Below are 230686 nucleotides of genomic sequence, written 5' to 3'. Positions count from 1 at the left end.
TGCTGGATCAATGGAGTCACCTCCTTTAAGTCGAATGATTATGTAAATTAGAACTTTATACAAATGGTATTCTGATGTATTTGTATAATCCTTATCTAATTTCAGTAAAATATTCCACAAGAATAAGACAAACATTTAGGGTTACCCCAACCTTATCAAACTGATTAGGGGCCCCATACACCTATACCTATTACTTTTGCGGGTTATGAGCCAATGCCAATATGGTCTAGTAAACTAACTCTTTCCTATACATTCAAAAAAAGCAGGCAATGCCTGCTCTGATGAAGATTGTATCATAAAATTATCATTTTTGCAAAATCATTTACTTTTATTGTAATGCTTTATTTGATCCTATTATTCATAGGGAATACCTTCTAATTTTTCAACGTTAATTAATAATAAACGAACATATTCAAATTGAGACAATAATTGTACTGTGATTAATACAATTGTAAGTACAAACAAAAATTTTATTAAATATTTTTCAACTTTTGTAGAAAAAGCAATATAGATTTCTTCAAATCTGGTATGATTTCTTTGATTTGACATGTGATCACCTGTAAAAAATAGATGACCTTATTTTATGTAAAAAATAAAAATATCATTCATCATTTTTTGCGTAACTCTAACTGCCTTTCAAAGCAATATCGAATAATTGATCTTCGGTCTTCTTCATCTATTTTCATAAAATGTAACATAACCTTTGTTCTGTCAGAATCCAGTTTTTTCATCCTTAATACCTTTCCTTCAAAAGGGATATGTTGAATATGTTCATTTTTATGTTGAATGAGCAACCAGCATCGAAAAGATTGATTAACTTCAACTTGTTCCTCACAAATGAATGCAATTCCTCCCCCACTAATGTCAACTGTCTTAGCTAAAAATCGATGGTGATTAGAAGATTGTAAAGCAAGCTCCAAGTTAGCTGGAACTCTCAAATATTTTCGATCATCGATATGTATGAATTCATCAGGTGATGGTTTTTTTATTAAAATTTGTCTAATCCCTTCTTTTTTAGTTCCAATTACAAATGAGGAAAAGCCATACTTCACATCGTCCTCAGAATTAAAACGAACAAACAGCTCGACTCCATCCTGCAAATGCCTGAATTTTCCGCTTTTTATTTCAGTTGGCATTTCGATAAAGATCATATTATTTTGAATATCAGAAATTCTAGTTTTATATAAAATAGTATCATTGTTTTCCAGTTCATCATTAGGCTGTATTTCCAGCAATAATATATGACCGATTTTCAGCATCAATGCCTCACCCCAAAAATTTAAATCGTAACTGATACTTAAAATTATATCAAAATAATACGAATGATGTAGATAAAAATTTAAATCCCCCAAAACCACTTGGAAATCTTTGATTTCACGCTGGTTTTAGAGGATTTATTCATTGAGCACCATAATAGATTTGCAGCACTTGATATGCTGAAAGCATATTTTTTGGGTGATTTTTAGTTCCGGGCCTAGCAAAAGTATTAGGATTATGCTACGCAGCTTTGCTTCACTTTTGCCAAAATTTTAGTTCATGGGGTCCCCAAAAAGTATTCGGATTTCCCATCTTTGAATTTTGTTTACTTTTTCGGACTGATCTTTTCTGTTCCGGGCCCAAAGTAATAGGATTATGCTGCGAAAGCTTTGCTTCACTTTTGTGGGTACCTTAGACTTGTTCAATTTTCTCTTCCATTCCCGTGTCTGCATTGATATAAATTCTGTAAAGCTGTTTGTTGATTTCCCCCAAGAATTCATAACACAATATTTCCTCATTCATATCATTCAGTATTAGAGCCTTATCCATATTTTCAACTTTAAAGTTTTCGTTTAATGTTTTTCGAGCTTCTTCAACAGTGAGTTTAGGATCCTCTATTGTACGATCCTGATTTGCAAATATATAGTCTGTTGTTTGAATACCAACTACCTCACCATTATCTAGAGCAACCTTTACAGATATTTTCTGCGGGTAGATAATAATATCGTCCTGTTTAGTCACAAAGGCGAAACTTGCTACGTTTTCATACTGATCAAAACTAACAGCTTTCATCTGTTTGAAGTCCATATTTTCCAATGTTTCTAACGCTTTTTCTTTGGCTTGATTTATATTTAATTTTTTTGAGTTTACACTCCGCGGATTCATAAACCACACTATATGTCCGCCTTTTGCCGTAATATCCATTTCTATGTTCGAGTTTTGCTCTGCATCATTGATCTGAACATTATATGTATGATATTCAGTTCCTTTTCCGTTTTCAACAACCTGAATTTCTTCTGTTTGATTTATTTCCAACATATTGGATGCTATTTTCTTTGCTTCTTCGGCCGATATAGAATTTCCACTTAATTGATTGTAGTCTCGATTATGGAACATTTGAGCGTTAGATGGTCCCCAATCAATCTCAGAAAATTCTGTTACTTTTTTATCTACTGTTTTAAAACCATCGATAATACCATTATCTAAAGGCTCTTGTTCTGAGGCTATTGCAACTTCCACATCCATCCAACGCAACTTATCATTTAATACATCCGATTGAATAGTGCGTAATTCATTTGATATCTCACCTGTTCGCTCATATAATGATTTTAAATTTTCCATTTCCTTTTCAGAAAGTGGTTGATCAGATAGGTCTCTTATTGCTGCAGAGTATGAGAAACTAGCTAAATTAGCGAGTAATTCCTCTGTTTTATCAAAAGGCAGCAAAGTAAGTGGAAGTTGATTAATATCAGTCTGAGCTTCACTAGTAATTCTCCAAACGTTCACTAAACATTTTCTATGAAAATTTCGTGATGAAGAATTTACTGCCAAAGTGTTTCCTAATTCATTATGCAGCTTATCTACCTCAAATGTTAAATTATGAAAAGCACGTTGGTATTGATTTTCAGACTTAATCAATATTGAATTTTTTTCTTGATGTTCTTGATATCCCCAGAGCAATGATCCTGTTAAAGCAATGATAAGAACCGGAAACATCACTCCACTTAAACGTCTATACATCAAAAAAGCTCCTTTCAATAACAATTTGTAGCATAGTTTTTGTTAATGAAAGAAGCTTTATACATATACATTAGAATTCATTTTCATATTCAATATCAAAGTCGGAATCATTATTGCATAAACATTTTTTAAAACCAGTATTTATTTTTCCATCCATCCTTTTTCCTTTAAGGATATACCGCTCACCGCAAGATTGACATTGAATTATGACCTTCACTCTGTAATTCACCTTGTAATATCCCCCTGCAAATGATTAGAACAAAACACCATAAAAAGTTTCTCGAAGATGCTCCAACCCTTCTTTACAAATATCATTACCAAAACAATCACAGTTCAATCTTCTTCTCTTTAGAGGGCATAAACATAGACGTAAAATGATTTGCTTGTTTAACTTTTCTTAATCCTTTAATCCATAAAAACGTCATAAAAACAATTAAAAGAGCAATCCAATTTGTTTGAAAAACAAGCATAATGTAATCAAATAATCCATGCCAAAAAATCGGAAATCCTAATGCTAATATAAGATATTTTTTATTAGAAAGAAATTTAGCTTTGCTGATGTAAAAACCCATAATCACTCCGAATATTGCATGTCCAGAAATCGGAAGTAATCCTCTTAAAAAGAGTGTGTAAAATGACGCAGAGTATGAAAATGCATAAATAATATTTTCTAATGTGGCAAATCCAAGTGCAATAGACACACCATAAACAACTCCATCATAAGGTGAATCAAATACATGATGATTGTATATCGTATAATATAAAATAAAGAGCTTTAAAAACTCTTCAATTCCACCTGAAATAACAAATGAAAATAACAAATCATTTTCTCCGAATCCTAACACTAATCCTCTTTGAATAACCATTGTGGGAAATACAAGAAGCACACCAAATAAAAATACTTTTATCACCATAAGGATTGGTTCAGATGAATGACTCTCTTTTAAATAGAAATAAGTAAGCAACGCTAAACTTGGTGCAATAGCAATACCTAAAATAAAGAAAATTTGCATTAAATCCAGCCTCTGTATTTAACAGCCTCAGCCACTTTTCTTACACCTACCATATAAGCAGCTAATCTCATATTAACACCTCTTGTTTGATGTGTTTGATAAATTTTATTCAGTGCTCTTATCATGATCTTCTCTAGCTTCTCATGAACTTCCTCTTCGCTCCAATAATAACCCTGATTGTTTTGAACCCATTCAAAATACGACACAATAACGCCACCAGCACTTGCCAATACATCAGGAATCAGCAAAACTCCTCGATCGCTTAAAATTTGTGTAGCTTCAAGTGTAGTAGGACCATTAGCAGCTTCTACAAGTATACTTGCTTTTATTTTCTCAGCATTGTCTACTGTTATTTGATTTTCAATTGCAGCAGGTACAAGAATATCACAGTCCATTTCTAACAATTCTTGATTTGAGATTGTTTTTTTAAATAAATTTGTGACAGTACCAAATGAATCTCTACGATCAATTAAAAAGTCTATATCTAATCCATTAGGATCATATAAACCTCCTAGAACATCTGAAATTCCAACTACTTTAGCTCCTGCTTCATGCATAAATTTAGCAAGATAACTACCTGCATTCCCAAAACCTTGAATGACTACTTTTGCATCTAGAATATCTATTTCTTTTTTAATTAATGCTTCTTTGATCATGATTGAAACACCTTTGGCTGTGGCTGTTTCACGACCATGAGATCCTCCTAAAACAAGCGGTTTGCCTGTAATAAAGCCAGGTGAATCAAATTCTCTAATTCTACTGTATTCATCCAACATCCAAGCCATAATTTGTGAATTCGTCATAACATCTGGTGCAGGAATATCTTTGGATGGACCAACAACCTGACTAATTGCACGAACATAACCTCTGCTTAATTTTTCTAATTCTTTAAATGACATCTTTCGAGGATCACAAATGATGCCTCCTTTTCCCCCTCCATAAGGTATATCTGTAATCCCGCATTTTAAACTCATCCATATAGATAATGCTTTTACTTCATCTTCAGTAACGTCTGGATGGAATCTTACCCCGCCTTTTGTAGGGCCTACTGCATCATTGTGCTGTGCTCTAAACCCAGTAAACACATGTACTTTACCATTGTCCATTAATACTGGAATTCGTACTTTAAATAATCTCAATGGTTCTTTCAACAAATCAAACATATCATCGCCAAAACCTAATTTTTCCAACGCTTCCTTAATGACTGTTTGTGTAGAGTAAAGTATATTTTCTGATTCACCTAGATTCAAACAATCCACCTTCTTTTACTGGTTATATTTTTGCACAGAACAAAAAATATATATTCTGCCCGATGAAAAAGCACCATACAAAAACAAATTTTCGTTTTTGTAGATGCTTTCAATCTTATGATATAGTAATAGTTTAAAAATGCGAATCAATCACTTTAATAGCATCTTCAGCTATGATTGTTTTTCCATATTCCTCAAGAACTGACTGGGTAAGCGAAGTTGCCTCACCATATTCAGATAATAGAGCAATTAGTTTATGAAATAAATCATCCTCAAGGTCTTCAGAATCTATTTGTAAAATCCACTGATCCTCATATGAATATAATGTACCCTTTTCTTCAGGTATAAACTGCTTTAACAATTTTGATACTGTTATAACATGCTCAAAATCTAGAAATGTATATGAGACCATATGAGATTGTTCCATAGTTACTTCCATCTCATATAGAACTTCTTCGTCACTATAAGAAAAATCATCCTCATGATCTAATGATCCTTTAGTAACTATTACAATCATTCCTTGTGCAGGGTGGGTGATTACTTCCACGGCTAATGGTCCAGATGCTTCAAATCCCAATTCAGAATAGGCTTGCTCCATCATATCATTAAAAAGCTCGCGGACTTTTGGGATCTCCCTCCACATATCTTCTTTTTGAATACCACGTTCATTTAAGTCTTCAAAGGTTAAATAAATGCGAATCTTGTCTGTACTTAAACGTTCCATCTTCATGATTAGGAGCTCCCTTCTATTTAAGTTAATTACGCATATTGCTGTATGAGAGTCTTATGTTTTAAAATATGTTAGATCATACTTTTCTGTGATATAAAGCTTGACCAAATTACAACATCTTTAATCATAATCTTACTACTTATGTTAACATTAAAACTAATTTATTGCACTAATATAAATGTACTAAAAATCAAAAAAAATCATTTTCAATTTTTAAAAAATGAAAATGATTTTTTATATGACAACTCACTATATTTCCATCTAACACAGCTATTTATTATTAATACAAAACAACTTAATCAAATCTAAACCTTCATTAGTTTAAATCCGATATTTCTCTTCACGTTTTAGAAGGAAATATCGGATTTGGAACTAGATAAATAAATAATGAACTAATGAGATAATGTAGAATTAAAATAATAATTAATTTTCCTCAAAGACAAAAATTACTGAGTTATTGAACTGTCATTTTCCTCTAGAATTTTTTCAGACTCTGCTTTTACATCTGGATCTTCATTTATGATCTGTTGGATTTGCTCCATTCCTTGATCATCATTACCAGCAGTTATATCATTAAAATTTCCATCCATGTTGTTTGTCATTTTTTCAAATGTAATTTCTTTCATTTTCTCAGTAGCTGTGTCAAACATATCACTCATAGAATTTGTCATTTTACCCATGTTTGCCATTAACATCGCTCTATTGTTACTTTGATTTAAATAAATTGCTGCAGCAGCTCCAAGGACTCCACCCATTAAAAAGCTTCGAATCATGAATTAAAACCTCCATTCTTATTACTTTTTTCAACATTATTTTTTTCAATTCAAAGGCCAAACATTCAGAAAATAAAAAGTAATTTATGGATAGAAAAAAACCAACATAAATGGAGAAAAAAATCGATTACTTTTTACAATTCACATGGTAAAATAAAGATAAATTGAAATAATACAACAGGAGGATACAGAAAAATGAAAATGAAAGTAGCTATAGTTTCCCTCATCTCCCTCAGTTTGACATTATCTGCATGTGGTCAAAAGCCTGTCGAAACATCAATCGATCCAAATGGAGTAGAGCCCCCCGAAGTGATACTAATTGAAGAAGAAGATGTAGAGAATACTGAAATCGAAACTGAAAATCAATCTGATGAAACAGTTGATGTGGAAGTAAAAGAAACAATTGAAGTCATTGAACAGCCAATTGCTTTGGATTATTACATGAATGGGATTTATGATATCAAGCCAAAAGACGATACTATAGATAAAAACATCGTACTTTTAACCTTTGATGATGGACCCAAAGATGAAGAAATGTTAACCAAAATGTTAGACATACTTGACAAACATGAAGCTAAAGCAATCTTTTTTGTAAATGGATTTAGAATAGAACAAAACCCTGAATTATTAGAACTCATACATAACAGAGGACAAATCATTGGCAATCATTCTTGGGATCATATAAGTTTAAAAAATGAATCAAAAGAAATCATAAATCAGCAAATAGACGATCTTCAGACCATAGTTGAGGATCTAACAGGAGAAGCACCCATATTTTTCAGACCCCCACATGGTCAAGGAAATGAATATTTAAGAGAAAAGGTGAAAGAAGAAGGAATGTTATATATGACTTGGTCTAATGGATCAGAGGATTGGGTTAAACAATATCAATATCCTGAAGGAGTTATTCAAAGAGTTTTGGAACAGTTAAGAGCTGGTAGCAATATCCTTATGCATGAATTACCTTGGACTGTAGAGGCATTGGATGATTTATTAACTCAAATTGAAGAAGAAGGTTACGGATTTGTTGACCCTAGAGCAGTTGACGTAAATTATGTTCCTGAATAATTGACTAAAAACGGTTCATTACTCCGTCAAATTATTAGACTAAATATGGATATTTATCAATTCATGTACTTTTTTATACAAAAATATTGTTAAACGTGAAACATTATGAATAAATTAGTGTATTTTAGCGAACTTTATATATTGATGAACTAATCACAGTTCATGAAAAAAACACTTGGGAGGACGCTATACACTATGGCACAACAACAAAACCAGCAGCAGGCTGCACAGCAAGCTCAACAAGCTGCTCAACAAGCTCAACAAGCTGCTCAACAAGCAGGTCAAATGAATGCAACACCTCAACAAATTCAACAAGCTCAGCAGCAGGTTCAGCAAGCTCAGCAGCAATTGCAGCAAGCTCAACAAAATGCTGCAACAAATGCTCAACAGCAGCAGCAAATTCAACAAGCTCAACAACAGGTGCAACAAGCTCAGCAGCAAGTGCAACAAGCTCAAAATAATCAGGCTCAGCAAAACAATTTACAATAATCACTCTAAACAAAAAAGCCTCTATTCCGAATGGAATAGAGCTTTTTTGTTATAAAAATTTTATAATAATCTTCACTTTTTGGGGTGGAATGTTTTCTTCCGGGCCCCGCAAAAGTATTTAGATTATACTTCTAAGCTTCACTTCACTTTTGCCAAAAAATTTAGTTCATGGGGTCCCCGAAAAGTATTCGGATTGCTCACCTTTGAATTCACTTCACTTTTTGGGGTGCCTTTTTATGTTCCGGGCCCCGCAAAAGTAATAGGATTATACTTCTAAGCTTCACTTCACTTTTGTGGGTATACTACAGGATGATTTCATTAACAGAAACGATTCCATCCGTATCGATTAATAATTTTTTAACAGTATTTGATGGTTGTTTATCTACTGTTAGGATCATTACTGCATCTCCACCAACCACTTTTCTTCCAACTTGCATTGTAGCAATATTCACTTCATTTTCTCCTAATAATGTACCAATCTTTCCGATAGCACCTGGTTTATCTTGATGTGAGATATAAATGAAAATACCTTCAGGAGATATATCTACAGGGTATTGATCTATTTGAACTATTCTAGCACCATAACCATTAAGCAAGGTTCCAGCAATTGTTCTTTCCCCACTGTTTGTTTTTAGAGTCAATGTGATTAAGTTAGTAAAACCTTTTGTACTTGAAGATCTTTGTCTGATGATTTTAACGCCCTTAGCTTCTGCAAGGTGCATTGAATTTACAACATTCACTTCAGAATCTAGATACTGTGCAAGCACTCCTTTAATAATACTTCTAGATAAAGGAGCAGTATCAACATCTGCCAACTCTCCAGAGAAGTTGATATGAATTTCTTCGATAGAATCTTTAGTAATTTGTGATAAAAAGCTGCCTAACCTTTCTCCCAAAGAAAAATAAGGTTGAAGTTTTCTTAAAACATTGGAAGGAACATGAGGCATGTTTACAGCATTTTTAAATGGTTTATCTCTAAGAATATTCAATACCTCTTCAGAAACATCAATAGCAACATTTTCTTGTGCCTCTCTTGTTGATGCTCCTAAATGAGGGGTAACAATGATTTTATCATGATTTAAAAATGGATGATCCTTTTGTGGAGGCTCTGTCTCAAATACATCAAATGCTGCACCAGCAACAATCTCTTGATCAATTGCATGTATCAATGCATGCTCATCAATAATACCACCGCGTGCACAATTGACAATTCGAACTCCTTTTTTCATTAACTCAAACTGCTCTGTAGAAATCATATGACGTGTTTCTTTTGTAAGAGGAGTATGGACAGTAATAAAGTCAGCTTTTTTAGCAATATCATCTACACTGCCTTTTTCAATTCCAAGTTTCTCTGCACGATCTTCTGTAAGAAAAGGATCGTACCCAATAATGCTCATATTAAAAGCTTTTGCACGTTCTGCTACTTCTGTTCCAATTCTACCCATTCCTATAATACCTAGTACTTTGTTGTTAAGTTCTACCCCTACAAAGGATTTGCGATCCCATTCACCTGAAATCGTCTTTTTATAACCTTGTGGTATATTACGAGACACGGCCATCATCATTGCAAAAGTATGTTCACATGTTGAGATCGTGTTCCCATCTGGAGCATTAATCACAATGATTCCTCTTTGGGTAGCTGCTTCTAAATCAATGTTGTCAACACCGACACCAGCTCTACCTATTACTTTTAACTTGGATCCAGCCTCCATTATTCTTTTTGTTACTTTTGTCTGACTTCGTACTAAAAGTGCATCAAAATCCGAGATAATTTTTACAAGTTCATCTTCACTTAGTCCTGTCTCTTTAACAACCGTTACATCACTTGCATCAAAAAGCTTTTGAATTCCTAAATCGCTGATTGGATCTGAAATTAACACTTTAAACATGTATGGTTCTCCTCCTCAGTTGAATCTTATCTATTTTTTATTTATCCTTAACGTGTAATTAAAAATTTAATATACACAGTAAAGTTATACAGAATTAAAGTAAATGAAATACAAAAAAACCCTTCAATCCTCATACGTAGTGCGTATGATAGGGACGAGAGTTACTTTTCGTGGTACCACCCTATTTCATTGCTTATTTACATAAACAATCTTTATGGTCATTGACCTCATGGTTAACGGTTTTTCCGATTATACTTACTTTTTCAAGTTTCAGTATAATAACTCAGGAGTGCTCCACATAGTTTCAACACCGTTTTTCACCAACCAACGGCTCTCTGAAGTTTTAGCTATGCTTAATTCCTTCATCGTTTGTATAATATGAAATTGATAATTCATAATTTAACATGACTTGTGACAGGATGTCAATGTCAATTTCAATCTTTTTGCAAGTATCTCTTAATTCATTTCTTGCGCTTTCCACTTCTTATTTTATAGCAATTGCCCGTATAATTGCAATGTTTTTTCTTGAATAAATATTGAAAATTGGTTATTCTTCTTTATGTAATTCTTTTCATTTACAGTAGTAGTAATGAATATAACGATTAAGGAAGTGTATAAATATGAACTCATATGAAATTAGCGCTGCTGATTTTTTTCAAAAATTAAAAAATAAATCGCTTGGTGGTATAATTGTGGATGTAAGAGAAAAGATGGAGTGGGATTACTACCACTTAGATGATGCTATATTACATCCAATGAATACCATACCAGAAAAGTTAACAGAGCTGCCCAAAGATAGAACTTTGTATATTCTTTGTGCTCACGGAATTAGAAGTCAGCATGTTTGTAATTTTTTAATAAATAACGGATTTGATAACGTAAAAAATGTCAGCGGTGGAATTTCCGCTGTGGCCATGCTGCAGGGTTTTCAATATGATTAGATATATTTAATTGAATTAGAATAAAGGCGGGATGGAATGAAAAAAAATAAATTAAAAATAAAACTACAGTTTAAAAAAGTAAATCTCGATAAAATGAGCGATAAGCTGCTATTGTATAACTTATACTTTACTCAATTATTTACTTTATTAATTGGTCTTATTATTATTTTCTTTCAGGGAAGAAATGTCTTAGAAGTATTATCACTTCCTACTTCCTACGCTCAAGCTTTAATTTGGGGAGTTGGATTTGCCATCGCAGTTCTTGTTTTTGATTTGTTGATATCTAGATGGGTTCCTGAAGATGTTTCTGATGATGGGGGAATCAACGAAAGAATTTTCAAAAACCGTCCTTTATGGCATATTTTTGTGATTTCACTTGTTGTTGCAATATGTGAAGAACTATTATTTAGAGGAGCTATTCAACATGTATTTGGACCTTATTGGACAAGCATACTCTTCGCAGCTATTCATATTCGTTATTTGCAGCATTGGTTGATGACTGGACTAGTATTTAGTATTAGTTATGGGCTTGGCTGGATTTATATCCAGACAGAAACACTTTGGGTTCCAATCATTGCACATTTCCTCATTGATTTTATTATGGGGACTATAATCAAATATAAAAAAGATTAAATTAAAAAGAAAAAAACCTGTAATCTACGCAAGTAGATACAGGTTTTCAATTATTATTCTAATTGCGTATGTTCCCTAACATTACATGGAAGTTCAATAGAAAAGGTTGTCCCTTTTCCGACCTTGCTATCAGCTTGTATCATCCCTTCATGTGATTCAACGATATTCTTAACGATGGATAAACCTAAACCAGTTCCACCTGAAGAAAAAATTCTTGTTCTAGCTTTATCGGCCTTATAAAACCTTTCAAAAATATAAGGTAAATCTTCCTGCGGAATCCCTTCACCTTGATCTTCTATTTCAATCCTTATCGTAGGCCCACCTTCATTGTTCTTAGCATAATAAGCTCGAATGAAAATAAAGGCTCCCTTAGGGGTATGTCTTAAACCGTTGTCCAACAAGTTAGTTAAAACTTGTTCCAATCGATCTTCATCCCCACATTCAATCCAAAGCTCTTTATCAGCTAAATCCTGCTTTATAGAGACACCATTATGCTCATTTGCGAGAGTTGAAAATTTACGAGTGACTCTTTCTACTAAACTTGTTATATTCACTTTTTCACAATTCATTTCAAGATGACCTGCTTCCATTTTTGCGAGATCAAGTAAATCTTTCACTAATCTGCTCATGCGTAAAGATTCATCCAAAATAATCTGTGCCAGTTCTTTTCTCTCATCAATGGAACCTGCAATATCATCTAATAAAGCTTCGCTGTATCCCTGAAGCATAGATAATGGAGTCCTTAGTTCATGTGATACGTTCGCAACAAAGTCTTTTCTCAATTTCTCGAGCCTGTCCTCTTCTGTCACATTTCTCAATACAGCTACAGCTCCTCGAACCAAATCATCCTGAGCATATAATGGAGTAATGACAACTGACCAAACATCATTTTGCACATATAACTTTGATGTTTGCTCTTCATTGTTTTCCACTACAGATTTGAACAAAGGTTGGAGCGGTTCAGGTATATATTTCATTACATTGATTTCTAAGGATTTTTCCCAAGAAATAGCTGCCCAATGTTCAATTAACTTTTCCCCTTGCGGATTCGCAAGAAGTATATTTCCAGAAGCATCAAACGTTATGACAACATCTGTCATACTGCGTAAAATGCTATCTAATTGCTCTTTTTCGTGGTGTAAGTCTCTTATGGTTTGATCCAATTTTTCAGTCATATGATTGAATCGACTGGCCAATTGTCCAATTTCATCAGAAGAGCGAATCTCAACACGAGTTTTATATTCACCCTTTGTAACAGAGTCTGCTGCTTTTTTTAATTGCAACAAAGGCTGTGTAATTTTAGTAAATAAGAAAAATGCAAAAAATGTAGTTAACAAAAATCCAATAATTCCTGCATAGACAAATAACCATTTAATTTCTTGTGAATTCCTTTCAAAATTCACATCGATATAAACTAATAAAAATAAACCTAGAAATGTGATTACAAAAGCTACAAGTAGGATAATCGTAATCCATAGTTTCCCAACTACACTTTTCCAAATATTCACTTTATTTTGGCACCTCTAATTTGTAACCTACTCCCCAGACAGTATGAATCATAGAAGCTGCTTCTGGTGATACTTTATTTAATTTTTCTCTCAGCCTTTTCACATGAGTATCAACGGTTCTTAAATCTCCAAAAAACTCATAGTTCCATACATCTTTTAAAAGTTCTTCACGAGAATAAACCTTATCTGGAGATGCTGCTAAGTAATGCAATAATTCATATTCCTTTGGTGTTAAGCTAATAATTTGTCCGTTAGCTGTCACACGATGAGCATCATGCTCAATAATTAGATTTGGAAAAACGATATTATTGCTAGAGCCATCTTCACTAGTTAAATAAGCAGTCGCAGAAGAACGGCGTAAAATAGCTTTCACACGGTATATAACTTCTCTAGGGCTGAATGGCTTCACTACATAATCATCTGTGCCAACCTCAAACCCTTGAACTCGATTCGCTTCCTCACCTTTAGCAGTTAACATAATAACTGGAGTAGCTTTATGCTCGCGAAGCTTTTCACACACCTCTATTCCATCGATTCCAGGCAACATCAAATCCAACAAAATTAAATCGTAGTCTTTTTCAATTGCCATTTCTAAAGCAGACTCACCATCTTCTGCTTCATCTACAGCATAACCCTCTTTTTCGAGGTACATGCGAAGTAGTCTTCTAATTCTTTCTTCATCATCTACAACTAAAATCATACTTTTATGAGACATACTCTCAACTCCTATCATAAAGTAACCTTTATGTGTATATTCGTAAGTTATTATTTCTAAGATGTCTTTTTCACTTTATATGTTCATTATAATCCAACTAGTACTTAATTAACTTCTTTGAATCTATTGTTCTGGGCCCCGAAAAAGTACCAGAACTAAACCACAACGATACTCTTCACTTTTTTGGGTATATATATATATTATACTCCTGCGTAGGAGTGTAATCCAGCTATAACTAAATTCACTCCAACTAAAGTAAACATAACTATTAAAAATCCAATTACGGATAACCAAGAGGATTTTGAACCTTGCCATCCACGGGATAAACGCAAATGCAAATATACACTATAAAATAACCAAACAATGAGTGCCCAAACTTCTTTTGGATCCCAACCCCAAAATCTTTCCCAAGCAATATGTGCCCAGATCATCGCAAAGATCAAAGCACCTAGAGTAAATATAGGGAAACCTATTGCTATGGAACGATAACTTATCTCATCTAAGTCCTCTGGATCGAGATCGCTTAATATGGGCTGGATTTTAGCCCCAATTGGCTTTCTCAAAATCAATCTCAACAAACAATAAAGCAATGTTCCAGTTAATAATGCCCAAACTACAGTATTTAATTTGCGACCCGCGTTTACACCCTTCATCCAGAATGGTGCCTCCATTAAAGGCTTCTGAATTCCAAAATATGAATCCATAGATGTAATTTCACTTTTATATGGCTTTACAATAGGAGGTAGCGTATATTTTACTTCCTCAGTATTTACTTGCTCTATTTCTAACTCAGATTCCTCTGCTGGAACAATAACTTCCTTAGAAAACTCTGCTTGATAGTCCAAAGCATTAAATAAAAACACTGAACCTATAAAGCCAACTACAACAAGAATAGCAAAGATTGTAAATTCTATCCCTCTAGTAGCTCGACGGTCTTTTTTAGATGTTCCTGTAAAGTTTACTGTTCTAATCAAATACATTAATCCAGTTGCAAAACCTACAGCAAAAAACGCTTCACCAAGAGCTGCAGTCGTAACATGAATTTTAAGCCAATTATCTTGAAGAGCTGGAATCAAAGGTTCTGCTTCCCATGGAAAAACCATGGCATAGGCTTGTACAATGAAGGCTACTGGTAGTGCAAAAACCCCTATGCCAGCTGAACGATAAATAAGATATATTATAATAAATCCAACAATGATCATCATGGACAACAATGTCATAAATTCAAACATATTTGCATTTGGAATATGCCCAGAATAGATCCATCTTGTAATAAAATATATGATTTGAGAAACAAATCCAACAATCGTTACACTAAAAGCAAGCTTACTCCAACGTAAAGTATGTTCCTTCGGATCTCGATCACTCCATTTTTTCCCTGTAATGGCTATCACAAATAAAAAAGCTGATATGATATATAGTAAAAATGCAACAATTAAAGCAGTATTGCTTACTTGTTCTAAACTCAACTCTTTTTCACCTCGTTTTCTAAGGACTTAGGTTCTACTTTAATTCCTTGTTTTTCTAAAGCCAAAGCTACTTCTTTTCTTAACCCAAACCAATTTTTATTTGAATGTGCACCTAACAACAATTGTTTTCCATCCATTCGAATCCAAATTCTACGATGGTTCCAGTAGAAACCCATAATCAATCCGATCATAGAAATAGCAGCTCCAACCCAAATCATCGGTAAAATTGTATCTTTTCTAGCACTTAAAAAACTGGTGTATATGGAAAAGTCGACATCTTGCATTGACCCTACATCAATTACTAAAGTACTTCCTGCTGCTTCATTCACTTGATCCTCCTGATAAATGACTTTATGTTGAGGAATTGGGAAGTACATATTAATTTCCCCTTCATCCGGCAGGCCTGGTCCAGTAATTGAAAAAATAAATGCAGGTGTGTTTGGATCAGAAGATTTAGTGCCAGCTACACCATTCTCAAACTTAAAATCTGGATAATAACTAACAAGCTCTAGCTGATATTCTCCAACCTCATAGTTTGATTTTGGATTGTCCATTTCCAAAACAAATTGTCCATATTCTTCCCCTGATTCTCTACCTTTCAATGTAGCATTGACGGAACGAAGTAAAGGAGTTTCTTCATAACCCATTTGATATATAAGCAATCCATTATACTTCAAAGGTTTATTCACTTGAATTGGATGCCTTGTTACTTCCTCAAGTATAGGCTCCATAAAAGGATCATTACAATTTTCCACACATTCATAAAGAACTGCTTTCGTTTCAAACAGTTCAGGAATAACTTTTCCTTTTTCAATTGTTTCTTCAGCTAATTCATCCTCTGAGTAATACTCAACCGTAAAACCTTCATTTTCAACGTAATAATTTGTACCAGGCACTTGGACTGTATCCCCATCTAAAACGTCCATATATTGTTCCATATACCAACCAGGTACAATTATTCGCAATAAAACTGCAAGTAAAAATATAATTAATCCAATATGATTAATATAAGGTCCCCAGCGACTAAATCTATTTTTCTCTGCTAATAATGCACTTCCATCAGTAGTTACACGGTAGAATTTCTTTTTTAAGATAGCGGAAAATTCTTCCACCCATTTCTCAGCTTCTTTTTCATCTTGTATTCCCTTTATTTCTCCTGTGTAAACTATTTTCTGTCTACTTATAAAACGTTCATGTTTCCTAATTTTTTGCTTACTTAACGCTTTATATAGAGGCAGTACCCTATCTAAACTGCATATGACCAATGATGTTCCTATCATAATCAACAACAACTTAAACCACCATGAGTCATAAGTATGTGAAAGTCCTAAAGTATAATATATTTCCCCCATCGTGCCATACGTCTCTGGATAGTATGTAGCAGGGTCTATATTAATAAAAGTATTTTCTTGCGGATAGATCGTTCCTAAAGAAGCACCACATAGTGTTAAAAAAATTAAATATATTGCTACTTTCACAGAAGAAAAGAAGCTCCAAACTACGTCAATGACCGATTTGGTACCTCTTTGAGAACGGCGTACGACCCCGTCATAACGCATTTCCAACGGCTCCATGCTTTGATCTTCTATTAATGGCTTTCCGCAAGATTCACAAAGTACTGTATTTACTGGATTTTGATGCCCACACTCACACTTTGTATTCTGAATCATTGCATTACTCCTTTTCAGCTAACAACTTATTCACAGTTTGAATTAAATAAGACTCGTTCATTTCACCAATTTTTTTCTCTATAATCTTTCCTTTAGAATCTATAAAAAAAGTAGTAGGATAATACTTCACATCATATTGCTCAGATACAACCCTATTATCCAATAGTATAGGAAAAGTAACTCCAACTTGATTCACAAAGCTTCTCACAGTAACCTCAGGCTCACCATTTAAATTAACGCCTAAAACAACTACATCCTTAGATTGATATTTTTTATAAATATCTTCAATCGCTGGCATTTCCCTTACACATGGTTCACAAAAAGTCCCCCAAAAATTCACAATGACAGGTTGTCCTGCAAAGTCTGACAGCCTATATACTTGTCCATCTAAACCTCCAAGTGTAAAATCGGGTGCAATCTTACCTACTTCAGGAATATCCTCATTTGATAAGACACTACTAAACAGCGTAACTCCTGCAATCACAACAAATAGAATTAAAATGGCATACTGAATCCATTTTTTATTCTTTTTCATGACATCACCATACTTTCTAGGTCCAAATGAAAAATAATTTTAGTTCAATTTTATACTGACACTATTCCTATTATAACGAAACATTTTTCATCTTTTAGTCGTTTTTTTGAATTTTATGTGTCCTAAGTGCTAAATCTTTTAATTCCTTTACTTCATTTGGTTGAAGATAGCGAAATTTCCCTCTAGAAACTCTTTGAAGATTTAAAAATCCAAATTGCACTCTTCTTAGTCTCTTCACTTGGATTGACAAAGCCTCAAACATTCTGCGAACTTGTCTATTTTTCCCTTCATGTATGGTGATGGAAATAATCGATTCATTTTTGTCTGGATTCACATCATGGTATTCCACTTCTGCTGGTGACGTTTTTCCGTCCTCAAGCTCAATACCTTCCTTTAAACGATCCAGTTGAGAGCCATGAGGAACCCCTTTTACAGTAACAAAGTACGTTTTATCAATATGATGTTTTGGGTGAGTCATTAAATTAGAAAACTCCCCATCATTTGTAAGCAATAATAAACCCTCTGTATCATAATCTAAACGTCCAACAGGATATACCCGCTGTTTAATTTTTTTCAAATAATCCGTAACAACCTGTCTGCCCTCTGGATCCTTTACACTACTTATTACTCCTTTAGGCTTATGAAATAATACATAAATCTTACTTTCGCTTCGAATTAGACGTCCGTCCACTTTGATTATATCTTGTTCCGGGTCAACCTTAACCCCTAGTGTGTTTACTATTTTCTCATTTACTTCCACTCTGCCAGCTAAAATAATTTCTTCAGATTTTCTTCTGGAAGCAATCCCTGCATTTGCCAATACTTTTTGCAGTCTTTCCATGATACATCACCTCAAGGACTAATGATATACATTATCAGAAGAAATCACAAGGTCAGACCAGGGAAAGTCTTCTCCTGGACATAGATGTGTATGCCCATAAACATCATGAATAGAAAAAGCATGAAGAGTAGACAGCCGTATAATCAGTTTTTTTAGTAAAAATAATTGTTCATTAACAGTTAGCGGAATTTCCTTGACTTCGGTAAAGTCTCCTTCTATACATATATGGATAAACTCTGAATCAAGTGATGCTTCAGAAGCTGGAATAATACTCAGGTCTTTTGTAATGTAATAGTCATATCCTTTCCCATTGATGGAAGGACAAATAGAGTGGTGGATAACGATGCCTTGATATACCATAAATCACCTCATATCAACTGATGTGAATACAGTATATGAGTGTAAAATAATTTGCGTGAGAAAAAGCTCCTCCCAATTTGTAATGGAAGAAGCTTCTTGGACAGTAGCCAGTTTATGACGATTACTTAATTGCCAAACACGAAAAAACAAATAATAATTGCTGCGGCAAAACCAACCATATCGGAGATTAATCCTACCTTGAGAGCGTAGCGCGATTTTCTAATGCCTACTGCTCCAAAATAAACGGTCAAAACATAAAGTGTGGTATCTGTTGAGCCTTGTACAGTAGAAGCAATCCTCCCAATCATAGAATCTGGACCAAACTCTTTGATTAAATCTGTTGTAAATGCTAGAGAACCAGTTCCGGTTATAGGTCTTAGTATTGCTAGTGGGAACACTTCACTCGGAACACCGATCAAATTCAAAACAGGCTGTATAAACCCCAGCATTAAATCCATTGCTCCAGATGCTCTAAAAACACTGATAGCAACCATCATACCTACTAAATGAGGAATAATTTTTATCGCCGTATCAAATCCATCTTTCGCTCCATCTACAAAAGATTCGTAAACAGGGACTTTTTTGGCTACTGCATATATTGAAATAAAAACAATGAATACAGGAATAGCCCATAATGAAATTGAAGTTACTACCCCATTCATTTAATCACCTTCAGTACTGTAAATTCTTACATTATAATTACTTTCATTCATTCCTCAAAGATTTTCTTTGATACCATTTATCTACTAATATAGCAGCAGTTGTAGAAATAGCCGTAGCCATTAATGTAGTCCCAACGATTTCAAAAGGATCCATAGACTGATTTGCCATTCTTATCCCAATAATGGTAATTGGTATAATTGTAATGCTTGACGTATTAAGTGCTAATAATGTACACATTGCCGTGCTTGCCGTATCTTTTTTTGGATTTATCTTTTGTAATTCTTCCATTGCTTTAATCCCCATTGGAGTTGCTGCATTGTTTAAACCAAGCATATTAGCGCTCATATTTGACATAATGTATCCAATTGCAGGATGATCCTTAGGGATTGTTGGAAATAAAAATCGAACAACCGGACGAAGCAAGATAGCTAGTTTCTTCAACAATCCTGCATCTTCTGCGATTCTTAGCAAACCAAGCCAGAGAACCATAAAGCTGATTAAACTAAAACAAATCGTAACACCCGTTTTTGCACCTTCAAATACTGCTTCAGAAAACAATTCAATATTTCCTTGTAATGCTGCGGCAATGAACCCAGCCACTATGAAAAATAACCATATATAATTTACCATGTGAACAATTCCTTCACTAAATTTATTAAAACTCCTAAATAAGTTGAGGATGGATAAGTTTCTTGTATATTTAGATTACTTTCCTTCGCTTGTTCGAATATAGGAACTGAACCAATCTTGTTATCATTTAACATGAATTCCAAACTACCTCTATTACCAAGTCTATAGTCCACAGATTCAGGAATCACCAATTTTAATTTTTGATTTAGATTTGCAATCTCCTCCTGTGTTAGTGGATAGATAAAGGGTTTACCAGCAACATATGGCTGACCTTGAATGGATTCTCCTTCTTTTATAATGTAATGTTCAGGATAAGTTTCAAATCCATAATCCAATAACCGACTGTGATCCACCCAATCATGCGGGTCATTTAAAGTTACAACTGCGAGCTGCTGACCATTTTTTGTAGCTGAGGAAACCAAACAACGACCAGCATTTTTTGTATACCCTGTTTTAACTCCGTCAGCGCCTTCATATAATGAGAGCATTTTATTCTTGTTGTACCATGTATAATCCCATTCTTCATGAGGATTAGGGACTTTTTTCACCTTCGTCCCAACGATCTCTTGAAAAAGAGGATCATTTAAAGCATAAGCTGTCAATCTAGCGATATCATTTGCCGAGGAATAATGTCCTTCCTCATTCAAACCATGGGGATTCATAAAGTGTGAGTTTTGCATACCAATTTCGTCCGCTTTTTTGTTCATTAAGTAAGCAAAACCTTCAATTGATCCACCTACATGCTCAGCTATTGCGGTTGCAGCATCATTTCCCGATCTTAGCATTAAACCGTAAATCATGTCCTCCAGATTCATCTGCTCTCCTAATTTCAAATAAATCGAAGACCCTTCTTTTCTGTAAGCATTTTTACCTACGTTTACCTTACTAGCCAAATCCCCTTCTTCAATCGCTACAATTGCAGTCATAATTTTTGTAATGCTTGCAATTAGCATTTGTTTATCGCCATCTTTATTGGCTAAAATACGACCAGACTCCACATCAATCAATGCATAAGACTCAGCTGAAGTAGGGACTTCAGATGAAGCTTCACTATGAAATGAAAAATAGGGGGTTGTCAGACTGATCATTAATACTAAAACGACAAGTACATGTAACCTTTTCATAACTGCCTCCATTTCTCTATCCGATGGTTGTACTATTATTTGTACATGTATATGCTTGTTCTACTAGGTTATGTTTTCTATTTTTTTCAAAAGAAAGGTTCACTTTATGCTAAAATCATATAAAGAAAGGGGGAATATGATGAGCAAAAAGACTTCATTATTATTTACTTTATTCATTTTTACGTTTCTGATTTCCAGCATGATTTGGTATTGGGGAAAAGAAAATGAGACTTTTGTTACTGATTTAGAAAAGAAAACTACCGAAACAATAGAGGAAAATGAAATTATTCAAGAAACTTCTAGAGCCATTCCTGATTGGCAGGAAATTCAAAGTTGGAATAGAGTAAACGACACACCTCTATCTTATACTTACACTGAAGATCCAATCGTATTATTCGTTGATGATGATAAAGGTGCACTTTATGTTCAATCTAATGAATTGAGGTATATCTTTCCAACAAATGAAGGGTTAGACGTTATCAATTTATTAGCTTTCGAACAAACACTAGATGATATGAAGTTTTGGATTAATGATTCGCATATTTTAATGGGTGGAGAAAAAATGGATCATGAGGGGAATAAAACACCTATTTGGTATTCTGTAGATTGTTCAAATCTTGAAGGGGCACTTCCTGAGGTTACTAAAATTATTGAAAATAATTACTCAGCGGGTGAGGTTCTTACAATGACTTACGTTAGTGAGCCTAATCTCTTTTATATGACAATTGACGATGAAATGTTTGGTTTTGATGAGCTCATTTATCAGTCAGGACAACATCAATTTGAAAATTTACAGTTAGAATTTATGAATGATAATAATGGGAATAGTTATATTGAAGCAAGGGAGCAATATGAGCTCAGGAAACCTAATCGACAATCTAAACCTGATCAATTTGATCAATTTCAAACATTTGTATTTACAGAAAATAATACAACAATATACACTTTTGAAGATGTTAGAGGAACAATCATTTACTTTAAGCAAGATAGTAATCTCCAATTCAGAAGGTATGTTGATTATAAGATTGATGAATTTAAAATGATGTTTGATGGTAATGGAAAAGGTTATCCGATTGGACTAGTCACAGATGCTCAAGGTAAAAACTTCTTCGTTTTACCTACAAAAAATGACAACAGACTCTCACAAAACTCACTATTATGGAAGCAAGATGAATGGAACATATTTTTTAGTTATCGCGATAACGTTTCCTTCTATAAAATCAAAGAGGATGAGCTCCATTTCATTCGTTACAAATATGATTGGGATGAAGATATATATCAGTTCAAGAGCAATATTTATTCTTTAAAAGATGTTACATTCATAGAGCAGTCCAATACACTATTCAAATTTGAAACAGCCGATGGTTATCAATACTTATCATTATATGATTTATCAAAATATGTTTCACCTGTAGAGCAAATAGAACAAACATTACATAAAAATCATTCTCTATGGGTTCACGATACTGATTTAAAATTAATGGATGAACTCGAAAAAAAGGATACTGAACCCGAAAAAATATTAGCAGAGCTTCCATCACAATTTTTTCCTATAGATGAAGAACTGTTTCCTGAAACATTACTACAAGCCGAAGATAAAATATGTCTATTTGGATGCGGAGATATTAGTTTTGAAGCTACGAGAAAAGAAATTTCAAATCAATGGTATGTCATTAGTAGAACTTCTTTGTATACATTACAAAACGGTGAGTTAATTGAAATCGCTGATCTTCCGATTAAAACTTCAAATCATATGGCTTTTGAATCCTATTTATATGTAAAGACTGCTCAAGACTTTACTAAATTCGATGAGAATTGGTTTATTGCAGATACATATAGTCATCGCATCTTAAAATTAAATGAGCAATTTGAAATTATAGGTGAGTATGGAGTGCATTTACCTGAAAAAATAAATATGAACGAGGAAGGTCATTTGCAGATTGAGAGCATTGCTGGTGTTACATTTTTAGATACAAATTTAAACCTAATAAATGCACAACTAAAAGAGTTTCACCCGCCTATAAGTAATATAGTGGAGGAAAAGAGTTTTGATAAAGATCATCTTTATCAAAATTCTGAAAGCAATATAAAATGGTTTTTATATTATAATACGCTCATCCAATATAATACAGATACTGGATTATACAGAAATTTTTTCGTTGGTTCAAACTATGCTGCAAACTCAAAACCTAGACTAATTAACATGAACCAGCAAATTTCGATTTTATTCGATGATCGGATGTTAATTTTCAATACAGAGGGAAATTGGCTCAAAACTATATCTTTTCCAAGAAGTTCTAAAGAGGGGGATGGGACTTCATTTGGAGAAAGTACTTTCTATATAGACGAACAAAATGGAGTCATATATTTAATACAAGGTTATAAATTATTAAAAATTAACATTATCACTAATGAAGTAAGTACATTATTTCATCAAAATGATAATTATTTAGGAAATTTACTTTATCATCAAAACGTTATGTATTTTTCAGTACATTCCGGTCCTAATGAAAATGAGTTAATCATATTTGACCTGAATAAAGGTGATTTTAGAAGAATTAAAATAGAAACAGACTATTATACAAAACAATTACAAGCTGGTAATGACCAAGAGACAAAGATCATTTTTTCAGATCAATTTGGTGAATCATGGAAAAGTGTATTATTGAGCGCACTGCATTAAAGTAACTATAACAGAAGAAGGTGGGCATTCGTCCCACCTTCTTTATTCTTTATTCTTTATTCTTTTGCAATTTTTAATAATAAAATGGACACAGTAAATGAGGCCAGCACTGTTGTCAGCATAAATAAATTACCTAATAATAAAGTAACTGTAATTTGATCTGCAACTTCAGGTTGTCTTGCAATAGCTTCAACAGCAAAAGCAGTTGCATTTCCTATTCCAATCGCTGCACCGAGCCCACCTAATATAGCAATCCCTGATCCCAGTGCGGCTAGACCCTTTAAGAAATATTTGTTCATTCTTTTTATCCCCTCCTTTTCTTTAGATATAGCTATTTTATTCATATCTAATGAAACAGCCTGTATGTTTGTCCCAAGGAAATAGACCATTTCTTGATAAATGATAAAAAGACAGTAGGGGATATAGAAGCATAAAAAAACTACTCATCAATAGTTTTGAGTAGCTTCTTTATGCCCTACATTTTATTTTTCTTACATCATCGGTGGCTCAGGATCATGTAAATGATCATCTTCTTTTTTTTCTTCTTTTTTAAACATAGATTGTAATTTTTCCATCAAATGAGGTGTAGAATCGATGATCCGTTCAAATAGATGAGTTTGATTATCCAGCGATACAAGTTGCACTCCATCTTTATCAACTACTAAGAATGCGATTGGAACGATAGAAACTCCCCCTCCAGCTCCTCCACCAAAAGGCATTTTTGTCTGAGTTTCTGATTCCTCCGAATCACCTTCGTTATGAATAACAAATTCACTTCCTCCGGCCGCAAACCCAAATCCCACTCTCGAAACAGGCAAAATAATACTGCCACCAGGCGTTTCTACAGGATCGCCAATTATCGTATTCACATCCACCATTTCTTTTATATTTTCCATCGCTGTTTTCATTAAACCTTGGATAGGATGTTCTTCCATGTTTTGAAGCCTCCCTTTGCTTTTAACATACGAATCATAAAATATATTCCAACAAGAATAGCATGTGCTATCCGAATTTTAAGTATACATTCCACTTCAATATAGATATCATTTTTATTGTATAAAGGATTTACTTCTAAATGAGGCTGAGCATCCATTCTGATTTTATTCACAAAAGAGCTTAAGACATTGCTGTTCACTCCCCATACAATTCCTGCAATCATTGCAGTTTCGGGAGCTTCCCCAACCCCGATGCTGGTTTTCCATTTTAGATGAGTACAATGAACATAAGACATAGATTGTGAGATCCATTTATACATTCCTACAAAATGTGTGACTAGTTCCTTTGTATGTTTCAAATAATCCCATATGTTTTTGGGTGTAATCAAAGAATCAGCTTGAGGCTCTTCATTAGTTTTCGATTTTGTTCGAGTGGATTTAAGCTCCACCCCTTCAAAAACATTCCTAAATTCAACAAGTGAAATTTCATAATTATAATGAAATAAACGTCTTAATAAATAAATATCAACTGAAAATCGATCATCCTCATGAATTCGTTTAAACGATATATTCACTTGTATAAAGGTGGAAATAAACCATATAAAAAAGATGGTTAGTATGCAAATTATGACGATCCCCCAAAACCAAAACATTAAAATATACCTCCCGCTAGAACATGTTTACAAAAACATCCAATAAGGTTAGTATAACTTTCCAAGTTTTTTTCATACACATACGCAAATTAAAAAGCTCTAAACCATTTCATTTGGTTTAGAGCTTTTTAATTTTAATCCTTATCATCAAAATCATTCATTGTCATTTGCTGCATTCCCATTTTTTCAAGAAGCTTTTGTGTTTCTTCCTCTAAGTTATCGTGATTTTCAAACGTGTCTTGATCAGGTAAATCTTTCAGGCTATTGATGCCAAAATAATCTAAAAACTGTTTTGTTGTTCCGTACAATATGGGCCTTCCCAGAGTCTCTGCTCTTCCTACACCATGGATTAGTCCTTTAACGACTAAAGTATGAATAGCACGATCAGATTTAACACCACGAATGTCTTCTATTTCAACTCTAGTTATAGGCTGTTTGTATGCAATAATTGCTAAGGTTTCCAATGCAGCCTGTGATAATGTAGCCCTTGAAGGAGAGTGAGCCAAACGCTGAAAATACGGAGCATGTTCAGACCTTGTAGTAAATTGATAAGAACCAGCAAGCTCTAATATTTGAATGCCCCTCTTTTTCTTTTCATAATCTGACTTCATGCTCTTCAACACATCGATTACTACTTTATCCTCTTGTTCGAGTACTTTTGCAATTTGTTTTACATCGATGCCTTCATCCCCAGATACAAACAACAAACCCTCAATAATCGATTTCATCTGTGTTGAGTTCATGAGCTTCCTCCTTGTCTATGTATTCAATCACGATGTCATCAAATGAACCATGCTGATAACAAATTATTTTTTTCATTTTCATTAATTCTAATAACCCTAAAAAGGTTACTATTATAAAATCCCTGTTAACATCATTTTTAAACAGAGTGGAAAAAAGCACTTTACTTTCACTTTGTTTAAAAAAACCGATCATTTCAAGAATACGATCCTTTACAGAAATTTCATCTCTTCGAATGGTAGCAACTGATTGTCTTCTCTCTACTTTTTTAATCACTTTGCTAAATGCAATAATCAAATCAGCAAGATGTAATCCTTCAACTGGATTTTCTACCGTCTCAGAGATGAAATGACTAAGATCATCAGGTTCTTTAGAATAGATTAAACTCCGTTCCAGCTCTTGATCTCTTAAATGATCCGCAATGGATTTATATTTTCTATATTCAATTAATTTTCGCACTAATTCTTCTCGTGGATCTTCCATATCTTCTTCATCTAATTCCAAATCAATAGGCGGTGGTTTAGGAAGCAGCATTTTACTTTTAATAGATAAAAGCGTAGCAGCCATCACAAGAAACTCACTGGTAATTTCCAGTTCAAATTTTTCCATTTGTTTCAAATATCCCATGTATTGTTCTGTGATTTCCTTTACAGGGATATCATATATATCTATTTCAGATTTGTCGATTAAATGAAGTAATAGGTCAAGCGGACCCTCGAATTTTTCTAATTTATATTGTACAGACAAAGCGCTTCATTACCCTTCAAATTGTTTACTTAAATTTGCCATTTCAATTGCCGCCGCTGCAGCTTCCCAACCTTTATTCCCTGCTTTTGTACCTGCTCTTTCTACCGCTTGCTCAATTGAATCTGTTGTAAGCACCCCAAATATAGTTGGAATACCTGTTTTTAGATTAATTCCAGAAACTCCTTTAGCTACTTCACTGCAAACATAGTCAAAATGAGGAGTAGAGCCTCTAATTACTGTACCTAAGGTTATTACAGCATCATATTTATTGGATTGAGCCATTTTTTGAGCAATAAGGGGAATTTCAAATGCACCTGGTACCCAAGCCACATCTATTTCATCCTCTTTCACCCCATGCCTTTTAAGTGCATCAAGCGCACCACCTAATAATTTAGATGTGATAAATTCATTGAAACGCCCTACTACGATTCCATATTTTAAACCTTCTGATACTAAGTTTCCTTCATATATGTTTGTCATAATTATTCCATCTCCTAGTTCTATTTTCAATTTTCAAATTATATTTGTTATTAAAATTTTAATAAATGGCCTAACTTACTCTGTTTCGTATGCAGATAATTAGTATTATCCTCATTTTCTTCTATTTGTAAAGGAATACGTTCGACAACTTGCATGCCATATCCTTCTAGTCCTGTGATTTTTCTTGGATTATTCGTTAACAAACGGATTTTTCTCACTCCAAGATCTTTCAGAATTTGCGCACCTATGCCATAATCTCTAAGATCTGGAGCAAAACCTAATTTCAAGTTTGCATCCACAGTGTCCAGACCTTGCTCTTGCAATTCGTATGCTTTTAACTTATTGATTAACCCAATACCTCGACCTTCTTGTCTCATATATAAAAGAATGCCAGATCCTTCTTCATGAATTTGTTTCAATGCAGCCGCTAGCTGTGGTCCGCAATCACATCGGTGAGAATGAAATACATCTCCTGTTAAACATTCTGAATGCACACGTACCATCACGGGCTGATCACTATCAATATTTCCTTTTACTAAAGCAACATGCTCTTTTGAATCTACAAGGTTTGTATAAGCTACAGCTTTAAACAGTCCAAAATCAGTTGGCATTTTCACTTCTACTTCACGGTTTACAAGCTGCTCTTTTTCATTTCTGTATCGAATTAGATCTTTTATCGTAATTAATTTAAGATCAAACTTCTCTGCAATCTTTTTCAAGTCAGGCAATCTTGCCATTGTACCGTCTTCTTTAATGACTTCACATATGACAGCTGCTGGAGACGCTCCACATAAACGTGCCAAATCAATAGCAGCCTCTGTATGCCCTGCTCGTCTTAAGACCCCACCTTTTTTAGCAACTAAAGGGAAAATATGTCCAGGTCTGCGGAAATCCTGGGGTTTTGCTTTCGGATCTATAAGTGCTTTGATTGTTCTGGATCTTTCTGGTGCAGAGATTCCTGTCGTTGTATCCATATGATCCACGGAAACAGTAAAAGCAGTTCCGTGAAAATCTGTGTTCTGCTCTACCATTGGATGTAGATCCAATTTTTGAGCCTTTTCCTGTGACACAGGCACACAAACCAATCCTCTTCCTTCTGTAATCATAAAATTAATGACCTCTGGTGTTGCTTTGTCTGCTAAAGCAATGAAATCTCCTTCATTCTCACGATCTTCGTCATCCACTACGATTACTACTTTTCCTAACATTAAATCATAAATCGCTTCTTCTATTTTATCTAATTTAATTGGCTCCGTCATTTCTAAATCCTCCTTCACAAATTAAAATTCAACATCAACTTTTTTTAGTTTCAGACCCCGAAAAGAAATAGGCATATGCTACAATACTACATGCTTCACTTCACCTTTTTGGGTGTTATTATATAAATCCGTTTTCCACAAGCAGTTGCTTAGAAATATTGTTTTCGGTTTTATTCTGTTCCTTATTGCCTTTCATTAAATGGTGAATATATTTCCCTAAAATATCACACTCAATGTTTAAAGTATCTCCTGGGAATTTATACTGCAATACCGTTTCCTCTATAGTATGTGGAATAATGGAAACACTAAATGTTGTACCTGTTACATTTACTAGCGTGAGACTTATTCCGTCTAACGTAATAGAGCCTTGCGGGATAATATATTTAAAAATATCTTGCGTAGATGGCTCTATTGTAAACACAACTGAGTTTTCTTCGTTTTCTCTACTTTTAATTACACCTGTACTATCTACATGCCCTTGAACAATATGTCCTCCGAAACGGCCGTTTGCAGCCATTGCTCTTTCTAAGTTGACTTTGGACCCAGCAGACAATTGAAATAAGTTTGTTTTTCGAAATGTTTCAGGCATAACATCCATCGAGAATGAAGACTGGTCAAACTGAGTTACTGTTAAACAAACTCCATTTACAGAGATGCTGTCCCCGAGGTGAATATCTTCAAGCATTTTTTTGCTATTTATGGATATTATCATCGTCTGTGAATGTTTAGTAATGTTTTTAATCGATCCAATTTCTTCTATAATTCCAGTAAACATTAGATCTTCCCACCTCCATAATTAGGATACCCTGTAATACATATATCATTTTTAAAGGTTTTTGTTTGCATGTTTTCTAAAACAATCGCCTCACTCATTTTTTCAAATCCTGTAATACTAAAGTTATTTGGTGCAAGCTCGCCTCCGATGATTTTGGGAGCGTAAAATAAAATGATTTTATCGATTAGCTGTGCTTCAAGCATAGCCCCATTCAAACGCCCTCCACCTTCTAATAAAATAGAACCAATTCCTCTTTCAGCTAGTTGCTGTAAAGCCAATGGTAAGTTGACCTGTTCTTCATTTCCACATTTCAATACTTCCGATCCTAGCTTTTCAAATTGTTTTATTTTATTTTCAGATACATTTTCAGTTGATAACATGATTGTTTTTACCGTGTGATCTTGCACTACTTTTGAAGATATTGGCGTTCTTAAATTGGAATCTACTACAATTCGTATAGGGTGTATTCCTTCAACAACCAGTCTCGTAGTAAGGGACGGATCATCTGCAATGACTGTCTCCACTCCCACCATGATCGCTTGATGTTGATGTCTTAATGAATGGACATATTCACGTGAGCCCTCATTTGTAATCCACTTGCTGTCTCCTGTTTTAGAGGCAATTTTACCGTCTAATGTAGATGCTGTTTTTAAAGTAACAAAAGGCATTTTTGTAGTAATGTATTTATTGAACATTTCATTCAATTGAATTGCTTCTTGCTCCAACAATCCGACTTCGACATTAATTCCAGCATTTTGTAATATTTGAATACCACGACCAGCTACATTCGGATTGGGATCTTTACAAGCCACCACAACTCGTTTCACCTTTTCTTCTACTAAACGCTCGGCGCATGGAGGCGTTCTTCCATGGTGGCTGCATGGTTCAAGCGTAACATAAACAGTACTGTCTTCAGCTTCTTCTCCTGCCATTCGTAAAGCTTGAACTTCTGCATGTGCTGTACCCATTTTTAAATGGGCTCCCATACCGACTACCCTGCCATTTTTGACTATGATGCAGCCTACAACTGGATTTAATTCTGTCTGCCCTTTTGTTGTTTCAGCCATTTGTAGTGCTAATTTCATATAGGTTTCATCATTTAATTGATTCACATGTTCACCATCCTAGTTCTAATTTAAACTATAAAATGAATTTATTCATTTAAAACTAAAAAGCCCCTTTTTAAAAAAGGGGCTTAAATGGTATGTGAAAGCTAATGACTTCAATAAATTTATATGTGAATTGCATGAAGCACAAAATAAACTTATTTACTTTGTGAAAAAAAGTACATAAAGATACCCAAAAACTAACAATATCTTTGATTTATATTTTCAACAAAGTACTCATAGGAAAATAAGATCTATAAAGCCTTGATTAAGACAATATAAATTCACATCCTAAAAAGTCTTTTACGCCTTCCTTCTCCCATCCAGACTTTACTGTCGGCTCTGGAGTTTCACCAGATCCACCGGTTATGAAATGAAACATAACACGGGTCACGGACTGAACTATTTTACGGGTTCCGTAAAAAGTATCACCGCCGGTTGGGAATTCCACCCTACCCCGAAGGAAATGTTATTTACTTTAAAAAACTCACTTGATATAAGAATACTACCACTAGTTGAAAAAAAATGCAAGATGTTTAAGATTAAGCATTCTACTTTACATTCAATTTACATTCAACATTACATTTATTATACCAATAAAAGAGAAAAAATTGTGATAAATTTCTTTTTTCTAACTGATAACTATGCCATGAAGTAAAACTATTTCTATACTGTTTTTCTAGTTGGAAAACTTTCTTGTCTAACTATTCACTTTTTATAACTATCCTATCTGACAATTTATTATTAGTTGCTAAGTAGATTAAATATCATTTATGAAACTAAAATTGACCATTGGTAAAAGTTATGTATAAAAATAAAATAAACAGTATAAATATGTAGATTTAGAGAATTAAACATGTTAAAATAAACATAATCATTTTTTTCCTTTTATTTTGGGTGATAATATGAAGTTAAGTGCTTTCATTTGTCACCTCTTTTTCTTTTTTTAAAGGAGATTACACTAACATATAACAAGAATATTTATGAGTTACCCAAATAATCATACTTTTCTGCATATAAATAACCTCTTGAGTTAATATCTCAAGAGGTTATTTTATTTCGTTATATCAAACTTATTTTAATCTTTAAAAATGATAATTTTTGCTGCACTTAAATCATCACTTTCACCAATTACACGTACCTTCAAACCATATTCAGGAACATTACGTCCTGCATCTGGAATTTGGGAACTAATATATGATACACTATCATCAAACATGGGCTGAATCGCAGTATGATTATCCTTAATTGTTTCATTAGATAATTCTAAATACATACCTTCATCTTTTTGAAGTCCAAAAGTAGCATCATGAACTTGATATCTAGTAATCGCAGGAGAATTCTCACTTGTCTTTACTACATTTTGATCGGCATCAACTACACCTAGGAAACCATCCCCAGGGTGATCACCAACTAAATTAGCATCAAAGGATTCATCTGCATACCAAATTAACAAACCTGGTTCAAATTCCATAACACTATCACCACGACTAATGTGAGATAGCCCTTCGTCAACACCATCATGACTTCTCCATTCAAGCAAATAATAATGCTTAAATTCTATCGTACCATCACTTTTATCAAAACCATCAAATTCAAAGGCACTTTCTACCTCTGCATCATCAAACACTACAACTTCTCCATCAAGTTCGATAGAAATATCGTCTACATAAAATCCTGGATCAATGTAAGCAACATCTGTCCAATAATTGAATCTCAACTCGATTGCTTTTCCTGCAAAGTCTGATAAATCGAACTCTCCGTCAACCCAACCATCAGAGTGACCTGTAATTCCATAACCAGGGTTTTGATCATTTGGATCAGAATCTGTAGTTAAGTTTCCTGGGATTGACACCCATTCATTAGAGCCTTCTTCTTTCACTTGGATGGATGCATAATCCCAATCCAACTCAATTTGATACCAAGTTTTAAATGTTAACAAAGCACTTGAAGCAGCTGTCAAATCTAGCGAAGTTGACATTGAGTTGTTTATTTCGTCACCTTTACCACTGAAATATTCATATTCACCACTAAATGGTTCGTTAAATTGTTTTACTTTGTTTGGTAAATCGATACGTACTGCATCGTCATTAGTACCTTTAGAGTTAGCTTGATCTAAAAGAACTTCAATTCCATCTTCATCAATATCATCGATATGAACTGTTGTTCCTGTCAACCAATTTCCACCCATTGTAGCTTGTAGAAACTCCTTAGCCCATGCACTGAATCCAGTCGGTTCAGTTCCTGGAACAAGACCTGCCCAGCTTCCGCTTGACATAATGGACCAATATGAAACTGGCTCACCTTGTCCTGTGTAGAAAATATCATATTCATCCGGTAATCCTAAATCATGTGCATATTCGTGTGCAAATACTCCAGTAGCACCTGTTTCTGGTTGGATCGTATAATCATATGCTGCCATTTCTCCACCCCAGTAATCTGCATCAGCCGATGTTCCTGGCATTGAGAATACACTGCGCAAATTAGAACGATGTGACCAGATCGCATCTTCTCCTAAACTACCTCCACCAGCTTCTTCACCAACACTTGCATGAACTACCATTAAGTGATCAACTAGACCGTCAGGCTCGCGTAAATCTCCATCACCATCTAAATCATAACGATCTTCTTGATCATATTCTTTCAAATCAATTGTTGGGTCTTGACTTACTGCTAATAAAGCTTCTCTGATTAAATCTCTTGGATTTTGATCATTGTCAGATGCATTATTTGCACCATAATATGCTGCTTCATGCTCTGCAGTATACCAACCTGCAACTTGTCCATCAATTGTATAACTTCCACCAGACTGCTGCTCATAAAACTGTTTCATAGAGATTAAAGTTTCTCCGTTTGGTCCAACATATCCATTATCCCCAAACGCCATGTTTGTAAAATGTTCTACACTGTAATCTTCATAGTACATATCTGTTTCATCAGGTTGAATGTTGTTGTGAGGGAAATCTGGAAAATCTATTAATAGAATAAGAACATTATCTTGTCTTTCTTTTCCATTCCATTTCTCAAGTTTCACTGAATCCACTTCATCTTTTTGTCCTAGTTTATTTCCTTTTCCGTTTAACAATCCATTGTTTGATGCTTTGTTCATCAATGTGTCATTACGTTTCTTTTCAAATTCTGCTAATTCACCTTTTTCTGAACTATCAGAATGTGAACGGTTACTTAAGTACTTTGATAAAGCTTTATATGCTTCTTCAGTGCTTGCATCCTGATCAATCGTACCATTCTTCTTCAACATTTCTATTAATCTCTCATCATTTGCTACTGATAAATCAAACGTGCTAGAAGTAGATTGTACGTCCGTAGCATTTACGCCAGCTGTAATTGATCCAGCAAAAATACTAGCTCCTAGAGCCACAGACATACAAAGAGGGAATAACTTCTTTTTTAACATAAATATACCTCCAATGATATAGTTAAATTCTAGTAAATAAAAAAACAAATAAGCATGATTATGTAGCCCATAAAAAATCATTATGGAAACTATTAGTTAATCAAAGCCAATTCACGTTGGATGATATGGAAATGTAAGCATAATCAATGTCATCACCTCCTTGTATTACCATGTTAACACATTCCTGAATGGATAACTTATGGTGCGTTAATTCATTACCACAGTCCTTCTTTACTCCATTTACTCATTACCAAAATAAAATTATACAGCTGAAAATAATCTTTTTGACTACTATTTCAGAGATTTACAACTACAACTAAAGTCGTAGAAAAACTAAAACTTACGTCGAATGTTTGTTGAGATATATCTAAGTATAATAAATACAGCTACATATTATACATTATTGTTTAGAAAGTAGGTAAACAGACGATGAATCGTTCCTTTTATGCATTGGTTGTTAGTCAAACTGCTACAAACCTCGCTTTTGCTTTGTATACAATGACTATTGTTTTGCACCTAAAAAATGAAACAGGATCTACTGCACTTGCTACAATTGTCACCTTAATTAGTATGGTTAGCCATATGTTAAGCAGCATATATTTACCAATGATATCTGACAAATACAAATCAACCTCCATATTAAAGTTTTCACAATGCATGCAACTTTTGATTTTACTAGGGTTATACACGTTAATGAATCAAAAACTATCGTTCACTATTTTCTTGTTATTATTTTTCTTATTAGCTGGTATGTCATTTTTTAATGGATTTTTTTCGCCATTAAAAAGTTCAATTGTACGTTCCGTCGTAGTTGAAACTGAAAGAGTAAAGGCAAACAGTTTTATATCTACAATTGATCAAACCTTTTTATTTGCAGGCTGGACATTTGGTGCACTCATGTTGGCACTGTTTGGTAAAGAATTTACTTTGTTTTTTACATTTTTTCTAACTTTATTATCCATGTTCAGTTTATTATTCATTAAAGGCATCAAAGATACAGAAGTTCATATAAGAGAAAGCATGATCAAAAAGCTAACCACTGGGTGGAAATTATTGTTTCAACATAAAGGAACAAGGGTATTAGTGTTCATGGACATCATGGAATCATGGGTAGGCACCATTTGGATTGGTGCTGTCACTTTAACTTTTGTGCAAGATGCATTAGGAAAGGGAGACGCTTGGTGGGGTTACATTAACGGTGGGTATTATCTTGGAACAATTGTAGGAGGCCTCTTAGTCTACCGCTTATCAAGTTCAATGAAAGGGCGCTTAACTTTATTTATGTTAGCAGGTTCAATGTTGTTTGGTTTACTGACCGTTATTTATGGATTTACAACAAATGCTTACTTTGCACTCTTGTTAGTTGTATTCATGGGACCTTCTTATCAGATTAGGGATTTAGCGCAAGAAACGATGTATCAAAATAGTGCAGATGAAAAAACATTAACAAAAATACTAGCTGCAAAATCCACCCTAATTCAATTCATCTTTATCTTCTCTATCATGGGTATTGGTATATTAACTGATATCATCGGTGTGCAGTTAGTTTATATATTTTCTGGTTTTATATTGTTATCTTCATCGCTATTTGGTTATATATACCTTGTTCTAAGGAAGGAAGGAACGAAGCTTGAACACGAAAATAATAAATCAAATAATTATTGACTTTTGTCACTACAAGTAAATTCCTTATTGAGATATACTAAGCAAAAAGGAGGAAGGCAATAGTGGAAAGTCAATATTGGGATGCCATTGTATCAAACGATAAATCATTCGACGGTGTTTTTTTCTATGCAGTAAAAAGCACACATATTTTTTGTCGTCCATCTTGCAAGTCTAAAATACCGATGCAAAAAAATGTAAATATATATGATACTGCTATCCAAGCAGAACAAAGTGGATTTAGACCCTGTAAAAGGTGCCGACCAACTGATGAATCATGGATCGATTCCTCAGAGGATATTTCAAACAAAGCGATTAAATATATAAAGAAACACTTTCAGGAAGAAGTTCATTTAAATCAAATAGCAAAAGCAATTGCTATAGATCCTTTTCATTTAGTTCGTACTTTTAAAAAACAGACAGGAAAAACCCCGCTTGAATACTTACAGGAATTCCGTGTAATGAAAGCAAAAAATGCGCTTGAGAATACAGATCAAACGGTTACTGAAATAGCTCTTGACCATGGTTTTAATAGTACAGCTTATTTTTCAACCGTGTTTAAAAAGTCTACAGGGTGCACACCATCACAATTTAGAAAACAACAAGCCTTCAATGTTTGAAGGAATTGTTTGTAAATGTATCTTTTTACCATTGTTCTAGATGTGAATGTACTGATAAGATAAAGTTCATATCCATCATTTACATTATAAACAAAGGAGAAGAAGCACCAAATGACAATTAAAGAAATAAAAAAGCATGCCTTGGAAGCTTTATCAGGAAATTGGGGGATTGCAATCCTAGTATCAATAGTAGTATACGGAGGATTTTTCTACTTCATCCCCTATCTTTTACAAATTTCATTAAGTGGTTGGATAGGGCGAGAGTTATCCTGGGTAGAGTTAGAGATGTTTAATATCCCTTTACAGTTATTGCTCATTCCATTAACTGTAGGAATATCTTGGTTTTTCCTTGAGTTAAGCAGAAAACAAACCATAAAATTCAAGGATATATTCATTGTTTACTCAGACTTAAGACTTTCATTGAAAATGGTCGGCCTCTCTATACTAACAGGAATCCTAGTATTGTTATGGGCTTTATTGTTCATCATTCCTGGAATTGTTAAATCTATTGCATATTCACAAGCTTATTACATCCTTAAAGATAAACCTAATCTATCTATACTTGAAGCAATTAAAGAAAGTAATAGGATCATGAAAGGGCATAAATTAGATTATTTTCTACTAATGCTAAGTTTCATAGGATGGATGATTTTAAGTATATTTACACTTGGAATTGGCCTCATATTCCTATCTCCATATGTGGATACATCTCGAGCAACTTTTTATCTTCATATCAGCAATGAAGATTAAACATCAATAACCTCAAAAAACAAACATTAAAAACAGTGAAACCTTCACTGTTTTTTTAGATGTAAAAAGGAGTTAATCAACAAATGAAATTACATAATTTGAAATTAATACTGTAATTCATCATTTTATTATCCATCGTTTTATCGAATGTAAATAAAAAGTAAACTTTGAAAAAAGATACTTATTTTTTGGTTGTTGATGAATTTAATACGAATATCATCAAGATAAAAAGCCCAACAAGAAATTATTAATTCTTGCCGAGCTTTTTATTGTTGGTCTTTTTACTTTTCAGAAACCGTCACTTCTGACATTTTATCGCCTTGTTTAATCGCATCTACGAACTCCATACCCTTTGTTACTTTTCCAAAAACAGTATGTTGACCATCTAAATGCGGTTGAGGTTGATAACAAATATAGAACTGGCTCCCACCTGTATTACGCCCAGCGTGTGCCATAGCCAATGAACCACGTTCATGTTTGTTTGGGTTGATCTCACAATCAATTTGGTATCCTGGACCGCCTGTACCTGTTCCATTAGGACAACCTCCCTGCGCAACAAAACCAGGAATTACACGATGAAATATAAGCCCATTATAAAAACCCTCATTTGCTAATTTTTCAAAATTTGCTACTGTATTCGGTGCATCCTTTTCAAATAAATCAATTAGGATCTCTGCGCCGTCTTCCATTTTGATCTTTGCCTGTTTGTCCATTACGATCACTCCTATTTATATGATTTCATCATTTTTATGATTTGATTGCTTCTTGTTTGCGTAAACGTTCAGGAATCACATCATTACCTACAATGTCCTCATGGCTTTCTCGTTTTACAACCAAATTTGCTTCACCATCTTTTACAAACACTACTGCTGGTCTGCGAATACGATTGTAATTACTTGCCATTGCATAATTATATGCTCCTGTACATGAAACTGCAAGTATATCACCAGATTCTACTATAGGAAGATCGAGATCCCAGATTAACATATCTCCACTTTCACATGCTTTACCAGCAATAGAGACTACTTCTTCATTTTGGTCATTTGCACGATTGGCCAACATTGCTTCATATGGAGAGTTATAAAGTGCAGGACGAATGTTGTCTGTCATCCCTCCATCTACTGCTACATACTTTCTTACCCCAGGAATATCTTTTTGTGTTCCAACGGTATACAACGTTGTACCAGCTTCACCTACAATACTTCTGCCTGGTTCAACCCAAATTTCCGGCATAGGGTATTCATTTTTTGTAAAGTTATCTTTAATCGCATCAGTGATCGCTTCTACATATTCTGGTACTGGAAGTGGTGTATCTTCATTAGAATAACGAATACCAAACCCTCCACCAAGATTAATCACATCGTACTCTATGTTTAGTTGCTTACGAACTTCTACTGCAAAATCTGCAACTCTTTCAACAGCTAATTTAAATCCTTCAACTTCAAAAATTTGCGAACCAATATGAGAATGCACACCTAATATAATGATATTATTTAGTTGTGATGCTTCCTCCATTACTTTCATAGCCGAACCATTTCCAATATCAAAACCAAATTTGGAATCTGTTTGACCAGTGGAAATGAACTCATGCGTATGAGCTTCAACACCTGGAGTAACACGGAACAAAGCTTTTACTTTCTTCCCTTTTTGTCCAGCAAGTTCATTTAATAAATGCAGCTCCACAAAGTTATCCACTACGAAACAACCAATATTTGCATCTAACGCCATTTCAATTTCAAAAGGTGTTTTATTATTTCCGTGGAAATGAATTCTCTCAGGAGGGAAACCTGCCTCTAATGCAGTAAATAATTCACCATCAGATACTACGTCCAAAGAAAGTCCTTCTTCCTCCATCACGCGGCAGATTGCTTTAACACAAAATGCTTTACTTGCATAGGCAACTTGAAATGTTAATCCAGACTCACGGAAGGAATCCATATATTCACGACATCTTTGTCTAACTAGTTCTTCATCAACAACGTACAAGGGTGTTCCAAATTGTTTTGCTAATTCGGTTGTATCACACCCACCAATTTCTAGATGTCCATTATCATTATTCCTACTTGTACCATGTAAATACATTGTTCTATTTCCCCTCTTCCGAAAATTTCATTTTATTATTAATAAATTATCACAACAAGGAGTATAAAACAATAAGGCATTCCTGTAATCTTCAAATCATCCTAAAACAATTTCACCAAATTAATGTTTTAATGTAAAAAGCAGAGGAAATTTTTTTAGCCTTATTTTTTGTGATTTTAAAAACAATCAATTTAAATAAAGTACTTTTTTTCCTTTATTTCAATAGGATATGGTTACATCTTTTAAATTATGGAATAACCTATCCTTTTTCATGTAACACAATGAAGAGGGGATTATTACATCCCCTTCGTTACATCACTATTTAAAATGCAATCAACCTTTACCCTTTAAGTCGGTTGTTTAGACTCATCTTGTGGATTTGTAATACTTGGGCGTGTATTATCATGCGTAATCGGTTTACGTAATACAATGGTGAAAAATGCTTTTGCATCAAAAGGAATAAACGGCCACAGATATGGGGCATTAAAGGATCTTGTAAATACCAGAATTAATATAATCAAAGTTGTTCCAATGATAAGACCTGGGACTTTGAAAAAGGCTACAATGATCAATAAGATCAATCTAACCATTCGGTTAGCTAACCGCAATTCATAGCTAGGAGTAGCATACATCCCCATCATGGCAAGCGCTAAATATAAAATCACTTCATAAACAAATAAACCTGTCTGAACCGCAAATTCACCTAAAACAATAGCGGAGATTAATCCTAATGAGGTCCCCAGTGCTGTTGGGGTATGAATTGAAGCCATCCTCATGAGATCAGCACCAATCTCTGCTAACAGAAATTGAATCAGAATAGGAAGCTCACCGGTTTTTTTGGGACCTAAAAATTCTAGAGCATCTGGTTTGAGACTTGGCTCTATAACAAACAGAAACCAAACAGGTAATACAAAGATGGAAGCAAAAATAGCTAAGAAACGAACCCATCTTAAATATGTACCTACAAATGGAGAATCTGTGTACTCTTCAGCATGCTGTACATGATGGAAAAGAGTTGCAGGCAAAATCATTGCACTTGGTGATGTATCCACAAACAAAATGACATGTCCATCTAAAAGATGCGCAGCTACAACATCTGGCCTTTCAGAATATCTAACCAAAGGATATGGGTTCCACCCTTTTCCAAAAATAACTTCTTCCAGTTGTTTATTCGCTACAGGAATTCCATCAATTTTAATTTTCTTTATTTTATCTCTCACAGATTCCACTAATTTCTTATCTACAATATCATCTAGATAACCTATACACACATCGGTTTTCGTTCGCTTTCCAACCTTCATGACCTCATATGTCAAATTTGGATCTCTTAATCTTCGTCTGACTAACGTGACATTTGTAAGCATAGTTTCCACAAAGCCATCTCTAGAACCGCGAGCAACCTTTTCTAAAGTTGGTTCATCAATGCTTCTAATCGGGAAAACCTTGGCATCCATAATGATACAGCTTGTTTCTCCATCAATAAAAAAAGCACTCATTCCTGATAAAACACTGATTACCGCTTTATTCAAATCTTCTTCTACTTCAACTTGAATATGCGGAATATATTTTTCCAAAAAACTTCTTAAAACTTTCGGAACCAATTCTTCTCTGTTTAAATAAGAGAGCCGCTTTAAAATTTCAGTTAAGACTTCGTCCTTTGCAAAACCATTAATATATAATAACCCTGTTTTTTTAGTCCCGAATTCCATTTCTCTAAGCAAAACATCAAAGCTGCTGTCTAAACCAATGTGTTCATTCAGTGCTTGTTTGACACTTTCTAAATCTTTTGGAATCGGCAACTTTTCATTGTTTTCATTCGCCATCCTTTACTTCCTTTCGTGATGCATTACAAATTTCGATATATAATCCATTGAAAAAGAGAACCAATGATTTTCCCGATCACCATAGCCATTAATAAAATGATGATATACCTAGACATATTCATTCGTTGAGCTAAAATAGGCAGAACGTTCAAAACCTCTGTTAGTCCTGCTGCAATCATTCCTATGAATATTCCTGCAAACAGTCCAAATATAACTGTGCTTAACGAAAAAAGATGAAAATTCCATTTATAAAAATCTGTAAACGTCCAAAATACGGCCCCAATCACAACAGCTGACTCATATAAGTAAAGAAATTTATTGGATCTAGTCAGCTGAGTTAATCTTGGCACAACATCTAAAACGGTCAAAAAAGCAACTAGACCGCTTCCTACGGCCAATCCACCTGACACACCAATAAAAACGACCAATCCATCACGGAATAGTTCCATCATCATCTGAACCACTTCGCTTATCATTCTTTTGAAATTGTTTTGTGATTAAAAATTGATTCATATTCTCTTTATATAAATACATCTCCAATTCAAGAGGTGAAGGCTCCTCGCTGAATTTTTTCTTGAAAAGACGATTAAAAAAAAGGATCATCCCGATCCCCAAACCCAGGGAATAAGGAATTTGCAACAACAAGGGAGATTCCTTCTCTTTTCCTGTTACAAATGTATAAATCTTTTGATGAACCTCCTCCATGCTTACATCTGCGTGAAAGTTCATAATGGCTAAACCAGATCCAACAAACAATAACAACCATACTAAAGCGATAAGAACAAAATTAGGAGAGGGTTTATTCTCCTCAAACTCTACAAAAACATGTGGTTCTCCAAAATATTCTATGGTCACCTCAGGGAGAACTTCTGTTACTTTTCTTATAATCATCATCAAATCAATGACTAAGTGACGTTCATCCTTAGGCTGTACGATGATTAACTGTTTTAGTGTATTTTCCCATTTAGGATCGATGATAATTTGGGCAATTTGTCCTAAATGAATTGGTTTTCCTTTGTCTAATCGGATTGACTTTCTTAACCGTAAATAAATGATTTGTTGATCGATGCTAATTACCACCACCCCTAACTTACCCCAAAAAAAGTGAAGTTAATTATCTGTTTTTTTCTCTTTTATAGTATGTACGTAAAAAAGCTCAGATAGTCATAATGCTATCTGAGCTTTAATCGTTCGTAATATTTTCTTTTCCAATCTAGAGACTTGTACCTGTGAAATTCCTAACCGCAGTGCAACCTCTGATTGTGTTTGATCCTTGTAATACCTTAAATAGACGATAAGCTGTTCTCGTTCACTTAATGACTGTATAGCTTCATTTAATGCAATATTCTCAAACCATTTATCCTGGGAATCATCTGATATCTGATCCATTAGTGTAATTGGGTCTCCATCATTTTCAAAGACAGTTTCATGAATGGATGAAGGCGGTTTATTTGCTTCCTGGGCAAAAACGACTTCTTCTGGGGTGACGTCTAGTTCCTCTGCTATTTCAGATATTGTAGGGATGCGATTTAAATTTTTGGTTAACTCATCTTTTATTTTCCTTACTTTATTAGCCATTTCCTTTAAAGAACGACTTACCTTCAAAGTACCATCATCTCTGAGAAAACGTTGTATCTCTCCTATAATCATCGGGACTGCATAAGTTGAAAATTTCACTTCATAAGTTAAATCAAATTTATCTACTGATTTTAATAACCCTATGCATCCAATTTGAAATAAATCATCTGGTTCATACCCTCGATTTAAAAACCGCTGTACAACAGACCACACTAAACGTATATTGCTATTTACCAATGTGTCCCTTGCTACAGAATCACCAGCTTGACTTAAAGCAATGAGTCTTCTGACTTCATCATCCTTCAGATATTTATGTGTCGTGTTATTCAATTCCACATCCATATTCATACCCCTAATTGTATAAAGCTTTTTTTGATTCAATCCGCTTCATCATTGTCAACTTTGTACCTTTTCCTAAGATTGATTTAACCTCGACTTTATCCATAAAATTTTCCATAATGGTAAAACCCATTCCTGATCTCTCCAATTCAGGTTTTGATGTATATAGCGGTTGTTTTGCCTCCTCAATATCTTTGATACCCAACCCTTCATCCTCAACTGTAATATAAACTGTATCTTCTTCGATTTTTGCAGAAATCGAGATCATTCCATCTGGTTTATTTTCATAACCATGAATGATTGAATTCGTCACAGCTTCAGAAACAACGGTTTTTATATCCGTTAATTCGTTCATTTTTGGATCAAGCTGTGATACAAACGCTGCAACTGTAATTCTTGCAAAAGCTTCATTTTCTGATTTACTAATAAACTGTAGAGACATATAATTATTTACATTCATGATACGACCCCCAAACTAGAAAGAGCCTGTTCAACATCTTCTTCGATCGTTAATATTTTAAACAAACCAGACATCTCAAACAGTCGGTATATAGAAGGACTTACGTTGCATACGACCATTTTTCCACCTTTGTTAGTAATTTGTTTATATCGGCCCAATATGACTCCTAACCCAGAGCTATCCATAAACGAGAGATCCTGTAAAACCAAAACAATGTGATTGCTTCCTTCCTGCTCAATGGCATTCTCCATCTTAGTTTTAAGCAATTCTGATGTATGATGATCAAGCTCACCTTGCAGCCTTACGATTAATGCTTCACCTTGATTAGATATCTGCAATTGCAGACTCATAGTTCTTCACTCCTTAATAAGCTGATGATGAAGCATTTCTACATTTCTTTTCATAAATCCTGCCGAACGACAAAACTAGAAAAGAACTTTGTTTTTTTGACATATTATGAGCTTGAACTTTTTTCCATTATTCTTTGTTGTTTTCTTCTATATTCTCGTTTTTATTTTCGCTATTGTCTTCTTGATTATTTTCGTTGTTCATATTATCAGGTTGATTTTCTGGTTGTTCTTCTTTCTTTTGAACAAATAAAACTTTTTCCACGGTTCGTTTTAAGATTTCCCAGTAACTTGCTTCTCTTACTTCCATAGGAGAATCAAGATCTATTTCTTTAATTTTGTTTTCATTCTGATAGATCGTTAATTTCCCAACTATTTGTCCTAAGTCTACCGGAGCCTTTAATTCAGGTTCTAATTCTATTTCATGCCTTATATTTTCCTTGGATTCGCCTTTTTTCATCAATACACTGTATTGTTGTTTTGCAACGATATCAATATTTCTAACGTCTCCTTTTTCAATTGGAATGGATCCGATCATTTCACCAGGTTTGAAAATAGGAAAATTAGTGTATTGTGAAAATGCATAATCAAACAGCTTGGATACTTCATAATTTCTTGATTTAGTCGTTGGTTCACCTAAAACAACAGCGATAACACGCATATCGTTTCTTTTGGCGGTAGCGGTCAAACAGTATTTTGCTTCACTAGTGTAGCCTGTTTTTAAACCATCTGCCCCTTGATAAAATCTAACTAACTTATTCGTGTTTACTAACCAAAAGGGATCATCTGTATCCTTGCGCAAATAATCTTGATACTTACTTGTGAATTGAGTGATTTCCTCATGTTTCAATAACTCTTTTGACATGATTGCAATATCATGTGCACTTGAATAATGTTCTGCAGCGGGAAGACCATTGCTGTTTACAAAATTAGTATTTTCTAGTCCCAGCTGTTTAGCACGATCATTCATCATTTGTACAAACATTTCTTCAGATCCTGCTATTTTTTCAGCCATTGCAACGGATGCATCATTACCAGAAGCCATCGCAATTCCCTTCAGCATATCTTCTACACTCATCTCTTCTCCAACTTCCAAAAAAATCTGTGATCCTCCCATAGATGCAGCCAGTTCACTAGTTCGAACCATTTCATCCTTTTGTATTTTTCCGCTATCAAGGGCTTCCATAATGAGCAGCATCGTCATGACTTTTGTGATGCTTGCTGGGGGTAAACGATCATGAGCATTTTTTTCAAAAATGATAGTCCCAGTATCTGCGTCCATCAGTATCGCAGAATGTGAATTGGGTGCTAAATCTATCTGCTCTTCAGGTTCATTTGCAATGAGTTGATTTGGGAATAGCATACTTATAAGTAACACGCTGCTTAAAAAATAGATTAAGTGTTTTCTGTACATTACATGTCTCCTCCTAGCATGAATTACTTGTATACAGTGTTTACTATTCTCATGTAAATTATTCCATATAAAAATAAAATGTTTATTTAAGAGACTTCTCAAATGTATATATAATATATTGCAATATTTAGTAACTAAAAGTAATATAATTACTAAGAAAATAAATAAATTTGAGTGAAGAATATAAAACAATGAAAGTGGACTTATGTAGAAGGAGGAGAAACAATGGGGAAGTTTTTAACAGAGCTTAATGAAGAGCTTGTTCATTTTATTCACAAACAACACATGTTCTTTACCGCAACAGCACCTTCCAATCAAGGAAGAATTAATTTATCACCAAAAGGTTATGACTGTTTAAAAATTATTAACACTAAATCTATCATCTATTTGGATTATGCAGGTAGTGGGAATGAAACTGCCAATCATATAAAAGATAATCAAAAGATCACACTTATGTGGAATAGTTTTGATCAAAAACCACTAATTTTACGAATTTATGGATATGGTGAAGTGATTGAGAAACATACGGAAAATTACCTTACATTAATGGAGGAATATTATCCAGAAATTGATCCAAATTCTGCAAGGCAAATCTTTAGAATAAGAATAGAAGCCGTTCAAACTAGCTGTGGATATGGAGTTCCGCTTATGGATTATAACGAAGATAGGGACGTCATGATGAAGTGGACGAATACCAAGGTCTCACAAGGAAAACTAGATGAATATATTGATAAACATGGAGCTAGATTAGATGAGAAGCATCCAATAAACAATAATGATATTTAATAAACTCGTAATTTAAATGAAAGAACACAAACTCCTAACGGAGTGTCTCGAAGAAAAGGAAGCAAGCGGTCTTCAACTAGGTACATAACATGAAATTTAAGATCGCTTTACTACCTTTTCATCAAGATCTTAACATTAAGTATTTAACTCATTCCCATTCTTTAAATCTTTCTTTTACTTTTTTCACGTTCCCTTTCATCATTGAATTTCCATCTCTATCTGTTTTTTTCTTCTGCCGTTCGTAGAAGCTGGCAAATCCTATGAGAATTAATCCTGCGACCAATAAGTAAACCCAAAATGGTGCATTTCCCCATAACGGTTTCGTTTGAATAAATAAATTCAACAATAATACCCCACTACCAATGAAAAAATATGATTTTATTTTATAATGTAATCCTCCCAATAATGAGATTAAGGATAATGTTCCTACTACAATTGCATCGTTTATAGTATGACTTAATTGAGCATCAACCACTAAAACAACAGCTACAATCAACGTGACCACAGCTTGAATCCATTTCATTTGTTTATGATTTTGCTTCCAAGTCAATTTTGATAATATTGCTGTTAATACAATCCACGGTAACACATAACTTTCTATCTCAATTAATTTCGGAATCTCTAAATTCATAATTAAAATATAATAAGGATATAAAATACTGATCCCTGTTAATGTTGTCATTATTTTTTTAGTTAGTCTTAATTCCACTCTTTTGATTTGAGAGAAAATCCAATAAACCATTAATAGTGCTGGAATTAACTGCATCCATAGAGAATCTTGAAATCCAATAAACGGATACAACATGACAAGATACAGTAATGAAATGAATGTATACCAATCTATATAAAGCTGATGAGCTCCTTTAATTGCTACAATGGATTTATAACATACTTCTCCTATAATTTTTAGTAAGATAAATCCTATCACACAAACTATAATCATAATCTGTTCACTTAATTGATACTGATATTGAATCAATAAGACAATAGATAACAATAATGGTATGAAATTCAATAAAGTCCATCTTCTTTGATGAAGTAAAAATAGAGTAAATGCAATATATATCATACCAATCACAACATTAGTTAAATCCGTATTTGCATTTTTTACAAGTGTTAAAATTCCAATCATAGATAACGGAATCAAATAAAAATCAATCCGTTTTCTCCAATCACTATTCACCAATAACCATAAAACCCCGATGATCATACTGGTTATAAATAGTGCGAAATCCAGTTGAATCGATGAACCATCTAAATCAATAATATTACAAACTACTAACAACATTAAGGTTGTAAAGGATAAATATAAAAACAGCTTTCTTCTCCACTCTTCATTTGATGTAATTACACTGTAGATATACACGAATAGAGCTAGAAAAAGTGTATTCGGATTTGAATCTTGAAGTACAAACAATAATAAACTAGCTACGATTGCAATAGGTAAATACAGTTGAGCAGTCCAAAAGAAATACGGATGTATGAATTCATATTTTTTACCGACCCATATACTCACAGTCAATAAAATAATTGAAATGATTAATAAATAGATGGACAAAGAAAGACTATTTATAATATTTATCGTTGATATCAATGACAAGAGGAACAACAAGCTTGTTATGCTTGGAAATACCCACAAACCATTCATTTTCAATCTCTTTGCTAATAAAATATACATACCTATTCCTACAAACAATAACGCAGGTCTAACAAACATTTTTTCTACATTAGGGTCTAATAAAAGAAATAACCCCGCTGTATATGCAACTTGTGAAATAAGGAAGGTAGTCAGACTTAAACTTTGCTCCTTCAATTTATTCCAAATATGACTTATACAAAGTAAAACCAGTGAGCAAACACTCAGATGAAATGGAAAACCTAATACCGCTTCATACCATCCTAACTTTAAATAATTTATAAAGTAATCAAAGCTAAAAATACCACTTAACAACCAGATTATAGGGATGAAAACAGCTATAATTTCACGTACATATATTTTTTGAATGGACTTATTAGTTGCAAATAATATGAAACCAAAGACAAGAAGCATAAGAGACACTTGGGTAATACTCTCATGAAATAGAGCCAATCCCATTGCAAAAATCATCGTCAGCATAGAAATGATCAAACTGCTTATTTTTATCGGTAAAGTTATCTTCCATTGATTGAACAAATAACAAAGGGCAAATATAACAACAGCATATCCGAATATATACATTTCAAAATACATCAAATTAATGAGATTATTAACAATCTCAAAGGATTCAAACCCAGCTACGATTAAAAAGATTGGGGTTAAATAGGAAAACAGTCTATGTTTTGTCTTATACGCAAGGTACAAGTAGTTTAATGAAATAAGAAGATATGCCATAAACATGAATTCTGATGGTTGATTCATTTGAAGTAAAATACCTTGAAGACTGATATAGATGAATGCAAAAAATGAAATGATTCCACTCGTATATTGAAACATCCTTTTTAAAAACTCATCCTTTTGCAATGCAAACTGAAGCCCAATAAATAAAAAACCAACTAGTGCGAAAAGAATAACATTAAACTGGTGTAAAAAAGAATTTTCAATGAATTGGTATATACCGTAAACTAATAACGCACTGAACACAAAATGATAATGTTTGGTTTGATATACAAAAACCATAGACATATATAATATCGCTGTTAGAATCACATTAAAACTATAAAACAGTTCATTTTCATAGATTATTAACATCAGAAGTGTACTTATAACTAAATTTAATTGTGCATAATTCGGCAGTTCCTTAAGGAATAATTGAATCTTTTGTAGTTTATACAATTTATGATAGCCAACTAATAAAACCGCATTATAAAACATGATTCCAAAATAAAAAGCATCATTTGTTAAATGCAGTGAAGCTATTAAGAATCCTATACTGATTGAAGAGGTTACTAAGCTAATCCATACAAATATTCTTGATTTGAATTTTTGCGATATCACTAAATACATTGGTAAGCAAATCAATGCAGCTATTCCAATAAACAAATACTTACCTTCTCCTGCTAGAGAAAACCATTCATTAAACAATTGAAAATAACCTATGGATAATATAACGATCGGAATAAACAAACTAGCTAAAGTTAAAAAAGCAAATGCTGTCTTCTCAATTTTTAATACTCTAAATGAAAACCAGCTTATGCCAAAGAACACTACAGAAACTAAAGCGATCGATATCATTTTCATTTCATTCGCCATTATACTCCAATTACTAGTTGCAACATATAAACCCCCTATTAATAGTAAAATGACACCTAAAATTAATGTCCAAGTAATGTTTCGATCTCTTATTTGTTCAGGCGATTTTTGTTTTTTAGGCTTTGGAGGTTTAACTTTCTTCGGAATGACGACTCCTATTTGATTATTATTACTTAATCGATTTGATTGTTCTTCTTTTTCGGGTGGAATAGGGCTTTCTGTAGGATTATATTCATCAATCGCTACCTTCGAAGCAGTTAAATTATTTTCAACTGAATATGCACCAAGGGTGTACCTATGATGAGCGTTTTTCACGTTTTCATATAATTCATCATGGATATATTCACCTTCTCTTAAAGCTTCCAATTCTTTATTAAAGATGATGGTTCGTTCTTTTTTAGAAACATGCTTCATTTTCACCATTCCTTCATATTGGAATCATTTCGTAAAACAACTCTATTATGGATGATGTTATCATAGACAGCTTTTGTAAATAAGTACTATATTTAAATAGTACCTAAAAAAAAACACCACCTCACATTCATCAGATGATGATTCTATCGTTAATCACATGCACGTGATTAAAACTCCACATGGTCAGGGTCTGGTCCAAGACGTTCGTTTCTATTTAATTTAGCAATTTGCTCAAGATCTTCCTCATCCAACTGAAAATCAAAAATATCAGCATTACTTCGTATACGTTCAGGTTTGATTGATTTAGGAATGGTCACCACTCCACTTTGCAAATCCCATCGTAAAATAACCTGTGCTACATTTTTTCCGTGTTTGTCTGCTATTGACTGTAATACTGGATCATGAAGTGACTTCCCTTGTGCGAAGGGACTCCATGCTTCCATTTGTATTTGTTTGGATTTACAATACGATAATAGATCAGGTTGTTGGTGATAAGGATGAAACTGAACCTGGTTCACCGCAGGGACAATCTCACTTTCACGAAAAATCCCATCAAGATGATGTGGTAGAAAATTACTCACTCCGATAGCTTTCACATATCCTTCTTGATACAACTTTTCAAGCGCTTTCCATGTTTCTAGATATTTATCTTTTACCACCCAATGAATTAAGTACAAATCCAAATAATCCATCTTTAATTTTTTCATACTTTCATTAAAAGCATTTAAGGTAGTATCGTACCCCTGCTCTGTATTCCATACCTTTGTTGTAATAAATAATTCATCTCGATCCATTCCGCAATTTTTTACCGCACTGCCTACCCCCTCTTCATTTCTATAGACTGCAGCAGTATCTATACTTCTATATCCACATTCGACAGCTGCATGAACAGCATTCTGTACTTCTTTTCCCTCAGCTGCTTTAAATACACCAAGTCCTAACCATGGCATTTCCACTCCATTATTTAGTGTGACATTTGATTGTATGTTCATTTTTGAACCTCTCTTTCCAGGAAATAACTTCATTTTAAAAGTGATGCGAGAACGATTTTGTTGGAACTTTGAATATGTAAAATTATAATTTTTTATGTGATATAAAAACAAGTAGTCAAATAAATTTGACTACTTTGCTTTGATATTCTTCATTCCTAGTTTTTTTTATGATCTGGTGAAATGATCCCATAATACAATATGGTCATAAACTGGTCTCTAATCGCATTGATATCTGTGATCCCTACTAAATTTTCAGGCTTAGAAAAAAACTGTTTGATGCTTGAAATAAAGAGGGTTAAAACATGTGGTGAAATATCCTTACGAATCTGACCTTTTTTCTGTGCTTCAAAAAGAAACTGTTCAAACCGAGGGAAAATCTCTTCTCTTTGATACGTTAATAATCTTTCTGCTTGTTTTGGATAATATTTCACTAAATCCATAATAAACTTTTCAGATATTTTATCTGTTCCTTCATAATGCTGAAGCTCCATTAACCCCTCTAAAGGATTATCTTCTGCATGGTCCAACATCTTATAAAAATCTGCTAGAACTTCTTCTACAATGTCATTTAATACTTGTTCAATTAACCCTTCTTTATTCGTGAAATATTTGTATATCGTCATTTTAGAAGCAGGGACTTCTTCACCAATCTGTTCTAAGCTAGTTTCCTGCAACCCTTGCTCCATAAAAAGTTCCTTAGCTTTTTTAAGAATTTGTTCTTTTTTACGACTCAATGAAGATGTCCTCCTAATATTGCTACATCGTAATATCTCTTCGTACAAATATAATATTGCCTATTACTATCCCGGCAAAATATATTCCTAATGTAATCAATATACCAGGCATTGTCAAACTAGATTCCAGTACAATTTGTTTTGTATCAAACATAGAAAACAGGCTGAAGTCTGCCATCCAATTCAACTTCTCATTTAAAGATGAAAGCATATTCAGCAAGAAGGATACAAGAACTATCCCTACACCTAATGATATGGCAGCCCGCTCTGACGATAAGATTGAAGTAATGGCATAACCAACTCCTGCAAAAGCTAAACTTATGAAATATGCCCCTAACATCAACACCAAGACTGTACCTGGAGATTCAATACTGCTGAAAAGAAATCCAAAGATAAAAACTATGAGTAAATTTACAAGAGAAATCATCGTAATTTGAATGAATTGAGTTAAAACTTTATGCAAAAAAATACTAGTTCTACTATAAGGCAAAGTAAACAAAAATTCTCCTGTTTGCTGGTCCTTTTCTTTAGAAATGCTAGTCGCTGCCCAGATTCCTGAGAAAGCACCTAATAATAATACAGTAAACATATAAGGCTCTCCAGCCATCCAGCCTTCAAAAGTTGTCATTAATTCAGCATCCATACCAAAAGCATCCAGTAATCCTTGCGGCATTGTTTTTAACATATCTATCATAAGTTCATTGCTAAGGTACATATCCGCCATTCCTGCAAACATGGCACTAAATAATAAAATGACAGAACCGCTAATAAAAAAACTTCGTCTATTTAAAAATAACTCATTGCGAATCAAGTTCATTTTCATCACTTTCCACCCTCTTCCTTTTCATAATATTCCATAAACAATTCTTCCAAGGTAGGTTTGTGAATCGAAATATCTTGTATAGCATTTTGAGAAATGTGTTGAAGTGCATTGTGAATTTCTTTTTGTACAGTTAAATGATGAATACCATTTTGGAAAGTTACAGATGAATCAATTTGTTTCAAGTCATATTTTTCAATCATATTTCCTGATTTAGCAAACTGAACTTCAATTGTCCGTTTTTTAGATTCCTGTATTTCACTTACTTTCGAGGTACGAATAATCTCTCCATTTCGGATAATCGCCACTCTGTCACATACTTTTTCTACTTCAGATAGTACGTGGGTTGAGAAAAATATGGTCATTCCCGTTCCATTCAGTTCCTTCAAGAGATCAAAAAAGGAGTGCTGCATTAAAGGGTCCAACCCAGAGGTTGGCTCGTCTAATATCAGTAGTTTAGGCTTGTGTAATAAGGTTTGAAGAATACCTAACTTCTTTCTGTTTCCTAAAGAATAGGATTTCACTTTTTTAGACATATCAAAGTTTAATAATTCCGCATATTCTTTCGTAGAGGTCTCCTTTAGTTGTATATCATTCGCTCTTGCAGCAAATTCTAAAACTTGTTTTCCTGTCATATCCTTATAGTAATTTATTTCTGATGGTAAATACCCAATGTTTTTTCGCAAAACAGACTGTTCAGTTGATAATGACTGATTTAGCACTTTAATTTCTCCAGAAGTTGGATTAATTAATTGCATTAACATCCGTATTGTCGTAGACTTTCCTGCTCCATTGGGTCCAATAAAGCCAAAGATCTCGCCTTCTCGTACGTCGAGGTTAATGTTCGAAACGCCTTTATGTTTCCCATAGTATTTCGTTAAATTCTTGGTGGAAATTGCACTCATGACCCTCTCCCCCTCATTCATTAAATAATACTTTATTTAATTTCAAGTATATTATATCACTTAATAAATGCAAAAATCAATATATAAATGTACTTTTATTAAAATTAAGTACATTTATATAAAATTGGAAGTATTAATAGCTTCCTTAACTACGCACTTTCACTCTGCTGATGATATACAAGCTGTCTATACACAGAGCCATTCTCAAGCAATTCTTCATGTGTTCCACGTTCTACAATCTGCCCCTTGTCCATAACTAAGATCACATCCGCATTTTTAACTGTTGACAGTCTATGTGCAATAATAATCGTCGTTTTACCTCTTCTCAGTTGATCAATCGTTTCTTGCAACTCTCGTTCTGTCGTTAAATCTAGTGCAGATGTAGCCTCATCCAAAATTAAAATTTCAGGATCACGCATTAATGTCCTAGCAATAGCCACACGTTGACGTTGACCTCCAGACAGTGTAATCCCACGATCTCCAATTCCAGTATCGTATTGTTCAGGCAAGCTCATAATATATTCGTGAATTTGTGCGGCTTGACAGCTTTCAATCATTTTAGATTCTGGTACATCTTCCATTCCTAAACACAAATTATTCCGAATTGTATCTGGAAACAAGTACGGCTCTTGGAATACTATGCCTACTCGATCTATCCAATCACTCCGTTTCCACTTGTGCAACGGCATACCGTTTACAATAATTTCGCCTGACACAGGTTCAAAAAATCTGATCAGAAGTTGAGAAATTGTTGATTTTCCACCACCGCTTAAACCGACAATCGCTATTTTTTTGCCTATGGGGAATTGAAAGTGAAGATCATGCAGCACTTTACTATGATTTTCTTCATAAGAAAAGCTCACATTATTAAAATGAATTTCGTGAATAGGGTTTTGCAGTTCTTCTACTCCATCTTCCCAACGATCCTTTTCCATTACATTTCGAAGACGATCAACACTGGCATTGTTAACCGACATTTGCATGACGAAATTAAAGAAGCCTTGAATAAATTGCACAAACTGTGCACCAAACTGAAACATGATGACAAACATTCCGATAGACAGTTGATCTTGTAATACTAAATAACCACCGTATCCTAAAATTAATAATCGAACTCCCCAATTTAAAGGTTCACTAGAGATCATTTGCAAATTTTCTAGTTTTCCTTCTTTCATTACCTTCTCAAAATAGTTTCCAAATATCGAACGATATAACTTCTCTTCCCACTTTAAACGATGATAGGCGATCACTTCTCTCGTTGACGAGATCCCTTCCTCTAAATGCACTAGTAATTGAGATTTTGCCTCTTGGACTTCTCTAGCTGCTTTTCTGATCCTTTTTGTAAAAACCCTGCTTAAAAAAACGTACAATATCGTGATTACTAAACAAAATATGAGCATAGGTGGGCTTGCTATACCAATAATGACTATTAAAAATAAGGCTGAAAATATTTGTTGGATTCCTCTTGGCATCTGCTGTCCAATCATATCGCTCACTTTATATATATCTTCTGTAATATGATGTACATAGGTTGCCGTACGCTCCTTTTGCAGTATAGCTGTAGGAATTTTATACATATAGTCCATAAATTGCTGTGATAAACGTTTTTGAATTTTGGCTGTAGTAATATGCATAGCATGAGGTGCAAACGTAAAAAGAAGAGCATAAGCAATAAATACAAACGCAAAAAGCAAAATAATTCCCAATACTTTATCGTATTGTTTTGCCAACAATACATCGTCAATCAACAGCTGCTGCAATCCGACCATAGACAACAAAAATAATGATTCAAATATCATGAGAACAGCAGCTAATAAAAATAGCCATTTCACAGGTAAAATATACTGTTTAAAATACTTTAAATTATTCATACGACTGCTGCTCCTCTCTTCTTTTCATTTTCTCCTGCCACTAAATCATAGTAATTTTTCCTTTTATTCACTAATTCATTATGTGTGCCGACCTCAATGATTCTCCCATCACTGATTACCGCGATTTCATCATAATCTTGCACAGTTGAAAGTCGATGAGCCACTGTAATCGTTGTTCTTCCATAAAGCAATTTGTCGAGTGCTGCTTGCACTTCCTTTTCACTGGCATTATCCAATGCCGAAGTAGCTTCATCCAAAAGAACGATCGTGGGATTTTTTAAAAACAAACGCGCAATCGATATACGTTGCTTTTGACCTCCAGAAAGCTTAATGCCTCTTTCTCCTAACAAAGTATCATATCCGTTATCTAATTCCATAATAAAATCATGGGCATAAGCTGCTTTCGCCGCAGCAATGACTTCTTCCTCACTCGCATCAGGTCGTCCAAACAAAATATTGTCACGAACTGAAGCACCAAACAAATAAGTTTCCTGAAAAACATAACCTATCGTCTCTCTTAAATCTGCAAAAGATAGTTTATTTAGTGGTATCCCATCTAAACAAATGTCACCTTGCTGCGGGTCGTAAAAACGAACCATTAATTTTAATATTGTCGACTTCCCATTTCCACTTGTACCTACCAATGCAATCCGTTTACCTGATTCTATATGTAAATTAAAATTTTCTAGTACTTTAGGTCCAGCAACATAGCGAAAGCCTACATTATGAAAGCTAATTTCTCCTTTTGGATTTTGTAGCTGAATCGGGTCTGAAGCTTCCTTCACTTCTGGTTCTGTTTTAATAAAACGGTATATTTTTTCAGCTTGTCCCATCAATAGTTTTTGTTCCGTTATGATCGTTATCACTACTGTAATTGTCTGCATCACTTGAAAATAGTACATTAAAAAAGCAGCCATTCCACCAATCGATAACAAACTATTTTGCACCAAATAAATCCCATATATAATAATTGCAACTCCGCCTATATAATAGGACAATCTTCTGATCGTTCCTCTCCAATAAGCAAACCAAAGTGTTTTTACACGAGTATCCATATAAGTTTGAAGTATACCCATAAACCTTTGTCGATCCCACACTTCGGCATTGTGCGCTCTAAGCTCTGATAAGGCAGAGATGCTTTCATAGGATTTTTGATTTAAAGCCACCCGATCATTAGCCAATTGTTTTGCTAGTAATGCGGCTTTCTTTTCAAAATATGGACCTACCAAATAGTAGAGGAGCAAACATGGAATCATAATCAGCGTCAATTGAACACTAATTGAGAGCATAACAGCAACTGAAATAAGCGAAACTATACTATTTCTAATTAATCCTAAAAACAACCATTTAAAAAATTCTTGTAAAGATGCTACTTCCGTATTCATAAAAGCTAAGCTTTCTCCAATCGGGCGTTGTTCAAAGTAAGCAAATCCCATCGTTCTCAAATGTTTGAAAATATCAAATTGAAGATCTCTAGCTGCTTTTTCTTGAAAAGATCGCTGCAAAAGATTTTGCAGTGCCATGAACCCGAACATCACTAATAATAGTGACGTGAATCCGGCAATAAGCCACCAGAACATAGAAATATCATGATTTGGGTAAATATCATCAATAAAATATTGCACACCTTTTGGAATAGAAACTTGTATTGAGGTTACAATTAATCCACTAATGACTAACAAAGACAGCAGACCTATATAGGGTCTAACATACGATAGTACCCAAAAATAGACAGAACGCAAAGGAACTTTATCTTGCTTCTGTTTATCAGTTGTTGTTGTTGAAAAGTTTGTCTCCATGTACTCTCCTCTTTTCTCAAAATAAATCCAAGTCTTTTTCTATAATAAACCAATAATATAACATAAATAGAAGAAGAGGAACCCTCCTTTGTTTAGAAAGTTCCTCTTCTATCCCACTTATCAACAATCATTTACTATACTGCTTTAGCAATCTTCTTGCATTATTTTATTTTAAGTTGTCAAAGTGGTGTACTTACAGTTACCGCATTGCTCGTTTCGGATTCATTTCCATTCAAATCTACATTATTAACAGTAAAAGTATATTCTCGAGTTTGAAGTGAAGACATTTAACGCAAGTAATTCACTTCATAGCTTGAATCAATCTAAACAATTGATTAGCTGCTATTCGTAAATTTTGTAATGTAATATCAGGAAGCATGGCTTTTTCAAGAGATATTGGCTCATTTACAATTGAGAAATACGATGTGATTCCTTGTTCATTTAAAACAGAAGTATCCCTTGTAATACGTCCTGCAAATGCAATGACTGGGACTTGATGTTTTTGAGCCATCTTGGCAATTCCTAATGGCGCTTTCCCCATTGAAGTTTGTTCATCTAAACTCCCTTCACCTGTAATAACAAAATGAGTTCCTCTTATTTTTTCTTCTATACTAAAATGTTCCAATACGAGCTCAACTCCTGATCGAAGCTCTGCATTTAAAAGCCCATGAAATGCTGCCCCCAACCCTCCAGCCGCTCCTGCACCTTTGATCTGTTGTAAATCTATGCTTAAATCCTGCTTAACCATTTTGTCGAAATGAACGAGTCCTTCATCTAGTTGCTGTACAACTTTCTTTGTAGCCCCTTTTTGCTCTGCAAAAACATATGCCGCCCCCTCTGATCCATGTAGAGAATTATTAACATCACATGCTACAGTGAAGAAACACTCTTTTAACTTTGGGTGAACATGCTGGTTATTCATTTTTTGAATATGAATCAATGCTTGACCACCTAAACCGACTTCTTGGTCATTTTCATCTAAGAATCGATATCCAAGTGCTTGCAGCATTCCTATACCCGCATCATTTGTAGAGCTACCTCCAAGACCAATTATAAATTTTCGGCATCCTTTTTCAATCGCATCTAATATAAGCTCACCTACTCCATAGGTAGTTGTATATAATGGATTTCGTTTGTTTTTAGGGACAAGCGGTAATCCACAGGCTGACGCAACTTCAATAACAGCGGTTTCATGATTACCTAAAATTCCGTATTCAGCCGCTACCTTTTCGTTCAGTGGACCAGTAACTTCTTTCGTGATGATTTCCCCATTCTCAGCATAAGAGAAAGCTTCAACAGTTCCTTCTCCACCATCCGCTAAAGGTAGAGTAAAAATTTCTGCATTAGGATAGATATCTTTAATCCCTAAGGCAATTGCTTTACTGCCTTGGATTGAAGAAACACTACCCTTAAAAGAATCTAAAGCTATTATAACCTTCATAATAAACTACCTCCAGCAATCTGATGCCAATATATTACAATACTAATTAAAGATTCTCTCCAAGTTCATACTTATTCCTTGCTAATCCAAGCCTACAAATCCACTATAAACAATTAGCTTGTTGATTTCCATTTCAGCGCAACTATTATTTCATATATTCTTCCATTTTCACCAATGATACAGCTCTATCTTTAATTACACTAACAAAGTGAACGTGAACGTCAACTATTTATCGCTATGATTACGAATGAACAAATAGACAACATATCAGTTAATGGTAAAAATACCGACATACAATACTTCGATTATAAAGGTTATAATTTCTTTTATAATACTGAACAAATTAACGAACCCATTAAAATAGAAGGTTTTTCAAGCGAAAACGAATTATTATTTGAAAATTACCCTAGTTGTAAAATTCTTTGAAACATTGTCCACGGATGTCCTAAAAATCCCCCATTCAATTTTATTCTGAATTAATCTCCATTTGGAAAAACAGGTATTATCCATTTATCAAATTCTTTTTCAAATTTAGAAAGTAAAATCCAATTCTTCATATAATGACCATCTCTGAATATCTTAATAAAAACATTTAATAAGTAAATTCATAAATATTCTTACTCTAATACTTATTATCAAGCGTGTTAATTAACTATAATAAATCAAAAAAAGTAAAGTAAAAAGAATACCTTTCTGTAAAATTGTAAGGACTACAACGAGAACCTATACTGGTGGAGCTACGGATATGATTAAATTATGGTGGTGAGCATTTTAATAAAGTGATTTTCTTAATAAAAAAAATGTTTTAACATCATGTATACGAGTGATTCAAATACTTAAGTAGTTAGATTTCACAATGTGACTTAAAGTTGAAAAGATGAGGTGTTCATTTTGGATCAAAACGATAAAATAAAACGAAATCTTATCATTTATATTATCGGAGTACTAAGCTTATCCGTTATTGGTAGTTTTATTACTGTATACATTAATGAAATAGGGGGTCTTATTTTTATAATGGGTCCTATATTCATGACGTTACTCCTAAGATTTATTGGTGGAGATCGTTGGAAAGATGCTGGTTTAGGATTAAAGTTAAAGCAAAGTTGGCGTTGGTATTTACTTAGTATATTCCTATTTCCTATTGTGATTGGGATTATTATTGGATTAGGAATGATCATTGGAGTTACAAAAATAAATGGGGATTTAGCAACAATATTTCCTCTTTTTATAGCAGGATTGGCTGTTCAATTCTTGCCATATACAGTTTTTGCATTGTTTGAAGAATGGGGATGGCGAGGTTACATGGAACCAAGATTAGCTGCACTTGGTATTCCTGATTTCAAACGTCACATGATTGTAGGTTTCATATGGAGTCTTTGGCATATCCCTCTCATTCTATCTACAAATGATACGGACATTCATTATTTTATCTTCTTCCCATTATTTATAATCTCGGTACTTCTATTAGCCATCGTATATGGGCAAATTCGTAAACACAGTAAAACAGTGTGGCCTTGTGTTATATTTCACGGAATCTCTAATACATTTGCCTATGCGTTAATAGATACCAACGCATTAACATTCAATAACAAGGTATTGGCGTACATCTCTCCAGAGAGTTTATTTAGTATTGTATTATGGGGAATTGTATCTTGGTTGTTAATAGTCAAATTCAACAAAGTGAACTTGTTTAAGTCTTGAATGAATTGATTGTTTTGCCGTCCCAAATAAATAAAGGCGTATCTCGTAGAGAAATGCGCCAGATCGCTGAAGATGTTAGAATCGACCACTCAATATAATTACATTTCATTTAGTAACATTTTCTTGATCCTTTTTTTCTTTTAATCTCCTGTAATATGAACCTTATCAATAACAGATTTTATATTTTACAGATAAATTCTTGATTACTCTCTAAAAAGAAGGTATTAGCTCCTGATAATCCAACTAAAATCTCATGCCAAGTATAACTTTCAATTATAGTGCGTAAATTACTAGAGAGTATTAACTGCATCTTTTCAATGTTATCTTTCATATTTAAGTACTACCCCCATTTTAATAAAGAAATTAGAGAAAAGCGCCCTATTCTTGAATAAAGATTCATCTTAGAATAATTTATCGTGATTTAACCATACATCAATATCTACGCTGCCCTGAACAGATAATAAACGGTATAAATAACGATATGGTAATCTACAACTTTTCAAATCAGGAATTTCCATAATTCTTTCATAGCCAGTAATAAAATCCTTCACAGATTTTTTGTCTAAAACATACTCAAGTCCTATAAACTCTAGCTCTCTTGGAGCCATAACATAAGCCTCGGTATCAACAAGACCGGTTAATTCTTTATTATTTGATAAAAATTGTGTCGGATCCATATCAGCTAAAACAAAAGTAGCGAATTGTGGGTTAGGGATTTTCTCGATCCACTCAGTCATTTCAGGGAGTTTCTCTCTTATTGCAGTATGATCTTTGTAAAATTTATAAACTAAATCCCTCATTGTTTCTTTTAAATGCTGTTTAAATCTCTCAAGTGGAACTTTAAAATGTCCAGACGGACTACCCACGTAGTTTACTTGGTATTGGTGAATTTTAGCCAAGCCTTCTCCAAGATCCTGTAATACTGATGGAGGTTGATCTTTAAATGATTGAACCACTGCTCCACTTAATTTTTCTACCACTACAAATTCCCTTGCAGAAATAGTTCCCATTTTTAACACCTTTGGAATTGGGATGGAAGAAACATCATAAAGCTTATTATTTACTTCTTCTAAGCCAAACACATTTCTCGGATCGATACCAAATAAACGCTTGCAACCCCACCAAAAATCATTGCTTGGTTCTTCACTCATTCGAGAAGAACGTACCACTACCTCTTGCTTGTCTGTTTCCACTAACCACACATCACTTGCGTGATCATCATATCCAGGATGTAACTCCTGAACCTCTTTAATAGATTCTTCAAACAATAATTGTAGCTCCACTAAATCATCTTTCTTGGCAGTATTTATAATTAAGTCCATCATTTCTCTTTCATTTCTCATTAAATATCCCTCCGCATTTCATAATGAATTTAATAGAAAGTTGATTCATAATGGAGGGGCTCGAGAATGATATATGTTTAATTTGTTATATGAAGGTTATAATTTATTCAATCTTTTTTTCATCACAAACTTCCTTTCTTAGTAAAGAAATCAATTTACCAACATTAAATATATTTTAACATATACTCGTGTCTTCATCCTAAAGATTGTTATTTTATAGGTGATTCTCCACACTCTGGCCCCATTCATAAAGAAAGACACTTCTCTTAGAGAAAATCGCCATGTAGCTTTGGGGACAAGTAATGAATTTTATAAATAGAAGAGTAGATTCTATCTGTGTCAGTATTTATCCAAAAAAATGAACAACTCTGACAGGTATGTGTCAGAGTTGTTTTAGTATTATTTATTTTAAAAGGGGAGATGTTATAATGAAAGAACATATGATAGATTCAAATGGCGTTCGAATTAAGGTTTATGAATACAGCCAGACGGGTGAACCATTGCTATTTCTGCATTATACGAATGGAAGTTCTGCCATTTGGAGGAGCATAATTCCAAGCTTTATGGGAAAATATCGTGTAATTGCTATGGACATACGAGGACATGGTAAATCAGATCAGCCTGCAACGGGATATCAACTTGAAACCTTAGCTGAAGATGTTCTAGCGGTGCTAGATGCTCTTGAAATTAATAAAACCTATATCGTCGGAAGCTCACTCGGTTGTTATATCGGCACCAAGTTTGCATCAATGTACCCAGAGAGGGTCCTTTCTTTAGTTAATTCCGAAGGGGCAATGGTTAATCAATTTGATGGATTGCTTACTGAAACAAAAGAAGAGTACTTAGATAAATACTATTCCAGTCCTGAACAGGAATTTGAGTCAAGGGAAGCGTTAATAGAGTTTACGAAGGAAAACTGGCTTCCTTGGAACAAAGAGCGTGAGCTGGTAATGAAAGATTATGAGCCTCGAAAACTGGAGAATGGGAAAGTAACTTCTATAACTAAGAGAGATACGAAACGACAAATAGCTGAAGATCTTTATGATAGAAGAGTAGAACATTTGTATGAAAATATTCAATGTAGTGTGTTATTTCTGCCAGCAGAAAAAGAAGGTGACCTTAACAAGAAATTAGAGTTTATAAAAAGTGTTGAACTTAAACTAAAAAAAAGTAAAACGGTTATTATTCCAGGGACATCCCATGCAATGATGTTCGACAACTCAAAGGAACTGATTTATGAAATTAATAATTTTTTTGAAGATACTGATAAAATAGATAGAAAAAAGACTTTTTAATCTTTCCTGAGAATAATTGTAACTAAATAATGACTTCCCATCTACTGTTTTTGATGCCACCGGAAATCAAACTTCCATGCCAAGGGTTTATTGATATAAATGCTTTAATTACACATCGAATAAGCTTTGAAGATTTAATAGATCCATTTTGATACTCTACTAGATCCTGCTAATAATGTAATAAAAGCGTTCATTGAGTTTTAGTCAGAGTGAATCCTAAATATATAACACGATCTGGGATATAGGCGATAATTCCAATATAAAAATGGGAATGTCGCCCTCTTCTCATCTTTAAGCTAAGATTTATACTTTTCTAACAAATATTCTTCTTCCAAGTTAATATTTTTTCTATTTTGCACATATTGAAGAATTTGTTCCCTTATATTAGGATACAAAACAATATCATTTATTTTAGAAAGTGGAATCCATTTTACACCTGATTGATTTGGATCAGGATTACTCGGCATTTTCGGTATAGCGTTTTCTTTTATTTTACATTCAAACATCATATGGATAGAGTGTGTTTCTCCATAAATGTTATCATTCAAATGTGGTGCATATTCATAAGCTAATGCTAAAGGACCAACTTCAACATCGATGGATGCCTCTTCTTTAGCTTCTCTTTGTACGGCTTCTATAACCGTTTCACCCGGTTCTACCCCACCTGCTGGAAAATTATAATGAACACCATTTTCGTCATTAAATTCTACCAAAAGAATTGAGTTGTTCTCTATGATGAGTGCACCTGCTTTTACTCTTATATGATACGTCATTCTACATCTCCTTTCTATTCAATTTAAATTCCTTATTGTACTTTATACTTGTATATTTTGCATACAAATCACTCTATTTATTGAGCGATAAAATGACTCTACTCCCCATTTACCTTCATTAATTTTGGTATAATTTAAATATATAAAAACATTACATTTAATCATCATTTTATGACTGCTATTATCAATTAGGAGGGAACGTATTTGGCATATGGAACAGTTCAAACTACAGAGGATTTATTCAATCTTTTAGATGAATTAATGATGGAAAAAACAAATTTTTCATGGGATCAATTTTATACAGATAGAAATAAAAAGATACCTTTTTTTGAAAATCTCCCTGATGAAAACTTAGTTCAATACTTAGAAAAAGGAATCTTAAACCCTGGAAAGGTACTAGAGTTAGGATGTGGACCTGGACGAAATGCTTTGTTCTTAGCTGGAAAAGGATGCAAAGTAGATGCGATTGACTTTTCTAAAGAAGCAATAGAGTGGGGAAAAGAACGTGCTTCAGAAAAAAATTTATCTATTAACTTTATACATAAAAGTATCTTTAATATAAACATAGATCCTCTATCCTATGACATCGTTTATGATTCAGGTTGTTTACATCACTTGCCTCCACATCGTAGAATCAGTTATTTAAATCTAGTGAATGAAGCCCTTAAACCAGGTGGTTTTTATGCTTTAACCTGTTTTGTTTATGGTGGTAGTTTAGGAGGGGCTCTTTTCTCAGATAAAGATGTATATCGAAACCTTAGTGTCAGAGGTGGGGTTGGATTTACTCAAGAAAAATTAATGCATATCTTCCATGAGTTTGATGTTATTGAAATTCGAAAAATGAAAGATGTGGATCATGCAAGCCTTACTTTTGGCCACTCTGACCTTTGGACTGCTATTTTTCAAAAAAGAGTAATATAGATGATTTAATAACTGCATCAATTTCATATCTCTTAGAACATTTTAGAGGTATCCAATAGTCTATTTTTCTACTATTGGATACCTCTTTTCTTATTCAAAATACTGATAAACATTTTCAACTCTCATTTTTTATACTAAATTATATTTTTCACCCTGTTGAATCTACTAAATTTATTATTGTTTATATTATTTATTTTATGCGTTTTGAAACGGGGTGTTCTTTATTTAGTTCTATAAGGTCCCATAAATTCCCATACAAATCTTTGAAAACAGCTACCTTTCCATAAGGTTCCTCTTTAGGTTCTCTTACAAATTCTATACCATTAGCTGTCATTTCTTTATAATCTCTCCAGAAGTCATCGGTGTTTAAAAATAAAAATACTCTCCCACCAGTCTGATTACCTATAAATTGTTCTTGTTCAGGTTTCGATGTTCTTGCCAATAGTATGGTTGTCCCAACGGAACCAGGAGGAGAAACTACAACCCAACGCTTATCTTGTTCAGCTTGATAACTATCTTCTATTAAAGTAAATTTAAGTTTCTTTGTATAGAAGTCTATAGCTTCATCATAATCTCTAACAACTAAAGCGATATGTACTATGGATTGCCTCATGTTATAACCACCTCCTTTACTGAATATTCCAAAGTCTTTCCACCTTTACTAACTTCTGTCCATTGAATTCCATTCTGTATATATCTGGTTTCGATGTATGCAGCAAAAAATTGAAATCGTACTGACTATCATAATACCCCATCATTAAAGTCATTACAGCTCCGTGCGTGCCTATTGCTATTTTACTTCCCTGGAAATTCGTTAATAATTCTTTTAGAACCTTTACAGCTCTTTTCTGGCAAACTATATTAGACTCCCCTCCGACTGGAGCAAAGGTTGGATCAGAAAACGACTTCTTTAACAAAGGAAGTAACTTATTATCGTCCATTCTTTTATCTTCATTAGAAAAAACTCGTTCTTTAAGATCTTCATATACTATGATTTCTTGTTCTGAATATGTAGCTAACTCCTGAATGGTTAATATTGCTCGTTGGTAAGGACTTGAAACAAACACTTCAATCCCTTCTCTTTTCAATATTTCAGTTATTCGATAAGCATCCGCTTTCCCTTTATCAGTTAATCCTCGTGCTCTTTCTCCTTCTGACTTAGGTGATTCGCCATGTCTCACCATGTAAATAAAAGTTTTCAAAGTAGCAGCCTCCATAAAGAGTAATGATTTTTTATATATTTATTTCTTAAAGTGCGATGACTGTAGTTGGTAGTATAATTTGTTTTGTTTTCGATCATACTTTTTACAATATTCGCTTCTAACGTCTATTAATTTATACCCGGCAGACTCTAAGGATTTAATAGAATTAATATTCCCATCCCAGACATCTGCAAATAAAACATCTACTTTTAATTCATTAAACACATAATTATAAATTAACTTACGAGATTCTTTCATAAATCCCTTTCGCCAATAACTGGAATGTAGTCTTTGTGAGTCACCTGCCACTAGTTTTCCTTCAATAGATTGAAGGTGACTAATTCGCATCATTCCAATTACCTTATTCGTCTTTTTTTCTTCAATCATCCAAATCATAAAATGTTTAGGATATAACTCATACAAATATTGCTTCACCTCATTATATGATGTTGGAACTGAATTACCTACCCATTCATGCATGCTTTCATCTTGTTCAACTTCAAACCATGCTATATGATCAGTTTTATAATTAAGTGGTCTTAGTTTAACTAAGTCTCCGATTAAAGTGGGAACCTTAACACTCACTAGTTTTCTCCCCTATCTTCATGATCTCAAATCCAAATGCTACCTATTTGCGTAATTATCATTATTTCAAATTTCTTAAAACTGTACAAGGGGACCTTACCATAAAAATGACGCTTCTCTTATTATCGTTGTTTATTATTCAGAAAATCAGTTTTCTTTCAGGTCAAGATCAACAAAATGGAACTTATTGACACCCAAACAGTATTAGTGTATTATTTTATTAATACAGAAATACAATAGGGAATGTTTTCTTTGAAGAATTATCATCTAGAGTCAATACCTGGAATATACTATTAATTCATAAAATAAGATTGTCATTTGGTTAACCTATGTGTTAACTGGAATGTATATTAGGGGGCAATTATGAAAGAAGATAATATGAGAGGGATAGTCTATGAAAAATATGGTGCACCAGAAGTGCTTCATATAAAAGAATTAAGAAAACCTACACCTAAGCAATCTGAAGTGTTAATAAAAGTTTACACTACAACTGTTACAAAAGGGGATGTAAGAATGCGCTCCTTCTCAGTACCTCCTTTTCAATGGCTGTTTGCTCGAATGTACCTTGGAATGTTGAAGCCCAAAAGATCCATATTGGGGATGGAATTAGCAGGTGAAATCGAGGAAGTTGGAGAACATGTAACCAAGTTTAAGGTTGGAGACATGGTGTTTGCATCTACATTTGAAGTAGATTTTGGTGGCTATGCTGAATATAAATGTATACCTGAAGATGGGGTACTGGCTTTGAAACCTGATAAATTATCTTTTGGGGAGGCGGCTGCTTCAGTTGGAGCTGGAATGTCTGCAATTCGTTGTCTTCAAAAATCCAATATTCAGAAAGGGCAAGAGGTGCTTATATATGGTGCTTCAGGTGCTGTAGGTTCAAGTGCAGTACAGATTGCCACAAACCATTACGGTTCAATTGTAACAGCTGTATGTAGCAAAAAGAATCTAGAACTAGCAAAGTCATTAGGGGCAGAACATATAGTTGATTATACTAAGCAAGATATTACACAATTAAATAAAAAGTATGATGTCATATTTGATGCTGTAGATAAGTTACCTAAATCAAAAGCAAAAAAAGTGTTGAAAAAAACAGGTGTTTATCTTAATGTTCACAAAGATACAAACAGTAGTTATTCAAAAACAAGGGTTGAAGAATTATTGAAAATTAGAAAATTAATGGTAGAAGACAAATTTAAGCCATATATAGATAGAGTTTATCCTATGGAAGAGATCGTTGAAGCCCATAGATATGTAGACTTGGGTCATAAGAAGGGTAATGTAGTGATTGAGATTTTGCGGTAGGATATACACATGATCTTCCACAACACCTAATTAAAATCCCCCTATAGGGCAGGCCTTTATAACGTGTCTACTCTATAGGGTATATACTACAGGCTGGCTGACCTCATAATACGATATAATCCGTTAATATCTTACCGTTTTTCCCTCAATTTCTTTTCCATATTTCTAAAGTTTGTATTTTTCATAAATATGAACGTTGTCATTATTATGATAAAACCAGTTACAGATAAATGAAATCTATTAAAATGACTCCTGTAATTCCAAACATAGAATATAAAATCCCAGTCAATATAGGTGAAACAATCCCTGCAAATGGAAATAACATTTCCTTTACCCCATTCACCTTATCTAGCTCTCTTTCAGGTACTAATAAGGGAAATGTGGCATCTATCGCAGGTTCCTGTATCATCGTAAATACACCTTGCATGAATGCAACAGAATATAACATCCAAGGCTGAAAATGACCGGAAAGAATGCTTAGTAATAACAATATTGAACCTACAGCTTGACCAAAATCTCCAAGTATCAATATTTTTTTTCTGCCCCAACGATCAATAATTATTCCACCTAAATATCCAGCCATTAACATCGGCATCTCAGTGAAAAAAGGAACCAGTAATAAATAAGTCGCTTTTCCTGTTGTTTCATACAACCAAATTCCAATTGCAATTGCAGTCATTCGACTACCTATTAAAGAAATACCTTGTGTAAATAACAAAGGGATCCATTTATTTTGCATCAACGTTTCCTCCAAGTGCGAACACGGCTTAAAGAACATCGAAAGGCTGTAAACAATATGATTGTTTACAGCCTTAGTACAGTAACAAAAATGTATTATAAGCCGATTCCCATAAGTTTTTAGTGTGGAAGGGAAAATAACGAAATAAGCTTACTCATTGTAAACTTTAATTTATCATTTATCCATCCTATTTATTATTGTCTTCACTAAAAACTATGTTTGATGATGCTCAACATGGTAGCGGATTCCCCTTTAAGATTAGAATATACAATATCCCTCACATTATAATTGTACATTCTAATCAATGTCAATAACACATTAGACCCTATCTCACCTATAGGTCGTATCTTTAAATCAGCGGGAGTAGAGTCTTCATCTGATTTCTCGATGTTTAGACTGTGTTTGAACGAGTTCACTCAATAACCTCATATATAATTGGTAATTCTTCCACATGATCTTTATTGATTTTCACAGACTGTTGTATCAGTTCTATACTATCTTGTACATTTTCTATATTACTGTGGATCACTGCAATCACTTCCCCAGCCTTTACTTCATCAGCTACTTTTTTCTTTAGGGTTATTCCTACTGCATAATCGATCTGATCCTCTTTTGTTTTTCTGCCTGCACCTAAGTGCATGGCTGCATTCCCCATCATTTCTGCATTGATTTCTTTAATATATCCACTTTGTGCAGCAGTTACTTTTATTTGATATTTGGCTTGAGGCAATTTTTCAGGTTGAGTGACAAGCTGTGAATTTCCACCTTGTGATTCAATGAATTTGGAAAAAGTTTCAAGTGATTTTCCACTTGTTAATACTTCCTCCAGCTTTTGATATGCTGTATTGAAATCAGAGTATACTTCTCCTGCAACAGCCATATGAGCAGCTAGTGTCAAACTTACTTTTGTTAATCTTTCTTCCCCTTTTCCACTTAATACTTCAATTGCTTCCCGCACTTCATTTGCATTTCCAATCTCATATCCTAACGGCTGATTCATATCCGTAATCACTGCAATTGTTTTTCGATTCAGTCGATTTCCGATGGAAACCATTGTCTCTGCTAATTTCTTTGCATCCGTTAAAGATTTCATAAATGCACCCGCTCCAACCTTTACATCTAAAACGATAGCATCCGCACCAGAAGCGATCTTTTTACTCATAATGGAGCTCGCAATCAAAGGCATAGAGTTGACAGTCCCTGTAACATCTCTCAATCCATACAATTTTTTATCTGCAGGTGTTAAGTTTCCACTTTGTCCTACAAGCGCCATTTTGACCTCATTTACGTTTCGAATAAACGCTTCCTTACTAAGTTCAATTTTGAACCCTTCAATAGACTCTAACTTATCTACTGTTCCTCCTGTATGACCTAATCCTCTGCCTGACATTTTTGCTACAGGAACCCCAACTGAAGCAACTAACGGAACAACAATTAAACTTGTTTTATCGCCTACTCCTCCTGTTGAATGTTTATCTACTTTAATGCCTTGTATTTCCGACAAATCCACTTGATCTCCTGATTTGGCATTTCCATTGTCAAGTCAGATGTTTCATTAGCATCCAGCCCTCGAAAAAAAACAGCCATCGCCCATGCGGACATCTGATAATCAGGGATAGCCCCATCCGTATATCCACTAATGATATATTCAATTTCATCTCTAGTTAAAGATATACCATCTCTTTTTTTTGAAATTAAATCAACCATTCTCATGTTGTATTTCTCCTTTTTTATGATGCCTGAGTATATAATACACTCTCATCTGATCCATCTATTTTAACTTTAAAAGTTCGATAGCGCTCTTGATTTTCAGTAAATAGGAGTCCTTGGTCCGTTAACTCTAAATCTTCGATGTATCCATTGACTAAATTTTCATCAACACTTCCGTCCGTTTTCACTTTAAATAGGCTTGTATAAATATTGTGATGACCTGTCTGCATAGAGGAAGAAGCATATATCCAACCCTCTTCGATCATCAAGATATATTTCACATTTCGATCACTAATTTTAGTTCTGTCAGTGCCGTCCGTTTTTATTTTATGCAGCTTTTTATTTTCAACATAATAAATCCAGTCATCTAAAATAACATATTCACTTTGACTAAGGGAAGTCAGTAAGGTTTGGTCACTGCCATCTTGTTTTATTCGAAATAACTTTAATTGTTCCTCAAATCCAGCATAATAAATCCAATCCTCTTGAAGCTTAGGCTCTTCAATGTATCCATCCGTTAATTTGAACAAATTAGACCCGTCTAAATCCACAATGTTTGAACCTGCTTGTGAAGAGTACGCAATTTTCCCATCTAATATATAAAAAGTATATACTTGTTCATCTGTGATTTTAGATAGTTCCTTACTTTCCAGATCTAATTGAAATAATCGCTGCTGTTGACTGTCTTCAATAAAATACAATTGATTGCCATGGAGCTCAAATTTCAGAAATCTTTGATCTAATACTTTTATATTATTCTCGCCTGATAGTCCAGACTCATACAGTTTATTTTCATCTGAAGCATTTCTATAAAATATTTTGTCATTATAGATGAGATAATACGTTACAATTGAATCCACAACATTTTCTATTTTTTCACCGTTAAAATCCATTCGATAAAGCTTATAATCATCATTATCTATGTAATAGATCCAGTTATTATACACAATCAAGCTGCTAACATCTTGATCTGAGACCTTCTTTTTTTCATTATCTAAAATGTAAAGCGCTTTGTTTAGGAAATTGCTGGAATAAAATACCCACCCATCCCAAATTTCAATAAAGTCAGGATCATATCCAGAAATAGAAATTTGATCTTTGTTCGTGCCATCAAGCTTCATTCGCCATAAATTCCCCCCAACTCCTTCTGTTCGGTAATAAATCCAATCTTCAGAAATTTGAAAAAACTGAATATATTCATTAGAAACTAAATCATGCTCCATTCCATCCGTATTCATTTTGTAAATATTGCTTTCATTCAAGTAATAAATCCAATCTTCAAATATTTTTACATTTTTAACAGAATCCTTTGAAACGATTAACTTGGATGATCCATCGTTTTTCATTTTATATAGACGAAACTCCTGTGTGCTATTCACATAATAAATCCATTCTCCATTAATCAAGAAGCTATCAATTTCTTCATCAGATAAAACTTCTTTTTCTGTTCCATCCAGCTTTATTTTTGTTAGTTTATGTTGATCTGATGCGTTCACATAATAAACCCAGGTGTCTTGAACAATAAATTGATGAGATGAATCCTCTGTAATTGTACGTTTATTCGTCCCATCTTTATTAATGCTGTAAATCCCATCGTCACTTGTGTTTGTATATAGGATCTGATCTTCTATCTTAGCCATAAGATGGACTGCTTCATCCATTACTTTCGCTGGCTCAGCATTTTCATTATGTAATACATATAATTTAAAATCATCTAATTCATTTCGGAAAAAGATTTCATTCTCATCATAAATAATATTTCCTGATTCAATCACTGTTAGATTAACCTCAGGCTTTTCAGGAACGGTTTCTATAAAGGGTTTTTTAGGTGGGTAAGGTATAGGAGGAAATTCCTCTCCTATTACTGGTTTTCTCTCCGTATCCCGATTTGTTGGTGGCTCGATCATTTCTTCTGATGGATATAACCACCACACGATGAAACCAATGACAAGTACTAATCCCACGGAATATATAATCTTCATATATAATTTCTTATTGTTGATCTTGTTTTTTATCTCTTTATTTTCCATAGATCCCTCTCCATGACCATACTTTGCATTATTTGGTTCACTCTCTACTTTTGCAAAACACATCCGCAGTGGTTAAACCTTGGATGTGTTTTTTATCACTATATAGTTGTACGATTTTTCCATGTAAAAAGTTGCATACAAATTTTATTAATTTTTGTCATTTCGAGGGTTTTTTTAAACATCATTCATATTCCAGTGTTAATCCCTATTATAGTTTTGGAATAATACCTTTGACCAATCCTAAAAATTGCTCCTTTACTTTCTCGGTAGTTTCCATTACCTCGTCATGAGATAACGGCTGATCCAATATTCCAGCAGCCATATTGCTAATACATGAAATACCTAACACCTCTATACCAGCATGTCTTGCTGCAATGACTTCTGGAACAGTGGACATTCCTACGGCATCAGCACCTAAAACACGCAGCATCCGAATCTCAGCTGGTGTTTCATAAGATGGACCTAACAATCCAATATAAACACCTTGCTGGAGTTTAATTGAAAGCTCACTCGATACGGCTTCCGCTATCACTCTTAACCTTTTACTATAGGCCTCAGACATATCTGGGAAACGAACTCCCAATTCACTATCATTAGGACCTATCAAAGGATTTTTACCTGTAAAATTAATGTGATCATGAATCAACATCAGATTTCCAGGCTCAAATAAGGTATTTACTCCACCAGCTGCATTCGTAACAATCAGTGTTTTTATTCCTAATTCCTTCATTACTCTAATAGGGAATGAGACGGTTTCATCTGAATACCCTTCATACATGTGAAAACGGCCCTTCATCATAAGCACATTTTTGCCTTCTAATTTACCGATTACCAACTTTCCATCATGTCCTTCTACAGTAGATACTGGAAAATGAGGTATCTCTTCATAAGGGATATCCGTAGCTTCTTCAATTTGATCTGCTAACACACCCAATCCTGAGCCTAAGACAAGTCCAACTTCTGGTGATTGTTCTAGTTTATCTTTAATATACTGCGCTGATTCTTTGATTTCATTTATTATTTCTTTACCCATTCCTACGCACCTCATTTTTCATTTTTATCACTTTCTCATGCTGTAAGACTCCCTCTTTTTCAAGGGGGAGATAACAGCATAATTTCACCTGATAAGGTCATCTAACTTTCAGCGGAAGATATAAAAACTCCCACTGAAAGCAAGATTATCTTTATAATTCATTTATAAAGGACGTTCCATTTTCTGGTTTAGCCACCTTAAAATTATCTGCTACTAAAGCTCCAATATCTGAAAACGTTGAACGAATGCCTAACGATTTTCCTTCTGAGAAAGTTGGATTCCATATTAACAAGGGTACATATTCTCTTGTATGGTCCGTCCCATGATGGATTGGATCGTTGCCATGATCAGCTGTAATAATTAATAAATCATCCTCCCCAATTTCATCCATAATTTGGGGCAAATACGCATCAAATTCTTCTAATGCCTTAGCATATCCTTCTGGATCACGACGATGTCCGAATAATGAATCAAAATCAACTAAATTTGTAAAGACCATGCCATTAAAGTCCTTTTTCAATACATCAATTGTCCGCTTAATGCCATCCAAGTTGCTTTTAGTTGGATAGGATTCTGTCACACCCTCACCTGAGAAAATATCACTTATTTTTCCTATAGCAATGCTGTCTTTATTTCCATCTTTCAATTCATTCATCACTGTTCGTGCAGGTGGTTTCAAAGCATAGTCGTGACGATTTGCAGTTCGTTTAAAATTACCTGGTTCTCCTATGTAAGGACGTGCAATGACTCTGCCGACAGCAAATTCACCATCTAATGTCAACTCTCTTGCAATTTCACATGCTTTATAAAGTTCTTCTAAAGGAATAATATCTTCATGCGCTGCTATCTGAAATACACTATCTGCTGAAGTATATACGATCCATGAACCTTCCTTCATCTGTTGTTCGCCTAACTCATCCAAAATTTCTGTACCAGAAGCTGGTTTATTTCCGATCACTTTTCTGCCTGTTTTTTCTTCAAATTGTTTCAACAGTTCCTCAGGAAAGCCATCTGGATAAGTTTTAAAAGGAATGGTCACTTTTAACCCCATAATTTCCCAATGACCAGTCATTGTATCTTTTCCTACAGAAGCCTCTTCCATTTTCCCATAATGTGCAACAGGTTTAGAAACAGCTTGAATTCCTTTCATTTCTGTTATATTTCCAAGACCAAGTTTCTCCATATTTGGTATTGAAAAAAAACTTGCATGCTCCGCTATATGTTGAAGTGTGTGAGCACCTTTGTCGCCAAATTGTTCTGCATCCGGCATTTCTCCAATCCCTACACTATCCAATACAATTAAAGATATACGTTTAAAACTCATCTGAAAATTCCTCCTAGCAATTAATTACTGAGTATTCGTGCTTATTTTCCCCTACTTATGCTGATCTTACTACCATAGGTTAACATTCTCCAAATCCATTCAACAGGACCATATCGATATTTTCCAAACCAGAATTTGCTGAACCATATTTGAAAAATATAAATCATAAGTGCTATTATGAATCCCATACCAAGCCCTAACTTACCATAGAGACCTAAACCATAATTATAAAAAATAAAGCCACAAATAACAGATTGAAACAAATAGTGACTTAATGCCATTCGTCCCACTCTGCTTATATTGATCCATAAAGTTTTTAGAATCTGCCTCTGATATAATATTACAATAGATGTAAGGTAAAAGAAACACATGATTGGATCTCCTATTGTTATTCCAACATAATACCAAAAAGAATGAATAGAAAGAGTAAATTCATTGATATACTGATATGCCCATAACTTCATCATTTGTAATGGTAACCCAGCGATTAAACTCCAAATCCAGATTTTTTTAAACAGAGCTGCATGATCATTCAATCTTCCAAAGATATTACGTTTACCAAAGTAACTCCCTAATAAAAACATAGGTAAAATTAAAAATAAACCAGAAATAATTCCTGAATCAGATACATATAACCAATCATTTATATTTTGCATAATAATCTCATTGAAAGTCCCCTCCCCATAGTGAAGGATTGAATCTCTCATGCGTATCAATTCTATAGAAAAATCATTTGTTGGTGTTGGTATTATACTTTCACTTCCAAGCTCACTTACAACCGTGACTAAGAAATAAATCAAAAGATTATACACAGCCACTAAGCCAACGGCGATACCTAATAACCACTTAGGATTAGTTTTTGTGAATAACAGTAACACAAAACCAAGAACAGCATATGTAACTAAAATATCCCCCCACCAAATTAGCAACGCGTGTATGAGACCTATTATTAATAAAATAAATAATCTTCGACTTAATAACAATTTCGGTTTTTCAACTGATTGAGAAGCCCTCGACATGAATATTACAAATCCAACGCCAAATAAAAAAGAAAATAACGTGTAAAACTTCCCTTGGATGAAAACCACATACAACATATCTATGTACGGGTCTAAAGCATGCGTCCAAACTTTTTCAATCAATAAATTGTTGTATAACTGAGGGGACTGAAAATAAGGCATATTTGAAATCAATATCCCTAAAATTGCAAAGCCTCTTAAAACATCTAAGATTGTAATTCGTTCTTGCGGTTGTATAGGTTGTTTTATCTCTAAAATTTGCTCTTTCTCCTTCCTTTTGGTGACATTTTCATTTATGTACACACTTTCAAATTATCATTATAACACTTCACTTAGAGGAAAATCATCTTTCTTAATATTAATAAAAGGATATAACTTGATTTGTGATCAAGTTATACCCTTCACCCATGCATCGTTTTCGTAACCACGCACTTCCCAATATCCTAAATGCTCTTCTTCTATCAATTCTATACTTTGCAACCACTTCACTGATTTATATGCATACATTTTGGGAACGACTAACCTTACTGGACCACCTAACTTTTGTGGTATTGGTTTTCCGTCTAACAAAACTGCTACCATTACATCATCTAATCGTGCCTGATCTAAGGATAATGCGTCTGTGTATACACCGTCTCCCGAATATAACTTGACGTATTTTGCTTTTGAATCTACACCTGCCAAATCCAACAAATGAGATAGTGGGATACCTTCCCATGTATTACTATAAACAGACCATCCAGTAATACAATGAAAATCACTAACTTGAACCTTTCTAGGTATTTTCAGAAATTGCTCCCAACTCCAAGTCATTTTATGACCTACCAAACCTGTAATGGTAAAACTCCAAGCATCTGATGAAAAAGAAGGAATCTCTGTTACACTATATACTCTATAATTCCCCTGACTCCCTCCCCCAATTACTTTTTGAGAATCTGGAAGAGGTTTTGGTGCTGGCAGCATTCGATTACCATCACCTGCTGTAAACTCCGTTAAATCTGATCCGCCTGTATCAAAGGTTTTTTTCATCCACTTGTAAAAGGAAGGACCGATTCCTAATACTAGTAAAGTTCCTACAGAAACTCGGATGAAATTGCGACGTGAAACAGGAGACTTTTCCATCCATGCTGCAATCCGCTTTTGAAGATCATCATCTGTCTCATTCAAATCTTCATCATTAGATTGCACATCCTGACTTTCTTTCTTTGAAGCTACTCTTTTCTTATTTAGCCACCTTAATCTAGTAATAGAGTGATATATCACATAAGGTATGCCAACCCATGTTAATAAATCATGCCAGAACAAAGCTGTATTTGTCCACGATGGAGGTAGGTTCCTATACTGCCATAATACTACTCCTGATAAACTCCATCCAATAATTAGAAATAATACAATCCCTAGATTTATTTTTTGGTTTGTTTTTTTTCTTAATTGTTTTATATGTTTGAATAGATAAGGAATGTACATGATTAATAGGAGAATCGATACAAATCCGATATAAATATGAAATTCCTTTAAAACCGATCTTATCCATCCTAAATCACCTCTGATGGAGGGAATAAATAATATCCCTCCGGTGATCGCTAAAATTAATATTACCCAAGCATTCCACTTGTGAAGATTCCTTAACTTTTTACCATACGGTATTTTAAACCAATTCCACTTGCTTCTCATTTACATCACATCCAGTATTACGATTTAGACAATTCAGCATAACCAAAGTCTACATCAAATGCTTTACACCAAATAACTACTTTATCATATTCAGATAAATCAACGCCTTCAGGAAGCAGGTAGTTTTGATCTCCAACATTTCCTTTTAGTTTTTCCAATCTAATTCCTTCTGAAGTTTTTTCACCGGATTTAGCTAAATAAACATATAAATCAGGACCGTTAGTTGCGTCAAAATTTTCAAAACGTAAGTATACACCATCATCCGTATTTACTGTAAATACATCACCTGAAGCTGAGTGTGTGCTGTCAGCATCTACGAAGCTTCCTGAGAAACTAAGATCAACCATTTCGTCTTTCATTTCATCGTCCATCATCTCTTTATCTTCCATGCCATCTTTCATTTCATCTTCCATCATTTCTTTATCTTCCATGCCATCCTTCATTTCATCTTCCATCATTTCATCTTCCATCATTTCTTTGTCTTCCATGCCATCCTTCATTTCATCTTCCATCATTTCATCTTCCATCATTTCTTTGTCTTCCATGCCATCCTTCATTTTATCTGACGCTGCTCCACTCGATAATGGAAGAGGTTCACTTACTTGTTTATCAATAAACAATGGTGAAGCTAACCACCAGCCTACTCCTAATACTGCTACAATGACCACACCTAATATTATTTTTTTTTGTCCTGTTAATTTCATTTTTTTCTTCATCCTTTCGGTTTGTGTTTACAAGATGAAGTATAACGAAGACATCTTAATAAAAAATAACCTAAATATTAAATAAGTATTACATTGATAACTGCTTTTTTTAATGGGTACTTCATAATTTAAACTTGTGCTAAAACCAGATGTACGCCATATGTTCTCTTACCCACTTTTTATTTCATTGTCAAAGATTTTCAAAAATTCCCTTATACCGATGTTCGTCACATGGAAGTTCATCATGAAACATTAGTCGACCTTCTTCAAAAGAAAATCTTGGGAGTTGTTATACCTCCCAATGCAAAAAAAACCACCTAATGGTGATTTATTCAACTTATTACATAAAGGTATTCTGGTCAAAAACAAGCAACCATTTCCCATCTTTTTTCTTAAATAATAACTGAAGATAATATTTTTTCTGATAAGGCTGATTATTAGGATCAATATCATCATATATAACACGAAGTAATGCAGAACACATTCCTTCTGTTTCCAATACTTTTACAATTTCAAATTGGATTCGCCAATCATCATCTGCAAACCAAGATTCATGGAATTTTTTAAATTCCTCATCATTATCAATATACTTTCCATTTGGCAACACAAGTGTAATATCTGGGTGTACTGTAAGTAAAAATCGTTCCAAATCCTTATTTGATACAGCTTGTAAATGATCTTGCAAAGTCTCTGTAAAATTCATAATTATTTCCGTTACGAAAAACTAACAAAGTTGTTCATCATACTATTGATGAACACATGTTTTCCAATAACGTCTTCCCTCCCTATACTGCTAAATCTTGCACTTATTCTCTTCTTATACACAAATCTTTGATCTATCTTCTATCTTCCTCATAATAAATGTCTTTTTCTCCAAAAATAATATCCTGCTATACCATATAAAACAGCAGCGCCTGCCCCAAACTCAGTTGTAAACCATTCGGTATATTCCGAGTTACTTACTGTCATGGGATTGAAGTATTGTTGAAAGAATAAGTTATGACTTGAATGGATCAACACTGCAGGCCATATACTGTCAGATTTTATTCTAATCCATGTGACTACGAATGAAACCCCTATAATACTTAATGTAAAAAACAAAAATGAAAGCCATACTGAAGTACCATTGTGATAACCACCTAAAAATAGAATAGGATAATGATATATGCACCAAATAGCAGCTATCACAAAAGAAGTTTTAGTATAAGACAAAGTCCGATAGATCTCGGGTAGTAAAAAACCTCTCCAACCAATTTCCTCTCCAATAACAAAGAGTGAACTCATCATTACACCTAACGTTGGAAGCAAAATAAGGTTTAATAATGAAAGGGGTTGTAATTCTCCTAATCCTGTCATCCAAGCAATAGAATAAATGAGTAAACCTATGAAAAAGGGGATGAAGTATGACAATATAAATAGTTTAAAGTTCTTAAATTCCCACCCAAACCCTTTTATATTTCGATCAAAATATAGTTTGATTATCACTGCTGATATACCTGGTGACCACATGGCTAAAAGCATAACCCAACCAGTGCTATTCTTAATTCCATTCGTAATGATTGAATAATAAGGGTATGCCATCAAAACAAAAACCAACACGATAAAAGAAATAACCTTTTTATTTACTTTCACCAACCTCCTGCCTGATCTACTTTAAAATAGATACGCTGTTCCTCCACTCACCATCCATTATATGAATTCGTAAAGAAGCGAACAATATAGATTAAGTCACTTATGAAGGTGACAAAAGTAATGGAATTATTTCTTTTTTAAATAAAAAAACTATTTCTTCATCGATTTTGATGCTTTCTGAAATAGCCTTTTTTACTGATCTTCTAGTTGCAAAGTAAACCAAAACCGACTACCCTTTCCTTCTTCACTGTCCACTCCAATTTCTCCACCATGCAAATCTATAATTCCTTTTGCAATGGCTAAGCCTAAACCTGAACCACCACTATATCTATTTCTTGATTTATCCGTACGATAAAATCTTTCAAAAATTCTCTCTTTTTCTTCTGTTGGTAACCCCTCTCCCTCATCTTTTACAGAAACTAATACTTTTTGTCCATCGATATTTTTAATAGAGAGTTCAAGTGTGCTTCCTTTCGGAGAATGTCTTATCGCATTTCCAATTAAGTTTTGCAATACTCGAATAATTTTATTAGGCATCATTGATAATTTAGGTGAGTTATCTGGTATGTTGACAGATACATCTAACCCTTTTTCTTCAATCTGAATCGCAAAACCTTGCAGTGTCTCTATAATAATAGGATCAATATAACTTGGCTCAGGTTCAAAATGATCCGCTCCAGCATCTAATCTAGATAAATGAAATAGATCTTCAATTAAGTTTCCAAGTCGTTTCGTCTCCATTTGTATTGTATTTAAATATTCATTCTTTTTATTTTTATCTTGTATCACGTCATCTTGGAGTGCCTCAACATAAGATTGAATAGAAGCTAGAGGAGTTCTTAAATCATGTGAAACATTGGCAACTAATTCTCTCCGCGAGGATTCCGTTTGCGTAATTTTACGAAAGCTCTCATCTAGCTTTTCATTCATTTCATTAAACTGGACTGCTAATGCTTTAAATTCCTTGGGACCGATATTCGGTACTTCTCCTTGAAAATCTCCTTCAGAAATTCTTTTTGCTTGTTCCCTAATTAACCGCAGTGATTTTTGTACCGGATGCATGACAATAAAATGAATGATAAAAGATAGAAGACTAGCCCCTATTGTGACTGAGCTTAAAAGGTAAAAATCTTCTTTGGTTAATTTCATATGGTCATATACATAAAATAATGAAAAAAGGATAAAACCCACACTGATTATATTTGCTAAAAATAGGTAGCTTCTTAATTTCATGACTCATTACTTCCTTCTATTTTATAACCAATTCCCCAAACCGTTTTTATATACTTCGGTTTTGAAGCATCAGGTTCTATCTTCTCCCGCAGTCTTCGAACATGAACCGTTACTGTATTCATATCTCCTTCATAGTCACTATTCCACACTTTATTCAGTAGTTGATCCCTAGAGAAAACTTGATTAGGATGACTGGATAATAGCAATAAAACTTCAAACTCTTTATATGTTAATTCTATTGGCTTCCCATTCACCGTTACGCTTCTTTTTTTCACATCAATTTCTAATCCTGAAAATTTAATGATATCAGGTTCAGAGAAAGGTTGAGCAACAACACGCTGCTGTCTGCGTAAAATCCCTTTTACTCTCAACACTAATTCCCTTGGACTGAATGGTTTTGTCAAATAATCATCCGCCCCCATTGTTAGTCCCATTACCCGATCCATTTCCTCTGCTCTTGCAGTTAACATAATAATGGGGATGTCATCTTTGTTTCTAATTTCTTCACATACTTGCCATCCCGTTTTGCCTGGCATCATTAAATCAAGAATGATTAAATCAAGGGATTCTTTTTTCCACATTTCTAAGGCAACTTCTCCATCATTAACAGTAATTACGTGGTATCCTTCTCTTTCTAAATATCTGGAACAAACATCCGTGATATTTGTTTCATCATCCGCAACTAAAATCGTATATTCCATATAAAAACTTACTCCATTCTAAAACATATTTTTAATTAAAATTCATCATAACGAAGAATAATTTCATTTGAATTCATCATAACGAAGCACATATTTTCAGTCAAATGAATAAATTTTTCATGTTAAAATTGAACAATAATGTTAAAATCAATCTTGGGTTATTTATATTTTCAAGAAATATTTTAACAATTTCAGCACTCAAATTCACTACTAAATGACATGACATCATTGTATTTTTACATTATATTTATATTATTTTATTTATCAATATTACTTTAATAATAAATAAATAGGAACATAGAATTAGTAAATGGGAAACATCTTTCCTTTACTCTTAAATTATAAATGTGTTATAATTATTTTGAAAAGATTTAATGGGGAGGAATATTGATGTATCAAGTTTCTGATAAAAACTTGCATAAAGTAGAGATGTTTTTTGTAAACAAAATTAAAGGAACTGGTGAAAAGTATATAGAAGCCACTGTTTTAGAAATTGCCGAGGGATCAGAAATCGCTTTAGCAACTGCTCATAAAGCCATTAAACAACTCGCTAAAGAAAAAGTCATATCCATTATAAAACCAAGTTCAAGACGTTTTCCTACAAAATATGAATACAATAAAAGTACAGATGAATTTTTATTAAATAATTCAAAAGAAGAACAAATTAATTATCTTCAAAATTTAGTTCAAAAATTACAAAAAGAAAATGATTCTTTAGTTAAATTAAATTCAGAACTTGAAGGAACGGTTAGAGTATTAAATCAAAAGATTGAACATTTTATGACATTACCTTCCACCAAAAAAAATAATTAATGACTAAACTATATTTACTATACATCAAAATTATGTACACAATATTTCTATGTTATAAAATGAATCAAACACTCAAACTTTAGTTGATTTTTCTTCATATTTTAAATTTGCTCTTATAAGTGATTCTGGATATATCCGTCTACATCACTAATAAGAGCAAATATAATTATTCTATTTATTTAACAGTAACTTTAACCATCTTTTGAAAAAAATTATATTCATATTCTGAAAAAATGCGATTCGCTGTAGTTTCAGAAACTTTTCCTTCCTTCACGAGCTCAATCAGTTCAATTTTTGTACTATTTATAATTGAAGTAAATAACTCTAATCCCTCAAATGCTACATTGCTTTCTATTGAGCTTTCTATTGAGCTTTCTATTATCTCTTTCTCTTTTAAACTCATATTACAACTCTCCTTGAATACGTTTTGATTATCACTATCTGATGAATAACTTTGTATATTGATATAACAAACTTATATTATAATTAAGTATTATTTTTTCTCAGAGACTATTAATTTAAATGAATACTTGTCATTAATATTGACTTGTCCATTTTTATCTAAAAGGTCAATAAATCCTATTAAATCTGCATATTTATTGTAGTTCATGTTTTCAAACCAAAGTGCATAATCCAACATATTAATCATTTCTTCCTTATTTGTACAAGTTAATCCCATTTAAAAAGCACCCCTTACTTATTTTATAAGAAAATTATAACATCTATTAGATAATAATTACAATAGCTTAATGTAAGTAAATCAGGCATTTTGTTAGTTTTTGTAGAATTAACTAGACTAGAATCACATAACATTCCTAAACCATATTTTTTTCTGCTTCAAATGGCTATTTTATCATTTTCCAAGCCTCAGTCCATGGAAATTTATTACCTAAAGGTGTCCCTTTTGGGAATTCTGTTCCTTCTTTTTGTACTACATGTTTTGGGTAACAAGTCATTGAATTAGTCTCGATCTTAAATAAAGGCGTCGAAATATAAGCGATCCCCTTTTGACAATCCCATTCAACAGGAAGTTTAAGTAAGTAAATTAAATCGTCTACACCTTCAAGATTTAATTCCTTTCCTAGTTCAATCCATTTCCTAGCGTTTTCTAGTGAGTGTGAACAATCTAGTGAGCATGGAATATTAGGGACGATTCTAACTCCTATATACCTTAGCATTACATTATTCTCATGATTCACTGTATCTTTCACTCTTATAAACTGTTCCTTCTTGTTCTTAATGTTCTCTTCCTTGGAATTCAATGCTTGCTGCCAAACTGGATCAATATATCCATCTAACCAAACACTATCGAAAAAGTCTCTACAGCACTTAGGATAACCAAGTAATTGTCCTATCGTTTCATGATCTACTTTAGAATTATTATTACTAGAATGGCTAAATAACCAAGCCTTCTCAGGTTCTTTAGATACAACCCCATAATAGGCCCAAGGTTTGCCTTGAAGAACCGGTGGATGTTTGTGGGCAAATCCAGAATATGTCCCTACTTTTCTAATAGGCAGAAAGACAAGCCCATCTTTAGCTAGCTGTTCCATTTCATATTCTAGATTATTTCCTGATATATGTCTTGTTGTACAATCTCTGATCCCATGTTTTACAGTTTCTAGTTCTAAACGACTATAAACTTTACATGCCTTTTGCATTCTTGCTTCCCATTGATCCTTAACTTCTTTAGAAACCCATGACATTCTTGCAAAAGGAGGGATCTCATGTTCAAATTGTAATAATTCCATATCCTTTATTCCCCCAATTTATTTGTTTGCACGTGTTGTTTCTGTTTTTTTCACAGGTAAATTAACAACTTGTTTTTTACTTTTTTCTAATTCTTTAATCGCTTGTCTTAATGAAATATTATGATTCATAGATAAATGTTTAATAGATATCTTTTCTAAAAGCGTTCGCTTTTCAGAAGTAGTGATAGGTTCTACACCTGTTTTTAACAATTCTTGTTCATAATATGACAGAAGTTCATATTGTGTATGACAATGTATCGTTTTATTTCTAAAATCTCCATCTATGGCTTCACCTACACAACTACCACCACATAACAACCAAAATCGACAACCCTTGCAACCACCCATTTCATCAGGGGTATTATACAATGAAATATATCTGGAATAATTATGATCATTTGCTTTGTACCAATCTATTCCCTCTTTTGCAGTTCTACCACAATTCGATAGTGATCCATTCCCTTCGATTCCATATACGGCACTTGTATTCATAGAATCGCAACGATTCCATATACAATTAGACTGAGAATCGTCTCCTAGCAACATGTCTTCCATATCACTAAATGGTTTCCAACGCATTTTATGTTCCTTTACAAACTTAGCCAGCGTGATGAATAACTCCGCATTTTCCTCTTGCGTTAAAACATGTTTTTCTTGATCCGGCATCGTTTTATCCACTTCAAGAGCATGGAAGTTACCAGAGATCCCTAAAGAATGCAGCCATTTTACAAATTCTAATAATTTAGGAATTTTCTCTTTTGTCCCATTCAGACGATGGAGAGTAATAATCACTCCTACAGGGATGTTTTCTTTTTTTAATCTTTCAATATTTTGTATCGTTTTTTTTGTAGCTTCATAAGTAGCTTGGTCATTCCCCTCTTTTCCGCGAACTTCTCTTAAACTATTTAATTCATCAGGTCCATCTACAGAAACTCCAACATATACTTTGTATTTTTTAAATAGTTCGATATGATCATCATCAATCAACGTCCCATTCGTCTGAATGCCGTTTTGATTAAATTTCTTTAACCCAAATTCCCATAACCTTTCCAAGTCTTTTTTTGGAACAAGCAGTGCTTCTCCACCAAAGACGTTAAAATTATGACCTACTTTGTCAACTTCCTGCAGCATTTTATCAATATCATAGCCTTTACTTTGATTGTTCGTTATTTGCCTTTGAGGCTCTTGATAACAATAAGTACAACTCAAGTTACAAGCTACATTTAATGGTCTTAATTCAACTGTCATATTTTTATATTCGCTACCCTATTTTGTAACGAATTCCCTCCTCTTCCCTTTTCCCAAAGTTTTTTAGCCAGTTGGTGAGTCAGCATGCGATTCTGGAGTATCTACATGTACCTCATCTACGTGGGCTTCATCTGTATGAGAATCACCATGAGCATCATCTTGATAAGAGTCTCCATGCGCGTCATCCCCATGGGCGTCATCTAAATGAGAATCTTGATATGGAGCATCAGTATATGAATCTCCGTGGGCATCATCAGCATAAGAATCGCCATGGGCATCGTCTCCATGCGCATCATCTCCATGCGCATCATCACTATGCAACGTATCAGTTAAATAATCTACATGAGTTGCATTTTCGTCAATATAATCTGTATGCACTGATGAAGGGGCTGTATCACCATGAGCATCGTCTCCATGCGCATCATCTCCATGCGCATCATCGTAATGTATATTTCCAGCAGCATCATCGTAATAGGTGCTGACAGCAGCATTATCATAATGCGTATCCCCAAATGCATCATCTCCATGAGCATCATCATAATGCGTATCAGAAGCACTGTCATCATAATGTATATCTGTGTGTGCTTTATCCCCATGAGGAGTATCCGTATGTGGAATAAATTGATCAGTATATTCTGCCATTGTTTTCACCTCCTTTCAAAAAAGGTCAACATCAAATCACTCTTTCTGGATTATCATAATGGCTTTCTTGGGCATCTGCATGGGATGTATCTCCATGGGCATCATCTCCGTGGGAGTCATCAGAATGAGAATCCCCAAATGCATCATCTGAATGGATATCTCCAAATGCATCATCTGAATGGATATCTCCAAATGCATCATCGTAATATTTATCAGCGTGGGCTCTTCCTGGATCATAGTCATAATGTGGATTACTTCCTGAATCTCCATGACTCCAATCAGAATGAGTATCCGCATGTGTATTTCCACGGGCATCATCTCTATGGGAATCTCCATGAGCATCATCTGTATGTTTATCTCCATGAGCATCATCTGTATGGGAATCTCCGTGTGAATCATCTCCATGCGCATCATCGCTATGGTCTATATCACTGTGTGGAGTGGTAATATCTCCATGGTTATAGGTTTTATTGCTTAACTCATCAATCCAATAAATATAATTATTTTCAATCCACAAGCTACCTTTTAATGCGCTAGCTATATTCGTGCTAGTGTAGGTGATTAACTTTCTCTCCACACCATACTCATCAATGTAATATAAATCAGGGCCTTCTACCCACATACTTCCTGGTTGTGCATTAACTGGAACACTTACTTGTTCTCCTAAATATCGATATTCGTTAGAATCATTCCCAATAAAGTATAAGTATTCTTTTTCTATCCATATACTGCCTACAATAGCCATAGAAAAATCCCTTTCTATAAATGAATCATAATACTACCTTCATTTACTTCTATATTTTTCTTATATCCTTCATCTGTAAACACTGTGGAGTGATGATAGATTTGATCATTACTAGATTCAAAACTATCCGTTTCTAATAGTCTAAAAAAATACCTAAACTCATTTTTTTGAGGCGTGGTGGCTCTATGAACATGGTTGGTAAAAGTTGTAAATTTGTTTGGCTCCATTTTTTTTGGTATGATTCCCAAAGGATCTTCATTCTCATTAATAAAGTATCGATAATCCATAATACTCATATTTGCTTCCAACTCTACTTCAATTGGATTCGCATTAAATTCTGTCAAAGCAGTTGCTTTTGTGGTGATTAAATGACAAATATCTCTTTCTTCAAAAGGATCTACAGAGCTATCAATATGCCACTCGCCATTTCCATAACCACCAATTCTCTGAATGCTAGCTTTTACAGATGGAGTTAAAAACTGAATATGTGCATTAACAATGACATCTTTTTTTTTATTGGTTAGAGGTGTCTTATCTATTAAATATTTTTGAAATTCTGTACCGTGCTTATAAACATAATCAACACTTGCAGAAGCAAACATAGGCATAAGTAACAAGTCAGCTACATCAGGAAACTCAATGTAAGTTCCAATCTGATTTGGGAAACCTTTTATGGTATGATTTATTTTCACAGATCATCAACATCCATATTTTTATTGAAATAATTCCATACACCTGCTGGAAAATAGATGCTAATTTTGTGGTTATGATGCTCCTTAATAAGGTTACTGAACCAGTCTTGTTTATGAATATCAAATGCGGTGTTTTCAATTATCATCTGAGACATTTCGTGTTTAGGTATATACTCTTTGTTTGTTTCCCTTACTCTCCATGTGTATCTAAATTCAATTCGATTAGGTGGTACCGCCCTATGAAGATGATTTGAAAACGTATATATTTTATTGGGTTCTATGGATTGTGGTGTTATGAGTTCATTTAAGTTGATTCTATTTAAATATTGATGAAATTCTGATATATTGTATTTCTCCACTTCACCTGTAAAATTGATTTTGTTTTTATTAAATTGAGTTAATGCTGTTGTATAAGATAATAGGAGATGGCATGTCTCAATTGGATAAATATGATCAAAGGCATCATCAATTTCACACCCATCAATATGCCATTCTGAATTCGACCTTTTTGGATCATAATTTGTCATTACTCTTTGCCCATTATCAATTACATTCACTACTGACCAAATTGTCACGTGTTTTGTATTGTTTTTTAATGGTGTTTTATCCAATAGCTCTTTTTGAAATTCAGTTCCATATTTCCTTAATGTTTCTGGTGTAGCTACTCTAAACATTGGATGCAGCAACATCTCAGCAATATCAGGGAACTCGATTGTTTCACTCACTTCTGTAGGAAAACCAGGTATATAAAAACCCATTCCTATTCACTCTCCTATTATTTTATTTTATAATTATATTATATTATTTTATTTAAATATCACACTCTATGATTTGAGTTGATGAGTGATAAAAATTATGAAAAAATTTACCCGCTGTTGTTTCTTCTATTAGAATTGCACCGTCTAATAACTCGAACCACCACAACATAGAATCGTTATAAAGATAGGACTGAATATAAATCTTTGTATCATCTTTAATCTGTTCAATGGACTCTATGTTCATTTTTGAATGGTTTGACTTTTTATAAACAAGTATAGCTTCCTCTATTTCATATGCTAGAATGAACACAGTACTATTCACTACAAAAAGTTTAAATTTTTTATTCATTCTATTCTTGTTTTCATCTTGCTTTATATTGGAAGATAGATTTTTTGCTATCTTATTTGCATTAGCAATTAAATAATGAAGTAAATGTTGATCACTTTTTACTTTTTTCAACTCAGCGTCTATCATAACTAATGTTATGCGCAAGTCTTGTATTGTTTCTTTTTCTATCATGAAGTATCACCTTTTTTTTTTACATAATATTTAAATTTTAATTATATTATAAAAATTGTTTTCGCATAAATTTTATAATTAGTTTTTGACCCCGCATGACTACTGAATATACACTTTTGTATTTGATATTTAAAAATACTGATATTTCTGTAATCGTAAGTTGTTTAAATAAATATAATTTTAAAATCATCTGATTTCTACTATTAAAATTCTCAGCTATAATTTCCTTAATTTGTTCTTGATATTCTTTTAATATTATTTTTTCCTCCGTATCATTTTGCTGATATAAACTCTCTTTAAATTCCTCTAAATTCTCCTCATGATGTGTGAATATATTCCTTTTTTCAAAATTCCAATAGGATACTTCTTTCCACAAATCACGTAAAATAAATAATTTCGCAAAATTTAAAAATGAGTTGTTTTGTTTTGTTTCATATTTTAAGCAAGCTTTATATAAAGCGATTTTTGCAATAGAATAAAAATCATCGTATTCAAACTTTTGATGGTAATTAGAAAAACGTATTGAAAAACGTTTTAATAGTGGTTTTGCTTTTTCTTCTAATTGAATCATTGCGTAACTATCATTATATTTAACTATTTTCTCTACTAAATCATTTATGTCATCACTCATCTTGTATAATTCCCCAATTAAATCTTTCTTTTATATGATACGTTCTTTTTTATATTGAATTACTAAATCTAAACCTTCATATACATCTTTATAACTAGCTAAATCTGCTCCTAATATATTTTCATCTAAGGATATAAAACTATTGTATTCTTTCATTGTAAAAGAGGAGGGCTGATCATAAAACCCTTCCATATCTTGTATCTTCTTTTCAATCCACTCTTTCAATCTTTCTAGTATTCCATAAGGAATATTTTCAAATGCTACATCATGTTGAGTACGGATGTAATTGGGATTCCCTTTTTTATATTCCGCTATAATGTTTAGCGACTCTGACATTTCTTTCATCAGCTCACTACTTTCAGATAAAGATTCGTAATCAACGATCATATATGGATTGTAATCGATATGATCCTCAGGAGATTTCAAAAAACTGTCTAGGTTTTTCTTCTCTTTATCAATCCAAACTTTTAGCGTGTCTATAAATAGATAGGATATCTTGTCTATGGCATCATTTAATTGTTCAAAGCTCATCACGTTCACGTTCATCACCTCTTAATTTATATTTTGATTACAAATATAAACACCTTCTAAAATTATGTCTTCTTTTTTTGCCCAATCTTGGGCAATTTCAGTGGCCTCTATCCTATTTTCTCCAATATTCCCAATCACAAAATGTCTTGTACCATCTTCTGCATTTTTATGACCTACAGCATAATACAATATCCTTCACCCTTTAATTTTTGATGTTAATAAACGCCTCTTAGGGGTGACACTATAACCTCTTTTTTATATTATATTTGTATTATAATATCGATGTTGAATAGTGTCAAGAGCTTTTTATAAAAATCATTTACTTACTAAGTAGCATATTTATTGGCTCCTACAGGAATAACGAAAGAACCTGTTAATTTTGCTGATGTTCCCTGTACTGTAGTTGCTGTGACGGTACCAGTGACTGTACCTCCTGATAATGGTAAGTAGTCATGTGTATGATCGCTTCTCGCTACTGATGTTGATGTTCCATAATTTCCATTCGTCCCACCATACACAACACTTAGTGTACGATTTGATGTAAGATTTCCACCACCACTTAAACCGTTGCCTGTAGATATATTTCTATCTGCTCTTACAGCATGTGTAGTGCTACTTGCTTGGTTCCCTAATTCAACTGTAGAAAGTTTTGCGATTCCATCTACATGAAGATCTGCTGAAGGCTCAGAAATTCCAATCCCTACATTTCCTCCAAAAACCACATTTTTACCACTATTCGTATTTATTTTTAAATGATCGACCCCACCTACATCGATAAGACCATAAGATAACGTTTCTCCATTAATCGTTCTCACTTGAGTAAATTCAGTTCCAGAAGAACTATACACTTTTAACTCTTGATCATTTACACCATCATATATAACTACTTTATTTCCTTGAGGGTCAATTTTAAAATAATCTACGTTTGCACTATCTGTTAAGACAGTATCTTTAAGTGTGAGGACTCCTCCTTGTATTGAAATGTTACTGCTAACACTTTGATCGTTTGTATCTGTTTTAGAAATGTAAGCTGAATTTAAATTATTTTGTGTTAAAAGCTCTTTTTTACTTAACATCTACCTCACCCGCCTTTGTTAAAATACTTCTTGAATAAGATACAAATATGTCTTTTATAATTATAAATATCAATTATATTATAATTATATGTTGAGTAGTAATTGAAGATTACAAGAACTTTAATATCCGTAAGCCCTATAATCATATGGATTATAAAATGGTGCCTGTGATTCATACCAAGCCTTTATATCATTTTCTGACACGGCTATTGGATCAATTCTTAAATCATTTACTAAAATATTAGCTCTTCCATAGTATCCTCCTCCAACCATTAATACGGTATCTTCATAAATGGTTGGAGCTAATCCTCCTTTATACAGGCAAGCTATTTCACCATTGCAATAAACAATATAATCATTTCCATCATAAGTAACAGCTAGGTGATACCACTGTTTATCTTGGATAACCACATCTGAGGTCACACCATAAGGAAATCTCATCCTTAATTTTCTTGAGTAATTAGCTGGTTCAGGACCCGCTGCAATTGAAAATCCTGTTTGTCCTCTATTACTAGAGGGACAAAGCTCTATTATTGGATGATACCAATTTCCCATAATGCCAGTATTATTAGTAGAAACTCTATGCATATAAGGGATGTTAAACCACAAAGACATTGTAAACTCATTAGGATTTACTACATCTTTAAAATAAAGCTTTCCTTGAGCTCTACTCCCATTCACAAAAGAAGTTGCAAATTCCTTTTCTTCAAATTGAATAGCATCTACTAAAATAGTACATCCTAGATTTGTTTTATTCATCCCAATGTAAAAGTGTTTACTATCATATCCTTCAGGACAAGATTTAGTATTCTCTAAATAATGCCACTTACCGTCAAAGGTTGAATAATCTAGTTTGTAATCACTCGATTTACTTGATAAAACTCCGTTTGAATCTCTCCAATGAGACCAAACGTCAATATCCCCCTCTGTCCATCCTACAACTTTATATCGAATAGACATCGTATAATTTGTTAGTGGAGTTAAATTAGTAACTACTCCCGCATATACTCCTCCCCATTCATTTGTTTCAATATTTCCATCATTGTCTATTACTTTTAATATATAATCCCCATAATAACTGCTATTGCTTTTTTCAATCATAGAAATATAATTAGCATCATTTTTCATTGTCCAGCCTTCATCTGTTGTAAAAAAACAATCACATCCTAATTGAGTAGATAATAGATTCTCTGTACTATCCTCTACTGCAATCACATTGTCATGAAATATCCCTTCTCCTCCTCGTAAAGTATATGTCTCTACTTCAGGAGTAATAAGTTTCCCATGATAACTTGCATTTCCATCCTCATTACAACTTAAATGAAATGTATGATGTAATACAGGAATTAGTTGTTCTTTTAATATTAATCCACTTCCCTTATGCGCTTTAGACACAAAACATCACCTGCCTTTAACTAGTACACATAAGCACGATAGTCATAGGGATTATAAAATGGAGCCTGAGATTCATACCAGGCCTTTATCTCATCATCTGACACAGCAACTGGATCAATTCGGATATCACTTAATAATGCGTTTGCCACTCTAAAATCATTAACTGCACAACTACCAATGTATAGACTCTCTGAACCTGTTAAAACCGGAGAGCTTATGTGTGATAAAGATTGAGATGCTTGAAGTTCTCCGTTGTAGTAAATGCTTATAAATTCCCCTTCTTTAAAAGTCATCGCTATAAAACAATACTCTCCTACTGGAATTGCAGGACCATTTACTGCTTGAGAGGAATCTTGTGATACATAATAAGCTATTAAATTCTCTGAACCTGATAAACTAAGATGTAATTCAAAGTTAGCCCCAGTGAAACCATCTGAATTTCCAAAATAAATATAATGACAGGGATAAGGAGCGACGGAATTTCTTTTTACCCATAAAGCAATCGTACCTTCGTGAACATTAAAATATTTTGGACTATATTGAATAACACCTGCATCTCTTGTTCCTTTGACAAACGAGGTTGAGAACGGTTTTCTTTCAATTTGTGGAGCTGTAATCCAATATTCGTTATCAGATGCCCAATCTAATTTTTCTCCAGAATCACCAGTATATCTACCTTCTATTCTAAATTTACAATTTGTATTTTGTTCTATTCTACTTTTATTTTCCCAGCTAATTCTGTACCACCCTGGAATTTTTGCATCTACACTAATTGTCCCTTGTCCTTTGTTATTAAATTCGGTTGAATCCATCTGTAAATTAAACCAAGCTTTGATCGATCTTTTAATGTAAACATAGGCACTCACACTAAATACCTCTCCTATATCAAATGTAGTATTCATAGGATACAGATAAATTCCAGACCAATCCCCCGCTAAAACATGAACAACCATTTCATTTGGATAAGGGGATAATGTAGGGGGAGTTGCATTTTCAACACTATTACTATTTCTCTTTTCATAGCGATTTAAATCATTTGTACTAGAATCATCTACTGCAATTGCATTCCCTCCTAATAACCCTTCACCTATTCTTAATGAATATAAGGCTTTATCGGGATCCGCAAGACTACCAGCATACATTGCATTTGCATCCAAATTGCAATTGAGATGAAAAGTTCTTAATTGAACTGGAATCATCTGATCCCTTATTAATAATCCACTTCCCTTGTGCGCTTTAGACACAAAACAACACCTCACTTTAACTAGTACACATAAGCACGATAATCATACGGGTTATAAAATAGGGCTTGTGATTCATACCAAACTTGAATGTCCTCTGTTGAATAAACAACAGAATCAATTCTTATTTCATCGTTTAAAAAATTCCATCTTCCACTTCCATTTAAAGTAAAGTTGATCGTATTTTCTCCTAACAAACCTATATCTGCTTGTTTTAGCAATTTTCCATTTTGATACATAGACATCATTGAACCATTACTTACAAGTGTATACATATTCCAATCATAAGTGTTATTCACTGTTGATGAACCGATATAATATGCTGTACCATCAATCACTTTACCACCATCTATAGATGTTTCATTATTTGGTCTAAAAAATATACGATTACTATAATCTGGTGCTAAAATATCCAAATAAAAATTTCCACCCTCATGTGCTTTTGCCCAAAAATTTACCGTGAAAATGTTGCTTTCCATATTTAGAGGATAAACCAAATTCCCATTTGATCTTTCACTTTCTGTAAATGATGTAGAAATACCCTTTGTTTCTACTTGAATATTTTTAACCCATCCTACTCCTTCATAATCATTTCTCTTGTAGTGACCATATACGTAAATTACACATCTTTTTGTAAAATCCCACTGTGTAGCAGATAGAATATATGTTTTCGTATGTCTTTCCCATTTGTACGCCTCATTACAAAAATAAGTTGATTGAGTACCACTGAAAGTATTCGTAGTGCCATCTGGAGCCTTATGATATAAACCTAGATTAATGCCTTTATCCACATGATCCGTCATGATGTCTAATGAAACACTAACTTCAACTCCTTCTGCCCAGCCAAAATCCGCTTCCACATTGTCAGATATCTGCTGACTAAACCCTAACCAGCGATGTTTCTGATTGTAGACAGAATTTTTATTAATAAATTCCATTACAGGGTAACCGAATTTTTCTGTATTTATATGTGCATGATAGCCTACTGTTGGCTCTGATACACCACCATTGTATCCAGATGACCATCCTGAACAATAAATGTTTCCATTTAATGATTCATCCCATGCTTGAGATGTTGTTTTTACTGTATCTGCTCTTAATCCCCCATTGGTTGCATGATTTAATGTTCCTTCTTCTACTGCAATGCAATTCCCTCTAAATACTCCTTGACCTTCTCTTATTGAATAGATTGCTTCAATTGGATTCACAGAATTCCCTCGATAGATTGCATTTGCGTCTTGTTGGCAATTTACATGAAACGAATCATAACTTGCAGGAATAAGTTGTTCCTTTAGCTTTAATTTACTTCTGCGATGTGCATCCGACATGATTCCATCACCTCCTTAAAGTGCATAAGACCTATAGTCATTTGGAGAATAAAAAGGAGCGTTGGATAAGTACCAAGCTTCGATCTCTTCTGGAACCAGCTACTTTTTAAACATAAGCTCTATAATCATAAGGATTGATGAATGGTTTCATAAAAATATACCAAGACTCAATTTCTTCTGCTGAGTAAGTAACTGGATCGATCCTTAGTTCGTCTATTAAAAAATTCATTCTACTATAATCGTTAAAGATAATATCAGTACTGCTCCCACTCAATAATCCTACATTTGCCTCTGCTAACAATTTTCCATTTTGGTAAACTGACATATATTCAAAATTGCTGACAATAGTGTACATATTCCAGTCATAAATTGAGTCAATTGTAAGAGAGCTTGTACTATTTATGCTCCCACCGATTACCTTTCCACCTGTTATTGATGTTGCATTGTTTGGTCTAAAATATACACGGTTATCATGATCTGGTACGTATAGATTAATATAGAAATCTCCATAATTTTCATGTGCTTTTAACCAAAAATTAATCGTAAAATAATTGGGGTCTACGACTAATGGGTAGGTTAATTCTCCGATACTTCTAGTTCCATGTACAAAAGAAGTAGGAAAGCTTTTTGCTTCTATCTGTATCATAGAAATATCCATTTCACCTTCACTAGCATTATCCTTATACACATACCACGCATCAATATGAGAAGGTGTTCTACCTGAAAGCGAATTTAACTGGACTGTACTTGTTACTTTTGTCCATTTGTATATATAATCAGTTTTATTAAATGGATTAGGAGAATAAGACCAACTATGCTTAATAACATCAATAAAGTCCCCATTATTATAGTGAACCATCACATACCCATACATAGTCCCTGGGTCTGTAATTAATTTAATCCAGAAATTAAGTGTAATATGAGTATCTGTTGGCTGTAGAACATAATTTGTTCCAGACCTAAAACCAAAATTATTCCCTGTGTTGGGATTTGTTACTGTATTTTTGTAAACATCTTGTCCTTGGAATGTCTCACTTTGTTTTACCCATGAGCTTCCATGTCCATCAATAGATTGTGATGAAATAATATTTTCTGTAGCTTCTTCTATTGCGATAGCATTGCCTCCAAACACACCTTCTTCTTCTCTTAGTGTATATAATTCACTTGTTGGCATTGCTACATCTCCTCTATATATTGCACTGGCATCTCTGTGGCAATTCATATGAAAAGTCTGAAAGTCTACAGGGATGAGCTGTTCTTTTAAGAGTAGCTTACTTTTTTTATGTGCCTGTGACATATAATCTCCTCCTCATAGTGCATAAGATCTATAGTCCCAAGGATTATAGAAAGGTGCTTGAGAGATATACCATGCTTTGATCTCTTCCTCTGATACTGCAACCCCATCTATTCTTACTTCATCTATTAATCCATTGAATTGATAACTTCCTCTATCATAATAAGTTCCTATAAATACCCCTTCGGTTTCCTCTGTATTCCTACGATATTCTATATTAGTACTAGTATTTTTCTGGTTTAATAGTTCTCCATCTAAATATAACTTAATTACTCCGTTGTTAAACGTGTAGCCAACAAAGTACCATGTATTTCGTTCAAATGAGAGTGATGTTATTTGTAAGATTTCTTGAGCCATTGTGTCTGCATTTACCCAAGATACACGATAAGCTGTAGTACTATCCCATCCTAAATACCAAGCAGGAGATCCAGAGAAACACATTGACCATGATTCTGTTGTACCAAGACTGCCAAGTTCTGGCTTTACCCACATAAAGACACTGTGTTGATCTTTTGGAAGATATAACGAAGGATGTCCAAAATTAAGACTTGCTTCCCCTCTAGTTCCATTTACAAATGAAGTAACAAAAGACTTCTCCTCAAACTGTGGCATAGAAGCATATATGGTAACATCTTCTGGTATATTTCCTAAACTCCAACCTATTCCTCCTGTTGAATTAACATCCTCATTCGCAGTATGAATAGCTTCATACCTTTTCCACTTTGTTCCTATACCATTAAAGCTAACAGTATTAGCTACATTATGCTGTCCACCCTCAGAAGAATTAATATAAGAAGTTATTTGATTTGATAACTCTCTACTGGCTTTCAAATAGATGGAGTTTGCATAGTATTCGCCATTAATAAAACTATATGGATAATAATCATAAAGATATGAATATCCTGAACTACCTACTTTACCTTCAAAAACCATGCCCATATCATCATCGATATATTGAGTTACTAAATCTTGATTCCAATAGTAAGAATTAGAATAATGACTCCACTTACTCCAATCTTGTGATGCACCACTGCCTATAGTTTCTATTAAATTAGTAGTCACATCCTCTACTGCTATTGCATTACCGCCAAAGACACCTTCTTTTTTTCTCAGAGAGTATACTGCATGATCTGGAATAATTAAATTTCCTTGATGAATCGCACTAGCATCTTGTTTACAATCCATATAAAACGTATCAAATTGAACAGGAATTAGTTGATCTGCTAATTTTAATTTACTTCCGCGATGTGCATCCGACATGATTCCATCACCTCCTTAAAGTGCATAAGACCTATAGTCATATGGGGAGTAGAAAGGAGCGTTGGATAAGTACCAAGCTTCGATTTCTTCTGATGAACAAACTATAGAATCCACTCTCATATGGCTTATCAATCCATTTAAATAAGAACCCCCATTATAATTTGTACCAATATGAAATGTAGGATGAATTAACATATCGTCTAACTCATTTTCTCCAATCCATTCTCCATCCACATATAATTTAAACTTGCTCCCGCTTTTTACTACTGTCAACATCACCCACTCATTGATTCTCCCACTTGAATAAACAACATCTTGTGAGATTGAACCGTTATGACCTCTCAAGGTTATATTGGTTCCATAATTCATAAGATATAACCCATGATCCCCAATATCAAAATAATAATTGCTAGATGTCTTTGCATCATGGCATTTAGCTCTCATAGAAATCGTAAATTCGTTATTTGCTTTGAGAAAATCAACATGATGCCGAAAAACACCTGATTCTCTACTATTGTTTGCAAAAGAAGTAGGAAAGTTTTTTTGTTCTATCTGAACATTTCGATAGTAAAAAAAATCACCAACCTCTAAATTTTCAACCTGATTATCTTTTCCCACTATAAAAATACTTTCATTTTTATCTGTGCCCCCATTAGATAGAGTAAATGAAGCTTTATAATTACCTAGAGATTCCATCGCGGAAAAACCGTTTGTCCCATCAACTCTCATCCACAACTTGTCTGAGGGTGAATAAAAATCTATAGAGAATGTCCAAGTTGAACCAACTAATACTGATACATAATCAAACTTTCCAACTCTAAAGTTATTTATGTTCGTTATGCTCTGAATAATAACTTTCTTCCATCCCTTAAATTCACCTTCGCTTACATCTTCAGATATAAGATTTGAATTATGATTATTTATAATTTGGCTAACTTCATTAATAGTCCCTTCCTCTATTGCTATCGCACTATCTCCAAAAACACCTTCTTCTTCTCTTAAAGTGTAAAGCGCTGCTTTAGGAGAAACGATACTTCCTTTATAAATAGCGTGGCCATCTTGTTGACAATCGATATAAAAAGTATTAAATTTAGCAGGGATGATTTGTTCTTTTAAAATTAACTTGCTATTTTTATGTGACTTGGACAAGTTTGTCACCTTCTTTAATATGCATATGAGCGATAATGATATGGATTAACAAAAGGAGATCTTGACACATACCAACTCTCAATTTCCTCTTGTTCTACTTCCATCTGATCGATTCTCAATTCACTTATTTTAATGTTTGGATTGCTCCTAATTCCACTGCCAATATAAAACCCCGTCGCCATTTGGATATATCCTTGTTTCCAATTCACTGGTGTATTACTTTCAGCTAATAACTCGCCATTCCCATAAAACCTATAATATTCGTTTTGCTTCCAGGTAATAGCAATATGATTCCAGTTATCAAATAAATGAATATCAGGTCTTAGCTGTGTTGATGAAGATCCCTCTGATTCATACACTCTTACATAAGGTACCTCATCTTTTTCGATCAAAAAGTCAAACGCACCTATGTTACTATCTACTCCCGAACTAAAAACAGGATACATATTTGTATGATCGCCTTTTGCATACATCCAAAAACTGATGGCTCCTTGATCAGGATTAATAATGTTTTTATCGTATACAAGCAAACCATTATCCCTCTCCCCATCTACAAATGAAGTGGAGTAATTTTTTTCTTCAATTTGCAATGCAGCTACATAATAATAATCATTATCTTCTGGATTGATTTTAAAGGAAACCGCTGCTTGATCATTATTCTCTTCTGCATCCCCTGTTGGATTGATATTTGAAGATGTAGGTGTAAAAGTCACACTCATCTGCTGCCATTGATTGCGAATAGAAGGGTCGGCAAGCATAGTACCTTCTACTATAGAGCCAGCCCCATAATAATTATAAGTGCTATTGTATCCTCTAGTACTATGCCAATCTACACCTTTACTATTCTGATAAGCAGTTGTTTGCACATAACTCACTGTTGTCTCACTGGGAATCCAAATCCATATGGAAGCAGTGTACGTCTTGTCATATCCGTTTAAATCTGATTCTATAATTAAATTACTTGCAGAAACCCTACTGTTATTATTTGGATCAGTGTCTGTAATTTTCCAAACATTCATTCCTTGTACTGGAGCTTCAGGCACTCCCTCTTGTCCAGTTACATCTTCTCCAAGTGAATGGGGAATAGCAGAAAAGGGACGTTTGTCTGATCTCCCCATCATATCTGTCAGGTTCGAAGCTAAATTTATCGTTCCTTCTTCTACAGCTATACTTCTTCCAAAAATCCCTTCATGTTTACACATCGTGTATATACTATTAGTACTTGGGTAAATTAAATTTCCAAAATGAATTCCAAGGGCATCTAATTGAAAATTGAAATGAGTAGAATGGAATGGAACAGAAAGTGTTTGGTTTTTTAATACAAGTTGGCTTCCTTTATGTGCTTTTGACACGATTATCACCTTCTTTTAATATGCAACTCTATAAATTCCCTTTGGAGCAAATGGACTATTACAGTAATGCCACATCATAACTTCATCCTCATCTTTGAGACTTTGATCAATTCTTAACTCATCAAAAATGCCATTGGCTTCCCAACTCCAATCAAGCTGCTGTCCCATACAAAAAACATAATCATAGGGAGCTGCATGGTTGATGCTCCCCGCACTAGTATTCACTGTTGTTACTCCTGTGTCTAAATTGGTTGTCCATTCTGAGATTGTATTCCCATCACTAACAAGTGTAATGGCATTCCAATTCCCTTCTCTTTGATAAGGTTGACAGTTTCTAGAAAAAATGTAGTTGTCATCTACACTCCCAATGCAAATTAATGAAGAATACTTCGCATCGTCATAAGAATTCTGCTTATATAATAGATGAATCGTCCACGGAGAATATGGATCAAAATTTGTTAGTTCATATTTAAGAATTCCTTTTTCCCTTGAACTGGATGTAAAGGAAGTTGCATATGGTTTTTGTTCAATTTGTGGAGCAGAAATCCAAACGGCATCTCCAATGTTTGCTTTTGTATAAAGGATCAAGCCATGGGATGTTAATGCTGTTCTAGGAGCTACTCCTGTAATTTCTACCCTTTTTATATTTCCAAGATCAACAATTGTTGTTTGGGAATCTGTAAAATCTCCACTATCATCGTAAAGTCTCACATTGTCAAAAGCATCATACGGATCATACAAATAAACGGATCCAGTATACGTCTCACCTTGAGTAGTACTAAATTTCCAACCACCGTATGATACTCCACCCTCTACAGTCCTTGAAATTTTCCAAACAGATTCATTTTCGTAGATTTCAATAGAATTGTCCCCGATCATTGTAGAATTGGCATTGTTCCATCTTTCTCCCACTATGTTCGTTGTAGCCTCATCAATCGCCACACCTCCCCCATATTTCCCTTCAAATGATCTTAACGTGCTCACATTTTGAGTGGGCTCAATTCCTGTAAGTACATCATTGACTGTAATATCATAATGTGCTAAAAAAATGGTCGTGGCATCAATTGGCAGTACTCTATTGACTAATTGAAGTTTCGATCCTTTATGTGCATAAGACATGTTTCATCCCCCTTTCTCTTAAATCTCATATTTATAATTTAATTATATTATATTAATATGCAATGATTACTGCATCGATTGTGACCTCCTCATCACATACATCATCCATATAAATATCAATCGAATTTGATTGTTTATTATCCCAATAAAGGTGAGGTTCAACACTATTACATGATAACATCACAGTATATTGAGATAATCCTAAATTATGAGTCCATTGAACGGAGGTTTGATCAGCAGGAATCGTAAGTGAAGTAGCGAAAGAACCTCGAATTGGTTGCTCTAAATCAATTACCACTTCATTATGAGCCCGAATAGAGTTGACTCTAGCTGTTTCTATATAGGTGCTTTCATCATCATGATCATACATAAACGGTTTCCATTTACGAACATCTGAAATGGCGTCATAAGTCCCAGAAGTTCCATCCGTTATACTACCAATGTTTTTCTTAACATGGATCACTGCAATTTTCACACCATCTGATGGTAACGAAGGTTCAACTGGAGTAGATGCAGGAGTTCCTGTCTTCACTGAAAGTTGACCTTCATTGTTGCCAGAGCTTGATCCTTGTACATATATTACATCATATCGATCATACGTAGCACTTGCAGATGAAATAGAAACACTTTGAGTATTTACAACAAACCGTTTACCAGAATCAGTAAATACAATTCCATCTTCAACTAATACCGTCATATTTGGTACAGATTGAGCTGATACAAATAAGCCAGAGTGTATGCCATAACCACTAAGATCATATAAACTTTTGGTTTTTGCTAAATCTTCCTCAGCTACACCATTAATAAAAGAAGCATTTAAATTAGCGACTTTTGCAGATGAACGGATTGTCAAAGCATCTACACTTACATTTCCAGAAAACTCAGCTGAACCTACATCCCCATTCATATAAATGGTTGATTCTACGATTTTGTTATTTCCATTTCCATCTAACTGAATTGTTTCTGTTCCACTATTTCCTCTTACAACGACCTGACCATCGTCATTATTATCACCAACGTATAAAATTCCAAGACCAGCAACAGTAAATGAGCCATTTACTTTTTGATTGGCACTATCATTTCTTACATAATTAGAGGAACTAATTCCTCCTAATTTATCTGCATCTAAACCAGAACCAACACCATCGTTCCCTGCATGCCAAACTTGATTGCTTCCAACAAAATAGCCATCCGTAGTTGTAACAGAGCCTGTGATATCCAACATGGAACCGTTAGCCAACGTGTAGGAAGTTGGAGAGGTATTAATTTCCTTACCTATAACCATCGATCCATTCATATACATTAAAAATGTAGTGTTTGTATCAGTTGCACTACCTCCGGAACCATTTCCTCTAATTTCAATGGCAATATCATCTGGTTGATTTCCCTCACCTACATCACTATCACCAACAAATAATAAACTGGCTACTCTGTCCCCCTGATCATACTTTGTATTAATGACAACACCATGATCCATTGTTGGAGCATTTACAGTTAACATACCGTTTAATGTATTATTGATGTCATTTCGAACAAGCTGTGAACCTTGGATACCGTCAATTAAGTCTGCATCTAAACCAGAACCTGATCCATCATTCGCTTCATTCCACACCTTTTTGTCATTAATTAAGGCATTTCCACTTCCATCAATTCTAAAGCTATAATAATCATCAACACTACTACTTCTGGAAATACCCGTCTTAGGGAATAGTAATCCTTCTGTAGCTCCATTCGCTTCATCTCCAAGTACCAATGCATTTACACCGATAATATCTGAATTTTTCATATCTATTCCAAATTTATTGGATGAAAAGTATTGTTCTGCTACTGTTGTTAATGAGCCCGTCATCGTGTCTCCACTCTTAGAAACGGAAGCAGATTTTGCGTTTTGTTCTGCTGAATTAGCCAGTGCTTGTGATTCAAATACATTCGCTCTTTGTTTTTCAATTTGGAGTTCAACATCATACATAGAATTATGATTATATAAACGAACCATAGGTTTATTTGTGACTCCATCAATATAAATTTCTATATGATTCGAAATTGTTCCAGACTCATAAATTTTATTAAGTAAAAATGTTGTTGCATTATTATCAGAACCATTAGCTTTAAAGTATGCAATAGAAGCAGCGTCAGTTCCTGTATGTTTTACTCTCGCAGTAACAAGATATGAGTAATTAAAATCTAAAGAAGTATTGTCGTAGTCTAATATTTCAGCAGGTGTAACTGAGTTAATAGAAACTGTTTTGGTCCAACGCATAACATTGAGATTTATTAAATTATCAGCATAATCTTTAGAATTTTGCTCTGCTTGATCAGCCTTTAATTGAGCATCCCCTTGAATATCTGAAAAATGTTTTCCATCAATCTTATCTGCATCTAAACCAGAACTACTTCCATCATTACCCGAATGCCATATTGTAAATTCACCAAGGTCCTTTATATATGCTTTAAGATTACTACTAGATTCTAATCGTAACTTTGTATTAGGGTTACCAACAAATATAGTATCACTACTAGAATTCACCATCTGATTGTTTCCCGTAGTTAATTCCATAGAATTTAACTTCCCATTTGCTAAATTCAAGTCTCCGCTTGTTACATTAATCCCATCATTCGCATTAATCTCCGAGTAAATAGAAACTAAATCACGTTGAATGGACACAACATCTTTACTAGTACCACTAGAAAGTTTATGACGAAAAATGACACCGTCTCCACTATTGTCATCACTGTACACAATAAGATTAGTAGATTCTACATTATCAGTTTCTTCAACAAAGATAGCATGTTTATCTGAAATACCGCTCCATACTATCCCTTGTGAATCTCCATTTTTGACAATATTAAATAAAAGATCGGAGTCTGCTACCTTCTTCATTAAATCAGTTCCATGTATACCATCGACCTTATCTGCATCTAGATTAGATCCTGCACCCATAATACCTGTATGCAACAAATGATAAGTATTACTACCATTAGTAAATTGAGGTGTACTAGTAGACTGGATCTCAACATTAATATCTGTACTGCCAAGAACGACATTGTCAGAGCTATTAATATTTAATATTTTGTGTGTGGAACCCCCACTTTTTTTTGCTCGTATTTCTTTCGTATGGTTAAGTTGAATATTTCCGCTAGTATTCAAATCTCCAGATAAAGTTAATTCCTTTGCAGTTATTATGTTCGGGACATTTAAATCCTGTTTTCTTTTTGAACCTGTAATTGTAATACTCACTTTGATCCACCTCGCAATCTAGTAGAAGTCCTTCTTGTTCTAGGTCTAAACTCTGTGTTTTCAAATAAGGAAACTGTAATATTTTCATAGGTTTGAATATGCGGGCACTTAATCGGTGTTCCACTCATCATAATTTTAAAACGGAATTGATTACCTACACTTGAAAACCTGTGAAGTTGATTATCATTGACATAAGACTCCCAGGTCTCCCCTGCATTATTGGATACATAATATTGAATGCTACATTCAGATGGAATGTAATCCATTAAGTTATCAATTTCTGCAAATTGAATATTACCGCCATCACTTAAAGTATAATCTCCTAAAACAAGCTCTGAATCAGTTTCGAGAACATAACCTATATCTTGCGGATAGATGTGAAAGCGTCCCCCATCCCATGCATAACCTGTATAAATCCAATATTTTGTTCCATTTTCAGTTGTTATTAATATAGGTGGACAAGCATAGTCGTATGTTAATGGATCATGACTAAAATGGAAATCACCATACCTTTGACTAACAGCTACAGGCATGTTGTGTTCTTGATCATACCATCCGCTGCATTCCGCCCAACCTCGATCTGCTTGAATGGTTATAAAATCACTACCATATTCAGGATGACCTCCATTAATTCTTGGATACCCATTAATCCAATAAGGAATATTACGAAGATCCTGCGTACTTCCACCAATTAATGTTGGAACAACATTCAATTCAACGGGTTCAGTAATACATGCTGTAATATCTATTTTTGCAATTCGGTGGTACCCGACAACCCATATGTGATTTGGGTTCTCGTTATCTTCTACGATTCCATCACCCCTCATGTCATTGCCAAGCCCTAAGCTTTCAATTCTTAAATTATAGGTAATAGGTGTGTCAGTCTCAGGATCAACAGTAATCCAAATTTCACCATTACTATGCCAAGTACTATAAATACGGTTGGTTCTTTTACTATACTTACAATTGCCGTATCGACCGTTATTTCGCTTATTTATAACTGAAATTTCTTCCTTGACCTGTGTTTGCGTATTCCATCTCATTTGACCTGTGCTTTCTCTATCATCTGAAATAATATAAAGCCAGTCTCCAGCAAGTGCTAAGCCGTTATAATAAGAATGACCTATTTCGTCTGATGGTAGGTTGTGTGACTCTTCTGTCATTACTTCCTTCACAACTTCTGAACCCCCAGCTTTTAAATCTGAGTAGTCATATTTAGCAATATTATCATTTGCATGATTACCAATATAAGCAATACTACGTTCTTTATCTACAGCGATTGAATTATAGTAGGCATAATCATTCATAGGTTTGTAATCATAAAACAATTGAGCAATCGTACCGTCATTTGCAATTTTTTTTATGGCAAAACCATCCCCCCATCCTACTGAAAGAATAAACTGTTCATCTATAATAATGCCCCCTTGTGAAATGACAGCGTCTCCGTAACCTGCAAATTGTTGATAAGGGTTATCATCTCTTGCTTTAAACTCCGTTGTAATCATATTTTTATACAAATCCGCAAAAATGGCATTTCTTGAAGAGATCACATCGGAAGGTCTCAGTTTAAATGTGTCTATTGATATCGCCATATTATTCTACTTCCTTTAATTGTTCTAATTTCATTTTGATACGATCTATCTCTTGCTCGTGTATAGTTAATAACTCTGGATTGTCATTCACGGCTTCTACCATTTCATCCACACATTTTTGATATTCTTCGATTAATCTCTGTTTTTCAAATTGCTCCAAGTTAATCAACTCCTCGTTATACTAGAAACCCAAAATTGATGATACTTATCTAAATCATTTTCTTTAATATCATAAATGAAAGAATCTGAGAGACCGCTATATATAAGGGTGGCATTCGATTCATTTAATGAATTCACATCACTCACCGCATGGCATTTGATTTCAATATGTGACAAACGTCGATCTCTCGGTAAATCATAACGAATAAAATAGGAATCAAATTCAGGTGTAATTAATAGATTTGCTGGATTACCAACCGTATTCTGAAGACTAATACTTCCTGTAATTTCCGTACTTTTATGTGCTGGAGCAACAGCAACCACCTTATAATAAACTGTCGTTTTACTAGCATATGAACTGTCTAGAACAGTTGTACTTCCATTTACTTCATCTTGATTGATAACGGAGATTAACCCATAACTTGTATCATCACCTATGGAAGACCATACTTCATAATGTGTCACATTGGATGAGGAAGACTCATCAAAGGTAATTTGCACTTCATCTAAAATCTCTTGTAACCTCAAGTTTTGTGGAGGAGAAGGGACAGCAACGTGTTCATCATAAGATTGTTTAAATGTTGATATCTCCACTCCATCCACAGTTTTTCCTGCTGCCATTGTAATGTTTCCGTTAAAAGTCACATCGATATCTTTTCTAGCAAATTTATCCCCCGTTATGCCACGAAGTTTATCTGCATCTATACCTGATCCACTCCCCATATTTCCTGTGTGTAATATTTTTTGATTATGGATAAAAAGATCATAAGATCCTCCTGGTGGAGCTATAACTAACTTGTTATTACTAGCAAGTGTTGTATCTTGATCCAAGTATATGGAAGCGGTAGTAATGCCCCCATCCTGCATGAAAAGAACTTGTGGTTTTCCCACTTCACCACTGTCATTATCTGTATCGGATTCTAATACTAAACTAGCATCACCAGTATGTTTAATCCGAATCTCATTTCCATACGAAGTGAAATTACCATAGATATCGATATCCGCTCTCAAAGTACCTCGATCCATAAATTCTACGATTGAGGTTGGAGTATGTGCCGCAGTTGTATTAACATCTAGAACAATTTTATTTCCACCTTGCAGAGCTAATATTTCCCCTGCTGTTGCCGCTTCATCATTCTCAGTTCCTATAATCAATAAACTATTCTCACTAGAAGAACCATCAATATCATATCGATAGTTACTAGCATCCGAATAATAACGAATGAAACCAAAATCACTGTTTGTATTACTTGCTGATTCGAACCGTATACCAGAATATCCAGTACTACTATTATGATTGAATGTAATACCGTCACCATTCTTGTTTATAGCTAAACCTTGTTCAATCTCAACATGACCTGCGAAATAAGAATCCAGACGATTTCCAGGTGTTCCATCACCCCCGTAACCGATGTTTGCAATAAGCTCACCGTTGCCTCTATAAAATTTGTGCCCTATAGAAAGGTCATCCCCTCTTGCGTGAGCTCCATATTTCAAATAATAAGATTCATTTCCGATTACATACGCTGTACCAGATCCATTGAGTTCAATCTTATTACTGGAGTCTCCTACAGGCAGTGTGAATTTTCCATCATTTAATGTTAAAGAACCAGAGGGGAGCGTTAAGCTCCCATTAATTCTCACATTAGCATCTATGTCATGATAAACTGCCATTTCTTTCCCTCCTATGCATAATAATCGTAGGCGATTACTTCGATATATTTAATAATCATGTCTTTACCAGAACCTGATGAGCTTGCTTGCCAATTGGTATGACTTGCATAACTCGTAGAAAACTCGTCTAACATCATTGTAGCTACAGTTCCGTTACTGCTGCCCCAAACGGTATCTAATGTCCATTCCGCTATCACTTGTGAAGCATCATCGTTTCTCACTACTCTTAAACTAGCTTCTGAATTATCTCCCACTGTTGAATAAGAAATCATGACACGATATCTACGTTCTGCTCCATTAGCTACAGGAGGAAAAGGTCTATTGTCTCTAAACGTATTATAATGAACAAGAATATCTTCCCATGTTGTAGAATCCGTTTGGAATTGAAGATCTCCACCTACACCATACAATGGAAATCTACCCACTTCTAAAGCTTTGCCAACAGGTTTAAACTCACCCTCAAGGCGCATATTCCCTTTAATCGTTGTTTCATCTGTCGGTGCATTTCCTAAAATTGAATTTCCTTTCACAGTGAGATTTCCATCAACATCCATATTTCCTTCTACAACTTGCTCCTGTTGATACACTGTATCCCCATCTACGACCAGATCACCAGCGATTTGTAACTTTCCTTCAGAGTTAATCGTGACTAGATCAGATCCGTCAGAGGCTGCCACCCTAAATAACTTCGTATCTTGCACAGGCGTTATACTTGGTCTTATTTCCAAGGCTAAACCATTTTTGCTAAACGTATTCGTTTCATTAAATGTATTTACAGTGTCAGATTTAATGTCTCCAATCGTATCGATATCAATGATGTCAGCCACAGTATGTGTATGGTTAGCTGTAGCAAACTCAGCCTTGGATAATTCTTTTTCAGTCCAAATTTTATATACTTCAGCATCATTTCCAATTCTTGCAACAGGGGTTTCAATACTTGCTAGCATAGATTTTTGCGTTATTGTCCCAAAGTATAAATACGTATTACCATTTACATTCGTATATTGCGCTAATGGAGAACTTGATCCACTAGCATTATCCATATACAATTTATCTCCTAGTGTAAGAAGACCTGTAACTTCCCCCCCGGATAATTGTAGGTATCTTGCATCAGCAGACTGTTGATTCATCGCATTATTCTCAATTTGATCTAATTTATCTTTGTCACTGCTGCTCATCAATCCATCTACTACGGTTGATGCCAATGGATAATTACCTTGAATTGTTCCGTCAGCGCTCACGGATAAATGATTTCCTACCTTTAAGCCACCTAATCTAGAAGTAGTTGCAATTGGAGGCGTAAATTCAGCAGGTTTATCTGTTATTTCTGACCATGCATGTTGATGACCATGATAGGAAACTTCTGTACCATCTGATTTTCTAAAAGTTTCGGCTCTCACTTCTCCCCAATCTGGTGTAGATCCCCATGCTTTGTACATCTCCCAACGGGTATGATCTGCATTCCACCTTAAATATGGATGAGAATCAGGGCTTCCACTACTGTTAGAACCTACAGAAACTCCATGACCACCTGAGGAAACCGTCTCTCCAAAATTAAGAGAAAATACATTATTCGTTGTTCCTAAATCCGTATTTTGCACATGAGTTTGGGATACTGCTGTATCGATGTTACTTACACTTGATGTCGGTTTATTATGAATATCTGACCATTGCAGGATTTCCCATCCAAAGCTTTTCGCAGAACCATCTGCTTTAAGAAATTTACCTTCACTAACAGTACCTGTAGCTGGAACATGTAAGTCACCGTCATTTGTTGGATGTGCATAAATTGTAGATACTACACCGTCAATGGAAAGTTTTCCATTATCTCTAGCAGTTTCTACTCTTGTTGCTCGATCTGTGATTGTATCCAATTTCACCTTATCTTCGGAAGTCATAATTCCATCAGTTCCTGATGTTACCGCAGGATAATCTACACTTAACAAGCCCTCCTGATTTACAGATAAGTAATCCCCAACCTTCACCAAACCAGCTTGAGTAATTGTAGAAATTGGATAGTTGACACTAATTTCACCATCTGAAGTGAGCGTGATATTCTCCCCAACCTTGACTCCACCTAGTTTAATAGCTGTAGCAATTGGTGGTGTATACGTACTAGGTTTTCCTTGAAGCTCAGACCATGTATGAAGATGCCCTTCATAAGAAACTTCTATGTTCTGACTATTTCTAAAAGTTGCTGCTTTAATTTCTGACCAATTTCTCTCGGCAGCATCTGAATTCCAAGATGTATAAGCTTGAAACTGTTGTCCAGACCATCGCCAATAAGGATGATTTGGCTCATTACTGAATCCAATTCCCATTCCTAATCCGACTTCTTTACTACTTCCAACTTTAAATATATCTGTTGTTGTTCCAGAATCTGTGTTTTGATCGTGAGATTTACTAACCCCTTGATCAATTTGACTCACATTAGAATTCGGAATATTCTGAATATCAGACCACTGGACATACTGCCATGCTGCTGATTTGGCACTGTTCCCCGCTTTTAAGAATTTCCCATTATTTGTTGTTCCCGTAGCTGGTACATGAAGATCACCATCATTGCTAGGATGTGTATATACATTTGTCCTAACCCCGTCAATATTTATATCTCCATTAGAACTTGCTTTTTCCACCTTTGTAGCTTGTTCGCTAATGTCATTTAACTTTTTCTGATCTGCCCCACTTATAAAACCAGCATTACTCTCTGTAGCCGTTGCATGCGCACTGCCCCTTGACCCTTTGTGTTGCGTAAAATCTTCACCTAATTCAGAAAGATTTACACCATCCACTGTATTTCCTTCACCTAAATGAATGTTGGCCTCAACTGTTAAGTCAGCCGTAATGTTTCCACCTGAACTTAATTCCAAATACTGAGGATGAGTATGATCTGCACGAGCTACGTTTCCAGAGTTTCCACTATGGGGGACTTCCTGTCCCTCAGCATCTGCTAATCCAATACCTTCTATAGAGTCAATCACTTCTTTATTATCTATCCATACGTGTAGATCACTTCCAAATGGACCTGCTCCAGGAATCACTTCCGTTCTCCCATGATTATGTGTAGGATGATTTAAGTCCAATTTATGTTCTTGGATTGCAGCATAGTTGCTAACATGATAGTCCATGATTGAACCAGGTAATATTTTCGTTCCTTTAATTGCACCGTTTGCAATATGATGGGCTTGAATCCCTGTTTTATGAGGTTGATTTCCATCCCACTTTTCTAACTTAGAAGCTGGGAAACTATCTGATGCTTCAGACCTTCTCCAATGAGTATGCAGCTTACCAGTTTCCATAATGCAGGAGGTGATATATGCAATTCCTCTTTCTTCTTTATCTCCATTTGCAACTAATTCAACTTTAAATCTAAAACGATATTTAATCGGTACACTATAATCTAACTCTCCTGTATCCACATTTCTGCGAGGTTCATCGTATGGCCCGTAAGTCGTTTGCCGTCCTACACCTTCAAACCATTTTGTTTGTTCCGCGATTAATTTCTTTCTCTGGAAAGTAGCAGAAGAAGCACTGCTTGGAATCAGCAATGAAGATCTCGTATGATATTGATAATCTTCAATTCTCACTCTATCAAGGGATACTCTTCCACTTTCTTGCCTTAAAATGACTCTATGTTTACCATCTTTAATATTTTTGTTTATATCTCCCTTTACCGTAGAGGAAGGAGGAAAAGACATAATATGACGATGTGCAATATTGTTAACGTATGGCGACTCCAAATGTAAATAATGATTTGAATTCATTAACGTAGGCATTTCAATCGCCATTTTTCCAAATTCAGGTCCAGTAATATAGGTCATATACCACCAAGTCGTATACTCAATGGCGATATCAAAAGCAATAAAGGCATTAGATATATCTGTAGAAACGAAACATTTTCCGTTGGTTGCAATTTGTTGACCTGCCTTCTCCGTGCCTTCATCCCAAACATAATCTTCATGAACTTCCCAATCACCATATACTTTTACTGAAGCCCAAGTATTCTCTTCTCCATGATTGCCGCTTTCATCATACCAACCATTAGCGTAGTCACGAACATAACGTATTGGTCTTGCATGAAAGGCGATTTCTTTACCCAATTCAATATGACCGTGAGCATTTAACTTCTTCTCAACGTACTCCCCATCCACTTCACTATCATAAACAGTTGTCCAATGTATTCCATCTTCAGACACTTCGGTTTTCGTACCTTTATAAGTTCGTTCACTATTAAATTTATGGCAAACGTTCAATCTTCCAATCATATATTTCTGACCAAGATCAATTTCAATATGTTGCAGGCCATTTGGTAATGTCACTTCTGTGGATGAAATAGATTCTATAATGCTATGATTTCCATGCATAGCCATGTCTAGTTCGATTCCATCTACAATAAATTGTAATTCTCCTTGTGTAGGAGTTTGAGATGAGGTCACATGTTTACCTTCTGCACGATCCGTCAACGTACTATATTCTAAACCCATGTATTCCTCTGTGATCCCATCTTCTAGCGGAACAAAAGCATCTGTCTGCTGATTATCTATGACTACAAATTTAGGAACAAATTCGTCAATTTCAAACTGAACATTAAAGTTCGGGGAAGAACCATTTTCTACAGCTACTAACAAAGAACCATTATGAGGTTTAAAATAAATATCATTACGACACGTATAATCCATTTCAATCCATTCTTCTTCAGTCAAAGCCCTCCCAGAATATTCAATATGAGCATTATCGTCATAATTTATCGTATAATCTGAAGAAGATATTGGTGTTGTGATTTTCTCACCCTCTAGGAGGGTAGCAATAACTGCATTATTTGGAGCTGGATTTTCCAACCATTGATTTTGTGGATAAAAAACGGTTCCATCGGAAGTAGATAACTTCTCACCTATCACTTCCATTACATTGTTTCCATTTGAATAGTTGGTTACATTATATACATCCTGTTCTATTGAAGCACTTTGCTTATCTTTACCAATTGCAGATAATTTAGCGTACCCGCCTTCATTGAGAAAAGGTTCATTAATGCGAAACTCAACTGTAGACATACTTTGAATGTTACCGTCTTGATCATAAACCCAATCGCTTCTATCTGGTGTCCAAAATTCCGCACCTTGATACTCTACTCCACCTTCTAGACCAAGATAAGGGTCACCGATATAATTGCCACTTGGATAAATAAATGATAAATCACCAGACCCACCTTGATTCACGACGTATAAAAACTTACCGTCTGGGGTAACCGCTAAGCCTTGCGGATTAGAGCCCACTTGGATACGATCTACAACTTGTTCAGAAGAAACATCTATACTAATGACTTCATCCTGTCCTGAAAGAGAGACAAACAATTTCCCCATCTGCTCATAAGACTGAATGTGGGAAGGTTTAGAACCAACAAAAATTTTACGGACTTGGAAAGTAGGTTCTTCCCGCATCGGAATAAACACATGCCAAGATTCATTGTAATACTCACGATCTGCTGCAATCTCATCCAAAATATCTTGTTCATCGATCATTGCAATTTCCCCGGAGCCTAATAATGTCACAAACACTTTTCCATTCATGACTTCCACATGTTCAGGTGCATCTCCAATTGGGATTCGATATCGAACGTAAGGAGTGTCGGGTCCTCCACCTTCAGACACGCCTTCCTCTCTACTTACAGCTGGGGTTTCAGAAGATGAATCTCTTCCTGTTAAACCATTGTAAGGAGCTTTACCCGTCTTATCGACTACGACAAGTTCATTATTTTTATGATCTACAACGTATAAATGATCTGTGTCTGAACTTAAAGCGATGCCCCGTGGTTCATATTGTCTTAATGAACCATCAGTACTTCCATACCCACCATGTTGGTGAGCACCATCCGTACTTTCAACTCCTTCTACAGTACCTGCTGTTTCATCATACTGACTTGCAGAGTCTCCCCCTGTAACCTGTTTCAAACCATATTCCCCTGACAATCCTCCATGATAATTGTCTGTACCATATGCTGAAATCGGAATTCGATCTATGACCCACCATTGAGAGGAATCGTGACCACTTAAATCTAAAACAACGATATCTCCTTGATTTGCCATTGTGACATACAGTTTTTTACTATCGTCAAGCACAAAATCATAAGGATTGTTTCCTAAAGGAATTTTATGATGAACGTAGACTGATCCATCGCCCCCAGACATCGGATTATGAGTGGCATCTACGACTATAAGGGAATCAGGTACATGCAGATCTTTCGGATCACGATTTAAAATCAAAAAGTGTTTATGATCTCCTAATTTGTCTCCAGTCCATTTTATTGTACTTGGACCTTTACCCATTTTTAATTTTAAATCTGTTGTTATATCATTCACTAAATCCAATTCAACCAGACTATCGTCCCCTTGAACCGTCACGTAGCCAGTCGTCCCTAAGTCATTAATGGAAATATCTACAGGACGTTTTTCATGAATATGAATCGCTTCTACCTTTTTACCTGTTGCAATATCTAATTTCCAAATCTGATTCCCATTTTCAATGGCAGATTTCGTTCCTAAGGTGACTTCTCCATATGGGTTTTCACGTGCTAAACCATATTGAGAAGAGGCTGTTAAAAACAAACCGTTTGCAATCAAATTATCTGATTGAACTACACCTACATCCAAACCGTCAACTCTTAAATACCCTCCACCAATCAATGTCTCACCAGTATCACTATCATAAACCATGACAGACTGTGCATCTAAACCTTGAGTGGATATATGTTGAGTTTGAATGGTACCTACTTTAATAGAATCACCTGTAATGGCACCTGCTTGAATTTTGTCAGATGTCACAGACTGTGCCGCAATTTCAGTAGCAGTAATGGCACCTGATTTAATATGATCGGCATCAATTTGATTCGCCGCGATATGTCTGCTCTGAACAGCATCAGAAGTAATATTGTCACTTTCTATACTGATTGTTGAAATCACATCACTATTTAACACACCAGTTGTAATTAACCCTGCGTCTAACGCAGCAATTTGCGCACTTGTAATGGAGGCATCCTCAATGTGTACAGTACTAATACTCCCTTCAGCTATATGAACAGAATCAATTTCACCTGATCCGATTTTTGCACTTGTAATTGACGCATCCGCAATGTGTCCAGATTGAATGGTTAAATCTGCAATAATACCTGATTCCGCAGTAATTGTTCCTGTAGCAATTTGTTCTGCTTTAATTGTGCCTGTTTCAATCGTCGCCCCATCAATCGTTGTAATTTTAGGTTTAAAATGATCCGTCGGCACAATTTCCTTACTTCCAGCAGGCGGTTTCCACTTTAACGAAATGCCCCCATTTCCAGAATCATCGTAGTAATCAAGGCGAATGGTAATCCATGATTTCTCTTCTAAATGAATCTTGCCAAACACTTCTTCATCTCTACCATTCCAAGCATCCATCACTTTTTGACCGTGAACCCATAATCGAACTCCATGACTTTTTTGAATGTAAAACTCATAATCCCCTGTTCTTGGTGCATATATAAAACCTGTCCAACGAATGCTATAGCGATTTTTTTCTGAAATAAAATGAGGTTTTTCTTCGTTTGCCCAATCAAACTGAATGGTAGTATCCACTTGAGCACCTAGATATGTTTCAAATAACTCTCCATCAAAATAGGTTCCATATAAACCAACTTCTTTAGCCCCAGACTCTAATTTGTCCACTGTTATTTGCTCTGAGCTAATGTGTGAAGCTTCAATCGCCCCAGCTGAAATATGATCACTTTCAATAGCAGCGGACTGTATATGTGCACTTTCAATAGATTCCGCTGCTATATGATCTGAATTAATAGCATCAGCTTCTATATGATTAGCCGTAATTTGGTCTGATCGGATATGTTTGGCTTCGATGGCATTAGTTCGAATATGATCTGTATTAATGACGTTATCTGCTAAATCAGATACCGAAACAATTTTTACATTATCATTAATATTTGTCAGCCCTGTTGAAATTTGATTCCCAATAGCAATGGGCTGTCCATCTCTCCATTCTATGCCTACCCAGTCCCCTATTTTAGGTATATAATTTCCTTCTACCAACACAGCCTCTAATAGGATTAAATTTCCTTCTATATCTTTTTGACCACCTATATTCACATTAATTAACTTATCATTGATGATATGGACGACTTCTGCATAATCCATATAGTTATCTTGCTTTACTGTTTCATACAATAGATATCTACTTTTAAAATCCATATAATCACCTTTCCATAAATCCTAAGATTTCTTTCTTACGTATAAGAATTGTTAGGAACACTTACAGTCATCACATCCGACTCAGCGGATACTTTTCCTAATCGATTCATTGTCCTAATTTTGTACGTATATTCCCCACTCGATACACTATAGTCATAAAAATAGTTCACTTTTAAATTTAACGCTTTAATATAAGATTTTACGGAGGCAATGGGCAGCCAATCATGGTTTGTTTGTGAAGCATTTCCTTTTTTCCGAAAGATCGTATATCCACCAAAATCACTAATTAAAGAGTTCCCATCTTCATCTTTGGTTGGAGGCTCCCATTTCAACATTGCAAAATGAGTTCTTTTAGAATTTCCACTCCATCCAGATCCTATATAGTTTTGGATTTCTCTTGTTATAATTTCATTTGATAAATCAGTTGGAGCTGTAGGCGCAATGGATTCTTCTGGTGTGTAATTCGTATGACCCTGTAAGTACAATGAGGTTCTTTTTAAACTTTTATTAAATGAATCCTGCACCCTAATCACTTTAAATTTATCGTACATTGGGTTCGTGCCAATACTATCGTTTTTAATAGAAACAATATCACCAACTTGTAAAATAGGATAAAGTGGAATTTCAACCTCATCTATCGGATTGACCCAACTTAAATCTACCAAAAAATTTTCTGCTAGCTCATGAGCTTGTTCCTGGGTAGTAAGCACATTGGATATGCTGCGCTGAACTTCCATATATCTTCTTCCATACTTTCGAATCGAGTCTTCATTTTTCTTTTCCACAGGATCTAATCCTTGAACTCTAACCATGATATGATTCCGAACATCTGCATCAGATAATGAAACGCTATCTCTTATTAAACTAGATTCGTCGAGTTCAATCACAGGATTATTCTCACTAAAATCTCGTTCAATTTTTCTTAATATCAATCTCCCTTGCTCGTTAAAACGCAGTTCATGACTGGAGGAATCAGCAAGCAGCTGTAATGCATCCCAAAGACTCGTATTCTTTGCTGTATAAGGTTTATCTGGTTGTCCAATTACAAACTGAGTAGGATTTAATACTTCTATATTAATGCCGTAATCTGGGCAAAACTGATTGATCAGATCTTGCATCACATACTCCACAATGGTTAAATTGTCATCTCCATTATTAGCTGTGTACACCCCACTATAAGTTTTACTTTGATAAATATAAGTATCTTGAAACAACTTGGAATAATCACGACAGTTCATACGAATCACACTAGGGAAGGCACTCGCATCTAAGTCGTCCCCCAGCACGCCATTAAAACGTTGGACATACTCATATCCACTGTCCGTTAATAATCCTTCATACACTCTTATGATGTGCCTGGAATCTAGCAACGGATCATATACTCCTCCTACTAAATTTGTTGCGCTTTCTCTATTTAATGGAGATAAACTATAATCATTGTTCTCTATTTCTATTTCCAGTGATGCATTTCTACGAGAAAAATCATGAGAAATAGAAACTGAAATGACACGATCTGATATGTCTATTGGAACAGCTCCGTCTGAATTTCTTTCTATTTCAACCTTCATCTTCCAAAATCGATGATTAGCTTCTAATGCCGACTTAAAATCTGAACTCACGGATATCACTCTATAATCCCTCCTCATCCCAACTAAGTAACCAAATCACCAGAACATGAAACCTCATATCTTGCTTCATTTAAATTTCTGAATCGATTGATTCCTATTTGTTTAATTACTGCCTTATGTTTTATATTATTATCGTCTGTAATGGTCACCATGCCTTTTTTCGCTTCTGATTTCAAGTCCTCTAGCTGCAACTTTGCTAGGTTCATTTCGAATAATGACAAGTGCTGATCTGTTAATACAAACCATTGATTAGATTGGTCTATGACGCCAAGATTAATCAAATTGTGACCTAACAAGTCTATTGAATAAATTTTATTAAAGTTTACATCGAAGAAATCGATTTGGTTTTGTTTTGATAGAACAAAAAAATGACTATTATATATATCAATCCCTTGATAAACGTTCAAATCATAAGATTTATTATTTCTGTAGTCTTCAGTTTCATGAATGAGAGTATAAGCACCTGTTAATTTATTAATTTGATATACTTTCCCATATTTACTTACTGTATAAATATATGGGGTTCCAACATCCCAGGCCAACTGTCTTGTACTCTCTATACCATCCACATCAGAATATACATATTTCTGCAATTCACTCCCATAGTTGTCTGTGATCATTAAAGTCCCTTTTCCCTCATCATTTTCATAGAAAAATGCGACTTCATTCATCAAATGAACGATGCCTGTAGGATTAACAGAGGGTATATAGTAGGCTTCTATATTATAAATTTGTTGGCTGCTTGCATTATTAATCTCTACTCTTAATTGCCTCATGCTGGTTGCAGGGAAATCAATCCAAATATCTCCTTCCTCTGAAGTTTCATATGAATCATTTAATAATTCTGAATCATCAGAATATATGGATACGTCTAACGTTTGTTTTCCTTCACAAAGAATGCTTACTCTAGATAGTGAAATATGAAATCCTAAATCCAATGAAATAGATCCTTTTGAGTCTTGCATATTCCAGAATGTAACATCGTTTCCGTCCACTGCATTGGCTGCGTTTAATCCAGTAGCCTCTGATATAGCAATCGATCTTATCACATTTTTGGGCTTAACAGAATAAATGGACTCCAAAGTTCCATCTTCTGAATAAACATGAATTAAGTTGCCATCTAATATATGAAGTTGATTTAACCCAAAATCATGTGAAATGGAAACGAAATCTGCAGAATCTATATGAGAAAACTTCTTTATCAACCTAGTGTTCTTTTCAACGATATCTACAGTAAATTGAAGATGGTTGCTGTAATACGGTACAGCACTTGTTTGCTCCCCATTTACACCCATCGTACTGTTTAATAACGCTGTTTTGTTATTATTATTTTGCTTAGGGTTGATTTTGAAACTATGATTACCAACTCTCCATTTCATTTATGATCATCCCCCATCTGTATTCTGAACTGACATAGAAATAATATACATATGTTCATGTCCCATAAGTCTTGTAGCATCATAGGATTCTACCACTACTTTCCTTTCTACTCCCATATCATCTATTAACTTAACATTTCGTTTAGATTCTATTTCTCTTTCTAACAAGTATTTATCCAGCAGCGTTGTGTTACCTCTTATAAATGTCAATCGTTTTATATTTTTGTTATATGTGACAAAATGATCCCCATCCATACAAATATCATCAATACCGCTCTCGTCTTCTATCATGATTGTATTCACGATTTCATGTGTATGAATATCAACATGATAAATTACGGTTTGTTGATCTTGCTTGCATCCTATGACTAAAAACTCTGAATAAGATGTAAGGCCAACAACATGATGTGGGAAATTTGGAATAATAAAGCTTGTCACTTTGTAGTCATTTCCCCCAGTTAAATGATATCCCTCAATCGCACCATCATCGTCAGTTATATACACAATGCTGTCTTCAATACATGTCATTCCTATTGGTTCTATAAGTAAATGTGACAGCTCGTATTCATGAATGAGCGTTGCATCATGTATGTTTAGATTATTAATGAAATACGTTCCATTTTGTGTTAAGCCTAGCAGCCATATACTGCGTGAATCCACTGCGATAGAAATATATTCCTGACCCGCTTCTCCTGGTATTGCCATCTCATCTATTTGAACTAAATTTTGATTGTATACATAGATTACATATTGGTTTTTATTCAAAACGTATAAACGATCTGCTCCATAACAGAATTTATCAGCATGTAGTAAGCTCTTCTCATCTATTATTTTTGTTCTTCCTTGATAAAAAACAGATTCAAAGTTTAACTTTTCTACAACCCCTGTAGGTTGTGCAATGTACGTACCATTTAAAGTACGTACATTGTCCCCTACTAAGGTTATGTTGTCTGACTGCCTATCTGGATTGATGTGAAATTCATAATTTCCATATCTCCATCTCATACTGCAACATTCCTTTTTTTTAATATGAAACCCCTCTTGTTTGAAGATTATTAAATCGGTCTGCTTTTCTAGCTTGTAAAATGGCCTTTCTTACTGCACTATCTACCGTTCGATTTAATCTCTCTTCATCCACGCTTCCATTCCCATCGATATTAATGTTAATATTGATATCTTCACTATTGTCTCCAGTTAAACCAGTACTTGAATTAATAGGTTGTCCCATAGTATAGAGGCGGTTAGTGATTCCTTCATACTTTCCAACCTGCATCATATCTTGAATTTGGCCTGGTTGTAATATGACTTCACCATGTTGTAATATGGAATTAAGCTCGTTCGGCAATAGCCCCACACCACTCGTGAATTTCTTCAGACCTGCTATGCCGCCGCTGTGATAATTATCAATCTTTTTTAAATAATCTTCTTGTGCCTTCGTATCTAGACCTGCTCTTTTTCTATTTTTAATTACTTTCTCAGCACGTTCACGCTCTGTTTCTCTAAATTTAGAATCTTTCTTTAATCTATTATCATTATCTTTTTTCTCTTTATCCGTACCAGCACCATTATTCCCATACTCTCTATCATCTCGACCGTCTTTGTCAGCGTCTTGGTATTTTGAAGAACTTTTCCTTGTCGTACTTTTACTTCTTGTATTTTTACTTGTTGTACTTTTACTTGATGAGCTTTTACTTGACGAGCTTTTACTTGATGAGCTGCTTGAACTACTTGTTTTAAAAGCCGATGAAATGGCACCAACTACATCTGATACGCCACCAATAAGAGTTGATAATAAACCATTGTTTTCACCTAGTTTGTCATCCACTGATCCCATAATCACATTACTATTATGTCCATTCGACTCTATTTTTGATAAATCACTTGAATCCCCAGTCATATAAGAATTTAAATCTTGAACATTGTATTCATCTTTCTCAATGCCATATTGTTTTCTTAATGCTTCATTTTCTTTATTCAGTTTTTTCTTCTCTTTATCAGAGGCATCATTATATTTTGCTTTATTGGCATAATACTTCTCAAAATCTTTTTCACTCATACCAAATGGATTTTCTTTTATCTTTTTCTCCGTATTGGTTTTTGTTCTTCCAACACTTTGAAGCTTTTGTTCTAGTTCTCCACTCTCAGAGATATAATCTTTTGCTTTCTTTAAATCACGGTCACTATATTGATAATCTTCTTGATTATACTGAGAAATTTTGTCTTCATTATCTCGAACATAAGCCTCTAGCTCTTCTAAATCCATTCCGTTTATACCATCACCAATATCTTTTAAGATATCTGTCGCACCTAGACGTTCTAATAAATCTCTTCCATCATTTGCAGAACTATGAACAAGTGCATTTGCTGAGCTTGTTAGTGAAGAATCTGCATTATACAATTCTTTCGCATGGATGATCGCATTTAGTGCATCTAATACCGGATTCTCCTCAGGCAAACCATATTCAGGTCTACCAGTAGATCTAATAGGATCAATAGGTTTCGTTACAATCCTTGGATTAAATGAAGGTTTCGGAAGAGGATCGACAGTAATCAGATCGTCATCTTCATTGCCTCCAACTGGAGACCCAGCTTCATTGGTTGGTCCTGACTGATTCCCTAACCAAGGAGCGACATCCTCATAACTGGCTCCTTTTGCCATATCGTATAAATATTCATCGATTTTAAATCCTTCAGGTGCGTTATAGACTTCATTCTTCATGATTCCGAACATGCCGTCTGTACTTGCAGCGATCTGTTCTATATAAGGCATGACTTGAGTTAATACACCATCTAGTTGGTCGTTGAAATCATTGAAGTTAAATGCATTTAAGCTTTCATTGACATCTCCTGACGTCATTGCTTCAGAAATCGATGCACTGAATTCATCCATTAAGTTTTTTAAACCTGAATTGTTTAATAATAAATTCGAGAATTGAGAAGATACTATGTCCGCTAGAGAATTTTTAAAGTTTTGGGCAAAATCTAACGGAGCTTCAAAACTTCCCTTCATCGCACTAGAGATTGCACCAGATAAGGAATCTGTCATACTCGACGTAATGCCTTCAAACATCGTTAACGATTGTTCTTTTGCTTCGGTTTGTAAATCTCTTAAGTCGTAGAGTTTTTCAATGTAGTCGTCTAAACTAATGGCACCCGCTTTATATGCACCTACGATCGCATTACGGTAATCATCCATTACAGCTGCCATTTGAGAATGCATCTCATTGATAATTTGAAGATTAGATAGTTCTTCGTTTTGATCTAAAGATCGATAGTTATCCTGGTAATAATCCGTAGCATCATTTAAGTTAGAATATGATTGAGATAAATCCCTGCTTTGGGTATAAGCTCTAGCATTTACGTAGGCATCCAACCCTTGTCCAGAGATTTCAAACCAGCGTTTAGCCATTTCTGTTTTTAGGTTTTCCATTTCTAACAATCGTTCTTGCGTTTGAACCGCATCTTGGAGAATGACGTGCCAATCATTTGTTCCTTCAGCAAACCTAGATAATTTATCATTTATATCTTCCATTTGCGCAAATAATAGATTCACATCATCTTGGAATTTAATTTGTTTTAATTTCCCTAGGTTTTCATAACCAAAACCTGTTTTATCAAAAATGTCTTGAGACACTGCTAATTTCTTATCCATTGTGAGATATTGCGAGAACATATCTTGGACATCTTGAAGTCCTTTATACCAGTCGATACCGCCTGTATTCCCGCTCTTATCTATATAATCCAGTTTTGATAAACCTTGGACAATGTAATTTTTAGCTTCGTCAGCATTTTGTCTTGGATCAGAAAACTCTCTTTCTTTTAATTTTGCATCAAACTCTTCCAAAGATTCTGTATTCTTTTCTAAAGTGGTGATTAAAGAATATATTGAATCAATCTCACTTTTCATGGCAGATACTAGCTCAGGTTGATTATCTTTTTCTGCTTCTATTATAGAGCTCTGCAAATCAGAAATCTGTTCATGAAAACCAGAAATTAGTGAGTTGATATAGGTAATAGATTCCACCGTTTCTTTTCGCGCATTTCCAATTGCGTTGTACTTTGCTATCGTAGAATCTATTGATAGTCCAGATAATCTTGAAGGTTCTTGAGCAGCTATTTCTGCATAATCTAATCTTTCCTCTATAGCTTTTTTCAGAAGATTAGTAATTTCTGTCTGTGTTTTATAAGCAGGGAGAGTATTTGTATATTCTAAAAGCTGATTTTTTGCTTTTTCATCATCTTGAAGAGCTTCTTCAACCTTTGATTTTGGTTGAGGTAAATTCGCCTGTGAATATAAATCTTGAATTGTTTTTAATGGAATTCCGAAATTTGCTCCTGTAATATCGTTATAGTAATCATTTACTCTAGGTACCCAATATTGGTTAATTTTATTATGGTCAGCTGAATCACCTGGAGGAGAATACGTAGTCCCAATTTCAGTAACAGAAGTTAATCCCCACAAATCTCTATATGTTTCATCAATCAAACGTGCTAGGTCATAAATCCCCTCTGTTATATTCTCATAACTTCTCCATTTTTCTCCAGAACCTTTCTTAGCTTGAATGTTGCCAACATTGTTGGTAGTTATCGTTTTTCCTTTTCCCGTCTCATGTATTGCTATGGCTGTTAAGAATGCTGGATCAAGATCATATGTTTTAGCAGCCTCCATGAATATTGAACCCGTATTTTTCAGACCATTTTCCAGATGCTTATTTAAATCTGCTGCTGTAACATTATAACCATTGCCAAATGATCTTAGAATATCTCCTTGTATATCTCTTTTAGGATTAACATTTGAAAAGTCAGGAGCTTGTGAAAACTGATAATAATCCACTGAACTAGAATTATACCCAGGATTTGCCGATTGTGAAAAACCAAAAAGATTTGATTGGTTTACTGGAGTCGACTCTATTCCAAGAATATTATCAGTTATTCTTAACCAATCTGGTTTATCATTATTTGAATACCATGGAGCTGAACTAAATTCTTGAGCAGTGCCAGTGCTTCCTCTCTGCTCATTAGTCCTTATTTCTTCAGCTACCTCATTACTTTCTAATGAATTCATATCAATATTTAAACTATTCAAGTATGTTATAAAATTATCGAACGCACTTCCAAATCCACTTAGTACCGTTTCTAAAGATGTGGTCGTAGTCGATAATGTTTCATTTGACTCTTTCGTGTTTTCTATCGATTCTCGTATATCATTTTCAATCAGACTTTTTAAAGGTTGAATGAATGCTGTATCAAACTCAGATCCCATGGTTGCATTTATTTCATTAAGAGCCTCTTGTAATTTTTCAGCATCATCACCATAAGTTATTAATGCCTTTTGTGCTTTTTCAGCTACAGATAGTACCGTATCTCTCTTCTGCTCTCCAGCTGATATTAAATATTCTGAAGAATTAAACTGATTACCTAGTAAATTCGAAAGTTCTGGCGCTCTTTCTACTGACACTTGAAACTCCGCAGAAACATCTCTTAATTCTTTTTGTAAAGACTTACTTAATTCAATTCTTTCATTTACACTTTCCCAAGCCATTCTATATTTATCTGATGAAACAATAAGTTGTTCATAAGCATCTATTTGTTGTCTTAAGGAAACCAAATTAGCTTCATATATTTCTTGAATTTCAAATTGATTTTCATAGTCTTGTTTATATGCTTGTTCAAATTCTGATAATTCTGAATTCGGATTATACAAATGTTCAATTGAAAAATCATCGTTTGGTCGAGCCTTTTCAATTTCTTTCATACTTTGTTGAACGCCATATAGTTGTAATTTTAAAGCTTCAGATTCCTTTACCATCGCTGAGAATAGATTTTTGGATGCTTCCAATTTATTGGAATCGCTTGAGAGAGTGAGGACATTTTCAGCATGAGAAACATTAGATCTGAGTTTTTTTAGTGCACCTTCCATTAAATTAATACCTGATGCAGCTACAAGGTACGCACTGTTAAGTTCTTTCAGCTTTAAAGTTTGTTGACCTAAATATTCAGAAACTTTAAGGATATCTTCTGATAATTTATCGTATTCGTCTAAACCTTGAAGGTGGATTTCAAAAGAATCTGCAAAATCTTTCACGTCTTTTTTATCATATTCGTTAAGGAATTCAGTACGGTTTTCTCTATTTTTGATATACTCTTCTTTAAAATTATCTATCCAATAATTTGAATAACCACTGTCTAATCTTAAACTTTCTTCTTTAGATTCTATAGTTAATTTAGATTTTTCATTTTCTTTATCCAACTTAACTTGCTTTTCTTTTAACAAATTATATCCGTCGTACACAGTAGGGATAATATTCATTGAAGACTCAATTTCTCTGGATAAAAACCCAGTTGAATCGTATGCTCCTGAATAACTTATTTTATTTACTAAACCACTAAACAAATCATAATTTTGTATTTCTTCGAACATATCAAATATTTTAGAAGTATCTATATCAAGTTGAATAACGAGTCTTTCCTTTAACTTCTTAATACTTTCTTCATCATAGAAGTCTACTTCTGCTATCTTTGGCTTTTCATGACGATTTGTCGGATCATCTTTATATCCATATTCCGCATAAGCAATATCTGGATCTATATTAAACCCATCTCTATACAGTGAATTTTGAAGTGACACATACTCATTAAATTCATCTTTTGGAAGACTATTATATTGATCTTCAAGTTTTTTTATTTGTAACTCCTTTAATCTATTGAACCTCAATTTGAAGTCATCTATTTCTTCAGTTGAATTAAAAACCAAACCTTCGTGTCTAGTAGCATTTCTTCGTGTTTCTCTTTCTTGAGCTTCTTTATACTTATTAACTATCCAAGGAATCCCTTCGAAAGCAACAAACAGCCCCGCGGTAACTAACGATAGTTTTCCTAAATTTTTAACAACTTTAGATATTACATTATTTATACTTCCAACGTTAAAACTCGAAACTGAATCAACATAGTTTGTAAAATTCTGATATGAACTTTGCATAGATTCAAAATTATCAAAAAATGAATTCATTTGATCCAATATATTCATTGGAGTTGATGAATTCTCTTTAGATGGTGATGTATTAACGTTCACATCAATAGATGTTTTTAATCTTTGAATCTCATGTTCTACTGCTAACAGTGATCTTTTATCTAGTTGTAATTCTAGCTTTAGATTTGTATTCATGTTATTGATGCTATTTTGAATATTTTTAGTTTGATTTGGATTATATTCAATATTCATTTTTAAATCATATTCTAGATCTATCATTGTTGAAATCTCATCATTTAACTCTTTAACATCTTGCAATATTTTATTGAAAGATGCTTTATTCGTCATTAATTCCGTATCGATAATCAATTTTGAATGGTTACTCAATGTTTTCCCTCCTTAAAATGCAAGAGTATATTATACCTCTCTCCTGATATTTATAAATTCATAAATATCAATTGCTTTTGTACTGTTTTTAAGCACTACTTTTTTGTTGCTCACTTTACATCCCCCTCCTTTAACTGGAAATCCCGTAAATACAAACAAACTAATTTATAAATTTATATTTAACTAAATCAAGATAATTTTCTTATTATTTAAGCTTCTATTTTTTAAGGTATTTATGCTATTTCAAATGAATTATTCTTATATGATTTTAAGAGTGAATTCCACTATTCAGTTTAATTTAGTTGTTATTAATGATATAATTCTCTTGTTATATTTTTCTATTTGGAGGTCATATTTTGATAAAAAAAACATTTGTACTTTGTATAGTCATTGTTTCCTTATCTTTATCTGCTGGATGTAGTGAGGAAGTACTTTCAATGGATGAGGAAGTTACTATGAAAGATTGGTCTTTTGCTATTGATAAAGACTCGGATTCGAATCCAGTAAACGGAACAGAAATCATTAAAATAAGGAAGTCTTCTGATTTTGCTCAATTTTCTTCTGGAGGTGCACACTTTATTGTTATTTCTCTTAAACTAATTAACAAGGGAAATAGTCCAATTGAAATTGATGGAAGTCTATTTGAATTAATTGATGGAATTGGAAATGAATATGAGTTTTATAAACCAAAAGAATCCATAAAATCATTAAAAATAAATCCATCTCTCCATAAGTCAATCAATTTGATCTATGAAGTTCCTAATGATATTGAACAAGATATTTCAATAAGATACGATAATAGCAATAAACAGCTATTGATTGGTGAATATCACATCTTTGGAGATGATACAATGTTTTAGTTTTAATTGGTTGATCTTAACTACTGAAATGCACTATTTACTCTATTCCTTTCAAAAGTTCATGCTATAATAATTCTTTACTCTTTGGAGATGATTTGTTTGAAAAGAAATATCCTCTTACTTTGTTTTGTTATTATTTCTTTATCTCTATTTGTTGGATGTAGTCAAGAAGTACTTTCAATGGATGAGAACATTGATATGGGAGATTGGACTTATGCCATTGATAACTCTTTAGATTCAAAAGGAGTGAAAGGCCTAGACTCAAATTATGTTCCATTATTAGACTATATTGTTATCTCTCTTAAAATAAGTAATATAGGAAAAAAGAACATAGAAATTGATAGGAGTCAATTCGAATTAATTGATGGAAATGGAAATGAATACATACCTACAGAATCTAAAGAATCCACAAAAATAAACATTAACCCCAAACTAAATACATCAATTAAATTAAGTTTTAAAGTTCCTAAAGATATTGAACCTGAAATTAAAATAAGTTATGGAAAAAGCAACAAGCAATTACTAATTGGGGAATGGTGATTATTCGATTTTAAATTGCATATTTTCGACTTTGAACCCATGATAAAAATTTACTTTCATCTAATATAACTCACCAATCAATTTCATTAAACTAAAATAATAATAAAGGACTATCCCAAAATAATCATTAAATACTCTGGGATAGTCCTTTTAAAGATGATTTTTTTTATCAATGCTATGACAAATGGATAAATCTCCTATAATCAGAAAAGTAAATTCCATTATTTGGTTTTAATCATTTAAAAAGAGTGATATAATTTTGATTGTAATAATTTACTGTTTGGAGATGATTTGTTTGAAAAGAAATTTCCTATTACTTTGTTTTGTCATTATTCCTTTATCTTTATCTATTGGATGTAGTCAAGAGGTCCTTTCAGTCAATGAGGAAGTTAGTATTGAAGATTGGACGTATTCTATTGATAGTTCCTCGGATTCGAGTGGAGTAAATGGGGCAGAAATTATTGAGATTAGGACTTCATCACTTCTTGAAATGTCTGCTCCTGGGGCACACTTTATTGTTATTGAATTAATTATAAGTAATTCTGGAAAAAATCCAATTGAAATCGACGGAAGTCAATTTGAATTAATGGATGGTAATGGAAATAAATATGACTTTTATGAACCCAAAGAATCCATTAAATCATTAAAAATAAATCCATCACTCCATAAATCTATTAATTTGATCTATGAGGTTCCTAATGATATCGAACAAGATATTACAATAAGATACGGTAACAGCAATAAACAGCTGTTACTTGGGGAATATCACATCTTTGGAGACGATACAATGTTTTAATAAGGGGATATCAATAAGAGGAAAGTAGATTTATCTGACCATATCTCTTATCCCTGATACATCTTCATCTCCTGGTGAAGGCATATATAGTTTTTCAAAAGTAAACTCACTGACACCATGTGTCTCTATTAAGTTCACCATTTGTTGTTGTATACTTGCAATCTTATCTTCTAGTAATATAGATTCTTGCCCCATCTGAGAAATTACATTTTTACTTGCTTGTATTTTCCATGCATCACTAGTCGCTAAAGATAAGTTTGTTTGTGCATTACTTATATTGTTGCTCACACTTTTAAGGGCTTCATCAAATATTTTGATTCCCGATGCAGCTACTACGTATTCGTTGGTGAGTTCTTTTAGTAGGGCGATTTGTTTACCGTAGTTTTGTATGATTTTGTCGCCTTCGGAAAAAATGCCATCATGTTTTTCAAGCTCTTGTATTTCATCTACTAGATCGAAATACTTTATAATATCTCCAAACTTATCTTCTGGTATTATTTTAAAACCTTCATTTTTTCTATTTCTAAATTTTTCTAAATAAGATTTTTCATTTCCTTTATATTCGTCATAATTATTATAGATATCTTCTCTTACCTTTAGATCAACTGATCCCCATGCCTTTTCTCCTATCTTTTCCTTTTCTTGTGTGACCCTCTCTTTCTCATCTTTAAAATTATCTTTTAATTGAATGAAACTACCTATTTCCTTGTAAGCAGAAGCACTTACAGTTAACTCTTTTATTTGATCTGAAAGAAACAAGACCGATTCAATTGTTCCAGAAGTTTTAATTTCATTCGCCAAATTACTAAAGACTTGGTAATCACTGATGTCACCAAATAACTCGTATATTTCTCCAATTTCTGTACGTAGTTGTTCTAAAAATTCCACTTCTTTCAAAGTGAGATTGTCAAATAGTTCATTTAATTTGACTGAATGTTCTTCATAATAAGCATTAGGAACCATATAAGATTGTTCGACTCCATTAGAATCTATTTTTTTATAATCTATATATTCCTTATATACTTCTATTCCACCTCTGCTTCTTAAAATATCATCAAGATTATTAAATTCCTTCTGCTCTTCACTGGATAATGCTTTTATATTTGGATATTCAACCATTATATTTTTTCCGAACGGAATCGTATCTTTTTGACTAGATGCTTTATTTTGAAGTTCAAAATATCTATTTAAATGAGATTTAAAAACTTCTTTTTGTCCTTCAGAATTAAAATTTAATTTCTTAGGCCTTTCAGCTTCGTATGCTTGATATTCCTTCCATCTATTAACTGCGTAAGGAATCCCTTCAAAAGCACCCAATAGAATTGCAGTTACCGGTAATAATCTTGAAAAACCTCGTGAGAGTTTTGTTGCAAAATCAGTCACATTTTTAAAACTAAAACCCATCACAAGATCAACATAACTATTCAAATTTTCAAATGTAGATTTTGTTTCCTCCACTTTACCCGTGAATTCATTTATTTGATTTAGTATATTAGTTGGATTACTTTGTGGATTTTTTCCACCCATTGAACTTTGTGCATTTACATTCATGTCAATCGAAGTTTTAATGCGCTGAATTTCTTGTTCTAGCTTTAAAGTGGATTTACGATCTAGCTGAAGGTTTACATGTAGATCGGAATTGATTCGTTTTAAACTATTTTGAATGTTTGTTAACTGACTTTCATTCAATTCAATACTTACGTTTAATTTATGTTCATTATCTAAAGTATCTGAGATCCGTTGTTCAACATCATATACATCTTGTAATATTTTATTTAGCGATGCTTTGTTCATTATGAGATCTCTATCGATTACAAGATTAGTATCTTTACTCAAAATATTTATCCTTCCTTAAATATGGCAAAAAAAATACTCTAATCTGTTAATTGATCAGATTTAAATTGTTTATTAAAATAAATGTTACATTAACAAAACTTCTCTAATGATCTTAGATTATGCTATTCGTAAATAACTTCCAGAGAGGTGGATTTTCATGTTATAATTCCATTGTTATATTTTTCTATTTAGGAGGCTGTTTATGAAGAAAGTACTATTTATTTTGTTTTCGATATTGTTCTTTTCCATCTTATTTGGATGTAGTAGTGAAGAAGTTTATTATGACAATGATATAGTTGATATAGACGACTGGACTTATCAATTAAGTAGTGAAGCGATAGGAGCAGAAGTCATTATGGATAAAACTGACGATGCTAAATATGCAAGAAGTGGTACATATTATATTCATTTTGGAGTATATCTATCCAATGAAAGCGATAAAGCGATTGAAATTAATGGAGCTAAGTTTAAACTTGTCGACAAAGACGGGAATGTATATGACCCATTTTCTGCTTATGAAATAGGTATAACTGGAACTAGAGGAGATATTGTATCTATCAATATTAATCCTCAAATAGAAACGTTGATGTCACTTGACTTTGTTGTCCCTTACGGTATAGAAGAGGTAAAAGTGAAATATGAAGGAAGTAATAAACTAGTTTCATTGGGGAAGTATGAAATTTATGAATATGAATCTGATGAATTTAAAAATTAAATTTCATTGAATTTAGCAGGGCTTGAGGGCTTAAAATTGATTTACTAGGTCATTGAATCCAGGATTAGATACAAAAATATTTTTTTACTACTTAGTACCAGATGATGTCGAAGATTTAAAAGTAACTTATGAAGATAGTAATAATTTAGTGTATATTGGAAATTATGGAGTTTACTACCACGAGTCAGAACCTTTTCAATAGAGAAGAAGTGTTAATGGTATTTATTACAATTGTTTTCATACCTCATGATGAGACTATTATATAAAGTGCTATCCTAGACAATGATTTTAGGATAGCACTTTTGTGTAAATATATAATTTACAATACTTTCTTATATCTTGCATTTCAATAGTTTTCTTATCCACATTAAGTGTGTGTACAGAAGATGTTATGTCAGTAAGCGAAAAAGTAAATATGAGGGATTGGTCTTTTGAACTTAGTAGTAGGGAGAGGGTCCATGGAGCAAAAATATTAAATGATGATGGTACTAAACCAGTTTATGCAGAAAATGAAACTTATTATCTTTCATTCATATTTTTAATGGAAAATAACGATAAAAGACCTATAGAAATTAAAGGGGATAAATTTAAGCTAATTGATGAAGATGGGAATACTTATGTTCCAATTTCTGCTTATGATATAGAAAATTGGGAAAATGAGCCGGGTATAGAATCTATCGTAATCAACCCTAATATGAATAAAAACACGTCTTTTCTCTTTAATTTACCTGATGGCATAAATAATGTAAGGGTTAAATATGATGGTAGTAATACAGCATTATTTCTTGGAGAATACGAAATTTACAACAAACAATCAGAATATTGGGATTAGAATTTATTGGTTGATCTAAACTACTGTAATGCCTTATCTACTATATTCCTTTCAAAAGTTCATGCTATAATAATTCTATTGTTATATTTTTCTATTTGGAGGTTCATGTTTTGAATAAAAAAAAAATTGTACTTTGCTTAATCATTGTTTCCTTATCTATATCTGTTGGATGTAGTCAAGAAACACTATCAAGGGATGAGGAAGTTAATATGGGAGATTGGACTTATTCAATTTATAATTCTTTAGATTCAGGTGTGAATGGGACAATGGTCCTTGAAAGAAGAACTGAATCTACTGTTCCTCAATTCTCGACAAATGGTTCTCACTTTATTGTAATTACCATGCTCATAAGAAATGATGGAAATAACCCAATTGAAATTGATGGAAGTCAATTTCAATTAATGGATGCAAATGGAAAAACATATAATTTTTATGAACCCACTGAATCCATAAAGTCACTAAATATTAATCCACAACTTCAAAAGTCAATTGATTTAATTTTTGAAGTTCCTGATAATATTCAAACTGACATAAAAATAAAATATGACAACAGCAATATCTTACTATTAATTGGAGATTATGAAACCTTTCTAGATGATACAATGTTTTAGTTTTAATTGGTTGATCTTAACTACTGAAATGCCCTATTTACTCTATTCCCTTCAAAAGTTCATGCTATAATAATTTTCATTGTCATAATTTACTATTTGGAGATGATTTGTTTGAAAAGAAATATCCTATTACTTTGTTTTGTCATTTTTCCTTTATCTTTATCTATTGGATGTAGTCAAGAAGTACTTTCATCGGATGAGGAAGTTACTATCAAGGACTGGACTTATGCTTTTTATAAACCTATTAATAATACAAATACTGTAAATGGAGCACCACAAATAACAAAAAGGACTTCTACACCTTATTCTCTATATTCTAATAAACAGTCTCACTTTATTATTTTCACTCTAGTTATAAGTAATAGTGGGAAAAAAACAATTGAAATCGATGGAAGTCAATTTGAATTAATTGATGGAAGTGGTAAGGAGTATGGAATTTATAAGTCTGAAGAATCCATTAAATCATTAAAAATAAATCCATCACTTCATAAGTCAATTAATTTGATCTATGAGGTTCCTAATGATATTGAACAAGACATTTCAATAAGATACGGTAATAGCAATAAACAGCTATTGATTGGTGAATATCATATCTTTGAAGATGATACAATGTTTTAAATTTAATTGGTTGACCTAAACTACTGAAATGCCCTATTTACTCTATTCTTTCAAAAGATCATGCTATAATAATTTTCATTGTAATAATTTACTGTTTGGAGATGATTTGTTTGAAAAGAAATTTCCTATTACTTTGTTTTGTAATTATTCCTTTATCTTTATCTATTGGATGTAGTCGAGAAGTACTTTCAAGGGATGAGGAAGTTAGTATTAAAGACTGGTCTTATGCAATTGATAGTTCTTCAAATTCTAATGGGGTAAATGGAGCACAAATACTTGACATAAGAACCAATTCTCCCTATGGAGAAGCATCCCCTGGTAGTTCTCACTTCATAGTAATTGATTTGTTAATTAATAATGAGATAAACAAGCCAATTACAGTAGATGGTCATCAATTTGAATTAATTGATGGCAAAGGTAATATATATGAAATTTACAATCCAGAAGAATCATTGAAATCAATAAAGATAAATCCAAAATTAAATGAGTTTATTAGTTTAACTTATAAAGTCCCTGATGATATTGAACAAGAAATAAAATTAGAATATGGAAATAGTAACAAGCTACTATTAATAGGGGATTATGAATTTTTTTTAACTGATACAATGTTTTAATAAGGGTATATCAATAAGAGGAAAGAGTTGATTTTTCTGACCTTATCTCTTATTGATATACTCCTTTTTTTGTATTGTGACATTTGAAAAAATATATTTTGATTTTTCTCAAAATCTATCATTCATATGATCGCTGAAAAACCCCAAAAAAGTAATAGAACCTACTACATAAATGGTTTCTTCCTTTTTGGGGTGTCATATTACTAAATTCCCATTAATAATGATGCATACACTTAATCCACAAACCAAGACTGAATCTCTTCCTGTGTCCTAGGAAATTCATCCACCCTTAATCCACCAATTAAGAAGTTAGTTCGTCCTTGGCCATTAAAAGTGAAGTGAATTGCACTATCACGAAGAGAACCTACACGATTTTGTCTAAGTAAGTCTCCATTCTGATACATAGACATAAATTCCCCATGACTAACCAATGTATACATGTTCCACTCAGATGCACTACGAATAGTTGATTTACCAATAGAAACAATTTCTCCATTTATGACCTTACCCCCATCCAATGCTGTTTCTCCTTCTGTTTTTAGAAAAACATGATTGTTATTCGATGTTTCCATTAACATGTAAAAATCGTTATTAGGATAAGTTTTCGCCCAAAAATTCATCGTAAACACATCTGCATTAATCTTTAATGGATAGATTACATTTCCTGCGGGTCTCGTCCCATCAATAAAAGTAGTAGGATATACACTTTTTTGATGCTGAATATTCCTTACTTTATATGTCACTTCTGTCTCTGGAATTAAATTATTGTGATAATATATATTGTTATTACATGTATAATCCTGATCATTCTTTACAGTATACGTTCCCCACATCTTTATCCACTTTTTAGACTCTAACAGCCCTGTATTTGTATAAGAAGCACTCGTTCGATTATCATTCGTACCTGTAGATGTGGTAACTCCCTGATTGTTAAGATCGATAGAAACATATACCCCTTCTTGTTCTGTATAAATCTCAAATGAAAACGTATACGTAGCCCCTGCTTTTTCTATCACAGGGGAATGATTCACTAATATTCCCCTCCAACTATTTGTACTTCCTGCTGGAACGGTAACTGTCCATTCCTTGGAAATACTATCATAAGCAGTATCTACATAACGTGTTATGAAATGATCCTGTGAAGGTAATTGATTGGTCGTTTCTTCTTCAATTGCGATTGCATTTCCAGAAAATGTGGAATCATGAGTCACAATAGAATAAATCGTCTCTCCATCTAACCAGCTTAATTCACTTGAAGAGATTCCATGATGATAATAGGGGGAGGAATCATAAATGACTTCTCCTGTACCTTCTGTTAATAGCCATCTAGCTCTTAAGTCTGTTTTATCTTGTATATCATACATTTCATCATAAATTGAATTCCTGCTCTTCGCTTTCGCCCATATTCTTATATCTCGTATTTCACCGATGTACGGACTGACATATCCTGCCCCAATCAAAATAGAGTTGTTCCCTGCAACTGGAGTATAAGTAATAGAAGTACTTCCCGCTTCCTCTCCATTAATAAAAACAAACATCTTCATTACAGTCATATCTCTGACGATGGCTACATGATTCCACTCATGAAGCTGTACGGATTTCGTACTTCGAACCCCATGATAAGGACTTCCATTTCCTCCGTGTGTTCCGTAATACCATGAGATATCCCCATCTTTTTCTTGTGTAATCGTGTATTCTCCACCATAGGCTTTGGCAATTGGATTTCTTCTTTCACTAAAGTCCGAAGGTTTCAACCACATTTCAATCGTAAGATCCCCAACAATTTGCAACTGAGATGGGTTACCCAAATTAATATGATATGTCCCGTCAAAATGAAGTGTTTTTTCAGAACCTATCGGTTTTAATCCTTTCATTTGATCTGAAGCATCGATATCATAATGAAATAAAGCTGCTGTATAAAGATCTATTGGGAAGGGTTGATCCATATCTAATACCGAATGATCTTTTCCTTGAAAATACCAAGATCTAATTTCCGAATTTGTCCGATACACTTTATCTATTCTCAATTCATCTACGATTGCATTAACAACATGATTAGGCGTCCAATCTTTAGCACATCCTACGTAAATTAATGAATACTCTTCATAGGTTGGAGGATCGAAGTTTAAAGAAGTACATGCATGATTTTCCTTGCCTTCACTATCCCAAACGGTTAAATGTAAAGCTCTTGAAGATGGATTGTTAAAATTCCAACGTGCAACTACAAATAACCAAGAGTGAGGATGGATCATACTATCCACTTTGACACTTACACCTTCACCTTCTTGAGAGTGAATCGCAAAACTGATACGATTCGCTTCATTCCAATCTTGTCCCCAATACACAGAAAACCAATCTTTAGTAGGAGGATCATCCCATGCTCCTATCGTTGCAAGCGCTGACCACTCATTAGGATTTTTTTGATACGGATTGAACCAAAAAGAGATCGTCCCCTCAGAAGCATGAATCATTTCTTTCGGATATGCTAAATAACATGGATCTCTAACATTTTCCGTAAAAGAGGTACTGTAAGATTTTTGTTCCAGTTGAACAATCGCTATATAAAATACAGTGGGAGACGTTCGAACAGAACTAGCGTAATAGGACATGTATAATGAACCAGATCCACCTGTGAAGTCCTGCCTATTCTCATGAACATAACACATCCAATCACCAATATCTCGATTAGGGTCATGTGAACAACCACTTTGTCCCCTACTGCCTGTAGGATAAATATAAATATTGTTTAGATCTCCGTAAACATACGTGAAATAACTATAAGGTTGTCCATCATAGTGCATCGTTGCTGAATTTGCAGTCACTCTGCAACCAAAGTAACCTGTATCATTATTCGCAGGTAACGTTACTTTCCATGCTTCACTGCCAAAAGGGGTTTCCATATTCACAAGTTCAACCGTCGGTGCAGTTGTTCCTCCTGCTGTTAACGAACTTGCTCTTCCATTAAGGTTTGACCACAAATTTTGTGTGCCTTCTTCTAATAAAACACCACCCCCATACGCCTCTCGAGCACTTCTGACTCCTCTAGTAAAATCAGTGGCAAAGGCTTTCTCCTCTACTTGTGCTCCAGTAATTTCAACATAGTTGAGTATATGATTCGCACGAAACCATGCATAGTTCCCTTCGCTACCCCCTTTAATAAAAGTAGCCGTCACCTTTTGCCATTGTTCAGTTAAACTTATTCTAGATAGTTCTCCATCCCAATGATTATGAATTGTAAAATCTCCATTTCCTCGAACCCACGCGGACATGGTATACGTTTTCCCCTCATCAAATAGATCTCCTTGATGAAAATCTGCACTTCCTCCACTAAGAACCCGTTCGATACGAAGCGCTTTCTGAATGCCTTCTAAACCATCACAATAAATAACGGACTTTATATATTTTTCAGTACTCCATGATGCAAATATCCAGTTCACAAGTTCATCATCAAAACAAGGGTTTTGAAATACGTTCTTTGTTTCTTCTTGTTTTTTAATTTTCCCTTTTGGAAATCCACCTTCAATAAGCGTATAACTAGCCATTCCCTCTGACCATTGAGCGTTAACAATATTTCCGTTATTACCTTTTTTAGAAAAATCGTAAGCAATGTTTCCTTCTCCTTCATTTAACTTCCAGTAACCAACTAAATTAGAATCACCACTTTTAACTAAACCCTTCCTACTTTTCTCTATTTCTTCAATAGATAATACTCTGTCCCAAACTTTAATATCTGAAATTGATCCTACTACGTTTTTACCAATATATAATCTGCTGTTTATTCCTGCAGGTGCACTCGTTTTATTAGGTCCATCATAGGCGTATTGATCTCCATCGATATAAATTCTCCGAAGTCCATCCTCATTCCGAAATACAAAAGCTACATGATGCCATTGATCGTCTCCCAGATTGAAACTTCCATAAGAGTAATAGTCATTAGAACCACTATTTAAATATAGAAGTGCTTTTCCTGTAGCATCATGAATTAATTTTACACCTAAATTAATTCCTTCAATTAAAAATTGGGACTTTCCAATATCCGTTTCAATCTTAACCCATGCTTCAACTGTCCACTCCTGTTCTAGATTTCCTTGATGGGAAAGGGGGTTTTGAATTTCTATATAACCATCTTCAGCAAAATAAAGTGCTTTTTGATGCCCAATTGAATGTATTTCTTTCACACTATCATTTACACCTTGATCAAAATGAGCTAAAAATGTAGTATCTCCGTCAATAGGGGTGCTTCCACGTCCATGATATTTAGGTATGAATGATTTCATAGCTTCCCTCCTTAAATGATCTAATAAGCATGGGCTCTATAATCATGCGCATTATAAAAATAAGATTGAGACAAATACCATGCTTTTATGATCTCTTCCTCAACAACTTGATTATCTATTCTAAGTTCATCCAACAAAAAGTTGCAGTTTTCAAGACCATCAACTCTTTGAACAAATCCTAAGTTTGTCGGTTGACCGTGCAGTTCTGGAAGAGATTCCTTTTCTATTTGAAGCTCTCCATCAATAAAAATTCTCATTTTGTCCCCATCACTTTGTAAGGTGTACATATGCCAATCCAATAAACTAGGTAAATTGACCTTTCCTATATCATTACTTTCAGCATCAACTACCCTTCCTCCATCAATTGTATCCCGATCAGTATCAGGCCTGAAAAACACCCTATTATTTTCATCTATTTCAATATTGATATAAAAACCATTAGGCTGGTCCTCAAATAACGATTTTGCCCAAAAATTAAGTGTAAAATGATTAATATCCCTTATAAAGGAAGGAGTAAATATTAATTTACCTTCTTCCCTAAAACCGTTCACAAATGAAGTCACAAAAGGCTTTTCTTCTATTTGAGGCATAACAACCTCTATTGTTCTTTCAACTCCGTCGGTTGATTGTGTATAGATTTTAAAATAACTTATAAAACTTGCTGTAGCACTGTCTACAGGAGTAAAACTCCATTCAAACCTTTTCCAATCTACATTATCAATATATACATATTTACTTTGATCCACCCTATTTTCTTCAGCATCTTTAGACTGTAAATTAAAATGAATTCGAGTGTTAACTGATGGAGTACTGCTTCTCGCGTAAATACTAAAAGTATATGTTTTATTTATATCTAACTTTGTATAATCCCAATCTAGTCTCACAAGTGAACTCCGATAATCTGAACTCGTTATCGTTCTTCTAAGCCCCTTCACTCCAAATTCCGTTTCAATTATTTCCTGAGAAATAAACCCATATTCTGGATCAGCATACTTATACCATGAGTCTGGATTCATTGGATCTGTTAGTAAATTTTCCGTTGCTTCTTCGATTGCAATGGCATTTCCTCCAAATACCCCTTCACCATGTTGTAAGGTATAAGTAGATTCTTCTGGTAAGATCAAATAACCTCTATAAATGGCACTTGCATCAACATTACAATTCATGTGAAATGTGTTATATTCTGTAGGCATAATTTGATCATTTAGTAACAATCTACTGCCATTATGCGCTTTTGACATCATTTATCCCTCCTTTTTTTGCAGATAAGTTATAATTCCATGAATAAAAAATTGTAAAATAAAAGACAGGAATGGTTAGTTCCTGCCCTTCATCTATGATTCCTCATTTATCCCTTCATCAAATTGCTCAAAAGTAATGACTTCTTCATGGTCATAAGCTGATGAAGTTTTTCCCCCTTGAGCATTTTTATTAGTTCTCTCTTCCATCTTCTTCGCTTGCTCTTCAACCCACTGATCCAATAATTCATCATTATCAACCACATCCTTACTCGGTCTTTCAGGGTGATCAAATATGTTATCATAAAAATTACTCCAAAATGCCAGAGCGACTTGATTCATATTCCAATCCGTTGTAGTTCCTTCAAAGAGCGGACTTCCAGTTTGGGTGGATGCCTTCCACCTTGCTCTCCATTCAGAACCAACAATACCTTGACCTCTTGCTATCTGTCTTAGTTAACACCCTCCACAAAAAAATTAAGATTTTTTAGTAGTTTTAGATTTTTTCGTATTATTCTTCCCTACTTTTTTTGATCCTTTTTCTGCGGAGGGTTTTGAAAGAAAGTCGGCAGGCAAGCCATTAATAAACGTCAAAAATTGATGTACAATCACATTTACTGTTTTTTGATCCTCTTCATTCTTGAACTCATCATAACTGTCCCACACCGGTTCTTCTGATTCTGCCTTCTCCGTACATTTATATATTAAAAACGATATCTTAGCTTCGTCTGCTTTTGATTCAGCAGTGTTGTTGAAATATCGTTGTCTTTCCTGTTGTTTAGCATGGATTTTGTTTCTTAATTCACCAATGCTTGCTTCTACTTCTTTTAATCGTTTTTCACTGTTCATTTTACTTAACACAACAAATTGTTTCTCAATCTCTTGTTTAATAGCTTCGATTTCATGATCATCTTGTTCTGTCCATAATTTACGTTCATTGATCAATCTTTCCATCTCTTTATTGGTTGGAATGCCATCCATCACTGCTTCTTGAAATACTTTAGAATATTCCCAATCCGCTAGTCGATTTTCATCTACTTTTGGAAAACGAATTTGTACTAATCCATATTTATCCGTATCAATGATTCTACGTCCCGTTTTGACCTCTGTCATACCCTCATTCAACTCTTTTTCTGAATATTGTTCTGTATTTTCTCCCATCATGTATCCCTTCCTTTTTAAATTAAGTATTTGGAAGAGAGATGATCTATAAATCAACCTCTCTCTTCCATTGTAAATATGATATTTATTATAATTTTAATATATTATAATTTATTTGAAATAAATATGTTCATCATAACTAGGGTGATACTTCACCTCATATTTATCCAATTCTACCTTCACTTTACGTATTTCATCATTGCCTGACCTCAAAATATGCTTTCTTATACGTTCAAACTGTGCTTTTTCCATGCCACACATTTCTATATATACTAGAGAATCTTTAAATACTTTAGTAATGGATCTTTCTACTAAATGTTCAAGTTTCTCCTTATTAGAAAGACGCATATTCCAGTAACCCCTTCCTTAAAAGATAAATTATATAAATTAATTATATTATACTAATTTATCTTCAACTAAAATGTTGTGTGCCATAAATTCATAAGATTGAGAAGCATCAGAATCTACACGAACATCCCAGTTTTCACTTTGTGGAATTAAATTATCTACAGAAATTGTCTTAATCGCTAACTTATCAGGATGACCCGCAGGAAGTTTATCACGTTTCACATCAGTTTCACGATAAATTTTCACAACTACTCCCATATTTTTCACAAGATCTTCAAGAGCTATCTCTGTAGCTGTCTCTACATTTTTACCTGCAAAACGTGCCATCAATTCTAGGTCTGAATCTTTTAATTCTAAAGACACATTTATACTAATTGGTAATTGTAATGGACGATCATATGGATACATTGTGCCTAATTCATCCAATTGTTCACGATTTAAAGGTAAGCTAATACGAGCTGATTGAACTCTAGTTACTCTATTATTTTGATCATCTGATAAGTAAATTTCTACTTGGCCTTCTTTTACACCACCAGCTAGATCTACGGACGGATCTTGGTCTGGGTTGTTAGAAGTGAATAGTTGCCCACCTTCTGCAGCTGTATAACGAGCTTTAAATAGATCACCTGCTACAGCAGCATCTGTAATAGTAACAGTTTGACTAGATACTGAAAAATCTGTGCCTTCAGCAAGTTTCTTTCCGTTTTTATATAAGCAAAGTAGTTTATTGCCATTGTTTAGAGGGCTAGGGTCCTGTGTAAGTGGAAAATCCGTCTGCCCCTCTGTTGCTTTATACTCATCTACAACAACATGAGCAGAAGTGTTTAAAAACCATCTTTTGTTGTCTGTTTCCAATTTAAAAGCATTTGTAGCTACACCATTTACCTGGAAAGACATATCAAAGTTGTTTAAGTAGGCTTTCTCCATATACATGGTACGAGAAATTTCATCACCGCCTCCGGACTGTTTAACAGGAACTGAAAGGTCTACATTAGATAATTCATAATCTAAACCTGTAACTTGTGTCATAGATTTAGGTCTAGCATCTGTAATATCAGCTTGAGTGATGACCCCTGCATCTACTGCTCCCCCACTTATTCTAGCAATTTCAATACTTCCATTTGGAGCCGTTGATCCTACTTCAACTTTATTGCCAGCTACTTCATTAACTAGATAAACAACTTGCTCGCCTGGACCATCAATGGTTAACTCCGTTCCTTCTAAGTAAACACGATGTTCACCTACTAGATATGAACCGCTTTTTACTTTTACTTTATTTGAACCTAGTTGATTTCCCTCTGGTACAGCAATAACTTGGCAACCATAACCTTTATTTGCTAACAATGCGATAAGGTCATTCGTACCATTTTCATTCTGGTCTACAGATACATCAACTTGAGGTACATCATCTACGATTTCTACAATATTTAAAGATCCCAATTCTTTCATATCTTCCGTAGTTAAACGAGAAGAACTCCCCAACGCTTGTACGCGGTTAACTTGCACATCATCTACAAAAGGTGCAGTACCACTATAATGAACACGACTAGCTTTAGCCATAAATAATCTCTCCCTTTAATTTGTTATATTTACAACAAACTCTGTATTTATTTGAGTTAAATACGTTGTTGTTGTTTCATTATCTAAACTTCCTTTTTTCTCGTAGTTTATGCTATTCATTAATAAATTTCCTAAAATATTATTTTGTGGATTAAAAATTGGATTTATTGTTCCATCAGCATGAATCGGCAAGGATACATTATAATCCACTATATCTATATCTTCTTCTAGCAATAATGTTATGACTTGATCTGAAATATCATTTCTTTGCTTCACATCATCAGACCACACATCTATGAACCAGTTTGCAATTATACTTTTTCGAGCTGTACCAAATTCAATGGGTTCATATTTGCGTTTACTCTCATAAATACAAATAGCAGGGTAGTTAAATTGATCTGTTATGAATTCTTTGTTAATATCGTAAAAATGGACTTTACTTGCTTGGTAATTAGCTGTTACTAGATCAGAAGAAACTAACGGGGAATGAAAAGTGATTGTTCCTTGCATATAATTGACAGTGTATTCACTAGTTTCAACAAGTTCTTGATTCACAAAAACTTCAATAGCTGAATTTGTTTCAATAAGATTTTTTTGTAAAGAATACACGATTTGATCTTCACTTACTGCCTCTTCTAGCTCTATTTTTTCTGAAAGGAACTCTTTCAACTTATAATATAAAGATAGTTCGATTAGATTTGTATTTTCCATTTACTCACCTCCTTTATATATTCTACTTTGTGTTTACTTATGTACAGGAGGATAACATAGAGAGTTCTAATGTACCCTCCTGTGAAAAGGGGAAAAAAAGAATATGAAATATATTAGTCTCATCCTATAAACTTCATGAAATAATTAGAATAATGCTATGAAAGATAAATTATTTAAAGCTGGATATCATCATCTTCCATATATTTTTTTAGTTCCTTCAATGCTCTTTGCTTAGCTCTGCTTACATTTCCTTGAGTAATATTAAATTCCTTAGCGATCATCGATTGTGTTTTATCCTCGAAAAAGTATTTTCTAATCACCTCTCTTTGAAATAGATTAAGTTTTTTTAATCCATTAGATAGAACGATATTTTGAATTAATAATTTATCTTCACCTTGTATGATGGCATAATTTTCTTCCTGTTCATCAAAGTCAACCTTCTTCCTATTTTCATCAAAATAGTTCATTTCTTTCCTGTAAAAATTCCAAATGCCATTGCGTGTTCTGCAAATCAAATGTCTAATAACAGAAGAATCTTTATGTTCATTGTAATCATAAATCGCTTCAATCATTTTCAAATCAACTTGTTGGATAATATCTTCCAATTCAACCCCTTTATTTTTATAACGTTTTGCTAAAGAAAATCGAAATTGCTTTAAAATATCCAAAATAGTCTGTATATTTTGTTGTTTAGTATTTTGGTTGCTAGATTGCTGAATTTCTATGACTAGTTTTTTGGCTCTGATTTCATTGTTCAAATAATCATTCCTCCATAACACTCATGATATTATAATTATTTTATATTTATATTATAATAATTAATTATGTAAGTTTTAGTTTACTTATTTATCTTAGATATTCTTCAAAGTTCACAAATAAATTTCTTTTCATCCTCTCATTTAGTCTAGTAGAAATGATCCAAAATACTATATAATAATTATCATCATCCATTACTTATTGGAGGCTGTACTTTGATTAAATTAATACTATTCTTCCTCATCATGACAACTAGTCATGAAACTTCTAATCCATGTTCTGATCCTGTATATTTTCAGTGGGAGGATAAATTAAAAACAAACGGTGCCGAATATATTGATACAACAAACACTATTTTACATGACGAAGTTATCAGAGGTAATAAGATAGGAAAGATTGAAAATCAATTAGATCCTGCAACATGCTCTAGTTACATTTTTAAAAATGGTGATGCTAGTTATTTACCAACAAATACAGAGATCTATGAAATGGTTGGATATCAACCTACTTTCCGTCTAATAGCAAAATTAGAAAATCAGTTAAAAGTTTATGAAGCCGCTGAAAAACCAACTAGAATGAGTAAACTATATGATTTAGAAAACAACGTAGAGGAAATTATGATCGATGGTGTATCTCTTTCAAACCTAAAGAAACATTTCATAGAAGAGTACTCAGAGAGTACTCTAGAAGAGTTTGTTGAAGAAGCGATGTCTCATTTCACAAAAGAAATTACGATTCAAATTAAACTACTTAATGGGAATGACATTGAAGAAACATACAGAATTAATCCATTCTCATATGAATCACCAGGTATACTGAGTTCTAAAATTAAAGCCTCCGAACGAATGCACAGTATTATACTAATGACAATAAATCAAGGAAAGGGATTATCATCAATATATACCATCCCTACTGTAGAAGCACCTAATGTAATCGATTTATCTTTTACTCCTTTAAAATACAGTGAGGCAGTAAAAGTTGAACCTGAAGAGAATTGGAAAAAAGTAAACTCATTCCCTTTTGGTGATTTGGAAGGGAAGGCAATTTTATTACATGTATACAAAGAAATTACTCAGGAGAACAAATCATATTTTTATTATTATATAGAATATGAGAATCAAATGTTTTTTCTTAAATATTGTCACTGTATCTACACGGATAAACCTGATATAAAAATACTGCAAAATAGAGATCATAGTGTACATAATAGCTTAAATTTAATCGGGACTTATGGCGATAGTGTGCGTTTTGAATATGTTGTATACGATGAACTAAATGAAAAATGGCTTCTTTTTGACAACTGGGGCGCTCCCAAATTTATAGATTTAGACCATGATGGGAAAAAGGAAATAATAAGTGAGTATCGATGGGATGTCTCAATTATACGTTGGAATGAAGGGCAGCTTGAAGCTGTAGGGTTGCACGAAAATACGATCCAGTATAAAAACCTACCTGAGATGTTGGGTATTACAAAACATGTTTTTTTCCGTAATGAAAATAACTCTTTCTTTGAATTTAGTATATGGAACCCATACGATTCAGATTTAAGTTTCTATTATCAATATGAAACAGATCATCTGAAAATAATGGAAAACGAGCCAGCATTTCCTTAAGGAAGTGCTGGCTCGTTTTGTGAGAAGAACTTAAAATATGCCTGTGTTTCACTGCACCATGGATTATTCATTAGGAATATAATCTATTTTACGTCCAATTATATAATTTTTAATTATAGAAGGGACAAAAGTCCACACCAAGGAGAAAGAACAATCATAGTCTAAAAAGAATGAGAATATTTATCTTAAACATTGAAAAGAAAGGAGAATGTTAAATGTTTGATAAAACATTATGCGATTGTTGCGTTTGTCCAATGCAATGTATTTGTCAACAGTTAGCAGAACTTGGGATAGAGGTTACTATCTTCTCAAGAGAACAACGCTTTAATTTTTTTGAAATCCAAGAAGCAAAAAACTTTATAGTTACTGGGTTGCAAAGTGGTGAAACGATGCAAAGTTTCCTACCGACCGCAAATATCTCATATATAGAAATAGATGAAACCGTTTCTTTTAACTTAAAACAAATTCAAAAAAATATAAAAGGAGAATGTGCTTGTGCTGAAGACCCTATTACAAATGTAGCCCAATCATTAATTAATGAGACTGTGGCTATTTGTATTCAAGCAGATGATGGAGATTTAGAAGTCATAATATGTGATGTAGGAGAAGGCATTGTAATTGCTAAAGAAGTAAACGGCACTCCAATGTATGCTATATCCAGTTGCGCTATCACTGGAATTACACCTCCTACCGATAAAATGAATTAAGTGGATTACCAGCCATTCAATTGTACTGTAGAGAAGTGAAAAAGGATAGAGAAATATAACATTTCCATTTCCCTATCCTCAGTCTACTCATAGCACAATGTTTGTTTCATTTAAGGACGTGCAGAAGTTCCATCTGGCAATCTTGCTAAAGTCCATGTTGGCAACTCATTTGTACAAGGGTACTTTTTCGCTAATTCTTCATTGATATCTACACCAATTCCAGGTTTTTCGTTCGGATAAACATATCCATTTCTCACTTCAGGAGTACCAGGGAATACCTCTTGGATCGCATCGTTAAATTTATTCATTTCTTGAATACCAAAATTAATACTGCTGATATCAAGATGTACATTTGCAGCATGACCTACAGGAGAAAGATCACCAGGACCATGCCACGCCGTTCTTACTCCAAATGATTCACATAATGAGATTAATTTTTTAGCAGGTGTAATTCCACCAATTTGACTCACATGGATTCGTATATAATCAATTAAACGATCCTTGATCAATGGGATATATTCGTTAGGGTTATTAAATAACTCTCCCATTGCGATAGGGGTTGTACTATGCTGTCTAATCCTCTTAAACCATTCAACCTGTTCAGGCGGCAGAGCATCTTCTAAGAAAAACAAGTTGTATGGTTCTAGTTGCTTTGCAAATCTAACAGCATCAATAGGAGCTAAGCGCTCATGCACATCATGTAATAGTTCAATTTCTGCACCAAGCTCAGAACGTAAATGGTCAAATAAACTTATTACATCTCTCATGTATACTTTAGGATCATAATAGGCTCCTTCAAGTGCATTTTCAGGCTTAACCATCTTTTGTTCTTTACCACCGTATAGGCCCATTTGACAGCGAATATATCGATATCCTTCCCCCATAAAGGATTGAACATTTTCTGCAACTTCTTCCTTAGTTCTTCCATCAGCATGTATGTAAACAGGCGCTGCTTCTCGACATTTCCCTCCCAATAGTTGATATAAAGGCATATTGGCCAGTTTTCCTTTAATGTCCCATAATGCCATATCTACACCAGAAATCGCATTGTTCAGAACAGGTCCGTTTCTCCAATATCCACTTACCATTGAGGTTTGCCAAATATCTTCAATGCGTTGAACATCTTTTCCAATTAAAAATGGTTTTAAATATTCCTCTATTGCGTTGTGAACTGTTAAATATCTTTGTGTGAATGTAGCACATCCTAAACCATATAACCCTGGCTCAGATGTTTCAATTTTTACTACGACAAGATTAATTCCTTCAGGTGCTGTAAGAATTGTTTTTACATCTCTAATTGTAATCATTTAGCATTATTCCTCGCTTTTTTTAGTTTCAAAAATGGCTATTTTATGTGTATACGTTACAAAGTTCCCTTAACCTTTAATATTATTCAAATGATATCGATTTCATATTGAGAAAAACTAACTAGAATTCACTTTAAATTAAATCCACATGATTCTCGAGTTTTCAATTCACTTTTTAATTCAATGAATTGATTTTGTACTTGTTCTCCAACGATTTTTTGCTTTAATAATTGCATAGCGGTTTTTCCCATATCAAAAAAGGGTTGAGCCATTGTTGTGAGTGCAGGTTCAAAGATTTTAGAAAACTCAACATCATCAAATCCAACTACTGCTATGTCATGAGGCACTTGAAGTCCTTTTGACTTGACTGCTTTTATAGCTCCCATTGCCATTATGTCACTAGCTGCAAATATAGCAGTGGGAGGGTTCTGAAGAGCTAATAAATTTAGCGTATTGTCATACCCTGATTGAAATGAATAATCCCCTTTGGTTAAGTAATCATATTGAATATGAATGTCATGATCCATTAAAGCATCTTGATATCCACTTAATCGATCTCTACATATAGACATATCTAATGGACCTGAAATGTGGGCTATTTTTTTATGTCCTAAATTGATTAAATGTTCAGTAATCGTATAACTATCCTTCATGTTGTTAATCGCAACAGTTGTGACAAGATCAGACTCCTCTAAATAATCTGATACTAGTACAAGCGGGTATTCATTCGCTACTTTTACTAAGTCATCTATGTCCACTCTTGCTGTTAATAAAATCATGCCATCCACCTGTTTTTGCTTCAGGTGATTCATAAATCCGTGCGCTCTTTGCTCCTCTAACATCGTATTACCTAAGATCACTTGATAACCATTTTTTGTTGCTTCATAATCAATACCAACTACAATTTCTGAAAACACATTATTTAGTATGTTTGGCATAACAACAAGTATTGTTTTTGTTTCCAATCGTCTAAAATTTCTAGCTAAAATGTTTGGTTGATAGTCAAGCTTTTTGATCGCCTCTAATACCTTTTTCTTAGTTTCTTCTTTTACTGTATCAGGTTTTTGCAGTACTCTTGAAACTGTAGCAGTAGACACTTTGGCAAGTTTAGCGACATCGGACATTTTTGTCATACATCTTAACTCCTAATTAGAAAATCACCTGTGGATCTTCGGAGATATCATCGAAACCTTCTTTTACACTATCACTCAATAATCATACATGAGCTGACAACTTGATTTCTGTCTTCGTCAGAGATTTGCCAATCACCGAGTTTACTTTTTACTTTACAGGTTGATTTTCTTTAAATATTGAATTTGATCATTTATAAATTCTTATATTTTTAAAAAGTGAACTTCTTAATTCTGATCACTATTTACGTAAAATACGTAAAACAATGAAATAAATATGTAATCGATTACATTGTTGAATACCTATTTATTATAATTAATGCAGGTTTCGATTTCAAGCTTTTCTTATTACCTAATGACACTTTTTTGACCTGAAAGGTAATCCTTCAAGCCATCTTCATGTTGTTGATTCACTAATGCGGGTGCATGTTCTGGTCTAATAAACTTCAACTCCAATGTTTCTTTTTGATCTACAACCAGTTCTCCACCTTTGATTGAACATTTGAAAAAAAACAAGATTGTTTGTGCTTTATCACCATTCGGATATTCATCATTGTATTTAGTATAAATCCCGATTAACTCATCAACCTGTACGCTAAGTCCAGTTTCTTCTTCTATTTCTCTAATCGCCGCTTCTTCTGCAGATTCTCCTAGTTCAAGTGCTCCTCCAGGAAATCCCCAAGCTTTTTTATCTCCTCTTTTTTGTAATAAAATCTCCCCTTTCTCGTTTACAACACAACCACCAGCAAAATTTAAAAAGATTTTATCATGCCCAACTTTACTTCTAATCCATCGTATGTAATCCAAAATAAACCTCCAATATTAATATTTTGCATTTATCACAATGTTTCAAGTTTTAAATAAATCTCTAGTATTTCAACAATAAATTTGAAACTTCATTCTTTATATATTCTCTTAGCTCAAATGGTTCGAGTACTTCAACACACCCTATGAACTCCATAATATCTTGACATGCATATTCATATTTAAACATATTTATTGTCGCAGATACCTCTTCACTGTTCTGTTTAAACTCAACCACTTCAAGCTTTTCCAGCAAAGGGATCCAACGTTTCTGCAGCTTTATTCGTACTAAGTAGACTTCTATTTCCGTACGATTTATTTTAAATTGTTTTTCACTACTTTTCCAATGTTCTTCTAGAGAAAATTGTTCTGGCACTGAATAATACTCTTCAGTTACTTCAACCTTAGTTACACGCTCGCACCGGAATGTCCTTATCTCTTTTTTTTCTTCACAATACGCAATTAGATACCAGTTTACTCTTTTTACAACAATTCCATAAGGTTGAATCCTTCTTTTTGAGATATCTCCATTTGCTTTTTCATAAGAAATATTTATTTTTTTATGCTTCCATACGGAGTTAATCATCAGATCCATGTAACGCAGCGTTTGTTTCTCCCCCCACCATGGGGATACGTCAAAGTGAAATCGCTTCTTAGCTTTTTCTAGGTCAAAAAGGAATTTAGAAGGGAGGTTTTTTTCCAGTTTTAATAAAGTATTACTTAGCTTCAATCCCATATGACTTTGTTTATCTGGCAAAATTCCCGTACCACTAAGATAAAGGGGAATAAAATCATCAGAATGCAGTTTTTCAATATCTACTGAATACCCATCTATGAATTGTATACCTCCTTTTGGTCCTGTTGATGTAATCAATGGAAAACCAGCCTCACAAAGAATATCAATATCTCTGTAAATTGTACGTACTGAAGTTTCAAGTTTTTCTGCAAGCTCCTTCGCTTTCATTGTTCCATTAGATTCAACAAGTAACAATATAGAAATCAGTCTATGCACTCTCATAGATAGAAACAACCCCAATGCACATTTTATTTTGTATTGTTGACAAACAGATGGCAACAATACTCAAGTATACTAATCATACAATAATTATGAAGGAGAGTATACTTATGAAAATTGGTATTTTAGGGACAGGATTTGGAGCTTACCATGCAAGCATTTATCAAAAATCCAAACAGATTGATTCTATTATTATATATGGTAGAGATGAAAAAAAACGAAGTAAAATAGAAAAAGAAATGAATATAAAAACTACATCTCAAATAGAGAATATCATAGAAAACCCAGAAATAGATTTAATTGATATTTGTTTACCAAGTAAATTGCATAAAAAATATGTCATTGAGGCATTAAAAAATGGGAAGCATGTTTTTTGTGAAACTCCAGTAAGTTTAACTCTCCAAGATGCACTTGAAATGAAAGAAGCTGAACAAATGTATGGCAAAAAACTATTTATAAACCTATTTATTAAATTTGAACGTCCATACGAAATAATCCATGAAGCTGTGCAAAACAATACTTACGGAAAGTTAAACGCCATTCATTTAAAAAGAAAAACACCTCCTTTGTGGGGAGATTTAGGATTGAATCATATCGTGACTAATTTAATGATTCATGAACTAGATTTTGTTGCATGGCTGCTGGATCATCCAAAAAATATTTCTGTGGTCGGAATTCAAGGCAAAAATGGGCAATCTCACGTAGATGTTCAGCTTCAATATAAAAATGTATTAGTTGAGATTCAAACCTCCTCTATGATGCCTGTCAGTTATCCCTTTACAGTTTCATATGAGGTTGTATTTGAAAAAGGAACAATAGAGTTTGTTGAACGGTGTTATGAAAATCAGAATGAAATCAATTTAGTTGAATATACAAATGAAAAGAAAGAAAAAGTAGAAATGGATCAAAGCAACTGTTATGAAAAATCGATTAAACATGTTTTAGATTGTTGTGGGAAAGACATCAACTCTAGTAAAATTAGTATAAATGATGCGATAAAATCATTAGATTTAGCTATGATAATAAATGAAAAATTGAAAAAGTAAAAATAAATTCATTTCAACCTAAACAAAGAGTATAAATATTCCTAATTTCCAGAAAAAAATAACAAAATTCGAACAAATGTTTGTATTTTTGTTATTTTTTATGTTATAATAATATAGAATTAAGAAAACCATCAAATTCAAATCAGTTAGGAAGTGAGATCTTGAATGATAATCAGCTTAATCGTATGGAAGAAATGCTTGGAACCTTAATAAAATTGGTAGGAGATAATAATGCTAGATTAAAAACCCAAGAAAGCAGAACAGATAAGTTCGATAAAGATTTACATGAAATTAAATACGAAATAAAAGAAATTCAAAAGGACGTCGAGGGTGTTAAAAGCGATATTGAAGAAGTTAAAAGTGATATTGAGGACGTTAAAAGCGATGTTGAAGAAGTTAAAAGTGATGTAAAAGATATTAAGGAAGGACAAGAACGTCAAGACCGCATACTAGAAATGCTGTCAGTAAAGTCTGTTGAAACAGAATCTTACATTCGTGATTTTAAACGAAGATTGTAACGATTTTTGATATAAAATTAAATACATTAAAGGAGTGATCATTTTGGCTAAATCAAAAGCTAAAAAGATTCGTGAGAAGTTAGAAAGAGAAGGAAAAAGAAATCCTAATAAAAACAGAAGCGCATTTGCTATGATAGACATGCGAACAAGAAAAACGAAAACGAAAAAAGATTACTTATACCACAATAAACACAAGAACCAACACATTCAGAAAGAAAATGTTGGTTCTTTTTTGATTTTACATCAGAATTTACTCCCCTTATTATCTCCTGATTATAATCCATTGTTTTCTACTATTTGTACAACCACAAATACAACCAATAATGCGGATAATTTATCAACCAAAGGATTACAGGTGGTATAAGCAATAGAACTTGATCAGCTGCACCATGTCTTCGAACAACACTATGCATTGCGTTCATACAGGTAACAGGAGCACTTAATGTAAAAGCCCAGCAAGCACTAATTAAAACCAGTTTCGGGTGATTATTTACCCACTTTCTTGATACCCAAATCCAAATAAAAGTAATGACTATAAATTTGATCGTAAATAATCCCGCTATAGTCCAGGACCAGTCCATCCATATGTACATGGAAGATTTAAATAACATAGAAATAATAAAACCATAAAGTGACAGTGTGCCAATACTTAATACACTAACAATCCACTGATCAACCTCTTTTGATTTTCTACTTTTTAGCACATTTCCAATGATAAAACCAACACACATGGAAATAACCAAGTCAAATAAGAAAATGGCATTATAAAAAAAGAAATGCTTCAAAAGTAAAGCAAGCATAGTTACAAAAAATAATGTCAACACAGCACTGAATGGCCAAGATCGAACACTGGAAATTTTATGAAGACTCATTTCTTTATCGATATGTAATTTGCTCATCCATCGAATTACAACAGGTGTTAGCAAAAACACGAGGATTAAGGAAAAATGAAACTGAAATCCTAAATGTTCTGAAAACCACATTTTTAACCTGCTCGTCCATTCATCATTCCAGGAGAAGGTCTGTGAATTAAAAACCTGTAACAACAAAAGGTTGTTTTTAAAGAAAATCCACGCCATAAGTTCTATAGTAAATAAGAGAAACGTTGTAATACTAAACAAATAAAATAAATGAATCCACTGCTTCCTTTGATATGTTAAACCCATTTTAAGACCAATTGAAAATAAAAATGCTGTGACAAAAAAACGAACTACCAATTGACTTGGAATGAAAGAATAGGAATAAAAATAATAAATAAATCCGTTGACTAACATTCCAATGATGCCTCCTGCTAATGCAGGAGAAATATAATTTGCTGATAGTTTCCAACGTTTTTCCAAGTATAAACCTATAACTACTAAAAAGAGAATGATAAAAATATGTAAAATGTACATGTACACGGATGATAAAAGTGTTAAACTTTGCAAATCTCAGTAATGTTCACCGCAGCTTCTACACCTTGTGATATAAGTTTGCGATTTCCTGCAATAGGTTTACTTAATTCATTGATCGTTGCACTAATTTCGTTCATCGATGTAGATTTCGCGAATACTTCTTCATTATCATTCCTTAAATTATCAACAGCAGATTGGATCATAAGGAATTTTTGCTTAGCGTTTTCCACATCCATTTTACCTTTTTCCGTATCCTTCTCGCTATTACTTGTTTCTTGTACTAATCCCTTAATTTCTTTTGTAATTTGACTAATGATAGTTTCAACTTCTTTAGAAGATTTTTCACTGCTTTCAGCTAGTTTTCTAACTTCAGAAGCTACTACACCAAAACCTCTGCCATGATCTCCTGCGCGAGCGGCTTCAATCGCAGCATTTAAAGATAATAGCTTGGTTTGCGAGGCAATTTGTTGTAACACATCAACCACCTGCAAAATATCAGTGGAAAGCTCCGTTAATGTATTCATTTTTGTTGCTATTTCTTCAGTACGTAGATTAATTTGTTCCATTTGGGAAACCGTTTGCTCAATTTGTTTCTCTCCTTCACGAGACAACTCTACTGCATGTGAGGATAATAGTTTGATGTTGCCTACTTTTTCTACGATATCTGAAGCATGTACTGAAACGTTATTAGAATGATCTACCAAATCTTGCACTAGACCTCTTTGTTCCTTCATTATGTTTTGAGCAATTTCAATATCATTTAAATTCTTTTTTATCTCTTCATTCATACATTTATCTCCTTTTCCACTTATTGAAAATTCCATACTTCCATGTTATACATTTTTCGACATAAAATCTATAGTTTTCACTAACTTACTAATAGATATTTTTTGTAATTATATAAGCAACTATAAAAAACCCACCTCTATGTGTGAAGTGGGGTAAGAAAATATATGAATGAAAAGTTTAATTAAAGAACCTCATCTAGTGGAGTATATGCATGCCCTACTGCATCAGCAACTGCTTTATAAGTCAATCTTCCTTTGTAAGTATTCACACCCAATTTTAGGGGTTGATTTTCAGCAATGGCTTGATCAAAACCTTTATTTACAAGCTCCATTACATACGGCATAGTAACATTTGTTAATGCTAATGTTGAAGTTCTTGGAACAGCACCAGGCATATTTGCAACTGCATAATGTATAACCCCAAATTTTTCATAGGTTGGTTCACTGTGTGAAGTAACTCGATCAATCGTTTCGATAGATCCACCCTGATCCACAGCTACATCTACGACAACAGCACCATTTTTCATTTGTTTTACCATATCTTCTGTAACCAATTTAGGTGCTCTTGCTCCTGGGATTAATACAGCCCCGATAACTAGATCCGCTTTTTGCACGGCACTTAAAATGTTGTGTGGGTTAGACATTAACGTACGAACTCGTCCATTAAATAGATCATCTAGTTGTCTCATGCGTTGAGCGCTTCTTTCCACTATTACGACACTTGCACCCATTCCTAAAGCGATTTTTGCTGCATTAGTCCCAACGACACCGCCACCAATAATACATACGTCCCCTGGAGGTACACCTGGTACTCCACCTAAAAGCACACCTCTCCCACCATAGTAGTTTTCTAAAAACTGTGCTCCTACTTGAACTGACATTCTTCCAGCCACTTCACTCATCGGAGTAAGTAAAGGTAATTCACCTGTTGGCAATTGAATCGTTTCATAAGCAATTGAGGTCACATTTTTTTGTAATAAATGTTTGGTTAAATCTCTTGCGGCTGCTAAATGCAAATATGTAAATACGATTTGATTTTCTTGAAAAAGTTCATATTCTGATGGAAGCGGTTCCTTTACTTTCAAAATCATATCTGCTTTAGTCCAAACATCACGAGCAGTAGGAAGTATATTCACACCCTCTTGAATAAAATCTTCATCTAAAAATCCACTGTTTTCCCCTGCACCTTTTTCCAGTATGACTTGATGCCCTGCTCCTGTAAGCATACCCGCTCCTGCAGGTGTTAAGGAAACGCGATTTTCATTCACCTTTACTTCTTTTGGTACTCCAATAATCACAACGATACACTCTCCTTAAAAAATGATGTAATAGTTCTACTTGAACACAATAAAACACCCACAAAAGTAGTTTGTAGGCACTACACCTGACATTCCGATACCAAGACTTCCGTGAGCTAGCAAACGTCTACATCAAAACGTCCTGCTTTGATGCAGACCAAACTAGTTCATAACTAGAAGTCCTTGTCTTAATCCAATAGAAGTTTATACTTTCAAACATATGATTTCCAAATAAACAAAAAAATACCCCCATCACAAATAATTTGTAAAGTAATGGAGAGCCGGTCTTTTATGTAGGTATTATAATATTGTTATTTTTTTTCATTACAGCGATGACATATTCCTTGAAAATCTAAGCGATGATCAATCACCTTAAAATTAAATTCTTTTGCAAGCCTTTCTTCTAAAGGACCTAACCAATCCTCCATAATTTCATCCACTGCCCCACATTGAACACAAATGAGATGATGATGATGATGATTTTTATCATTGTTACGCAAATCATATCTAGCAACGCCATCACCGAAATTCATTTTCTCTACGACATGTAATTCATTGAGAAGCTCCAATGTACGATATACAGTAGCTAGACCTATTTCAGGGGCCTTATCCTTTACAAGCATAAATACATCCTCAGCGCTTAAATGATCCTCTTCATTTTCCAATAAAACGCGAACAGTTGCTTCCCGCTGCGGCGTTAATTTATACCCTTGAGATTGTAATTCCTGTTTAATTTTTTCGATCCGCGCCTCCATATTCCTTCCCCCTAAAATATCCAATCATCTGCACTGAACAATCAAATGAAAATATAAAATTAGTTCATCCTATCATTCCTAGTATCATTATAGAGGGAGGTCATGAATAAAGTCAAACAGACAATAACATTGGCGTAATCCATTTCATAATAACAGGAGTTAAATATGTTTCATACATAGAAATTACAAAAAGAACACCAATTAACGATAAAATTAAAAAAGAAAATGTCATAAAAGGTTTTGATATATTCCCTCTTTTTTGTAATAATCGATTTTTGATTAAATATATAGAAAAAGATACTCCTGAAACACTTGCAATAATGATCACTGGTATAATAATTAAATTTTGAGGAGCAATGGATACGAGCGTAAATAAAATACCGTCCCATGAAAGTTCACCAACAATATAACCCGTAGTAAAACCGATAAGCACTCCTTTTAGAAAATCTAAAATGAGTATGAAGGGAAGACCTATAACAGACAAACCTAACACCCATATTAATAGCATCCACTTTAAATGCAAACCAAAGGTTTCCTGCAAGAGTTGTCTGCTGCTCAAGTCTGTCTCCTCATCCATCGTTTTGAAAAAACTGTCAAGATAATTTGACATATCTTGCTTTTGTTCTAATGAAAGTGCGTTGACCATCAATGCTCCAAAAATAATGCCCATAATAAATAATACTGAAACAAAAATATAAAGAGAGAGGTGGTCTTTCAAATATTGCTGCATATTCATCCGATTCTTCCTCCTATTATCCTATTAGTCCTATTAATACATTCTATGAATCTAAATGTATACTATGACAATCTAATAGAGGAAAAAGAAAATCTTTTAAAGATGATCATTTATTTAATTTTACCGTATTTTCCACCCCCACCAGTTTGGATTATGCTTCTGCCTTCTCTAGACAACATGATCTGTTCTGCTAATTGATCTCCAACCACTTCACATATTTGCTCTTTGGTCGTATGATGAAGTACATTCATTTCAGTTCCAAATCTAGTAAGAAGCTGATTTAACTTTCGAGGACCTAGTCCAGGTATAAATTCTAAAGGAATCTGGTAATAATACGGTGGTTTATTCTCTATATGCGATTTTTCCTGATCAGCTAACTGTTTAATTCGATCAAAGACTCCACGAACGATTTTTTCACTTCCACAATAAGTGCAGCGCCCAACTACAGAAGTATTTTCATCTATAATAGATTCACAATTTGAACAGTATGTACGGTTATATTTACCCAATTTAGGATTTAATCCATAATTCGCAATCACCTTACGTCCATCTATACGAAGCAAAGCTTTCTTTAGTTCTATGAAATTGGGTTCCTTCAACCATAACTTGTTATACTCTCTAGCAATTTTACTTAACGAATGTGCATCAGAATTGGTTAAAAAGGTGTATTCACTTAATTCAGATAAATATCCAGCCATTTCTGTGTCCGCACTTAAACCAAGCTCAACCGCTGAAATATGCTCTTTGTACAAATAATATGATAAGCGTTTTGAACTGCCATAAATACTTTTGTGAGGAGTAAAAATATGAGCTGGAATAAATAATCCCCCTCTTTGGATTACTTCCTCCTGCAGTATTCTAGCAGGTACATAGAGACGTTGTGTACTCAGATTAACATTCTTCATATGTTTACTCATCCACGTTGTAAAATCCTTCATAGATTTCAACTCTGGCAAATACACTAATACATGCGCTGGGCCAAAACCTTCATCATTAATCTCGATTTCACTTCCAAGAATCATCGTTGTATTTCCAAATCGAATGCCGCCACCGTCGACCTCATTCATGATCCCTTGATTCAAATAATGTTCTATATCTTCTTGTACAGCTGGAGATTGACAGTCAATAATACCAACGATGTCCATTCCTTTTCTAGATGTTGCTTCTTCCATAATGTTATAAAACGTTAATTCTTTACTAGCAGTAATTTTCACTGCTTGTCCTTTATTGGTTCGCCCTATATGAATATGTAAGTCTGCATAGTAAGATTGCATTTAGATTTTCCCTGTCAATTTATAGATTTGCCAAGCGTAAACCGCGGTGATGGTTTTAGCATCACTGATTTTTTCTTCCTTTATATATTGTAGTGCTTGTTCTAATGTAATGCTTTCACAGGACAAAAACTCATCTTCATCCAGCTGCATTTCTCCTTGTGTTAAATCTTCTGCTAGAAAAAGAACTATTTTTTCATCTGCAAAACCAGGAGATGTATAGAAAGAATTGATAAGTTTAATGGATCCGCAATCAAAACCAGTTTCTTCCTTCAGCTCTCTTAACGCTGCTGTCTGTGGATCTTCTCCAGGATCCAGCTTTCCTGCTGGGATTTCAATCTGGTTTTTCTCTAAAGGTTTTCGATATTGTTCCACAACAATCATTTTATCTTCATGTATTGCTAATACAGCGACTGCTCCAGGATGTTTAACAATTTCTCGAGTAGACATCTTTCCATTCGGAAGTTTTACTTCATCTACCTGCAATGAAATGATTTTTCCTTGAAAGATATGATCGGTTTTTACCGTAACTTCTTCAAACTTGTTATTGATTTCTTTAGAATTTTGTTCTTTCACTTCAATTTCCTCCCAAATTGTATTCATAACTTGTCCAATACCTACATATATTATTTAAAAATCACCCCAAAACCTAAGAGTTTCTTACTTTTATGAAAGTGACCAGTATTTGTAAACCGTAAGTTGACCATAATATTCATTATCTTATCATTTGAAAGGTAGGTTGAACAATGAAATCTTATACAATGCACAATCAAATCTGCATGTCAGGAAAGGCGTGGGAAATCCGCACTCACATGAAGTCCCTATTAAAAAATACAACATCAAAACATATGACTTTAAAAGAATACATACATTCAGTCAGTCCTGCATCAGAACTTCCAAGGCAGCTTGAGCAGCACAACAGACCGCTAAGAAAAAAGCTGGATCATCATATAATCCCCTTCCCATTGTCTTAATTGGAAATGGGTACAGATTCAAACTTTTTTCTATATCATCAAATTTTAAATGATTGTACCAAGTAATAACATGAAGCTTCTGAACACCAAATTCAGTTATTTGCTTTTCTATATGATTTGTATATTCCTGTGGAAGGTTATAAGGCAAGTAAAGTTGCGATTGTTTTAATGCAATTGTAGATAAAGTTGTAAGCAGGTGATGGCTAATTCCTCTATGTCTTTCTCGATGATCCATGAAACTAATCCTTGGGACGATAATCGGAATACCTTGAAGTATTGATACTGCGTTTGCTATTTCACCAATCTCAATTCCTGTATGCCCTAATTTTGTGCCAGTTCCTACAATACCAGGCCCCATTAAAACAATAATAATATCTGCTTTTAAAATATGTTTGGCAGCAATCAATGCAGTAAACTTATTAACCGCTTCAATATCCCCTCCATAAGTGTGCCCATATGTCACCGTTCCATCTATCCATCCTGTGTCCTTTAAGCAAGCTACATGCTCACTAAATGATATTGGCAAAGCCCCCCCTTCACTCATAACATAACATATCTTCACATGTTTAGTGGTTTTTCCTTGGTTTTGTTTATAATGAAGCCAAGAGCATAAAATGGGCAACATGCTGTGCAGTTCACCTATTAAAACAGGTGTTTCTTCTAAACTCTTATCTTCCAGGAATAAAGTATGGGTTGGACTATTGGGTTCTTCACAAGTAAGGACGGATCTTTGTTGAGGAGTATAACGAAGTTTCATAATATGTCCGATATGATTAGGTTTACTGCCACCATCTTTTTTCTCATTTAAAGTGTCATCTATAATCATGTAAACAAAATGATATCCTCCAGAACCAAGCTGCAAATCTACTGCCGTTGTATTTATTAAAACTTTACTTCCCACTCGTACTAACGGCTGAACATCTGTATAATGAACGGCTTTCATAGTTGCACCGTCTTCATCTTGCACTTGAATGAATTGGACTTGCTCTCTTTCTTTATCTATTTTGGCGACTGTACCAATTCTCCAATGGATCATCCTATTTCCCTCATTCCTTATCCTCCATACTTTTTCAATTGATATTATGCAAATATCATCATTTCAAGTACGGTTTTTATGAATCTTTTACATTTCCTTAAGACTTTCTTAATCTATTGCCTTTATGATTAAACTAATAAATAACCTACACATGGAGATGATTCATATGAAACTATTTGCAGCCGTAGCATTGTCAACTTTATTAAAAGGAACAAACATAGCAACAGATGAAGATAAACATAATCAAAATTCACCAGTCATAGAAAATAATAAATATATTACAGAACACACTGAATTGATTAAATGTGAAAAAACACATAAAGAATTGATTTATAGTTATGCATCCCAATTAGGCTTTAACTTTAGCGGGAAATCAGTAGAAATGATTAAAGAAGAATGGAATCAGTGGATAAAACAAAACAACATAAAAAAAAGAGACATGGAAGGAGCTATTTGATCCATGTCTCTTCTTTAATGATATCATTCATTGTGATATGTATATAACTGAAATTTATTTAATGTTATCTTAAGGTTAACTTAATCTATCGTTTAGATAGGTTTTTTATAATAGAAGTATAAGAGTTTGCAACAAAAAAAATACATACATCAGGAGTGAGCAGAAATGAAAAAAGTTATAAGCACAGTAGCATTATCCGCACTATTAATTGGAGGTGGAAGCGCCGGTGTAATAGGCATAGCCAGCGCCCATGAAACAAACACAGAACGAACAAACATCTATCAGATGATAGACGAAGAGCATTTGGAGGAAATCGCTGAGCGATTTGGTATAGATACAGAAGATAAATCCAGCGAAGATTTACGAGAAGAGATTCAAGAAGCGGTAACAGAGAAATTTGATAATCTTTCTCTTTCAGAATTAAAAGTCATTGCTGAAGGATTAGACATTGATACGGAAGATAAAAGTAGAAAAGAATTGCGCGAAGAAATTAGAAGTGTAATAAAAGAGAAATATGAGCAGTTGTCTTTGGAGGAGTTAGAAACCATTGCAGAACGACTAGACATTGATATCGAGGACAAAACAATGGAGCAAATTAGAGAGGAAATTAAAGAGGTTATCAAAGAACAATTTGAAGATCTTTCTTTAGCTGAGTTAGAAGCCATTGCAGAACGCTTAGGCATTGATATCGAAGACAAAACAAAAGAACAAATTCGTGAAGCGATCAAAGATTATCAAAAAGAGCATTTTCTAGAGCTGTCAAGAGAAAGCTTGGAGCAGATCGCTGAACTTTTTGACATTGATACGGAAGATAAAACATTAGAAGAAATTCGTGAAGCGATCAAAGTAGCCCAAGAAGAATACTTTGCTAAAATCGCTAAAGATTTAGGCCTAGATATTGAGGATCTATCCATTGAAGAAATAAAAGAAAAAATCAAAAATTATAAAGAATCACAACTACAATTAACACTTGAAGAATTAGTTGTTATTGCAGAAAATTTAGGTATTGATACTGAGGATTTATCTAAAGAAGAAATTCTTGAAGAAATTAGAGAATACAAATTAAATCACATGACAGAAATCTCTGATCAGTTAGAGACGATTGCAGAGCTGCTTGGTATTGATGTTGAAGGTTTAACCCTTGAAGAAATCCGTGAGGCCATTCATGAAGTAAGAGACGATCATGATTTTGAATTCTCAGAAGAAGGTTTACTGAACTTCGCAGAGTTTTTAGGAATTGACACTGAAGATAAATCAAACGAAGAAATCCGTGAAGAAATCAAAGAATATTTTGAAGAAAAACATGAAGAGCATGAGCATAATGATGAAAAAGAAGAAGGTACAGATGAAGACCATTTGTATGGATGGCAGAAAAAAGCACTAGATTTAGGTATTGATATTGAAGATTTATCTAAAGAAGAAATATTTGAAGAAATCGAAGAGGTAAAATCTGAAAATAGTCAATTAAGTGAAGGCTGGATCAAAAAAGCTGTTGAAAATGGTATTGATTACGAAGGTAAAACAAAAGATGAAATCAAAGATGAAATAAATGAAGACAAAGATAATGGTAAGGGACATGGAAAAGATAAAGATAAAAATAAGGAAAAAGGTAAAGACAAGGATTAATAATCTTGATCATCCCCCTCCCTATACGAAAGAAATTCACTAAATAGCAATCTTCATCATAATTTTTATAAATATTGAAGTGAAACAGGAGGGCATCCCCCTCCTGTTTCACATGAATGATTTTAATAAAATCACGATTATTACTGCACCTAATATCACGAACAGTATGTTTACCCTGAACAAAACAAGAGCTGCTGCTGTAACTCCCCCAATGAAACCAATCCAAGGTTTTCCTCTTAATGACGAATGCATCAAGTATGATTTCAAAAAAACCTAACCTGCTGCAAACATATTCAACTCATAAACTAGCTTGCTCCACCATAAACAAATTAAAATATATCAATGAACTGCTTGATCATATCATATAGATTCTGATTTGTATATTAAAATGTATTTTTATATAATTAAAATATATTCTTTATACTTTAAGGGAAGTGTGGATAACATGAATTCTGGAATACCACAGGATCAAGAACAAATCGGAAAACGAGTTGGATTAAAATTAAGACAGATAAGATCTACAAAAGGTTTAAGTATGGAGGGGTTGGCTAATCAGATTGGAGTAAGTAAATTAACACTTGGGAAAATAGAGCGAGGAGAAGCAAACCCTACTTTATCAGTGCTATGGAAAATAGCTAGCGGTTTATCCGTTCCTTTAACAAGTTTGTTTTACTTGGAGTCTGAAGTTCAAATTTCCCGTAAAAAGGATAGTATTCAACTCAATAGTCCTGATAAAGTATTTATAGTTGAACATATGTTTAATAATAACGCTCAGTCATTTGAATTATACAGAGGGTACTTGAAGCCCTTTTCTGAATATGAATCAGAAGCTCACTCTACAGGTGTTGTTGAATATGTAACCGTAATGTCTGGAGCATTAAACCTTGAAGTCAACGGAGCTACCTATGTTTTACAAAAACATGACTCAATTTGCTTTAACGCAGATAGTTTACATAAATATATAAATTCAGGTTCCGAATTAGCAGAACTGCATTTTACGATTAGTTATCAAAACATAACGTGACATTTGTATCGCTCTTCATAAAATAAAATATAAACAAAAAGTAGTGACAAGAGACTGCCGATGTCACTACTTTCATTTAACATAGTCTCTCTCATTTATTGTTTGTTAATATTTAAGTCGAGAGCAAAAATAGAAACCAAAAGGCTCTTACCTTTTGGGTTTCTTATATGGTGTTTATATTCATTTTTATACGCCAGTGTATTGTTCAACTACTCTAGAGATAGTACAGGTTCCGAAGCCAAGATACTTCCAGTACCATTTTGCTTTCCATTTGGATAAATCGTAGTTCTGATCCAATTTGCTGATACATCAAACCTCTCTGTTACGGTATAATACGCCCACACATCTGTTACATCAAAGGTAACCAGCTGGTCATTATCACCATTACCCCCATTTTGATTACCCTGACTCCTTAGTCGAAGTGATACAGTTTGATTAGTAGATCCATTTAGTGTTTTCAGCCAAACACCAAATGTGAACGTTTTACCATCCGGGTTGATATAAAAAGTTCTGTTCATATAGTCAGTCGTATCAATTCCTAGTGCGCTTAATTCAAAGGAACTTTCTTTATCTACATCTGATGTTGGAGTAATTTCACTAAAGTCTGATGGATTGAAGCTAGTAAAATCCATATCTTGTACTATTAAAGGCTTCGAAGCCAAAACATTACCGATACTATTTTGATACCCTACTGGATAAATCGTAGTCCTGATCCAATCTGCAGCTTCATCGAACGTTTCAGATACGCTATAATATGTCCATTCATTTGTTACATTAAAGGTAACCAGAAAATCATGATCTCCATTGCCTCCATTTAGATTCCCCTGACTTCTCAAGCGAAGCGATACTTGTTGATTCATTGACCCATCTGTTGTTTTCAACCATACTCCAAAAGTATAGGTGTTTCCTTGTGGATTGATATAAATGGTTTTATTCACATAATCTTTAGTGTCACTCCCTAATGCGCTTAATTCAAAAACTTCATCTTTATCTTCAGTTGGTTTGGGTGTAATTTCACTCTGAGCAGATGTATTATAGTTAGTGAAATCCAAGGGAATAATTTCACTAGACTTCCCAACGAGCGACCAAGAATTCAATTCACCTACATCTAACAGAACACTGCCATTTTCTTTGAGTGGTGCTTGCTTAAGCAGCCACTCCACTGTAGATGGGAAATATTGTTCATTCACTTGTAAATATACAACCGGGGCATACTCTTTCGCGTAGAGATATGCATTGGTTACATCAACTTCTCCTAGATTCGTAATATCACTAGATTGTGTTGCATTGGTTACATCTATGAACCAGTTGTAACCAGAAGAGAATCTAGGACTATTGGGGCAAGTAAACCCACAATCATCTTGAGCATCAGTAGAGCCACTGGCTCCCCAACGTCCTTGGAAATCCATCCATGGCGTATTTTGTTCATTTATAATAATAAAGTTATCATTAGGAATATCCCAGAGATGAGTTTTGCTTGTATAATCATTCCCGAAACCGCTTAATCTCGTATGTTTACCTTCAGTCCAGTAATTAGCGTGACTATGTTCAGCAGAATAAATAACTGGATGTCCTGATTCATATTCGAATATACTTGGGGATTTCCAACCATGTTCATTATCATGAGCAGAAGGACGAATTTGTTCAATTGAATCTGAGTTTTTATTCACAAGAATTTTTACACTTTCCCAATCTCCTTCATGAGCTCCACTTGGAAATAAACCAGCTCCACCAATATTTCCGTTATATGGATAAAAGAATCTGAAATTCAACCCAATATAATCTCCATATTCAAGTACTTGTACGTAAGATTTTGCAGAGCCTAGGTCTCCTTCCCAAGTGCTTTTAGGCATTTTAATATACTGATCAATTTCAGCTGAATGTACAGGTGTCATCATCAAACTAATCACCAATAAAAAACTAATGAAAAGAACCATAACCAACTTTAACTTTTGGATATTCATCATATTAAACAGCTCCCTTGAAATAATGGTAATTCCAACCTGTCCTTATATGAAAGTTGATAACAGAACGCTGCCAATCAGTTTCTTTTTTCTATCCTCCTTTTTATTTTTGTTTCAGCAAATCCAAATCACTCTCTTCTCTCCACTGTTTTTTTGAGGATATTTTTCTAAGAATTTTAAAAAATTAAGCGCTTAACCTTTTTGCAATCAAAATGATGAAGTTAGATGCAACCAGAATAATATACTTAGAAAAATATCGTTTGTTTTAATCTATTTAATTTCAACCAGAATTATTAATACATTCCAAGTATATCGGGGTTGTGTTATTTAAAATTCAAGTTGAAATCAATTTTTTATTGTTTTTGTATTTTGTATGTAAAGAAAAAGAAAACTCACCGATCGATGAGTTTTTTTATGAGGAACTATTTATTATTTCAAACCATCGAGGTGCTTGATTAGCCTACTTATTGGAAATTATTTGATCATTTAATCTAAGGCTACAATCTTCTATTCTCCATCTTTCTTAGTAACATTTCATTTAGATTCATAGAAGGCTGATCAGAATTAAAGGTAAACAATGCAGTATATTCATTATTTTGTTTCATCATCTGTTTTTCCATTCATATTCGTAGTTATGGTTATCGTTTTAGTTTCGTGATTATAATTCGCATTTGCTCCTAACGTTTCACTAACAAATCTTAATGGCACAAACGTTGTTCCGTCCATCATTTCCGCTGATTGATCTAAAGTAAATTGTGTGTTATTTATCAATACATCCTGAGAATTTATCTGCAATACAATGTCAATGCATCCCCCTGATGATAGTAATCATTTTTGTTTCAGTGTTCCACTGAACTTGTGCTCCTAAGCTCTCAAAAATACTGCGAAGAGGAATATATGTATGTCCCTCTTTAACAATGGGTAGATAGCTTTGAGGAATTCCATCAATCACTATTGTTGTACTTAAAGGATGGATTTCCAACGCAGGTTCTAGTACATATTGAATTTTTCCCCAACCTGATCTTCTTTCAGGCCTCCAATCACATAAGCCTTTCCATTTAATAGTTCTGTTTGAAATGAATACCTTTCTTGATCAAATGATACAACTTCAGTCCAATTATCTTCTTTAATCATGTATTTTTCTATGTTAAACACAGTCTGGTTTCCTTTCGTTGATCTTCCTATCACATAGATTTCATCATTATATACTTCCACATGAGGTTCACCACGAATCCCACTCATATCATTTAATTCTATCCATGTGTTAGTTTCAGGATTGTACATTTCTGCAGTATTTACATTACCAGCTTCACTCTCTCCCCCAAATACATAAATTTGATTTTCATGTACAGCTAATTCAAATCCAATTCTTTCTACATGTAAATTAGCAACTACCTCCCATGTATTTGTTGTTGGATCATACACTTCTACAGTATCAAAAAGACTGCCTTCGTAATCTGCTAAGTAACCAAATGTTGTATATCCACCAATTGTATAAATCTTTTATTTATGACTGCTGTTTGAAATCCTGCTCGTTCTACATTCATCGTAGCAGCTTCTGACCATGTTTTTAAAATCGGATCATACACTTCTACCTCAATAGCATTCGCTTTGTTCATAAAAACATATAATTTCCCCATCTGCTACTTCAGAGTGCACAACACTCGACTTTTCTGTGATTACTGTCCATGTATCTGTATCTGGATTATATACTTCTACCTGATTCATGGATTTATAGGTTGATTGCTTGCTATATCCTCCTAGTACATATATTTCTCCATTCAATACCGAAGTTGTATGTAAAATTCTAGCCGAATTCATGTTGGCAACTTGCTCCCATTGATTTAATATAGGGTTAAACTTTTCTACAAGGTTTAAAGACCCATCTTTATTCTCACCACCAATAACATATATTTCTCCACCCAGTACTTCAGTTTCAAATTTCCATCTACCTTCTATCATCATGTTGTTCTGTATATCTGTATCATTTGCAAAACTAGATGTACTAAAAAAAAGAAACACAAATATAACAAAAACTAGCAAAATTAAATTTCTTTTTTTGATAAAATAATCAGATCTACCCACTATATCCACTCCCCCAACCAATGGTTAATTAATGTTTCAAATTTAATACGATTAAAGCATGAAAAAGTTTTGTTTTAAAATAAATAAAAAACCACCCGAAATACGGATGGTTCGATTATTTTCATTTATGAATACAACAAAATTTTACTCACCTTCAGTTACATCTTTCACAATCTGAAGTACAAGCTCAGCACTTTTTACTAATTCTTCAATTGGCATCTGTTCTTCTGTAGTATGGATATTTTCATAACCTACAGATAAATTTACAGTAGGAAAGTCCATGCCATTAAAGATATTTGCATCACTCGCTCCTCCTGAATGTGTAGTTTTTGATTCACGACCAATTTTTTCTGCTGATTTCATTGCCAATTTAACTAATGATGCTGTTTCATCAAAGAAAAATCCAGGTAATTCTTCTGTTTCAAATTCAACTTCTGCACCATGTTCCTCAGCAGCAGCATAAAAAGCTTCTCTCATCTCATTCACTTGCTTGATCATTTTATCTCTCACAAGACTTCTAGCTTCTGCTACAATCACAACTTTATCATTCACTACATTTCTTGGACCACGTCCATCAAAGCTTCCGATATTTGCAGATGTTTCTGGATCTATTCTACCTAGCTTCATTCTGGAGATGGCTTTACTTGCCACCTGAATTGCGCTGATACCTTTTTCAGGAGCAACTCCAGCATGAGCAGTTCTTCCTTTAATTACAACATCAACATGCATTTGGAATGGAGCTGCTACACAAATTTCCCCAACTTTTCCATCAGAGTCCAATGCATAACCAAAAGTTGCATCCAAGTTTTTTGGATCAAATGCACTGGCACCAACAAGTCCAGCTTCTTCTCCAACAGTAATTACAAATGAAATTTTACCATGAGGAATGTTTTCCTCTTTTAAAACTCGAATGACTTCGAACATGACTGCAATTCCAGTTTTGTCATCACTACCTAGAATCGTAGTGCCGTCAGAACGAATGTAGCCGTCATCATCTATTTGTGGTTTTATTCCCTTACCTGGAGCTACAGTGTCCATATGACATGTAAAATAAATCGGGTCTACGTTTTCTTGTCCTTCTGTTGCTTCTAAAATTGCAACTAAGTTCCCAGCTCCATGTTCTGTTTTTTCTTCCGCATCATCTTCAAACACAGATAATCCCAATTGTGAGAACTTTTCTTTTAAAACAATAGATATTTCCTTTTCAAACGTAGTTTCACTATCCACCTGTACCAATTCTATAAATTCATCCACTAAACGTTTTTCTTGTATCAAAACTCTTCCCTCCGATATGTATTATACGTTACAATATAATTATATAGCTTGACTCACTTATGTTGACCATTATAGAACTATTTTAGTATGAACAAAAGGAGATGTAAATGTATGGGTAAAAATAAATTGTGGTTTAAGATTATTATTTATATTATGATCGGTTCTATGCTGCTATCCACAATCTTATTTAGTATTTCTTTTTTAGCGATTTAATAACAGCTTATTATAAAATATAATAATTCAGTAGAAAGGGTATCTCTTCGTTTAGCGAGATACCCTTTTATTGTTTCAGTGATCCTATTAGTACAATTTCGTATCTGGTCCAAATGATTCAATATTTTCTTTGACTCTCTGTAAAAATCGACCACATATAACTCCATCGAGAATTCTATGATCTAGTGATAAACACATATTTACCATAGAACGCACAGCAATCATATCATCAATGACGACTGGTTTTTTCACAATAGATTCAAAGGTTAAATTTGCAGCCTGCGGATAATTAATAATTGGGTTTGATAAAATGGAACCAAAAGCTCCTGTATTATTCAAAGTAAAAGTGCCGTCTTGCATATCATTCAATGTTAATTTGCCTGCTCTAGCTTTCTTTGTAAGAGAATCTATCTCCTTTGCAATTCCTGCAATCGTTTTATGATCCGCATGTTTAATTACTGGAACATAAACAGAGTCTTCAGTACCTACAGCTAATGAAATATTAATATCTTTTTTTACAATGATTTTATTTACTGCCCAAACGGAATTTAAGATAGGGTAATCCTTAATAGCATTAACTACTGCTTTAATGATAAAAGCTAGATAGGTTAAGTTAACACCTTCCTTTGAAATAAATTCTTGTTTCACTTTATTTCTTAAATTCACCAGATTGGTAACATCCACCTCAACCATCGTCCATGCATGAGGAATTTCAGTTACACTATGTCTCATGTTGGAAGCAATCGAGCTTCTAACTGGAGTAACATCAATAAAATATTCATTGTCTGCTTCTCTTTGATTTTTTTCAACTGTAGATCTTGGCGGTTCAGATAAGTGCAGCCCTGTCGTTCTAACAGCCTCTGCTTCTTTCTTTTCAGGTGCTAGCACAGCCTGTGAAGAAATGGAAGCATTATGATCTTCTGCGTTATCTTCTACAACATTCATTACATCTTTTCTAGTAATTCTACCACCAATTCCTGTACCAGAAACAAGATTTAAATCGATGTTATTTTCAGCTGCAATTCGTTGTACTGCAGGTGAATACCTATTTCTCATACTTTGATCTGTATCAGACATTGAATGTTTCATTTCAAGGCTTTCTTTCTGTGGAGCCACTGAGGAGTCTCCCTGAGCAATAGATTCACTTTCATCTTGTTTTACTTTGATGTTGCAGATGACTGTACCTACATCAACAGTTGCTCCTTCTTCTGAGAGAATCTCCTGTAAAAAACCTTCGACCGTACTAGGTAATTCCGCTGTCACTTTTTCAGTCATTATTTCACATAAAGGTTCAAATTCTTCAATAAAATCACCCGGTTTTTTTAACCATTTTACAATTGTTGCAGAAACCACGCTTTCCGCAAGCTGTGGCATTGTGATTTCTTGAATCATAGGAAAACTACCTCATTTCTTTTAAAATAATGCTAATTCTTTCATTGCATCCTTTACTTTTTCCGTGTTCAGCATATAAAACTTCTCTAATGTTGGACTTATCGGCATTGCTGGCACATCATAACCACATAATCTTTTAATTGGAGCATCAAGTTCAAACAATAACTCTTCAGAAATAATTGCTGAAACTTCGGCGCCAACCCCACCTGTTTTATTATCCTCATGGATGATTAACACTTTACCTGTTTTGGCAGTTGCTTCTAAAATTGCTTCTACATCCAATGGTTGAAGAGTTCTTAAATCTAATATGTGCGCACTGATTCCCTCTTGCTCTAATTCCTTCGCTGCTTCAAGTGCAAAATGTACGGTTAAACCATAAGTAATAACGGTAATGTCTGTACCTTCTTTTTTTACATCCGCTTTTCCAATTGGTACTATAAAATCATCATCAGGTACTTGTGTAATGATAGATTGATAGCATTTTTTATGTTCAAAATAGATCACTGGGTCAGGATCACGTATCGCAGCCTTTAATAACCCTTTTGCATCATATGGAGTTGATGGAGCAACTATTTTTAATCCTGGTGTCCCAAAAAATATGGATTCAGGGCATTGAGAATGATATAGTCCTCCAAAAATTCCTCCTCCAAAAGGAGCTCTAATGACTACCGGACATTCCCAATCATTATTGGATCTATATCTAATCTTGGCAGCTTCACTTATAATTTGGTTCGTTGCAGGAAGCATGAAATCTGAATATTGCATTTCTGCTATGGGGCGCATACCATACATGGCTGCACCAATAGCTACACCCGCAATAGCAGATTCAGCTAGTGGAGTATCCAGTGCTCTTTCTTCCCCAAACTCTTCTATAAGCCCTTTAGTCGCGGTAAAAACCCCGCCTTTAACCCCTACATCCTCACCAAGTACAAATACATTGTCATCTCTGCGCATTTCCTCAGACATCGCAGTCCGAATAGCATCGAGGTAACTTAATTCAGTCACTTCAGTCCGCCTCCTTCATCTGCATATACATGTGTTAGTGCTTCTTCCGGTCTTGGATAAGGAGCTTGTTCTGCATACTTTGTCGCTTCTTTTATCTCATCTTTTATTTTTTCTAATAGCTGTTGATCTTGTTCTTCGCTCCACAACCCACTATCGATTAGATATTGTTTAAATCTTGGAAGTCCATCTGCTTGTTTATGTGCTTCTACTTCTTCTTTTGTCCGATAAATCAAATCATTATCAGAAGTAGAGTGAGGTGATAAACGATATGAAACAGCTTCTATCAGCGTAGGACCGTCTCCTTTTATCGCTCTTTCACGAGCTTCCCTTACTGCTTTATAAACTTCTAGTGGATCATTACCATCTACTTTAATACCTGGGAAACCATAACCAAGTGCGCGATCAGCTATACTTTCACAAGCCACTTGTTTATCATATGGAATAGATATCGCATACTGATTATTTTCACAAAAGAATATAACTGGAAGCTTATGAACCCCTGCAAAATTACAACCTTCATGAAAATCTCCCTGGTTGCTGGAACCTTCGCCAAATGAAACATAAGAGACAAAATCTTCTTTTTTCATTTTAGCAGCAAGCGCAAATCCAACCGCATGAGGTACTTGTGTTGTCACTGGACTAGAACCCGTAACAATATGCTGTTTTTTATGGCCAAAATGACCTGGCATTTGTCTGCCGCCACTGGTCGGGTCCTCAGCTTTAGCAAATAAAGCTAAAAATAGTTCTTTTAAAGTCATTCCAGCTGCTAAAACAAATCCATAGTCCCTATAATAGGGAAGAAAATAATCCTTTTGCTTTTCTAATGCAAAAGCAGCTGCAACTTGTGCTGTTTCTTGTCCTATTCCTGAAACGTGAAAATTAATTTTCCCTGCTCTTTGCAATAACAAAGCACGCTCATCATATTTCCTTGCTAATACCATCATGGAATACATCTCTATAAACTGTTGATCAGTTAAACCCAGTTTTTCATGTTTGTGTAATTGACCGACTGAATTCATCATGGAGAAAACCTCCTCCTCAAAATTATAATGAGAATTTAATATCTGGTCTTAATACTTAACTCTATATCATTATATCAGTTTTATATTTTATATTCCAATTGCATTTCCATCCACTCCAAGCATTGCCTCTCCCAGCGCTTCAGACAACGTAGGATGAGCATGGATAGTTTGTCCTACTTCCCATGGTGTAGCATTTAAAACGATGGCTAATCCCGCTTCTGATATATAATCTGTTACATGAGGACCTATCATATGAACCCCTAAAATATCGTTTGTATTTTTATCTGCGATCACTTTAACAAATCCATCATTACTTCCATATACTAATGCTTTTCCAATCGCTTTAAAGGAGATAGATGCTGTTTTCACATCAAATCCCTTTTCTTTTGCCTGTTGTTCTGTCCACCCTATACTGGCTACCTCTGGACGAGTATATACACAACGGGGAATATTTTGCATCATCATTGGCTGAACCTCATGACCTGCTGCATGTTCGACAGCTAATATACCTTCATGACTAGCTACATGAGCTAACTGCAAGCCACCAATCACATCCCCTATAGCATAAATGTGAGATTCAGTTGTTTGTAAATACTGATTTACTTTAATAAATCCTTTTTCCACTTTTATGTCCGTATTTTCAAGCCCCAAGTTTTCTACGTTTGCTTGTCTTCCCACGGATAACAACAGTTTTTCCGCTGATATTTCTTTTTCAGAATCCTTTTGTTTCACTTTGACTTTAACAATACCCTCTTCAGTATTTACACTTTCTGTAAGTAACATTGCATTTTTTAATATCTTTATCTTTCTCTTTTTAAACAAACGCTCTAATTCTTTTGAAATTTGTTCATCCTCAGTAGGAATAATGTTTTTTTCTGTTTCAACAATGGTCACATCAACACCAAAATCACTTAATAAAGAGGCCCACTCAACACCAATTACACCACCGCCAACAATAATCATGGATTTAGGCAGTTCATTCATATCAAGAGCTTCGTCACTAGTAAGAATAAAATGTCCGTCAACTTCTATATTTGGCAAAACACGTGGGCGTGAACCTGTAGCTATGATTAAATTTTTAGGTACAAGTGTTTTATTATTTTCTTCAATCTCTGATTCTATGGCAACTGCACCACTTCTAGGTGAAAAAATAGAAGGTCCAATTACACGTCCATTACCATAAAATACATCGATTTTATTTTTTTTCATTAGAAATTCTATACCTTTATGTAGTTGATTCACTATTTTGTTTTTACGGTCTTGGACTTTTTCAAAATGTAGCTCAATTGAGGACGCGCTGACCCCATATTCTTCGCTGTTGTTCATAGTTGCATATACTTCAGCACTGCGAAGAAAAGATTTGCTTGGAATGCATCCCTTATGCAAACATGTTCCTCCTAATTTTTCGCGTTCTACTATAGCAACGGTTTTTCCTAATTGCGCAGCTTTAATAGCAGCCACATAACCCCCTGTACCACCGCCAAGTACAACAACATCATAATTTAAAGTGCTCACAATCATATACCCCCTATGTTTAAAAAAATTCAATCGACTCTATTGTAACTTTTTCAACATAAGAAATATAGTTAAATATTTTAATATTTTATGACTAGATCCTAATCACATGCAATGTTACTTAATATATGTTATGATTTGTTTCGAAACAAAATAACCATTAACTGATATGATGTCAACAAAGAAAACTCTCCATAGGAATTAATGAACACAAAAGGGGACTAATATTAAACATTATTTAATAAAATATATCCATTTAAAGTATGAATAAATGAAAGAGGCAAAAAAATGAAATTAATGATATCTCGTTTCACAGCTGTTTTATTACTCGTTATTCCAGGATTATTGGCTACCTATGGCTTTTTGGAAATAAAAAATGCAATTTATGATTATATTGTATCTGTGGGAAATACAGAGATCGAAAATCACATTGATTGGTTAAGATTATTAATTGGAGTCCTTTGTTTCTCACTTGGAGTAGGTTTTATAGGCGGATGGATTTTTTTCAGAGATCAGAAACGAAACTATGTTGCACCAAGATTTAAACAAAAACAAGACTAATCGTATAGCAGATTATTATTTGCTTGTGCCTTTTTGGTTTATTCTTTAATCCAGACCCCGCAAAAGTACCAGGATTAAGCTTCTGAAGGATACTCTTCACTTTTGTGGGTGTTAAATCATACTCTCCCCCACTGGTCTATCCAATGAATAAGTGGTTTGGTTTCAATCCAGTTTGTAATGGAATCTCGCTCTGAAATCCAATGCATATGAAGTAAGAAAATAAAACAGAAAATTTGTACCCACCAGGGTGTCATGAGAATGATACAAAACCCTAATACAAATCCTAATAAATTCGAACCAGAGTCTCCGAGCATGACTTCGCCGCCAATATCTTTTTTTAACAACAATAAAACCCCTAATACCATAGGGAGTAAAAAAATGAAATATTGTTGCAAACTGCTTAAAAATAAAATCCCACAGGATAATAACAAAAAAAACTTTAAAGCTCTACCAGGACGCAAGTCCAGTAAATTAACTCCATTGGTCATTAAGGTGAGTATGAAAAACTGAATCACTTCTAAAAGTGGATGATTATTCATAATTCGTAATAATACCCAAATAGATAATGCTGCTGTTATGAATGCCTTTAGTGAACCCGTAGTAAGCCTTCTTTCCTTAATCAGTTTCATGAAATGCCCTTTTAAACCTTTTACTTTAGGATCCCCAACTCGATCATCCAACCACCCGACGATAAATAAAAGGGTCAAAATCATAATGTATTGTGGAAGATATGTTTGCAAAAAGTCATAAGAAGGGATCATCCATTGAAGGAAGGCATAATAAATAATGAGAAGTAACCACAAAAACAAACCCAATCCAATTGGTATTTTATGGTGAAGATAGTTTTCTGCAACGATGTTTTGTTTTACTAAAAAATAAATAATCACTTCTAAGAGTAGAAATCCGAAAAATGTCATGATACTAATCATAAATGCCACTTTTATTAACATACTGGATCACGCCATTTGTGATATAGAGTTTTTGATACAGAAACAAACTGCTTTCCTCTATGTGTAAACCCTGCCCAGTCCCTTCCTGTTTCACGATGTTGATACGGTACATCTACTTCACATATTTTAAAACCTTTATTGACAGCATCTATCGTTAAACCTACTTCAATTCCGAATCCATCTGACAATGATGGGACTGATTGCAAAAGTTGTTTTCGTAACGCTCTTTGACCTGATAATGGAGCTGTAGTTTCATATCCACACAGCATATATATTCCTTGTACTGCCAACTTCTTTACAAGTCCAAACCCACCTTTTTTTTGTGCCTTTGGAAATCGTGCTATCACCATATCTTTATTTCCGTTTAAAATAGGTTCTACGAGTTTATATGTTAAAAAAGCAGTTCCACCCAAATCAGCGTCCAGAAAAACAACAATATCATTTTTAGCTCTTTTCCATCCAGCTTCTAATGAGGCTCCCTTCCCTAAGTTCCTAGGATTTTTTATAATCTGATCAGCCCATGGTGTTGCCATCTCATATGTATGATCTTCACTTCCGTCATCCACAACAATAAATTCATTCCATTTTTGAATCCCTTCTTTGTCCCTTAGATCATGTAATGATCGTAACGTTTCGCTAATTTTGAATGCCTCATTCCAAGCTGGGATAATTATAGACACCGATGGCTGCATTGCTATCCTCCTCCATGATTTTTTTTATAAATAACATAAAATTCACAATTTCCTGAGGTTCATCAAAAGGAAGTGCATTCGGACTCACTTGGACAATGATTGGATGAGCCTGCTCATTAAATGAATGCCAGCGATTCATTTGATTAGACATAAAATCAGATTGCCCTTCTGAAACCATGACTAGATCAGGGGCTTCATTCACTGGGGATTCAATCCATTCTCCTCCTTCCGATTGTATGGCAAAAGCTAGCATATCTTTATTTACATCTTCAGAGCTCACCCACATCATTTTTTTGTGTTGAAAAATTGGAGTTGTCTTTTGATTGAGCAACTGCAACGATCCAATCTGATTTTGAAGTTCTTGATTAATTGATAATTGAGTTTCATATTTCTCCATAATGCTTTCTGCTATATTTTTTTCAGTTTGATTAATCCATTGCTGTCCCATAGTACCACCAATGAAAATGCCAATCCCTAAAGCGAGAAATATGGATATAACGGTAATTAAGTAAAATCTGCTAGGTACCATTTATTCACCACCTAAAAAATGGATATTTTAACGTAATTCCAATATATGTATAAAAAATCCCTAACTCCAGGATGAACATAAGTCAAAATAACAACAGGGAACATAGCTGCAATGGGGAGAGGCCAAATATTCTTAAACTTCACTTTTCTTTGATATAATTGACTAACTCCCTTTGCGTCAATTAATTTATCACCTATTTTCATTCTCACCAGCAATGTACTAGACATTCCCTTCCTCCCCTTTTCCAAAAAATCAATCATGTGAGAATGTGCCCCTAATGTAATGATTAATTCTGCTTTTTTTTCATATGCTAAAAGCATGGATATATCTTCACTTGTTCCTGTTGCTGAAAGCGTTTTTGCTTTAAGTCCTAAGGCATTTATTCTTTCCAAGCCAGGGGCTTTCCCATCAGGATAAGCATGAACAATAATCTCTGCATTTGATAATAGAGCATCGTCAGATACACTATCCATATCTCCAATGATGACATGAGGCTGATATCCGTGCTCCAATAGAGCGTCCGCTCCACCGTCTACACCGATCAATACAGGCTCAATATCCTCTATATAATCTTTAATAGCCAAAAGATCATTTCTATACTCTTTACCCCTTACAACAATGACCACCGGTCTATTCTCTATCCTCACATTTAAAGTCGGGGCCTCGAAAGATTGAATTACAAAATCCTTTTCTTTTTGAGCATACTGCAATGTATTTTCAATAAAATGATTTAAATTACTTGGTAAATTTTCATAACTAGTTTTTAGTAAATTTTTGTATTTATCTTCAGTAAATATGGAATATGGAATTTGATGATTCTCAACATGTATTTTGAAGCTATGAATTTTAACAACTTGATGATTATAAAACTTCTTAAAAGATGGATAAGTTATTTCTAAAATAGGAATCCCTGCTCTTAACAATAATAGAGGACCCTTTGTAGGATAACTCCCTGTCATGGTAACATCTGCATTAATAACCGCTTTTACTTTGCAACGAATAATATCTCTAGCTGCAATCTCATCTATATCTCGATGTTTTATCACTGCGATTTGCTTTGGTTTAATGGTCATAAGCAACTCTTTTGTCTTCTCACCGACTTGAACTATTCCTTGAAGAGAAAGGGTGTCGTCTTGTTTGTATTGCTTCCTTAATTTCACTTTTAACACTCCTCGAATACTCTTTCCATTCCAAATTTTATTATTCGATCATTAGTTTAAAATTATACACAGCAAATGAAATACGATATAGATCATTAATAAATTCTTATATTATAAAAAAGTACCGCAATACAATAAGTATTACGGTACTTTTTAAATTATTTAATTACATTATTGAACTATGAGAGTGGAAGCCATTGTTTCATGTCCTTCCCCACATGGAAGACTACATATTATAGTATAAGTTCCAGCCTCATCAAAGTTCACTTTAACTGGTTCTTCACCTGGCAGCAATTCTATATCTAATCCCTCAATTTGTAATTGATGCACACCTTTCACATTTCTCAATGACAATTCTAAAGTTTCACCTAATTCAACTGTGTATTCTTCTTTATCGAATTTCCAGTTCTCTGCTTTGAATACTAAAGTACCTTCTTCTTCAACTTCTTCTACAACTTCATGTTGTCCCACAGTTGTAAAGGTAATTGCTATACCTAAAACACTAGCTATAACAAAAAGTGATACCATGACCCACTTGTGCATTTCTGAATGCCCCCTAATTATTATGATTTATATTATTATTTTACATACTGTATTATCTTAAACAAAACACCTTTATGTCAACACTGTGAAATAAATATGAATTTTTTGTGAAATAACAAAAAAACTTCTTAGAAGTGCTCAGAGATGATTGTTGAACCCTTTATTCTTTAGTAAAGAGAAACAAAAAAATAAATCATCTCATTATAGATAGATGATTTATTTTCCTTTGCCAATATATACGATTAACAACCTGTACTCGAAGAAATAATAAGACATGACTCAACCTTACGCTTTTGAGTTAGAGTTAAATCGATCATAACGACCATTTTTTCACGAATAACTTTAAATGTACTTTCAGTTTTTGGTCCATGTGTTAATGAGAGCTGATTTCTATACATATCTCTTTCATGAAAATCGACTTTATCAATATGACACTCAACTGGTTCATTAATGGGTTGAGAGATAGTTTGATTAAACTCTTTTAATTTACGTCCATGAAATTTACTTGTACTTGTGTGGGTATTAGAAATACTTGCATTTGAATCCTCCACTGGTACGACACATTTAAAAGGGACGTTAACGGTACAGTGTCTAATTTCTCCACACACTCCATCATCCGTACAACAATCTAACGCTGAATATCTTATATTTTTTCTAATATATCCAATTATAAACACTTTTCCATTAATTACACCACAATCACAGTTTGATGTTCCATTGCTAGCAGGAACAAATTCACACTGTTCAAAAAAAACTTTTTTATCAATATCTTTTATATCAAGTGCAGGCTCATCGAGCTCAATATCACATTCTACATCGATTTGTAAGCTCAATTCCCCAACAACGACTTCAACCTTTATTTTATCAGGACATAAAGACTGAGTTTGAGAGGTGCATTCGCTTAACAATGGGGTTACTTTAGCACCCATGGACAGATCTCCTTCCTTAGTTAAATAGTAGTACTTAAATATTGTATTCCGTGCTTATAAATTTGATTGGATATCTGCCTTATTAATTTTATTTTTAAATAAAAATGGGCTTTTATTATAATAATAGAACGAAAAAAAACCGTTATTTATTCAGATCATAAAATCCAAATAAATACCGGTTGGTTATTAAGATATTTAATCTCCACTCTTTCAGGAAACTTTATGTTCGATTCTTAACTTATCCGCTACCATAGCGATAAATTCACTATTTGTAGGTTTAGATTTGCTTATATTCACTGTATAACCAAAAAGAAGACTTATGGAGTCAATGTTTCCTCTTGTCCAAGCTACTTCTATTGCGTGTCGTATGGCACGTTCTACACGACTAGGCGTTGTTTTATATTTTTCAGCAATAGCTGGGTATAATGTTTTTGTGATAGATCCTAAAATTTCTATGTTATTATAAACCATTGTGATCGCTTCACGTAAATATTGATATCCTTTTATGTGAGCAGGTACACCAATTTCATGAATAATAGATGTGATATTGGCGTCTAAGTTTTTCGTTTTTGCAATTGGAACAATATTTTGTTTTGAAGAAGCAGTGTTCGATGATCGAGATGAAACAACAGATGAATGACTAACTAATTGTCTTATGCGATTTGACAACACATCAAAATCAAATGGTTTTAATATGTAGTATGAGGCACCTAGTTAAACCGCTTTTTGCGTAATATTCTCTTGCCCAAATGCTGTAAGCATAATAATTTTTGGCTGAGGTTTAATATTAATCTCCCGCAGTTTTTCCAATACCCCTAAACCATCTAAATGAGGCATTATAATATCAACGATTAGAACATCGGGAATTTTCCCTTGTTCAATTATATCGATAACTTCTTCACCATGAAAGGCGACACCCATCACTTCCATATCTTCTTGTTCAGAAATATATTCTGAAAGTAAATTTGTAAACTCTCTGTTGTCATCTGCTAATAACACTTGTATTTTTTGTTGCACGAAAAGCTCCTCCTCAAAAAAGAAATATTTACTATTTGCCACTATAACAATTTCGACATTACAAATTAAATTCCTCCTGTCGAAAAAAATTTATTATAAATTAATTAAAAATGAAAAAAATGGAAACTGTCAAAATTGAAAAAGGTGACAAAAAAAGAAAAAATACGCCCTAACTGGGCGTTACATTTCTACAAGGATATTCATTTCATTGTTATTTTATGCTGCAGTTTCTTCAGAATTATTCACATTCTCCATAATATCTGCATCCTTCAACATCCATTCAATAAAACAACCATACCCAGAAGTTGGATCATTTACAAATACATGTGTAACTGCACCTATAATTTTCCCATCTTGTATTATTGGGCTGCCACTCATTCCTTGTACAATTCCACCTGTTTTTTCAATTAAACGTTGATCTGTAATTTTAATTATCATTCCTTTTGTAGCAGGTGCATTTTGTTCTGCTATATGTTTGATTTCGATATCAAACGCTTCAACTTTTTGACCATCTACCACGGTTAAAATTTGTGCAGGACCTTGTTTTATTTCCTCTGAAAATGCTACTGGCAACGCTTTATTCATAATGCCATGGTCAGGCAATTTATCCATATTACCAAATATACCAAATGGAGTGTTTTTAGTGATATTTCCTAATACTTTTCCTTGATTAGATAATATGGCTCTTTTTTCTCCTGGTGTACCATTTTTACTTTTTGAAATAGATGTGACTTTTGAATGCACAATTTCACCCTTACCTACCACAATTGGAGTATTTGTATCCATATCTGTGATTGTATGTCCTAATGCTCCATATTTTTTTAAATCAGAAGAATAAAATGTCAGTGTACCAACTCCTGCTGCTGAATCCCGAATATACAATCCTAATCGATACTTGTTATCTTCAACATCAAAAACAGGTTTTAGTTTTACTTTTACTTCCTTCCCATCTCTTAATAAGGTTAGGTTTATAGCCTTTCCTTTCTCCCCAGCTTCATTTACAACATCTGAAACTTTACTTACTTCTGTAATTTTTTGTTTATTGATTTTTGTAATTAAATCTCCTAATTTCACCTTTGCTTTTTCACCTGGTGAAATTTTGTTGTCATCTGAAGCTGCTACGAGATGATGTCCCACAACTAGAACACCGTCGGATTTCAATTTTACACCAATAGTTTGACCACCTGGTATTACCTTTAAATCAGGCATGATGTTAACTCTTACTTTTTTAAAAGGGATCTTGCCAAATAATTTCAATTGCAACTCAGTATGCCCAATCTCATTAGACTGTATGGAAATAGGTTGATTTAAATCTAATTGAAATGAAGGTTTAGATTGCCCATTGACTGTAATTACATTTGGATCCTTCACTGTGAGTTGAGCATGTACAGGCATAATAAAATCTAACTGCTTTCCTTGACCTGAAAATAATCTTAGTTCAGTTGGAAATGAAGCATAACTTTGAAATGGAGCAGATAAACCAATGATACAAATGAAGAAAACGAGCAGAAGTCCAATCAATCTTTTTACGAACAAATAATCACGCTCCCTTGTCTTCCTTCGCTTGACGAGAAGGGTTTCGTCAATTACGTACCTATAAGTTATCCTCCATGCTGTTCTTTTATAATTGTAAATGATTCCTCTGTTCCTTTTTCTTTTCGGCCATGACAAGCATTTCTTTGGCATGATGTTCCGTAGTTTTTGTCACTTCAACGCCTCCAAGCATTCGAGCCAGTTCAATAATTCGATCACCTTCATGTAAATGGTTGACATGGGTAAAGGTTCTATTCTTTTGAACGGATTTTTGAATGAGGTAGTGGGCATCTGCCATACAGGCAACCTGAGGTAAATGAGTGATGGAAAACACTTGACACTCTTTTGACAACATTGACATTTTTTCCGCAATTGCTTGTGCAGCTCTTCCGCTTACACCTGTATCCACTTCATCAAAAATCAATACAGGTATCCGATCCATTTTAGAAAATATTGTTTTTAATGCAAGCATAATGCGTGAAATTTCCCCACCAGAAGCAATTTTATGTAAAGGTCTTAGTGGTTCTCCTGGATTTGGAGAAATCATAAATTCAATATGATCCCATCCTTCTTTTGTAAATTGATTCATATTGCTTGAAATATGTACGTCAAATCTTGTTTTTTCCATCTGCAGGTCACGTAATTCGAATTCAATCTTTTTTGATAACTGTTTAGATACTTTTCTACGTTTTTCTGATAGCTTTTTAGCTGCTTTTCTCAATTCATGTAAAATAAGCTCTTTTTCTTCTTCTAACTCCTGAATTTTTACATCTTTATTTTCCATTCGTTCTAATTCGGATTTAATAGACTGTACATAATTCAATATTTCTTCTAGATTTTCTCCATATTTTCTTTTCAATGAAGAAATTAGCGCAAGCCTTTGTTCAATCTCATCTAGTCTTGAAGGGTTGAATTCTACATTTTCTCTATACTCCCGTAAACCAAATGAAGAATCCTCGATTTGGTAATAGGCAGACTGGATTTGCTCTAACAATGGCTGTAAAACTTTTTGATCATAATGTGATATTTGCTCAATATACGAAACTGCTTTCCCTAAAGACTCAAGTGTTTTCTCGGATCCATACAAAAGTTGGTGTGCTTGGTTCACCCCGTCATATAATTTCTCTGCATTAGCTAGCTTGTGCTTTTCTTCAGTTAAACATTCATCCTCTCCCATTTTTAATTGTGCTTTTTCAATCTCCTCAATTTGAAAAGAATATAGATCTTTCATTTGCAAAAGCTGCTTATCGGATTCCTGTAATTGTTTAAGCTCTTTTTGAATGGCTGAGTATTTTTCATAAATGGATTGATATTTTTTCTTCAGATCATGAATTTGGCCGTCTCCAAATAAATCAAGCCACAATAAGTGCTGCTCAACATTTAGCAATGATTGATGTTCGTGTTGTCCGTGGATATTAATCAACCATTCTCCAATCTCTCTCAACATAGATAGATTCACTAATACACCATTTACTCTTGAGGAACTTTTACCTTGAGCTGTAATTTCTCTCCTTATTATTATATTTTCAGTTTCATCCAACTCTATACCGTACTTCAGCAAAACATTTTTTACAGGATGATCTTTCTCCAGTTGAAATAAACATTCAATTTCTGTTTTAGGTGCATCATGTCTAACAAATTCAGCTGATCCTCTCCCACCAATAATAAGACTTAGTGCATCTATAATCATTGACTTTCCTGCTCCAGTTTCGCCTGTAAAAACATGAAAACCATCCAAAAAATGAATGTTTGCTTCTTCAATTACTGCAAAGTTTTTAATAGAACATTCAATTAACATAATTCTTGTTCGTCAAACACAACGATTTCAATACATTGAAAAAAACATAAGATGATGTCAAATTGGGAAACAACTTTTTCAAGTTATATATAAAATCAATTTTGACAAACTTACCTCCCATCCAATTTCAATATCCACATAACACAAAAACGAACGTCTGTTTGATTGTTATTGTATCACACATACGTTCGCATTAAAAGTTATTATATTTTCCGATAGGATATTTTTAAAATAATTACTACTTTAAGGTAGCATCGCTATAAGTTTGTCCTTAACCTCCACACTTTGTTCTTTTGTTCTGCAAATGATAAGAATTGTATCATCCCCACATATACAGCCCAGGATTTCATTCCATTCCAAATTATCTAATAATGAACCAATTGCATTCGCAGTCCCAGGGAGACATTTCATCACTAATAAATTGTCAGCAGCATCAATATGAAGAAAATTGTCCACTAACGATCTTTTCAATTTATGAATAGGATTAAATTTTTTCTCTACTGGAATGGCATATTTATATCTACCATCATTTAAAGGTACTTTTATTAGATGAAGTTCCTTAATATCTCTTGATACTGTTGCTTGTGTTACATTAAATCCCGCATCCTTCAATGAGGATACCAATTCTTCTTGTGTTTCGATGTCATGATTTGTAATTAATTCTCTGATCTTGATCAGCCTTTGTCCTTTCATAACTTCCTCCTAAACAATAAAATTAAGTCTATATTTCAGGTAGAATTACTCCTACAATTCGTTCATCTTCTTACCATTCAAAAGTTATTTTTTTAATGGTATTGTTTGATAAGTCTACGTAGATAATACCTTTAATCTTATCGTACATAAGTGAATAGTGAAAAAAATAATCCCGAACTGAGCTTCCTGCCTTCCAATTTACATGGTGACGATGTTTGGCAAGTAATACAATATAATCTTCCTGATCTTTTGAAACAATATAATCAATATAAACTCGGCTGGAAAGCTCGGATGGTGATTCATCAATTTTAATATGAACTGGAACTATTAATTTTCCAGCCATCACTTTATAACCATGTTTCTTTAAAATTGCAACTGCTTTTCCCTCAGGTGGTTTAGCCTCATGAAGCGGAATACTGGATTTATTAAACCATTTTTTAATTTGAAAAATAGTCCATACTATAGCAATAAAAACAATGAGTAATAATACCAATAGATCTTTATCAAACGGCATCACATCACCTCGAAAAATAATATTCGAGAAAAGACAGCAATATCCTGCAATTTTTTGCAGAATTTATTTTTATTTAATTATTTTATAATTCAAACATAACAATACATGTAAGCCTTTTCATTCATTTACATTTGTTAAAACTAATATACAAATAAAAATGTATACGGGCTTATTATACTAAACACATAAGCCCTAATTGCTAATTTTATTTATGATTTTGCAAGCTCTGAGCATCATATACTACTTCATCAATCTTCTTTGAAAACAGATCAGAAGGTATGTTACTTTCACTTGATGGATGAATAGACCAGTATGCCAAGAATTCTATGTTTCCTTCTCCACCCTTAATGGGGGAATAAGTAAGACCAGTTAAATAAAGGCCTAATTGATCTGCCATTTCTAAAACAGTGTGCAAAACTTCGCGATGTGTCTCTGGATCTTTAATGACTCCAGATTTCCCTACCTTATCTCGACCAGCCTCAAATTGGGGTTTCACAAGAGCAGTAATAGTTCCACCTTGATCTAGAATCTCTTTTAGAGCAGGTAATATTAATCGCAATGAAATAAAAGAAACATCTATCGAAGCAAAAGTAGGTACTGGACCTACTAAATCTTTTTTTTGTACATAACGAAAGTTTGTCCGCTCCATTACTTTTACCTTAGGAGAATTGCGCAGAGACCAATCAAGTTGGTTATATCCTACATCAATCGCATAAACATAAGCGGCCCCATTTTGCAATGCGCAATCTGTAAATCCACCTGTGGATGCTCCAATATCCAAAACAACACTATCTTTTAATTGAAGATTAAAAGCCTGGATTGCCTTTTCAAGTTTTAATCCTCCTCTACTAACATAAGGATGGACATTCCCTTTGACTCGAATTTGAGCATCCCTAGGTATCTTTGTGCCTGCTTTTTCAATCCGTTCGTCATTCGCAAACACAAGGCCAGCCATAATAGCTGCTTTCGCCTTCTCTCTGCTTTCAAAATGACCTAATTCAATTAACAATATATCAATGCGTTCCTTATCTGTATGCATACATTCTCCTAGACCTTTAATGTTAATGTTCAAAAAGCCGTCCATTTTAGTTTTTAAGGTTTAACACACCATTCTTCAAGTTATACATCCCTTTCACTTGTTTCACGATGTTGTCAACTGTCAATCCAATTTCCTCACGTTGATATTTGACACTGCCATGTTCTACAAAGTAATCTGGATAACCCAATTGTTTAACTTTCACATTAAAGATTTCTTCCCTTGAATAAAATTCTAGAATTGCACTTCCAAGGCCACCCTGCATGGAGCCCTCCTCCAAGATTATTAATGCTTTATCATTCTCAGCCAAATTTTTAAGCATATCATGATCTAAAGGTTTAACAAAACGGGCATTGATCACCTCTAAGTAGATATTTTCTTTTTCCAACTCCTTAGCCGCTTCTTCAGCTAATCGAACCATAGGACCTACAGCAAGTACTGCTACATGGTCACCTTCCTTAACTACTTCCCAAGAACCAATGGGTAAAGATTTCTTCTCGTCGTCCATTTTCACACCAATACCTGCACCTCTTGGATAACGGAAAGCAATAGGTCCATCATTATAATCCACTGCTGTTTTCACCATATGCTGTAGTTCATTTTCATCCTTTGGAACCATAATGACAATATTAGGAATATGACGCATATAAGCTAAATCATATACACCTTGATGTGTTTCTCCATCATCCCCTACAAGACCGGCACGATCTATTGCAAATACAACATTTAATTTTTGCCTGCATACGTCATGTACAAGTTGATCATAGGCTCTTTGTAAAAATGTCGAATATACTGCAAAAAATGGTTTCATACCAATATCCGCTAACCCTGCACACATTGTTGTTGCATGCTGTTCTGCAATCCCTACATCAATCATTCTACCCGGAAAATGATCTGCAAATTTATTTAAAGCAGTACCGCTTGGCATTGCAGCAGTAATACCAACAATTCGATCGTCTGATTTTGCCAAATCAATTAGTGCAGAGGAAAATACATTTGAATAACTAGGGGTAGACTTCCCTTTTTTCTCTTTTTCATTCAGATCTGGTTCCAATTTGTATGGTCCTACACCATGCCACTTATGGGAATCTATTTCTGCTGGTGAATATCCCTTGCCTTTCACAGTAACTACATGAATAAGTGTTGGACCATCCACTTTATCAGCTTGTTTGAATGCTTCCATTAAAAGTTCAATATTGTGTCCATCAATTGGACCTATATAATTAAAACCAAGCTCCTCAAACAAAATACCTGAAACCATCAAATATTTCATGCTGTCCTTTAGTCGTTCTATTGTTTTGGCCAACGTTCCGCCTACTTTAGGTATTTTTTTCAGTATTTGTTGAGCTTCTTCTTTTGCCTTTAAATAATGCTTGTCGGACCTAATCTTACTTAAGTGGTTATGAATAGCTCCCACATTTGGTGCAATGGACATTTCGTTATCATTTAGAACTACGATCATTTTTTTCTTTTCGTGACCTATATGATTTAAAGCCTCCAGAGCCATTCCTCCAGTCATAGCACCATCTCCGATTAATGCGATGACATGATTGGATTCATCTTTTAAATCTCTTGCTAATGCCATACCCATTGCAGCAGATAATGAAGTACTGCTATGCCCTGCTTCCCACACATCATGCTCGCTTTCTGAGCGTTTTATATAACCGCACAGCCCTTTATACTGTCTGAGTGTATCAAATTCGTCTTTTCTTCCAGTTAGTATTTTGTGCACATACGATTGATGTCCTACATCAAAAATAAATTTATCCTTCGGGCTTTCAAATAAATAATGCAATACAATAGTCAACTCAACCACACCTAAGTTTGGTGCAAGATGACCCCCTGTTACTGAAAGCTTTTGAATTAAAAATTCCCTGATTTGTTGCGCTAAATCCTCCAGCTCTTTTACAGAGAATTTTTTTATATCATTGGGATGATTAATTTTATCGAGTTCCACGTTTTTTTCCTCTCTTTCCGTGATTCGACTTATTCTTTTTCCCATTAAAAATAATGATGCCTAAACGATGCTCAAGGAAATAAAATATTTTTCCTACATAAAGAATAAGTTGCGTTGAAAAATGTATTGCAATCGACTTTCCCATAGCTTTTCCTCCTACAGTTAAAGCTGATACAACTCCCGCAAAAATTACAGTTACTATTGTATGTAATACTGGATCTTGGTCTGCATTGCCAACAAGGTTTATCACAACTAAAGCGCTAGCAACCCCACTGATCACTCCAGACATATCTCCAATCACATCGTTGCAAAAACTAGAAAAACGGTCTGCATTACGTACAATCCGAATACCTTGTTTTGCTCCTTTTATTTTCACCGATGCCATAGCATGAAATGGTGTTTCAGTTGCTGCAGCAGAAGCTAAACCAATCATGTCAAAAAATATACCAATAAGAATTATAATTAAAACAGTCAGCATTCCAAGTGCCCATGATACGCCTTCTAAGATCGCAGTTGCCGTTATAGAAAATATACAAGCAAATATAAATGTAACGATGGAGATAACAACACTCCATCTTATTGAACTTCTATAAGAAAATTTCTTCATGAAATATTAAAACTCCCTAAAGGAACAAAAACTCCTATTAGAGTCTCTCGAAGAATTAGTCTAATCCTGTACACTATCATTTAACCTATTCTAATGTTGATAGTATGTCGACAACTTGTAATTTTGTCTATCTCAAAGACTTGTCATACCCGAGTTTACTTTAGAGGCAGTTTTTGTTGGAATATTGAATATTGAATTTGCAAAACTAAAAGTTCCTATATTTAGCACAAAAGCTCCTATCGGAGGCTTTTACACAAACTACAATTTAATTGTTAATTAAAGAGTATGTTAAACGAAAATCACCTATTCGGTGACTTTGAAAATGAAATCATTTATATAAAAAGAGTGGTAACTTCAAGAGTAAACGCTGCGGCTTAGGTCCAGTTGGTTTTCCCATGCAAGGCGCCTTTCCGTTGCCGTAAAAGGCGGTTTCCCTTTATGCTTGCATTGATGTCGTCACCGATCATCAGACTAGATTACCACTTAGTCCACACTATAATCCTCAAGAAGTCTCTTAAAACTGAACAGTCTAGGAGTTTTCCTCAACAGCCATAAATCAATCCTTAGCCTCTTTTGCAAACTAGATTTCATATAGCATCCAGCATTTATTTTTTTGGCCTTAAAAAATAAATGCCTACCATCTATAATTCCACTAGATCACTCAAGGCAGGCTACGCTGCATACAAGTCACTCTATATTTTTATACTCATTATAAGGACTATAAGAACAAGTTAGACTCGCAAGTACAGGTTCATACCCCAAGCCGTAGCTATTCGCACGGTGTCGCCTAACCACGAACTTGGGCCTCCGCGGAAGCCGGGTCAACGCCCACATGCCATTGTGGATCGCCCAACAACCTTAACTTCCAGCATCAACCCCAGACTGGGCTTCTGAAGCCAACACCAGAAACTTCATTGATGTGCCCTTTGGCGAATTTTTAGGCCCGCCTTCAGGAATGCCTGGCTGACTAGAATACTGCACCACTCAGTTTACAATTTATATTATAGCATATGAAAAAAGCTAAGCTCAATGAAATCTCATTCCAAATTTACCAGAACAATGCTAGAAATAAATATATGGGATATTATCAATGTTCTCGCTGCATTAAAAAGTCTGCTATTTCTAATAAACGATTTGGATTAGGGAAGTTCGCTTCTATAATGACTTGTTTGGCTTCCTCTGTCAATTCTTTTACTTTGTCAGTGCAAGCTTCTAAACCTATAAGATATGGATATGTCACTTTTTTTCCATTTTCGTCACTTAAAACAGGTTTACCTAACTTTTGTTCATCTCCTACAACGTCTAAAATATCGTCTTGAATTTGAAAAGCTAGTCCAATTTTATAGCCAAAGCTTGCCAACGCTTCTAGCTGGTTTGCAGTAGCTCCTGCAATATGTCCTCCCGCACGAAGAGAACAAACGATTAGATCCCCTGTTTTATGTGTATGAATTTGCTTCAGCTGTTCAATACTCGTTATACCCTGTTGACCATCCATATCATCAACTTGACCGCCCACCATGCCTCTAGGTCCGGCGTATGTCGACAACTCTTCAATAATGTTTAGAATAGTCTCAGCAGGTATATCTTTAGCTCGTAATGATTTGGAAACAATATAAAATGAATGAGTCAATAACGCATCTCCAGCTAAAATCGCCATAGCCTCTCCATAGACCTTATGATTCGTTAATTTCCCACGACGATAATCATCATCATCCATAGCAGGCAGATCATCATGTACAAGCGAGTACGTATGAATCATTTCAAGTGCTCCAGCAGCCGGTAATACACTTGATATTGAACCATTTAGTGCTTCCGCTGCAGCGATCATTAAAATCGGTCGCATCCGTTTCCCCCCAGCAAACAAGGAGTAATTCATCGACTCTTCTAATCGTTCAGGAATATGCCAATTCTGTGGAAATATTTGCTTTAATTCCTTTTCAACCTCTAGCCCATAATAGTTAATAAATTCTGTTATTGTATCCATTTTCAATCCAGATCACCTTGGTTTTCTTCATTCAATGGATGAAACGGTTTTCTTTGTCCATCCTCATTAATCAATATCTCTATTTTCTTCTCTACTTGCTCTAATTTTTGACTACAGTAAGCAGAAAGCTTAACTCCTTCTTGGAATAAATCAATCGCTTTTTCTAGAGGGACATCTTCACTCTCTAATGCGTTTACAACCTTTTCAAGATTTTCCATTGCTTCTTCAAAATTCAGTTTATCATCCATTATTTCTCCTCCTTGATCATTTTAACCTTACAATCTAAGATTCCATCCATTAATTTAATATTTATTTGATCACCTATTTGCGTCTGATGAACAGACTTAATCATCTGTTCCTCCTCATTGAAAACTAAGCTGTATCCCCTATGCATTACTTTTAAAGGACTTAATGCATCTAGTTGTTTTACATTTGCAGATAATTTAAGTTTTTGATTTTTCATATAAGCTTTTATCGTGTGATCCAAGCGACGCTGCATATTGTTCACTCGATGATTAGAATAATCGAATTTATTTTTTAAATTAGAAGTAGATAGCCCTGCTTCAATTTTTGAAAGCTTCTCTCTAGAAGAACTAACACGATTTAACATCTTATAGTTCAGTTGTTCTTTCAATCGATCCAATCGCTCAGTTGGTTGAACTAATTGTTTATGAGGAGAACGTAAATAAGAAGAACGTTTTAACCGCTCTAACTTTTCTGCTTTTTTTTGAAGGTGATAATAAACTGCTTGGTTCAGCCTTTGTTTTAAATGGTCTAAATGATTTTGAATCTCTAAATGATGAGGTACAGCTAATTCAGCTGCAGCCGTAGGGGTTGCTGCTCTTACATCGGCAACAAAATCGGAAATCGTATAATCCGTTTCATGACCTACTGCTGAGATGACTGGAATCCTTGATTCTGAAATACTCCTTGCAACAATTTCTTCATTAAATGCCCATAATTCTTCTAGGGACCCCCCACCTCTTCCAACGATAATGACATCAATTTCTTCATATTTATTTAAAACTTGAATTCCTTTTTGAATAGAAGGCACTGCATTTTTACCTTGAACTGAAACAGGGTATAAAAGGATCGATACACTTGGGTTCCTTCGTTGAATCGTAGTTACAATATCCCTAACAGCAGCACCAGTAGGAGAGGTCACGACACCTACTGTTTTTGCATAAAGGGGAAGCTTTTTTTTCTTTTCAGGTGAAAACAATCCTTCCTTTTCCAGCTTCTGCTTTAATTGCTCAAAAGCAAGATACAAACTTCCAATCCCATCAGGCTGCATTTGATTTATGTATAATTGATACTGTCCATCGCGTTCATATAAAGATATATTCCCTCTTGCCAAAACCTTAGTTCCATTTCGAGGAATAAAAGGTAATTTTTGATTATGAGAGGCAAACATAACACACTTTACCCTACTGTCTTTATCTTTTAACGTAAAATACATGTGACCGCTTGAATGATGTATAAAGTTTGAAATCTCACCACGAACCCATATGTTTTGCAACAATGGTTCATATTCAAGGTTCTTTTTAATGATCCTTGTTAGTTCTTTAACTGAATATATCATTTGATTATCTTTCATGATTACACCATTTTCTTCGATTACTTTTCCTTACTATTTCTCATACCAAGGATTTAGCCGCAGCTTCCAATGTATTTTTAATCAACATCGTAATTGTCATCGGTCCAACCCCACCTGGAACAGGTGTAATGTATCCAGCTATGTCTTTTACTGCTTCAAAATCAACATCTCCACAAAGTTTGCCATTATCCATACGATTGATCCCTACATCAATCACTATTGCACCTTCTTTGATGCAGTCAGCGCCAATCATTTTAGGAATACCTGTCGCTACCACTAAGATATCCGCTTGTTTTGCTATAGAAGATATATCTGGCGTTTTTGAATGACAAATGCTAACTGTAGCATTTTCTCTAAGCAACAACATAGATACCGGCTTCCCAACAATATTACTTCTTCCTATAACAACAGCATGTTTGCCTGAAATTTCAATTCCTTCTCTTTTAATCATTTCAATGACACCAGCAGGTGTACAAGGCAGCAAGCTGTCATCACCAATCATAAGATTCCCTACGCTAACAGGATGAAAGCCATCTACATCTTTTTCAACAGATATAGCATCAATCACAGCTTTCTCAGAAATATGTTTTGGCAAAGGCAACTGCACAAGAATTCCATGTATATCCGTATGTACATTCAACTTTTTTATTAGTAACAGCAATTCCTTTTCTGTCGTAGTTTCCGGAAGTTTATGCACTTCAGAATAAATATCAAGTTGTTCACAAGCTTTAGCTTTGCGACCTACATAAACTTCAGAGGCCGGGTCATCACCTACTAATACAACTGCTAAACCGGGATGTACTCCTTTTTCTTTCAATAACTCAACTTCGCCTTTCAATTCTTCTCGAATCGTTTTGGATAAATCTGTTCCACTAATTAATTTTGCAGTCATGGTTTTCTCCCTCTTTTTTTAATATTTATAGTTTTAAAACCTTATTTAGAAAGAGCGTATTTTTGCTTTTACAGTGTCTAATTCTTTTATCATTTTACCTAAAACACCATTGATAAATTTACCTGACTCTTCAGTCCCAAAATGTTTAGATAATTCAATAGCTTCGTTCACAATAACTTTAGGTGGTGCGTCGTTAATATAAAACATTTCAAAACTGGCTAATCGAAGCACCTGTATATCAACTTTAGAAAGACGTTCTAATTTCCAACCCTTCAAATAATCATTAATGACAAGATCAATTTCTTTTTTCTTTTGAAAGGTGCCATCTACTAATTCTTGAATAAATTTCAACTCTTCAGATTTTATATTTTGTAAATTATTCATATCATTGTCGTCTTGTTCTGTAGTAATGGAATCAATCGCTGTTGATGAATCCACCTCGTTCAATTCCATTTGATACAAACATTGTATTATGATTTCCCGTGCCTGTCTTCGTTTCATATTGCTCCTCCATTCGAAAGCTGGGTCTACTGATGTTTTATGCTCTATACTATAGTATACGTTTTTTGTGCAAACAACAAACAAAAGCCCCATAATTACTTATAGGGGATTATTAAGAGGGACTATTTATCGATAACGATCCAATAGTCTTGATAATCTAAATTTGATACTTGCAATCATTTTCCATTCTTCTTTTGAATCCATCTTTCTACCAATATAAAAACCTATAAACACAATAAGTGCAAACATGAAAGTATGCCAAAAACCAACGATTAAATAAATAATTCCAAACAAAAACCCAATCATTGATCCAATCAATTTACCTGGGTGCCGATCCCACAAGTCATTCCACATCGGGAGGTCCCCCTTTACTCAACTCTACTTTTAAAAGTATTGGATTGAATGATACTAACAACTAAAACTGACACATTAGAAACAGGAATGCCAGTTACATCTTCTACGTGATCATGTACATTTTGTTGGATTTCCTCAGTAAGTTTTGGAATGGAGCTCTCCCCATCAACATGAGTTTTAACCTTCACTTCAATTCCAGATTGATTAGTGCTGATTTTAGCTTTTATATCCTTTGTTCCTTTAACTCTAGCAGCTGCCTTTAAAGATACCTGTTCTATCGTTTCCATAGATATTTTGATATCCCCATAATCATTTCTTTGATCAATACTAGGTGTTGAAGAACGATTGGAGCGTAAAGCGATGTATAATAAACGAACGCTTATAAGTACTAAAACAATAGCTGAAGTAATTAATATGTATTGCTCAGTTTCATTATCAAATGGAATTTGTATGATTTGATAGTTACCATATTGCTGGAATACTTGAACTAACACGAACAAGGATATTATAGTAACAAGAATACTATGTAAAAACAATAACAATCGATCCATAATTTTCATGATTAACCTACCCCTTTCTTAGTAACTTTCCTGTCCTATAAAGAGAATCTTGCTTTCAGTGGGAGCTTTTATATCTCCTGCAGAAAATTAGACTAGTACAAGAAGTACTGTTGCGCATTGTTAGTCACAGGACGTGACTGAAATTAGACTAGTGCCGGATGCACTGATCCTGCTATTACTACATGGGCGCTGTAGTTTTAACAGGATGTAAACCATATTAGGTTGCTATCTCCCTTTTGAAGAAGAGAGAGTCTAACAGCTTGTTGAACGTGGTAATATGAAACCCCCTACTAGTGAGAGGGGGCCATATTGTTCATTTATAATTGAGAATTATTTTACACGTTGAGTTTTAATTTCTTCGATTTCAGGTTTACTTTTGTCTTCAGGTGGTGTGATATGAACATCATGAATATGTACATTCACTTCTACTACTTGAAGTCCAGTCATCGATTCAATCGCATTTTTTACATTTTGCTGGATTTGTTGAGAAACATCCGGGATTCGATAACCATATTCCACAATAATAGATACATCTACTGCTGCTTCTTTTTCTCCAACCTCTACCTTAACACCCTTGGATAGATTCTTTCTACCAAGAAGTTCTGCAATTCCACCTGCAAAACCACCGCTCATTCCTGCAACACCTTCAATTTCAACTGTTGCCAAACCAGCAATGACTTCTACTACTTCAGGTGCTATTTGAATATGACCCATATCCGTCTTCTCATAATCAAGAGCAACTGTATTCATTAACATTACCTCCTTTTATAAATGTTTAGTTTATTTAAACAAAAACCAATTGATGCTAAAAATTTCCATTCTTTACTATACTCTTATAACTTATAATATAACAGCTTCCATATATTATGACAACTTGTGCTCAATGCACTGCATCAAACTTTATTATCTTCTAAAAACTTAATATCAAAATCTCCCTGAAGAAACTTTTCATTTGACAGCAATTTCAAATGAAATGGAATGGTTGTATGAATACCTTCTATAGTAAACTCTGAAAGTGCTCTTTTCATTCTATCAATAGCCTCTTCACGTGTTTTTCCCCATACGATTAATTTTGCAATCATCGAATCATAATGCGGAGAAATCGTATATCCAGGATATGCAGCACTGTCTACCCTAACACCAAGACCTCCTGGTGGAAGGTAAAACTGTATTTGTCCAGCAGAAGGCATAAAATTCTTATCGGGATTTTCTGCATTAATACGGCACTCAATGGACCAACCTTGAATTTCGACATCCTCCTGGCTAAAAGAAAGAGGATTGCCTTCAGCTACAGTGATCATTTCCTTTATTAAGTCAATGTTAGTAACCATCTCAGTAACAGGATGCTCCACTTGAATTCGAGTGTTCATTTCCATGAAATAAAAGTTTCCATCTGGTCCAAGTAGAAATTCCAAGGTACCCGCTCCAGAATAATGAACTGCTTTCGCAGCTCTTACAGCAGCTTCACCCATTTCTTTGCGAATTTCAGGTGTTAATACAGGACAAGGGGCTTCTTCTATTAATTTTTGCCTTCTTCTTTGGATAGAGCAATCTCTTTCTCCAAGATGGACTGCATTTCCATGTTTATCTGCTATCACTTGTATTTCTACATGTTTCATACCTGTCAAAAATTTCTCTAAATACACCCCAGCATTACCGAAGGCTTTTTCAGCTTCTTGTTGGGCAGCGGTGATTTGATGAATAAGCATCTCTTCATTTTCAGCAATCCGAATCCCCTTACCACCACCACCTGCGGTCGCTTTAATCAAAACAGGATATCCGATGTCCCTGCTGATCATTACTGCGTCATCTATACTTTCAATAAGTCCGTCTGTTCCAGGTATTACTGGGACAGACGCACTTTTCATTGTTTCTTTTGCTACTGCTTTATCCCCCATCTTTGTAATCGCATCAGGTGATGGTCCGATGAAAGCAATATTGCATGACTCACAAATTTCTGCAAAATCAGCGTTTTCTGCTAAGAAGCCATACCCCGGATGAATGGCATCTACTCCAGTTAAAGTGGCAATACTCATAATATTAGTTAAATTTAAATAACTGTCCTTTGATAATGTCGGACCAATGCAATAAGCTTCGTCTGACAACCGAACATGCAAGGAATCTTTATCTGCTTCAGAATATACTGCAACAGTTTGAATCCCCATTTCATGACATGCACGAATAATCCGAACCGCGATCTCACCGCGATTTGCTATTAAAACCTTTTGAAACTTCATTACTTTATCCTCCCAAGCGATGTCTTCATAGAAATAAACAACCTAGATATCATTATTCTGGCTTTACTAAAAACAAAGGTTGACCAAATTCAACCAAATGACCATCTTCTACTAAAATTTCTACGATTTCACCTTTTATTTCCGCTTCGATCTCATTCATAAGTTTCATTGCTTCAACAATACATACTACTGTATCATTTGTAACTTTATCACCTTTTTTTACAAAAGGATCTGCACCTGGGGAGGGAGCAATGTAAAATGTACCTACCATTGGAGAAGTGATTTTATGTAAATTTGCATCTTGTGCTTCAGTTTCGTTTGTTGGTTGTACTTCAGCAGGCGATTCTTGAACAGCTGCTGGTTGCTGAGTTTGAGGTGCTTGCTGTACAGCAGGCTGTGATACAATTGGAGTTTGTTGTACAATTTGTGGAACAATCTCTGCACTAGACGCAGGCTTGCGTATCAACAAGCGAGCACCTTCATTTTCAATTTCAAGTTCTTGTAATGTAGATTTGTCTACTAATCTAACCAATTCTTTAATTTCATTTAACTTAAACATTTCTTCACTCCTTAAATTCATAAAGTACGTGTTCAAAAAGTTCAGATTTCAGTATCGAGAAAGTTGTACGAACATTTAGATCACCCCAAAAAGTGAAGAGAATCATTGATGTAAATCCCGATTACTTTCCGGGGACCCCGATAACCAGCGGAGTGATTTATTACTTGAGCACTGAATATCTCCTTTGAATAGTTTGGGCCCCGAAAAAGTACTAGGACTAATCTTATAAATTAGCTTCACTTTTTTGGGTATAGTCTTAATTCGATGTCGAAACACAACTCGATCCACTTCGTAATCCCTACTTAGATCAGTCACATCCATGTGACTAATGTAGGATCAACACATCCTGTGCTGACAAAGTGGTGGACTTTTTGAACTCCCTCTAAAAAGGATGTACATTTATTGCAATGATAGTATTATATCACAAAGCAAAAATTAGAACATCTATGATTTGTCTAGTTTATTAATCCACTTTAAATTTTGATCCCCAGTCACACATGGCATCCAAAATTGGTTTAATGGTTCTTCCTCTATCCGTTATACTATATTCAACTTTAGGTGGGACTACTGGATATACCTTCCGTGTTACAATCCCATCTGTTTCTAATTCTCTTAGTTGTTTGGTCAATACTCTATCCGTAACATTAGGAAGTAATTTTTGAAGCTCTCCATATCTTTTCTTCCCATCCATCAGGTTATTTAGTATAACAGGTTTCCATTTACCCATAATTGTATTTAAAGTTAAATCCACAGGACAAGCAAAACTCTTGTCATTGATTTTAAAACTCTCCATCATTTTCACCTCAACCGCAAACTATATGTTAATTACGAATACATAATTAAAATGGTTTCATATTAGAGTCCTATTAAATTTTATCACAATCAACATTTATATTGTAAGGAAAAGAATGCATCACCTACATACTATCCTTTTAGTTAGTATATAACATAAAAGTACATACTTGCTATAAGTAATTAAGTGTATTAATATTTATTTGATCAAACATTCATGAATTGGAAACATTAAATTATAGATCAATATTAAAGGAGAGTAGATTAATCATGAAACACTTAGTTATTTATGCACATCCAAACCCTCAAAGTTTTAACAATGCGATTAAGGAAGCTGTAGTAAACTCTTTAAAAAATAAAGGACATGAAGTAGAAGTCAGAGATCTTTATGCATTAGGTTTTCAACCTGTCCTAAATGGAAGTGACTTTGAAACGTTCCAATCAGGACAGATGCCGAGTGATATTCAAGCTGAACAAGAGCATATTAAAAATGCTGATGTGATCACCTTTATATATCCAATCTGGTGGACTGGTTTACCTGCAATTTTAAAAGGATACATCGATAGAGTATTTGCATACGGATTTGCTTATTCAGTAGATGAGCAAGGTGGATATGTAAAACATTTAACAGGCAAAAAAGGACTTATTATCAACACAACAGGTGCGCCAACAGAATTTTATGATCAAGTAGGTATGACTGGTTCATTGAAACAAACTTCTGACACAGGTATTTTAGACTTTGTTGGTATTGAAGCTATTCATCACCAATTTTTTGGTGCTGTGCCAACAGTTGATGATGCAACTAGAAAAGGTATGCTTGTGGAAGTGGAAAAATTAATCAACGAAAAATTTTAATTTTATTATAATTAAGAAAACCTATATAGAAAGTAAAATAGAGGAATTTGAGGTTGCCTGAATATGACCTATTCCTCTATTTTTTTATTTATCTCATTATCTTGTAAATCATTACGTCACAACTCGTTCTAACTGTTCAAAAACATGGCATTTTTCTTTTATATTTTGTTTTAAAAACCATTCATAACTTAATTTCAATCCCTCTTCGATATCAATTCGAGGCAAAAATAAATGTTCATCTAATTTAGTGGTTGTCAATAATATAGGTACATCTCTAAAAGGAAAAAATTGTCTAGTCTTTATATTTAACGCATCCATCTTTTCTTGATTAACACTCATCACTTTCCCCTTTCCAACGATGTACTGAACTATAGATCCAATCTCCATCCAACTTAATTTTCTAGAATGAGTTAAATTGTATGCTTCTCCAATCGTTTTTTCAGTTGTTATAGCATGAATAACAATCTCAACTACATCTTTTATATGTATAAATTGCACCATAGATTGATCAGTGTTTGGAACAGGCAGTGGTTTCTCACTCATCAATCTGTGAAAAAAGTATGATTCTCGGTATAAATTGTTTCCTTCACCATAAATATACGTAGGTCTAAAAATGACAATCGGTAGTTCATCCTTTTCATATCTTTCAAAAAGGTAATCTTCTGCTTCCTTTTTATCTTCACCATAAAGCCCCCAATTTGGGTTTTCTCCGCGGTCACTATTCTCATTTAAAAATTCATGAGATGGTGAGTATACTGCAGCTGAACTTATAAAAACGTATCTTTTCAAGCTTGACTTGTTTATAGATTGCAGTAAAAGCTCTACATCTTCACAAGTATAAGCAGATACATCAAATATATAATCATATGTATGACCTTCTAGACACCTACGTAGTGCGTTATGATCTTTTCTATCACAAATAAGATGTTTATGATGACCTTGGAAATCCACCTTTTTATTCCCTCTAGTTAAAAAATCTACAATGTATCCTTTTGATATCAAACCTTTTACCAAGGATTTACCTACAAACTCTGTACCTCCCATAACTAGTACGTTAACCATTGACATCTCTCCCTACCTTTTTGAGTACCTTTTAGTATAATATATATAATCTTAAATTCCACATTTTTGAAAAAGTAAGTATTTATTATTGGAGGAATGAAATGAAAAAAGATTTATTAAATGAATTGTTGCAAATAAATAGCTGGGCATTAAACTTAAGGAAACTTGATCAAGAAACAATCTATCAACCCCTTGCTGAACATAAATGGTCGATAGCAGAAATCTTAAGCCATTTGATGTTGTGGGATCGTTATATATTACATGAGCGAATACCACTGATGGTTCCTAATGCTAGTTTGAAAAGTGATGTAAACGTAAGCGAAATGAATAGCAAAGCTTCGGAATATACACGTTCTAAAGTATCTTTTGAGGAAATTATAAATAATTTAGTAGATTCTAGAGAAAGAATAGTATCTATACTTGAACATAAAACAGAAGATGAATTAAGTTCAACTTTTAAAATCAATAATAATGAACTTAATTTGATTAGTTATTTTAAAGGAACAGTGCAGCATGATGAACATCATATGCAGCAAATCAACGATTTTTTAAAAAGTTAACTTAACAAAAAAATCATTATTATAAATAAGAAATTCCGGGTACACTACAGCTGATTATATGTGTACATAGAAAGGAGTTTCAGTTATGAGCAATAATGCAAACAAGACAAAAACATTACCTCCTCAGCATCAAAACCATCAACCAGGCATTGAATCAGAAATGAACCCTTTGCCCCAATTTATAGATGAGCAATATAAACCAGCATCGAAATTGCAAGGTAAGGTTGCTATTATAACAGGAGGAGACAGTGGGATTGGTAGAGCTGCAGCAATAGCATTTGCGAAAGAAGGAGCAAATATCGTCATCGTTTATTTGAATGAGCACAAAGACGCTGAGGAAACAAAGAGATATATTGAAAGTGAAAATCAGCAATGTTTACTTTTATCTGGCGATATCACAGATGAAATATTTTGCAAAGATGTAGTTCAAAAATGCGTTACCTCTTTTGGGGGTTTGGATATCTTAGTGAACAATGCAGCCGAGCAGCACCCACAAAAATCAATAGATCAAATTACTTCCGAACAATGGGAGAGAACATTTCACACTAATATATTTTCAATTTTTTATTTAACCAAAGCAGCTCTTCCTCATTTGAAACAAGGAAGCAGCATCATAAATACGGCTTCTATTGTAGCATATCAAGGACATAAAGAACTCTTAGATTACTCCTCTACTAAAGGAGCAGTAGTTTCGTTTACACGATCCTTATCTTTACAACTAGCAGATAAAGGGATTCGTGTTAATGCAGTAGCGCCTGGTCCTACTTGGACTCCTCTTATTCCTTCAACATTCACAGCGAATCAAGTCAGTACATTTGGTGGGGAAACTCCAATGAAGCGGCCAGGACAACCAAAAGAGCTTGCACCAAGTTATGTTTTCCTTGCTTGCAACGATTCTGCTTATGTTAGTGGGCAAGTACTGCATAATAATGGTGGAGTTATCCTCAATGGTTAACAAAAAATTTAATCATCTGTTGATTTACATATTCGGGTTTTTCTAAGCTCAATAGATGTCCAGCACTTGGAACAAGTTCAACTTGAATATTTTTCACTAAATTAGATGCTCTGTGATATGCTTTTTGCACATCACATATGACTTCTCCTTCTCCTAACAATAATAATGTAGGCACTTCTAATTTCGTTAAGTCCTCATCACTTATTTCAAATGGTGGTATTTTACCTTTCATCATACCGTATTTAAAACCTGCATGAAACTGGGATACAAGAAGTTTGTTCCATGCATTTTTTTCAACCGACAACCAATTTATGAAGTTGTTTACTACGAACCGATTAGGAAATTGAGCTAATGTTAGAATTCGAACAATAAACCTATTATAGATTTGTGCAAACGTACCAGCTGGATTCATTAAAATCAACTTTTTTATTCTATGTGGAATAGACAAAGAAAATTGAGTTGACAAAAAACCACCATAAGATAAACCTGCCAAATAACATTTTTCAATGTGTAATGCATCCAAAACCTGCTTGAACCAAGTAGTACATTGAGCCATTTGTGATGGAAAATTTATAGGTATGCTTTTATTAAGATCTCCAAAATAGTCAACTGCATAAATTTTAAAATGTTTGCTTAACTCTTGAATATTCGGATACCACATCGTTGAACTGCAGCCCATTGCATGAAGCAATACCAACGGTTCACCATTTTCGTTCCCACATGAAATGATATGTGTATCACCTTGCTCAGTGTTCACATAATAAGCTTCAAATGGAACTTTCCACAATGATAGACTAGCATCATAACATTCGTAATATTTTTCTTGTTTTTGCATCGTTTTAAATTTAATAGAGTCTCTCATGCAGCACACCTCCCACTTACAATTAATATTGTCGAACTCATCTAATATATATCAAGAAATACTATAAACGATGGAATCTGCTACAGGTTGATAACCTATTTTCACATAAATGCTATTTGAAGTAGGATTTTCTAAGTCTGTATATAAGCTACAGAAAGAATATCCTTCATTAAGAAGAAGTTGGCTTAATTCGGTAACACAGCTTGTAGCAAATCCCTTTTTTGAGTGATGTTTTGGAGTATATACAAAATTGATAACGATTCCATTTTTTGTCGCTCTGGTTTTATTGGCAATTGAAACTATTTCTTCATTCACTTCCCACACATATAGTGTCTTATTTGTGATGAATTCTCCTACTATTTTGTTAGCTTCTTCTAGTGTAACTTCACCTGTGCCGGTTACTTCCGCAAAATGTTGTAGCCAAGAAGCCAATAACATCTTTTCTCCTATTTTTGCTAAACGGAGTTTGCCTTCACTTCGCTTTATTGAATTAACTTCAGTAAGCTTGTATATTTTTTGATGCATATCCACCTTCAAGCTTTGATTAAATAATTCACAGTATTTCTCCGTAAATTGCTCAACAAGTGAGATTGGACCTATAACCTTAGGGATTGATATACCTTTCATGTGAAGATCATTCACTGCTATATCAATTGCTTCTTGATCATGTTCCTCAGTTCCATAAATGATTAATGGATGTGGTGGTGTTCTAAGCATGACAAAAATAGGTTTTCCTTTCTCCTCAATATAAGAGAGAAATGGTTTTGTATCATATATTCGAGTATTATTAATAATTGAATATAATATCCCTAAAGGCAAGTTATTAATTACTTCGTCTTTTTCGAGATAGGGAGCAACTATGTTAAAATACTCATTTGGATCATTAGAATAGTGAAGTTTCATTTCTTTTTCTCCTGTTAATGTCAGATTTTATTGGTTGAATATTGGGTCTAATCTATTGAAGCTTCTCCTCACATATTCCATTACATAAATTAGCTACCTTTCATTAAGATGGGAAATACTCCATAGGTTCCGTACAATGAACATAACCATTTTTCTTGTAATAGTTGATAGCTTCATCACTCGGCCATACAATAACAAATTCATAGTTGTTTTCTTTAATCCATTTGTTTATTGAACCTAACACTTTACTTCCGACACCTTTATTTCTATATTTGGGAACAGTATATACGTTCGTCATATATGCAAAAGGATAGGTTGTTCTACCAGGGCGTGGTACTTTTTGTATTAATTCTATGTAAATGTGTGATACAACTGTTTCCTTTTCCGCCGCAACCCATATATACCATTGACTACTGTTAAGTGCATTCTCTAAAAAGATTTGACATTCTTTTTCAAAATCATCATAGGATTCATTTTTTTTACTTTCATCAACTTCAATGGTACTATCCCATCTCATTTTTATTAATTGTTTAATATCTTTTGCTTCAGCAAGTCTAATATTCAACTATTTTCACCTCTTAGATATTTTTCAATTAAACTAATAAAATACCTTTAGTTTAATTACAATTATTTCAAATCTTCTTAAATTTCACAAGGAGGAATTCCACAATATTGGTTCTTAGATGAAAATGGCGCACTTCTTTAAGAAGGGCGCTAGATTGTAGAATAACAACTTCTTACTTTCCAACTCTTTCAAAAGCAGATGTCCAGCTAAACCAGTCAACACAAAAATAAATATGAGGTCATGCCGTTTGAATAAACCACCATAAGTTTTAGTTTATTTTTACCAATACACAGAAAAACACCTTCATATTAATGTGGATGTTGTTCCATAATTATCTGCAAATTATATGGAACTATGTATATCTATCCTGGACCATATAATTTGTATACACAATCACTTTTTTCATTATATTCTTTTATTAATTCTTCTACTTCATTTCTTGTACAGAAAATAGAGCCAAAGATTTCTTTGCTCGATAAAGATCATGATCTGCATCTACATCAGTTGAAAAAAGTTTTATAATCTTTGAATTCCCCCCAATTCTCAACACCATGATATTCAGGATAAACGGATTGAAAATAGATGCATATTGTTTTTTTATCTAATTCTGGATATATATCAAATAAGTGACGATCACCATAACGTATTGCTTTCAATGCCAGAGGAAGCTCTCTTTTGAAAATCTCATATCTTACTTTAGACACTTCTTTATCAAATTCACCACTCGAAACATATACGTAAGCGTGAAAAGATATACATTCATTTGTGATATACCAATGCCCAAGCACTTCGTCTCGCATGTTTACATTAATTTTATCTACTTGATAAGTTGGACCAATATCTAAAAAAAGTTCCCCTGTAATATCAGAATGTGTTAATGTATAAAATCGAGGAAAAATCGGCATCGTTTCAGTAACACCCTTAAAGAAAGTAACGCTTAGCTTATTTGGATCAAAAGTGCTCATATATGCCATCCTTTCTAATGAGTCATTTGATTTATACTATTCATAAGGCAATACATGTGCTATTACTTATTATGAAGTGACCATTTAAAAGATTATCATGTTAAAAATGTTAAAGAATTGTTAAATCAAAGGATGAATTTACAGCTGTAAGGTTTAGATTTATTATAGAAACGAGGTGTCAGATTTTGAATAAGGTTGTAGTCAAAAAAATCCCGACAAATGTTAAAATAACGGTCTCTGAAAAACTTATGGACTTACCACAATCTCTACAAGAATCTATTAATTTATATTGGGACTCTCTTATTAAAAGTGGAGAAACATTCCATAGAGGCGATATATTCTCAATTAAAAAAATCAAAGAAACAGAGAATGAGTTACTCGTTACGTTACATAAAACTGATTTTGCTCATTTTCTATATACTAAGCATCACAAAATACCAGAAAAATTCAATTGTCCTGTTATAGTTGCTAACGGACTTATATTAACAAAGGATAACTATTTTATATTAGGGAAGATGAATAACCAAACGGCTAATCCTGCAAGAATACAGTTTATAGCAGGAGGGATAGATAATAAGGACATACATGGAGATACTGTAGATATTTTGGGCAGTCTTTTTCGTGAAGCCAAAGAAGAAATTGGAATCGATTTAAAAGACCGAAATCTGGTAACAAAAATCGAACCACGATATATCGTACATTGGGGAAATATAGCTCTTGTATATTTAATTCAGTTAGATATTGATTCATTAGAATTTCGCAAACGGTATGAGCAATTTGAAATAGCTTTAAACGAGAAAGGGATAGATCCAGAATTTTCATCTATTATACTAGTGTCAGCAGATAGTGATTCGGTTTCAGGTTTTTTCGAATCTGATAATAATCCAAAACTTGATTTCCTAAGTCCTGTCCTGAAACAAGAATTGAAAATCTTAGCAACAAACAATAAAAAGTCGGTTCCTTAGATTATAAGAATTCGACTTTTTGGGTTGATATACGCTTTGATTAAATTCATCTATCTAGTGATTCATTCCTTTTTTCACAAAATCCTTTATTAACTGTTTGTTAACAAAGGGCAAGATTGGTAGTAATTCCTTCATTTCTTTTTTGGACATTGTGTCTATAGCTATTTCATTCATAGTTTCTTTATCAATAAAGGGACACATTGATACTAACGAGTCAATTCCGTAATCATGGTAACTTTTTTTAGCACAATCACTGATTACTTCTTTGCTCATAAATGGAGCGATGGCAGTTAATGCATCAATACCGTTATTCTCAAATTCTCTTTTTGCATATTCATCGATCAATTCTTCGTTTACAAAGGGAGCAATAGATGACATATCACCTAATGTTAATCTTCCTTTAATGGTATGAAAAACTTCATCAGCTTTGTCTGTTTCAATTAACGGTGCAACATTTGAAAATTCTTCTATAGAAACTTCATTTTGATCTAAATACTCTTCTGTATTATCTTCAATGATATTTTTAATTAATTGTGTCCCCTTTTCGTGCTTAAGGATCTCATCAATACTAACATTAAATATTTGGGCTAACTCAGGTAGTTTAGAAATATCAGGCATGGTTTCTCCTCGTTCCCAATTACTAACCGCTTGAAAACTAACTCCAAGTTGATCCGCTAACTTCATTTGAGTTATTTTTTTTGATTTCCTTAATTGTGCAATTTGTCTACCAATTTGTTTCATGTCGAACAATAACATCACCTCATTTAATTTAGATAGGTTTATTGTATCGATCAAACGATAGTGTGTATATCAAGTAATAATTGAATAACTCATAAGTAAATTCAAGTATTACTTTAATCATGATCTGATCACCTTATCTTTGATTATAAACCATCCACCTAATTTTAAGGTCAAACGTACGATCAAAATCAAACAAAAAAAGACCTAAATCTACTCTGTAAAATTCCTGATTTGAGCAATCGATGTAATCAACAATCTAGTCCCAATACAAAGAAAGGCGCGCTATTCAATAAGCGCGTCCTTTAATTGAATAAACTATTAGTATCAAGTAAAAATTGTTAGTGGACGAGCGTTCCTGCTAATAAAGAATCGCTTCGCTACTCTTAAACCCACTCTTCTCCATGTTTAAGTATAAATTTAATTTCATTCTGATAATGTTCATAATGCCCTTCATCTATCATCTTCTGAAAAGCCATATCACCCTCACTTGCTTTTCTTTTCATGGTCATACATACCCCTTCTAATCGCTGCAATACCATCTTCAGAAAGTTTTCTTCAATGCCTTCCATACCATAAGAATCAAAAAACAACTTCACTCTCTGCTTTATACGTTCAGCATCTTTAGATGAATTATAATAAACAGCCTCTCCTGTTTCAGTATGATAAAGTCTACTTAAAGGAACGCAAGTGTAAAGAGTATAAGCAATATCCCAAAGCCTTGGACCAGGACCAGCAAAGTCAAAATCAATAATACCTACAGGTTTTTCATGATTAAAGATAATATTGTAAATAGCAAAATCATTGTGGCATACAACTTCTAAATTATGTGGAGTGTTATCTATGGACTTCCATTGGCCTGTTATAGGAAAGTCACTCACTGCTTCGTGATAACTACGCAATATCTTAGCTATTTCAATTAAAGTCTTATTAGACCACATGTATTTTCTTAAAGGATAATTGCCAGCTTCACCTTCGATAAAAGATAATACCTCTCTACCTTTGTCATCTATTCCAAGAAATTTGGGTGCATAGCTAAATCCTTTGTTTTCTAAATGCTTTAAAAGCTGGTGAATTTTTGTGCTATCAGTTTTTACCTCTCTTCGAACTGTATCTCCGGCACGATATACCTTCGACACATTTCCGCCTGAAAGCTTCTCTTCGTTTTCGGATTTATGTTTCATTAAAAATTCCCCCTATTGTGGGGACACTATAATTAGGTCAATAGAGATGTAAATTCCCCCAAAATAAAAAGCAGATACTTGAAAGGTATCTGCTTGGTTATGGGAATTGATTGTCCACACCATGTGTCCCTTGAATGATTTAAGATAGACAAATAAACGAATCCTGTAAATAAAGGACCTCAATTGCCTCTATTCAATTACATAATCACTTCAGGTTATTCCACATGCGTAATCTAGATTCCCCTTTCTTTACATCTCCATGCATTATCCTACCATATATTACTAACTAAAGAAATAAGAAAAAATAAAATAATTAATCTCTGCTTCTTTCTAGTCTTGGTAAACTTTTTATTACAATCCTAAAATCAAGAATTATATTTATGTATTTATTTAAAACTCATCCTTAATATATACAATAGGCGGTGCTTCTCTTATTAGATAAACGTTCTTGAGTAAAGGGCTATCGTTTTATGCGACATTTGCCCAATTCCTTGTATTAAAAAATGAATTAGTACGAGAATTATGTTGAAGATTTCCCACATGCATTGACTTGGAATAAAGAAGATTTAGACAACAACAACTAAAAAAACCGCCCTAGGGCGGTTCTACATATTATAATTCATATGGGTAAAAATACTAGTTTAAACTATTTCACAATAGTAATATTATGTTTATATAAGGAAGGGAGGGACAATATGAAAAAAATAATACTTGTTTTACTTGTATTGATAATTTCTAATAGTGTTACTTTTATGGTAGCTAATAAAGAATCACTAGAAGAAGATTTTTTAGACTTTCATGGAAGGTGGATTTTGATTCAAGATGAAGAAGAAGAACTAGTAATGTCTTTGTTTGAAAGTGTAACAGGTGAAAATTTTCAAAATGATGAAATACTTTATGAAACACTGACTCAAGAAATTATTCCTAGACATACTTTATATCAACAAATTTATAGTAATATAAACTATAAACATTTTGATACAGAAGAAGTGCAAGATTTAGTTAATAATTATCAGAATGCTTTAGGAAGTCGACTAGGTGCCTTTAATTTATTAAAAAAAGGAATTGAACAAAATGATGAAGAGCTTAAAAATCGAGCTTACGAAAGTATAGGATCTTCAATAGAAACTATAGAAGAATTTTATGAAATTTATAATGAATTACAACGTGAATATGCTCCTCGTGTATGATATAACAACCTACAAACTTATGTCTATCAGCAATCTTGTTTAAATCAATACTACTTAGCACTGCCTCACCCTTTCTCTTCCGTTAAAATTTTAGTTTTATCGCATAAAATCACTATGTTATAATTAACAATAAATTCTTTTGTGAGGTTATTATGAATACTGTAGATTTAATTGAAATTGGACTTGCTAGCGTTATATTTGGAATCTTTCTGTTTTTTGAAAATAAATATACGATCATAAAAACAATGATCCATGTGCTAGTCGTCTTTATTATATTTACCATTTTCAATATTCTATTTAACTTCTTTGGAGCAAGGGAGTTCCTTGACTCTATAACAAAGCCATTGAAAAATGATTTAATAGGGATGGTTGTCATTTTTTCTTCTCTAATCGGTATTACTGGATACCTAGTCTATAAAACTTTTAGAAAGAAATAGTTTTTACTCTCAGATAAAATTCTAATTTTAAAGAATAATGATAATACCATTCCTCATCTGTCGATTGTGAGGGTAGTTATACATTGCTAACCTAATTTCTTCCCACTTTGTATCATTCATTATTTGTTGGTGTTGATTAATATCACCCCTTTCTCTTTAATGCTGCTTTTTAATTATCATTTAGTTAAAATCGGAATTCTTATTCAACTTTCCTGCCCAATTTTTTTCTTCACATTCTCTTGAATGATTATTCACTAATGTTATTCCATTATATGTCCCTAAAATTTAAAAGACGCTTACTTAAAAATTGACTCCATATTGCTGAAAATAGTTCAGACACTGTAAAATGATTTTTCTACAGACAAAATTAAAATACTTGCTTCTGAGGAAAACAATTCCTAAAAGATAAGGTTTTTTCATCTATATTTAAAATTTCTTCACTAATCCAATCATCATAATCTGCAGTAAATCTTTCTACGTAAGTGGTTTGTAGTTTAGACACACCTTTAAAAGATAGTTCCCAGATTTCAATCCCACTTGTTATAATCATTTTTAAAGATACTGAATTACTATCACCTCTCATTTTATGACACAATTTATACTCTAATAAATCATAATCATGAAATGTACGTTCTATAAAAATTAAAAACCTTCTTATGCAATCAACCTTCTAAATCATTATATCTTTCTCTATATACACAAGAATTAAATTTCATTACTAATTTGTGCCTTGAGCACAGCGAAAGGAGTGTATAAAGTGAGTAAACCGATAATTGTAGAATTTCCTTTGAGGGGAGAGTGGCTTTCTCCAAATACTCCAGGAAAAAGAATTCCGAGCCACGGAACAAACCGCTTTGGAACACGATATGCTTATGATTTTTTGCAAGTGGATTGGTCTAGAAAAGGTTGGCCTAGCTATCGTGTTCATCCGTTACGATATTTTCTTTTAGGCGCTCCTCTAAATACTTATTACTGTTGGGGTAAAGATGTGCATGCGCCTTGTGATGGGATAATTGTCAAGTCGGAGGATGGTTACAAGGAGCGCGCAAGGGCGCATCTACTTTCAGACTTGTATGTAGCATCAAAAGTTGCCCACGCTTTCGATCCAAACAAAGACAATTTACAATCTGTTGCTGGTAACTACATCATTATGAAATGTGATGACAATGTATTTGCTGGATTAGTTCATCTTCAAACAGGGTCAATTAAGGTATCAGTTGGTCAAAGCGTGAAAAAGGGCGATGTTATCGGTAAAGTAGGTCATTCAGGTAATTCTTTTGGCCCCCATTTACATTTTCAGCTTATGGATAGCAGTGATATAGTCACTGCAAATGGGTTGCCTTGTGCTTTTGAACAATATGAATTATTTCAGAACGGAAAATGGTGTAAAGTATTTAATGGCATTCCTAAAGATAAAGATAGAATAAGATTTTCCACAATCATCTCCGAGATCGGTGAAATTGATCGATTTAATAACCCTAAGAAACTCGTTGCCTTTGCTGGAATTGATCCTAGTGTCCATGAATAAGGTCAATTCAAAGCTAGAATTAACCGTATTACGAAAAGAGGCTCAACTAGATTGAGGCAGATTTTATATACAGCTGTACAATGTGGTTTGATAACCACTCAGAATCCTAGACTAAAAGAATTCTATGATAGAAGCTAGAGGAAGGTAAGCCACATAAAGTCGCAGTCATTGCTTGTGCAAATAAGCTGATTCATTGGATTTATGCTTTACTCAAACGCAAACAAACATTTACAACCTAGTTTATACCATAATAATCAATAAAAAGATTTAAGACCCCATCGTCAAATATATTCTTTTTTACAAATCCCAGCTTTTCTAAATAAAACTCCAGTACCTAGTCTTGATTTTGTACGAATATACTTATAACAACGATTTTCATGTAGTTGTTGCCTCCCCTTGTTAATTATGACACATAATGTTTAGTTGATGTTTAGTTGCACCCATAACAACCCAAACATTCATCAGAAAGTGCTGTTCCAATATTATAAAATTACTCTATCCAACAATTGTGATTTTGGACCATTATAGAAATATAAACTGTATTAACATTCTTAGGTTTTACTTTCCTTCTTTAAAGAAGATCATGAATATATTATTTTATTAAGTTCCACCAGTAATGGATAGGTGTCTATCTGTCCTGTATTTGCTAAGGCAGTTGCAATGATTCCTGATTTAGGGTAAAAGACAGAAAAAAAGACAACACCAGGATCATAACCAATGATATGATAGTTCATAATTTCTTTTTCAATTTGATTTATATACACACCTAGACCATAATTAATATTTTCACCTCGTTGTTCAGCAAAAACATGCGGTAATAACATTTGATCTTTCATATCCTTAATTAATATATCTTTATTCATTAGATGATCCCAAAGGATATTCATGTCTTTAGCATTTGTGTAAAAACCACCATCAGAAGCTCCAACTATTGGTATAGAAAAAATATTTGTTCTAAACCCTTCTAAATTTCGATCATAGATATGACCTAATGCGGTATTGGCAGGAAGCATGTTTGTTCTAAAGAAACCGGAGTTATTCATCCCACAAGGTTTTAATATTTTTTCCGTAACATAACCTCTGAAAGATTGTCCAGAAACTTTTTCTATGATTAAACCTAACAGTATATAACCTCCATTAGAATAAGCATATCGTGTTCCAGGTTCAAATTTCATTTTTTGATTCTGAAATAGAGGGAGGAAATGCTCTAATTCGGTGATTTTATAAACAGGCCTATCATTCCAAATGGATTCATAATCATCTGTTATCTCTTCATCAAAGTAATCGGGAACTCCAGAAGTATGTGTTAATAGATGTTTGACAGTAATACCATTAGAGAAATATGGAAAATTAAAATCTAAAATTTCTATAACTCTATCATCTAAGTTCAGATTTTGATCTTCAATTAGTTTACATACAGCAATTCCTGTCAAAATTTTTGTTCCAGAGGCTACGCCAAAACTTGTTTCAATGTTATTTTCTAAAGATTCACTCATATTCCTGTAACCACATGCTGCTTCGAAGATTATTTCTCTTTTATTATTGCTAACAGAGAAAACCCCAGAAAAATCACCGCTTTTATTCCATTCAGTAAATATATTTTCAATTTTATTTTTCAAAATAACCTCTCCTTTTTTAGTGTAAAATGGGCTAGTAGAAAGCGAGCTTAGGCTATAAAGATAACTCTTCCATCCAATTTACTAATATCTGTAAATTTAAATAACAGTGTATACTAAATACATTAAGATGATATTTCTAGCCTTGTGCCTTGTATTTACAGTATTCTAAAGATTATGTGGTATTTCAAAGTTTCAATCCTTTTCATCTTTCACTAGGAATACTTGACAATACTCTATTTTCTATACAAACAAAAATGACATCCGTTTAATTTACTGACATTTTTCCTTTTCTTAAAATTAATAATTTATTACTAAATCAACATTTTTCACCGCCTATACTTTTTAAAAACCAAACAGATGGATTTATGTAGTTTCAGTTCAACCTAACAATCATTTGAACATTTACTAATATCAACAATAAATCATCATTAATCTTTATTAAATAGAGTAAATGATTATAATCAAACTTACCATAAAATTTCTCTACTTTTTATAATAAACAATCTTTTAAATAAGTATCTTTTCTGCCCACTCAAGATTTATTTTAATACTATCCACCGTAAACCTAAGAATTCATACTCAACACAATAAGCATGATTGTATTGGTGAACAACCTTGTGTTGCCTTGACTAGGCTATCCCCTCGTAAATCACCTCTACTGTTGACTCGTAATTGCTCTAATTTAGTAATAACTGATAGATGGTGAGGGATTTGAATTTCATCAGTATCTTTATTATTTAAAAAAATCGCTTTTAATTCATTTTCAGTTGTAATAAGATAATCTTTTTTATCAATGGTATAGTCAATTATTTCATCTGTCCCCAGAAATAAAGAATAAAAAGAATTACTTGGTATAGTAACTTTTAACTCATAACTATCAATATCTTGATGTAATTCAAAATTCAGATTTTCGTCATTTTGTACGGAGACAATGTAGTGACTAATTAAAAAATTATCAGTTGCTCTTAATTGATAATAATTCATCTCCTCAATGAAGTACCAACTAAATATTGTCTCTGAATAATCATCAGTGTAATACTGATTTAAAACATTCATGATCTCAGCTTTCGCATTTTTTTCAATATGTAATGAAAAACATAAAAAAGGATAGATAAAGCTAATAATTCTACTTTATCTACCCTGTAACTTATTGTCTTTATAATGTTACACATCATAAACTGTTTTAATAAAAAACTACTCAAACTAGGTCTTTTCATTTTTGCTTTCATAACAAAAAGGACTCATCACTTTTTACATATTGCGTCTATACTGCCCACCAACCTCATATAGAGCTCTAGTAATTTGACCTAAGCTGGCTACTTTCACCGTATCCATCAATTCCTCAAAAATATTTTCTCCATTTATAGCTTTTGTTTTCAGACGATTTAAAGCAATACTAGAATGTTCGCTGTTTCGCTGTTGAAAATCTTCCAAATTACGTATCTGTGTTTCTTTTTCTTCTTTTGTCGCCCTTGCTAACTCCATGTTATTCACTTCTTCATCAGATGGTGGATTCGGATTCACGTAGGTGTTAACTCCTATGATCGGCAACTCTCCAGAATGTTTTTTCATTTCATAATACATAGACTCTTCTTGAATTTTACCTCGCTGATACTGTGTTTCCATTGCGCCCAACACTCCACCACGGTCATTGATTCTTTCAAATTCTTGCAATACAGCTTCCTCAACTAAATCTGTAAGTTCTTCTATTATAAAAGATCCTTGCATCGGATTTTCGTTTTTTGTTAATCCATGTTCTTTTGTAATGATCATTTGAATGGCCATTGCACGTCTGACAGATTCCTCTGTTGGTGTAGTGATCGCTTCATCATACGCATTGGTGTGTAAAGAATTGCAATTGTCTTGTAATGCCATCAATGCTTGCAAGGAAGTTCTTATATCATTAAAATCAATTTCCTGTGCATGTAGCGATCTCCCTGATGTTTGCACATGATACTTCAGCTTTTGACTTCGCTCATTTGCTCCATATTTATCACGCATGACCGTTGCCCAGATGCGGCGAGCGACTCGACCAATAACTGTGTATTCTGGATCAAGTCCATTACTGAAAAAGAACGATAAATTAGGAGCAAAATCATCAATGTCCATTCCTCGACTTAAATAGTATTCAACATATGTAAAGCCATTAGATAAAGTAAAAGCCAACTGCGAAATTGGATTGGCACCTGCTTCTGCAATATGATATCCAGAGATCGATACAGAATAATAATTTCGAACATTGTTGTCTATAAAATAGGCCTGAATATCCCCCATTAAGCGCAATGCAAATTCAGTTGAAAATATACAGGTGTTTTGCCCTTGATCCTCTTTTAAGATATCAGCTTGCACCGTACCTCTCACAGATTGCAGCGTTTTATTTTTTTCATCGACATACTCTTCTTTTGTTAAAGATCGACTTAAATCTCCTTCTAGCTTTTGTACCTGCTGCTCGATGGCTGTGTTCAGAAACATGGCTAGAATAATCGGCGCAGGTCCGTTAATCGTCATGGACACAGAGGTGCTTGGAGCACATAAATCAAATCCTGCATACAGTTTATTCATATCATCAAGTGTACAAATACTCACCCCGCTCTCCCCAACTTTTCCATAGATGTCAGGTCGGAAATCTGGATCCTCTCCATATAAAGTAACGGAGTCAAACGCCGTGCTTAATCGTTTGGCTTTATCATCCTTCGATAAAAAGTGAAAGCGGTGATTTGTTCTTTCAGGGGTCCCTTCACCTGCAAACTGACGTTTTGGATCTTCCCCCTGACGTTTAAAAGGAAATACTCCTGCTGTATATGGGAAGGAGCCAGGCACATTTTCTTTATATACCCAACGAACAATCTCTCCATAATCTTTAAATTTCGGCAAAACAACTTTAGGAATTTGTAATCCGGATAAACTTGTTGTTGTTAATTCAGTAACAATTTCTCTATCACGTACTTTTGAAATAAATTGCTTTGATGCATACTTCCGTTTTTGGTCCTTCCACTGAGCTAAAATCTTCTTTGTTGAAGTAGTTAACTGATTGTTATATTCCTCCGAAATAACTTGCAGGGAGTCCGTAATCTCACCATCTTTTTCTTTTAAGATATGAATTGTACCTTCAATTTGAAACAATTTACGAGCAGCAAGCTCCTGCTCTTCTGCTTTTTGATGATATCGCCTGACTGTATCTGAAATATCCCTTAGATAATATCTCCTCTCATTAGGTATGATAATATTTTGCTTTTCAACATCTTTAACCTTTATTAAAGAAGTCGACCAATCTAAATTCAATTTTTGATTCAGTTTTTCAAGCAAAGCAACAAACAGCGAATTTGTGCCAGCATCATTAAATTGACTAGCAATCGTACCATAAACAGGCATGTCATTTAAATCTTTGTCAAATAACATATGGCTGCGTTGATATTGTTTTTGTACTTGATTTTTTGCATCCTCTGAGCCTTTTCTCTCAAATTTATTAATCACAATTAAATCTGCAAAATCCAACATATCGATTTTTTCAAGCTGAGATGGGGCTCCAAATTCACTTGTCATGACATATAAGCTAAGGTCACATATTTGAGAGATTTCCGCATCTCCTTGGCCAATTCCACTCGTTTCTACAATAATAAGATCAAAGTTTGCGGCTTTAACAACAGATAGTGCATCATGAATAGCTAAAGAGAGTTCAGACTTCGATCCTCTAGTTGCCAAACTCCTCATATAAACTCTTGATGAAAAAATGGCATTCATTCTAATTCGATCACCTAATAATGCCCCACCTGTTTTTTGTTTCGTTGGATCCACGGATAATACAGCTATCTTTTTATTTGGAATTTCATTTATAAATCTACGAATAAGTTCATCGGTAAGTGAGCTTTTACCCGCTCCTCCAGTTCCTGTTATACCAATTACAGGAACCTGCTGAGTTAGTCCTTTCACCCTCTCTATTGCCTCTAGTGCTGGTTTATAGGATTGACTAACTTGCATTTCAGCAGCGGTGATCAACTTAGAAATAGCAATTGTTTCTCCATTGTTTAATTTATCTATCTCATCTAATATATCTGAATGAATGGTAGAGCAATCACATTCTTCAAGCATTTTATTAATCATACCTTGCAATCCTAATGTTCTGCCATCCTCGGGTGAAAAAATCCCCGCAATACCGTAATCATGGAGTTCCTTCATTTCACGAGGAATAATGACCCCGCCTCCGCCTCCATAAATTCGAATTTGAGAAGCACCCTTTTCATTTAATAAATCGTACATGTACTTAAAATACTCCACATGGCCACCTTGATAAGAGGAGATCGCAATTCCCTGCACATCCTCTTGAATGGCTGCATTCACTACTTCCTCTACCGATCTATTATGACCTAAGTGGATCACTTCCGCGCCACTAGCCTGTAATATTCGCCTCATAATATTAATGGATGCATCATGACCATCAAATAAACTTGATGCGGTGACGAACCGAATATGATTTTGTGGACGATATATTTCTTCATTACTCAACAGGAATGCCCCCTTCGCTGTTCATTAGGTCTTCTCGTGTTTCACACTTTTATTCAAAATCACTTTGTTAACATTCTTGAAATGACTAATTTTTGAATCTCTTGAGTCCCTTCATAAATCTGGGTAATTTTAGCATCTCTCATATAACGTTCTACAGGATAATCTTTTGTATACCCATATCCTCCAAATATTTGCACCGCTTCCGTTGTTACTTTCATTGCAGTATCACCTGCATATAGCTTTGACATTGCAGACTCTTTCCCATACGGCATGCCTTCTGACTCCAACCAAGCCGCTTGATAGGTTAGTAATCTTGCAGCTTCAATACTTGTAGCCATATCTGCTAGTTTAAAGCTAATTCCTTGCTGTTGGATGATTGGTTTGCCAAACTGATATCTTTCTTTTGCATATTCCGTTGCAGCATCCAATGCACCTTGTGCAATGCCTACAGCTTGTGCAGCAATTCCATTTCGCCCTCCATCTAATGTTCTCATTGCAATCTTAAATCCTTCACCCTCATCTCCTAATCGATTCTCTTTAGGAACCACGCAATCTTCAAAAATAATTCCTGTAGTAGGTGAAGAGCGAATACCCAACTTACTTTCTTTCTTCCCCACTGAAAAACCTTTAAAATCCTTTTCTATAATAAAAGCGCTTGTTCCCCTTTGTTTTTGTGAAGGATCGGTAAGTGCAAAAACAACATAATAATCTGCAATACCCCCATTTGTAATAAATATCTTTGAACCATTGAGTATATAATGATTGCCATCCAATTTAGCCGTTGTTTTCATTCCTCCTGCATCTGAGCCAGAAGCAGGCTCTGTTAAACCATATGCTCCAATAGCTTTACCCAACGCCATTGGTTTTAGATATTTCAGCTTTTGTTCTTCTGTTCCATACGTATATATAGGCCATCCAGCTAGTGACGTATGTGCAGATAATGTAACACCAGTTGAAGCACATACACGCGAAAGCTCTTCAACTACTATACAGTACGCTAAATAATCGATACCAATACCACCATAACGTTCAGGCCATGGGATTCCTGTTAAACCCAGTTCAGCCATTTTATCAAAAATCTCTCGGTCAAAACGTTCCTCTTCATCACGATCTGCCGCTGAATGTGCAACTTCATTATTTGCAAAATCACGAATCATCGTTTGAATCATTTGGTGTTCTTCTGATAATTTAAAATGCATATCTCATTCAACCTTTCATCTATTAAGTGTTAAAGTTCTTTGCTAATTACAATCCTTTGGATCTCACTAGTTCCTTCATACAATTGGGTCACCTTTGCATCTCTAAAAAAACGTTCTACAGGATAATCCTTTGTGTAGCCGTAACCACCGAATACTTGAACTGCTTCTGTTGTCACTTCCATAGCTGCCTTGGATGCACATAATTTTGCCATAGATGCTTCTTTCCGACACGGTAAACCTTGCGATTTTAAATCAGCTGAGCGATATACCAACAATCTTGCAGACTCTACAAGCGTAGCCATATCTGCCAACTTAAACCCAACTCCTTGTTGATCCGCAATTGGCTTGCCGAATTGCTCACGTTCTTTGGCATACTTTATAGCATGTTCTAGCGCTGCTTCTGCAATGCCCAATGCCTGTGCGGCAATGCCTATTCGACCGATTTCCAGATTAGCCAGTGCAATTTTAAAGCCCTCTCCTTCTTCCCCTAATAAATTTGCTGCTGGAACCTTCATATTTTCAAACATCAATTGAACAGTTCTCGACCCATGCAACCCCATTTTTTGTTCATCTTTTCCAAATACTAAACCCGGTGTATCCTTTTCTATAATAAAGGCAGAGATTCCACGACTTCCTGTTTCATACTGATCCGTTCTTGCAAAACAAACATACGTGTCTGCTTCACCACCATTAGTCACAAACATCTTCGAACCGTTTAATATATAATAATCTCCTTGTTTCTTTGCTTTAGTTTTAAGACTCGCTGCATCTGATCCAGAACTAGATTCTGTTAAACAAAAGGCACCCAAATATTTCCCAGAAGCTAGTTTCGGTATATACCTTTTCTTTTGCTCCTCTGTTCCATAGTAAAGAATCGGATTAGTCCCAACCGAAGTATGAACAGATAGAATAACACCTAGCGTAGCACTTACCTTAGAAATTTCATGAATAGCTATTATATAAGAAATAAAATCCATTTCTGTTCCACCGTATTGTTCAGGTATTGTAATCCCCATCAAACCTAGCTCTGACATTTTGTTAATGATCTCTTTGGGAAACTCTCCTTCCTCCATTCGATCTATAAAAGGAGCAATTTCCGATTCTGAAAAATCTCGAACCATTTTGCGTAGTATTTCTTGCTCTTGAGTAAATCTAAGGTTCAACTTTCATCCCCCCTAACATTCACTTTGTATTCAAAAATAGTACAAATCATTTAACAGTGACTGTAGGCAACCCTTTTTCTGTACATTTTTTGACTATTAGTCATATATATAAAAACCTCTCCCCGATTTTCTACCTAACCAACCCGCTTTCACATATTTCCTAAGTAATGGACATGCACGATATTTATCATCACCAAAGCCGTCATGTAAAATCTCCATAATATACAAACATGTATCAAGACCGATAAAATCAGCTAGTGTCAGCGGACCCATCGGATGATTCATGCCTAATTTCATCACATCATCAACCGCTTCTGGTGTTGCAACTCCCTCATACACTGTATAGATTGCTTCGTTGATCATCGGTATTAGAATTCGATTAGAAACAAACCCAGGAAAATCATTCACCTCTACAGGTACTTTGTTCAGCTTTTTTGTTAAATCCTCAATTAAATCAAACACTTCATCACTCGTTGCCAAACCTCGAATAATTTCTACTAGCTTCATGACAGGTACAGGATTCATAAAATGCATTCCTATCACTTTTTCAGGACGGTTTGTTGCGGCTGCGATCTCTGTAATTGGCAGTGAGGATGTGTTTGTTGCTAGGATCGTGTGTGACGGTGCAATAGAATCTAACTCAGCAAAGATGTTTGATTTTATCTCCATATTTTCAATCGCTGCTTCAATTACAAGATCAACACCACTTGCCTCTTCTAAATTCAGGACTGGTGTAATACGATCTATTGCCGCCTGTTTTTGTTCGGTCGACATACGTTCTTTTGCTACTTGTCGTGAAAGATTTTTTTCAATCGATTCAATCCCTTTATCCAACCCCTCTTGATTTATATCATTTAAAAAAACATGAAACCCTGACACCGCACAAACTTGTGCTATCCCGGCTCCCATCTGACCTGCCCCAATGACCATAATTTTTTGAATATCCATTTATAAACTCCTCTCCATCATGATTTATCCAAGATATATGAATCTATGTTAATAAAGAGCATGTTAAGCGTTATACTTCTACTAAAATCGCATCCCCTTGTCCTCCACCACTACAAATAGCTGCAATTCCTAAGCCACCACCACGCCTTCTCAACTCATGAACTAATGTGGTGACTATCCTTGCACCACTTGCTCCAATAGGGTGTCCAAGAGCAACTGCTCCCCCATTCACATTGATTTTACTTGCATCCAAAGAAGCAATTTGCTGACTTGCTAAGGCCACTGCTGCAAAGGCTTCATTAATTTCAAACAGATGAATATTCTCTGCTGTTTTCTTAGTTTTCTTCAATAGTTTGTTAATAACAAGTCCAGGTGTTTTTGGAAAGTCTTTTGCTTCAACACTCACCTCCGCATGTCCTAATATCCTTGCTAGAGGTTGCCTGCCTTCATTATGAGCCCGCTCTTCATCCATTAATACAAGTGCAGCTGCTCCATCATTCACACCAGGGGCATTTCCAGCAGTAATCGTTCCTGTATGTCCAAATACAGGTTTTAATGCTGAGAGCTTATCTAATGATGTATCTTTTCTTGGCGTTTCATCTGTATCTATGATTAAGGTCTTACCTTTACGATCTGAAATTTCTATTGGAACAATTTCTTCGGCCAACTTCCCATCTTCGATCGCTGCTAGTGCTTTCATATGACTTCGATAAGCCCATTCATCCTGCTCCTCACGAGTTATTCCATATTCTTCTGCAACCTCGTTCCCATATGTCCCCATGTGCACACCAAAAAAACTGCAGGTCAAACCATCATGAATCATGAGGTCTTTCATACTGCTGTCTCCCATCCTTAATCCCCAGCGAGTATTTTCCATAAAATAAGGTGCAGTACTCATGGATTCCATACCACCGGCCAAAATCACATCTTCATCTCCAGATCGGATAATTTGGTCTCCTATAGTAATGCTTCTTAATCCAGAAGCACAAACTTTATTTATCGTTTCCGTTTTCACTTCCCAAGGTATATCAGCCAATCGAGCAGCTTGTCGTGACGGGATTTGTCCTTGTCCCCCTTGCAAAACAGAGCCCAAAATAACTTCATCTACTTCTTCTGGTTTCATTCCAGCACGAACTAGCGCTTCCTTAACAGCAAAACCGCCTAACTCGACCGCTTTTAAAGAACTTAAACTCCCTCCAAATTTCCCAAAAGGTGTGCGAACTGCACTTAATATCACTGTTTTCCCCATAAAAAATCCTCCTTAATTCCATTGGATGATAAGGTTATATTTATAATGTATGCGCTTCCATCGTGATGCAGTTAAATAACTTCTATAATTCTATTATATATGAAAAGAAGAAAAATAGTAATATATTTCATTTTTTATTTTTTTTACCAATTTAACGTGGTGCATTGGTTATGTATCAATTAACTGCTTCATTAACAAGGGATAGATTTAATACATTGAGCGAATAAAAGGCACATGCATAATCATCAAAATGGTTAAAAAAATATAAAATTATGTAATATTTTTACATTATTATTAATATTTTGTAAATGTGTCACCTGGGGTTAATGAGATAGATAGAAAGGATGGCTTTTATAACAAAAATATATTTTCGGAGGGTAATCAATGAAATTAAAATCGTTTTTTTCTGTTATTATGGCTATTGCACTCATTTTTACTTTAGCCGTATCAAGCGCTACAGCGGAATCGAACAACGCTAAAGCTGAAGAAAGTGAAATCATAGTTAAATTTAAAGAAAAAACTTCTAAAGAAAAGAAAAACCAAATCCATCTAGAAGAAAATGCTGAGATTACAATGACAAACGAACAAATTAACTTTGAAGTTGTAAAAGTAAAAGGAAAATCTGTAGAAAAAGCATTAAAAAGCTATAAAAACAGAGCAGATGTTGAATACGCTGAAGCTATTGTTGAATATGAAGCTCTTTTTATTCCTAATGACCCACTTTATTCAAGCAGCCAATATGGACCTCAAATTATGGAAGCTGAAAGCGCGTGGGACATCACAACTGGCAGCTCAAATGTAGTAGTGGCAGTTATCGATACTGGAGTGCAAGATAATCATGAGGATTTAGCAGGAAAGGTTATACAAGGTTATGACTTCATAGATAATGACAGTGATGCTTCCGATGAGCACGGACACGGAACTCATGTAGCAGGTACAGTTGGAGCTATTACTGATAATGGAACTGGTGTTGCTGGTGTTGCTCCAGATGTTCAAATCATGGCAGTACGTGTATTAGATCAATTTGGAAGTGGAACAAATGTTGGTGTTGCTAATGGAATTACTTATGCAGCTGATAACGGCGCAGATGTGATTAACTTAAGTCTAGGAAGCACGTCTCCTTCAAGCGCTGTTGAAGATGCAGTTAACTATGCATGGAATCAAGGTGTAGTAGTTATAGCGGCGGCTGGAAACGCAGGTACTTCTAACCCACATTATCCTGCTTACTACACAAATTCATTGGCAGTTGCTGCTACAGATTCAAATGATGATATAGCATGGTTTTCTACTTATGGTGATTGGGTAGATGTAGCTGCTCCTGGTGAGGATATTATGTCAACTCAGCTTGGTGGAGGTTACACTTCATTAAGCGGAACATCAATGGCTTCACCACATACAGCAGGTTTAGCTGGCTTGCTTGCATCTCAAGGTTTATCAAATACTGAAATAAGAGCTGCCATTGAAAGTACAGCAGACCCAATTCCAGGTACAGGTACTTATTGGGAACATGGTAGAATTAATGCATTTAGTGCAGTTAGTGGAGGGGACGTCCCTGATCCCGATCCAGATCCAACTGTAGTGTTTGAAGATGATTTTGAATCTGATAAAGGATGGACTTCAGATCCTAACGGTAGTGACTCTGCTACTACTGGAATGTGGGAACGAGCTAATCCTCAATCTACAAGTTACAGTGGAAGCAAACAATTAGGAACGACAACTAGTGGAAGTTTTGGACTGGTAACTGGTGCAAGTGCCGGAAGCTCCGTTGGGGCAAATGATATAGATAATGGAAATACATCGATTCTTTCTCCTGAAATTACTTTACCAGCAGACGGAAACTTAACTTTAACTTTCTCAAGTTATTTTAGTCATTATTCAAATGCCACCAGTGCGGATTTCTTCAGCTTGAGTGTTATCCAAGCAAATGGAAATGAGGTTACACTTTTTGAAGAACTTGGTGCAGGTGTTGATCAAGATGCAAATTGGTCTAATCAAACAATAGACTTATCTGCCTATGCAGGTCAAACCATTCAGCTGCAATTTGAAGCTGCGGATGCTGCTGGCGGCAGCTTGGTAGAGGCTGGAGTAGATGATGTAAAAATTGAACAGAGTACAGTTAACGCATTATTGGAACCAAAAGTAGACTAGAAACAATGAATATCATTTGAACAATCTATCTTATTTAACCCTTAATCTAATTCTTTGATTATAAAAGTCATTCATTTTAATCCTAAGCTCAGATTAGTGTGAGCTTAGGATTTTGTTTGTTTATAAGCTTCTAATATACTAATTTCAACACTGTTTTGGCATTAATTTAAGGTGAAATAGAATTGTGATTTAATGAATCTTTGCTAGAAATAATATGGTAATATATTCAATAGAAAAGTGAATTAAGAAAGGAAGTTTTCTTGTTTAAATCTTTTAGGTATATCGGAAGTGTATTCATTCTTTCTGGTACAATTTTATTTGGTTTGATTCAGGATTCATTTAGCAAATGTTAATTAAGTTCCACATCTAGAAGAATGGTCTAAACCTCCAGGATATCTTGCAACAACTCTCGAAGATATAGCTGCTAAAGTACCATATTTCTTAAGTATATTGCTAATGATTATAGGAATTAATTGTAGTCTCACTTGTTCATGAAAAGGATTCTTTAAAGAATGTTGAGTTAAAAATAAAAGAGCCGTGAGGTAAAAGGGCGTGAAAATCCTTTACGACTCTTAACCCAAAAGAATAATCAGTTTTTCTAAGATTACCGGTGAAACTGATAGTGCTATTTATGAACCACACGGCGGATCATTGCTTGTACTTATAAACCACGTAATCCCATCAATTAGATTCTTAAAAAAATCAAAAACAAATCCTAGATTAGGAGGTAAACAAATGTACACACCAAAACACTTTAAAATAGAAGATGAACAACAAATTTATGAATTTTTAAAACAAAATAGCTTTGGCATGTTAATTTCCAGTCATGATAGACTTTCTGCTTCACATTTACCTTTTTCTATTGATCAAAAAGCCAAGAAGTTATATGGACATATGGCAAGAGCCAATCAACAGTGGAAGGAGTTAGAAGGAGATGAGGTTTTAATAATATTTCAAGGGCCTCACGCTTATATCTCTCCACAGTGGTACGCAGAAGAAAATACAGTACCTACTTGGAATTATATGGCCGTACACATTTATGGTAAGTTTGTTATTCAAAATAATGGGGAAACAGTCATGAACCAACTAGAATCGATGGTGGATACATATGAATCCGGATTTGAAACCCCTTGGAAAGTTGATATTTCTTCTGAATATAACCAAAATTTAGTGAAGCATATAGTAGGATTTGAAATTGAAATTAAGAACATACAATGTAAATTTAAGTTAAATCAAAATCATCCAATTGAAAGAAGGAAGAATGCGATTCATGGATTAAGAACAACCAATCAACATGAGTCTATTCAAATTGCTGATGCGATGGAGAAAAGCCTATCAGATCACTAGAGTATGGATTCACCAATATATTTGAAACTATGCTCGAACATTTCTCTACATATAGTTTTAAAAAAAGGGGAACTCCATTATGAACAGGAATTCCCCTTACTTGCAATACTAAACTTATTCATGATATTCCCACTCCAAGTCTTCATTTTCAATCGTTTCTAAGTAATCAATGTTAGTCTTTGATCTCCAGTCCTAACACATTTTCACTATTCATAGATAATCTCATGGCATAGTCTCACTTTTTTCAATTTCTAGTTCCCCTTTTCAAAGCTTCCCACTCTTCTCGTAACATCCCCATCTTAACTGAATCAAAATACTCCCCATCAACGATTCTAGCTTTTCGAATTCTACCTTCCATGCTCATACCCATTTTACTGGCCAACGCTATCATTCTTTCATTACCTGACCAAGTAGATATTCCTACTCTTACAACGTCCATATGTTCAAAAATATAATCCGTCCATAATGAAAAGGCCTCTGTTCCATAACCACCTGACCAATAATTTGAATCATAAATGACAATGCCGTTACTGAGCCAGTTTGTACACTCATCCTCCCAATACCAACCGACTGTACCAACTAGCTTACCATTCACTTCAATGACTAAAACTTTCCTCGGTTGATCAGTGCCTACTTTTAGTAAATCATTTTTATGATCTTCTACAAATTGCTCTAGCGTCTTTTCTGGTCTTGGATAGTATGGGCCATTCCACTTTATATGCTCTCTATCCTCCGCCTCGTAATTCCAATAATACATTAGCTGAACATCTTTTTCTGTTAAATCTCTTAGTGTAACCTTAGTGCCTACTATTTCTATCATGTTGAGTTGCATATATTCCTCCGTCTTGTGTTCATTGTTTTTCTAAGTTTCTTATATAATGTTTCATCGATTCCAATTATCTTTCACGCATGATCACTAGATCTTTTTTGTCACGAATACTATAAAATTCTGGAGTACTTATACTATTAGTAAATGTAAATTGGTTCCCCCAAAAAAATAATGGGTTCGTTTCATATAAAACATCCTCAAACTCAATACCTGTAATTTGACTAATCATGTTGAGTGGAACCTGATAATTTTCAATCGTTTTAAACAACTTTCCATACTCATTAAACCAAAAATCATCCTGCTTAATTACAAAGGCTAACGAACGCAGCTTTCTTTTTCTATTTACATAAAACATGACTTTCCAAAATCCAGCTGGTATATGGATACCACAATCCAACTTTTGATCTACTCCACAGTATTCTCTATCTTGATCTGTAAAAATAGGACCCGTAAATATGGAGATTTTCTTCATATAATTATCTTCATGTTCTAAAATCCAGTTTTCAATTTGATTCCATATCCCTTGATTAATTTCACCGTGCTGTAAAACAATATTCCCCCAGCAAAATGAATCAAAATTTGCTTGTTTTGCTTCTTCTATGCTCCCCCAGCATACATCTCTTCTGCGAACCATATGTCCTCGGTCCCAAGGGTTATTGCGGTACAATTCATTCCCAATCTGATTCTCAACACCAATCCGTTCACAAAAGTGCCAGTCATCGCCTCGCCTAATATTTTTCATTGTATTTTTATCTACATTGTTAGCTCCATAAACTAAAAATCTACGCTTATTATTCATCACTAAAGAAAAATGTGTATAGTGAAACATTTCTCCATCATTTAATGCATCTATTTTCGTTTGTCCAATAAGTCTTGGAACTTTTATCATGAAATCTTCACCTAAGAAATTGGGATCAAAACCTATACTTATACTCATTTAAAATCCCTCCTATTTTAAGTATAACGCGAATTAGAATATTATGACATATATTATGGTTGTTATTGTTATTAAGTGTTTCCAGACCATGATGAAAAATAAACTAGTTGTCAATTCCCCCTTTTCAAAAAGAATTAAAAATGAGGGAGGAATTCAACGTTTATATGGAATATATATATAGTGGATTTAAATTCGAACAGAAATGGATGGATGTTATGGAATTTAAAAATAGTGTGAAATTTAGTGAAATGGAATATGTAAGACCTAATTTAGAAGATATTAAACAACAGTTCAAAGGATTGTTACAGCAATTTAAAAATGCAGACCATGCAGAAGCTCAAATCCAGACCATGAATAAAATAAATCATATCCGCAATTCTTTCGATTCTATGAGTCAGCTAGTATACATAAGACATACTGTGGATACGAATGATGAGTTTTACAAAAAAGAACAAGAATTTATGGATGAAAACACACCGATTATGCAGGATATAACGAGTAAATTATATAAAGCATTAGTAAATTCAAAGTTCCGTGATCAACTAGAAGAAAAATTCGGTAGGCAACTCTTTGATTTGGCTGAACTGACATTAAAAACTTTTTCACCTGAAATTATCGAAGATCTACAATTAGAAAATAAATTATCTAGTGATTATGTTAAATTAATGGCGTCAGCAAAAATTCAATTCGAAGGTGAAGAGCTAAACTTAACACAGCTGAGTGCTTATAGCCAATCCTCTGATCGTATTATTCGTAAAAAAGCAGATAATGCTAGAACTGCCTTTTTTGTTGAGCATGAAGAAAAAATAGACGACATTTATGACCAATTAGTTAAAATACGTACAAAAATCGCTAAATCCTTAGGATACAAAACTTTCACTGAGTTAGGTTATAACAGAATGACGAGAACAGATTATGATGCTAGGATGGTTGCCAACTTTAGAAAACAAGTTAGAGAAATCATTGTACCTTTAGCTACAAAACTTCGTAAAAGACAGCAAGAACGTATTAATGTACCAAATTTATACAATTATGATGAAGGCTTTGACTTTAAGACTGGCAACGCTGCTCCAAAAGGTGATGCAGAATGGATTGTTAATCAAGGGAAGAAGATGTACAAAGAACTATCTCCTGAAACAAATGAATTCTTTCAATTTATGGCCAACAATGAATTAATGGACTTAGTTAGTAAAAAAGGAAAAGCTGGTGGTGGTTACTGCACTTATATTAACGAGTATGGGTCTCCATTTATATTTGCTAACTTCAACGGGACTTCAGATGATATAGACATTCTAACACATGAAGCTGGTCACGCCTTTCAGGTTTATACGAGTCGTTCATTGAATATACCTGAATATCAATGGCCTACAGCTGAAGCATGTGAAATTCATTCTATGAGCATGGAATTTCTAACTTGGCCATGGATGGAATTGCTGTTTGAAGAAAACACCGAGAAATATAAGTTCTCTCACTTAAGTGGAGCTATTTTGTTTATACCATATGGTGTAGCTGTTGATGAGTTCCAGCATTTTGTATACGATTACCCGCAAGCTACTCCACAGCAAAGAAAAGCTAAGTGGAGAGAAATTGAAAAAACATATTTGCCTCATCGCATGTATGATGACAATGAGTATCTAGAAAATGGAGGTTTTTGGCACAAACAATCCCACATATTCAAAATTCCATTTTACTATATTGACTACACCCTAGCTCAAATTTGCGCTTTGCAATTTTGGAAAAGATCAGCTGAAAACCCTGCTGAAGCATGGGATGATTATTTACACTTGTGTAAATTAGGGGGAAGTAAATCATTTGTAGAGCTTGTAACCGAAGCAAGTTTGATATCACCATTTGAGAATGGTTGTGTTCAGTCCGTAGTAGGTGAGATTGAGGCTTGGTTAAATGAAGTGGATGACAAACAACTATAAAGCACCCCAAAAAGTGAAGAAGATTCTTTGGAGAGAAATCCGAATACTTTTCGGGACCCCACATTAACAACATACCTACAAAAGTGATGTAAATCTTCTTAGAATTCCTAGTTCATGGATGAACTGGTGTCGGAATTGCCACATGGAGGTGGCAGGTTATGATCGACCTATTACTTTTGCGGGATTAGAACATCCCGCAAAAAGTATATGTAAGAAAGATCAAATCCTATTAATATTACAATTTAATACCTATTGTGGATACTTAATTGTTCTGATTTTCATAGATAAACATAAGTATCCACTTTATTATTAAACAGTTGTTCACTTAATAAATCCCTATCGAATCTAATATAATAAAATGATAGAAAACTCGTTGAACTTTCTTGTGAAATGAAAATAGAGGAATTATTTTACCTTATTTTTATTTTTGATGGGATGGTTATCTCTAGGCAGTATAGTTTGGGCAATACTCTCATCTAAATCTTCATAAGCATAGTAAAGAATTCTATCATACAGTTCTTCTCTCGTTTGCATCTTTTTAAGGGATTTAACTTGGGTGCCTGTTTCCAAAATTTCTGTAAAAACTTGCTCCATCGCTTTAGCTGCAACTCTTAACGATGTAACTGGATAAATGACCATTTGATATCCCCATTGCTCAAATTGTTTTGCAGTATAGTAAGGTGTTTTCCCAAATTCAGTCATATTTGCTAGCAATGGTGCTTTTATAAATCGGTTCATTGTTTGAAATTCTTCTTCCGATCTTAATGCTTCTGGAAAAATACCATCTGCACCTGCTTCTACGTAACAGTTTGCTCTTTCTATAGCTGCCTCCATCCCTTCAACATCTTTAGCATCAGTACGAGCGATCACAATCAAAGAAGGACTAACCTCTTTCAAGGTACGAATTTTTTGCATCATATCTCTAGTTGAAACTAGCTTTTTACCATTTAAATGACCGCATTTTTTGGGTAATTCCTGATCCTCTATTTGTACAGCTGCTACTCGGGCTTCTACCATCTCTCTAGCAGTGCGAGCAACATTCAATATTCCACCAAAACCTGTATCAATATCTACTAATAAGGGTAAATTTGTATTTCTTATTAAGTCACGAGCACAGGTTGCAACTTCATCTGAACTTACAATACCCAAATCTGGCAATCCACGGCTAGCGGTGTAGGCAGCTCCTGATAAGTACAAACTTTGGAATCCTACACTTTTAGCAATCAATGCAGCCATTCCATTGTGGACACCTGGTATTTTAAGAATTGTATTTGAATTCATTAGGTCCTTAAATCTCTGTGCTAATTCAGACTGAGTACTACCTTCTTCTATTAACCATGCCATTCTAACCCTCCTATTACACTATCGATGTCATATTGCCATTCATACTCATAAAAATTATAATTCTCTCTCAGTAGAGGATTAAAGCCTACTGAGAGAGATTTATTGTAGTTCTTTTCAAAGAGGTTATAATACTAAATTTTAAATAATTTCATAAAATCATGCACAGCTGTTTCTTCTAATCGTGTTTGATCCATACATAGCTGAACGATCGATTCTACTTTTTTAGTTGGGAACCTAGTCGCTAAGTTTTGTTCAAACTTCTCTACTAATTTTGGTTTTGCCTCGCTACGTCTTTTACGATGACCCAATGGATATTCTACTGCGATCTTTTCCGTTGTGCTCCCATCTTTAAAATGAACCTGTATGGCGTTTGCTATGGAGCGTTTATCGCCATCCAAATAATCCACACTGTACTGCTCGTTTTCCTCTACGACCATTTTCTCTCGTAATCCATCAATGCGTGGGTCCACCGCGATTTCTTCTTCATAATGCTCTGCCGTTAAATCCCCAAAGATCAATCCTATCGCCGTCATATATTGCAAGCAGTGATCTCGATCTGCTGGGTTTTTTAATGGTCCTTTTTTATCAATGATACGAATGGCAGCCTCATGCGTGTTGATCGTGATTTTATCAATATCATCCAAACGATCCTTCACTTCATCGTGCAGCTTCAAAGCACACTCTACCGCAGTTTGCGCATGAAACTCCGCCGGGAAAGAGACTTTAAACAATACCTGCTCCATGACGTATGAATCCAAAGGACGTGCAAGCGTGAGCTGCTCCCCTTTAAACAATACATCCTGGAATCCCCATTTTTCCGCTGTCAGTGCAGTTGCATATCCCATTTCTCCCTTTTTCGCGATCAAGGACAACCAGACTGCTCGGCTCGTTGCATCCCCTGCTGCCCAAGATTTTCTTGAGCCTGTGTTTGGAAAATGACGATACGTTCGAAGACTAGCATTATCAATCCAAGCATTTGAAACCGCATTCATGACTTCCTCTAAAGTACCACCTAACATCGTTGCGGCTACCGCCGTGGATGCCACCTTCACAAACAATACATGATCCAGTCCCACTCGATTCAAGCTGTTCTCTAACGCTAAGACACCTTGAATTTCATGGGCTTTAATCGATGCGGTCAACACATCCTTCATGATCAATGGTGCTCTTCCTTCTGCTAGTCTCCCACGACTCATGTAATCTGCCACTGCCAGAATCGCACCTAAGTTATCCGAAGGGTGTCCCCATTCTTGCGCCAGCCAAGTGTCGTTATAATCCAACCACCGAATCATGGTTCCAATATTAAATGCCCCTTGTACAGGATCTAATTCAAATTGGGTACCCGGTACACGAACCCCATGTTCTATTGTTGTCCCTGGC

At 34.1% G+C, this 230686-nt stretch carries 211 protein-coding genes, 5 pseudogenes, 1 riboswitch and 1 other annotated feature (1 of these 218 cut by a window edge); of the genes and pseudogenes, 44 read left to right on the top strand and 172 right to left on the bottom strand.

The window, feature by feature from the left end; translation table 11 throughout:
• From cmk to Q5Y73_RS06625, 8 genes are all read right to left on the bottom strand, one after another.
• On the bottom strand, nucleotides 1-11 hold the 5' portion of the coding sequence (cmk, locus tag Q5Y73_RS06660; protein WP_305991080.1) for a (d)CMP kinase. 706 nt of this gene lie to the left of the window's left edge; only the first 11 of its 717 coding nucleotides appear in the window; the start codon lies at nucleotides 9-11; its stop codon lies beyond the left edge, outside the window.
• Between the two features lie 343 nt (nucleotides 12-354).
• A complete protein-coding gene (locus Q5Y73_RS06655; protein ID WP_305991079.1) occupies nucleotides 355-549 on the bottom strand; it encodes a hypothetical protein in 195 nt (64 codons plus the stop codon).
• Nucleotides 550-608: 59 nt separating this feature from the next.
• The gene (locus Q5Y73_RS06650) at nucleotides 609-1259 is read right to left on the bottom strand and encodes a flagellar brake protein (RefSeq protein WP_305991078.1); all 651 of its coding nucleotides are present in this window, start codon (nucleotides 1257-1259) and stop codon (nucleotides 609-611) included.
• Between the two features lie 409 nt (nucleotides 1260-1668).
• Entirely contained in the window at nucleotides 1669-2997 is a 1329-nt protein-coding gene (gene ypeB / locus Q5Y73_RS06645) for a germination protein YpeB (protein WP_305991077.1), read from the bottom strand.
• Between the two features lie 326 nt (nucleotides 2998-3323).
• A complete protein-coding gene (prsW, locus tag Q5Y73_RS06640; protein WP_305991076.1) occupies nucleotides 3324-4010 on the bottom strand; it encodes a glutamic-type intramembrane protease PrsW in 687 nt (228 codons plus the stop codon).
• The gene (locus Q5Y73_RS06635; RefSeq protein ID WP_305991075.1) at nucleotides 4010-5260 is read right to left on the bottom strand and encodes a Glu/Leu/Phe/Val family dehydrogenase; all 1251 of its coding nucleotides are present in this window, start codon (nucleotides 5258-5260) and stop codon (nucleotides 4010-4012) included. The genes prsW and Q5Y73_RS06635 overlap by 1 nt, the downstream gene beginning before the upstream one ends.
• A gap of 133 nt (nucleotides 5261-5393) precedes the next feature.
• The gene (locus tag Q5Y73_RS06630; protein WP_305991074.1) at nucleotides 5394-5990 is read right to left on the bottom strand and encodes a genetic competence negative regulator; all 597 of its coding nucleotides are present in this window, start codon (nucleotides 5988-5990) and stop codon (nucleotides 5394-5396) included.
• A gap of 446 nt (nucleotides 5991-6436) precedes the next feature.
• The gene (locus Q5Y73_RS06625) at nucleotides 6437-6763 is read right to left on the bottom strand and encodes a hypothetical protein (RefSeq protein WP_305991073.1); all 327 of its coding nucleotides are present in this window, start codon (nucleotides 6761-6763) and stop codon (nucleotides 6437-6439) included.
• A gap of 195 nt (nucleotides 6764-6958) precedes the next feature.
• On the opposite strand from Q5Y73_RS06625, the gene Q5Y73_RS06620 reads away from it, so the two are divergent.
• Nucleotides 6959-7831 (top strand): polysaccharide deacetylase family protein, encoded by an 873-nt coding sequence (locus Q5Y73_RS06620; RefSeq protein WP_305991072.1) that lies wholly within the window; start codon nucleotides 6959-6961, stop codon nucleotides 7829-7831.
• A gap of 193 nt (nucleotides 7832-8024) precedes the next feature.
• On the opposite strand, the gene Q5Y73_RS06615 is transcribed toward Q5Y73_RS06620, so the two are convergent.
• Both Q5Y73_RS06615 and serA read right to left on the bottom strand, forming a co-directional pair.
• On the bottom strand, nucleotides 8025-8333 hold the full coding sequence (locus Q5Y73_RS06615) for a hypothetical protein (RefSeq protein WP_305991071.1): 309 nt from the start codon (nucleotides 8331-8333) through the stop codon (nucleotides 8025-8027).
• Between the two features lie 289 nt (nucleotides 8334-8622).
• Nucleotides 8623-10209 carry a phosphoglycerate dehydrogenase gene (gene serA / locus Q5Y73_RS06610; protein ID WP_305991070.1) on the bottom strand — a complete coding sequence of 529 codons (1587 nt, stop codon included), beginning with the start codon at nucleotides 10207-10209 and terminating at the stop codon, nucleotides 8623-8625.
• Between the two features lie 147 nt (nucleotides 10210-10356).
• Nucleotides 10357-10584 (bottom strand) — a binding site (T-box leader).
• Between the two features lie 245 nt (nucleotides 10585-10829).
• On the opposite strand from serA, the gene Q5Y73_RS06605 reads away from it, so the two are divergent.
• A complete protein-coding gene (locus Q5Y73_RS06605; protein WP_305991069.1) occupies nucleotides 10830-11150 on the top strand; it encodes a rhodanese-like domain-containing protein in 321 nt (106 codons plus the stop codon).
• A 36-nt stretch (nucleotides 11151-11186) separates the two neighbouring features.
• The gene (locus tag Q5Y73_RS06600) at nucleotides 11187-11783 is read left to right on the top strand and encodes a type II CAAX endopeptidase family protein (RefSeq protein ID WP_305991068.1); all 597 of its coding nucleotides are present in this window, start codon (nucleotides 11187-11189) and stop codon (nucleotides 11781-11783) included.
• A gap of 53 nt (nucleotides 11784-11836) precedes the next feature.
• On the opposite strand, the gene Q5Y73_RS06595 is transcribed toward Q5Y73_RS06600, so the two are convergent.
• The 10 genes from Q5Y73_RS06595 to Q5Y73_RS06550 all read right to left on the bottom strand — a co-directional run bounded on the left by Q5Y73_RS06595 (nucleotide 11837) and on the right by Q5Y73_RS06550 (nucleotide 21298).
• On the bottom strand, nucleotides 11837-13291 hold the full coding sequence (locus Q5Y73_RS06595; protein ID WP_305991067.1) for a HAMP domain-containing sensor histidine kinase: 1455 nt from the start codon (nucleotides 13289-13291) through the stop codon (nucleotides 11837-11839).
• Nucleotide 13292: 1 nt separating this feature from the next.
• Nucleotides 13293-14006: a response regulator transcription factor gene (locus Q5Y73_RS06590; protein ID WP_305991066.1), complete on the bottom strand. Its 714-nt coding sequence runs from the start codon at nucleotides 14004-14006 to the stop codon at nucleotides 13293-13295.
• 200 nt (nucleotides 14007-14206) lie between these two features.
• Complete coding sequence (gene ccsA / locus Q5Y73_RS06585; RefSeq protein ID WP_305991065.1) at nucleotides 14207-15475, bottom strand: cytochrome c biogenesis protein CcsA; 1269 nt, start codon at nucleotides 15473-15475, stop codon at nucleotides 14207-14209.
• Nucleotides 15472-17145, bottom strand: a complete 1674-nt coding sequence (gene resB / locus Q5Y73_RS06580) for a cytochrome c biogenesis protein ResB (protein WP_305991064.1) — start codon at nucleotides 17143-17145, stop codon at nucleotides 15472-15474. Before resB ends, ccsA begins: the two co-directional genes overlap by 4 nt.
• Nucleotides 17146-17149: 4 nt before the next feature.
• Nucleotides 17150-17680, bottom strand: coding sequence for a redoxin domain-containing protein (locus tag Q5Y73_RS06575; protein WP_305991063.1), 531 nt, complete (start codon nucleotides 17678-17680; stop codon nucleotides 17150-17152).
• A 94-nt stretch (nucleotides 17681-17774) separates the two neighbouring features.
• Nucleotides 17775-18521, bottom strand: a complete 747-nt coding sequence (locus tag Q5Y73_RS06570; RefSeq protein ID WP_305991062.1) for a pseudouridine synthase — start codon at nucleotides 18519-18521, stop codon at nucleotides 17775-17777.
• A gap of 18 nt (nucleotides 18522-18539) precedes the next feature.
• Nucleotides 18540-18881, bottom strand: coding sequence for an N-acetylmuramoyl-L-alanine amidase (locus Q5Y73_RS06565; protein ID WP_305991061.1), 342 nt, complete (start codon nucleotides 18879-18881; stop codon nucleotides 18540-18542).
• A 125-nt stretch (nucleotides 18882-19006) separates the two neighbouring features.
• A complete protein-coding gene (locus Q5Y73_RS06560) occupies nucleotides 19007-19543 on the bottom strand; it encodes a spore maturation protein (RefSeq protein WP_305991060.1) in 537 nt (178 codons plus the stop codon).
• 43 nt (nucleotides 19544-19586) lie between these two features.
• Nucleotides 19587-20174: a nucleoside recognition domain-containing protein gene (locus tag Q5Y73_RS06555; protein ID WP_305991059.1), complete on the bottom strand. Its 588-nt coding sequence runs from the start codon at nucleotides 20172-20174 to the stop codon at nucleotides 19587-19589.
• The gene (locus tag Q5Y73_RS06550) at nucleotides 20168-21298 is read right to left on the bottom strand and encodes a D-alanyl-D-alanine carboxypeptidase family protein (RefSeq protein ID WP_305991058.1); all 1131 of its coding nucleotides are present in this window, start codon (nucleotides 21296-21298) and stop codon (nucleotides 20168-20170) included. Before Q5Y73_RS06550 ends, Q5Y73_RS06555 begins: the two co-directional genes overlap by 7 nt.
• Nucleotides 21299-21437: 139 nt before the next feature.
• Here Q5Y73_RS06550 and Q5Y73_RS06545 point away from each other — a divergent pair, with 139 nt between their 5' ends.
• Nucleotides 21438-23981 (top strand): hypothetical protein, encoded by a 2544-nt coding sequence (locus tag Q5Y73_RS06545; RefSeq protein ID WP_305991057.1) that lies wholly within the window; start codon nucleotides 21438-21440, stop codon nucleotides 23979-23981.
• Nucleotides 23982-24037: 56 nt separating this feature from the next.
• Here the strand turns inward: Q5Y73_RS06545 and Q5Y73_RS06540 are convergent, their stop codons facing one another.
• The 10 genes from Q5Y73_RS06540 to Q5Y73_RS06495 form a co-directional block, all read right to left on the bottom strand.
• Nucleotides 24038-24280: an ATP synthase subunit C-like protein gene (locus tag Q5Y73_RS06540; protein ID WP_305991056.1), complete on the bottom strand. Its 243-nt coding sequence runs from the start codon at nucleotides 24278-24280 to the stop codon at nucleotides 24038-24040.
• A gap of 192 nt (nucleotides 24281-24472) precedes the next feature.
• Complete coding sequence (gene ytfJ / locus Q5Y73_RS06535; protein ID WP_305991055.1) at nucleotides 24473-24916, bottom strand: GerW family sporulation protein; 444 nt, start codon at nucleotides 24914-24916, stop codon at nucleotides 24473-24475.
• Nucleotides 24889-25569 (bottom strand): DUF2953 domain-containing protein, encoded by a 681-nt coding sequence (locus Q5Y73_RS06530; protein WP_305991054.1) that lies wholly within the window; start codon nucleotides 25567-25569, stop codon nucleotides 24889-24891. Before Q5Y73_RS06530 ends, ytfJ begins: the two co-directional genes overlap by 28 nt.
• Before the next feature lie 134 nt (nucleotides 25570-25703).
• On the bottom strand, nucleotides 25704-26312 hold the full coding sequence (gene scpB, locus Q5Y73_RS06525; protein ID WP_305991053.1) for an SMC-Scp complex subunit ScpB: 609 nt from the start codon (nucleotides 26310-26312) through the stop codon (nucleotides 25704-25706).
• Entirely contained in the window at nucleotides 26281-27057 is a 777-nt protein-coding gene (locus Q5Y73_RS06520) for a segregation and condensation protein A (protein ID WP_305991052.1), read from the bottom strand. The genes scpB and Q5Y73_RS06520 overlap by 32 nt, the downstream gene beginning before the upstream one ends.
• 9 nt (nucleotides 27058-27066) lie before the next feature.
• On the bottom strand, nucleotides 27067-27537 hold the full coding sequence (gene ribH / locus Q5Y73_RS06515; protein ID WP_305991051.1) for a 6,7-dimethyl-8-ribityllumazine synthase: 471 nt from the start codon (nucleotides 27535-27537) through the stop codon (nucleotides 27067-27069).
• Nucleotides 27538-27587: 50 nt separating this feature from the next.
• Entirely contained in the window at nucleotides 27588-28796 is a 1209-nt protein-coding gene (locus Q5Y73_RS06510) for a bifunctional 3,4-dihydroxy-2-butanone-4-phosphate synthase/GTP cyclohydrolase II (protein WP_305991050.1), read from the bottom strand.
• Between the two features lie 118 nt (nucleotides 28797-28914).
• Complete coding sequence (gene ribE / locus Q5Y73_RS06505) at nucleotides 28915-29571, bottom strand: riboflavin synthase (protein WP_305991049.1); 657 nt, start codon at nucleotides 29569-29571, stop codon at nucleotides 28915-28917.
• Nucleotides 29571-30683: a bifunctional diaminohydroxyphosphoribosylaminopyrimidine deaminase/5-amino-6-(5-phosphoribosylamino)uracil reductase RibD gene (ribD, locus tag Q5Y73_RS06500; RefSeq protein WP_305991048.1), complete on the bottom strand. Its 1113-nt coding sequence runs from the start codon at nucleotides 30681-30683 to the stop codon at nucleotides 29571-29573. Before ribD ends, ribE begins: the two co-directional genes overlap by 1 nt.
• A gap of 301 nt (nucleotides 30684-30984) precedes the next feature.
• Nucleotides 30985-31146, bottom strand: a riboswitch (FMN riboswitch).
• Nucleotides 31147-31755: 609 nt separating this feature from the next.
• Nucleotides 31756-34092 carry an immune inhibitor A domain-containing protein gene (locus tag Q5Y73_RS06495; protein ID WP_305991047.1) on the bottom strand — a complete coding sequence of 779 codons (2337 nt, stop codon included), beginning with the start codon at nucleotides 34090-34092 and terminating at the stop codon, nucleotides 31756-31758.
• Nucleotides 34093-34521: 429 nt separating this feature from the next.
• On the opposite strand from Q5Y73_RS06495, the gene Q5Y73_RS06490 reads away from it, so the two are divergent.
• The 3 genes from Q5Y73_RS06490 to Q5Y73_RS06480 all read left to right on the top strand — a co-directional run bounded on the left by Q5Y73_RS06490 (nucleotide 34522) and on the right by Q5Y73_RS06480 (nucleotide 37124).
• Nucleotides 34522-35757 (top strand): MFS transporter, encoded by a 1236-nt coding sequence (locus tag Q5Y73_RS06490; RefSeq protein ID WP_305991046.1) that lies wholly within the window; start codon nucleotides 34522-34524, stop codon nucleotides 35755-35757.
• A gap of 59 nt (nucleotides 35758-35816) precedes the next feature.
• Nucleotides 35817-36374, top strand: a complete 558-nt coding sequence (locus tag Q5Y73_RS06485; RefSeq protein ID WP_305991623.1) for a bifunctional transcriptional activator/DNA repair enzyme AdaA — start codon at nucleotides 35817-35819, stop codon at nucleotides 36372-36374.
• 111 nt (nucleotides 36375-36485) lie between these two features.
• Nucleotides 36486-37124, top strand: a complete 639-nt coding sequence (locus Q5Y73_RS06480; RefSeq protein ID WP_305991045.1) for a DUF975 family protein — start codon at nucleotides 36486-36488, stop codon at nucleotides 37122-37124.
• 281 nt (nucleotides 37125-37405) lie between these two features.
• Here Q5Y73_RS06480 and Q5Y73_RS06475 read toward each other — a convergent pair whose 3' ends face one another.
• The 9 genes from Q5Y73_RS06475 to Q5Y73_RS06435 form a co-directional block, all read right to left on the bottom strand.
• Nucleotides 37406-37837 (bottom strand): peptidylprolyl isomerase, encoded by a 432-nt coding sequence (locus Q5Y73_RS06475; RefSeq protein WP_305991044.1) that lies wholly within the window; start codon nucleotides 37835-37837, stop codon nucleotides 37406-37408.
• Nucleotides 37838-37871: 34 nt separating this feature from the next.
• A complete protein-coding gene (gene lysA / locus Q5Y73_RS06470) occupies nucleotides 37872-39206 on the bottom strand; it encodes a diaminopimelate decarboxylase (RefSeq protein ID WP_305991043.1) in 1335 nt (444 codons plus the stop codon).
• Nucleotides 39207-39553: 347 nt separating this feature from the next.
• Nucleotides 39554-41029, bottom strand: coding sequence for a spore germination protein (locus tag Q5Y73_RS06465; protein WP_305991042.1), 1476 nt, complete (start codon nucleotides 41027-41029; stop codon nucleotides 39554-39556).
• Between the two features lie 23 nt (nucleotides 41030-41052).
• Nucleotides 41053-41481 (bottom strand): stage V sporulation protein AB, encoded by a 429-nt coding sequence (locus tag Q5Y73_RS06460; protein WP_305991041.1) that lies wholly within the window; start codon nucleotides 41479-41481, stop codon nucleotides 41053-41055.
• Complete coding sequence (locus Q5Y73_RS06455; protein WP_371320167.1) at nucleotides 41462-42112, bottom strand: stage V sporulation protein AA; 651 nt, start codon at nucleotides 42110-42112, stop codon at nucleotides 41462-41464. Before Q5Y73_RS06455 ends, Q5Y73_RS06460 begins: the two co-directional genes overlap by 20 nt.
• A gap of 81 nt (nucleotides 42113-42193) precedes the next feature.
• Nucleotides 42194-42949, bottom strand: a complete 756-nt coding sequence (gene sigF, locus Q5Y73_RS06450; RefSeq protein ID WP_305991040.1) for an RNA polymerase sporulation sigma factor SigF — start codon at nucleotides 42947-42949, stop codon at nucleotides 42194-42196.
• 10 nt (nucleotides 42950-42959) lie between these two features.
• Nucleotides 42960-43406, bottom strand: a complete 447-nt coding sequence (spoIIAB, locus tag Q5Y73_RS06445) for an anti-sigma F factor (RefSeq protein ID WP_305991039.1) — start codon at nucleotides 43404-43406, stop codon at nucleotides 42960-42962.
• The gene (gene spoIIAA, locus Q5Y73_RS06440) at nucleotides 43403-43756 is read right to left on the bottom strand and encodes an anti-sigma F factor antagonist (protein WP_305991038.1); all 354 of its coding nucleotides are present in this window, start codon (nucleotides 43754-43756) and stop codon (nucleotides 43403-43405) included. The genes spoIIAB and spoIIAA overlap by 4 nt, the downstream gene beginning before the upstream one ends.
• Before the next feature lie 127 nt (nucleotides 43757-43883).
• Nucleotides 43884-45167 carry a D-alanyl-D-alanine carboxypeptidase family protein gene (locus tag Q5Y73_RS06435; protein WP_371320166.1) on the bottom strand — a complete coding sequence of 428 codons (1284 nt, stop codon included), beginning with the start codon at nucleotides 45165-45167 and terminating at the stop codon, nucleotides 43884-43886.
• 225 nt (nucleotides 45168-45392) lie between these two features.
• Here Q5Y73_RS06435 and Q5Y73_RS06430 point away from each other — a divergent pair, with 225 nt between their 5' ends.
• A complete protein-coding gene (locus Q5Y73_RS06430; protein WP_305991037.1) occupies nucleotides 45393-45953 on the top strand; it encodes a pyridoxamine 5'-phosphate oxidase family protein in 561 nt (186 codons plus the stop codon).
• Nucleotides 45954-46101: 148 nt separating this feature from the next.
• Here Q5Y73_RS06430 and Q5Y73_RS06425 read toward each other — a convergent pair whose 3' ends face one another.
• From Q5Y73_RS06425 to Q5Y73_RS06390, 8 genes are all read right to left on the bottom strand, one after another.
• Entirely contained in the window at nucleotides 46102-49596 is a 3495-nt protein-coding gene (locus Q5Y73_RS06425; RefSeq protein ID WP_305991036.1) for an SCO7613 C-terminal domain-containing membrane protein, read from the bottom strand.
• A 167-nt stretch (nucleotides 49597-49763) separates the two neighbouring features.
• On the bottom strand, nucleotides 49764-50588 hold the full coding sequence (locus Q5Y73_RS06420; protein ID WP_305991035.1) for an aldo/keto reductase: 825 nt from the start codon (nucleotides 50586-50588) through the stop codon (nucleotides 49764-49766).
• Between the two features lie 155 nt (nucleotides 50589-50743).
• A complete protein-coding gene (locus Q5Y73_RS06415) occupies nucleotides 50744-51322 on the bottom strand; it encodes a TetR/AcrR family transcriptional regulator (RefSeq protein ID WP_305991034.1) in 579 nt (192 codons plus the stop codon).
• A gap of 22 nt (nucleotides 51323-51344) precedes the next feature.
• A complete protein-coding gene (locus Q5Y73_RS06410; protein WP_305991033.1) occupies nucleotides 51345-52145 on the bottom strand; it encodes a DUF2705 family protein in 801 nt (266 codons plus the stop codon).
• Complete coding sequence (locus Q5Y73_RS06405) at nucleotides 52145-53047, bottom strand: ABC transporter ATP-binding protein (protein WP_305991032.1); 903 nt, start codon at nucleotides 53045-53047, stop codon at nucleotides 52145-52147. Before Q5Y73_RS06405 ends, Q5Y73_RS06410 begins: the two co-directional genes overlap by 1 nt.
• Nucleotides 53048-53196: 149 nt before the next feature.
• Nucleotides 53197-54918, bottom strand: a complete 1722-nt coding sequence (locus Q5Y73_RS06400) for an ABC transporter ATP-binding protein (RefSeq protein WP_305991031.1) — start codon at nucleotides 54916-54918, stop codon at nucleotides 53197-53199.
• A complete protein-coding gene (locus Q5Y73_RS06395; protein ID WP_305991030.1) occupies nucleotides 54915-56717 on the bottom strand; it encodes an ABC transporter ATP-binding protein in 1803 nt (600 codons plus the stop codon). Before Q5Y73_RS06395 ends, Q5Y73_RS06400 begins: the two co-directional genes overlap by 4 nt.
• 301 nt (nucleotides 56718-57018) lie before the next feature.
• Nucleotides 57019-58158: a glycerate kinase family protein gene (locus tag Q5Y73_RS06390; protein WP_305991029.1), complete on the bottom strand. Its 1140-nt coding sequence runs from the start codon at nucleotides 58156-58158 to the stop codon at nucleotides 57019-57021.
• Between the two features lie 891 nt (nucleotides 58159-59049).
• Between Q5Y73_RS06390 and Q5Y73_RS06385 the strand changes: the two genes are divergently transcribed.
• The gene (locus tag Q5Y73_RS06385; RefSeq protein WP_305991028.1) at nucleotides 59050-59859 is read left to right on the top strand and encodes a CPBP family intramembrane glutamic endopeptidase; all 810 of its coding nucleotides are present in this window, start codon (nucleotides 59050-59052) and stop codon (nucleotides 59857-59859) included.
• 178 nt (nucleotides 59860-60037) lie between these two features.
• On the opposite strand, the gene Q5Y73_RS06380 is transcribed toward Q5Y73_RS06385, so the two are convergent.
• Together Q5Y73_RS06380 and Q5Y73_RS06375 are read right to left on the bottom strand one after the other, a co-directional pair.
• On the bottom strand, nucleotides 60038-60190 hold the full coding sequence (locus tag Q5Y73_RS06380; protein ID WP_305991027.1) for a hypothetical protein: 153 nt from the start codon (nucleotides 60188-60190) through the stop codon (nucleotides 60038-60040).
• A 70-nt stretch (nucleotides 60191-60260) separates the two neighbouring features.
• Nucleotides 60261-61181, bottom strand: coding sequence for a phosphotransferase (locus Q5Y73_RS06375; protein WP_371320180.1), 921 nt, complete (start codon nucleotides 61179-61181; stop codon nucleotides 60261-60263).
• Nucleotides 61182-61630: 449 nt separating this feature from the next.
• Here Q5Y73_RS06375 and Q5Y73_RS06370 point away from each other — a divergent pair, with 449 nt between their 5' ends.
• Nucleotides 61631-62497, top strand: coding sequence for an alpha/beta fold hydrolase (locus Q5Y73_RS06370; RefSeq protein ID WP_305991025.1), 867 nt, complete (start codon nucleotides 61631-61633; stop codon nucleotides 62495-62497).
• A 296-nt stretch (nucleotides 62498-62793) separates the two neighbouring features.
• Here the strand turns inward: Q5Y73_RS06370 and Q5Y73_RS06365 are convergent, their stop codons facing one another.
• Nucleotides 62794-63270: an NUDIX domain-containing protein gene (locus tag Q5Y73_RS06365; RefSeq protein ID WP_305991024.1), complete on the bottom strand. Its 477-nt coding sequence runs from the start codon at nucleotides 63268-63270 to the stop codon at nucleotides 62794-62796.
• Between the two features lie 261 nt (nucleotides 63271-63531).
• On the opposite strand from Q5Y73_RS06365, the gene Q5Y73_RS06360 reads away from it, so the two are divergent.
• Nucleotides 63532-64191, top strand: a complete 660-nt coding sequence (locus Q5Y73_RS06360; protein WP_305991620.1) for a class I SAM-dependent methyltransferase — start codon at nucleotides 63532-63534, stop codon at nucleotides 64189-64191.
• Nucleotides 64192-64381: 190 nt separating this feature from the next.
• Here the strand turns inward: Q5Y73_RS06360 and Q5Y73_RS06355 are convergent, their stop codons facing one another.
• From Q5Y73_RS06355 to Q5Y73_RS06345, 3 genes are read right to left on the bottom strand one after another with little or no spacing between them, the layout of a single operon-like run.
• Complete coding sequence (locus tag Q5Y73_RS06355; RefSeq protein ID WP_305991023.1) at nucleotides 64382-64804, bottom strand: VOC family protein; 423 nt, start codon at nucleotides 64802-64804, stop codon at nucleotides 64382-64384.
• A 16-nt stretch (nucleotides 64805-64820) separates the two neighbouring features.
• On the bottom strand, nucleotides 64821-65393 hold the full coding sequence (locus Q5Y73_RS06350) for a histidine phosphatase family protein (RefSeq protein ID WP_305991022.1): 573 nt from the start codon (nucleotides 65391-65393) through the stop codon (nucleotides 64821-64823).
• Nucleotides 65394-65432: 39 nt separating this feature from the next.
• Entirely contained in the window at nucleotides 65433-65978 is a 546-nt protein-coding gene (locus tag Q5Y73_RS06345; RefSeq protein WP_305991021.1) for a GNAT family N-acetyltransferase, read from the bottom strand.
• A gap of 378 nt (nucleotides 65979-66356) precedes the next feature.
• On the opposite strand from Q5Y73_RS06345, the gene Q5Y73_RS06340 reads away from it, so the two are divergent.
• Nucleotides 66357-67286, top strand: coding sequence for an NAD(P)-dependent alcohol dehydrogenase (locus tag Q5Y73_RS06340; RefSeq protein WP_305991619.1), 930 nt, complete (start codon nucleotides 66357-66359; stop codon nucleotides 67284-67286).
• Nucleotides 67287-67506: 220 nt separating this feature from the next.
• Here Q5Y73_RS06340 and Q5Y73_RS06335 read toward each other — a convergent pair whose 3' ends face one another.
• From Q5Y73_RS06335 to Q5Y73_RS06280, 12 genes and pseudogenes are all read right to left on the bottom strand, one after another.
• Nucleotides 67507-68025 carry an MFS transporter gene (locus Q5Y73_RS06335; protein WP_305991020.1) on the bottom strand — a complete coding sequence of 173 codons (519 nt, stop codon included), beginning with the start codon at nucleotides 68023-68025 and terminating at the stop codon, nucleotides 67507-67509.
• A 412-nt stretch (nucleotides 68026-68437) separates the two neighbouring features.
• A pseudogene (locus Q5Y73_RS06330) lies at nucleotides 68438-69738 on the bottom strand (pyrimidine-nucleoside phosphorylase).
• Between the two features lie 17 nt (nucleotides 69739-69755).
• Nucleotides 69756-71765, bottom strand: coding sequence for a DUF5050 domain-containing protein (locus Q5Y73_RS06325; protein WP_305991019.1), 2010 nt, complete (start codon nucleotides 71763-71765; stop codon nucleotides 69756-69758).
• Between the two features lie 208 nt (nucleotides 71766-71973).
• A complete protein-coding gene (locus Q5Y73_RS06320) occupies nucleotides 71974-72798 on the bottom strand; it encodes a purine-nucleoside phosphorylase (protein ID WP_305991018.1) in 825 nt (274 codons plus the stop codon).
• A gap of 151 nt (nucleotides 72799-72949) precedes the next feature.
• Entirely contained in the window at nucleotides 72950-74122 is a 1173-nt protein-coding gene (gene deoB / locus Q5Y73_RS06315; RefSeq protein ID WP_305991017.1) for a phosphopentomutase, read from the bottom strand.
• A gap of 41 nt (nucleotides 74123-74163) precedes the next feature.
• The gene (locus Q5Y73_RS06310) at nucleotides 74164-75444 is read right to left on the bottom strand and encodes a DUF418 domain-containing protein (protein WP_305991016.1); all 1281 of its coding nucleotides are present in this window, start codon (nucleotides 75442-75444) and stop codon (nucleotides 74164-74166) included.
• An 84-nt stretch (nucleotides 75445-75528) separates the two neighbouring features.
• Nucleotides 75529-76815, bottom strand: coding sequence for a molybdopterin-dependent oxidoreductase (locus Q5Y73_RS06305; RefSeq protein WP_305991015.1), 1287 nt, complete (start codon nucleotides 76813-76815; stop codon nucleotides 75529-75531).
• A gap of 17 nt (nucleotides 76816-76832) precedes the next feature.
• Nucleotides 76833-77519, bottom strand: a complete 687-nt coding sequence (locus Q5Y73_RS06300; RefSeq protein ID WP_305991014.1) for a DM13 domain-containing protein — start codon at nucleotides 77517-77519, stop codon at nucleotides 76833-76835.
• A 340-nt stretch (nucleotides 77520-77859) separates the two neighbouring features.
• Nucleotides 77860-78222, bottom strand: coding sequence for a YybH family protein (locus Q5Y73_RS06295; protein ID WP_305991013.1), 363 nt, complete (start codon nucleotides 78220-78222; stop codon nucleotides 77860-77862).
• 149 nt (nucleotides 78223-78371) lie between these two features.
• A complete protein-coding gene (locus Q5Y73_RS06290; protein ID WP_305991012.1) occupies nucleotides 78372-79151 on the bottom strand; it encodes a CPBP family intramembrane glutamic endopeptidase in 780 nt (259 codons plus the stop codon).
• A gap of 192 nt (nucleotides 79152-79343) precedes the next feature.
• Nucleotides 79344-80384, bottom strand: a complete 1041-nt coding sequence (locus Q5Y73_RS06285) for a sensor histidine kinase (RefSeq protein WP_305991011.1) — start codon at nucleotides 80382-80384, stop codon at nucleotides 79344-79346.
• The gene (locus Q5Y73_RS06280) at nucleotides 80381-81085 is read right to left on the bottom strand and encodes a response regulator transcription factor (protein ID WP_305991010.1); all 705 of its coding nucleotides are present in this window, start codon (nucleotides 81083-81085) and stop codon (nucleotides 80381-80383) included. Before Q5Y73_RS06280 ends, Q5Y73_RS06285 begins: the two co-directional genes overlap by 4 nt.
• A 390-nt stretch (nucleotides 81086-81475) precedes the next feature.
• Here Q5Y73_RS06280 and Q5Y73_RS06275 point away from each other — a divergent pair, with 390 nt between their 5' ends.
• Nucleotides 81476-81898, top strand: a complete 423-nt coding sequence (locus Q5Y73_RS06275) for a hypothetical protein (RefSeq protein WP_305991009.1) — start codon at nucleotides 81476-81478, stop codon at nucleotides 81896-81898.
• A gap of 175 nt (nucleotides 81899-82073) precedes the next feature.
• On the opposite strand, the gene Q5Y73_RS06270 is transcribed toward Q5Y73_RS06275, so the two are convergent.
• The 30 genes from Q5Y73_RS06270 to Q5Y73_RS06125 form a co-directional block, all read right to left on the bottom strand.
• On the bottom strand, nucleotides 82074-82301 hold the full coding sequence (locus Q5Y73_RS06270) for a hypothetical protein (protein WP_305991008.1): 228 nt from the start codon (nucleotides 82299-82301) through the stop codon (nucleotides 82074-82076).
• A gap of 90 nt (nucleotides 82302-82391) precedes the next feature.
• The gene (locus tag Q5Y73_RS06265) at nucleotides 82392-82577 is read right to left on the bottom strand and encodes a hypothetical protein (protein WP_305991007.1); all 186 of its coding nucleotides are present in this window, start codon (nucleotides 82575-82577) and stop codon (nucleotides 82392-82394) included.
• Between the two features lie 166 nt (nucleotides 82578-82743).
• Nucleotides 82744-83649 carry a hypothetical protein gene (locus Q5Y73_RS06260; protein WP_305991006.1) on the bottom strand — a complete coding sequence of 302 codons (906 nt, stop codon included), beginning with the start codon at nucleotides 83647-83649 and terminating at the stop codon, nucleotides 82744-82746.
• 18 nt (nucleotides 83650-83667) lie between these two features.
• Nucleotides 83668-84897, bottom strand: a complete 1230-nt coding sequence (locus Q5Y73_RS06255; protein ID WP_305991005.1) for a radical SAM protein — start codon at nucleotides 84895-84897, stop codon at nucleotides 83668-83670.
• Nucleotides 84898-84960: 63 nt separating this feature from the next.
• Nucleotides 84961-85539, bottom strand: coding sequence for a hypothetical protein (locus Q5Y73_RS06250; RefSeq protein ID WP_305991004.1), 579 nt, complete (start codon nucleotides 85537-85539; stop codon nucleotides 84961-84963).
• 31 nt (nucleotides 85540-85570) lie between these two features.
• Nucleotides 85571-86284 carry a hypothetical protein gene (locus tag Q5Y73_RS06245; RefSeq protein WP_305991003.1) on the bottom strand — a complete coding sequence of 238 codons (714 nt, stop codon included), beginning with the start codon at nucleotides 86282-86284 and terminating at the stop codon, nucleotides 85571-85573.
• Nucleotides 86285-86298: 14 nt separating this feature from the next.
• Nucleotides 86299-86976, bottom strand: a complete 678-nt coding sequence (locus Q5Y73_RS06240; RefSeq protein ID WP_305991002.1) for a hypothetical protein — start codon at nucleotides 86974-86976, stop codon at nucleotides 86299-86301.
• Nucleotides 86973-87734, bottom strand: a complete 762-nt coding sequence (locus Q5Y73_RS06235; protein WP_305991001.1) for a hypothetical protein — start codon at nucleotides 87732-87734, stop codon at nucleotides 86973-86975. Before Q5Y73_RS06235 ends, Q5Y73_RS06240 begins: the two co-directional genes overlap by 4 nt.
• Nucleotides 87735-87786: 52 nt before the next feature.
• Complete coding sequence (locus Q5Y73_RS06230) at nucleotides 87787-88254, bottom strand: hypothetical protein (protein WP_305991000.1); 468 nt, start codon at nucleotides 88252-88254, stop codon at nucleotides 87787-87789.
• A 46-nt stretch (nucleotides 88255-88300) separates the two neighbouring features.
• Nucleotides 88301-88885, bottom strand: coding sequence for a sigma-70 family RNA polymerase sigma factor (locus tag Q5Y73_RS06225; protein WP_305990999.1), 585 nt, complete (start codon nucleotides 88883-88885; stop codon nucleotides 88301-88303).
• Nucleotides 88886-88915: 30 nt separating this feature from the next.
• Nucleotides 88916-89425, bottom strand: a complete 510-nt coding sequence (locus Q5Y73_RS06220; RefSeq protein ID WP_305990998.1) for a hypothetical protein — start codon at nucleotides 89423-89425, stop codon at nucleotides 88916-88918.
• A 12-nt stretch (nucleotides 89426-89437) separates the two neighbouring features.
• The gene (locus Q5Y73_RS06215; RefSeq protein ID WP_305990997.1) at nucleotides 89438-89605 is read right to left on the bottom strand and encodes a hypothetical protein; all 168 of its coding nucleotides are present in this window, start codon (nucleotides 89603-89605) and stop codon (nucleotides 89438-89440) included.
• A 137-nt stretch (nucleotides 89606-89742) separates the two neighbouring features.
• Entirely contained in the window at nucleotides 89743-90492 is a 750-nt protein-coding gene (locus Q5Y73_RS06210) for a hypothetical protein (RefSeq protein WP_305990996.1), read from the bottom strand.
• A gap of 120 nt (nucleotides 90493-90612) precedes the next feature.
• Entirely contained in the window at nucleotides 90613-91887 is a 1275-nt protein-coding gene (locus tag Q5Y73_RS06205; RefSeq protein ID WP_305990995.1) for a LamG-like jellyroll fold domain-containing protein, read from the bottom strand.
• A gap of 20 nt (nucleotides 91888-91907) precedes the next feature.
• Nucleotides 91908-93131 (bottom strand): LamG domain-containing protein, encoded by a 1224-nt coding sequence (locus Q5Y73_RS06200; protein WP_305990994.1) that lies wholly within the window; start codon nucleotides 93129-93131, stop codon nucleotides 91908-91910.
• A gap of 20 nt (nucleotides 93132-93151) precedes the next feature.
• Nucleotides 93152-94456, bottom strand: a complete 1305-nt coding sequence (locus Q5Y73_RS06195) for a LamG-like jellyroll fold domain-containing protein (protein WP_305990993.1) — start codon at nucleotides 94454-94456, stop codon at nucleotides 93152-93154.
• 106 nt (nucleotides 94457-94562) lie between these two features.
• Nucleotides 94563-95753 (bottom strand): LamG-like jellyroll fold domain-containing protein, encoded by a 1191-nt coding sequence (locus tag Q5Y73_RS06190; RefSeq protein WP_305990992.1) that lies wholly within the window; start codon nucleotides 95751-95753, stop codon nucleotides 94563-94565.
• Between the two features lie 12 nt (nucleotides 95754-95765).
• Nucleotides 95766-97010, bottom strand: coding sequence for a LamG domain-containing protein (locus Q5Y73_RS06185; RefSeq protein WP_305990991.1), 1245 nt, complete (start codon nucleotides 97008-97010; stop codon nucleotides 95766-95768).
• Nucleotides 97011-97025: 15 nt separating this feature from the next.
• Nucleotides 97026-98159, bottom strand: coding sequence for a LamG domain-containing protein (locus Q5Y73_RS06180; protein ID WP_305990990.1), 1134 nt, complete (start codon nucleotides 98157-98159; stop codon nucleotides 97026-97028).
• Nucleotides 98160-98173: 14 nt separating this feature from the next.
• Nucleotides 98174-99511, bottom strand: a complete 1338-nt coding sequence (locus Q5Y73_RS06175) for a LamG-like jellyroll fold domain-containing protein (protein ID WP_305990989.1) — start codon at nucleotides 99509-99511, stop codon at nucleotides 98174-98176.
• Nucleotides 99512-99526: 15 nt separating this feature from the next.
• Nucleotides 99527-100630, bottom strand: coding sequence for a phage head spike fiber domain-containing protein (locus tag Q5Y73_RS06170; protein WP_305990988.1), 1104 nt, complete (start codon nucleotides 100628-100630; stop codon nucleotides 99527-99529).
• A gap of 52 nt (nucleotides 100631-100682) precedes the next feature.
• Complete coding sequence (locus Q5Y73_RS06165; protein ID WP_305990987.1) at nucleotides 100683-103868, bottom strand: hypothetical protein; 3186 nt, start codon at nucleotides 103866-103868, stop codon at nucleotides 100683-100685.
• Nucleotides 103865-105460, bottom strand: a complete 1596-nt coding sequence (locus Q5Y73_RS06160; protein WP_305990986.1) for a hypothetical protein — start codon at nucleotides 105458-105460, stop codon at nucleotides 103865-103867. Before Q5Y73_RS06160 ends, Q5Y73_RS06165 begins: the two co-directional genes overlap by 4 nt.
• A 1-nt stretch (nucleotide 105461) precedes the next feature.
• Nucleotides 105462-105620: a hypothetical protein gene (locus Q5Y73_RS06155; protein WP_305990985.1), complete on the bottom strand. Its 159-nt coding sequence runs from the start codon at nucleotides 105618-105620 to the stop codon at nucleotides 105462-105464.
• Between the two features lie 5 nt (nucleotides 105621-105625).
• On the bottom strand, nucleotides 105626-107293 hold the full coding sequence (locus tag Q5Y73_RS06150) for a hypothetical protein (RefSeq protein ID WP_305990984.1): 1668 nt from the start codon (nucleotides 107291-107293) through the stop codon (nucleotides 105626-105628).
• An 11-nt stretch (nucleotides 107294-107304) separates the two neighbouring features.
• On the bottom strand, nucleotides 107305-115521 hold the full coding sequence (locus Q5Y73_RS06145) for a PA14 domain-containing protein (protein WP_305990983.1): 8217 nt from the start codon (nucleotides 115519-115521) through the stop codon (nucleotides 107305-107307).
• A gap of 35 nt (nucleotides 115522-115556) precedes the next feature.
• On the bottom strand, nucleotides 115557-117149 hold the full coding sequence (locus Q5Y73_RS06140; RefSeq protein WP_305990982.1) for a hypothetical protein: 1593 nt from the start codon (nucleotides 117147-117149) through the stop codon (nucleotides 115557-115559).
• Nucleotides 117150-117172: 23 nt separating this feature from the next.
• Nucleotides 117173-118528 carry a hypothetical protein gene (locus Q5Y73_RS06135; RefSeq protein WP_305990981.1) on the bottom strand — a complete coding sequence of 452 codons (1356 nt, stop codon included), beginning with the start codon at nucleotides 118526-118528 and terminating at the stop codon, nucleotides 117173-117175.
• Between the two features lie 6 nt (nucleotides 118529-118534).
• Entirely contained in the window at nucleotides 118535-119533 is a 999-nt protein-coding gene (locus tag Q5Y73_RS06130; protein ID WP_305990980.1) for a hypothetical protein, read from the bottom strand.
• 19 nt (nucleotides 119534-119552) lie between these two features.
• Entirely contained in the window at nucleotides 119553-125885 is a 6333-nt protein-coding gene (locus Q5Y73_RS06125; protein ID WP_305990979.1) for a glucosaminidase domain-containing protein, read from the bottom strand.
• Nucleotides 125886-126241: 356 nt separating this feature from the next.
• Here Q5Y73_RS06125 and Q5Y73_RS06120 point away from each other — a divergent pair, with 356 nt between their 5' ends.
• From Q5Y73_RS06120 to Q5Y73_RS06110, 3 genes are all read left to right on the top strand, one after another.
• The gene (locus tag Q5Y73_RS06120) at nucleotides 126242-126745 is read left to right on the top strand and encodes a DUF4352 domain-containing protein (protein WP_305990978.1); all 504 of its coding nucleotides are present in this window, start codon (nucleotides 126242-126244) and stop codon (nucleotides 126743-126745) included.
• Between the two features lie 99 nt (nucleotides 126746-126844).
• Nucleotides 126845-127285, top strand: coding sequence for a DUF4352 domain-containing protein (locus tag Q5Y73_RS06115; RefSeq protein WP_305990977.1), 441 nt, complete (start codon nucleotides 126845-126847; stop codon nucleotides 127283-127285).
• A gap of 295 nt (nucleotides 127286-127580) precedes the next feature.
• Complete coding sequence (locus tag Q5Y73_RS06110) at nucleotides 127581-128081, top strand: DUF4352 domain-containing protein (RefSeq protein WP_305990976.1); 501 nt, start codon at nucleotides 127581-127583, stop codon at nucleotides 128079-128081.
• 30 nt (nucleotides 128082-128111) lie between these two features.
• Here Q5Y73_RS06110 and Q5Y73_RS06105 read toward each other — a convergent pair whose 3' ends face one another.
• Complete coding sequence (locus Q5Y73_RS06105; RefSeq protein WP_305990975.1) at nucleotides 128112-129917, bottom strand: hypothetical protein; 1806 nt, start codon at nucleotides 129915-129917, stop codon at nucleotides 128112-128114.
• Nucleotides 129918-130119: 202 nt separating this feature from the next.
• On the opposite strand from Q5Y73_RS06105, the gene Q5Y73_RS06100 reads away from it, so the two are divergent.
• From Q5Y73_RS06100 to Q5Y73_RS06080, 5 genes are all read left to right on the top strand, one after another.
• Nucleotides 130120-130632, top strand: a complete 513-nt coding sequence (locus Q5Y73_RS06100; protein ID WP_305990974.1) for a hypothetical protein — start codon at nucleotides 130120-130122, stop codon at nucleotides 130630-130632.
• Between the two features lie 391 nt (nucleotides 130633-131023).
• Entirely contained in the window at nucleotides 131024-131464 is a 441-nt protein-coding gene (locus Q5Y73_RS06095) for a hypothetical protein (RefSeq protein ID WP_305990973.1), read from the top strand.
• 110 nt (nucleotides 131465-131574) lie between these two features.
• Nucleotides 131575-132075 carry a DUF4352 domain-containing protein gene (locus Q5Y73_RS06090; RefSeq protein WP_305990972.1) on the top strand — a complete coding sequence of 167 codons (501 nt, stop codon included), beginning with the start codon at nucleotides 131575-131577 and terminating at the stop codon, nucleotides 132073-132075.
• 111 nt (nucleotides 132076-132186) lie between these two features.
• The gene (locus tag Q5Y73_RS06085) at nucleotides 132187-132693 is read left to right on the top strand and encodes a DUF4352 domain-containing protein (protein WP_305990971.1); all 507 of its coding nucleotides are present in this window, start codon (nucleotides 132187-132189) and stop codon (nucleotides 132691-132693) included.
• Between the two features lie 110 nt (nucleotides 132694-132803).
• Nucleotides 132804-133307, top strand: coding sequence for a DUF4352 domain-containing protein (locus tag Q5Y73_RS06080; RefSeq protein ID WP_305990970.1), 504 nt, complete (start codon nucleotides 132804-132806; stop codon nucleotides 133305-133307).
• Nucleotides 133308-133540: 233 nt separating this feature from the next.
• On the opposite strand, the gene Q5Y73_RS06075 is transcribed toward Q5Y73_RS06080, so the two are convergent.
• The 8 genes from Q5Y73_RS06075 to Q5Y73_RS06040 form a co-directional block, all read right to left on the bottom strand.
• On the bottom strand, nucleotides 133541-137584 hold the full coding sequence (locus tag Q5Y73_RS06075) for a LamG domain-containing protein (RefSeq protein ID WP_305990969.1): 4044 nt from the start codon (nucleotides 137582-137584) through the stop codon (nucleotides 133541-133543).
• A gap of 20 nt (nucleotides 137585-137604) precedes the next feature.
• Nucleotides 137605-138825: a phage head spike fiber domain-containing protein gene (locus Q5Y73_RS06070; protein ID WP_305990968.1), complete on the bottom strand. Its 1221-nt coding sequence runs from the start codon at nucleotides 138823-138825 to the stop codon at nucleotides 137605-137607.
• A 93-nt stretch (nucleotides 138826-138918) separates the two neighbouring features.
• Complete coding sequence (locus Q5Y73_RS06065; RefSeq protein ID WP_305990967.1) at nucleotides 138919-139164, bottom strand: hypothetical protein; 246 nt, start codon at nucleotides 139162-139164, stop codon at nucleotides 138919-138921.
• A 135-nt stretch (nucleotides 139165-139299) separates the two neighbouring features.
• Nucleotides 139300-139983, bottom strand: coding sequence for a hypothetical protein (locus tag Q5Y73_RS06060; protein WP_305990966.1), 684 nt, complete (start codon nucleotides 139981-139983; stop codon nucleotides 139300-139302).
• A gap of 111 nt (nucleotides 139984-140094) precedes the next feature.
• Nucleotides 140095-140331 carry a hypothetical protein gene (locus Q5Y73_RS06055; protein WP_305990965.1) on the bottom strand — a complete coding sequence of 79 codons (237 nt, stop codon included), beginning with the start codon at nucleotides 140329-140331 and terminating at the stop codon, nucleotides 140095-140097.
• Between the two features lie 48 nt (nucleotides 140332-140379).
• Nucleotides 140380-141891, bottom strand: coding sequence for a hypothetical protein (locus Q5Y73_RS06050; RefSeq protein WP_305990964.1), 1512 nt, complete (start codon nucleotides 141889-141891; stop codon nucleotides 140380-140382).
• Nucleotides 141892-141906: 15 nt separating this feature from the next.
• Nucleotides 141907-142602 carry a hypothetical protein gene (locus tag Q5Y73_RS06045; protein ID WP_305990963.1) on the bottom strand — a complete coding sequence of 232 codons (696 nt, stop codon included), beginning with the start codon at nucleotides 142600-142602 and terminating at the stop codon, nucleotides 141907-141909.
• A 173-nt stretch (nucleotides 142603-142775) separates the two neighbouring features.
• Nucleotides 142776-143360 carry a sigma-70 family RNA polymerase sigma factor gene (locus tag Q5Y73_RS06040; protein WP_305990962.1) on the bottom strand — a complete coding sequence of 195 codons (585 nt, stop codon included), beginning with the start codon at nucleotides 143358-143360 and terminating at the stop codon, nucleotides 142776-142778.
• Between the two features lie 213 nt (nucleotides 143361-143573).
• On the opposite strand from Q5Y73_RS06040, the gene Q5Y73_RS06035 reads away from it, so the two are divergent.
• Together Q5Y73_RS06035 and Q5Y73_RS06030 are read left to right on the top strand one after the other, a co-directional pair.
• A complete protein-coding gene (locus Q5Y73_RS06035; RefSeq protein ID WP_305990961.1) occupies nucleotides 143574-144971 on the top strand; it encodes a hypothetical protein in 1398 nt (465 codons plus the stop codon).
• 215 nt (nucleotides 144972-145186) lie between these two features.
• The gene (locus Q5Y73_RS06030; protein WP_305990960.1) at nucleotides 145187-145678 is read left to right on the top strand and encodes a hypothetical protein; all 492 of its coding nucleotides are present in this window, start codon (nucleotides 145187-145189) and stop codon (nucleotides 145676-145678) included.
• 110 nt (nucleotides 145679-145788) lie between these two features.
• Here Q5Y73_RS06030 and Q5Y73_RS06025 read toward each other — a convergent pair whose 3' ends face one another.
• The 4 genes from Q5Y73_RS06025 to Q5Y73_RS06010 all read right to left on the bottom strand — a co-directional run bounded on the left by Q5Y73_RS06025 (nucleotide 145789) and on the right by Q5Y73_RS06010 (nucleotide 149937).
• Complete coding sequence (locus Q5Y73_RS06025; protein ID WP_305990959.1) at nucleotides 145789-146985, bottom strand: enolase C-terminal domain-like protein; 1197 nt, start codon at nucleotides 146983-146985, stop codon at nucleotides 145789-145791.
• Nucleotides 146986-147113: 128 nt separating this feature from the next.
• Complete coding sequence (locus Q5Y73_RS06020; protein WP_305990958.1) at nucleotides 147114-148118, bottom strand: LacI family DNA-binding transcriptional regulator; 1005 nt, start codon at nucleotides 148116-148118, stop codon at nucleotides 147114-147116.
• 345 nt (nucleotides 148119-148463) lie between these two features.
• Nucleotides 148464-148925 (bottom strand): NUDIX domain-containing protein, encoded by a 462-nt coding sequence (locus Q5Y73_RS06015; RefSeq protein WP_305991618.1) that lies wholly within the window; start codon nucleotides 148923-148925, stop codon nucleotides 148464-148466.
• Between the two features lie 58 nt (nucleotides 148926-148983).
• Nucleotides 148984-149937 (bottom strand): helix-turn-helix transcriptional regulator, encoded by a 954-nt coding sequence (locus Q5Y73_RS06010; RefSeq protein ID WP_305990957.1) that lies wholly within the window; start codon nucleotides 149935-149937, stop codon nucleotides 148984-148986.
• Between the two features lie 107 nt (nucleotides 149938-150044).
• Between Q5Y73_RS06010 and Q5Y73_RS06005 the strand changes: the two genes are divergently transcribed.
• From Q5Y73_RS06005 to brfA, 3 genes are all read left to right on the top strand, one after another.
• Nucleotides 150045-150980: a Gfo/Idh/MocA family protein gene (locus Q5Y73_RS06005; protein ID WP_305990956.1), complete on the top strand. Its 936-nt coding sequence runs from the start codon at nucleotides 150045-150047 to the stop codon at nucleotides 150978-150980.
• A 161-nt stretch (nucleotides 150981-151141) separates the two neighbouring features.
• Nucleotides 151142-151498, top strand: coding sequence for a coiled-coil domain-containing protein (locus tag Q5Y73_RS06000; RefSeq protein WP_305990955.1), 357 nt, complete (start codon nucleotides 151142-151144; stop codon nucleotides 151496-151498).
• A gap of 43 nt (nucleotides 151499-151541) precedes the next feature.
• Nucleotides 151542-151862, top strand: a complete 321-nt coding sequence (gene brfA / locus Q5Y73_RS05995; RefSeq protein WP_305991643.1) for a ribosome rescue factor BrfA — start codon at nucleotides 151542-151544, stop codon at nucleotides 151860-151862.
• On the opposite strand, the gene Q5Y73_RS05990 is transcribed toward brfA, so the two are convergent.
• From Q5Y73_RS05990 to Q5Y73_RS05960, 7 genes are all read right to left on the bottom strand, one after another.
• Complete coding sequence (locus tag Q5Y73_RS05990) at nucleotides 151792-152838, bottom strand: sodium/glutamate symporter (RefSeq protein WP_305990954.1); 1047 nt, start codon at nucleotides 152836-152838, stop codon at nucleotides 151792-151794. The genes brfA and Q5Y73_RS05990 overlap by 71 nt on opposite strands.
• Nucleotides 152839-152912: 74 nt before the next feature.
• Nucleotides 152913-153680, bottom strand: coding sequence for a methyl-accepting chemotaxis protein (locus tag Q5Y73_RS05985; RefSeq protein WP_305990953.1), 768 nt, complete (start codon nucleotides 153678-153680; stop codon nucleotides 152913-152915).
• Between the two features lie 182 nt (nucleotides 153681-153862).
• On the bottom strand, nucleotides 153863-154978 hold the full coding sequence (ald, locus tag Q5Y73_RS05980; RefSeq protein ID WP_305990952.1) for an alanine dehydrogenase: 1116 nt from the start codon (nucleotides 154976-154978) through the stop codon (nucleotides 153863-153865).
• 311 nt (nucleotides 154979-155289) lie between these two features.
• On the bottom strand, nucleotides 155290-155733 hold the full coding sequence (gene fur, locus Q5Y73_RS05975; protein ID WP_305990951.1) for a ferric iron uptake transcriptional regulator: 444 nt from the start codon (nucleotides 155731-155733) through the stop codon (nucleotides 155290-155292).
• Nucleotides 155734-155845: 112 nt separating this feature from the next.
• Nucleotides 155846-156469 (bottom strand): stage II sporulation protein M, encoded by a 624-nt coding sequence (gene spoIIM, locus Q5Y73_RS05970; protein ID WP_305990950.1) that lies wholly within the window; start codon nucleotides 156467-156469, stop codon nucleotides 155846-155848.
• 110 nt (nucleotides 156470-156579) lie between these two features.
• Nucleotides 156580-157743: an endonuclease Q family protein gene (locus tag Q5Y73_RS05965; RefSeq protein ID WP_305990949.1), complete on the bottom strand. Its 1164-nt coding sequence runs from the start codon at nucleotides 157741-157743 to the stop codon at nucleotides 156580-156582.
• Nucleotides 157744-158316 carry an NUDIX hydrolase gene (locus tag Q5Y73_RS05960; RefSeq protein ID WP_305990948.1) on the bottom strand — a complete coding sequence of 191 codons (573 nt, stop codon included), beginning with the start codon at nucleotides 158314-158316 and terminating at the stop codon, nucleotides 157744-157746.
• 170 nt (nucleotides 158317-158486) lie between these two features.
• On the opposite strand from Q5Y73_RS05960, the gene mciZ reads away from it, so the two are divergent.
• Nucleotides 158487-158714 (top strand): Z-ring formation inhibitor MciZ, encoded by a 228-nt coding sequence (gene mciZ, locus Q5Y73_RS24795; protein WP_371320165.1) that lies wholly within the window; start codon nucleotides 158487-158489, stop codon nucleotides 158712-158714.
• Here mciZ and Q5Y73_RS05955 read toward each other — a convergent pair.
• Nucleotides 158617-159750, bottom strand: coding sequence for a DUF3866 family protein (locus Q5Y73_RS05955; RefSeq protein WP_305990947.1), 1134 nt, complete (start codon nucleotides 159748-159750; stop codon nucleotides 158617-158619). The genes mciZ and Q5Y73_RS05955 overlap by 98 nt on opposite strands.
• A 166-nt stretch (nucleotides 159751-159916) precedes the next feature.
• On the opposite strand from Q5Y73_RS05955, the gene Q5Y73_RS05950 reads away from it, so the two are divergent.
• Nucleotides 159917-160207 (top strand): hypothetical protein, encoded by a 291-nt coding sequence (locus Q5Y73_RS05950; protein WP_305990946.1) that lies wholly within the window; start codon nucleotides 159917-159919, stop codon nucleotides 160205-160207.
• 165 nt (nucleotides 160208-160372) lie between these two features.
• The gene (locus Q5Y73_RS05945) at nucleotides 160373-161833 is read left to right on the top strand and encodes a hypothetical protein (RefSeq protein ID WP_305990945.1); all 1461 of its coding nucleotides are present in this window, start codon (nucleotides 160373-160375) and stop codon (nucleotides 161831-161833) included.
• Nucleotides 161834-161941: 108 nt separating this feature from the next.
• On the opposite strand, the gene Q5Y73_RS05940 is transcribed toward Q5Y73_RS05945, so the two are convergent.
• The gene (locus Q5Y73_RS05940; RefSeq protein WP_305990944.1) at nucleotides 161942-162100 is read right to left on the bottom strand and encodes a hypothetical protein; all 159 of its coding nucleotides are present in this window, start codon (nucleotides 162098-162100) and stop codon (nucleotides 161942-161944) included.
• Nucleotides 162101-162278: 178 nt separating this feature from the next.
• On the opposite strand from Q5Y73_RS05940, the gene Q5Y73_RS05935 reads away from it, so the two are divergent.
• Entirely contained in the window at nucleotides 162279-162857 is a 579-nt protein-coding gene (locus tag Q5Y73_RS05935) for a helix-turn-helix domain-containing protein (protein ID WP_305990943.1), read from the top strand.
• 209 nt (nucleotides 162858-163066) lie between these two features.
• Here Q5Y73_RS05935 and Q5Y73_RS05930 read toward each other — a convergent pair whose 3' ends face one another.
• The 7 genes from Q5Y73_RS05930 to Q5Y73_RS05905 all read right to left on the bottom strand — a co-directional run bounded on the left by Q5Y73_RS05930 (nucleotide 163067) and on the right by Q5Y73_RS05905 (nucleotide 168181).
• Entirely contained in the window at nucleotides 163067-164824 is a 1758-nt protein-coding gene (locus tag Q5Y73_RS05930) for a Vps62-related protein (protein WP_305990942.1), read from the bottom strand.
• A gap of 588 nt (nucleotides 164825-165412) precedes the next feature.
• Complete coding sequence (locus Q5Y73_RS05925) at nucleotides 165413-165616, bottom strand: copper amine oxidase N-terminal domain-containing protein (RefSeq protein ID WP_305990941.1); 204 nt, start codon at nucleotides 165614-165616, stop codon at nucleotides 165413-165415.
• A gap of 7 nt (nucleotides 165617-165623) precedes the next feature.
• Nucleotides 165624-165773: a stalk domain-containing protein gene (locus tag Q5Y73_RS24790; RefSeq protein ID WP_371320179.1), complete on the bottom strand. Its 150-nt coding sequence runs from the start codon at nucleotides 165771-165773 to the stop codon at nucleotides 165624-165626.
• Nucleotides 165774-165811: 38 nt separating this feature from the next.
• Complete coding sequence (locus tag Q5Y73_RS05920) at nucleotides 165812-166312, bottom strand: Kelch repeat-containing protein (RefSeq protein ID WP_305991617.1); 501 nt, start codon at nucleotides 166310-166312, stop codon at nucleotides 165812-165814.
• Nucleotides 166282-166440: a kelch repeat-containing protein gene (locus Q5Y73_RS05915; RefSeq protein ID WP_305990940.1), complete on the bottom strand. Its 159-nt coding sequence runs from the start codon at nucleotides 166438-166440 to the stop codon at nucleotides 166282-166284. The genes Q5Y73_RS05920 and Q5Y73_RS05915 overlap by 31 nt, the downstream gene beginning before the upstream one ends.
• On the bottom strand, nucleotides 166418-166906 hold the full coding sequence (locus tag Q5Y73_RS05910) for a Kelch repeat-containing protein (protein WP_305990939.1): 489 nt from the start codon (nucleotides 166904-166906) through the stop codon (nucleotides 166418-166420). Before Q5Y73_RS05910 ends, Q5Y73_RS05915 begins: the two co-directional genes overlap by 23 nt.
• A gap of 144 nt (nucleotides 166907-167050) precedes the next feature.
• Nucleotides 167051-168181 (bottom strand): M20/M25/M40 family metallo-hydrolase, encoded by a 1131-nt coding sequence (locus Q5Y73_RS05905; protein ID WP_305990938.1) that lies wholly within the window; start codon nucleotides 168179-168181, stop codon nucleotides 167051-167053.
• Between the two features lie 111 nt (nucleotides 168182-168292).
• Between Q5Y73_RS05905 and prli42 the strand changes: the two genes are divergently transcribed.
• Nucleotides 168293-168394, top strand: a complete 102-nt coding sequence (prli42, locus tag Q5Y73_RS05900; protein WP_305990937.1) for a stressosome-associated protein Prli42 — start codon at nucleotides 168293-168295, stop codon at nucleotides 168392-168394.
• A gap of 87 nt (nucleotides 168395-168481) precedes the next feature.
• Here prli42 and Q5Y73_RS05895 read toward each other — a convergent pair whose 3' ends face one another.
• The 4 genes from Q5Y73_RS05895 to lpdA all read right to left on the bottom strand — a co-directional run bounded on the left by Q5Y73_RS05895 (nucleotide 168482) and on the right by lpdA (nucleotide 173328).
• Entirely contained in the window at nucleotides 168482-169786 is a 1305-nt protein-coding gene (locus Q5Y73_RS05895) for a dihydrolipoamide acetyltransferase family protein (protein WP_305990936.1), read from the bottom strand.
• 21 nt (nucleotides 169787-169807) lie between these two features.
• Nucleotides 169808-170791 carry an alpha-ketoacid dehydrogenase subunit beta gene (locus Q5Y73_RS05890; RefSeq protein ID WP_305990935.1) on the bottom strand — a complete coding sequence of 328 codons (984 nt, stop codon included), beginning with the start codon at nucleotides 170789-170791 and terminating at the stop codon, nucleotides 169808-169810.
• Nucleotides 170788-171813, bottom strand: coding sequence for a thiamine pyrophosphate-dependent dehydrogenase E1 component subunit alpha (locus Q5Y73_RS05885; protein ID WP_305990934.1), 1026 nt, complete (start codon nucleotides 171811-171813; stop codon nucleotides 170788-170790). The genes Q5Y73_RS05890 and Q5Y73_RS05885 overlap by 4 nt, the downstream gene beginning before the upstream one ends.
• A gap of 87 nt (nucleotides 171814-171900) precedes the next feature.
• Nucleotides 171901-173328: a dihydrolipoyl dehydrogenase gene (lpdA, locus tag Q5Y73_RS05880; protein WP_305990933.1), complete on the bottom strand. Its 1428-nt coding sequence runs from the start codon at nucleotides 173326-173328 to the stop codon at nucleotides 171901-171903.
• Between the two features lie 288 nt (nucleotides 173329-173616).
• Here lpdA and Q5Y73_RS05875 point away from each other — a divergent pair, with 288 nt between their 5' ends.
• Entirely contained in the window at nucleotides 173617-173889 is a 273-nt protein-coding gene (locus Q5Y73_RS05875; protein ID WP_305990932.1) for a DUF2627 domain-containing protein, read from the top strand.
• Nucleotides 173890-174005: 116 nt separating this feature from the next.
• Here the strand turns inward: Q5Y73_RS05875 and Q5Y73_RS05870 are convergent, their stop codons facing one another.
• From Q5Y73_RS05870 to Q5Y73_RS05750, 25 genes and pseudogenes are all read right to left on the bottom strand, one after another.
• The gene (locus Q5Y73_RS05870) at nucleotides 174006-174818 is read right to left on the bottom strand and encodes a hypothetical protein (RefSeq protein WP_305990931.1); all 813 of its coding nucleotides are present in this window, start codon (nucleotides 174816-174818) and stop codon (nucleotides 174006-174008) included.
• A gap of 14 nt (nucleotides 174819-174832) precedes the next feature.
• Nucleotides 174833-175531, bottom strand: a complete 699-nt coding sequence (locus Q5Y73_RS05865) for a glycosyltransferase family 2 protein (RefSeq protein ID WP_305990930.1) — start codon at nucleotides 175529-175531, stop codon at nucleotides 174833-174835.
• On the bottom strand, nucleotides 175491-176060 hold the full coding sequence (locus Q5Y73_RS05860; protein WP_305990929.1) for a copper transporter: 570 nt from the start codon (nucleotides 176058-176060) through the stop codon (nucleotides 175491-175493). The genes Q5Y73_RS05865 and Q5Y73_RS05860 overlap by 41 nt, the downstream gene beginning before the upstream one ends.
• A gap of 11 nt (nucleotides 176061-176071) precedes the next feature.
• Entirely contained in the window at nucleotides 176072-177220 is a 1149-nt protein-coding gene (gene steA, locus Q5Y73_RS05855; protein WP_305990928.1) for a putative cytokinetic ring protein SteA, read from the bottom strand.
• Between the two features lie 171 nt (nucleotides 177221-177391).
• A complete protein-coding gene (locus tag Q5Y73_RS05850) occupies nucleotides 177392-177763 on the bottom strand; it encodes a cupredoxin domain-containing protein (RefSeq protein ID WP_305990927.1) in 372 nt (123 codons plus the stop codon).
• Between the two features lie 242 nt (nucleotides 177764-178005).
• A complete protein-coding gene (locus Q5Y73_RS05845) occupies nucleotides 178006-178692 on the bottom strand; it encodes a CsxC family protein (RefSeq protein ID WP_305990926.1) in 687 nt (228 codons plus the stop codon).
• 210 nt (nucleotides 178693-178902) lie between these two features.
• Nucleotides 178903-179709: pseudogene (gene spo0A / locus Q5Y73_RS05840) on the bottom strand (sporulation transcription factor Spo0A).
• 216 nt (nucleotides 179710-179925) lie between these two features.
• Nucleotides 179926-181245, bottom strand: coding sequence for a SpoIVB peptidase (spoIVB, locus tag Q5Y73_RS05835; protein ID WP_305990925.1), 1320 nt, complete (start codon nucleotides 181243-181245; stop codon nucleotides 179926-179928).
• Nucleotides 181246-181330: 85 nt separating this feature from the next.
• On the bottom strand, nucleotides 181331-183040 hold the full coding sequence (gene recN / locus Q5Y73_RS05830; protein WP_305990924.1) for a DNA repair protein RecN: 1710 nt from the start codon (nucleotides 183038-183040) through the stop codon (nucleotides 181331-181333).
• A 243-nt stretch (nucleotides 183041-183283) separates the two neighbouring features.
• Nucleotides 183284-183733: a transcriptional regulator AhrC/ArgR gene (gene ahrC / locus Q5Y73_RS05825; RefSeq protein WP_305990923.1), complete on the bottom strand. Its 450-nt coding sequence runs from the start codon at nucleotides 183731-183733 to the stop codon at nucleotides 183284-183286.
• 70 nt (nucleotides 183734-183803) lie between these two features.
• Complete coding sequence (locus tag Q5Y73_RS05820; RefSeq protein WP_305990922.1) at nucleotides 183804-184247, bottom strand: hypothetical protein; 444 nt, start codon at nucleotides 184245-184247, stop codon at nucleotides 183804-183806.
• A 205-nt stretch (nucleotides 184248-184452) separates the two neighbouring features.
• Nucleotides 184453-185286: a TlyA family RNA methyltransferase gene (locus Q5Y73_RS05815; RefSeq protein WP_305990921.1), complete on the bottom strand. Its 834-nt coding sequence runs from the start codon at nucleotides 185284-185286 to the stop codon at nucleotides 184453-184455.
• 46 nt (nucleotides 185287-185332) lie between these two features.
• Nucleotides 185333-187240: a 1-deoxy-D-xylulose-5-phosphate synthase gene (gene dxs, locus Q5Y73_RS05810; protein ID WP_305990920.1), complete on the bottom strand. Its 1908-nt coding sequence runs from the start codon at nucleotides 187238-187240 to the stop codon at nucleotides 185333-185335.
• Nucleotides 187227-187847, bottom strand: coding sequence for a hypothetical protein (locus Q5Y73_RS05805; RefSeq protein ID WP_305990919.1), 621 nt, complete (start codon nucleotides 187845-187847; stop codon nucleotides 187227-187229). The genes dxs and Q5Y73_RS05805 overlap by 14 nt, the downstream gene beginning before the upstream one ends.
• A gap of 1087 nt (nucleotides 187848-188934) precedes the next feature.
• Complete coding sequence (locus Q5Y73_RS05800) at nucleotides 188935-189831, bottom strand: polyprenyl synthetase family protein (RefSeq protein ID WP_305991616.1); 897 nt, start codon at nucleotides 189829-189831, stop codon at nucleotides 188935-188937.
• Nucleotides 189832-189833: 2 nt separating this feature from the next.
• Nucleotides 189834-190079 carry an exodeoxyribonuclease VII small subunit gene (gene xseB, locus Q5Y73_RS05795; protein ID WP_305990918.1) on the bottom strand — a complete coding sequence of 82 codons (246 nt, stop codon included), beginning with the start codon at nucleotides 190077-190079 and terminating at the stop codon, nucleotides 189834-189836.
• Nucleotides 190079-191428: an exodeoxyribonuclease VII large subunit gene (xseA, locus tag Q5Y73_RS05790; RefSeq protein ID WP_305990917.1), complete on the bottom strand. Its 1350-nt coding sequence runs from the start codon at nucleotides 191426-191428 to the stop codon at nucleotides 190079-190081. The genes xseB and xseA overlap by 1 nt, the downstream gene beginning before the upstream one ends.
• Before the next feature lie 40 nt (nucleotides 191429-191468).
• On the bottom strand, nucleotides 191469-192320 hold the full coding sequence (gene folD, locus Q5Y73_RS05785) for a bifunctional methylenetetrahydrofolate dehydrogenase/methenyltetrahydrofolate cyclohydrolase FolD (protein WP_305990916.1): 852 nt from the start codon (nucleotides 192318-192320) through the stop codon (nucleotides 191469-191471).
• Between the two features lie 45 nt (nucleotides 192321-192365).
• Nucleotides 192366-192821 carry a transcription antitermination factor NusB gene (gene nusB, locus Q5Y73_RS05780; protein WP_305990915.1) on the bottom strand — a complete coding sequence of 152 codons (456 nt, stop codon included), beginning with the start codon at nucleotides 192819-192821 and terminating at the stop codon, nucleotides 192366-192368.
• Nucleotides 192822-192947: 126 nt separating this feature from the next.
• A complete protein-coding gene (locus Q5Y73_RS05775; RefSeq protein WP_305990914.1) occupies nucleotides 192948-193175 on the bottom strand; it encodes a DUF2273 domain-containing protein in 228 nt (75 codons plus the stop codon).
• A 14-nt stretch (nucleotides 193176-193189) separates the two neighbouring features.
• Nucleotides 193190-193735, bottom strand: coding sequence for an alkaline shock response membrane anchor protein AmaP (amaP, locus tag Q5Y73_RS05770; protein ID WP_371320164.1), 546 nt, complete (start codon nucleotides 193733-193735; stop codon nucleotides 193190-193192).
• 330 nt (nucleotides 193736-194065) lie between these two features.
• Nucleotides 194066-194485, bottom strand: coding sequence for an Asp23/Gls24 family envelope stress response protein (locus Q5Y73_RS05765; protein WP_305990913.1), 420 nt, complete (start codon nucleotides 194483-194485; stop codon nucleotides 194066-194068).
• Nucleotides 194486-194628: 143 nt separating this feature from the next.
• The gene (gene accC / locus Q5Y73_RS05760) at nucleotides 194629-195972 is read right to left on the bottom strand and encodes an acetyl-CoA carboxylase biotin carboxylase subunit (RefSeq protein ID WP_305990912.1); all 1344 of its coding nucleotides are present in this window, start codon (nucleotides 195970-195972) and stop codon (nucleotides 194629-194631) included.
• 52 nt (nucleotides 195973-196024) lie between these two features.
• Nucleotides 196025-196531 (bottom strand): acetyl-CoA carboxylase biotin carboxyl carrier protein, encoded by a 507-nt coding sequence (gene accB, locus Q5Y73_RS05755; RefSeq protein ID WP_305990911.1) that lies wholly within the window; start codon nucleotides 196529-196531, stop codon nucleotides 196025-196027.
• Nucleotides 196532-196994: 463 nt separating this feature from the next.
• On the bottom strand, nucleotides 196995-197324 hold the full coding sequence (locus Q5Y73_RS05750) for a winged helix-turn-helix transcriptional regulator (protein WP_305990910.1): 330 nt from the start codon (nucleotides 197322-197324) through the stop codon (nucleotides 196995-196997).
• 269 nt (nucleotides 197325-197593) lie between these two features.
• On the opposite strand from Q5Y73_RS05750, the gene Q5Y73_RS05745 reads away from it, so the two are divergent.
• Entirely contained in the window at nucleotides 197594-198178 is a 585-nt protein-coding gene (locus Q5Y73_RS05745; RefSeq protein WP_305990909.1) for an NAD(P)H-dependent oxidoreductase, read from the top strand.
• Nucleotides 198179-198289: 111 nt separating this feature from the next.
• On the opposite strand, the gene Q5Y73_RS05740 is transcribed toward Q5Y73_RS05745, so the two are convergent.
• Nucleotides 198290-199240 (bottom strand): NAD-dependent epimerase/dehydratase family protein, encoded by a 951-nt coding sequence (locus tag Q5Y73_RS05740; RefSeq protein ID WP_305990908.1) that lies wholly within the window; start codon nucleotides 199238-199240, stop codon nucleotides 198290-198292.
• Between the two features lie 101 nt (nucleotides 199241-199341).
• Between Q5Y73_RS05740 and Q5Y73_RS05735 the strand changes: the two genes are divergently transcribed.
• The gene (locus Q5Y73_RS05735) at nucleotides 199342-199800 is read left to right on the top strand and encodes a DinB family protein (protein WP_305990907.1); all 459 of its coding nucleotides are present in this window, start codon (nucleotides 199342-199344) and stop codon (nucleotides 199798-199800) included.
• Nucleotides 199801-199885: 85 nt separating this feature from the next.
• Nucleotides 199886-200755, top strand: coding sequence for an SDR family oxidoreductase (locus tag Q5Y73_RS05730; RefSeq protein ID WP_305990906.1), 870 nt, complete (start codon nucleotides 199886-199888; stop codon nucleotides 200753-200755).
• On the opposite strand, the gene Q5Y73_RS05725 is transcribed toward Q5Y73_RS05730, so the two are convergent.
• The 4 genes from Q5Y73_RS05725 to Q5Y73_RS05710 all read right to left on the bottom strand — a co-directional run bounded on the left by Q5Y73_RS05725 (nucleotide 200745) and on the right by Q5Y73_RS05710 (nucleotide 204050).
• Nucleotides 200745-201617 carry an alpha/beta fold hydrolase gene (locus tag Q5Y73_RS05725; RefSeq protein WP_305990905.1) on the bottom strand — a complete coding sequence of 291 codons (873 nt, stop codon included), beginning with the start codon at nucleotides 201615-201617 and terminating at the stop codon, nucleotides 200745-200747. The genes Q5Y73_RS05730 and Q5Y73_RS05725 overlap by 11 nt on opposite strands.
• A gap of 51 nt (nucleotides 201618-201668) precedes the next feature.
• Nucleotides 201669-202520, bottom strand: a complete 852-nt coding sequence (locus Q5Y73_RS05720) for a GNAT family N-acetyltransferase (protein WP_305990904.1) — start codon at nucleotides 202518-202520, stop codon at nucleotides 201669-201671.
• 103 nt (nucleotides 202521-202623) lie between these two features.
• Nucleotides 202624-203085, bottom strand: coding sequence for a GNAT family N-acetyltransferase (locus Q5Y73_RS05715; RefSeq protein WP_305990903.1), 462 nt, complete (start codon nucleotides 203083-203085; stop codon nucleotides 202624-202626).
• Nucleotides 203086-203585: 500 nt separating this feature from the next.
• A complete protein-coding gene (locus Q5Y73_RS05710) occupies nucleotides 203586-204050 on the bottom strand; it encodes a staygreen family protein (protein ID WP_305990902.1) in 465 nt (154 codons plus the stop codon).
• Nucleotides 204051-204235: 185 nt separating this feature from the next.
• Here Q5Y73_RS05710 and Q5Y73_RS05705 point away from each other — a divergent pair, with 185 nt between their 5' ends.
• A complete protein-coding gene (locus tag Q5Y73_RS05705) occupies nucleotides 204236-205015 on the top strand; it encodes an NUDIX hydrolase (protein ID WP_305990901.1) in 780 nt (259 codons plus the stop codon).
• Between the two features lie 54 nt (nucleotides 205016-205069).
• Here the strand turns inward: Q5Y73_RS05705 and Q5Y73_RS05700 are convergent, their stop codons facing one another.
• Nucleotides 205070-205756 carry a helix-turn-helix domain-containing protein gene (locus Q5Y73_RS05700; RefSeq protein ID WP_305991614.1) on the bottom strand — a complete coding sequence of 229 codons (687 nt, stop codon included), beginning with the start codon at nucleotides 205754-205756 and terminating at the stop codon, nucleotides 205070-205072.
• 383 nt (nucleotides 205757-206139) lie between these two features.
• A complete protein-coding gene (locus Q5Y73_RS05695) occupies nucleotides 206140-206937 on the bottom strand; it encodes a phosphotransferase (protein ID WP_305990900.1) in 798 nt (265 codons plus the stop codon).
• A 695-nt stretch (nucleotides 206938-207632) separates the two neighbouring features.
• Here Q5Y73_RS05695 and Q5Y73_RS05690 point away from each other — a divergent pair.
• Nucleotides 207633-208127, top strand: a complete 495-nt coding sequence (locus Q5Y73_RS05690; RefSeq protein ID WP_305990899.1) for a hypothetical protein — start codon at nucleotides 207633-207635, stop codon at nucleotides 208125-208127.
• 152 nt (nucleotides 208128-208279) lie between these two features.
• Nucleotides 208280-208564 carry a hypothetical protein gene (locus Q5Y73_RS05685; protein WP_305990898.1) on the top strand — a complete coding sequence of 95 codons (285 nt, stop codon included), beginning with the start codon at nucleotides 208280-208282 and terminating at the stop codon, nucleotides 208562-208564.
• 367 nt (nucleotides 208565-208931) lie between these two features.
• Here the strand turns inward: Q5Y73_RS05685 and Q5Y73_RS05680 are convergent, their stop codons facing one another.
• Entirely contained in the window at nucleotides 208932-209147 is a 216-nt protein-coding gene (locus tag Q5Y73_RS05680; RefSeq protein ID WP_305990897.1) for a hypothetical protein, read from the bottom strand.
• A gap of 165 nt (nucleotides 209148-209312) precedes the next feature.
• On the opposite strand from Q5Y73_RS05680, the pseudogene Q5Y73_RS24785 reads away from it, so the two are divergent.
• A pseudogene (locus Q5Y73_RS24785) lies at nucleotides 209313-209864 on the top strand (M23 family metallopeptidase); the annotation flags it as partial.
• Nucleotides 209865-209951: 87 nt separating this feature from the next.
• A pseudogene (locus Q5Y73_RS05670) lies at nucleotides 209952-210331 on the top strand (transposase); the annotation flags it as partial.
• Between the two features lie 342 nt (nucleotides 210332-210673).
• Here the strand turns inward: Q5Y73_RS05670 and Q5Y73_RS05665 are convergent.
• From Q5Y73_RS05665 to Q5Y73_RS05635, 7 genes are all read right to left on the bottom strand, one after another.
• Nucleotides 210674-211711 (bottom strand): serine hydrolase domain-containing protein, encoded by a 1038-nt coding sequence (locus Q5Y73_RS05665; RefSeq protein WP_305990896.1) that lies wholly within the window; start codon nucleotides 211709-211711, stop codon nucleotides 210674-210676.
• A gap of 579 nt (nucleotides 211712-212290) precedes the next feature.
• Entirely contained in the window at nucleotides 212291-212767 is a 477-nt protein-coding gene (locus tag Q5Y73_RS05660; RefSeq protein WP_305990895.1) for a hypothetical protein, read from the bottom strand.
• Nucleotides 212768-212962: 195 nt separating this feature from the next.
• A complete protein-coding gene (gene icmF, locus Q5Y73_RS05655) occupies nucleotides 212963-216214 on the bottom strand; it encodes a fused isobutyryl-CoA mutase/GTPase IcmF (RefSeq protein WP_305990894.1) in 3252 nt (1083 codons plus the stop codon).
• A 59-nt stretch (nucleotides 216215-216273) separates the two neighbouring features.
• On the bottom strand, nucleotides 216274-217413 hold the full coding sequence (locus Q5Y73_RS05650) for an acyl-CoA dehydrogenase (RefSeq protein ID WP_305990893.1): 1140 nt from the start codon (nucleotides 217411-217413) through the stop codon (nucleotides 216274-216276).
• 29 nt (nucleotides 217414-217442) lie between these two features.
• Entirely contained in the window at nucleotides 217443-218576 is a 1134-nt protein-coding gene (locus tag Q5Y73_RS05645; protein WP_305990892.1) for an acyl-CoA dehydrogenase, read from the bottom strand.
• 96 nt (nucleotides 218577-218672) lie between these two features.
• The gene (locus Q5Y73_RS05640) at nucleotides 218673-219524 is read right to left on the bottom strand and encodes a 3-hydroxybutyryl-CoA dehydrogenase (protein WP_305990891.1); all 852 of its coding nucleotides are present in this window, start codon (nucleotides 219522-219524) and stop codon (nucleotides 218673-218675) included.
• Nucleotides 219525-219594: 70 nt separating this feature from the next.
• Nucleotides 219595-220773: an acetyl-CoA C-acetyltransferase gene (locus Q5Y73_RS05635; RefSeq protein ID WP_305990890.1), complete on the bottom strand. Its 1179-nt coding sequence runs from the start codon at nucleotides 220771-220773 to the stop codon at nucleotides 219595-219597.
• A gap of 384 nt (nucleotides 220774-221157) precedes the next feature.
• Between Q5Y73_RS05635 and Q5Y73_RS05630 the strand changes: the two are divergent.
• The 3 genes and pseudogenes from Q5Y73_RS05630 to Q5Y73_RS05620 form a co-directional block, all read left to right on the top strand.
• Nucleotides 221158-222309, top strand: a pseudogene (locus tag Q5Y73_RS05630) (S8 family peptidase); the annotation flags it as partial.
• 117 nt (nucleotides 222310-222426) lie between these two features.
• On the top strand, nucleotides 222427-222921 hold the full coding sequence (locus Q5Y73_RS05625) for a choice-of-anchor J domain-containing protein (protein WP_305991613.1): 495 nt from the start codon (nucleotides 222427-222429) through the stop codon (nucleotides 222919-222921).
• 735 nt (nucleotides 222922-223656) lie between these two features.
• Entirely contained in the window at nucleotides 223657-224268 is a 612-nt protein-coding gene (locus Q5Y73_RS05620; RefSeq protein WP_305990889.1) for an FMN-binding negative transcriptional regulator, read from the top strand.
• A 244-nt stretch (nucleotides 224269-224512) separates the two neighbouring features.
• Here the strand turns inward: Q5Y73_RS05620 and Q5Y73_RS05615 are convergent, their stop codons facing one another.
• Nucleotides 224513-225100, bottom strand: a complete 588-nt coding sequence (locus Q5Y73_RS05615; RefSeq protein ID WP_305990888.1) for a GNAT family N-acetyltransferase — start codon at nucleotides 225098-225100, stop codon at nucleotides 224513-224515.
• A gap of 64 nt (nucleotides 225101-225164) precedes the next feature.
• Complete coding sequence (locus tag Q5Y73_RS05610) at nucleotides 225165-226034, bottom strand: DNA/RNA non-specific endonuclease (RefSeq protein WP_305990887.1); 870 nt, start codon at nucleotides 226032-226034, stop codon at nucleotides 225165-225167.
• A gap of 233 nt (nucleotides 226035-226267) precedes the next feature.
• Between Q5Y73_RS05610 and Q5Y73_RS05605 the strand changes: the two genes are divergently transcribed.
• Nucleotides 226268-227962: a M3 family oligoendopeptidase gene (locus Q5Y73_RS05605; RefSeq protein ID WP_305991612.1), complete on the top strand. Its 1695-nt coding sequence runs from the start codon at nucleotides 226268-226270 to the stop codon at nucleotides 227960-227962.
• 405 nt (nucleotides 227963-228367) lie between these two features.
• Here Q5Y73_RS05605 and prpB read toward each other — a convergent pair whose 3' ends face one another.
• Both prpB and Q5Y73_RS05595 read right to left on the bottom strand, forming a co-directional pair.
• Nucleotides 228368-229306 carry a methylisocitrate lyase gene (gene prpB / locus Q5Y73_RS05600; protein WP_305990886.1) on the bottom strand — a complete coding sequence of 313 codons (939 nt, stop codon included), beginning with the start codon at nucleotides 229304-229306 and terminating at the stop codon, nucleotides 228368-228370.
• 131 nt (nucleotides 229307-229437) lie between these two features.
• Nucleotides 229438-230686: bifunctional 2-methylcitrate dehydratase/aconitate hydratase (locus Q5Y73_RS05595; RefSeq protein ID WP_305990885.1), on the bottom strand; the 1249-nt coding region annotated here is incomplete at its 5' end.

Origin of the sequence: Chengkuizengella axinellae (assembly GCF_030730905.1) — a bacterium.
Taxonomy (GTDB): domain Bacteria; phylum Bacillota; class Bacilli; order Paenibacillales; family KCTC-33759; genus Chengkuizengella; species Chengkuizengella axinellae.
The sequence above is the reverse complement of the archived record's forward strand: the minus strand, read 5'-3'. Positions and strand labels throughout refer to the sequence as shown.

What these genes read in the sequence shown, in the direction of transcription:
- Q5Y73_RS06030 (WP_305990960.1), top strand. Translation starts at nt 145,187, where the DNA reads ATGTTTGATAAAACATTATGCGATTGTTGCGTTTGTCCAATGCAATGT.
- Q5Y73_RS05695 (WP_305990900.1), bottom strand. Translation starts at nt 206,937, where the DNA reads ATGAAACATAAATCCGAAAACGAAGAGAAGCTTTCAGGCGGAAATGTG.
- spoIIAB (WP_305991039.1), bottom strand. Translation starts at nt 43,406, where the DNA reads ATGAATGTAAATAATTATATGTCTCTACAGTTTATTAGTAAATCAGAA.
- Q5Y73_RS05615 (WP_305990888.1), bottom strand. Translation starts at nt 225,100, where the DNA reads ATGCAACTCAACATGATAGAAATAGTAGGCACTAAGGTTACACTAAGA.
- Q5Y73_RS05740 (WP_305990908.1), bottom strand. Translation starts at nt 199,240, where the DNA reads ATGGTTAACGTACTAGTTATGGGAGGTACAGAGTTTGTAGGTAAATCC.
- Q5Y73_RS06060 (WP_305990966.1), bottom strand. Translation starts at nt 139,983, where the DNA reads ATGGGAGAAAATACAGAACAATATTCAGAAAAAGAGTTGAATGAGGGT.
- Q5Y73_RS06550 (WP_305991058.1), bottom strand. Translation starts at nt 21,298, where the DNA reads ATGAAAAGGTTACATGTACTTGTCGTTTTAGTATTAATGATCAGTCTG.
- Q5Y73_RS06275 (WP_305991009.1), top strand. Translation starts at nt 81,476, where the DNA reads ATGTATCAAGTTTCTGATAAAAACTTGCATAAAGTAGAGATGTTTTTT.
- Q5Y73_RS06230 (WP_305991000.1), bottom strand. Translation starts at nt 88,254, where the DNA reads ATGATAGAAAAAGAAACAATACAAGACTTGCGCATAACATTAGTTATG.
- Q5Y73_RS05845 (WP_305990926.1), bottom strand. Translation starts at nt 178,692, where the DNA reads ATGGGTGCTAAAGTAACCCCATTGTTAAGCGAATGCACCTCTCAAACT.
- Q5Y73_RS06335 (WP_305991020.1), bottom strand. Translation starts at nt 68,025, where the DNA reads ATGCAAAATAAATGGATCCCTTTGTTATTTACACAAGGTATTTCTTTA.
- Q5Y73_RS06370 (WP_305991025.1), top strand. Translation starts at nt 61,631, where the DNA reads ATGAAAGAACATATGATAGATTCAAATGGCGTTCGAATTAAGGTTTAT.
- Q5Y73_RS05735 (WP_305990907.1), top strand. Translation starts at nt 199,342, where the DNA reads ATGAAAAAAGATTTATTAAATGAATTGTTGCAAATAAATAGCTGGGCA.
- Q5Y73_RS05965 (WP_305990949.1), bottom strand. Translation starts at nt 157,743, where the DNA reads ATGCAATCTTACTATGCAGACTTACATATTCATATAGGGCGAACCAAT.
- Q5Y73_RS05815 (WP_305990921.1), bottom strand. Translation starts at nt 185,286, where the DNA reads ATGCATACAGATAAGGAACGCATTGATATATTGTTAATTGAATTAGGT.
- Q5Y73_RS06460 (WP_305991041.1), bottom strand. Translation starts at nt 41,481, where the DNA reads ATGATGGAACTATTCCGTGATGGATTGGTCGTTTTTATTGGTGTGTCA.
- serA (WP_305991070.1), bottom strand. Translation starts at nt 10,209, where the DNA reads ATGTTTAAAGTGTTAATTTCAGATCCAATCAGCGATTTAGGAATTCAA.
- Q5Y73_RS05935 (WP_305990943.1), top strand. Translation starts at nt 162,279, where the DNA reads ATGAATTCTGGAATACCACAGGATCAAGAACAAATCGGAAAACGAGTT.
- Q5Y73_RS06435 (WP_371320166.1), bottom strand. Translation starts at nt 45,167, where the DNA reads ATGTACAGAAAACACTTAATCTATTTTTTAAGCAGCGTGTTACTTATA.
- Q5Y73_RS06495 (WP_305991047.1), bottom strand. Translation starts at nt 34,092, where the DNA reads ATGTTAAAAAAGAAGTTATTCCCTCTTTGTATGTCTGTGGCTCTAGGA.
- Q5Y73_RS06070 (WP_305990968.1), bottom strand. Translation starts at nt 138,825, where the DNA reads ATGTCAAAAGCGCATAATGGCAGTAGATTGTTACTAAATGATCAAATT.
- Q5Y73_RS05805 (WP_305990919.1), bottom strand. Translation starts at nt 187,847, where the DNA reads ATGAAGAAATTTTCTTATAGAAGTTCAATAAGATGGAGTGTTGTTATC.
- fur (WP_305990951.1), bottom strand. Translation starts at nt 155,733, where the DNA reads ATGGAGGCGCGGATCGAAAAAATTAAACAGGAATTACAATCTCAAGGG.
- Q5Y73_RS06235 (WP_305991001.1), bottom strand. Translation starts at nt 87,734, where the DNA reads ATGGGTTTTTATATACCTGGTTTTCCTACAGAAGTGAGTGAAACAATC.
- Q5Y73_RS06650 (WP_305991078.1), bottom strand. Translation starts at nt 1,259, where the DNA reads ATGCTGAAAATCGGTCATATATTATTGCTGGAAATACAGCCTAATGAT.
- Q5Y73_RS06510 (WP_305991050.1), bottom strand. Translation starts at nt 28,796, where the DNA reads ATGACGGAGCCAATTAAATTAGATAAAATAGAAGAAGCGATTTATGAT.
- Q5Y73_RS05860 (WP_305990929.1), bottom strand. Translation starts at nt 176,060, where the DNA reads ATGGTACCTAGCAGATTTTACTTAATTACCGTTATATCCATATTTCTC.
- Q5Y73_RS05745 (WP_305990909.1), top strand. Translation starts at nt 197,594, where the DNA reads ATGAAACACTTAGTTATTTATGCACATCCAAACCCTCAAAGTTTTAAC.
- Q5Y73_RS06280 (WP_305991010.1), bottom strand. Translation starts at nt 81,085, where the DNA reads ATGGAATATACGATTTTAGTTGCGGATGATGAAACAAATATCACGGAT.
- Q5Y73_RS05620 (WP_305990889.1), top strand. Translation starts at nt 223,657, where the DNA reads ATGTACACACCAAAACACTTTAAAATAGAAGATGAACAACAAATTTAT.
- Q5Y73_RS06600 (WP_305991068.1), top strand. Translation starts at nt 11,187, where the DNA reads ATGAAAAAAAATAAATTAAAAATAAAACTACAGTTTAAAAAAGTAAAT.
- Q5Y73_RS06355 (WP_305991023.1), bottom strand. Translation starts at nt 64,804, where the DNA reads ATGAGGCAATCCATAGTACATATCGCTTTAGTTGTTAGAGATTATGAT.
- Q5Y73_RS06170 (WP_305990988.1), bottom strand. Translation starts at nt 100,630, where the DNA reads ATGTCTTATGCACATAAAGGATCGAAACTTCAATTAGTCAATAGAGTA.
- Q5Y73_RS05650 (WP_305990893.1), bottom strand. Translation starts at nt 217,413, where the DNA reads ATGCATTTTAAATTATCAGAAGAACACCAAATGATTCAAACGATGATT.
- Q5Y73_RS05820 (WP_305990922.1), bottom strand. Translation starts at nt 184,247, where the DNA reads ATGCCGTTTGATAAAGATCTATTGGTATTATTACTCATTGTTTTTATT.
- Q5Y73_RS05610 (WP_305990887.1), bottom strand. Translation starts at nt 226,034, where the DNA reads ATGAGTATAAGTATAGGTTTTGATCCCAATTTCTTAGGTGAAGATTTC.
- Q5Y73_RS06045 (WP_305990963.1), bottom strand. Translation starts at nt 142,602, where the DNA reads ATGGAAAATACAAATCTAATCGAACTATCTTTATATTATAAGTTGAAA.
- Q5Y73_RS05725 (WP_305990905.1), bottom strand. Translation starts at nt 201,617, where the DNA reads ATGAGAGACTCTATTAAATTTAAAACGATGCAAAAACAAGAAAAATAT.
- Q5Y73_RS06270 (WP_305991008.1), bottom strand. Translation starts at nt 82,301, where the DNA reads ATGAGTTTAAAAGAGAAAGAGATAATAGAAAGCTCAATAGAAAGCTCA.
- Q5Y73_RS05870 (WP_305990931.1), bottom strand. Translation starts at nt 174,818, where the DNA reads ATGATTAGTATCATGACATTTTTCGGATTTCTACTCTTAGAAGTGATT.
- Q5Y73_RS06410 (WP_305991033.1), bottom strand. Translation starts at nt 52,145, where the DNA reads ATGAAAATGAACTTGATTCGCAATGAGTTATTTTTAAATAGACGAAGT.
- Q5Y73_RS06055 (WP_305990965.1), bottom strand. Translation starts at nt 140,331, where the DNA reads ATGCGTCTTTCTAATAAGGAGAAACTTGAACATTTAGTAGAAAGATCC.
- accB (WP_305990911.1), bottom strand. Translation starts at nt 196,531, where the DNA reads ATGTTTAAGTTAAATGAAATTAAAGAATTGGTTAGATTAGTAGACAAA.
- Q5Y73_RS06465 (WP_305991042.1), bottom strand. Translation starts at nt 41,029, where the DNA reads ATGGCGAATGAAAACAATGAAAAGTTGCCGATTCCAAAAGATTTAGAA.
- Q5Y73_RS06295 (WP_305991013.1), bottom strand. Translation starts at nt 78,222, where the DNA reads ATGAATTTTACAGAGACTTTGCAAGATCATTTACAAGCTGTATCAAAT.
- Q5Y73_RS06265 (WP_305991007.1), bottom strand. Translation starts at nt 82,577, where the DNA reads ATGGGATTAACTTGTACAAATAAGGAAGAAATGATTAATATGTTGGAT.
- Q5Y73_RS06195 (WP_305990993.1), bottom strand. Translation starts at nt 94,456, where the DNA reads ATGTCGGATGCACATCGCAGAAGTAAATTAAAGCTAAAGGAACAACTT.
- ypeB (WP_305991077.1), bottom strand. Translation starts at nt 2,997, where the DNA reads ATGTATAGACGTTTAAGTGGAGTGATGTTTCCGGTTCTTATCATTGCT.
- Q5Y73_RS06395 (WP_305991030.1), bottom strand. Translation starts at nt 56,717, where the DNA reads ATGGAGACAAACTTTTCAACAACAACAACTGATAAACAGAAGCAAGAT.
- Q5Y73_RS06255 (WP_305991005.1), bottom strand. Translation starts at nt 84,897, where the DNA reads ATGACAGTTGAATTAAGACCATTAAATGTAGCTTGTAACTTGAGTTGT.
- amaP (WP_371320164.1), bottom strand. Translation starts at nt 193,735, where the DNA reads ATGAAAATTATGGATCGATTGTTATTGTTTTTACATAGTATTCTTGTT.
- resB (WP_305991064.1), bottom strand. Translation starts at nt 17,145, where the DNA reads ATGATTCAGAATACAAAGTGTGAGTGTGGGCATCAAAATCCAGTAAAT.
- Q5Y73_RS05850 (WP_305990927.1), bottom strand. Translation starts at nt 177,763, where the DNA reads ATGCACAAGTGGGTCATGGTATCACTTTTTGTTATAGCTAGTGTTTTA.
- Q5Y73_RS05950 (WP_305990946.1), top strand. Translation starts at nt 159,917, where the DNA reads ATGAAACTATTTGCAGCCGTAGCATTGTCAACTTTATTAAAAGGAACA.
- Q5Y73_RS06325 (WP_305991019.1), bottom strand. Translation starts at nt 71,765, where the DNA reads ATGGAAAATAAAGAGATAAAAAACAAGATCAACAATAAGAAATTATAT.
- Q5Y73_RS06100 (WP_305990974.1), top strand. Translation starts at nt 130,120, where the DNA reads ATGAAGAAAGTACTATTTATTTTGTTTTCGATATTGTTCTTTTCCATC.
- Q5Y73_RS06135 (WP_305990981.1), bottom strand. Translation starts at nt 118,528, where the DNA reads ATGAAATGGAGAGTTGGTAATCATAGTTTCAAAATCAACCCTAAGCAA.
- Q5Y73_RS06490 (WP_305991046.1), top strand. Translation starts at nt 34,522, where the DNA reads ATGAATCGTTCCTTTTATGCATTGGTTGTTAGTCAAACTGCTACAAAC.
- Q5Y73_RS06150 (WP_305990984.1), bottom strand. Translation starts at nt 107,293, where the DNA reads ATGGCAGTTTATCATGACATAGATGCTAATGTGAGAATTAATGGGAGC.
- Q5Y73_RS06190 (WP_305990992.1), bottom strand. Translation starts at nt 95,753, where the DNA reads ATGTCACAGGCACATAAAAAAAGTAAGCTACTCTTAAAAGAACAGCTC.
- Q5Y73_RS06605 (WP_305991069.1), top strand. Translation starts at nt 10,830, where the DNA reads ATGAACTCATATGAAATTAGCGCTGCTGATTTTTTTCAAAAATTAAAA.
- Q5Y73_RS05685 (WP_305990898.1), top strand. Translation starts at nt 208,280, where the DNA reads ATGAATACTGTAGATTTAATTGAAATTGGACTTGCTAGCGTTATATTT.
- Q5Y73_RS06575 (WP_305991063.1), bottom strand. Translation starts at nt 17,680, where the DNA reads ATGAAAAAGAATAAAAAATGGATTCAGTATGCCATTTTAATTCTATTT.
- Q5Y73_RS06360 (WP_305991620.1), top strand. Translation starts at nt 63,532, where the DNA reads ATGATGGAAAAAACAAATTTTTCATGGGATCAATTTTATACAGATAGA.
- Q5Y73_RS06375 (WP_371320180.1), bottom strand. Translation starts at nt 61,181, where the DNA reads ATGGACTTAATTATAAATACTGCCAAGAAAGATGATTTAGTGGAGCTA.
- deoB (WP_305991017.1), bottom strand. Translation starts at nt 74,122, where the DNA reads ATGAGTTTTAAACGTATATCTTTAATTGTATTGGATAGTGTAGGGATT.
- Q5Y73_RS06380 (WP_305991027.1), bottom strand. Translation starts at nt 60,190, where the DNA reads ATGAAAGATAACATTGAAAAGATGCAGTTAATACTCTCTAGTAATTTA.
- Q5Y73_RS06570 (WP_305991062.1), bottom strand. Translation starts at nt 18,521, where the DNA reads ATGGAAAGACTGCAAAAAGTATTGGCAAATGCAGGGATTGCTTCCAGA.
- Q5Y73_RS06555 (WP_305991059.1), bottom strand. Translation starts at nt 20,174, where the DNA reads ATGGTAAATTATATATGGTTATTTTTCATAGTGGCTGGGTTCATTGCC.
- Q5Y73_RS06250 (WP_305991004.1), bottom strand. Translation starts at nt 85,539, where the DNA reads ATGGCAGAATATACTGATCAATTTATTCCACATACGGATACTCCTCAT.
- Q5Y73_RS05945 (WP_305990945.1), top strand. Translation starts at nt 160,373, where the DNA reads ATGAAAAAAGTTATAAGCACAGTAGCATTATCCGCACTATTAATTGGA.
- Q5Y73_RS06480 (WP_305991045.1), top strand. Translation starts at nt 36,486, where the DNA reads ATGACAATTAAAGAAATAAAAAAGCATGCCTTGGAAGCTTTATCAGGA.
- Q5Y73_RS05775 (WP_305990914.1), bottom strand. Translation starts at nt 193,175, where the DNA reads ATGTGGAATGACTTGTGGGATCGGCACCCAGGTAAATTGATTGGATCA.
- Q5Y73_RS06540 (WP_305991056.1), bottom strand. Translation starts at nt 24,280, where the DNA reads ATGAACAAATATTTCTTAAAGGGTCTAGCCGCACTGGGATCAGGGATT.
- accC (WP_305990912.1), bottom strand. Translation starts at nt 195,972, where the DNA reads ATGAAGTTTCAAAAGGTTTTAATAGCAAATCGCGGTGAGATCGCGGTT.
- Q5Y73_RS06545 (WP_305991057.1), top strand. Translation starts at nt 21,438, where the DNA reads ATGAGCAAAAAGACTTCATTATTATTTACTTTATTCATTTTTACGTTT.
- Q5Y73_RS06245 (WP_305991003.1), bottom strand. Translation starts at nt 86,284, where the DNA reads ATGGCTATTGTAGGCAGTATATGGATAGAAAAAGAATACTTATACTTT.
- folD (WP_305990916.1), bottom strand. Translation starts at nt 192,320, where the DNA reads ATGACTGCAAAATTAATTAGTGGAACAGATTTATCCAAAACGATTCGA.
- spoIIM (WP_305990950.1), bottom strand. Translation starts at nt 156,469, where the DNA reads ATGAATATGCAGCAATATTTGAAAGACCACCTCTCTCTTTATATTTTT.
- Q5Y73_RS06620 (WP_305991072.1), top strand. Translation starts at nt 6,959, where the DNA reads ATGAAAATGAAAGTAGCTATAGTTTCCCTCATCTCCCTCAGTTTGACA.
- Q5Y73_RS06130 (WP_305990980.1), bottom strand. Translation starts at nt 119,533, where the DNA reads ATGAGATGGAGATATGGAAATTATGAATTTCACATCAATCCAGATAGG.
- Q5Y73_RS05730 (WP_305990906.1), top strand. Translation starts at nt 199,886, where the DNA reads ATGAGCAATAATGCAAACAAGACAAAAACATTACCTCCTCAGCATCAA.
- Q5Y73_RS05895 (WP_305990936.1), bottom strand. Translation starts at nt 169,786, where the DNA reads ATGATTCAAGAAATCACAATGCCACAGCTTGCGGAAAGCGTGGTTTCT.
- lysA (WP_305991043.1), bottom strand. Translation starts at nt 39,206, where the DNA reads ATGTATTTACATGGTACAAGTAGGAATAATGATAATGGACATCTAGAA.
- recN (WP_305990924.1), bottom strand. Translation starts at nt 183,040, where the DNA reads ATGTTAATTGAATGTTCTATTAAAAACTTTGCAGTAATTGAAGAAGCA.
- Q5Y73_RS06285 (WP_305991011.1), bottom strand. Translation starts at nt 80,384, where the DNA reads ATGAAATTAAGAAGCTACCTATTTTTAGCAAATATAATCAGTGTGGGT.
- nusB (WP_305990915.1), bottom strand. Translation starts at nt 192,821, where the DNA reads ATGAAACGAAGACAGGCACGGGAAATCATAATACAATGTTTGTATCAA.
- Q5Y73_RS06305 (WP_305991015.1), bottom strand. Translation starts at nt 76,815, where the DNA reads ATGAGAAGCAAGTGGAATTGGTTTAAAATACCGTATGGTAAAAAGTTA.
- Q5Y73_RS05915 (WP_305990940.1), bottom strand. Translation starts at nt 166,440, where the DNA reads ATGAACAAAGCGAATGCTATTGAGGTAGAAGTGTATGATCCGATTTTA.
- Q5Y73_RS06075 (WP_305990969.1), bottom strand. Translation starts at nt 137,584, where the DNA reads ATGAAATCATTCATACCTAAATATCATGGACGTGGAAGCACCCCTATT.
- Q5Y73_RS06565 (WP_305991061.1), bottom strand. Translation starts at nt 18,881, where the DNA reads ATGGTATATCAAGGCATCGTTATCCACCACTCTATTTGTCCTTCCATC.
- Q5Y73_RS06225 (WP_305990999.1), bottom strand. Translation starts at nt 88,885, where the DNA reads ATGAGTGATGACATAAATGATTTAGTAGAGAAAATAGTTAAATATAAT.
- Q5Y73_RS06095 (WP_305990973.1), top strand. Translation starts at nt 131,024, where the DNA reads ATGTCAGTAAGCGAAAAAGTAAATATGAGGGATTGGTCTTTTGAACTT.
- Q5Y73_RS05700 (WP_305991614.1), bottom strand. Translation starts at nt 205,756, where the DNA reads ATGAAACAAATTGGTAGACAAATTGCACAATTAAGGAAATCAAAAAAA.
- Q5Y73_RS05885 (WP_305990934.1), bottom strand. Translation starts at nt 171,813, where the DNA reads ATGATGAATTCAGTCGGTCAATTACACAAACATGAAAAACTGGGTTTA.
- Q5Y73_RS05690 (WP_305990899.1), top strand. Translation starts at nt 207,633, where the DNA reads ATGAAAAAAATAATACTTGTTTTACTTGTATTGATAATTTCTAATAGT.
- Q5Y73_RS06210 (WP_305990996.1), bottom strand. Translation starts at nt 90,492, where the DNA reads ATGTTAAGTAAAAAAGAGCTTTTAACACAAAATAATTTAAATTCAGCT.
- spoIIAA (WP_305991038.1), bottom strand. Translation starts at nt 43,756, where the DNA reads ATGAGTCTGCAATTGCAGATATCTAATCAAGGTGAAGCATTAATCGTA.
- Q5Y73_RS05710 (WP_305990902.1), bottom strand. Translation starts at nt 204,050, where the DNA reads ATGAGCACTTTTGATCCAAATAAGCTAAGCGTTACTTTCTTTAAGGGT.
- Q5Y73_RS05800 (WP_305991616.1), bottom strand. Translation starts at nt 189,831, where the DNA reads ATGGATACAATAACAGAATTTATTAACTATTATGGGCTAGAGGTTGAA.
- Q5Y73_RS05635 (WP_305990890.1), bottom strand. Translation starts at nt 220,773, where the DNA reads ATGGGGAAAACAGTGATATTAAGTGCAGTTCGCACACCTTTTGGGAAA.
- ribE (WP_305991049.1), bottom strand. Translation starts at nt 29,571, where the DNA reads ATGTTTACTGGAATTATAGAAGAAATTGGATCGATTAAAAACATTACT.
- Q5Y73_RS06625 (WP_305991073.1), bottom strand. Translation starts at nt 6,763, where the DNA reads ATGATTCGAAGCTTTTTAATGGGTGGAGTCCTTGGAGCTGCTGCAGCA.
- Q5Y73_RS05680 (WP_305990897.1), bottom strand. Translation starts at nt 209,147, where the DNA reads ATGAGAGGTGATAGTAATTCAGTATCTTTAAAAATGATTATAACAAGT.
- Q5Y73_RS05750 (WP_305990910.1), bottom strand. Translation starts at nt 197,324, where the DNA reads ATGGAGAGTTTTAAAATCAATGACAAGAGTTTTGCTTGTCCTGTGGAT.
- Q5Y73_RS05865 (WP_305990930.1), bottom strand. Translation starts at nt 175,531, where the DNA reads ATGCAGCCATCGGTGTCTATAATTATCCCAGCTTGGAATGAGGCATTC.
- Q5Y73_RS06025 (WP_305990959.1), bottom strand. Translation starts at nt 146,985, where the DNA reads ATGATTACAATTAGAGATGTAAAAACAATTCTTACAGCACCTGAAGGA.
- Q5Y73_RS06475 (WP_305991044.1), bottom strand. Translation starts at nt 37,837, where the DNA reads ATGGACAAACAGGCAAAGATCAAAATGGAAGACGGCGCAGAGATCCTA.
- ribH (WP_305991051.1), bottom strand. Translation starts at nt 27,537, where the DNA reads ATGACAAACATATATGAAGGAAACTTAGTATCAGAAGGTTTAAAATAT.
- Q5Y73_RS06655 (WP_305991079.1), bottom strand. Translation starts at nt 549, where the DNA reads ATGTCAAATCAAAGAAATCATACCAGATTTGAAGAAATCTATATTGCT.
- Q5Y73_RS06065 (WP_305990967.1), bottom strand. Translation starts at nt 139,164, where the DNA reads ATGAATCAAGTCGCTCTGGCATTTTGGAGTAATTTTTATGATAACATA.
- Q5Y73_RS05765 (WP_305990913.1), bottom strand. Translation starts at nt 194,485, where the DNA reads ATGAATACAGTTGCTCTTGATTATGAGAAGACGGATATGGGTCATATT.
- ahrC (WP_305990923.1), bottom strand. Translation starts at nt 183,733, where the DNA reads ATGAAAGGACAAAGGCTGATCAAGATCAGAGAATTAATTACAAATCAT.
- Q5Y73_RS06365 (WP_305991024.1), bottom strand. Translation starts at nt 63,270, where the DNA reads ATGACGTATCATATAAGAGTAAAAGCAGGTGCACTCATCATAGAGAAC.
- Q5Y73_RS05985 (WP_305990953.1), bottom strand. Translation starts at nt 153,680, where the DNA reads ATGAATGAAGAGATAAAAAAGAATTTAAATGATATTGAAATTGCTCAA.
- Q5Y73_RS06400 (WP_305991031.1), bottom strand. Translation starts at nt 54,918, where the DNA reads ATGAATAATTTAAAGTATTTTAAACAGTATATTTTACCTGTGAAATGG.
- Q5Y73_RS06010 (WP_305990957.1), bottom strand. Translation starts at nt 149,937, where the DNA reads ATGAGAGTGCATAGACTGATTTCTATATTGTTACTTGTTGAATCTAAT.
- Q5Y73_RS05930 (WP_305990942.1), bottom strand. Translation starts at nt 164,824, where the DNA reads ATGATGAATATCCAAAAGTTAAAGTTGGTTATGGTTCTTTTCATTAGT.
- Q5Y73_RS06050 (WP_305990964.1), bottom strand. Translation starts at nt 141,891, where the DNA reads ATGGCTAAAGCTAGTCGTGTTCATTATAGTGGTACTGCACCTTTTGTA.
- sigF (WP_305991040.1), bottom strand. Translation starts at nt 42,949, where the DNA reads ATGGATGTGGAATTGAATAACACGACACATAAATATCTGAAGGATGAT.
- Q5Y73_RS06560 (WP_305991060.1), bottom strand. Translation starts at nt 19,543, where the DNA reads ATGAATGGGGTAGTAACTTCAATTTCATTATGGGCTATTCCTGTATTC.
- Q5Y73_RS06425 (WP_305991036.1), bottom strand. Translation starts at nt 49,596, where the DNA reads ATGAAGCATGTTTCTAAAAAAGAACGAACCATCATCTTTAATAAAGAA.
- Q5Y73_RS05720 (WP_305990904.1), bottom strand. Translation starts at nt 202,520, where the DNA reads ATGAAACTTCACTATTCTAATGATCCAAATGAGTATTTTAACATAGTT.
- Q5Y73_RS06340 (WP_305991619.1), top strand. Translation starts at nt 66,357, where the DNA reads ATGAGAGGGATAGTCTATGAAAAATATGGTGCACCAGAAGTGCTTCAT.
- Q5Y73_RS06260 (WP_305991006.1), bottom strand. Translation starts at nt 83,649, where the DNA reads ATGGAATTATTACAATTTGAACATGAGATCCCTCCTTTTGCAAGAATG.
- Q5Y73_RS06320 (WP_305991018.1), bottom strand. Translation starts at nt 72,798, where the DNA reads ATGGGTAAAGAAATAATAAATGAAATCAAAGAATCAGCGCAGTATATT.
- Q5Y73_RS06020 (WP_305990958.1), bottom strand. Translation starts at nt 148,118, where the DNA reads ATGACAAAAATGTCCGATGTCGCTAAACTTGCCAAAGTGTCTACTGCT.
- xseA (WP_305990917.1), bottom strand. Translation starts at nt 191,428, where the DNA reads ATGAAAGATAATCAAATGATATATTCAGTTAAAGAACTAACAAGGATC.
- Q5Y73_RS06530 (WP_305991054.1), bottom strand. Translation starts at nt 25,569, where the DNA reads ATGTTTTGGTTTTGGGGGATCGTCATAATTTGCATACTAACCATCTTT.
- Q5Y73_RS06185 (WP_305990991.1), bottom strand. Translation starts at nt 97,010, where the DNA reads ATGTCGGATGCACATCGCGGAAGTAAATTAAAATTAGCAGATCAACTA.
- Q5Y73_RS05625 (WP_305991613.1), top strand. Translation starts at nt 222,427, where the DNA reads ATGTGGGAACGAGCTAATCCTCAATCTACAAGTTACAGTGGAAGCAAA.
- Q5Y73_RS06630 (WP_305991074.1), bottom strand. Translation starts at nt 5,990, where the DNA reads ATGAAGATGGAACGTTTAAGTACAGACAAGATTCGCATTTATTTAACC.
- Q5Y73_RS06300 (WP_305991014.1), bottom strand. Translation starts at nt 77,519, where the DNA reads ATGAAATTAACAGGACAAAAAAAAATAATATTAGGTGTGGTCATTGTA.
- Q5Y73_RS06430 (WP_305991037.1), top strand. Translation starts at nt 45,393, where the DNA reads ATGGGGAAGTTTTTAACAGAGCTTAATGAAGAGCTTGTTCATTTTATT.
- Q5Y73_RS06145 (WP_305990983.1), bottom strand. Translation starts at nt 115,521, where the DNA reads ATGGATTTTAAAAGTAGATATCTATTGTATGAAACAGTAAAGCAAGAT.
- Q5Y73_RS05640 (WP_305990891.1), bottom strand. Translation starts at nt 219,524, where the DNA reads ATGGATATTCAAAAAATTATGGTCATTGGGGCAGGTCAGATGGGAGCC.
- ytfJ (WP_305991055.1), bottom strand. Translation starts at nt 24,916, where the DNA reads ATGGAAGAACATCCTATCCAAGGTTTAATGAAAACAGCGATGGAAAAT.
- Q5Y73_RS06420 (WP_305991035.1), bottom strand. Translation starts at nt 50,588, where the DNA reads ATGAACATACAATCAAATGTCACACTAAATAATGGAGTGGAAATGCCA.
- Q5Y73_RS05875 (WP_305990932.1), top strand. Translation starts at nt 173,617, where the DNA reads ATGAAATTAATGATATCTCGTTTCACAGCTGTTTTATTACTCGTTATT.
- prli42 (WP_305990937.1), top strand. Translation starts at nt 168,293, where the DNA reads ATGGGTAAAAATAAATTGTGGTTTAAGATTATTATTTATATTATGATC.
- Q5Y73_RS05660 (WP_305990895.1), bottom strand. Translation starts at nt 212,767, where the DNA reads ATGAATGTTTTAAATCAGTATTACACTGATGATTATTCAGAGACAATA.
- mciZ (WP_371320165.1), top strand. Translation starts at nt 158,487, where the DNA reads ATGAAATCTTATACAATGCACAATCAAATCTGCATGTCAGGAAAGGCG.
- prsW (WP_305991076.1), bottom strand. Translation starts at nt 4,010, where the DNA reads ATGCAAATTTTCTTTATTTTAGGTATTGCTATTGCACCAAGTTTAGCG.
- prpB (WP_305990886.1), bottom strand. Translation starts at nt 229,306, where the DNA reads ATGGCATGGTTAATAGAAGAAGGTAGTACTCAGTCTGAATTAGCACAG.
- scpB (WP_305991053.1), bottom strand. Translation starts at nt 26,312, where the DNA reads ATGAACTCAACACAGATGAAATCGATTATTGAGGGTTTGTTGTTTGTA.
- Q5Y73_RS06405 (WP_305991032.1), bottom strand. Translation starts at nt 53,047, where the DNA reads ATGAGTGCAATTTCCACCAAGAATTTAACGAAATACTATGGGAAACAT.
- Q5Y73_RS06390 (WP_305991029.1), bottom strand. Translation starts at nt 58,158, where the DNA reads ATGAAGGTTATAATAGCTTTAGATTCTTTTAAGGGTAGTGTTTCTTCA.
- Q5Y73_RS06005 (WP_305990956.1), top strand. Translation starts at nt 150,045, where the DNA reads ATGAAAATTGGTATTTTAGGGACAGGATTTGGAGCTTACCATGCAAGC.
- Q5Y73_RS06590 (WP_305991066.1), bottom strand. Translation starts at nt 14,006, where the DNA reads ATGTCTCATAAAAGTATGATTTTAGTTGTAGATGATGAAGAAAGAATT.
- xseB (WP_305990918.1), bottom strand. Translation starts at nt 190,079, where the DNA reads ATGGATGATAAACTGAATTTTGAAGAAGCAATGGAAAATCTTGAAAAG.
- Q5Y73_RS06160 (WP_305990986.1), bottom strand. Translation starts at nt 105,460, where the DNA reads ATGGCGATATCAATAGACACATTTAAACTGAGACCTTCCGATGTGATC.
- Q5Y73_RS05955 (WP_305990947.1), bottom strand. Translation starts at nt 159,750, where the DNA reads ATGATCCATTGGAGAATTGGTACAGTCGCCAAAATAGATAAAGAAAGA.